We start from the raw sequence: 230,686 nt of genomic DNA, 5'->3' as shown, positions 1-230,686 counted from the left end.
CCTTGAAGGCGGGCGCACCCTGCGTAAAACCGTCGAGTCGATGGGTCGATCCTCGCATTTGCTGCTATTGGTGTCTGGCGGTGCCTCATCTCTGGCAGAGGATCTGGTGGCAGGCAAAACACTGGCCGATCTGGAACAACTGAACCGGAAACTGCTGTCGGAAGGTTTGGACATAACCGCCATGAACGCCGAACGCCGCAAGATGTCTCGCATCAAAGGGGGCGGGCTGTTGTCCCATTTCAAAGGAGACCGCGTGACCGTTCTGGCGATTTCTGACGTTCCCGGAGACGACCTGAACGTAGTCGGTTCAGGGATTGGGGCATTGCCAGAGGCGCGCGATTATCTGGCCTCGGCGCAGATCGTGGCGTCCAACGCCCATGCCCGAGACGCCGCGGCTGACAGGGCAAAGTCCGACGGAGCGACTGTGCTGGCGAACGAAGAATGCCTGCACGATGACTTTATGCGCGTCGCGTCACGGCTGGGACAACGCCTGCGCGACATGCAAAGCGGCGTGATGGTTTTTGGCGGCGAACCGACAGTCGTCTTGCCGGAAAATCCTGGGCGCGGCGGTCGCAATCAGGCTTTGGCCTTGGCCTTGGCCAAAGAGATCGCCGGCATCCCGGGATTGACGGTTGTGGTCGGCGGCACAGACGGCACCGATGGCCCAACGCAAGCCGCCGGAGCCGTCATCGACGGGACAACTTGGGGCGAAGGGGCAGATCAAGCGCTTCAGAATGCGGACAGCGGCAGCTATCTGGACCGCGCGGGCGCATTGCTTGTTACCGGGCCGACCGGCACAAATGTGATGGACCTGCTTGTCGCAATCCGCGATTGATTTGACGATTTTGAACCGACCCCAAGAACAAAAGCGCCGGAGACTGATGGTATGACGCGCGACTCCAATTCTCTACGCGAGATTCAGGACCTTCCTGACGTCGGTATCCGCATGCCGGACGGCTGTCGCCTCTCGGCGCGTGTCTGGAGACCTCTGGATTCCGAAGCTGATCCGGTTCCCGCCATTCTTGAGTTCTTGCCCTATCGCAAGCGCGACAGCACTGCGACAAGAGACGCGCTGACGCATCCGTGGTTTGCAAAGCGAGGCTATGCCTGCATCCGTGTGGACATGCGCGGCAACGGCGACAGCGAAGGGTTGATGGCCGATGAATACACGCAACAGGAACTAGACGACGCCGTCGCGACGATTGCATGGCTGGCGAACCAGCCTTGGTGCACCGGAACCGTGGGTATGATGGGCATCAGTTGGGGCGGATTCAACGCGCTGCAGGTTGCAGCGATGCAACCCGAGGCTCTCAAGGCGATTATCACCCTGTGTTCGACTGCCGATCGTTACGCTGACGACATCCACTACAAAGGTGGTTGCCTGCTGAACGAAAACTTGGGCTGGGGGGCCACGATGTGGTCCTATTCTTCGCGTCCACCCGACCCGGCCTTGCGCCCGGACTGGCGTGCGCTGTGGCTGGAGCGGCTTGAGAATGAACCGTTCTTGCCCTCGGTCTGGCTACGTCATCAAACACGGGATGCTTACTGGCAGCACGGGTCCGTCTGCGAGGATTTCAGCGCAATCCAAGCGGCGACCTTGGCCGTTGGCGGCTGGGGAGATGCGTATAAGAACACCGTTCCGCTGCTCGTTGAAGAATTGGACGCGCCAGCAAAGGGGATTGTTGGCCCCTGGGTGCACAAATACCCGCATTTCGCCGTCCCCGAACCGAGAATCGGCTTTCTCCAAGAAGCACTGAGGTGGTGGGACCGCTGGTTGAAAGGCGTGGATACCGGTGTTGAAACCGACCCTGACTACCGCGCCTATCTGATGGATGGCGTTCGCCCGCAACGCTGGTACAACGAACGTCCCGGCAGGTGGATTGTCGAAAGCGAAGGCGCAACATCGCACCTGCCAAAACTCACGTGGCATCTGTCAGACGATGGGCTGGGGGAACACGGCAAGTTGGACGCCAAGATACGCTCACCTCAGACCTGCGGTATGGAAAGTGGTGAATACTGCGCGATTTGGCTCGGCCCTGACATGCCCGGCGATCAGCGTACAGACGATGCAATGTCGGCCTGTTTCGATAGCGCACCACTGACCGAGGCATTGGACATTGTCGGCGCTCCTAGCCTACGAATCCGTATCGCCGCCGACAGACCGCAGGCGCAGATCGCTGTTCGTCTGAATCACGTTCACCCGGATGGCGCATCAACGCGCATTACTTACGGCGTGCTGAATCTTTCTCATCGTGACAGCCATGCGCAGCCAGAACCGCTTTTCCCCGACACGCCGTATGAGGTCGCTCTGGACTTGGATCATATTGCCTATCGGGTTCCGGAAGGGCATCGCATTCGCGTTGCAGTCTCAAGCGCATACTGGCCGTTGATCTGGCCGTCACCGGAACAGGCTGAGTTGCACCTGACCCAAGGCTGCATCTCGATCCCCGTCCGCACGAGCGCATCCGATGAGTATGTATTCCCACCAGCCGTATCCGACATCGAACGAGACGTCACAACCCTGCGCGACAGTTCCAATTCAAGGCGGGTCGAGACTGATATGAATACCGGTCAAACCAAATTGGTCATCGAAGATGACTTTGGCTTGATCACCGACAACCATCACGGGCTAACCCACGGGGGCACCGCCTACGAATGCTGGTCGATCCACCCTGATGATCCTCTGTCGGCACATGGCGTTTGCCACTGGACGCAAGAGATAAAACGGGACACCATCGACCTGCGGACCGAAACCTCCTGCCAGATGTGGTCGGATCGAGATAACTTTTTCCTTAAAGCAAAATTAAGTGCATTCGAGGGCGAAGTACTGGTATTTTCAAAAGAAACGGAGGATACCATACCGCGTAAGCATATGTAATTTTCGGGCGGGTATGCGAAGGACATTTACCCTTGCTCGTTAGGCCGAAATGCGCCTACTTTGACTCATGCGTCAATAAAAAGCCCGCAAAGGGCGGAAAATCCAACCAATTGGGAGATCATTGGATGAACGAACAACTCACTCACATGTCCAAACAGGTTACTGCGGGCAAGCTGACCCGCCGCGAGTTCATGGGGAAAGCGGCGGCTCTGGGTGTATCGGCAGCTATGGCCAGCACCATGTTCGCGGATGCCGCACGCGCGGCTGGCCCAAAAAAGGGCGGCGATCTGAAATTCGGCCTTCAGGGTGGTGAATCCACCAACTCGCTGGACCCGGCGACCTATGCAAGCTCGGTTCCCTTTCAGAATGGCAAGCAATTCGGTGACCAGCTTGTCGAGGTTGCACCGGACGGTACGATTGAACCGCGTCTTGCCGAGAGCGTAGAAGGCAGCGCCGACGCCAAGGTCTGGACCTTCAAACTGCGTCAGGGTGTCGAATTCCACAACGGCAAAACCATGACCAGCGAAGACGTGCTGAAGACCATGGAACGTCACTCGAACGAGGACTCCAAGTCCGGTGCTCTGGGCATCATGAAGGGCATCGAGTCCATGAAGGCCGATGGTGACAATTTCCAGGTCACACTGACCGAGCCGAACGCCGACCTGCCTTATCTGATGGCCGACTATCACCTGATCATTCAGCCGGATGGTGGCATGGATAACCCCGGCGCGGGCATCGGAACCGGCCCATACAAAGTCGAAGTTGACGAACCCGGCGTGCGCCATCTGTTCACCAAGTTTGAAAATCACTGGAACAGCGATTTTGGCAACTTCGACAGCGTTGAAGTGGTTGTGATCAACGATGCGACGGCACGTACTGCTGCTTTACAGTCAGGTCAGGTTCACGCGATCAACCGTGTCGAACCTAAGGTCGCAGATCTGCTGGGTCGCGCACCCAATCTGACCGTTCATTCAACCGCGGGACGCGGGCACTATGTCTTCATCATGCATGTAGACACAGCTCCGTTCGACAACAACGATCTGCGCATGGCGCTGAAGCATGCGATCAATCGTGAAGATCTGGTTGAAAAAGTTCTGCGTGGCTACGGTTCGATCGGGAACGACATGCCGATCAACGCGGCTTACCCGCTGTTTGACGACTCCATCCCTCAGCGTGAGTTCAGCGTTGAAAAAGCGGCTGAGTACTATCAGAAATCCGGTCACGACGGATCGCCGATCATTCTGCGCGTTGCAGACGGCGCCTTCCCCGGAGCTGTGGATGCTGCTGCCCTGTTCCAGCAGTCGGCCGCCGAAGCGGGCATCCCGCTGGAAATCAAGCGTGAACCCAACGACGGCTACTGGTCGGAAGTTTGGAACGTTCAGCCCTTCTGTGCGTCCTATTGGGGTGGTCGTCCGGTTCAGGACCAGATGTACGCAACCGCGTATCTCTCGACAGCGGACTGGAACGACACGCGCTTCAAAGTGCCGGAATTCGACGAAATGCTGTTTGCGGCACGCGCCGAACTGGACGCTGAAAAGCGTAAAGGTATCTACAGCAAAATGGGCATGATGGTGCGCGACCAGGGCGGTCTGATCTGCCCGATGTTCAACGACTTTGTCGAGGGCATCAGCAATCAACTTGCCGGTTGGGAGACAGACCCGACCCAGGAAATGATGAACGGCAACGTTTCCCGCAAGATGTGGTTCGCGTAAATCGGGTCACGGATCATGCATCCTATCATCAAACTGGTTTCCCAGCGCCTTGCGCTGGGACTCCTGCTTCTCTTCGGTGCATCGGCTCTGATTTTCGGCCTCACCGAAGCCCTGCCGGGAGACGCTGCGCAAGCGGTCCTTGGTCAATCCGCAACCCCCGAGGCGTTGGCAAACCTGCGCGAGGAAATGGGCCTCAACCGTCCAGCCCTGACCCGCTATTTTGAATGGCTGGGTGGCATCCTGCAGGGCGATCTGGGTCAATCCCTTACAAACAAACTGGATATTGCCGACTCGGTCGGAAATCGTCTGGGCAACACACTGTTTCTGGCGTTCTGGGCTGCTATCGTTTCGGTCCCGCTTGCCATTTTTCTGGGCCTGCTGGCCGTCCGTTACCGCAATCGCTGGCCGGACAAGTTGATTTCAGCAGTCACCCTGACCACGATCTCGATCCCCGAGTTTCTGATCGGTTACGTTCTGGTCTATTTCGTCGCCGTGAAGCTGGGCATGTTCTCACCGCTTGCGATGATCAATGACAGCATGACGCTGGGCCAAAAGCTGAATTCGATCGCCCTGCCCGTCATCGTACTGACTATGGTGGTTCTGGCGCATATGATGCGCATGACACGCGCTGCGATCCTGAATGTGATGCAGTCTGCCTATGTCGAGACGGCTGAACTGAAAGGTCTGACCAACTTCAAGATTATCTACCGCCACGCGCTGCCGAACGCGGTCGCGCCTATCGTCAACGTGGTGATGCTGAACCTGGCCTATCTGGTCGTCGGCGTCGTCGTGGTCGAGGTGGTGTTCGTCTATCCCGGCATGGGACAGTACCTTGTGGATCACGTGACCAAGCGTGATGTCCCTGTGGTTCTGGCCTGCGGCGTAATCTTTGCCGCAATCTATATCGGGCTGAATATGGTCGCCGACATCGTTGCCATTCTGGCCAACCCAAGGCTGAGGCATCCGAAATGAAGAACATCCCTATCTCTGCAATGATCGGGCTGGCCTTCACAGCCCTGTACTTCATCATCGCGATATTCGCCCCCCTACTCGCGCCGTATGGCATGGCCGAGGTGGTCGGCGACGTTTGGGAACCCTCCAGTTCGCAGTTCTGGCTGGGCACCGACAATATCGGCCGTGACCTTCTCAGCCGCATGATCTACGGCGGGCGCACGACGATCTTTATTGCGACGGCGGCAACGATCCTCAGCTTTGTGACCGGTTCGATCCTTGGTTTTCTGGCCGCTGTTCTGGGTGGCTGGGCCGATCAGGTCATGTCACGGACAGTCGATCTGATCATGTCGATCCCGTCGCTTATCACCGCGCTGGTCGTTCTGGCGATGGTGCCGGTAACTATCCCGGTACTGATCGTCGTTATGGGCTTGCTGGACGCCACCCGTGTCTATCGTCTGGCCCGTGCAGTCGCTGTGGACATCGCCGTCATGGACTATGTCGAAGCCGCCAAACTGCGCGGTGAAGGACAGTCGTGGATCATCTTCCGCGAAATTCTGCCCAATGCCTTGTCGCCGCTGGTGGCAGAGCTGGGGCTGCGGTTCATCTTCATGGTTCTGTTCGTCTCGACCCTGTCGTTCCTTGGCCTGGGTGTCCAACCACCGCTGGCCGATTGGGGCGGCATCGTGAAGGAAAACAAGGACGGTATCGTCTATGGCATCGGCGCGGCGCTGTATCCTGCTGTGGCCATCGCAACGCTGGCTATCTCGGTCAACCTTGTGGCTGACTGGATCCTGAACCGCACCACATCGCTGAAAGGAGGCCGGGGATGAGTGATACCCTTCTCAAGGTCCGCGACCTCAAAATCGGCGCGACCGTCTATCCGCCGGGTGAGAAACCCCATGACATCGAGATCGTGCACGGGGTCAGCTTTGACCTCGAACGCGGCAAGGTGCTGGGGCTGATCGGCGAATCCGGGGCTGGTAAATCCACCATCGGCCTTGCTTCGATGGCATATGGCCGAGGTGGAGTTCAGATCACCGGGGGCGAGGTTTGGGTCAACGGGCGCGACATCCTGAAGACCTCATACGGCGACATCCGCAAGCTGCGCGGGGGTGAGGTCACCTATGTGTCTCAATCCGCCGCGGCGTCCTTCAACCCCGCCAAGAAGATCATGGATCAGGTGGTTGAGGCTGCGGTGGAACAGAAGAAGTTCAGCCGTAAACAAGCCGAAAAACGCGCGCGGGAGCTGTTTGCCAAGCTGGGCCTGCCCGACCCGGACAATATCGGTGAGCGGTATCCGCACCAAGTATCCGGCGGCCAGCTACAGCGCTGTATGACTGCGTTGGCGCTGTGCCCTGAACCCGATCTGGTGGTATTCGACGAACCGACGACGGCGTTGGACGTGACGACTCAGATCGACGTTCTGATGGCCATCAAAGAGGCCATTGCAGATACCGGCGTTGCCGCGCTCTATATCACGCACGACCTTGCTGTTGTGGCGCAGGTGAGCGACGACATCATGGTTCTGCGCATGGGCAATACGGTCGAGTACGGAAATACCGACCAGATCATCAACAACCCGCAGGAAGAGTACACCAAGGCTCTGGTCTCGGTGCGCTCGATCGAGCACGAGGAAAAGCAGCCCACACCCGAACCGGTGCTGAGCGTTGACGGCATCACCGCACGCTATAAAGGGTTGAACTTCGACGTGCTGCACAACGTCAATGTCGAGCTTCATCCGGGGCAGACCTTGGCGGTTGTTGGCGAATCCGGATCGGGCAAGTCCACACTGGCGCGGGTGATCACTGGCCTGCTGCCGCCGCGCGATGGTGAGATCACCTTTGCCGGGCGCAAGCTGTCGCCTGACCTCAAAGGCCGCACCCGCGAGGACCTGCGCGAGTTGCAGATGATCTACCAGATGGCCGACGTCGCTATGAACCCGCGTCAGACCGTCGGAACCATCATCGGCCGCCCGTTGGAGTTCTACTTCAACATGCGTGGCGCGGAAAAGCGCAAGCGGATCATCGAACTGCTGGATGAGATCGAACTGGGCGAGAAGTTCATCGACCGGTATCCGGCAGAGCTGTCGGGTGGGCAGAAACAGCGTGTCTGTATCGCCCGGTCGCTGGCTGCCAAGCCCAAGATGATCATCTGTGATGAGGTCACCTCGGCGCTGGACCCGCTGGTGGCGGATGGCATCCTGAAACTGCTGCTGGACCTGCAAAAGATCGAGGATGTGGCCTATCTGTTCATCACCCACGATCTGGCGACGGTCCGTGCGATCAGCGACAGTATCGCGGTGATGTATCAGGGCCGCGTCGTGCGGTACGGCCCCAAGTCACAGGTGCTGAGCCCGCCGTTCGACGACTATACGGACCTTCTGCTCAGCTCGGTCCCCGAGATGCATCTGGGCTGGCTGGAAGAGGTCGTCGCCCACCGCAAGATGGAGAGTGCGGGGAACTAAACTCGCGCAAAACACTTATGAAATCCCGGCACTTGTCACAAACAGGTGTCGGGATTTTGCTATTTGGGGCGGGAATGGGCGGCTTATCCAAGGCGAATCCCCTAGGCTCTCCCAAAGAACTAACGAAAAGGCCGGACCATGGACCGCAAACTCCTTCTGATTATCCTCGACGGTGTTCCGTGGCGCAATTTCCGCCGCTTGTTCGGCAATCTTGAGGGCTGGGTCGACAGCGGCGAGGCGCGGGTGTGGAAGCTGAGCTCGGTGCTGCCATCGACCTCGGCCAGTTGTTATGCCTCGATCCACACGGGTGTCACGCCGCAGGAACATGGGTGCACCGGCAATGGAAACGTCTTCCGCCTGAGCCACAAGGACGTGTTCAGTCAGGTGCGCGAGGCTGGCGGTGTCACCGGCGCAGTCACCCACAGCTATTGGTCGCAATTCTTCAACCGCCACCCGTTCGACTACGTGCGCGACGTGGAATATGACGAACCGGATAGCAAGACGATCAATCACGGCCGGTTCCACACCATGACCGGCTATGGCAAGGCCAACCAGATGACGCCCTGCGACGTGGACCTGTTCGCGCAGCTCACCAACATGTGCCTGCGCTTTGGGCTGGACTACGGCATCCTGCACACCTGCACGCTGGACAGTATGGGACATCGCTTTTTCCATGAAAGAGAGGAAATGGACCACGCCTGTTTCGTCATGGACGAGATGCTGGCCCCCTTCATCCCCCGCTGGCGGCAACTGGGGTACGAAGTGATTGTCACCGCCGACCACGGTCAGGACGAACGCGGCCACCACGGAGGCCGCAGCCCGTTGCAGCAGGAAACCGCGCTGTACTATTTCGGCGATGCGGAAGGCCCCGAGGCGGATACGGTCATCGACCAGCTTCAGCTTGCGCCGACGATCCTGACCCGGATGGGCGCACCCGTGGCCGAGACCATGAAGGCACAGCCGTTCCTCAAGTAATCAGTCGTAAGGCCAGATCTGCTGGCCCAGCGCCTCGATCGCGACCGAGATCCGCTCGAAACTATCTGCGGCGCGTTTGACCGAGGTACGCGCCCTCAGATAGCCATGCACCAGCCCCGCTTCGTTGATGCAATGCGCTTTCCCACCGGCCTCGGTGATCCGGGCGCAATAGTCCGGCCCGTCGTCGCGCAAAGGATCGCAGTCGGCTGTTATGACCACAGTCGGCAGCAGGTTTGAGAAATCGCTGTCGTGCAATGGCGCGTAAGTCGGGTCAGCCTGCGGAGCTGGCCCGCCGCACCGCACCTTTTCGTAGAAAACGATATCCTCCAGCGTCAAAAGCGGCGCATGAGCGTGTTCAAGATACGACCCCTTCGACCGATCCCCACCCAGCCCGGGATAGATCAACACCTGCCCCAGCACCGTATCCAGTCGCCCGCGCGCGTGATGGGCGACCGCCGCTGCCAGATTTCCTCCGGCGCTGTCTCCGGCCAACACCAGCGCATCCCCGTATTCCGTTGCAGCCCAAGATACCGCAGTCCAGGCGTCCTGAAACTGGGCGGGATGAACATGTTCCGGGCACAGCCGATAATCCACCGATACAACGCGATACCCGGTTTGGGCGCAAATCTCGGCGCAGACATCGTCGTGGCTGTCCAGACCTCCGACAACGAAACCGCCGCCGTGGAAATAGACGACAGTTCGCGTCGGTTCACCAACAGTATAGACACGAACAGGCACGCCATTGGCGCGCCTGTCTTCTGTTTCAACACCCGGAGGTCGCGGCTGGCGAAAATCCCTGCACATCGCGTCATAGACACGGCGCTGTTCGTCGATCGTCAGATCGACGGCGTCATCGGGATAACTTTCAGCGGTTCGTCTTATGAACGCCCAAGTTTCTTCATCAATCAGGCGTTCATAATCCATGTTCCCTCCTGGTCAGGCAGCCCATTCCCACGGCCGGGTAAACGATCCCAGCACCTTGCCTACATCGTCGTCCGAGGAACCGTTCGCGTCAAGCTGCGCGACAAGACCACGTTGCTTGTCATCGATCACCGACACGACGCGCGCATCGACCCCAGCCTTTTCCAAGGCACCGTTATAGATACGGGTAATCGCCTGTTTGCGCAGTTCGGGCTTGAAGACCTTGCCAACCGCAGTTTTGGGAAGCTCGTCCAGAATGGTCATGTGCTTGGGCTGCGCCGCACGTTCGTGGACGTGAACGTCGCAATATTCCATAAGCTCCTGCTCGGTAACCGAAGCCCCTTCGACCAGTTCGACAAAGGCACAGGGCACCTCGCCCGCATAGGCGTCAGGCTGACCGATCGCACCTGCAAACGCGACGGCGTCGTGACCCAGCAAGGCTTCTTCAATCTCTGCAGGGTCGATATTGTGACCGCCACGGATGATCAGGTCTTTGGCGCGACCGGTGATCCAAAGATAGCCATCCTCGTCAAAGCGGCCCAAATCCCCCGTACGGAGGTATTTGTCGTAGTGATACAAGTCTTTGTTCTTGTCGACCTCGGTATAGGTATTGCCGGCATAAACCCCGGGGTTCGAGATGCAAATCTCACCGATCTCGCTTGTGCCGACTTCAATCGGCCCATCCGGTCCGTCCTGAAGGATTTTTACATCGGTATACGGGAACGGGAACCCGATCGAGCCGATTTTCTTCTCGCCTTCTACCGGGTTACAGGAAACCAGACATGTCGCCTCGGTCAGACCATACCCTTCGATGATGGTCACCCCGGTCGCTTCTTCAAATCGGCGGAACAGTTCCACCGGCAGCGGGGCCGAACCAGAGAAAGCCGTTTTCACACTTGAGATATCTGCGTCCACGGGACGCTGCATCTTGGCGGCAATCGCAGTCGGCACAGTGATGATGAACGTGACTTTCCAACGCTCGATCAGCTTCCAGAAATTGTCGAACACACCGTCACCACGATACCCGGCCGGGGTCGGGAACACGACATGCGTACCCGAGGACACCGCAGACATCATAATCACGTGAACCGCGAATACGTGGAACATCGGCAGCGGACACATCACGACGTCGTCCGGCGTGAAAAGCAGCGTTTCGCCCAGCCAGCCGTTGTAGATCATGCCCGAGTATTTGTGCTGCGCCACTTTCGGCATCCCAGTGGTGCCGCCAGTGTGGAAGTAACAGGCGACCCGGTCTTCCTTGCTGTCTTCAAACGTCAAGGTCGTCGGCTGTTTGGCCAGTTCCTTGTTGAAGTTCTTGTAATTCGCATGGGCCAGATGTTCCTTGTCCCCCATCTTTGGGCGCAGGAACGGGACCAGCCAGGACTTGGGTGGCGTCAGATAGCGGTTCAGGTCGATTTCGAGGATGGTGTTGACCTTGGGTGCGTGACGCACGGCCTCTTCTACCTTCTGCGCCACATCCGTTTTGGGGAACGACTTCAGGGTGACCACGACCTTGGCACCTGTCTCGCGCAGAATTGCGGCGATCTGTTCAGGTTCAAGCAGCGGGTTGATCGGGTTGACGATACCGGCAACAGCACCGCCCATCATTGTGATCAATGTCTCATTACAGTTGGGCAACACATAGGCCACAACGTCTTTTTCACCCACGCCCAGCGATCGAAAGAGGTTGGCTGCCTGATTGACCTTGCCCAGCAATTCCGACCACGTCAGTGTCTCGGCCTTGTCCGTGGGACCCGAAGTAAGTTGAAAGCTAACTGCGTTTCCATTCGGGAATTTACCCGCAGTCCGCGACAAAAGTTGGTGGAATGTGACCGGTACATCCCGATCCTCCCACGACATTTCCTGCTCAAGCCGCGCCTTGTCTTCCAGTCCCGCAAAGGCCATGTGGTTCCTCCCTGATCTCTTCCCGTGTGGTGCCCGGGTTTGAATTCAGCCACAGGATGGAAGCAAAACCGCGCACGTGCAAGCACGCGAATATCGCCAAATTGCGCAATTTTGCAGCGTGACGCTACGGCGGTTCAGCCTTACCGCCACGTAAGGTTACTCAGCAGCTACACCGTCGGTAAACTGTAGACGTGCCAATCGAGCATACAGACCGTCCTGCGCCACCAGGTCGTCATGGGTTCCTTGGGCCACGATCTGCCCGGCCTCCATCACGACAATCCGGTCTGCCTTTTTGACGGTTGCCAAGCGGTGCGCCACGATCAGCGTCGTACGGCCCGCGCGCATCTGGTCTACTGCGCCCTGCACTGCACGCTCGCTTTCGGCATCCAGCGCCGAGGTCGCCTCGTCCAGCAGCAAAACCGGTGCGTCACGCAGAATCGCCCGCGCAATCGCTATGCGCTGTTTCTGGCCACCCGACAGCATCACCCCGCGCTCGCCGACAAAGCTGTCATAGCCTTCGGGCAACGCCGAGATAAACCCATGCGCAGCAGCGGCACGGGCAGCAGCCTCGACCTCGGCATCGGTGGCGTCGAGACGGCCAAACCGGATATTTTCACGCGCGGAGGCCGCAAATATGATCGGATCCTGCGGAACCAATGCCATGTGACGGCGAAAATCGGCCCGATCCAGATCGCACAGATCAACCCCATCCAAACTGACACGCCCAGAGTCCGGATCGTAGAACCGCTGGATCATCTGAATCACGGTTGTCTTGCCAGCACCTGACGGGCCTACGAAGGCAACGGTCTCGCCGGGGTTAACCTTAAGCGAAAGGTGATCCAGCGCCACAACATCGGGCCGTGCCGGATAGCGAAAAGTGACCCCTTCAAAGTTGATCTCGCCGCGCACGGGCGTTGGCAATGTCGACGCCGCAGAAGGATCCTTTACAGTATCTTGCGCATTCAGCAGCTCAACCAAACGCTCGGTCGCACCAGCGGCACGCTGCAGCTCGCTCCAAATCTCGGACAGGGCTGCCACGGACCCGGCCATGATAATCGAATAGATAACGAACTGGATCAGAACGCCCTCGGTCATCACGCTGTTGCGAACGTCGTTTGCCCCCATCCAAAGCACTCCGACAATGCCGGAGAAAACGAGGAAAATCACGATGACCGTCAACAGGGCGCGTGTGTGGATACGGCGCAGCGAAACGACATACGAAGTTTCGGTCATGTCCCCAAACTGCTTGCGACTTGCCTGTTCATGAGTAAACGCCTGTACGGTCTGCACGGCCGTAAGCGCCTCGCCCGCATTGCCTGAAGACGCTGCGATCCAGTCCTGGTTTTCACGACTGATCGCGCGCAATCGACGGCCCAATACCAAAATCGGAACCACGACCAACGGAATCAGCAGCAGCACCATCCCTGTCAACTTGGCCGAAGTCAGCAGCATCAGCACAAGCCCGCCGACAAACATGAGCATGTTGCGCAGGGCGATCGAGACCGACGACCCGAGGACCGACTGAATCAGCGTGGTGTCCGTGGTGATCCGGCTCAGAACCTCGCCCGTCATGATGCGTTCATAAAATTCGGGGCTCATCCCGATAACACGGTCGAAAACAGCCTTGCGAATATCCGCCACAACGCGCTCGCCCAAACGTGTCACAAGCGCATAACGGATGCCCGTACCAATCGCTAGAATGGCGGCAATCCCCAAAGCCGCCATGAAATACCAATCCAGCAACTCACCATCTTCGATCCGAAAGTTGTCAACCACGCGGCGGACAGCCAGAGGCAAAGTCAATGTCATCCCTGCGGTCAGGATCAAGGCCAACGTCGCACCGATCATGAGCAGCCGATATGGTTTCATAAAAGGCCAAAGCGACGCAAGAACACCGATTTTCTTAGAGGTGGCGCGATCTTCAGTCGCGCCGGGGGCGGGGTTTCCTGCAGGGCTGGCTGAGGCGGATTTTGCCATGACTGGGCCTTTTGTCGTGTTCGCGCGTAAGTGACAGCTTCTTGGCGGCAGCAGCACTTGGGGTCAAGCAGGCCAACATGATTTGGACCCTCAAAGAGCCTTTTTGACGCAGAAAAAACAGGCTGATTTGGAGCGGGCGGCGGGAATCGAACCCGCTTCATCAGCTTGGAAGGCTGAGGTAATAGCCAGTATACGACGCCCGCTCAGCGGAGGTCGGTTTAAGCGATGCGCAAGGTGGCGTCAAGCGCAGTTCGACAGCAGATTTCGATTTCAACAAGCGAAACTCAGAACGCATCCCGTGCGCTTTACTTTTGCCTCGGCAGGAGAGGTTGCGAGAGACTTTCAAGCCCGTTGAGGCAGCCATTCGCACGATTCAAGCCGGGCAGAAATTCGGATCATCGACGCGTACCGAAGCGGCTGCACACCTGAATGAGCGATCAGTTGCGCTGGATATGAGGTCGCGGCTGCCAGCGCTTGGGGCAAGGGAACGCCGACCTGCGTAACCAGTACGCGAATCGCGGTCGTCAAATCCAGATCGGCCCCGGCCAATGTGCCGTCCTCAAGGGTCAGCCTGCCATTTTCCCGCGTGATCCGACGGCCTTCTAGTTTGAACTCGGCCTGATCCGTCCCCGCGACGGCCATCGCGTCGCTTACCAGGAATATCTGACCCGGAGCGGATTTCGCCGCCCAAGCAGCTCGCATCACCTCGGGGTGTACGTGAACGCCGTCAGCGATGATCCCAGCGGACAGCCCACCGTTTGCCAACGCAGCGCCGACAAGTCCTGGCTCCCTATTTCCTAGCTGGCTCATGGCGTTGAACAAATGCGTCACGCACCTTGCGCCTGCGGCCGCATATTGCTGGCACGTCGCGAAATCGGCATCGCTGTGCCCCAACGAAACCAGAACTCCGGCTTCATGGAGCGCGGCGACCTGCTGCTCAGTTACGGCCTCGGGCGCAACGGTGACCATCAGGCAGGGCAATTCGGCAGCCGCCGCAATCAGCGCGGCCAAATCAGGTTCGTCCATTGGCCGGATCAACGCAGCATCATGCGCGCCCTTGCGAGCGACGGATAGGTGCGGCCCCTCCAAGTGCAGCCCGACTACGCCGGGCACGCCCGCACGGATGGCCTTCACGGTCGCCTCAATCGCAGTTTGCGTCTTTTCCCTGGTATCGGTGATCAAGGTAGGAAGCAGCGACAAAACGCCAAGCCTCCGGTGCGCCTCGGCGATTCGACGGATCGTTTCAACCGACGGGTCATCATTGAACATGACACCATCGCCGCCGTTGACCTGAAGGTCACAGTAGCCGGGGCTTAGAATATCGCCTTTCAGATCAACAATTTCCCCGTCCCCAGCGGCGTTCGCGTCAGGCAGGATTTCCCCCTCGCCCTCGCCTCGAAAGGTAATGGCGTGGTCGTACAAAAGCCGGTTGCCGTCAAAGATGGGACCGTTTCGGAAGGTTACCGTTCGATTTGTCATACCGTCTCAGTCACTTTCTTAAGGTGCCGAGGCGCGTCGGGGTCGATCCCTCGGGCACCAGCCACGGCCTCTACCATACCATAGAAGGCCGTGATGGCAGTGATCGGGTCCGTGATCCAGTGGCCTGTTTCAACCACCGGCAGGGCCGTCGCCCGCGAGACCTTTCGGGTTGTCGCGAATACGGCTGCCCCCTTTTCCGCCAGGGCGTCAGCGGCTTGCGCCGTAGCGTCCTCTGCCGCGTCCCGAGCCGCGAACACGATTGCGGGGAACCCATCCTCGACGATCGAAACCGGCCCATGCAGAACCTCGGCCACCGAATAGCTTTCCGCATGAATTTGACAGGTTTCCTTGATCTTCAACGCCGCTTCTCCGGATATGGCGAAGGACGGACCCCGGCCAAGGGTAAACAGGGATCTTCCGGTAATGGTGTCGGCGGCCTCGGACCAATCACAGTGGGCCGCTTTTTCCAACAATGGCGGCAGCGCCTGGATCGCACGGACAAGATCGGAGTCTTGCTTTACTTCGGCCAGCAACCAAAGCCCGGCTATCAACGATGTCACAAAGGTTTTCGTCGCCGCCACGCTCAACTCTGGGCCTGCGTGTAAGGGCAAAACTGCGTCGGCGACCTCGGCCAAGCGCGAGGCTGTGTTGTTGGTGATTGCAACCGTAGCCGCCCCCGAGCTGCGCAGCGAACGCGCAAGCCCTACGATATCAGGGCTTTGACCCGACTGGGACACGGACAGGCAGACCGAACCTTCCGCCTTCAACTGGGCACCATAGATTGAGCTTACAGAAGGGCCGACCGACGCAACCGGCAAGCCCAACAACAGCTCGCTTGCATATTTCAAGTAGCTGCAAGCATGGTCGGATGATCCACGCGCCACTGTAATCAGAAAACGTGGGTCAGCGTCGCGCACGATCCGGGCGGCTTCCTGGATTTTTGGCGCACCCTGGGCAAGCAACCTGTCGACCGCGTCCGGGATTTCCAGGATTTCCTGACGCATTTTCGATGTAGATTCAGACATGAATTTCCGGTCCTTCCGGTTACAACCGCAGCTCGGCCACAAAGTCGTAGGCGTCGCCGCGATACAACGACCGGGTCAGTTCCGCGACCCGCCCGTTCTTGAGAAATGAGATACGCTCGATATTCAAACCAGCAGCGCCTTCGGGGACTTCCAGCAATTCAGCCTCGCGCGCAGCAAGGTTGAGAGCCGAGATTTTCTGAACAGCCCGCACCGGACGACGCCCCAAACCGTCAAGAACTTCGTACAGAGATGTTGTCACCTCGATCGGATTCGGCAGGATATCCAAAGGCAACGCCGCGCGCTCAAGCGCAAGGGGGCGGCCATCGGCCTCTCGCAACCGATAGATGCGGGCTATCTGCTCACCTTCCGCAAGATTCAGCGCAGCAACTTCTTCGGTCGTTGGCGCGAAAACTCCGCGTTCAAGCCACTTCGAGGCGGTCTTCATGCCCCGGCTCGACATGTCCTCGGTAAAACTGGTCAGATGCGTCAAGGATTGCTCGACCCGCGGCACGCGTTCGCGGATGAACGAACCCGACCCCTGCCGCTGTTCGATCACGCCTTCCTGAACCAGTTCTTGAATGGCCTTTCGCACGGTGACGCGCGACAAGTCGGTAATTTCCACCAACTCACGTTCGGACGGAAGTGACGAATTGGGGGCAAGAACGCCCGTATCTATACCTTCCTGCAATCTGCGCCGCAGTTGAACGTATCGAGGGCCATTCTCGGGAGAAAGCCACGAGTCAGCCCGAAGAAATTCAGTGATGCTCATGCCGGACCTCCTTGGCCAGTTCCAATGCGCCCGTAAGGGGTTCAGCCAACGGCGCAAGCAAGGCGAAGCGCATTTCAGGCGGAAGGTAGTCCGCAAACTGCGCCGCTATTCCTCCGGTCAGGCAAAATGCCTGATCGGAACGCCAGCCCAAAAGCCCTGCCATCTCCGCGATATAATCTGCACCCGCCTGCATAATCTGTCTGGCGACCGCATCGCCACGGCTGGCCGCCAATGTCACATCCGGCGCAAGCGTACCGAACTGATCAGGCGTCGCAGACCCCGCAAAGCGCACGATACCGGCGGCACTGTCGAAACGGACCAACAGCTCGCGCGTCAAACCGGTTTCCGCTTTGACCCCGTCGACCACATTCAGCGTCTCTGTCAAAGCGCGGCGACCGACCCACTGGGCCGAGGCTTCGTCGCCTAACACAGACCCCCAGCCCCCGGCGAACCTCATTTCGCCGCCCACCTGAACAGCCAGAAATGATCCGGTTCCGCAATGTGCAATCAAACCGTCCCGCGCACCCAACGCACCGCGCAGGGCTGCGGGCCGGTCATCCTCAATCCGCGCCTGCGTCAAGCCCAGAGACACCCGCAATCGGGAGGAAATCTTGGCATCGGTCACCCCGGCCAGCCCAACAAATGAAGGCCATTGCAGCAAGTCATCCTTGCTGCGACCCAGACTGCTGGCCAACCGCTCCAGACCGACATTGATCTGCTCAACCGCGCCGTCAAAATCACTCGAAACATTGGCCGGGCCAGTTTCCACCGAGTGGACCGCACCGCCCATGTCACAAGCAACACGGCACCGCGTTCCACCCCCATCAACCGCCAGAACGGCACTATTTCGAGACCCAGTCATGACAATACCATTATAATACCTTTCATCATCAGGAAAGACAAAAATGGACCGCAACGAGCCAAATTCACCGACAAACTGAATATTTTCTCGAAATTTGAGCTGCAAAATAAAAATATAGACAAGTGGTATTCAATAGGTATTGTAAAAGAAACCAATGGGGGAGGGGATTCTCTTGACGCTGCCGTCGACTGAACAACTGCACCAAGACGCCGCGCGGCTTGACCGGGGTGACCTGACGCTGTCCGCCCGCCTCCTGGCTTCGGGACAGGTTGCTGCCGCGAAAACCGCGCTTGAGGCGCTGGACGCAATAGCAGGCGGAGCGGCAGCAATGGCAAAAACCATCCGTTCCGGCGGCGTGATTCACTATGTTGCTGCGGGGTCCTCTGGCCTTATGGCGGCCGCCGACGCGCAAGAGCTTGGGGGCACGTTCTCAATCCCGGCAAGCCAGTTGCGGATTCACATGGCGGGCGGACTGCCAACCGGCGTTGAAATGCCCGGTGCCGCCGAAGACGAGGACGCGGGCCTCAGAAGCGACCTGCAAGACCTTCAGGCCAATGACACGGTTATCGCTGTGTCAGCCAGCGGGTCCACGCCATACACATTAGCGGCCTGTGAAATCGCAAAAGAAAAGGGTGCCACCGTGATCGGCATCGCCAACAACGCGCAAAGTCCGCTGCTGGAAAACGCCGGCATCTCGATCCTTCTGGCCACGCCGCCCGAGTTGATTTCCGGATCAACCCGTATGGGCGCGGGAACGGCGCAGAAGATCGCTTTGAATATGCTGTCTTCGCTGATGGCGCTCGAGCTTGGGCACGTACATCAGGGCATGATGGTCAATCTGCGCGCTGACAATGACAAGCTGCGCGCGCGGGCCGCCGGTATCGTCTCGCGGATCGCCAAAGTGGATGCGGCCACAGCACAATCGGCTTTGGACAGTGCGGGCGGCGACGTTAAGCCTGCCATCCTGATCGCAGCGCGCGACCTGTCTCTGACCCAAGCAACGGAACACCTAAAGGCGACAAACGGTATCCTGAGCGCCGCATTGGAAACCAAAAACAACTGCTAACCAACTGGGAGAATACAATGAAACGCAAAAGCCTGAAACTTGCCCTATTGGGCACAACGCTTATGGCAACCTCTGCCTTGGCCGAGGACGTGACGCTGACCATCGAAAGCTGGCGCAACGACGACCTGACGCTGTGGCAGGAAAAGATCATCCCGGCATTTGAAGCCGCCAATCCGGGCATCAAGGTGAACTTCACGCCCTCTGCTCCTGCGGAATACAACGCGGTTCTGAACGCCAAACTGGAAGCTGGCTCTGCGGGCGATCTCATCACCTGCCGCCCCTTCGACACGTCACTTTTGCTGTTTGAAAACGGGAACCTGGCTGACCTGAGCGATCTGGGCGCGATGGACAATTTTTCGGACGTGGCGAAATCCGCGTGGCAGAATGACGACGGTTCGGCCACTTTCTGCGTGCCGATGGCATCGGTGATCCACGGGTTCATCTACAACAAAGACGCTTTTGCAGAATTGGGCATCGACGTTCCCACGACGGAAGACGAGTTCTTTGCCGCACTGGACAAGTTCAAGGAAGACGGTACCTATATCCCGATGGCGATGGGGACCAACGACCAGTGGGAAGCCGCCACGATGGGCTACCAGAATATCGGCCCCAACTACTGGAAGGGTGAGGAAGGCCGTCTGGCGCTGATCTCAGGCGAGCAGTCCTTGACCGATCCGCAGTGGGTCGAGCCATATGAAACCATTGCACGCTGGAAGGACTATCTAGGCGACGGTTTCGAGGCACAGACCTACCCCGACAGCCAGAACATCTTTACCCTTGGACGCGCTGCGATTTATCCGGCCGGTTCGTGGGAGATTTCGGGCTTCAATGCGCAGGCCGATTTCGAGATGGGCGCGTTCAAGCCCCCGGTCCGCAACGCGGGTGACGATTGCTATATCTCTGACCACACGGACATTGCGATGGGCCTGAACGCGGCGTCGGAAAATGCCGAAGCAGCGCGCACCTTCCTTGACTGGATGGGCACGTCCGAGTTCGCCACGATCTATGCCAACGCTCTGCCCGGCTTCTTCTCGCTGTCGAGCCACGACATCGCGATGGAAGATCCGCTGGCGCAGGAATTCGTAAGCTGGCGGAATGACTGCGGCTCAACAATCCGGTCCACCTACCAGATTCTGTCACGCGGCACGCCAAACCTTGAGAACGAAACCTGGAACGCTTCGGCTCAGGTCGTCAAAGGCGCGGAAAGCCCCGCCGATGCAGGCGCGCGGCTGCAAGAGGGTCTGGCCTCGTGGTACGCACCGCATCAGTAAGTTGACGCATACCCGGGCGGAACTGTTCGCCCGGGTACCCCCCTTCACTCCCTTGAAAGCTGATCCATGAACCGCCCCCGCTTCCGCTGGCATATCGTTGTATTTCTGGCACCCGCCGTGCTGGTTTATACGGCGGTGATGATCTTCCCGCTGTTCAACACGCTGCGACTGGCGCTGTATACCGAGGTCGATCAGAGCCGCGTGTTCGTTGGATTGCAGAATTTTCAAACCCTGTTTTTCGACCCCATCTGGTCCGAGCAGTTCTGGAACGCTCTGGGCAACAACTTCTGGTTCTTCCTGATCCATATGCTGGTGCAGAACCCCATCGGGATCGCGCTGGCCGCACTTCTCAGCCACCCGCGTCTGCGGTTCTCGGCGCTCTATCGGTCGGCGATTTTCATCCCGACGATCCTGAGTTTTGTGATCGTGGGCTTTGCGTGGAAACTGATCCTGTCGCCCATCTGGGGCATCGCCCCTTCGATGCTGGACGCCATTGGCCTGAAATCCCTGTTCGCGCCATGGCTTGGGAAAGAGGAATACGCCTTGACCACGCTGGCGCTGATCTCGGTCTGGCAATTCGTGGGCATCCCGATGATGCTGATATATGCCGCCCTGCTGACCATCCCCGAAGAAATCCTTGAGGCCGGAGAGATTGACGGCATCACCGGGGCTTCGGCCTTCTGGAAGATCAAGCTGCCGCTGATCCTGCCCTCGATCGGGATCATCTCAATCTTGACATTCGTAGGGAACTTCAACGCGTTCGACCTGATCTATGCCGCGCAGGGCGCGTTGGCGGGGCCGGATTTCTCGACCGATATCTTGGGCACCTTCATGTATCGCACCTTCTTTGGCTTCCAGTTGCAACTGGGCGACCCGCATATGGGATCGGCCATCGCCGGCGCCATGTTCGCGATCATCCTTGTGGGCGTCTGTATTTACCTGTTCGGCATCCAGACCCGGATGCGCCGGTATCAACTGTGAGGGTCCAGCGATGAACAAAGCACGCCATAACCCGATCAACACGGCCGCAATGCACGGGGCGCTGATCCTCTACACCCTGATCGCTCTGTTCCCGGTCTTTGTGATCCTGATCAACAGCTTCAAATCCCGCCGCGCAATCTTTCGGGAACCGCTGGCGCTGCCGAATGCCGACAGTTTTTCCATGATCGGCTATGAGACGGTGATGAAGCAGGGGGATTTTTTCCTCTACTTCCAGAACTCGATGATCGTCACCGTCGCGTCGCTGTTCTTTATCCTGCTGTTCGGGGCGATGGCCGCCTATGCGCTGTCGGAATATCAGTTCAAGGGCAACCTTGTGATGGGTCTGTATCTGGCGCTGGGGATCATGATCCCGATCCGTATCGGCACCGTGGCCATCCTTGAGATGATGGTGGCCACCGGGTTGGTGAATACACTCTGGGCGCTGATTCTGGTCTACACAGCCCAAGGATTACCGCTGGCGGTGTTCATCCTGTCCGAGTTTATGCGGCAGGTCAGCGATGATCTGAAGAACGCAGGCCGCATCGACGGACTTTCGGAATACACGATCTTTTTCCGGCTGGTTCTGCCTCTGGTCCGGCCCGCGATGGCGACCGTGGCCGTGTTCAACATGATCCCGATCTGGAATGACCTGTGGTTCCCGCTGATCCTTGCCCCGGCAGAAGAGACCAAGACCCTGACGCTGGGCAGCCAGGTCTTCATCGGGCAATTCGTCACCGACTGGAACGCGGTTCTGTCGGCGCTGTCCATGGCGATCCTGCCGGTATTGATCCTCTATGTCATCTTCTCGCGCCAGCTTATCCGCGGCATCACTTCAGGAGCTGTCAAATGACCAAAGTTCTGATTGCTGGCCTTGGCAATATGGGGCTCAGCCATGCTCTGGCCCATCACAACCACCCCGACGCGCAGATCGTGGGGTTGGTGAACCGGTCCGGGCGCGTGGATCATCCCGAGCTGGGCCAATATCCTGCCCATTCGGATTTCCAGACCGCGCTGGCTGAGACTAAGCCCGATCTGGTGGTCGTCGCCACCTATTCCGACAGCCACGCCGATTTCGCCTGCGCCGCGATGGAGGCAGGTGCGCATGTGTTTGTGGAAAAACCGCTCGCCACCAACGTGGCAGATGCGCGGCGCGTGGTGGACACCGCCACCCGACTGAACCGCAAGCTGGTCGTGGGATATATCCTGCGCCACCACCCCTCATGGGTGCGACTGATCTCTGAGGCTCGCGATCTGGGCGGGCCTTACGTGTTCCGCTTGAACCTGAACCAGCAATCCTCGGGCGCGGAGTGGGAGACGCATAAGGCGCTGATGCAGACGACCTCGCCCATCGTGGATTGCGGTGTGCACTATGTGGATGTGATGTGCCAGATCACCGATGCGCAGCCGGTTCGCGTGCATGGTATGGGCCTGCGCCTGTCGGACGAGATTGCGGAAGACATGTATAATTACGGCCAGTTTCAGGTGATCTTCGACGACGGCTCGGTCGGCTGGTATGAGGCCGGATGGGGTCCGATGATGTCCGAGACCGCGTTTTTCGTGAAAGACATCGTGTCGCCCAATGGGTCGGTCTCAATCACCGACGGCAACAAGGGCGCGTCGGCTGATATCGACGGCCATACCAAGGTTGGCGGTCTGCTGATCCACACGCCGGGCGGTGACCGCACCGTCGAGATGCCTGACGAACCCGGCCATCAGGAACTATGCGACGCCGAGCAAGCCTATATGCTGCGCGCCATCGCAGACGATATCGACCTGACGCGCCATATGAATGACGCCGTCCAATCCCTTGCCATTTGCCTGGCCGCAGATGAAAGCATCCGCACCGGCCAGCCCGTTTCGCTCAAGGAGCCCACGACATGACCGCTCTGACCCTGACCAATGTGAACAAGTCCTTTGGCAATGTGCATGTTCTGAAAGACATCACGCTTGAAGTCGAAGAAGGTGAGTTCGTCGTTTTCGTCGGTCCCTCGGGCTGTGGCAAGTCCACCTTGTTGCGCGTGATTGCGGGGTTGGAGGATGCGTCCTCGGGTGAGATCAATATCGACGGCCAGCAGGTTAATCTGGTGCCGCCGTCGAAACGCGGAATCGCGATGGTATTCCAAAGCTATGCGCTTTATCCGCACCTGAACGTGCGCGGGAACATGACGCTGGCTTTGAAACAGGAAAAGCAGTCCAAGGCCGTGATCGAGGAACGCGTCGCTACGGCCAGCCGGATGCTGAATCTTGAGGAATATCTGGATCGCTACCCCTCGGAACTGTCCGGCGGTCAGCGCCAACGCGTCGCCATCGGACGCGCCATCGTGCGCGAGCCGAAACTGTTCCTGTTTGACGAACCGCTGTCGAACCTCGACGCCGCGCTGCGGATGAATACGCGGATTGAGATCGCGAACCTGCACCGTGCGCTGGATGCCTCGATGATCTATGTCACTCACGACCAGACCGAGGCGATGACGCTGGCCGACAAGATCGTCGTGCTGCGCGATGGGCGGGTCGAACAGATCGGAAGTCCGATGGAGCTGTACAACAACCCCGCCAACCAATTCGTCGCCGGGTTCCTTGGATCACCATCAATGAACTTCCTGCCCGAGGGGTTGCTGGGTGAAGGCCAGAACACCATCGGCATTCGCCCAGAGGATCTGTTCCTGTCCGATGACGGCCCACTGACCGCGCGGGTTAGCCATGTTGAAAAGCTGGGCGGCGATACGAATGTCATCGCCAAGGTAAACGACCATTCCGTCACCGCCCGATTGTTCGGCCAGCACGCGATCCGCGAAGGTGAGGAGCTGCGATTCGCCTATACCCCGGACAAAGCCTATCGCTTTGATGCCAACGGGCAGCGTTTGCGCTAGGCGCGCTTACAAACACCAAAACTCCATAGCACTCCAACAAGCACCGAAGTTAAAATCTAGCCATTTGGTTGGAACTTCGGTTCTTTGGAGCATATATTTCGGGCAATGCCAGCCTAGCAGAAGACCAGCCAGACGCTTGTGCGAAGGTTGCTATTCAATTGTCACAATAGGGCTGTAAGTCCTTTTCATAGCTATTCGTTCCAAGTCAGGAGCTGCCCCATGAAAGACGCTGATCGCATGCCCCTGTCTGCAGACGATTGGGACGAACTGCACTTTCCGCGCCCCGAGGAAAACGGTTTTGACCGCGTTGTTGAAAGCGCCATCTCTCGCCGAGGGTTTCTGGGCGGTGTTCTAGCCTTTGGCTCGGGCGCGGCGGCGATGGGTACCGGTCTGTTCGGGTCAACATCTGCGCAGGCGGTCGAAGCCTCGCGCTTTGCCTTCACCCCTATTCCAGCGCAGACAGACGGCACCGTTCACGTGCCGGACGGGTATGAATGGAAGGTCCTGGCACGTTGGGGCGATCCGCTGTTCTCGGACGCTGACGGGTACGAGATCACCGATGGTGGGCCGGTCGAAAACTCGGACAGAATATTTGGTGAAAACACCGACGGGATGGAAACATTCTCATTCCAGGGATTGGAACTGATCGCGATCAACCACGAATTTCCAAACAACGACATCAATCTTCCCGCCGCGCAGGAAGGTGCTCCGGCCAGCGCAGGAGACGTTCTGAAACTGCAGAATATTCAAGGCGTTACGGTGATGGAGATCAAGGAAGGCCCGGATGGATGGTCCGTCGTAAAGGACAGCCCGTTCAACCGCCGCATCCACCACAACACCCCTATGAAAATCGTCGGTCCCGCCGCCGGTCACGACCTGCTGAAAACCACAGCCGACCCAACCGGCACCACGTCGCTGGGCACCATGAACAATTGCGGCGCAGGCAAGACTCCGTGGGGTACGTACCTAACCTGCGAAGAGAATTTTAACAGCTATTTCGGATCGTCCGACGAAACCCTGACCTATGATCAAATAGTAGCCGATGGATTTGCGCGCTACGGCGTCAAAGCCCAAAGCTGGAACGGCTACGAACTGTTTGATCCGCGTTTTGACACGTCGAAGAACCCCAACGAACCGCACCGCGTAGGATGGGTCGTCGAAATCGACCCGACCAAGCCTGACAGTACTCCGGTCAAGCATACCGGTCTGGGCCGTTTCAAGCACGAGAACGCCGAGGTGACTCTGGCCGCGAATGGCCGCGTGGTCGTTTACATGGGCGACGATGAGCGGGGCGAATACCTGTATAAGTTCGTCTCGAACGGCACCTATCAGCCGGGCGACGAGACCGAGAGCCTGCTGAACGTCGGCACCTTGTACGCGGCCAAGTTCGATGACGACCTGTCGGGTGAGTGGCTGCCTTTGACGCCGGAAACAACAGGCATGGACGCCGCAGAGATTTCGATCTTCACGCGCATGGCGGCCTCGAAAGTGGGCGCCACGACCATGGACCGCCCCGAATGGGTTGCCACCAGCCCGGTTGCGGTTGAGGCGTATTGCTGCCTGACCAACAACAAAAACCGGGGTATCAAGCCAAACGCAGGTGGTGACGATACCTCAGTCAATGGACCTAACCCGCGGGAGGCCAACAAATACGGTCAGATCGTGCGTTGGCGGCCAAGCAACGAAGACCACGCCGCAGACACATTCGACTGGGATCTTTTCGTCATGGCAGGTAACCCAGCCGTGCATACGGATGCCTATGCGGGGTCGCCCAATGTCAATAAAGGCAACCTGTTCAATTCCCCGGATGGGATGGTCATCGACACAACCGGACTGATCTGGATTCAGACGGACGGCAATGACAATAACGCGGAAGACTTTGCCGGAAACGGGAACAACCAGATGCTGGTTGGAGACCCGATCACCGGTGAGATCGCGCGCTTTATGACAGGTCCGAAAGGGTGTGAAGTCACAGGCCTCTCGTGGTCAACCGACCTGCGGACAATGTTCGTCGGAATTCAACACCCCGGCGGAAATTGGCCCGATGGTGGCACGCCACGATCCTCGATCATCGCGATCAAGCGGACTGACAATGGCTTGGTCGGCTAATACACTATTTGGGGGCGCTGTCAGATTTCCTCTCCCGGAGGAGCCAGCGGCCCGCCGGGGGCCATCAGGTGACGCTCTGACAGCCACGGGTTCAATTCCAAAGCCTGCTGCAGAGCTTCCCGCGCTTCGTCCATTCGCTGAAGTCCCAGCAATGTCAGCGCACGCCCGCTGATCGCGGCAACGTGGTTCGGAGACAGCTCAATCGCTCGGTCCAGATCGGGCAATGCAGCCTGAAAATCCTGCCTCAGATAATGGGCAAAGGCGCGCTGGTTGTACCCCTCGGCATAGGATGGGCAGTATTCAATCAGCTTGTCGAAATCCTCGATCGCACCCAACAAGTCCCATGCGTTCCGACGTGTCATACCCCGGTCCAGAACGGCCTGAGCCGTTTCGTCCGGCGCATCCGTCCAGAACTCCCACAGTTGACTGGACAGCGCACGGGCGGCCTGTTCGTTTTCGGCCTGTTGTATCTGCGAGATTATTCTAATCACTCCGGCAGAATGATCCGGTGCCGTGGGGCAATCACCAGCAAAGGCAGCACCCGAGGTTACGGCAACAAAGGCAGAGGCAAGGAAAAGCTGTTTCATACAGCAATGGTGGCGCTTGCATGGCTTTCGTCAACCCAGCCTTCAGAACGCGCCCGATACGCCGGTTTCCTTCACCGCCTCCATCGCGACAAAGGTCGAAGTGCTGGCCACATGGGGCAACGAGGAAATTTTCTCGGCCAGAACAGCCCGATATTCGGACATCGAACCGGTGCGAATTTTCAGAAGGTAGTCGAAATTCGATGCAATCATATGGGCTTGCTCAATCTCGGCCACCTTACGCACGGCTGCATTGAACTCGGCCAATGCCTTTTCGCGGGTATCGGTCAGACGCACCTCGACAAAAGCCACATGGTCCAGACCAAGGCGGATCGGGTCCAGCAGGGCGCGGTATCCGGTGATGATGCCATCGGCCTCAAGTCTTTTCACACGTGCTTGAGTCGGCGATTTCGACAACCCGATGCGCCGCGCAAGGTCAGCGATGGGGATGCGCCCATCCTCTGACAGAATCGTCAGAATGGACTGATCGAACCGATCCAGACCCGGAAAGTCCTTTTGCACTGCTTTTCCCCCAAACTTCAGGTCATTCGCCTTACCAAAGCAGAAAATAAGGCAATCCTCCTGCCAAATCGACCCTATATTTATCAAAAGCCCCGGAGGATACATGTCACACAGCCTACGCGCCCATATCGACGGCCAGACCTATGCCGATCAGTCAGTCATTCTGGACCACCTGATTGCGCAGGCTGATCTCACGGAAGCTGATCGCCAGTCCATATGCGCGTCTGCCGCTCAGTTGGTGCGTGATATCCGTTCCAGCACGTCACCCGGCATGATGGAGGTGTTTCTGGCCGAATACGGCCTGTCCACCGACGAAGGCGTGGCGTTGATGTGTCTGGCCGAAGCCTTGTTGCGAGTCCCCGATGCCGACACGATCGACGCGCTGATCGAGGATAAGATCGCGCCCTCGGACTGGGGGAAACATCTGGGGCAATCCTCGTCTTCGCTGGTCAATGCCTCAACCTGGGCCTTGATGCTGACGGGCAAGGTTCTGGATGAAGGCAAAGCGTCCCCAGTCGGTGCCCTGCGCGGCGCGATCAAGCGGTTGGGAGAGCCGGTGATCCGCACCGCTGTAGGCCGCGCGATGAAAGAAATGGGCCGACAGTTCGTGCTGGGCGAAACCATCCAATCCGCAATGGATCGCGCCAAGGGGATGGAGGCCAATGGCTATACCTATTCCTACGACATGCTGGGCGAAGCCGCCCGGACCGAGGCCGACGCCGCCCGCTATCACCTGTCTTATTCCCGCGCGATTGCGGCCATTGCCGATGCCTGCACCCACGACGACATCCGTGCCAATCCCGGAATTTCAGTGAAATTATCGGCGCTGCACCCGCGTTATGAACTGGCACAGGAACAGCGCGTCATGGATGAGCTTGTGCCCCGCCTGCGCGCGCTCTGCCTGCTGGCCAAAGCCGCCGGGATGGGCCTGAACGTGGATGCCGAAGAAGCCGACCGCCTGTCCCTGTCGCTGCAAGTGATCGAAGAGGTCATGGCCGAGCCCGCCCTAACCGGATGGGACGGGTTCGGGATCGTGGTTCAGGCCTATGGCCCGCGCGCCGGGGTCGTTCTGGACACATTGTATGACATGGCCCAACGCCATGATCGCAAGTTGATGGTCCGGCTGGTCAAAGGCGCCTATTGGGATACCGAGATCAAGCGTGCTCAGGTCGAAGGCGTCGATGGTTTCCCCGTCTTCACCCGCAAGGCGGCGACCGATATTTCCTACATCGCCAACGCGCGCAAATTGCTGGGTATGACCGACCGGATTTATCCTCAATTCGCCACCCACAACGCTCACACCGTCAGCGCGATCCTGCATATGGCCAAGGATCAGCCCTACGAATTCCAACGCCTGCACGGGATGGGTGAAACGCTGCACGGGTTGGTCAAAGATCAGAACTCTACCCGCTGCCGCATCTACGCTCCGGTCGGTGCGCATCGTGACCTGTTGGCGTATCTGGTGCGGCGACTGTTAGAGAACGGCGCGAATTCATCTTTCGTGAACCAGATCGTGGATGAGACTGTGCCACCCGAAGACGTCGCTGCAGACCCGTTTAACGCGGTTCGCGAACCTGCGCGGCCCCTGCCCACCGGACTTGATCTGTTTCAACCCGAACGCCCGAACTCGCGCGGGTTTGACCTGCATCACACGCCCACACTGGATCGGATCGACGCCGCGCGCGATAGCTTTCGGGCGCACCATTGGTACGCACAGCCGCTTCTGTCCGGGGATGCAACGCCCGAGGACGATCAACCGGTCATCAACCCGGCCCAACCGCAGGACCGACCCGGCGCCGTCGCCCCCGCAAGCGCCGAGGATGTCGAACTGGCTCTGGCCTCTGCCGCACCGTGGCACTCACCAGCGACCGAACGATCCCGCATCCTAAATGCTGCGGCCGATCTGTACGAAGACCATTACGGCGAGCTTTTTGCCCTGTTGTCCCGCGAGGCTGGGAAGTCGCTTCCGGACGCTGTGGCTGAACTGCGTGAAGCTGTTGATTTCCTGCGGTATTATGCTGCGAATATTCCTGATCTTGCGCCTGCGGGAACCTTCACCTGCATCAGCCCATGGAACTTTCCGCTGGCCATTTTCACCGGCCAGATTGCTGCGGCCCTCGCGACCGGCAACGCTGTATTGGCCAAGCCTGCCCCGCAAACGCCGTTGATCGCACATCGCGCCGTTCAGTTGATGCACGAGGCAGGCGTGCCACGGGATGTTCTGCAATTGCTGCCGGGTGGCCCTTTTGTGGGCGCGGCACTGACCTCGGATGCGCGGGTATCGGGCGTGGCTTTCACCGGCTCGACCGCAACGGCCCTGAAAATCCGTGAAGCAATGGCAGAAAACTTGCGGCCCGGCACACCGCTGATTGCGGAAACCGGCGGGCTGAATGCCATGATAGTGGACAGCACCGCCCTGCCCGAACAAGCTGTGCAATCCATCATCGAAAGCGCGTTTCAATCGGCGGGTCAGCGATGCTCGGCCCTTCGGTGCCTCTATGTTCAAGATGACATTGCAGACGATCTGCTGACGATGCTGAAAGGCGCGATGGAGGTCTTGCAGGTTGGCGATCCTTGGCTGATTTCAACCGATTGCGGCCCCGTTATCGACAATGATGCACGGCAAGTCATCGTAGATCACGTCGCAACCGCCCGTCGCGAAGGGCGTATCCTGAAAGAGATGCCAACGCCGCCGGACGGTACGTTCGTCGCGCCGACGCTTATCGAAATCTCCGGCATTGCCGCACTGGAACGCGAGATTTTCGGCCCGGTTCTACATGTCGCGCGGTTCAAGGCGTCCGAGATTGATCAGGTGATCGCCGACATCAACGCCACGGGATACGGCCTGACCTTTGGTCTGCATACGCGCATCGACGACCGTGTTCAGCATATTACCGAAGCTGTTCACGCAGGGAACATCTACGTGAACCGCAATCAGATCGGTGCGATTGTCGGCTCACAACCCTTTGGCGGCGAGGGGCTTTCAGGGACTGGTCCCAAGGCCGGTGGCCCGAACTACATGACCCGTTTCTGCGCACCCGACCGCCAGAGCAGTGCAGGGACGTGGGGCACAACGATGGGCGACCTGCCTGCCCCCGACGGCGAAGCGGCATCGGTTCAAACTCGGTCCCTGCCCGGCCCGACCGGAGAATCCAACCGACTTAGCGAATTCCCCCGTCCACCTCTTTTGTGTCTGGGTCCGGGAGAGGCCGCAGTTCAGGCACAGGCGGCTGCCGTTAAGGAATTGGGCGGTTCAGCCATCCGCGCCACAGGAGCAATCGACTTGCACCGACTTGAGAATGCGACAGGTATCTCTGGCGTTTTGTGGTGGGGGGACGAGACCACAGCCCGAGAGATTGAACGGCATCTGGCCCGCCGCACCGGTCCGATCCTGCCCTTGATCCCGGGCCTGCCGGACAAGGCCCGTGTCCTGGCCGAGCGTCATGTCTGCGTCGACACAACCGCCGCAGGGGGTAACGCGGCGTTGCTGGGAGGTGCGGCTTAGACAGACCTTGACGCTGGCCCGCGGAAAGCCCAGCGTCGCTCCATGTTTCCGATCCGTGATCATAACCCCTCCGGGCGCACTCCATACGTCGTTTATCTGCTGATGGCGGCGAATATTCTGATCTTTATCAGCTATGCAGGCGCCATGGATGACGCCCGGCTGATCAACCAGATCTATTATGACTACGCCGTGATACCGGCGCGGATCACGGACGGTTTTGCGTTTGATACTTTGGTGACGTCAATGTTCCTGCATGGGGGCTGGATGCACCTGATCGGGAACATGCTGTTCCTGTGGATCTTCGGCGACAACCTCGAAGATGAGATGGGCCACCTGCCCTTTTTGCTGTTCTATCTGGCCGCCGGAATCGGAGCTGGCCTGATCCACGTCCTGACAGCCCCGGAGTCATTGGTGCCCACCATTGGCGCATCGGGTGCGATTGCTGGTGTGATGGGCGGCTATTTGCTGCTGTTCCCAAAGGCGCAGGTCGATATCCTGTTGATCCTGATCGTTTATATTCGCGTCTTCACCATTCCGGCCTTTGTCATGCTGGGCGCTTGGCTAGCCATGCAATTTCTGGGCAGCCTCGCCAGCAACCCGGACGAAGGAGGGATTGCGTATTGGGCGCACACCGGAGGGTTTGTCGTAGGATTGATCCTGTGCGCCCCTTTGTGGTTGCGGCGTGGTGGCGTCAAATACTGGAACCGGACACACGGCCATCCACCCCACCCCGAGCAGACCTACAAGTTTTCGCAATCACGCATCCCCCGCATCCCGCGCAGGTAGACGGCCTCCGCTTAGCTCGGTGATTTCCCGGGCGGCGGCCATGACCAAGCCACCCAAGTCCGGCGCACGATCCGCTTTGAACCGTACAGTCGGGCCAGATACGGAAATTCCGGCGCAAGGTTCGGCGCGGTCGTTGAATATCGCTGCGCCAATGCAAGACATGCCCTCATAGCGCTCTTCCCGGTCATGCGACCAGCCCCGCTTTCGGGTCTGCGCCAAATCCGACTGCAACTTGGGCCCGGGCAGCAAAGTATTCTCGGTAAAGGCAACCGGATCGCCCAAACCCAACGCTTTGGTCAACCCGACTTCCCCCAGCTCGGCCAGGATCGCCTTGCCGGTTCCTGACGCATACATCGGCGTCCTGGCCCCCGGTGGAAAAAACGCCCGGATGGGGTTGCCGGTTTCGACCTGTCCGACAAAAACAACCTCGAACCCGTCCGGAACCGCGAGATTGGCCGTCTCGCCGCTGTCCTGCATCAAGCGTCGCAGGATTGGCCGACCGATCTCAATCACGCTGTTCCGACGCAGGAAAGACGCACCGGTTCTGTAAGCCTCGATCCCAATCATCCACTCCTGACGCTCATCGTCGAAACTGACAAAGCCGTGTTTCTGCAACGTGACCAGAATGCGATGCGTTGTGGCTGTGGGAACCCCGATCTCTCTGGCCAGATCGCTCAGCGCGGCGCGTTCCATGCGCGCAACCGTGGTCATAACGCCCAGCGCCCGGTCCAAAGATTGCATGGTACCGGCCGAACTTTCCTTGAACATGGATTTCGGCCGACCCCGTGGTCTTTTTTGCGGTTCTTGTCCCAATTTCAATCCTCCTGTGCCGAAAGTTTTTTTCGCGAGGTGGTTTCGCTCCGTCAAAATGAAAAACGGAAATTCCCGCGAATTTCGCCAGTTATGGATTTTTTGGCGAAAATGAAAATATTTTTCAAGAAAATTGCATGACGCCACGTTATCTCGGAAAATGACCTCCAAAGCGGAGGAATAAGAGATGTCCAACCAAAACCCGGTTTTCATACCAGGCCCGACAAATATCCCGGACCGGCTGCGGCTGGCCATGCAGGTTCAAACGCAAGACCATCGCGCCCCGGACTTTGTCGATACGTTCGCCCCGGTTCTGGAAGATACAATGCGGGTCTTTGGCACCCAGACCGGCCAGATCGTAACATTCCCTGCCTCGGGCACCGGCGGGTGGGAAGCGGCGATCACCAACACCCTAAGCCCCGGAGACAAGGTTCTGGTGGCCCGCTATGGCGTTTTCAGCCATCGCTGGATCGACCTGTGTCAGCGGCACGGGCTAGACGTGCAAGTCATTGACTGCCCTTGGGGAACGGGCGCACCTGCCGACCTGTTTCAGGCAGCCCTTGCCAAAGACACGTCACACGACATCCGCGCCGTGCTGGTGACTCATAACGAAACTGCAACCGGAGTGCTTTCGGATATCGGCGCAGTGCGTCACGCCATGGACGCCGCAAACCATCCCGCGATGCTGTTCGTGGATTGCGTAAGCTCGCTGGCCTCTGTGCCGTTTCAGTTTGACACATGGGGCGTCGACATCGCCGTGTCCGGGTCGCAAAAAGGGTTCATGCTGGCGACCGGGATGGCGATCTTGTGTGTCAGTGACAAAGCGCAAGAGGCGATGGCGTCCGCCAAGCTGCACCGCACTTTCTTTGATTTCCGCGACATGATGGCGGCGAATGCGTCGGGCGGGTTCCCCTACACGCCGCCGCTGCAACTGATCTATGGAATGCGCGAAAGCCTCAAGATGCTGTTCGAGGAAGGCTTGGACAACGTCTATGCGCGCCACCACCGACTGGCCGAAGGTGTTCGCCGCGCCACTGACGCCTGGGGCTTGAAGTTGGTTGCGCAGTCGCCCGACCTCTATTCCGACACGGTCAGCGCAATCTACGTGCCCGATGGTTTCGACAGCAACGCCCTGACGGACCATGCGTTCAACGCATATGGCGTGTCCTTCGGGATCGGCCTTGGGCAACTGAACGGAAAGGCGTTTCGCATTGGTCATCTGGGCAGCCTGACGGATGTGATGGTTCTGTCTGGCCTCAGCGCGATCGAGATGGCGATGGCGGACCTGAATTACCCGGTCTCACTGGGCAGCGGGGTCGCGGCCGCGCAGGAATTCTATCGCTCCGGCTCGTCCGACAACGCAAAGGCGGCAGCCTGAGGAGAATGACCATGCTGGATCAAATCCCCGCCGCAGAGCTCACGATCAACGACATGCGAGCGGCGCATGAACGGATCAAACCATATATCCGTCGAACCCCGGTCATGGTGTCCGACTACCTGAATGACCTGACCGGCGCAGACCTGTTCTTCAAGTGCGAGAACTTTCAGGAGGCCGGCGCCTTCAAGGTTCGCGGCGCAAGCAACGCCGTGTTTGGCCTAAGCGATGAGATGGCGGCAAAGGGTGTCTGCACCCATTCCAGCGGCAACCACGCGCTTTCGCTGTCCTATGCGGCCGGACGGAGGGGCATCCCCTGCCATGTGGTCATGCCGCGCACAGCACCGCAGGCCAAGAAGGATGCGGTCCGGCGCTTTGGCGGAACGATCACCGAGTGCGAGCCGTCAACCACCTCGCGCGAGGCGACCTTTGCCGACGTACAGGCCCGAACGGATGGCGAATTCGTCCACCCCTATAACGACCCGCGCGTGATCGCTGGGCAGGCGACATGTTCGGCAGAACTGCTCGAACAAACTGGCGGGGTGGACGCAGTCATCGCACCGATTGGCGGCGGGGGCATGGTGTCGGGAACCTGCCTGACGGTGTCAAACCTAGCACCTAGCACCGCGATCTATGGTGCGGAACCGGAACAGGCGGACGACGCTTATCGTTCGTTCAAGGCGGGCCATATTATCGCGGATGACGCCCCAAAAACGGTTGCCGATGGCCTGTTGGTGCCGCTCAAGGAAAACACGTGGCACTTCGTGTCCAACCACGTGACCGACATCTTCACCGCCTCAGAAGATGAGATCGTCGAGGCGATGAAACTGACGTGGAAATACCTGCGCGTGGTGATGGAGCCGTCCTCGGCAGTGCCACTGGCGACCATTCTCAAAAATCCGGACGTGTTTCGAGGAAAATGCATCGGCGTGATCATCACCGGCGGCAACGTGGATTTGGACAAGCTGCCCTGGCTGAAAGGGTAAGGAGGAACAACATGAACAAACCTGTGAAATTTGACGATCTCGAAGTCGGCTTCGACATCCCTGCCGCGATCGGTATGGACGAAAGCGACATTCAGACGCCGTGCCTGATACTCGATCTGGACGCGCTGGAGCGGAACATCAGGAAGATGGGCGACTATGCCAAGGCACATGGCATGCGCCATCGCGTGCACGGCAAGATGCACAAGTCCGTTGATGTCGCCAAACTTCAGGAAAAGCTGGGCGGCGCGGTGGGCGTCTGCTGTCAGAAAGTCTCGGAAGCCGAAGTTTTCGCACGCGGCGGCATCAAGGATATCCTCGTGTCAAACCAGGTACGTGACCCGGCCAAAATCCAACGGCTGGCGCGGCTGCCCAAGACCGGAGCCCGCACCATCGTCTGTGTGGACGACGTCAACAACGTCGCGGACCTTTCTGCCGCTGCGGTCAGCGCTGGCACCGAGTTGGAGGTTCTGGTCGAAATCGACTGCGGCGCGGGGCGGTGCGGCGTGACCACAACTCCGGCAGTGGTCGAGATCGCCGAGGCGGTCGTGGCAGCCCCGAACCTGAAATTCACAGGCATTCAGGCGTATCAGGGCGCGATGCAGCATCTCGACACGTATGAGGCCCGAAAAGAGAAACTGGATGCCGCAATCGCGATGGTCGAAGGTGCAGTCGACGGTTTGAAAGCCGCAGGCATCGACTGCGAGCTGGTCTCGGGCGGCGGCACCGGATCGTATTATTTTGAAAGCAATTCAGGCGTTTACAACGAGCTACAATGCGGGTCCTACGCCTTCATGGACGCCGACTATGGCCGTATCTTGGACAAGGACGGCAAGCGGATCGACCAGGGTGAGTGGGAAAACGCGCTGTTCATCCTGACCAGCGTCATGAGTCACGCCAAAGCGGACAAGGCGATCTGTGATGCGGGTCTAAAGGCGCAGTCCGTCGATAGCGGCTTGCCGTTCATCTTTGGGCGCGACGATGTCGAATACCTCAAATGTTCGGACGAACACGGCGTGATCGGTGATCCGGGTAATGTCCTGAAGGTCAACGACAAGCTGCGTCTGGTGCCCGGTCACTGTGACCCAACCTGCAACGTCCATGATTGGTATGTAGGTGTCCGGGACGGCAAGGTTGAAACGCTCTGGCCTGTTTCGGCCCGTGGAAAGGCGTTCTGAGCAATGAGGGATATCATGACTTCACAAGACGGCCTGCTGATCGTGGGCGAAGATCTTTGCAAGCAACTGGTCGGTCGCCAGCAAGCCTTTGACGCGGTTCAATCGGTCTTTGGCGCAATGGCCAGCGGCGGGGCGTGGAACTTTCCTGTTGTGCGCGAGGCGCTGGGTTACGCAGACGCTTTGTATGGCTTCAAGTCAGGGTTCGACAGGGATGGTCAGGTGCTGGGCGTAAAATCGGGCGGATATTGGCCCGGCAATGCTGAAAAAAACCTGACAAACCACCAATCTACGGTGTTTCTGTTCGATCCTGATACCGGGCAACTCTCTGCGCTCGTCGGGGGCAATTACCTGACGGCGGTGCGCACGGCGGCCTCGTCAGCGGTTTCGATTGCGCATCTGGCCCGGAAAGACTCGAAGGTTCTGGGGATGGTTGGCGCAGGTCATCAATCCGCCTTCCAACTGCGCGCGGCGGTCGAACAGCGCGCGTTTGAGAAGGTAGTCGCCTGGAACCCCCACCCGGACATGCTGCCGCGCCTAGCTGCCGTGGCAGAGGAAATCGGGCTGGAGTTTGAAGCGGTCAGCCAACAGGAACTGGGTGCGCAGGCGGATGTGATCATCACAATCACTTCGGCGTTCGAGCCGCTGTTGATGAAGGACTGGATCAAACCCGGCACGCACCTGGCCTGCATGGGCACCGACACGAAAGGCAAGCAAGAGGTCGCCGCCGCGCTTGTGGCCGCAGCAACCGTCTTCACGGACGAGGTTGCCCAATCTGTCACCATCGGCGAAGGCCAGCACGCCATAAACTCGGGCGCACTGACGCAGGATCAGATCACCCCGATTGGTGCCGTGATCAATGGGGATCACCCCGGTCGGACCAGCGAAGACGAAATCACCCTGTTCGACGGAACCGGGGTTGGCTTGCAGGACTTGGCCGTTGCGTCGGTCGCCGCGCGATTGGCGGATGAGGCAGGCTTGGCACAACGCGCAGCCCTTTGAAACGAAAAAGCGCGCCTCGTTCGGGGCGCGCAACTTCGATTGTTTCGATCAGGTCTTAGCCCCGGATCACCTTTGCGAACTGGTCGAAGATCGGTTCGTTTGAACAAATTACTTCGCCATCTTCCAGTACGCTGCCTTCGGGGTTCAAAGCCTGCACAAACCCACCGGCTTCTTTGACGATGATGATCCCGGCAGCCAGGTCCCACGCATTCAGGCGGCGTTCCCAGAACCCTTCGTAGCGACCAGCGGCCACGTAAGCCATGTCCAGCGCGGCGGCACCCCAACGGCGCACGCCTGCGCATACCGGCATCAACCGGGCCAGATCCTGCAGCGTCGCTGGCAAGTCCGATCGGCCGCCGAAAGGCAAGCCCGTCGAAAAGATCGACTCGATCATGCGATGACGGCCCGAGACGCGAATACGAGTGTCATTCATCCACGCGCCCTCGCCTTTTTCGGCAAAGAACATCTCGTCCTTGGCGGGGTCATAGATCACACCGGCGACGATCTTGCCCTTGTGTTCCAATGCGATCGAAATCGCCCAGTGCGGCAGGCCGTGCAGGAAATTCGTAGTCCCGTCCAGCGGGTCCACGATCCAGCGGCGGGTCGGGTCTTCGCCCGCGATTTCACCGCCCTCTTCGGCCAGCCAGCCATAGGTTGGGCGCGCGCCCAGCAGTTCCTCTTTCAGGATCGCTTCGGCGGCGATATCTGCCTTGGACACAAAATCGCCCGCGCCTTTCATCGACACCTGCAGGTTCTCGACTTCACGAAAATCCTTGACCAAAGACCGCCCCGCCTTGCGCGCGGCTTTAATCATGATGTTGAGGTTTGCACTGCCAACCATTGTCCAAAGGCTCCTGTCCGGTCAAACCGCGCGTATACTGATGCAAAGCGCCCTTGCCAAGGGGAATGATACGCATAGCAGACCCGCGTTTTGCGCCTATTGCAGTTGCAGCTTGCGCGCCTCGGTTCCGGCCAGTTGAATCAACTCCTGCACATAAGGCTTTTCAAGGTCTTCTGAGCGAACCGCCGCGTACAGCCTGCGGGTAATCCCATCCTTGGTCAGTGGGCGCGTCACATAGTCCGAATTGTACTTTACCTCGCGCACGACCCAGTCCGGCAGCACCGCAACCCCTCGGTTCGAGGCGACCAGCAGCAAGATCACCGCGGTCAGTTCGACCTGCCGGATCGCGGCAGGTTCCACCCGCGCAGGGATCAACAACTGGCTGAACACGTCCAGGCGAGTGCGCTCGACCGGATAAGTTATCAGGGTCTGCCCCCGGAAATCCTCGGCCTCGACAAAGTCCTTTTGCGCCAGAGGGTGAACAGAAGCGGCGACAAACACGGCGTCATAGTCGAAAAGCTCGATGAACTCGACGCCCGGCAGGTCTTCGGGGTCGGACGAAACAACAAGATCGACCTCCTCTTTTTGCAAGGCAGGCAAAGCGTCGAACGCAAGGCCCGGCCTTATATCGACATCCACATCACCCCAGGACTTGCGGAAGGTCTCCAGCACCGGGAACAACCACTCGAAACAGGCATGGCACTCGATAGCGATGTGCATCCGACCGGTACGACCGTCACGCAAGGACGAGAACTCCTGCTGGGTCGCCTCGACCTGCGGCAGGATTTGTTCGGCCAAACGCAACAGGCGCAGACCGGCGGCCGATAATTTCATCGGTTTGGACCTGCGCAGGAACAGCTCAACACCCGCCTGATCTTCCAGCCCCTTGATCTGATGACTCAGCGCCGATTGCGTGATGTTCAACTGGTCGGCAGCGCGGGCAAGCCCACCACATTCGTGGATCGCCTTGATCGTGCGCAGGTGCCGGAATTCGATGTGCATTTCAGGATGGCTCATGTTGTTCTTGAAGAATATGAGTTTGTCTCACATTGCGGAAACTGGCACAAGGGCCGGGAACGGAACAAATGAGGCCAAGATGAGCAATCCAGAAATTTCATTCGAGTTCTTCCCGCCGCAATCGCTGGAAGCCTCATTCCGTTTGTGGGACACAGTCCAAACTTTGGCCCCGCTTGACCCTCGGTTCGTGTCCGTCACCTACGGTGCGGGCGGAACCACGCGAGAGCTGACCCGCGATGCGGTGGCAACACTGCACAAGTCTTCCGGGCTGCCTGTGGCTGCGCATCTGACCTGCGTTGACGCCACTCGTGAGGAAACGCTCGCAATCGCGGACAGTTTTGCCAAATCGGGCGTGAGTGACATTGTTGCCCTGCGCGGTGACCCGCCCAAAGGTCAGGACAAGTTCGTTCCATATCCTGATGGCTTTGAAAACTCTGTCGAACTGATTGCGGCGCTGGCGGATACTGGAAAGTTCAATATTCGCGTGGGTGCCTATCCCGACATCCACCCCGAGGCGCAAAACGCGCGTACCGACGTGGACTGGCTCAAGGCCAAGCTGGACGCAGGCGCGGACGAAGCCTTGACGCAGTTCTTCTTTGAGGCCGAGACATTCTTTCGCTTTCGCGACGCCTGCGCCAAGGCGGGAATCGACAAGCCAATCGTTCCGGGCATCCTGCCGATCGAGAATTGGAAGGGCGCGCGTAACTTCGCCCGTCGCTGCGGCACTCGAATTCCAACATGGGTCGAACAGGCGTTTGAAAAAGCTGTACGCGATGACCGAGAGGACCTGCTGGCTACGGCACTATGCACTGAGCTGTGCTCGGATCTGATTGAGGGCGGTGTAGACAAACTGCATTTCTACACCCTGAACCGCCCCGAACTGACACGGGATGTCTGTTTTGCCCTGGGCATTACACCCAAGACCGACCTGCAAAACGTCGCCTGATCCAAAGCGTTCAGATTACTGGAAATTACGCCGCAATCGCTGGACAAGCAGGGAACAATCACACGGGCATCGCCCTGATTGTTCCCCTGAGATCACAAATTTTTTGCCTTATTTGACAAAAACCCACTCGTCCTGACACTGGATCGCATAGTTGTTTAACGAGTGTTTTTGGTATGGAACCTGTTGATAAAATCAGGGCGCGCGCAGAGGCGTTTCACGTTCTTGGACTGGATCAAAATGCCGGGTCTGAAGACATCAGAAAAGCGTGGCGCAGCATTGCATTTCATGCCCATCCCGATTGTTCTGACGCGGATTCCTCGAACTTTGCACGTGCGAAAGACGCGTATGACCTGCTGCGCAAAGAAGGGCTGGCTGGCAAAAGCGCCTGCGCCGGGAAACCCAAACGGCCCAAACTGCGCAAGCGCGTGATTACCCTGAAAGACGCCGATATCGACGCTTGCCGCGCGCTGCTGAACAAGGTGCTGGAATGCGTTTCCGACGCGTCGGACGAAGGTCAGCCGACACCAGCAAACGAACACATGGCAGCTTCTGATCACGTTCCCGAAGCGATAGGATGCTTTGGCCGCAATCTGACATATTTTGTGTCGTCACCGGTTTGCCAGGGCGCGAACCGGGTCGCTCTGCCCACATCGGTACTGGCCGGATCGCGCCGCACGGAAACAGAGCTGCTGAGCTTCCAGTCCAAGGACGCCGGAGCAGGCGAGGTCATCGTCCCCGAGGCGATCATGAACCGCAAGTTTCCGGGCGCAAAAAGTGTTCGCATCCGTTTTGAGGCGGATCAATCGGCGCAGGATGAATTCTGGCTGGCGAGTTGACGCAAAAAACCCGGCCAATCCCAGCCGGGTTTCCATTTCCCAATACAGGCTTAATTTGCCACCGGGCCTTCTGAAGTGAACTTTGGAATGACGCTGGTGGATGCGGCATCTGCCTCGATTCCCGGCCAGTTGCCTTCGGCGAGATTGATGTTTCCGGGAATATCTTCCTCAAAAAAGCCTACGACGACATCCGTGATGTTAAGATAGAGCTTGTCGTCAACGATCCGCCACAAGTTCGGATTTGCCGGAACCTTTCCACCCCGCGAAACACCATACGCGCAATGCCCGTCATACTGTGGCGCGTAGAAAGCCGGGTTCTCAAGGAACTTGTCCCGGTTCTCCTCAGTTGAGAACGCCCAGGTCGCGCCGTTGTAATCCGCGGTGATGTCGGCGCTGCCGCGCACGCCTTCGGGCTGTGCCTGACCGACCGGAGCCTGATCCAGACCGCGATAGGCCACAACGTCATAACCTGAAACCGCGTAACCAGTGCCGTCCACATACTGATCTCCGGCAAATGCGGGTAACGTCATCGCCAGAGTGGCGGCTACGGTTAAGGCAAAGCGTTTCATGTAATTGGTCCTTTTGTCCGAGGAGCGGTTCATCGCTCCGGTTTCCGGGTTCGGTCAGAGAATAGGTGATTTGAGTGCTCTGCGCAGTCTCGCTCGCGCTGCTGTGACGTAGCACGAAAAAACGTGAAGGTTTCGCGCCCTTTGTTACAAAAACGACCCAACTTCCGGGGTTGGACTCTGTTGTCTGCAATATTAGCTGTTGTGACGGACGGACAATTCACCTGAACTTTTCTGAGAAAGACGGACAATGAGCGAGCAATTGACCTATACACCCCCAAAGGTCTGGACATGGGACAGTAAGAACGGCGGCCAGTTCGCCAATATCAACCGACCCATTGCCGGGGCCACGCACGACAAAGACTTGCCGGTCGGACGCCACCCGCTGCAGTTGTACTCGCTGGCGACCCCGAACGGTGTAAAAGTAACCGTCATGCTGGAAGAACTGTTGGCGCTGGGGCATGAAGGCGCCGAGTATAACGCATGGCTTGTCAATATTGGTGACGGCGACCAGTTCGGATCCGGCTTTATCGAGGCCAACCCGAACTCGAAGATCCCTGCCCTTTGGGACCGTTCTGGCGAAAAACCCGTGCGTGTTTTTGAAAGCGCTTCGATCCTGTTTCACCTGGCGGAAAAGTTTGATGCCTTCCTGCCCAAGTCCGGCCCGGAACGCGCAGAGGTCATGAACTGGGTATTCTGGCAAATGGGCAGCGCCCCCTATCTTGGCGGCGGGTTCGGACATTTCTACGCCTACGCGCCCGAAAAGTTCGAGTACCCGATCAACCGTTTCGCTATGGAGACCAAGCGTCAACTCGACGTGCTGGATCGTGAGCTGGCTGACAAGGCCTATATCGCGGGCGACGACTATACGATCGCGGATATTGCGATCTGGCCATGGTACGGCCAGTTGGTTCTAGGGCGTCTTTACAGCGCGGCCGAATTCCTGGACGTCGAATCCTACAAGAACGTCATGCGTTGGGCCAAGGCGATTGACGCGCGCCCAGCCGTCAAACGCGGCCGGATGGTGAACCGCCCCTTCGGAGAGAAACACACGCAGCTTCACGAACGTCACGAGGCCAGCGATTTTGAAACCCGCACGCAGGATAAGCTTGAGGCCGCGGCGGAATAATGCGCTTGGACCTCGCGGGGGTGCGCTCCGCGAGGTTTTTCTATTTCAGAATAGGCGGTTTTTCCGGATCGCTGCCCGGAACAACCTGGGTTGTAACGCGCGCTTCGGGCTGCGGCAGGTCAAAACGCAATCCGACACGGGCCAGCGCTGCCGCCGTCGCATCATGTGCGCTAAAGAACCCGACATCCATCGCCCCGGCCTCAATCCCCGAAAACGTCAGCGCCTCGGACGCGGCTTTGGCCAATGCTGGCTCGGCACCATCCACCGCGCCGACAAAGCCCAGCATGTGCCCTGCCCCACCTTCTTTCGATCGGGTGCCCACGAGATAGGCAGCCTGAGCCAGCCCAACCGCTGTGGCCAGCTTGGTGTCCAGTGCAGTCAGCAGATCATCCGGCAATCCCGCAGGTGGCACAAACTCTGAAAAGTGCTGCTGAACTTCTTCGGGTCCATGTTGTAGAGTTGTCGCCAGCCAACCCAGCGCCTCGGACGGGATCAGCATCGAAGACGGAGCCGTTTCCAGATTCAGGCCCAGCCCGATACCCTGCCCCGCCAACATCGACGACAGGACGCGCCCCGATACAGCGACGTAGGGAACCGGGCGACCGGCGAACTGCGCCAGCCGATCCTCGCGATCAAAGGCCAGCACGAAACGTCCATCCGCAACGTCAAAGAGTTCGGGCGAGATGTTTTCGTCCCGCGCTTCTTCGGTCAGCATCAGGAACAGTTCACTGTCCGCCAGCCGTTCAAAGAACCTCAGGCGCGCAGAGTCGTTTTCCGGGTCAGCCTGCATCGCGGCGTGTGCGGTATCCAGAGCAGTTGTTTCAGTCATTCAGAACCTCTTGCACCCGCGCCTGCAAAACCGGCAACAGATCAGTCACGAACCACGGGTTTTTCTTGATCCATGCCGTATTGCGCCAGGACGGATGAGGCAAGACAAAGACCCGCGGCGCATAGTCTCGCCAGTTGCGCACCGTATCCGTAACCGAACCGCGCGCTTTGAGATGGTACTTGAAGGCGTGGCCACCAACGAGAATTGTCAAGGGAACCTCACCCAGCGCCTGCATCACCTTGTCATGCCAGGTTTGGCCGCAAACAGGTGGAGGCGGCAAATCGGCCTTGCGTGCATCATATCCGGGAAAGCAAAACGCCATCGGAACAATCGACACGCGGGAGCGGTCATAGAAAGTGGCTTCATCCACGCCCAGCCATTCGCGCAGACGGTCACCTGAGGGATCGGTAAAAGGCCGCCCCGACGCATGTACCCGCGCACCAGGAGCCTGCCCAGCAATAAGAATAGATGTACCTTGGCGAAACCAGACCACCGGTCTTGGTCTGTGGGCTGTCTCGGTCGCGGCGAACCTATCCGCGCAAATCCGACAGGCTGCGATTTCTTCTTCAAGTGAGTTCATAAGATCGCAAGGTTTCCTGAAACAAACTAGTTGAGAGTCGGACTTCAAGATAGTCGCCGCGATGCTCAGAACAAACAGGTGGAAAAGTCACAAAACCAACAGTCTGAACCGGAACGCATTGATCATTTGTTTCATAGTTCGACATAATGTAGCCAACATGAAACGAGAAAAACCGGCCCTTTCTGTGCTTTTGCAGGGGCCCTAAGTACAGGCAACGCAGCAGGCTCTGGATGCTTGAGTTTGAAAATGTCAGCAAGTCCTTCTGGACCGGAACCCGCCGCAAGGTGATCCTGGACAGGGTTTCGTTCCGGGTCGAACTTGGCAAGTCCATTGGTATTCTCGCGCCAAACGGCACCGGGAAAACGACGCTTATCAACATGATGGCGGGGCTGGAAAAACCGGACGAGGGGGTTATCCGAAAATCCTGCAGGGTGTCGTTTCCGATGGGATTTACAGGCGGCGTCTCGAACAAGCTGTCAGCTCTGGAAAACGCGCGATACATCGCAAAGATTTACGGCATGGATCCCGATTATGTCGAAGCGTATTGCAGTTGGCTTTGTGGCTTGGGGGAATATTTCGACCAACCGCTGGCCACCTATTCCTCTGGCATGAAGGCACGGTTTACTTTTGCCCTCATGCTGGCTTTGGATTTTGACATGTATCTTATTGACGAAGGGATGCCCGCGACGACCGATGTCGACTTTAACCGGAAAGCAGGCGATATCCTGCAGGAAAGGCTGCGCACAACCACCTTGGTGATAGTGTCCCACAGCCCCGAAGTGCTTGAGAAATTCGCGCGGCAGGCCGCCGTGCTAGTGGACGGGCAGCTCCATATGTTCGACACCTTGGAAGAGGCAAAACAGCTATATGACTACCAAACCCAAGGCTAGAATTTACGGCTGGAAGCGCAATCGCAAGGGCGCCGGAACCGCCGAAGCCCGAGCGGACGCCATATCGCGGATCCGAAAGGCGACCAATGCGCCGGACGCCGCCAACGAACCGCAACCCGGCACGACTATCGAGGACATCAAACGTGAGGGGCTGACAGGACGCCAATTACGGGTCGCACGGCGATTGGCGCAGAAACACGGCCTGTCAGCGACGTCCGACTATGACGCCGTTCGCTTGCTTAGAAAGAAGGGTATCGACCCCTTTGAACGCGCCAGCCTTCTGGACTTGGCCGCCGAAAAGGAACGCGCCGGGGATGAGGCCAAAGACACAATCAAGATTCAGCTACCTCAGACGCTTGCGGAAAGCCCACAGACACTGCCCGGCCCCGAGTTAAGCCCAGCGCAGCGCCGAGAGTTTGAGATCAGCGAAATACAAAAGGATATCGCGCGGCGACGCAGACTAAAACTGCTGGCACTGTTCGCTCGGTTGACGGCATTTATCCTGATCCCAACCCTGATCGTGGGCATGTACTTCTATCGCTTTGCAACGCCGATGTATGCCAGCGACTCGGCCTTTTCGATATTGCAGGCAGACGGGGGCGGCGCGGCGTTCGGCGGTCTTCTTGCGGGCACACAGTTCGCTACAGCGCAGGACTCGGTCGCCACGCAGGAGTTTCTGGAATCCAAGGACGCCCTGCTCAGGTTGGAGCGCGATATGGGGTTCTCGGACATCTTCAAGCAGGAATGGATTGATCCGATCCAACGCCTTTCGCCGGATGCAAGTCTTGAAGAAACCTATAAGCTGTACAAGCGGATGGTCACGATTGGCTATGACCCAAGCGACGGAATAATCCGCATGGAAGTCGCAGCGCCAGATCCAGAGATAGCGGTGGGGCTGTCCAATCGACTTCTTTCCTACGCCGAGGAAACGATCAACGGACTGACCGAATTGAAACGCGAGGACCAGATGCGTGACGCACTGGCCAGCTTTGAACTTGCCCAGGAAGAACGAAGACAGGCCCAGGAAAATCTGATCGAGCTGCAATTGCAGGGCGCGGTTCTGGACCCTGAGAACGTCATTGCCGGGCTACGCGCCCGTATAAACACGCTCGAGACCCAGCTTCAGGAAAAAGAGCTTCAACTGGCCGCTTTGCTAGACAATCTGCGCCCGAACAAGGCCAAAGTGGACGGCGCGCGTGCGGATATTGCACGCCTCGAAGGGGTTCTTGAAGAACTCAACGCCGAAATGCTGGATGTCTCTGCCGGCGAAAACTCTCTTGCGCGGTTAAGCGTTCGTATTCAGATGGCGCAAGCTGACCTCGCCGCGCGGGACATGATGCTGCAAACGGCAATGCAACAGATGGAAACCACCCGCACCGAAGCGAACCGAAAGGTCCGTTACCTGACCGTGTCCGTGAACCCTGTCCCAAGCCAGGATCCAACTTATCCGCGCAAATTTGAAAATACGATTTTGGCTTTCCTGTTGTTTGCTGGTATTTACCTGATGATCTCGCTAACAGCGTCGGTCCTTCGTGAACAGGTATCCTCGTAAGACACATGAAACATGTAAAAATCTCCGATCTCACGGTCGGCAATGATCTGCCTCTGACAGTCATTGCCGGTCCTTGTCAGCTTGAAACCGCTGACCATGCTCAAATGATAGCCGGCAAAATGAAAGAGGCGTGCGATGCCGCCGGTGCGCAGTACGTTTTCAAAGCCTCCTATGACAAGGCAAACCGCACATCCCTGTCCGGAAAGCGAGGTATGGGGATTGATGCCGGGCTGAAGGTTCTGGATGATATCCGCAAAACGATGGGTATTCCGGTTCTGACCGATGTCCATACCGAAGCCCAATGCGCCATCGCTGCCGAGGCCGTGGACGTCCTGCAAATCCCGGCGTTTCTGTGCCGCCAGACGGATATGTTGCTGGCCGCCGGGAACACTGGGAAAGCTGTGAACGTCAAAAAGGGACAGTTTCTTGCCCCGTGGGAAATGACCAATATCGTCGATAAGGTCGAAAGCACAGGAAACCAGAACATCCTTCTGACCGAGCGTGGAACCTCGTTTGGGTACAACACGCTGGTGGCCGACATGCGGGCGCTGCCTCAGATGGCGCAAACCGGGTACCCTGTCGTCATGGATGCGACCCACTCGGTTCAGCAACCCGGCGGCAAAGGTGGATCATCCGGCGGACAGCGTGAATTTGCGCCAGTCATGGCCCGAGCTGCTGTCTCTTTAGGCGTTGGAGCGGTTTTCATTGAAACCCATCAGGATCCGGACTCGGCACCTTCTGATGGTCCGAATATGATCCCATTGGATCAAATGCCTCAATTGATTGACACATTGATGCGCTTTGATGCACTGGCCAAAGCCAACCCAATTCAAATTTGAGCAAGAGCAATAATATGACCAAACCCATCCCCGAGGTGACCCCAAACACCTGGAGCTTTCTGCGCGACGCGATGATCAAACCCACCGGGTTCCGCGAATATGACGCCCGCTGGAAATACCCCGAAGAGATCAATCTGCCCGGCATGACCGCCCTTGGTCTGGGTCTGGGGACGCAGATGCGCAAACGCGGGATCGAACCAGTGATCGCGGTCGGCAACGATTATCGCGACTATTCGCTGGCCATTAAGAACGCGCTGATCCTGGGGTTGATGCAGGCGGGGATTCAGGTCAAGGACATCGGCCCCGCACTTAGCCCAATGGCCTATTTCGCGCAGTTCCATCTGGATGTGCCTGCGGTGGCGATGGTCACGGCCAGCCACAACCCGAACGGCTGGACCGGAGTGAAGATGGGCTTTGAACGCCCCCTGACCCACGGCCCCGATGAGATGTCCGAGTTGCGCGATATCGTCCTGAATGGCGAAGGCCAGACACATGAAGGCGGGTCATACGAATTCGTCGATGGCGTGAAGGAAGCCTATATCGACGATCTTGTTGGTGATTTCAAAATGTCGCGCCCGCTGAAGGTGGTCTGCGCGACCGGGAACGGCACCGCCTCGGCCTTTGCGCCCGAGATTTTTAAGCGGATGGGCGTCGAAGTGGTCCCCAGCCACAACCGGCTGGATTACACCTTCCCCAATTACAACCCCAACCCCGAAGCCATGGAGATGTTGCATGACATGGCCGACACCGTGAATTCCAGCGGCGCGGATATGGCGTTGGGATTTGACGGCGATGGCGACCGGTGTGGTGTTGTTGATGATGAAGGTGAGGAGATCTTCGCTGATAAGGTCGGTGTCATCATGGCGCGCGATCTGGCGAAACTTTACCCCAACTCCACCTTTGTGGCCGATGTAAAGTCAACCGGTCTGTTCGCCAGTGACCCTGAGTTGCAGGCACATGGGGTCAAGGCGGACTATTGGAAGACTGGCCATAGCCACATGAAGCGCCGGGTCAAAGAGATCAACGCGCTGGCCGGGTTCGAGAAATCGGGCCACTACTTTCTGGCAGAACCCATTGGGCGTGGATATGACTGTGGGATGCGCGTCGCGGTCGAGATTTGCAAGCTGATGGACCGCAATCCGGACCAAAGCATGTCGGATCTGCGCAAGGCTCTGCCAAAGACGTGGTCAACGCCGACCATGTCTCCCTATGCGGCGGATACCGAGAAATATGACATCCTCCAGAGGCTGGTCGACAAGTTGGTCGCCAAATCCGAAGCGGGTGAAACCTTTGCGGGCCGCGCAATCAAAGAGGTCGTAACCGTCAACGGCGCGCGGGTCATTCTGGACAACGGCAGCTGGGGTCTGGTGCGCGCGTCATCAAACACACCCAATCTTGTTGTGGTCTGCGAAAGCAGCGACAGCGAAGACGAAATGCGTGCAATCTTCGCAGACATAGACGCCGTCATTCGCACCGAACCCGGTGTTGGTGACTACGATCAGACCATCTGATTTGATCGCAGGGTTGGGGCGCGGATAACGCCCCAACCTATCAATCTGCGCCGAGCAGTTTCAAAAGCCCTTTCTTGGCCTCGTCTTCCAGCTTCTTCTTAACCGCTTTTTCAAGGCTTTCGCTGTCCGTGACGGCGGTGCCCAATTCGTCGCCGACCTTTTCAAGAACCTTCTGCTTGGCGTCTCCCTCCAGCGCCTTGATTTTTCCTTCGGCGGCAGCCTCGATCACCTTGCTCAGGTCGGGTTGAATCAACGGATTGCTCCACGGCCCCACAATTCTGACCGGAACCGAGAGCCCCTGCCCCGAGTTCGCCCGCAACGCGGTCGGCGTGAACAGATAATCAATGTTGCGTTCGCCGATACCTATCCGTCCCTTTCCATCAGCGCGGAAATTGTCCAGAGACATCAGCAAGTCGTCGTTTCTGAGCACGCCCTGATCAATGGTGAAACTTGCCGACAGGCTGTTGAAGACTGTGGCTCCACCGCTCCCCTCTCCGCGCCCCATCAAACGGTCCAGATCGATACCGGAAATGATGCCCTTCCCCGTTTCCAATCGCCCCTTGCCGCTGAGCGAACGCATGATTTGCGCTTCGGTTTGGCCGACCCCCAAGAACTCGAATGATCCCGATCCGGTGCCTGACAAGCGGTCGATATCCGCAACCGTGGTCAACGCTTGTTCAATGTCAATGCCCTCGGCCTGTAGATTGCCACCGACCGATAAGCCGTTCCGGTTATTTGCGACGACCTGACCCGTTAACTGACCCGCGAAAAGGGTCGCTGGAGTCATGTTCAAGACGGCACGTGATCGATCCAGATTCAGCGTCAGATCACTTGACCCAAAGGTTAATCCGGGAACAGCAATCGAATTGGCCGTAAGCCGGATTTTCCCATTGGCCAATGCAAGGGCCGACGCGTCAATGGGCGCGGTCGACCACCCTTGTGCGGGCGTAATCGTCGCCGATCCGCCGCCGTCACCAGCCTTGCTTGAAGGCGCGTTGAAGCGCGACAGATCAAGGTCACCGCCGTCCAGTCGCGCGGTAATCTGCGGAGGGTCCGAGATCACGATATCCGCCTCTCCCGCCAGCCGGTTATCATCCAGTTGCGCCACCATTTCACGCAGCGAGATACGGCCCTCGCTGGTGTAGGTCATATGGCCCGCGACTTCGGCAGTTCGCCCAAGGCCAAGCGGCACGCCAACGCCAGCCTGTCCGAATGCGGCCAGCATCCTTTCGGTGTCTTGCGCTTGGACATGCAGCTTGCCGTCCATCTCTCCGGCGAGGTTCACCAAGCCATCGAAATCCACTTCTCCGCCCGGTGCGCGTAAGAGCAATTCCAGAGGCGTCGCGACGCCGGTGGCATAGGCAGGCAAGTCCGGGATTTTCAGATCAACTTCTACCTTGCCGCCGGGGACACTCATTTTTGCCTCGACGAATAGCGGTGCAGTCACATCAGGCCAGTTTGCCGACAAGTCCACGTTGGCAAAATCGAATTTCACCGCTTTGTTTTCCACATAGACCAGACGGGCGTTGGTCAGTTCCAGAAAGTCCAGCGTTACCGCGCCCGTCTCATTTTGCGAGGGGGTACTTGCAGTATTGCCAGAGGATACAGGCGCCGCCCGGTCGAATTGCCAGTTGCCACGCCCGTCGGACAGCTCAAGCCGCAGCGTAGGGTTTTCGGCGATGATGCGGCGTATCCTCAGATCCCCCGAGATCAAAGCCGCGGCATCCACACCAACCGCCATGCTGTCTGCGCTCAGCATGGGCTCAGGTCCGGCCCATGACGCATTGCTGAACGTCACGGGGCCGGTTTCCATGCCCAAGACGGGCCAGAACGACAGCTTTACATCGCCGGATAGCTTTAAATCTCGTCCCGTCTGGGCGCGCACCTGCTCGGCCAGGATCACTGCCAGCTTGCCCCCGGGCATCATCAACAATGCTCCGATCACCAGCCCGATAACGGCCACAAGAAGGAAGGCGATGCGCAACAGCCATTTCATTTTTCTGCTCTCCGCTTGTCTGGCATGCGTTGAAAAGATCATTCAAAGCCTGCACAGCATTTGCAAGGGGAAGCTTTCCCCACTATATGCCGCGCCATGACCACGAACCCGCCGAACCTCCGCCCCGACCTGGCGCCTGCCGTCCGGATCACCGAGACACCCCGTTCAAACCAGCCGACCATCGGCATGGTGTCGCTGGGCTGCCCCAAGGCTTTGGTGGATAGCGAGCGTATTCTGACCCGCCTGCGGGCCGAAGGGTACGGGATATCGCCCGATTATTCAGGAGCGGATGCCGTGATCGTGAACACCTGCGGGTTTCTCGACAGCGCCAAGGCAGAGTCGCTGGATGCCATCGGTGAGGCTCTGGTCGAGAACGGCAAGGTGATCGTCACGGGATGTCTGGGGGCTGAGCCGGATTACATCCGTGAACATCACCCGCGCATCATGGCTGTCACCGGCCCGCATCAGTATGAACAGGTATTGGATGCAGTGCATCAGGCGGTGCCGCCCGATCCCGACCCGTTCGTGGATCTGCTGCCTGCTGCCAGCGTGCAACTGACCCCGCGCCATTACAGCTATCTGAAAATTTCCGAGGGCTGTAACCACAAGTGCAAGTTTTGCATCATCCCGGACATGCGCGGCAAACTGGCCAGCCGTCCCGCTCATGCGGTACTGCGCGAGGCCGAGAAGCTGGTCGAAAATGGCGTGCGCGAGTTGCTGGTGATCTCGCAAGACACCTCGGCCTACGGGCTGGATCGCAAATACGACGTGAACCCGTGGAAAGACCGTGAGGTCCGCAGCCATATCACCGATCTGGCGCGCGAGCTTGGGCAGTTGGACGCATGGGTGCGCCTTCACTATGTTTACCCCTACCCGCATGTGCGCGAGTTGATCCCGCTGATGGCGGATGCGGGCTGCAACGTGCTGCCCTATCTGGACATTCCGTTCCAACATGCGCACCCCGACGTTCTAAAACGCATGGCTCGCCCTGCGGCCGCCGCCAAGACGCTGGATGAAATCGCCGCGTGGCGCGCAACCTGCCCGGACATCACGCTGCGCTCGACCTTCATCGTCGGCTATCCCGGCGAAACCGAAAGCGAATTCCAAACCCTGCTGGATTGGATGGACGAGGCCCAGTTGGATCGCGTCGGGTGCTTTCAATACGAAAACGTGGATGGCGCACGGTCGAACGATTTGCCCGACCATGTCCCGGCCGACGTCAAACAGGACCGTTGGGAGCGTTTCATGGAAAAGGCGCAAGCGATTTCCGAGGCAAAGCTGGCCGCCAAAGTGGGCCAGAAACTCGACGTGATCGTGGACGAGGTCGATGATGAGGCCGCCACCTGTCGAACGAAAGCCGATGCGCCAGAGATTGATGGCAACCTATTCATCGACGAAGCCTTTGAAAGCCTGAAGCCCGGCGACATTGTTTCTGTCGATGTGGACGAGGCTGGCGAATACGACCTTTGGGGCAAACTGGTCTGACCTGCTCGGCCAAGATCGTAGGAGCGTGAAACAAGTTTATTGGCGTTTTGCGCCCATTTCGTGGATCATGACGGGACAGCCTGCCTTGAAATCAGGAGGGTTCCTTGCCCAGCTTGCACCGTTTTGGCCTGAATTTGTTGGCTCTGGTCGTCGTCGCCCAGCTTTGCGCCCTTCCCGTTTTCGCCAATAGCAAAGGAACAGGCGGGTTCATTTTCATCGGATCGGACTCGGTCAGCCTGCACCTTCGCAGCAAACACCGGGTCCACAGGTATTATGCTGCTCCGAAAGTGTATCACCGCAAGACTACACCCACGGTAGACGGGCACAAATCCAACGCGACCGTGCTTGAATACACGGGTAAACCCAAGGTCCACCACCACAAAGACCACCGCTATAAAGCCAAGTCAAAACGGTATTACGGCAAACCAGCGAAGCGGTATCACTACTCGGTGCACAGCCCTTTCAACCGATTGTCTTCGCCCTATTACATTCCGCAAAACTACGGCATTCGACGCCGGTAGGCGCGGCCGAAATCTGACATCAGAACAGGCTGATAAGCCCGATAACCCATGCCACACCAGCGGCAACGGCGGTCAGCGCAACAGCAGCACTGGCCGCGTCTTTTGCCTGCCCCGCCAACACGTTGTGATCCGTGGACGTATGGTCAACCGCGCGTTCAACTGCCGTATTGAACAGCTCTGCCACCATCACCAACACGCCCAGCACAATAATCAGCGCGCGCAGGCCGTCGGACAGCGGTAATAAAAGAGCCAAGGCGATCGAAACAAGGTTGGACCACGCCCAAGCGCGAAACGAATACTCATCCTTCCACGTCGCGGCGAAACCCTGCCAGCTCCAGCGTGTGCGATCTATCAGGCGTGCAAAGAAATTTTTCATGAACCCTCGGCTTTCAGGCAAGAAAAAACCGCCCGAATGGGGCGGCAGAACGTCCGGGTGCAGGCGGCCCGAACTTGGGCCACCTGCTGAATGTTTATTGTGCGACTGGATTACAGACAGTCTGGCCAGCCTCGGTCGTGGCCAACTCGGTTCCTGCCGGGCAGCTCGGAGTGCCGTATTTGTCGTACTCAGGCGTGATGTAGACCGGAGCCGGCTCCTCTTGCTGCGAGCATGCAGCCAGAATCAGGGCGATTGCGCTAACGGCAGCGAATTTAATTTTCATGTCCGTCATTCCTCTATCAATTTTCTAGTATTGCCCTGAAATTCGGGGCCGCGCTAAAAATACGACTTCATTGACTTTTTTGCAACAAAATCAATCACGAATATGTGAGAGCGGCAAAACCATGCTGCCAAGCCCGCCTAAAGGGACACCACTACAGTTTTCCCAAAACCGCTCTACACTTGGAAAAAGAACGCAGCAGAGCAAGGAGAAGCCCCATGTCAGACGCCCCGATCATAACTCAGAAATCCCCATATCCTGTCGAAGTGACCGAGGGCAAAAACTATTTCTGGTGTGCTTGCGGCCGCTCGAAACGGCAGCCCTTTTGTGACGGTTCTCATAAGGGCACAGGGATTGAGCCGATAAAATACACAGCGGATTCCAGCAAAAAGGTATTTTTCTGCGGCTGTAAAAACAGCGCAAAAAGGCCGCTTTGCGACGGGTCGCACTCGAAACTCTGACTACGTTTTCAGTGCATTCAGCGAGTCTGCGTTTGCGCAGAAGTGTGGCGCAGAGTCGGATTGCGCCTGCTGTACTGACAGCCACGCCGTGCACCGCTGGCTGCATTGAGAGGCGCGGCAGCGCGTGACCATCTCGGTGTATTTGTCAGGGCTGAGGCGTCCGTCGGCCATGGCCTCGGTCAGGGACACATTCATGCATCGTGCCACCGATCGGGTAAGCCAAAAGTGTTTTTCGACATCCCCAAGAATATCCGGCATCGTCAGCCATCCCGTGCTTGCTGCGCCTTGAGCGCTGTAAACCTCTTGCGGTTGGGGCAGGTTCGCGGAGCCCGTTCGACAGTTTCGTTTTCGTCCAGCCATTCAGGGCACTTGGCCGCCCACGTGCATCCCTGACACGACCTCACCATTTCGGCCCAGTCCTGCTGGCTCAGCCGCCCCTGCCGGTGAGCGGCAACGACATCTGTACCCGTCGTCTTTCCCATACGCAGCACAAGCCGCATGTGAGTCATGAGCTCTCCCAACCTCTGCATCAGCGGTCCGATGCTGGGATCAGTTGGTTGAAAAGAGGCTTGTTCCTACAGTATTCCGGAGTATTCCCAGTCATCTCGGCCCGGTTCAGTAGGCTTTGGCAATGATCTGGATTTGCGCACCCGGTACAGCGAAGAACGGCGTCCGAGATTTGGTCGATCGAAACATCCCCGCGGATTGCGGCATCTTCCAAATCGACGCCAACCCTATTCGCCATTCGGTCGACCAGTTCGGCGTGTTTTTTGAGCGTTTCCCGGCTATGCATACGGCATCCTTTCCCTAACGCATTTGCTCTAGGATAGACGATGCCCCGGCACAGGCATTTGACTCAGGTCAAGACCCGGCTGCTATGTGATCAAGGTAGGCGCGCGTGGCGTCCTGAACGCGGCGAAAGCGATCTCCGCCAAGTTTCTTGCCGCCATACCACCGCGTGACGATGATGACGTGACCGTCCAGTTCCGCACGCTCCATCATGCGCAGGATCACCATGCCTGCGCCGCTTTCGCCATCATCGGCTTTCAACGCTCCGGTTGATAGCATAGCCGCCCAGGTATTGTGCGTCGCCTTGGCATAGCTTTTGTCTGACTTCAGTTCCTGCAAGACGGCATCTACATCCTCACGCGTGGTCACAGGCGCGCCGGTGACCGCATATTTCGATCCGCGATCCGTCAGAACAACTCCCAACCGCGTCAGTGCAGTCATTGGGTCAGCCCAAGTTGGCGCGCGGTTTCAACGACGATCTGCACGCGCTGCTGGTTGGGTGGGTGCGTTCCCAGAAAACTGTCGTCAGGATCAGGGAGGCGATCAAAATACTTGGCCCCGATCAAAGGGTTGTACCCAGCCTTGAAGGTGATGACAGTACCGAGCTGATCCGCCTCTAGTTCAAAATCCTTGATGTAAACCTGCGCACCCACCTGTGCGCCCAGTTTCTGTGCCTTTTCCACATCGGCCCCGTCTGCACCGCCCAGCCGAGCCAGTTCACCGAAAATCTCGGCGCTTTCGCGCGCGTTCACGGTCTGGCGCGGTATGTGCCGCAGGATGTGATGAGCCGCCTCGTGCCCCATGACAAAAGCCAGTTCATCGGGGTTCTGGGCAGACTGGATCATCGAACGGGTGAAAATGATGACAGGCTGGTTATTGTCGTCCAGCGTCTGAAATGCATTGGCCGGAGCCTTGGGGTCCAGGTCAACCAAGATCGTAAAGTCGCAATTGGTGACATCGGAACGCGTCAGACACTCTGTTCTTGCCTGCTGTCCGACCTTCTGACTGATCTCCTGAAACTTGATGGCTTCGACCCGGAAATCGTCCGTATCCTGCTGCCATTCGGCCGCAGGTTGAACGCGCAAGATTTCGGCTTCGCAGGCCGCCAGCATCAGGGGAAGCAACAGATAGGTCAGACGGCGCATGGATCATCCTTTGAAACGGTCTTGCCGTTTTATTTGACCATAGCGCGGTCGCAAAGGGACCGCCACAGCATGATTGCGACTGAACGGGTTGCATTGCAATCAATCGCCCTGCACTGTTGCCTTATGTTTTCGATAGAGCATGAATTCGACTCGACGGTGATCACCCTGGTGGATGAAGGCGCCAAGCCTTTGCAAGAGGATGTGGTTATCAACAATTTCGCTGAATGTGTAACGCTGGAACAACTGGACCCGCGCACGGACACGGTGCAGAAAATCACCCTGTCGCCCGAACAGGTACGAGACCTCGCAGCCGCGCTGGACTTGCCCGAAGGCGTCTATCAGATTCACGAAAAGCCCCATCCGGGTTGATAGACCAACCCCGCGCCTCGTGCCCGAACAGTCGCAAACTTAGACGACGCCCCATGTGATGCGCTTGGGGCGCGGCTTCAACCGCGATACCATCCCGAGTCGCCAAAATCCTTCAGCGTTCGTGGGTTATGCGGCTACAGTCTGGTCATTCTTCCCGCCTAACCGCAAACGCCCTTGCAAGGCTGACCACTGGATGAAATTGATCTGGGCAACCCAGCCGTTTGCCCTTGAAACCCGCCAGGCGTTCGACCAGATACACATTGCCAATGTAAAGGAAGTTAACATATGTCCTTGAAGAATCCGGCCGCCTTGGAGTTTCTGCAATCGCGCCGGTCCCGTCCTGCAAAAACACTTGTGGCTCCGGCCCCGTCGCGCGAAGAACTGATGCCGTTGCTGACCGCGGCAGCGCGTAGCCCGGATCATGGCAAGCTGGAACCCTGGCGTTTTATCGTCCTCGAAAAAGGCGCGATGCCACGACTGTCGGCATTGACGCAGGAGTGCGGAGAACGACTGGGTAAATCCCCCGAAGACATCGCAAAAGCCCGCAGCCAGTTCGACATGGGTCATCTTGCTGTTGCGGTGGTAGAAGTGCAAAAGCCCTCCGAAAAAGTTCCGGCCATCGAACAGACATATTCGGCGGGGGCAGTATGCCTTGGCTTGCTAAACGCCGCGCTCGCCATGGGCTGGGGTGCGAACTGGTTGTCGGGCTGGCAGACCCATGATGCCGAATTTTGCCGCTCTGCCTTCGGGCTACAGGACAACGAGCGCGTGGCCGGATTGATTCATATCGCAACAGAAGGCGCCACGCCTCCTGAACGTCCGCGTCCTGACGTTGCCTCTCTGACCGAATGGGTGTCCGAATGATGATCCTGAACGCATTCTTTGCGGCCCTGGGTCAGATCGGCGATGCCAAGTTCCGTGCCGTATTGCTGCGCGGCGTCGGCCTGACTATCGCCCTGTTGATTGCCGCTTGTGCGGCGGCAATCTGGCTGATCAACTGGCTATCCAGTGGTGAAATGTCCTTGCCCTTTGTCGGCGCGGTGCCGTGGCTCAACGACGTGCTGAACTATTCTGGCATCTTCGTGGTCCTGATTCTTCCGGTTTTTCTGATGATGCCCATCGCCTCGGCCATTATCTCGATGTTTCTGGAAGAGGTCGCGGAAGCCGTCGAGGATAAACACTATCCCAACTTGCCCAAAGTGCCCGGAATTCCGTTCAGCGAAGGCGTACGCGACGCCATCAGCTTTATGGGCGTTCTCATCGCAGCAAACCTTTTGGCCCTGATCCTTTATGCGATCTTCACACCGCTATTCCCGTTTATCTTTGTGGCAATGAACGGATTCCTGCTGGGGCGAGAATACTTTACGTTGGCCGCGATGCGTCGGATCGGGCGCGAGGGCGCGCGCAAGCTGCGCTCCAAACACTCCACTACCATTTGGCTCGCTGGCACTCTGATGGCGATTCCGCTGTCGGTGCCATTGGTGAACCTGGTTATTCCCATCATAGGCGCCGCCACGTTCACTCATATCTACCACAAGCTGTCAGGGCCGACGCCCTGACGCTTAGTTGCGCGATTCCAACTGGTTCAGCCAATCGAAATCGCGCACCGAGATCACCCCAGAAATGATGATCCCCGCGATGATCGCCCACAGCACCACCGATATACCGGTGGTGATCCACATCTTCTTTTTCATGTGATGAACTTCGGGCGCTCCGGCATGTGTGCCCGGCACGATATCACCCAGGTCGCCCTGCGTCTTGATGCGGATAGGCAGAACGATAAGCAGCGTCATGAACCAGATGACGGCAAACAGAACAAGTGCAGCTGTGATGGTCATGACGCCACTCCGAAACTTGACTTAAACCTGTTCTAGCTCGACCAGACAGCCATTAAAGTCCTTGGGATGCAGGAAAAGGACCGGCTTGCCGTGCGCCCCTATCTTGGGTTCGCCCGACCCCAGAACCCGGGCACCGGTTTCCTTCAGGTGATCGCGCGCGGCGATGATATCTTCCACCTCGTAGCAGACATGATGGATGCCGCCCGAAGGATTCTTTTCGAGAAACCCGTTGATTGGGCTGTCATCGCCAAGCGGGTAAAGAAGTTCGATCTTGGTGTTGGGCAGTTCGATAAAAACCACCGTCACGCCGTGATCGGGTTCATCCTGTGGCGCGCCGACCTTGGCGCCCAACGCGTTGCGGTACTGGGCGGAAGCAGCCTCTAGATCGGGGACTGCAATGGCGACGTGGTTCAGGCGACCAATCATAGAACTCTCCTCTGTTCTCAGTGTTGCAGCGGTTATGGGGACTGTTCCAGCAAAGAACAAGTGCGCCAAATTGCCGTTAACGTGGTGTTAGCCAGAAGTTCCTAGCGTCAAGCATCTGCTGAATAGGAGTTCTGCCATGGACGATTCGTGCCCCATTTCTTCGCCCGCGCAGCCGACCGCCACACGGCCACTGCTGGGTCAAACGATTTTGGTTGTTGAGGACAGTCGCTATACCTGCGACGCGATCCGCCTCATGTGTCTTCATTCAGGCGCGCGCATCCGGCGCGCAGATTGCTTGAAGTCAGCCAGGCGTCATCTGCAAATCTATCGCCCATCCGTCATTTTGATCGACATGGGCCTGCCCGACGGATCTGGCGCTGAGCTTATCGCGGAACTGGTCGACGCCACGCCGCGGATTGGTGCTATTTTGGGCATGTCAGGCGACGACAACACCGAACCGACCGCACTCGCGGCCGGAGCCGACGGCTTTCTTGAGAAACCTCTCAATTCTCTGGCGTATTTCCAGACCTCAATTCTGGAACGCCTGCCCGAAGACCGCCGCCCGCACAGCCTTCATGCCGTTCGGGATGAGGTCATCACCCCCGACCATATGGCGTATCAGGACGACATGGCGCACATCGCCGATGTACTGGCCGGGCCAAATGATCACCGCTCATTGGACTATGCGGCACAGTTCCTGCGCGGCGTGGCCCGTGACGCAGGTGACACGGTCCTGGCTGACGCGGCACGACAGCTTGCAAAGTCGCGGTGTGACGGAACGCCCTTCACTGCCGTGGTCGCGCAGCTAGCTGGAATTGTTCAATCCCGTCTGGCGCGGCGCGAGGCGATTTGAATGGCAACAGCCTATTTCGTGACCGCGACAATCCTGAGTATTTGAGTATATGCACAGACTCGCACGGCGGCCCGCAACATTCGGCAGGCGCGGACAAAACTGCGCGATCCGATTGAAAGAACCGGTCAGCTTTGAATGTGTCACGAAAGGCTGAACCGACGGCTAGGCACCGTCGATTCAGCGGTAAGTTTTGGCTTACTCCTGGGGGATAATCCGCAGCCCCAGTTCCATCAACTGATCCGAGGTCGGGTCAGACGGCGCATCCATCATCAGGTCTTCGGCGCGCTGGTTCATGGGGAACATCATGACCTCGCGGATATTGGCCTCATCCGCCAACAGCATCACGATCCGGTCGATACCCGCAGCGCACCCGCCGTGCGGCGGCGCGCCATAGTGGAATGCATTGAACAAGGCACCAAAGCGGGATTTCACTTCATCCTCACCATAGCCCGCCAGTTCAAACGCTTTCAACATAATCTCAGGCTTGTGGTTCCGGATCGCACCCGAGACCAGCTCATACCCGTTACAGGCCAGATCGTACTGATATCCCCGCACGTCCAGAGGATCACCCTGCAGCGCCTCCATCCCGCCCTGCGGCATCGAGAACGGGTTGTGTTCAAAATCGATCGCGCCGGTTTCTTCATCCTGCTCGTAGATCGGGAAATCGACGATCCAGGCAAAAGCAAAGCGGTCTTTTTCGGTGAGGCCAAGTTCTTCGCCGATCACGTCGCGCGCCTTACCGGCGACCTTTTCAAAGGCTTTCGGCTTGCCCCCCAGGAAGAACGCCGCATCGCCGACACCCAGACCCAGCTGCTGACGGATCGCCTCGGTGCGCTCGGGGCCGATGTTCTTGGCCAGCGGTCCTGCGGCCTCCATCCCTTCGCCCTGATCGCGCCAGAAGATGTAGCCCATCCCCGGCAGACCCTCTTTCTGAGCGAACGCGTTCATACGGTCACAGAACTTGCGGCTGCCACCACTCGGCGCTGGAATCGCGCGAATTTCGGTGCCCTCTTGCTCCAGCAGCTTTGCGAAAATCGCAAAGCCAGACCCGCGGAAGTGGTCGGAGACCACTTGCATTTTAATAGGGTTACGCAGGTCGGGCTTGTCGGTGCCGTACCACAGGGCCGCGTCCTTGTAGGAGATTTGCGGCCACTCCTGATCCACCTTGCGGCCACCGCCGAATTCCTCGAACACACCGGTTAGAACGGGCTGGATCGTGTCGAACACGTCCTGCTGCTCGACAAAGGACATCTCAAGGTCAAGCTGGTAGAAATCGGTGGGCGAGCGGTCGGCGCGCGGGTCTTCGTCGCGAAAACACGGCGCGATCTGGAAATACTTGTCAAAGCCCGACACCATGATCAGCTGCTTGAACTGCTGAGGTGCCTGCGGCAGCGCATAGAACTTGCCCGGATGCAGGCGTGAGGGCACCAGAAAGTCGCGCGCACCTTCGGGGGACGAGGCCGTGATGATCGGCGTCTGGTATTCGCGGAAGCCCTGATCCCACATGCGTTTGCGCATCGAGGACACGACGTCCGAGCGCAGGGTCATGTTCTGCTGCATCGCCTCACGGCGTAGGTCCAGATAGCGATAGCGCAGGCGAGTTTCCTCGGGGTATTCCTGATCTCCGAACACCATCAGCGGCAGTTCGTCGGCCGCGCCCAGCACTTCCAACTCGCGCACGTAAACCTCAACCTCGCCAGTGGGCAGTTTCGGGTTCACCAGCTCAGGATCGCGCGCTTTGACGGTGCCGTCGATGCGGACACACCATTCCGAGCGGACCTTCTCCAGCTCTGCAAATGCAGCGCTGTCACCGTCGCACAGAACCTGAGTTACGCCGTAATGGTCGCGCAGGTCGATGAACAGCACGCCGCCGTGATCTCGGACACGATGCACCCAACCGGACAGGCGGACGGTTTCACCAACATTGGCGGCGGTCAGAGCGGCGCAGGTGTGGCTGCGATAGGCGTGCATGGATCATATCCCTTCGGGCGCAGAATTCGTCGCGCCGATACACCCTGTCAGGCTTGGAAAGTCAAGGCGGGTCAGCCCGTCAAAACGGCCTTTGCACGTTGCCCGAGTAGAAATAGATGCCCAGACCCGCCGCAAAGATGATGTTCCCTGCAATCGCGTGCAGCAGCACCGCGTAGAAAAACGAGCCGCGTCTGCGATAGGCCCAAGTGAACAACAGCCCGCCACCAAAGGTCATGATGGCAACGATACAGCTCCAATACATTAGGTGAGCCAGTGAAAACAGGGACGCATTCAGCAGGTAAAAGGCCCGGCCATCCGGCAGGATGGCGTGGTATCGGCGATAAAACAGGACGCGGAACAGCAATTCCTGCGGCAATGCCGAGATCAAAGGATAGAAAGTCCAGATGACGATCAGAAACTCGGGCCGGTTGCGCAGCAGAAAGAATGCGGCCTCGGGCTTCGTGGACATCACAAGCGCGCTGCAAAATACCGTCATTGCGATGGCAAAAATTGCCACTTCGCCCCAAGACCAGTTACGCCAGTTGTATCGCAGCTCAGCCCAGGCAAAGCCCGGCGTATAGTGCAAAAGCAATATGCCCAGCGCCGTAAAGGTGAACAGGGATGGGAACATCCAATTCGGCGGGAAGAACACCGCGATCAGAACCGGGACCGCCACGAAGAACAGCCCAAACTCTAGTCGCAACCGCAAAAGCGGTGCCGCGCGGTCGGCCCAATCGGTTTGTTTACTCACTCTGCCGCCAACTCCGCTCGGATCAGACCACGCAAGGAATTTCCTACGAAGACCTTTTCCGCATTTCGCAGATCGGTCAAGGTCAGAGCGGCCTCGGTAACTTGTTTATTATCAAGCAATTCTTCGCGCAGGATGCCGGGCAGCAAACCGCTGGATAGCGCGGGCGTCAGGCAACGACCATCCGGCATGAGCAAAAACAGGTTGGTAATCGTACCCTCACACAATTCCTCACGCTCGTTGACGAAAAGCAACTCGTCGATCCCCTTGGGCAGCGCAGCGCGGGCCGTATCATAAAGCGCCCGCTGCGTTGTCTTATGTTGCAGCCAGATATCCGAGGCCGTCAGGCGCTGATCCGCCACAGCCACCCGCCAGACCGGAGGGTTCTCGGCCAAAGCCCCTGTCGTAACCTCAAACTCGCCGTTCGCAGCCAAGGTCAAACGACAGCGCAAAGGCGAAGTCCCGGCGGCACGATCCAGCGCCTCCTCTGCCTGCTGCGCTCCGAACGGTATCCCCAGCGCCTTGGCGGTGCGGCCCATCCGCGCCAGATGACGATCGCGGCGCACAAAGCCCTGCTCCGGCCGGAAGGCCAGCGTTTCGATTATGCGGAAGTCAGGGTCATCTGGCGGGCGAAGCGGGCCTTCCATAGCGCCTCCTCATATTCTGACGGGGCGGTGCTGTCCCAGACGACGCCGCCACCCACGTTTAAGGTCGCCTTGCCATCCTCGACCATCAAAGTGCGGATTGCCACGTTGAATTCCGACCGCCCATCCGGGGCCGCCCAACCGATCGCACCACAATAGATATCGCGCGGCCAAGGCTCGAGGTCGGACAGAATCTCCATCGCACGGATCTTGGGCGCGCCAGTGATCGAGCCGCAGGGGAACAATGCCATCAGGATATCCGACAGCTCGGCCCCCAGATGCAACTGCGCCTGCACCAATGAGATCATCTGGTGCACGGTCGCATAGGTCTCGACCTTGAACAGCTCGGGCACTTTGACCGAGCCGGGCAGCGCGACGCGGCTGATATCGTTGCGCAGCAAGTCTACGATCATCAGGTTTTCGGCCCGGTTCTTTTGGTCCACTGACAAAAACTCGCGACGTCGCGCGTCCTCGGCCATATCCTCGCTGCGGGGCTGAGTACCCTTCATCGGGCGCGTTTCGATCCCACGGTCCGTATCGGTGCGAAAGAATAGCTCGGGCGAGCGGCTAAGCAGATCGGGCAGGCCGTCCTGCTGTACAAGCGCGCCGTGCCCCACCGGCTGACCTGACGCAAGTGCGGCGTATAAGGCGGCGCTGTCGCCCTCGACCGTCAGATCGATCGGAAATGTCAGATTGGCCTGATAGATGTCGCCTGCGCCGATGGCGTCGTGGACCTGCTGAAACGCGCGGGCGTATCGTGCCTCGTCCCAGCGCGGCACAAACCCGGTGATTCCACCACTGGAGGCTGGCAGATCGTTGCGAACAGGCGCGTCGTAAACGCCGAAACACAGCAAAGGCAGGCGGCGGTCGTCCGGCATCCGGGCTGCAAGGCGAGGCTCCAGCACATATCCCAGTTCGTAACTGGCATAACCTGCCAACCACCTGCCTTCGGCGCGCGCCTCATCCAGCGCCGCCAACGCTTGGGGCACATCCTCCGCCGTGTCAGCGCGGATCACATTGGCGGGCCTGTCAAAACTGGTTCCCGGCCCCGCCGGGCCATGATCAAAACGAATACGCAAGTGCATCCTCATTTGCCGTGCTGCGCGGTATAGAGGATAAGGCGGCAAGGGAAAGAGGGGAAAGCGGCAATTTCGCCGCCGTTTCCGATACCCCTTGAACCTTTTCGCGCGGTCCCTATAACGCAGGACAATTTGGGCGCTTGGGGGTGCCCTGACTCGCGAACAATCGAAGGAACGTGGCCATGCCCAGAAGAACCGACATCCAGTCGATCATGATCATTGGGGCGGGCCCCATTGTTATTGGTCAAGCCTGCGAGTTCGACTATTCCGGCGCGCAAGCGTGTAAAGCGCTGCGGGAAGAAGGGTATCGGGTTATCCTGGTGAACTCAAACCCGGCCACCATCATGACTGACCCCGGTCTGGCCGATGCCACCTATATCGAGCCGATCACCCCAGAGGTTGTCGCCAAGATCATCGAGAAAGAGCGCCCAGACGCCCTCCTGCCCACCATGGGCGGTCAGACCGGTCTGAACACCTCGCTCGCGCTCGAGGAAATGGGCGTTCTGGATAAATTCGGCGTTGAGATGATCGGCGCCAAGCGCGACGCCATCGAAATGGCCGAAGACCGCGCCCTGTTCCGCGAAGCGATGGACCGGCTGGGCATCGAAAACCCCAAGGCCGAGATCGTAACAGCCCCCAAGGACGCGGACGGCAAGAAAGACCTGGACGCAGGTGTGGCGCTGGCTTTGGAGACACTTGAAACGGTCGGCCTGCCTGCCATCATCCGCCCCGCCTTTACACTGGGCGGGACCGGTGGCGGCGTGGCCTATAACCGCGAGGATTATATCCATATTTGCCGCACTGGCATGGATGCCTCCCCTGTTGGCCAAATCCTGATCGACGAAAGCCTGCTGGGTTGGAAAGAATATGAGATGGAGGTGGTCCGCGACACCGCCGACAACGCTATCATCGTCTGTTCCATCGAAAACGTGGACCCGATGGGCGTGCATACCGGGGACTCGATCACCGTGGCCCCTGCCCTGACGCTAACCGACAAAGAATATCAGATCATGCGCAATCACTCGATTGCCGTGCTGCGCGAGATCGGGGTCGAAACCGGCGGATCGAACGTACAATGGGCCATCAACCCGGACGATGGCCGGATGGTTGTGATCGAGATGAACCCGCGCGTGTCGCGCTCGTCGGCGCTGGCGTCCAAGGCAACCGGTTTCCCGATTGCCAAGATCGCAGCAAAACTGGCCGTGGGTTACACGCTGGACGAGTTGGACAACGATATCACCAAGGTCACGCCCGCCTCGTTCGAGCCGACCATTGACTATGTCGTCACCAAAATCCCGAAATTCGCCTTCGAGAAATTCCCGGGGTCCGAGCCCTACCTGACCACCGCGATGAAGTCAGTGGGCGAGGCCATGTCCATCGGTCGCACAATCCACGAATCGATGCAAAAGGCCTTGGCCTCGATGGAATCTGGGCTGACCGGATTTGATGAGATCGAAATTCCCGGCCTGAACGTGGGTCTGTGGGACGAAGCTGATGACAAGGCCGCCGTCATCAAGGCAATCAGTCAGCAGACGCCGGATCGTCTGCGCACCATTGCGCAGGCCATGCGCCACGGCCTGACCGACGACGAGATCTTTGGTGTAACCAAGTTCGACCCGTGGTTCCTGGCCCGCATCCGCGAGATCATCGAAGCCGAGCGTCAGATTCGCAAGGACGGCCTGCCCGTCACCGAGGAAGGCATCCGCAAACTCAAGATGCTTGGTTTCACCGACGCGCGTTTGGGCAACCTGACCGGCCGGGATGAGGACAACGTCCGCCGCGCCCGCCGCAATCTGGGCGTCAAGGCCGTATTCAAACGTATCGACACCTGCGCTGCCGAGTTCGAGGCGCAGACGCCCTATATGTACTCGACCTACGAAGCCCCGATGATGGGTGAGGTCGAATGTGAGGCGCGCCCGAGCGACCGGAAAAAGGTTGTCATTCTGGGTGGTGGCCCGAACCGGATCGGTCAGGGGATCGAGTTTGACTATTGCTGCTGTCACGCCTGTTTCGCACTGACCGAAGCGGGCTATGAGACTATCATGGTCAACTGCAACCCCGAGACGGTCAGCACCGACTATGACACCTCGGACCGTCTGTATTTCGAGCCGCTGACCTTTGAACACGTCATGGAAATCCTGACCAAGGAACAGGAAAACGGCACGCTGCACGGCGTGATCGTTCAGTTCGGCGGTCAAACGCCACTGAAACTGGCCAACGCGCTCGAGGCTGAGGGCATTCCGATCCTCGGCACCACGCCCGACGCGATTGACCTGGCCGAAGACCGTGAACGCTTCCAGGCTCTGGTCAACGATCTGGGTTTGAAACAGCCCAAGAACGGCATCGCCTCAACCGATGAACAGGCGCTTGAGATCGCGGACGAGATCGGCTTCCCGCTGGTCATCCGCCCCTCATACGTTCTGGGCGGGCGCGCGATGGAAATCGTGCGCGATATGGAGCAGTTGAAGCGCTATATCAACGAGGCCGTCGTGGTCTCGGGCGACAGCCCCGTTCTGCTGGACAGCTATCTGGCCGGAGCGGTTGAACTGGACGTCGACGCGCTGTGCGACGGCACCGATGTACACGTCGCTGGCATCATGCAGCACATCGAAGAAGCCGGCGTACATTCGGGCGACTCGGCCTGTTCGTTGCCGCCCTATTCGCTGTCCAAGGATATCCTCGACCAGATCAAGGATCAGGCGTTCAAACTGGCCAAGGCGCTGAACGTTGTGGGCCTGATGAACGTGCAGTTCGCGATTAAGGATGGCGAGATTTACCTGATCGAAGTGAACCCGCGCGCCTCGCGCACGGTGCCGTTTGTCGCAAAAGCCACCGACAGCGCAATCGCGTCCATTGCGGCGCGCATCATGGCGGGTGAGAAACTCTCGGCCTTCCCGATGCGCCCTGCATACAAAGAGGGTCAGGACACCAAGATCGCCGACCAGATGACTCTGGCCGACCCGGACATGCCGTGGTTCTCGGTGAAAGAGGCCGTACTGCCCTTTGCCCGCTTCCCCGGTGTCGACACCATTCTGGGGCCGGAAATGCGTTCCACCGGCGAGGTCATGGGCTGGGACCGCGACTTCCCGCGCGCCTTCCTCAAGGCGCAGATGGGGGCCGGAATGGTTCTGCCCTCCGAGGGCCGCGCATTTATATCGATCAAGGATGCCGACAAGACCTCTGCAATGCTGGAGGCCGCACAGGTGCTGACCGCACAGGGCTTCTCGCTGGTCGCCACACGCGGCACGCAATCGTGGCTGGCGGAAAAAGGTGTGGCCTGCGATGTGGTCAACAAGGTCTATGAGGGCCGCCCGGACGTGGCGGACATGCTGAAAGATGGTCAGGTGCAGTTGGTGATGAACACCACCGAGGGCGCACAGGCGGTCGAGGACAGCAAGGCCATCCGCTCGATCGCGCTTTATGACAAGATCCCCTACTTCACCACCGCCGCAGCCAGCCATGCGGCAGCGTTGGCGATCAAGGCGCAGGCCGAGGGCGATGTCGAGGTCAAATCCCTGCAGGGCTGACCTCACCGCCCGAACCAGAATAAAGCAAAACCCCCGGTCATCGACCGGGGGTTTTTCATTTAAACAACAGGTTGCGGAGCCTTCTTTCGCCTATCCTCTGGCAGAAAGAACACCAAGTAGAACACTGGCGCGGCGACCATCGTCAGAATGGTGGCAAAGGCCAGCCCCCCCATGATCGTCACCGCCATCGACTTGAAGAAAGCATCTGTCAACAGCGGCGCCATGCCAAGAATTGTGGTGATCGCCGCCAGCATCACCGGACGCAGACGCGAGACCGACGCTTCGATGATTGACTCGCGCAGCCCCTTGCCGGTTTCGCGGACAAGGTCGATTTCTTCGACCAGAACGATCCCGTTCTTGATCAGCATACCGGACAGGCTGAGCAGGCCCAGCAGGGCTGTAAAGGTGAACGGCAGACCGGTTCCCAACAGGCCGATCACCACGCCATTGACCGACATCGGCACAAGCAACCAGATAATGATCGGCTGGCGAACGGCGTTGAAGATCAAAACAGAGATCAAGACCATGATCAGCAGGCTCAGAGGCAACTGCCGGCCAAGGCTTTCATTCGCGTCCCCCGCATTTTCAAACTCACCACCCCACTCCATGCGATAGCCGGTCGGAAGATCCATGGTTTCAATGGCGCTGCGCACTTCGGAATGCACCTGCGCTGCCGTCAGGTCAGACGGGATATCCGCCCCGACTGTGACGGTCAGCACCCTGTCGCGGCGATGTACCAACGTGTTCACAGCCTTGTATTCAAACCCATCAACCATTTGCTCGATGGGGACGAACTTTCCGGATTGATCCGAGAAAACCACCTGATCAACGATCGAGTAATCTCCGTCTGCGGGTCGCCGCAGAATAATCGGGATCAGGCGATCGCGTTCGCGCAACATGCCGCCAGATATCCCGTCTGTCGAGAATTGCAGCGTGGCGGCAATATCCTCGCGCGTGACTCCGGCGGTCTGCGCCCGTTCGGTTGCATAGATTGGCTGCACCACCAGCTCTTTCTCGCGCCAATCGTGGTGCACGTTCAGCACGTTGTCCGACGCCTCTCGCATCCGCAAAACGGCCTCATCCGCAAGCTGCCGCAATACGGCCGGGTCACTGCCCGAGAAACGCGCCTGTATCGGATCGCCGCCACCGGGACCAAACACCAGACGCCGGGTCCGGAATTCGCCCTCTGGGAACTGGGCCGCACCAAAGGCCTCGAGTTCCGCCTGCAGATGCGGAATATCATCCAGCGTTCTAGTGCGGATGATCAGATGGCCGTAGCTCGGGTTAGGCTTTTCGGCTGTGTATGTCAGCAGAAAACGGGTCGCCCCTTGTCCCACGAATGTCGTGACAGAAACCACTTCTTCACGCTCGGCAAGCCAATCTTCAAACACAGCCATATCCTCTGAGGTCCGAGAGATCGGAGTGCCCTGCGGCAGCTTGTAGTGGACGAAAAACAAAGGCGTGTTCGAGTCAGGGAAAAACTGCTGTTTCACAAGACCAAAACCGGCGAAACAGGCGACTGTCACCCCAACCAGACCGGTAATCACCAGCCAGCGGAACCGCAGCGCCGATCGCAGGATAGCGCCGTAGATGCGGAACATGATCCCACCATAAGCGTCCACCGCGCCCTCTTTGCCCTGTTTGAAAAAGTAGTGGCCCAGCAGCGGGGTTACGGTCAACGCCAGCACCCAGCTCAAAAGCAGAGAGATACCGATCACGGCAAATAGCGAGAACAGGAATTCGCCCGTCGCATCAGGGCTGAGGCCGATACCCGCAAAGGCCATGATCCCAATGATCGTAGCACCCAACAGCGGTATTTGCGTCTTGGATGCAGCCTCGTCCGCAGCTTCGCGTGAGGTCTTGCCCCGCAACATCGCGATCTGCATGCCCTCGGCAACCACAATGGCGTTGTCCACCAGCATCCCCATTGCGATGATCAGCGCGCCCAGCGAAATCCTCTCCATCTCGATCGAGAAAATCGACATGAACAGCAACGTGCCGACAACGGTCAGCAACAGGGTCGTGCCGACAACGATCGCCGCGCGCCACCCCATGAACAGCGCCAGCACCGTGACCACAATGGTCACGGACAGCGCGAGGTTCACGAGGAAATCGTTCGAGGCTTGTTCAACCACGACATGTTGCTGATAGATCGGCTGGATTTCCACGCCGAACGGAACCTGAGAATCCAGCTCGGCAAACTTGGCGTCGGCCCGCTTGCCGACCTCGACGATATTTTCCGACGACAGGCCAGCAATGCCCAGCGTGAAAGCCTCGGACCCGTCAAAGCGGATGACGACGTCTGGATCGGTTTGACGCCCGCGATACACGTCGGACATGTCAAACAGGTTGATCACCTGCCCCTGAGACCCAACGGACAGGCCAGCAATGGCTGAAACACTGTCGGACCCTTCCGCTGTCAGAATGGTTGTACGTTCATTCTCGGTCCTGACCGAACCCGACGCATTCACCGAATCTGCATTGGCAATGGCTTGGTTGATCGCCTGAATAGGCACGTTCTGGTTCACCGTGATCGCCAGATCAGGTTCGACGAAGATTGCCTCCTCAGGCAGTCCCATCACCTCGACATCGGCCACGCCTTCGACAGTCAACAATTCGCGGCGCAAAAAGGTTGAAAGCTCGTGCTTTTCGGCGTCAGAGAACCCGTCCGCAGTCACGGCGTAGAACAATCCAAACACATCGCCAAAGCCGTCATTGACCCGCGGCTCACTTACGCCCGAAGGCAGTTGTCCTGCGGCGTCACGCATCTTGGCGCGCAGTTTGGTCCACACATCAGGCAGTTCCGTGCCGTCATAGGTGGATTTGATTTCAACCTCGATCAGCGAGAAACCGGGCTGGTTGATCGAGGTAATTGTATCGACCTCGCCCATCTGCTGAATGGCCGATTCCAAAGGTTCGGACACTTCCAGCGCGACTTGCTCTGCCGTAGCACCGGGATATTGAGTGGAAATGACCGCGTTCTTGATGGTGAAGGCCGGATCCTCAAGCCGACCCAGCGACAAGAACCCCCAGATACCGCCAAGCAAGGCAATCAGGATGATCAACCATGTGTAGATCGGGCGGTCGATGGATGCGCGTGCAATGTTCATCCGTCAGCCCTCAGTTCGCCAAGCCGACAAAGCGGCGGACGGCCTGTCCGTCGGTCAGCGCGCCACCCCCGGCAACCACGATCTCATCCCCGTTGTTCAGACCTGTCAGAACACGGACATCACCGGATTGCGTTGGCTCGATCGTGACCGGAGCGCGGCGAATGGTGCCTTCATCTGCGCCAACAGGCGAAAACACCATGACGCCCACCGCGCCCTCAGCATCGGCGACAATAGCGGTAGAGGGCACGATGATGCCTGTGCGGTGATCCTGCACCTGCACGTTTACCGTCACCGACGATCCGGGCAGAATTTGCAACCCTTCAGGAGGAGTTAGCCCGAACTGGATGCGAAATGTCTGCCCCACGCTCGACGATTCTGCGTCGAATTCGCGGATCTGCAACGGAAAGACCTCGTCGCTGACAGGGAACTTGGCAGTGATTTCGATGTCATCCTGCTGGCCCGAGCGCTGGAACAGAATCTCGGGCACGTCGACTTCGATCCGCAGTTCGGACATGTCGTGAATACGCACGATCGGGGTTCCGGCCGACACAGTGGTAAAGGATTCGACCGCACGGCTTGAAACCAGAGCGTCAAACGGTGCTGTCAGAGTAGCCTGTTCCAGATCGTATTGCGCATCGCGCACAGCAATTTCAGCAAGCTGCGCGGCGGTTTCAGCATCATCCACGGCCACTTGGCTGGCTGCAGTCCCCCGCAAACGCGACAGACGCGCCAAGGTGCGGTCCGCCTGATCCTTTTGCAGCACGGCCCGGTCATACCGGCGTTGGAACGGTTCCTGATCCAACTGTGCGATCAATTCATCTTTGGGGATCACGAAACCCTCGGTGACGGGAAGTTGGACGATCTGCCCGGCCACTTGAAAAGCCAGATCGACAGTCTGCCGGGCTGCAACCCGGCCAAAAAACTGACGCGAAAATCCAGGAGACGTTTCCTGAACCACCATGAGCTTGACCGGTTTCGCAGTGTCCTGCGCGGCCAAAGGTGTCGCAAGTGTCATCAGAGCAACGCTCAGAGCGGAGAAGATCTTCATTTCGTCAATCCCTCAGGAATTCCTGTTTTCAGAATGTTTTCGCGGATTTTCCGGGCAAGCCGCGCGAATTCAGCGGTTTCGGCGTCATTCAGACCTGACGCCCGGTGAAACAGCTCGCCTGCCTCGGACAGAATCTTTTGTCGCATTTCCAGCCCCTTGCCTGACAGAACCAACAGCCACGCGCGCCGGTCTTCCGGGTCACGCTGACGTTTCAGGTAACCTGCCGCCTCAAGCGCGTCGGCGGTTGAGGTAATGGTCGATGGCACAGTCAACATGTCCGCCGCCAAAACGCCCATACGTTTTGGCTGATCAAGCTTGATCATCATGTGGCATTCCTGTTGGCTCAGCTCGACATCGATAAGGTCCAGGCTTTCCTGCAGCTTCCAGTAGAGCGCATACACCCCTAGCATCGCCTGCATTTCAGGGCTAAGCCGATTTACAATTTCACTGTCATCAAGGGTCATAGGCCGAATCCGTTTCAGAGTTCGTTGTCGCGATATACTTCGGAAAATGAAATATTCAACAAGTGAAGTGGATTTGCCTTTATTCTTTGATATTCCCATGGGTCAATCTACCTTGAACTAACCCCAATTTGACTGCATTTTGGGCAAATTCGAGATTTCCAGGGACTGTCATGTACACGCCAGCAATCACCGGCACCGGTGTCTTCACACCAGAGAACGTTATCACGAACGCTGAACTCGTTACGGCGTTCAATGCTTATGCCGACAAGATGAACGCCAAGAATGCAGACGCTATTGCAGCAGGTGAGATGGAGCCTATGCAACATTCGTCCGAGGAGTTCATCCTGAAAGCCTCTGGTATCGAAAACCGTTACGTGATGGACAAAAGTGGTGTCCTAGACCCCGACGTCATGCACCCCCTTCTGCGTCAACGCAGCGATGACGAGCCGGGCATCATGACCGAAATGGCCGTGGACGCCTGCCAGAAAGCACTGGCGCAAGCCGGGCGCACGGCGGATGACGTCGATCTTGTGATCTGTGCGGCCTCTAACCACGAGCGCGCGTACCCCGCGATTGCGATCGAGATTCAGCAGGCACTGGGCATAAACGGCTTTGGCTTTGATATGAATGTGGCGTGTTCTTCGGCCACCTTCGGTATTCAGGCCGCCGCCGATATGGTCCGGTCAGGCTCGGTCAAAAGTGCGCTGGTCGTGAACCCCGAAATTTGCACCGGACACCTGGAATGGCGTGACCGGGATTGCCACTTCATCTTTGGCGATGTCGCAACGGCGACCTTGATCGAGCGGATCGAAGACGCGGACGGCCCACATTTCGAGATCCTCTCGACACGTTGTGCGACCGAGTTCTCCAATAACATCCGCAACAACAACGGATTTCTGCGCCGCACCCGCCCCGCCGGGCTGGAGGATCGCCGCGACATGCAGTTCATGCAGAATGGTCGGAAGGTGTTCAAGGAAGTCTTGCCGATGGTCAGCAAGCACATCGCCGACCATATGGAATCCGAGGGCGTCAGCAGCGAAAACCTGAAACGGCTGTGGCTGCATCAAGCCAACAAAACGATGAACGATTTCATCGGGAAGAAAGTTCTGGGTCGCGAGCCTGCGCCAGAAGAACAGCCCAACATCCTACAGGACTATGCCAACACGTCCTCGGCTGGTTCGATCATTGCGTTCTCAAAATATTCCGAAGATTTCGCCGAGGGCGAAGTCGGTCTGATCTGCTCTTTCGGGGCGGGGTATTCCGTAGGATCGGTGATCGTAAAACGCCACGGGTGACGCAAATTTCCTGACAAACCAGAATCCCAAGATGAAAGCGTCGGCCGCCCCCCTATTCAACGCATAAGAGCAGAGGGTTCAGCTAACGCTTTCTTCTTCAAGGTGCAGCTTCATCTCAATCAACACCTGTTGCAGAAGGCTGGTTTCTTTCAACAGGCGCTTCGCTTCGTTCACGGTGATAATACCGTCTTCGATCGCGGCCTGATATTCGGTCATGAGCATAGCGAACCGCTGACTCAGAGCGATTACGTCCGAGTTCACCCCCCCTGTGCGCGGGGTGTCGGCGTTCCGCCCGTCATATGACAGCGTTATGTTCTTGAGATCGGCCAGCGCCGACGTCACATGCGGGAAGTTTGCCACAGCCTCTAGCCGCGCCACCGAGTCCACAGGCATGAACCGATCGGCATGTTCGGCATTGTCAGAGTAATATCGGCCCAAAGTCGCCTTGGACTTGCCGGTAATCTCACAAGCGGATTCGATTCCAACGTCCTTAACCAACGCTTCGGTATGCTTTTTCAGATAGGCCCCGATATCTGCCATGTTTTAACCTCTGTTGCCTGCCGCCCTACCGCATCTGCCATTGCGGGGGAAAGGGAAACGAAATTTCCCATAACCAAGTCATAATTGAAATGGCATATATTGGCTATCCCTCAGATATGCGGGGGTTTTGTGAGTGAGTGGCGGCAGTTCATGCCGGTTACGAGTGACCGCGGGGCGTTTTCTGGCCTTGCACCGTTTAGGCCGCATGTTGGCCGACGACGTCGCTGTTGTTGACGTTCGGGTATCCATCCCCATTGAGCTTATGCTCGACCCTGGCAACGACAACGGCGGCGTCGCTTCATCTTGGCGTTTGATGACTTGCCCGCATCGGTCAGGCGTTTTAGACCCGGGCCATGGCAAAGCTGTACTTCAATTACTCCACTATGAACGCAGGCAAATCGACCGTTCTGCTGCAAGCCTCGCACAACTACCGCGAGCGGGGCATGGACACCTATCTGATGACGGCCGCACTGGATGGGCGCGCAGGTGTGGGCAAGATTGCCTCGCGTATCGGCATTTCGGCCGAGGCCGATACGTTCGGCGCAGGCGACGATGTGTTTGCCATGATCAAGGCGCGGTTGGACAAGGGTGATGTCGCTTGCGTGTTCGTGGACGAAGCGCAGTTTCTGACCGACGATCAAGTCTGGCAGCTAGCGCGCGCCGTGGACGACCTGCACGTCCCGGTTCTGGCCTACGGGCTGCGGGTGGATTTTCAGGGACGGCTGTTTCCCGGCTCGGCTGCGTTATTGGCGTTGGCCGACGAAATGCGCGAGGTTCGCACCATCTGTGAATGTGGGCGCAAGGCGACCATGGTGATTCGTCAGGATGAGAACGGCAACACCATCACCGAAGGCGCGCAGGTACAGATTGGCGGGAACGAAACCTACGTCTCGCTTTGCCGCAAACACTGGCGTGAGGCTGTGGGCAGCTAAACCGGGTTCGGCAGCGGACGCCCATCGATAAAGGCGGCAACGTTGTCCAGAGCCATGTGCCCCATATCGCTGCGCACTTCTTCGGTCGCGGTGCCCAGATGGGGCAACAGTGTCACGTTCTCCATTTCGCGCAGGACCAGCGGGACTGTGGGCTCGAACTCGTAGACATCCAAACCCGCCCCGGCAATCTGACCAGAGCGCAGGGCAGCGATCAACGCAGCTTCGTCCACGACTTCTCCGCGCGCGATATTGATCAGAAGGGCCGAAGGGTTCATCGCCTCTAGTATCTGCGCGTCGATCAGGTGACGGGTTTCCGCGCCTCCAGGGACCGCCAGAATCAGGAAATCGACCTTGGCGCACAGCTCTTGCAGGTCAGGAACATATTCCGCCGGAAAGTCGATCTCTTTCTTGCTGCGGGATTGATAGAGGACCTGCATGCCAAACCCAAAGTGGCACCGACGCGCGATCGCCTGACCGATGCGGCCCATGCCGACAATCCCAACACGCTTGCCGGTCACGTGATGGCCCAGCATCTGTGTGGGATGCCATCCTTGCCAAGTGCCAGCCCGGACTTGCCGTTCCCCTTCCCCCGCACGCCGAGCGGTAGAAAGCAGCAAGGTCATCGCTATGTCGGCGGTTGCATCCGTGACCGCACCCGGAGTGTTCGTCACGGCAACGCCTGCGGCCCGTGCCGCGTCCACGTCGATGTGATTATACCCGACCCCAAAATTTGCCAGCAATTTGCAGCGCGGGTTGGACACCTGCGCGAAGATCTGTTCCGAGAAAAGATCGCCCAAAGTCGGAACCACCACGTCGAATTCGGCCAGGGCGCGCAGCATCTCATCCTGCGTCATCGGCAACGTCTCTTCGCGAAGCTCGACATCAAACTCTGCCTGCGCGCGTGCTGTGACGGCCGCTGTCATTGGGCGGGCAACAAGCAGTCTCATCAGTGCATCCGCCCGCCAACAGGAACGTCACCATCAGGGCCGATCAGAACAATCTCGCCACTTTCATCGGGAAGGCCCAACACCAGCACTTCTGACATGAAGCGACCGATCTGTCGCGGGGGGAAGTTCACCACAGCCATCACCTGTTTGCCCACCAGTGTCGACGGATCGTAATGCGCGGTGATCTGGGCCGACGTCTTGCGCTCGCCAATCTCATCGCCAAAGTCGATCCACATCTTGATCGCGGGCTTTCGCGCCTCGGGGTACGGTTCAGCACGGATGACCTTGCCGACACGAATGTCGACCTTGAGAAAATCATCGAATGAAATCTCACTCACGAGACAGCTCCTTGGATCGGTCAGTAGCGGCTTTCACGGCACGGTGCAGCAGATCGGGGAAGCCTTCCTCTTCGTGCATCAACACCTCAAGCGCGGCCTGAGTCGTGCCGTTGGGAGAGGTCACGTTGATCCGCAGTTGCGAGGGATCTTCGTCGGCAGCCATCGCCAGCGCCCCCGCCCCAGCCACAGTGGACTTGGCCAGTTTCATCGCCAGATCGTGCGGCAATCCCTGCGCCTGACCCGCGGCCGCCAAGGTTTCGATCAGGTGGAAGACATAGGCCGGGCCTGAACCGCTAAGACCCGTGACCGCGTCCATCTGAGATTCGTCATCCAACCGGACGGTCTCGCCAATGGCTGACAACAGGTTTTCGGCCAGCGCGAGATCGTCATCCGATGCAACAGAATTCCCGATCAAAGCCGTGATCCCCTGTCGGATCGCCGCCGGTGTGTTTGGCATCGCGCGCACGATTGGCGTGCCCGCGCCCAATACGGACTCGAATGTGGCGGTCGAGGTCCCGGCCGCGACCGAAACGAATAGGCTGCCGCCGCCGCCCAGCGCCTTGATCGCAGGCAGTGCCTCGCCCATCATCTGCGGCTTGACAGCCACCAGCACCACGGCAGGCGCTTCGGGTAGCGGTGTATTGATGTTGACGCCCTGCGCCTTCAACCAGTCCGATGGGTACGGATCAACGACCCAGACCGAGGACGCAGGAAGGCCATGCTCCAACCATCCAGCGAGCATGGCCGATCCCATCTTGCCGCATCCCAGAAGCACCAGCCCCTGTTCGGCGACGCGTGACATATCCATGATTGCCCCTCCCCTTACTTGTCGGTTTGGGGCAAAGCTTTACGCGCGCCCGTAAGCCTCTGCAATGGCGACCTGCATTGCGTCTTCGGGTTCGCGGTTGCCCCATGTGACCAACTGGATCGCGGGGTAATACCGCTCGGCGCTCAGGACCGCTGCGGTTATCATCGTGTCAATTTGTTCGGGGCTGGCCGTCTGTCCGCCAGCTAGAACCAGACCGTAGCGATAGACCATCAGCTTCTGGTTTGCCCAATACGTGAACGCACCCGCCCAGCACTGATCATTCATCTTGTTCAGCAGCTCATAAAGCTCGGATTCACGCTCGGACGGTGGGTCCATTTCAAACGAACACACCATGCGCAGGGTTTCGTCATAGTTCGACCAAGCCAGCGTAATCGAGTAAGTGCGCCACTGTCCTTCGACGGCCATTGCGATCTGGTCATCCCCGATCCGGTCAAAGTCCCAGTCGTGGTGTTCAGCCAAGTGTTCAACAATGTCGATCGGATGAAGGTCTTCTTCAAGAAACTGCTCGGAAAGGGCCATAATGCCACCTCACTAATTTCTAGCATTTTGGGGCTGGCAGCGCCCCAGCGCTAGTTGCCTGCTCTACAAGCCGGGCTTCCCCCGTGGGCCTGTACTAAATATGGTGCGCTGCCAGTACCCGTCTGGCAACCCTATTTATTGGGGATAACAGCAATAAGTTGTGGACGAACGGTCACGGCGATCAAAATATTGGCGTCGCATGCAGCTTTGTCTTGATTAAATTCCGCAAGGCGGCAAAATGCACAACACCGCACAATCCCTACCCGGATCGCGCGGCTTCTTTCTTGTATCGAAAATCTGATTCCAGACGTTACTTGTCCAGTTTCGCCTCAAGCGCGGCGATGCGTTCTTCCAGAGCCGCATTCTCTTCTCGCGCTTTCTGAGCCATCGCGCGAACGGCGTCGAATTCTTCGCGCGTAACAAAATCGCGGTCGGCCAGCCAGCGGTCGATCATCGACTTCATCGCATTCTCTGCTTCTTCTCGTGCGCCCTGAGCCACGCCCATTGCGTTGGTCATAAGCTGGGATACATCGTCGAGAATCTTGTTGCGGGTTTGCATGGCTTTGCTCCGATATCGAGGTCACCCCCTATATGGGTAAAGAATGGCGCGGGCTCAAGGTTGACTTGCACTGCTAACCCCGGGCAATGAGACGCACATGCAGGCTGTTCTGAATTTCCCCGATCTGTCGCCCGAACTGTTCTCGATCTCTCTGTTTGGGACAGAGTTCGCGCTGCGCTGGTACGCGCTGGCTTATATTGCAGGTATTCTGATCGCGTGGCGCTTGGGAGTGATGGCGCTTCGGCGGCCTGCCCTTTGGCGGGAATCAACGCCGCCTATGAAGCCCGAGCAACTGGAAGACCTGCTGACCTGGATCATTCTCGGCGTCATTCTGGGCGGTCGGCTGGGTTTCGTGCTGTTCTATCAACCCGCCTACTATCTGGCGAATCCGCAGGACATTCTGAAAGTCTGGCAAGGTGGAATGGCCTTTCACGGCGGATTGCTCGGCGTGGTCGTTGCCTCTTACCTGTATGCCCGTCGCCACAAGATTTCGGTATTGTCCTTGGCCGACCTCATCGCGCACGCGGTTCCGCCGGGGTTGTTGCTGGGACGGCTGGCCAACTTCGTAAACGCGGAATTGTGGGGACGCCCCAGCGAGGTGCCGTGGGCCGTCATCTTCCCCGGAGGAGCCGCGCAGGATTGCCCCGGTGTATTGGTCGGAATGTGCGCGCGGCACCCGTCACAACTCTACGAAGCAGTGCTAGAAGGGCTGCTGCTGGGGGCAGTGCTGCTTTGGCTGGCCTATCGACGCGGCGCGTTCCAAAAACCCGGTTTGATCATGGGCGTCTTCATGGCCGGTTATGGTGCCTCGCGATTTATTGTCGAATTCTTCCGACAACCGGATGCACAATTCATCTCGCCCGGTAATCCGCTGGGGCTGGCATGGCATATCGGCGGCTATGGGCTGACGATGGGTCAGTTGCTGTCAATTCCCATGATCGCACTTGGGCTGTGGTTCGCGCTACGTGCGCGGGCGGCTCGATGACTCTGGCCGATCACTTGCTTGCGCGCATCGCGCAGGACGGCCCGATGAGTGTGGCCGACTACATGACCGAGTGTTTGCTGCATCCGACGCTTGGATACTACTCAACGCGCGACCCTTTGGGCCCACGGGGTGATTTTGTCACTGCCCCTGAAATAAGCCAGATGTTCGGAGAATTAATCGGCTTGTCGCTGGCGCAAAGCTGGCTGGATCAGGCACATCCGGAACATTTCACGCTTGCCGAACTGGGACCGGGGCGCGGCACGCTGATGGCTGATATCCTGCGCGCGACAAAAGGCGTTAAGGGATTTCACGATGCTGCTCAGGTCGTTCTGTTTGAAGCCTCGCCTACCCTGCGGGATATCCAGTCGGAAACACTGTGCGATTACGCTCCTCTCTGGATCGACACGGTTGCAGATCTGCCTGATGCACCGTTGTTCCTAGTTGCAAACGAATTCTTCGATGCGCTGCCCGTCCGCCAGTTTCTGCGCGACGAGGATGGTTGGCGGGAACGCCTGATCGGAAGGGATGGCGACTCGCTGACCTTCGGAATGGGTCCGAAAGCGGATCAGGTGGCTTTGACAGATCGGCTGAAAGACACGCGAGACGGCGATCTAGTCGAACTCTGCCCATCCGCGATTCCGATTATCACCGTCGTGGCTGGCCGTATCGCAACGCATGGTGGTGCCGGACTAATCATCGACTACGGAGACTGGCACTCGCTGGGCGACACGCTACAGGCCGTTCGCGCGCACGAACGGGCGGAGCCGCTTACAGACCCCGGAAAAGCCGACCTTACAGCCCATGTGGACTTTGAACCCCTGGCCACAGCAACACGCGCCGCCGGATGCGCCCACACGCGTCTGACACCACAGGGTGTGTTTCTGGAGCGGTTGGGAATCACGGCACGTGCGCAGGCGCTTGCCGCGCCTCTCGGCGGGGACGAGCTTGATTTGCTGGTTTCTGCACATCGCCGGTTGACGCACCCGGATGAAATGGGAAACCTGTTTAAAGTACTGGGCCTCTACCCTTCCTACGCCGCCCCCCCTCCGGGACTGGAATCATGACACTGGAAATTCTGACATCGGACATGCTGTCCTCTGTTCGCCACGGGTTCTTCAGCCGTCGCGGAGGTGCATCTTCCGGCATTTTCGCCGGGCTCAACTGTGGGTACGGATCGTCCGATCAGACCGAGGCCGTTACGATCAACCGCAATCGTGTTGCAAGCGCGATGGAGGTCGCCCCCGACGCCTTGATCGGGGTTCATCAAGTCCACTCCCCGACGGTGCTGACGGTCGACGCCCCTATCAATGGTAGCAAACCAAAGGCAGACGCCGTCGTAACATCGACGCCCGGTCTGGCGTTAACTATTTTGACAGCAGATTGTCAGCCGGTTTTGTTCGCTGATTCCGACGCGCAAGTCGTCGGGGCAGCTCATGCCGGATGGCGGGGCGCATTGGATGGCGTGCTGGAAGCGACGCTGGACGCTATGGAATCATTGGGGGCAAAGCGCGAAAATACCGTCGCAGTGATCGGGCCGACAATTTCACAAAGCGCCTATGAGGTCGGCCCGGAATTTCTGGATGATTTTGTTGCGGACTCGCCCGATAATCTACGGTTCTTTGCAAATGGAACCGGCGACAGGGTTCAATTCGACCTGCCTGCATTTGGCCTACACAGGCTGCGGCAGGCGGGAATCGGTCAGGCCGAGTGGACGCGCCATTGTACGTATTCCGACCCTGACAGGTTTTATTCTTACCGCCGGTCGACCCATGCGAAGGAAGCCGACTATGGCAGGCTGATTTCTGCAATCAAATTGTAAACCAAGTCTGAATTGTGGCAATTTCGCCGCTTTTTCGCCACATTCTTTGTGTCTATCTGAGTCGGAACAATTTGATTTTTATTGTCCGCTCTCAGGTGCTTATCTGCCAATGCTCCAGCAGAGTCGGACAGTATTAAGAAAGAGGAGCTGCCAACCTTCATTTTGTCCTGAATTGATCCCGGATCAGCCTTATCGGTGCCTCAATATGGCGTCACATTGGGTAATCAGAGGGAACGGGGTGTCAAACCCCTGAGGAGCAGGAACATAAAATGAAGGTAAAATCTCGCTTTCTCATCGCCGTTATCGCGGCGAGCAAAGAGAAGGGGCTGGAGATGCCATGGAAACATGTCTCCAGCCACTCGATCAGAGTTGCCCGCCGCCTGGCGGCGCAGGGCTGAACGAGATGCCCAGGGTGCCAAGCTGCCGGCCCCCAGGGTCAAGAAACACATCGGAGGGGTGCTCCGGTCCGGTGTGTGACCTGCCGCACGTATTGGGCGCGGCCAGGTTCAGGGGCATGTGTGCGCCGGTAATTTCAGCCTGCGTTGTTGTGAGTTTGTTTGGGGGGTCAAAATGTTGGCCAAGGGTCTGCGGAACTTCATTTCGTCGCGTCGTCGATACAGTCGTCGCCCTGGTGTCGCCCTTTCAATCAAAACAAAAAATAAAACTGGTCAGACGGGCTTGGACCGAAGAGTCCTCCTGTCTGAGCGGGCTCTAGAAGGGACGGAATAACAATGCCTATTCCACATTCGCTCTCGCGTGCTGCCAGGAATGCCGTTGATACATCGGCAATGCTGCGCGATGCATCAAGGACGCCTAACAAGCCAAAAGCGCAGCTGCGGCGCTATGAGGTCAGCGCGCTAATGCCAAACGGTGACATTTCACAGACCCGGCACATCGCGCCTGCCCTGCCAATGTTCGAGGACGCATTTTGTGCCTTTACGCGCGGCTCGCTGGTCGAGACCAAAACAGGCCCGCTTGCGATTGAGGACCTTCTGCCGGGCGACACTGTTTTGACTCAGGACGGATCCTCGCAGACCGTGTTGTGGAAAGGTTCTGTCACCCTGATCCCGGGCCGAGAGGATTCGCGGGGCCGCACCCGACCATTGACGCGCATCATGGCGGACACGTTTGGTATGCAAAAGCCACTGTCGGGCGTAATTGCGGGGCCAGCAGCGCGTATCGTCGGCACTCCTGCCCACCTTCGCCACCTGCACAGCAACGAAACGATCCTGACACCTGTTCACGAATTTCAGGACGGGATGAGTGTAATCGAAACTCTGCCGCCCACACCGGTCGAGCTGTTTCACATCTGCCTGAAACGCCACGCGGTGATCAAAGTCGACGGGCTTCAGTTCGAGACATATCACCCCGGTGTGAACGCCGTGCGAATGATCAGCCATTCACTGCGGACTATTTACCTGAACCTGTTTGCGCATGTTGATTCGCTGAACGACTTTGGTCCGCTGCTGATGCCGCGTGCCGGCGACGGAGAGGTCGACGCGATCACAGCGTAAAAATACAACGATAACTGCAAAGTGGGGGCTTTATGCAGATTTTATTGGGTTGGGCACTGTTTCTGATCGTCACGGCGATTCTGCCACCGTGTTGTGCCGCACATAAACGGATGCGCTTTAAGCCATCCGGCTCATTCGTTCTTCCAGCACGTCAAAAGGCACACCGGGCTCGTCCTTAGCACCCCGGATCACCAGCGACGTTTTCACACTGGCTACGTTCGGCGTAGTCAGTAGCTCGCCTGTGAGAAACTGCTGAAAACTGCTCAGGTCCGGGGCTACGCATTTCAGGATGAAATCGACCTCACCGTTGAGCATGTGACACTCACGGACCAGCGGCCAGTCGCGGCAGCGTTCTTCAAAGGCGCTAAGTTCGGATTCCGCCTGGCTTTCCAATCCGACCATGGCAAAGACCTGAACCTCGAAACCCAACTCGCGCGAGTTTACCTCGGCATGATATCCGCGGATCAGCCCGGATTCTTCCAACGTGCGAACACGTCTCAGGCAGGGCGGGGCAGAAATTCCCACCCGCTTCGCCAGTTCGACATTGGTCATGCGACCGTCTGCCTGCAATTCCGCCAGAATCTTGCGGTCAATCTCATCCAGCCGTGTCGCGACCATCAATTGCTCCTGATTTTTTCGGTTGTTATATCAGCACCCCAAAGATGCGCAATAATCTTTCGTGAAAGCGCAATATTCTTTATTTTCAATGTTCTTTTTTTAGGCGCTATTCGATAGCTGCATACCGGATGGTGAACAGGAAGGGGCTTTAAGCGCCGCACAGTGGTCGCTATATCCATTCGCCAAGGGGCCACGCGCCCAAAACAGGCAGATCGAGTTGGGGGTACCATGGCCGAAACACGTCACACGAAGGTTCTGATCATCGGATCGGGGCCGGCTGGTTATACTGCGGGCGTCTATGCCAGCCGCGCCATGCTTGAACCGATCCTGGTTCAAGGCATCGAACCCGGAGGTCAGTTGACCACCACCACCGAGGTCGAGAATTGGCCCGGTGACACCGAAATTCAGGGGCCGGACCTGATGGTGCGCATGCAGGACCACGCCAAGGCGATGGGTTGCGAAATCATCGGCGATATCATCAACGACCTGGACGTCTCGAAACGCCCGTTCACCGCCAAGGGTGACAGCGGCACGGTTTATACGGCCGACGCCGTCATTCTTGCCACCGGTGCACGCGCCAAATGGCTGGGCATGCCGTCGGAAGAAAAGTTCAAGGGTTTCGGCGTATCCGCCTGTGCAACCTGTGACGGCTTCTTCTATCGCGGGCAAGAGATCGTGGTGATCGGTGGCGGCAACACTGCGGTTGAAGAAGCGCTGTTCCTGACCAATTTCGCCAGCAAGGTGACGCTGATCCACCGCCGTGACGAGTTGCGGGCCGAGAAAATTCTGCAGGACCGTCTGCTGAAGAATGAAAAGATCGAGCCGCTGTGGTTCCACGAGCTGGAAGAAGTCGTCGGCACGGATGCCCCGCTGGGCGTCGAAGGCGTGCGCGTCAAGAACGTAAAGACCGGCGAGGTCTCCGAGATTCCGTGTAAGGGCGTATTCGTCGCGATCGGCCACGCACCTGCAAACGAATTGGTAAAGGAATCGTTGGAAACCCATATGGGCGGATATGTCGTCACCAAGCCGGGCTCGACCGAGACGTCGGTTCCGGGTGTTTTCGCCGCAGGTGACCTGACCGACCACATCTATCGTCAGGCCGTCACCAGCGCTGGCATGGGCTGCATGGCCGCGCTGGACGCGGAACGTTTCCTCGCGGAACAAGACTAAGATACAAAAGAATCCCCCCGGATCGGCCGGGGGGTTTCGCCCTGCCCTGCGCAACCTTGCCTTGACCGCCAGCCGACCTCATATCAGACTCGACGCGCGAGCAAGACAACCCAGGTGGCTCAGGTGAACAGCGTTTTATGGCAAGGCGGGTGGGCAACCCGGCTACGGATTATCAGTGGGCTGATCCTGTTTGCCTTCGCGTTCTTTCATTTCATCAATATCGGTCTGGGCCTTTTTCACACAGACTATCTTCACGGGATGCAGGACGGGCGCCACGCTGTCACCCGACACGATATTGGCAGCGCAATCTTGTACGTGGCTTTGTTGACCCATTTCGGCTTGGCCTTGTATTCGATCAGCCAGCGCCGGACGTTGCGGATGCCCTTTAGCACCGGTCTGCAAGTTGTGCTTGGGTTGCTGATTCCCCTGCAACTGATCGCCCACATAGTTCACACACGCTATGCGCACGAAATCTACAGCGTGAATGACGAGATGGGGTATATCATCGCTTTGATGTGGCCCAGTTCCGCGATCTACATGCAATGCCTGCTTTTGCTGGTTGTCTGGGTCCATAGCTGCATCGGGCTGCACATGTGGCTTCGACTTACCCGTTGGTGGCCCAAAGTGGCCCCCTATCTGATCGGGCTGGCTGTTTTTGTTCCGTCCTTTGCCCTTGCGGGCCTGCTCACCGAAGGGCGCAGGATTTGGGCCGATTTTGCCGATCCTTTCCTACGCGAACAATATATCGAGCACTACAACTGGCCCTCGCCCGAGGAATTTCAGGCTCTTTTCAGTGTCAAAGACAACGCAATGCTGGCGTTTTGGATCGCGCTGGCCACGTCCCTTGCGGTGTTTCTTGGGCGCAAGCTATGGCGGCGCAGACACTCTGTTCGGATCAAATACGTAGAAGGCCCCGAAGTGGTGGCTGAGAAAGGCATGACGCTGCTTGAGATATCACAGGCCAATGGCATCCCACACACCGCACTGTGCGGCGGAAAGGGGCGCTGTACTACATGCCGGGTAATTGTCGAGGACGGTGCAGACCAGCTTCCTGCACCCAGTGACGTTGAGGCGCGCAGCCTGGCAGCTGTCAGCGCGCCAGACGGTGCTCGGCTGGCGTGCCAGATTCGCCCGACCGAACCGATCACCGCTTTTCGGATGTTCCGCCCAGATGGTGGGCGTCAGAGGGCTCATGCCAGTCAGGGGCAAGAGCGCAAGCTGGCCGTGCTATTTCTGGATATGCGCGGCTTTACTTCGCGCACCACCGGGCAACTGCCCTATGACATCGTTTTCCTTCTGAACCGGTTTTTTGATGCCATCGTACCGGCCATCACTGCGGACGGGGGTGTGGTCGACAAATACATGGGTGATGGGCTGCTGGCGGTGTTTGAAACGCCTGACGCAGTAAGCTCAGCCAAGGCCGGTCTGAACGCCGCCGCTGATGTGAGCCGCGCGCTGAGGCGGTTCAACCAGCAGTTAGAGGCAGAGGGAAGCCCGCGCATAAGAATCGGCATGGGCCTTCACCTGGGCGATTTGGTGCTGGGGGAAATCGGCGCGGCAGGCAACGCGGCACGCACGATCATCGGGGACGCCGTCAACGTGGCCAGCCGGTTGGAAGGAGAAACCAAAGCCCTGGAGGTAGAGCTTTTGGTTTCGGCCGATCTGCTCAAGGCGGCGGGGTACGAACAAGACCTGATCGACCTGCGGCCCTTTCAGTTGCGCGGCGTGACGCGGCCGATTCCCGCCCTTCCGGTAAAAAGCGCGGCGGACTTGATGCAGGGCAGCCCTGCATAGGAACACATTCACTGGTTCCTGCCAATTTGTCGGCCATTGCCGGGATCGTGGTCGCTTTTTAAAGCAGATGTCAGAAAATCCTTCCATTCCGCGAAAAAACCGCGCATTTCGTCCTTTGTTTCATAAATGTATATGGACTTCGGCCAACGGTCGGGGCAAATGCCCCGCAAACGCCCCTGAATCACTGGCAAAACCGCACTTCGACAAGAGTATTCCTATGACGATGTTAAGTAATCTCGCTCCGATCCCTGAACTATATGTTTCCTACGAGTCAGCTCAGAAGCTGAAAGTAGAAGCCGCTGACCTGACAAGCTGGGATCTCAGCCCGCGTCAAATCTGTGACCTGGAGCTTCTGATGAATGGCGGGTTCAACCCGTTGAAAGGGTTTCTGTCCGAAGCCGATTACGACAACGTCGTAGAAAATATGCGTCTGGCTGACGGCACCCTGTGGCCGATGCCCATCACGCTGGACGTGAGCGAAGACTTTGCCGAAACCATCGAGCTGGGTCAGGACATCGCCCTGCGCGACCAAGAGGGCGTGATCCTCGGCACCATGACCGTGACCGACCGCTGGACCCCGAACAAGGCACGCGAGGCCGAAAAGGTGTTCGGTGCGGATGATGATGCCCACCCCGCCGTGAACTATCTGCACAACGTCGCGGGCAAAGTTTACTTGGGCGGCCCCGTCACCGGCATCCAGCAGCCCGTCCACTATGATTTCCGCGCCCGCCGCGACACGCCGAACGAGCTGCGCGCCTATTTCCGCAAGCTGGGCTGGCGTCGTATCGTCGCGTTCCAAACCCGCAACCCCCTGCACCGCGCCCACCAGGAGCTGACCTTCCGCGCCGCGAAAGAAGCACAGGCCAACCTACTGATCCACCCGGTTGTCGGCATGACCAAACCCGGCGACGTCGATCACTTTACCCGCGTGCGCTGCTATGAGGCGGTTCTGGACAAATACCCAGCCTCGACCACCTCGATGTCGCTGCTGAACCTGGCGATGCGTATGGCTGGCCCGCGTGAGGCGGTCTGGCACGGTCTGATCCGCGCCAACCACGGCTGCACCCACTTCATCGTTGGTCGTGACCACGCTGGCCCGGGCAAAAACAGCCAAGGCGAAGATTTCTACGGCCCCTACGATGCGCAGGACCTGTTCCGCAAATACCAGGACGAGATCGGCCTCGAAATGGTTGACTTCAAGCACATGGTCTATGTGCAGGAGCGCGCCCAGTACGAACCGAATGACGAGATCGAAGACAAGGACAACGTCACGATCCTGAATATCTCGGGCACCGAACTGCGCCGCCGTCTGGCCGAAGGTCTGGAAATCCCCGAATGGTTCAGCTTCCCCGAGGTGGTGGCCGAGCTGCGCAAGACCAAACCGCCGCGTAGCCAACAGGGTTTCACCGTGTTCTTCACCGGGTTCTCGGGTTCGGGCAAATCCACCATCGCCAACGCGTTGATGGTCAAGCTGATGGAGATGGGTGGTCGTCCGGTTACACTGCTGGATGGTGACATCGTGCGTAAGAACCTGTCGTCGGAACTGGGCTTCTCTAAGGAACACCGCGACCTGAACATCCGTCGTATCGGCTATGTGGCCAGCGAGATCACCAAAAACGGTGGCATCGCCATCTGTGCGCCGATCGCGCCTTACGCGACCACGCGCCGCGCAGTTCGGGAAGATATCGAACAGTTCGGTGCCTTCTGCGAAGTGCATGTTTCAACCAGCATCGAGGAATGTGAGCGTCGCGACCGCAAGGGTCTGTACAAGCTGGCGCGCGAAGGCAAGATCAAAGAGTTCACCGGTATCTCGGACCCTTATGACGTGCCTCAGAACCCTGAGCTGAGCGTCGAAACCGAGAACGTGGATGTCGACAACTGCGCCCATCAGGTACTGCTCAAGCTGGAAAGCATGGGCCTGATCGCAGCGTCCTAAGACACTGCTGACACTCTATGAAAGGCTCTCGCATCGCGGGAGCCTTTTCTTTTTCAGGCTATAGTTCCGCGCGTAGGGCCGCGACGGCTCGGCCTTCAAAATCACCGAACTCGGCCGCCTTGGGCTGAATGGCCCGCAGGTGCGGCAAGCGCGTTGCGTAATCCTCATCCGACGCCGTCTGAATGGCGCGATGGATATCATCCTCGGATTCGCAGAGGATCATGCCGGACGTATCCATGAAATCACCGATGTTTGGACAGCCCCAATATATTGGAACGGCAGAACACAGAATCGTATCTGTCAGCTTTTCCGAGAAATAGTTCCGCTCGCGCACATTTTCGATCACCACGGAATAACGGTAAGGGGCCAGCCCGTCAGACTTGAGGTCGAACGGATTGTAACCGCGCCCCATGATGTCGACATCTGCGTTGGTCCGACGCACCCAATCGATAACGGAATGGCGCAATTGGTGCCCTTCAAGATCACGTTTGGCCGAAGCGATCAGCGAGCATGATTTGACTTTTGTGACGTCCAAATCTTGCCAGTCGGGGATCATTGTCACGCCGTAGGGCAGGAACACAGCGTTTGGGATGCTGCCCAGCAACGCATCGTGGAACGTCATGACCCGGAAAAACCGCCGCCACGTATAGCGCAGTATCCGGTCGTGTTTACCGTGGATGGCAGAAGGCTCTCCCATCATCAGCGATATCTGCGCCCGAGTGCCGCGTCGAAGGCGCATGTGGACCGTGGAATTGGGGTACATGATCAGGTGATCCGTGACCTCAAGGTCTCCGACAGTCTTGCCGGTCAATCGGTCCGGGCAGCCTTCGGGCCAGATCATTTCGGACAAGGGAACTGACGCCAGCTTTGGCCCCAAACGGTGTCCATAAGGCAAAATGGCAATCGCGGGTTCGTTCATAGCTATACCTCGGTAAGATCGACCTGACCGCGCATCAAAACGCGCCCACGTCCCGCGACCCGGATACCCGTCATCGCGTCGCAGGACCCGACTCGAGTAACGGTGGCTTGACCGGGGCGCCCCATGTCGTGCCCTTGTTCGGCGGTAAATGAATCCTTTGACATCAACCCATGTTTCCACAGGTAGGCAGCCATTGCACCGGTCGCAGACCCGGTGAACGGATCCTCTGGCGGGCTGGGCGGGGCAAGCAACAAGCGCGAAAACGTGTCACCTGCCTCGGTCGCACCTTTTAAGGTCACGAGGAAAGGCTCGGCCATATCAGAGCCAGAGAACCCTGCCATTTCCGTTATTTCGCGCAGCGAGTCCACATCCAGACTAGCGGCCCGCAACGCATCGTGATCGCGAAGAACGGTGATGCAAAAGGGCAGCCCCGTGGATACGAATTGCGGAGGCGAAATGATCGCTTCTTCCGGTAGACCTACGGCAGCGGCAACCAGATTCGCGGGGACATAATCACCAAACTGCGGTGCGACCTGAGTGATTTCGATCTCGTCCCCGTTCAGACGAACCGGGACGACCCCTACCCCAGTTTCAAGCGACAGCGAATCGCCCTTGAAAAGACCGCGCGACCGCATGGCTTCAACAGTCGCGATGGTTGGGTGCCCGGCAAAGGGAATCTCTCGGCTGGCCAGAAAATAGCGAACCCGGATGTCGGCCACATCTGACGGACCCGTAAACGTACATTCGACAAGCGAAGTCTCGCGCACATAGGCCATGCAGATATCGTCCGGCAGGGTCGCGCCGCCATGAACCACAGCACATCCATTGCCGCCGAAGGCTTGGTCGCTGAAGGCGTCCACCCAGTCAAAATCGAACCAGCCCATTCCTCGCGCCTTTCCCTACGCAAACCGCTTTGAGTTCGCATATCTCACCCGGCACGAGGAAGATGTCACGGGTAAATCGTATGCAGGCTGATTCAGTGGACCGCAACCGGCGAGAAATCATGTTCCCGCGCAAGATTAAAGGCCAGCTTTCGGTCGGCCACCAATGCAAGCCGCTGCCCTTCGGAATCATGAACGGCGTACAGCAGTTCAAGATCACCGGCCTGCTCGCGGACTTCCCGAGGCAGATCAGCGACTTCGACCGTTTTGACATAAACGATCCGGTCGCCTTCGGTGTTCAGTTCGATCGGTGTATTCATTGCTCTTACCCCTTTCTTATGTTGATCGTTTGCACCACGGTTTCGGGCACCGCGCGGGTCAGGTCCACATGCAGCAGACCGTTTTCCATGATCGCCTCGCCCACTTCGACCCCGTCGGCCAGCACGAACATGCGCTGGAACTGGCGCGCCGCGATGCCGCGATGCAGGAAGATGCGTCCTTCGCTATCGTCGCGTTGACGGCCCCGGATCACCAGTTGGCGATCCTCGATGGTGATCGACAAATCCTCTTCCGCGAACCCGGCCACCGCCAGAGTTATGCGATACGAAAAGTCCGAGGTCTGTTCGATGTTATAGGGCGGGTATCCTTCGTTTCCGGCCTTTGCAGACCGTTCCAGAAGGCGTTCCAATTGCTCGAACCCCAGAAGATGCGGGTATGAGCCAAGAGTAAGTTTTGACACGTATTTTCGTCCTTTATTGTCAAAGCGACGTGTTTTGCGGCCCCTCTCTGGCAACCGCATGCTATAGAATATGGGAAGAAACCAGGATGTCCACAAGGTCTGGCGGGATAACGCCTGACACACTATCTTGTGTGATAAGCACCACAATAACCACCGAGTCGCCCATGAACGCGCCCACCGATCTTTCAATGAAAACAGATGAGGTTTTACGGGTAGAGCTGGAGGTTTTTCGCCGCCAGCACCGTGATCTGGACGAGGCGATCGAAGCGTTGCAGGCCAAGGGCACGTCCGATCAACTGACGATCAAACGGCTGAAAAAACAAAAACTGCGCCTGAAAGATATCATCCGCCTGATCGAAGACCGATTGACCCCAGATATCATCGCCTGAACGCGCTGTACAGCATTGCCACAAAAGCGGATTTGGCTATAGTGCGCGCTCTTTCCAAAGGCAGAGGCAAAAGCGGATGAGCGACGTGAAAGTGGGGATCATCATGGGCAGTCAATCGGACTGGTCCACGATGAAAGAAGCCGCAGACATTCTTGATGAATTGGGCGTTGCGTATGAAAAGCGTATTGTCTCAGCGCACCGTACCCCTGACCGCCTCTGGGATTATGGAAAAACCGCCGTGTCGCGTGGCCTGCAAGTGATTATTGCCGGTGCGGGCGGAGCAGCGCACCTGCCGGGAATGATGGCCTCGAAAACGCGGGTGCCGGTGATTGGGGTGCCTGTTCAGACGCGGGCTTTGTCCGGGGTCGATTCGCTTTATTCCATCGTGCAGATGCCCAAAGGGTTTCCCGTGGCGACCATGGCCATCGGATCGGCGGGTGGTGCCAATGCCGGGCTTATGGCCGCTGGCATACTGGCCTTGCAGGACGATGCGCTGGCAGAACGGCTGGATGCGTGGCGCGATGCGCTGTCGGCCTCGATCCCGCAGGAGCCTGTCGATGACTGAGATGCTGCAGCCCGGCGCAACGATCGGTATTCTTGGCGGTGGTCAGTTGGGACGGATGCTGTCCGTTGCAGCGGCCCGTCTGGGATTCGTCACTCATATCTATGAGCCCGGCGCAAACCCTCCTGCCGGTCAGGTGGCCGACCGGGTGACAACGGCAGCCTATGACGACGCCGACGCTTTGAAAGCCTTTGCCGAGTCGGTTGATGTCATCACTTATGAGTTTGAAAACATCCCGACCGAGGCGTTGGACATTCTGGAATCTCACCGCCCCATTCGCCCCGGACGCGAGGCGTTGCGCGTCAGTCAGGATCGCCTGACCGAAAAGACTTTTCTGCAAGGGTTGGGCCTGCAAACCGCGCCGTTTGCCGACATCACAGATTTGGACAGCCTGAAGGCCGCAATCGAACAAATCGGAACGCCTGCGATCCTGAAAACCCGTCGTTTCGGCTATGACGGCAAGGGGCAGGCCCGACTACGCACCCCCGAGGACGCCGAGACCGCTCTGGCGGACATGGCCGGTGCGCCCGCAATCCTCGAAGGTTTTGTCGATTTCAGTCACGAGGTCTCGATCATTGCGGCCCGCGGGTTGGATGGTCAGGTGGCCTGTTTCGACCCCGGCGAAAACGTGCATCGCGACGGCATCCTGCATACGACAACCGTCCCGGCACGTCTGCGCCCGGCGCAGCGAACGGATGCGATTTTGCTGGCCGCCAATATCCTGAACGCCTTGGACTATGTGGGCGTGATGGGGGTTGAGCTGTTTGTCACGCCCGGCGGCCTGATCGTGAACGAGATCGCTCCGCGCGTACATAACTCGGGCCATTGGACACAGAACGGCTGTGCTGTGGATCAGTTCGAGCAGCATATTCGCGCCGTAGCCGGATGGCCCCTGGGCGACGGGCAGCGTCACGCGGACGTGGTGATGGAGAACCTGATCGGCGACGACATGAGCCGCGTGCCGGAATTGGCACAGGAACGGGACGTGGCGCTGCATCTATACGGCAAGGCTGAGGTTAAAGCCGGTCGAAAGATGGGCCATTTCAACCGTATCGTCCGCTGAGAAATCGCGCTGACGCGCGATGCCTCCGGCGGGGATATTTGTAGCCAGATGAAGCCTGCGGATCAGGCTAGGAACCGGGCCGCGATATCTCCGGCCATGTAGCTGATCCGGCCCGCTGCCATTGTGGTGGCAACCCGGTGTGTCTTAGCGTCCAAAATGACCAGATCGGCACGTTGGCCGGGTGCCAGCGTGCCACGGTCCTGCAGTCCCAGAACCTGCGCCGGGCCGGAGGATACAAGGCTCCAGGCACCGGCAAAATCCAGCAGGCCGCTTTTGGCCAACATCAATGCGGCGCGACGTGGGCTGGGGTAATGGTAGTCCGAAGCCAGAGCGTCGCACAGCCCCATAGCAATCAAGTCCAGCGCACTGGCATTGCCTTTATGCGATCCGCCACGCACCACATTCGGGGACCCTAGAATAACGTGATCTCCAGCAGAACGGGCGGCCTCGGCTGCCTCAAGCGTTTCGGGAAACTCGGAAATGCGCGCGCCCCGGTTTCGCCAGTCGGCCCGGGTTGTCGAGGTCGCGTCATCGTGGCTGCCCATGCGCACCCCCTGCCCCGTCAGCGCAGCGCAGAGATCATCAAGTGCGTGAGGCACCTCAGCCCTGCGCGCGTGCATGGACAGCAACATTTCAAAGTGTTTGTCCGGGTTACGCCCTGCCTTCAGCGCTTGCCCAGTCAGGCGCGGCGGTTTGCGCCCTTCCGACAGGCGGTCATGTGGCAGGTGATCGTTGAAAACGACATAGGGCACTTGCCATTGCTTGATCCGTTCCGGCAGGCCGGCGTAGTCGTCCAGCATGTGCGTCTCAAACCGCAGTTGAGGCATCAGATCGGTAACGACGCGACCTTTTACCGAAGCAATCGCATCAAACACCTGCCCCGCAAATTCAGGACCGCGCACGCCGCCTTCCCAACTGTAGAACTGCGCCAAAACAGCGGTTGTGATTCCGTTGGCGGCCAGCTCGGACTCGACCGACAGAATACCCTCATCCATCTGTTTCATCGCCCCTCGGCGCGGCGCGATATGGCGCTCGAACCCGTCGCCGTGCAGGTCAATGATGCCAGGTAGTACAAGGTACCCTGACAAGTCGATGGCCTGTCCGGTACGGTCAGACCGAATGATCCCCTCGGCCAATGACAGGTCGGCAGAGGCCAGGCCACAGTCGGGCAACAGAACCTCCGCCCCGGTCAGTGTCAGGTTGAGCGGGGTCATTGCGAGGGCTCCGAAGCAGGTTCCGAGCAATCCTGCCCGATACAGATTTCATCAATGATATCCTGCACCCCGTCCAGCCACGTGATTTCCGGATCGAACTGGCCAAACTCGATAAAATGCAGCGCCTGAGCCATGACGCGCGGGTTGTTCATCATGAACGTATGGGTCACAGGCAAGACGATATGGTCCTTCATGCCGTCGACTTTGGTGGTTTCGACAGAGACCTTGCCGTCATCTTTGCCGTCGATCATTGAAGAAAACAAAGGGTTCAGAGAATTCTCACCCGCGATTACCCCCAACTCAAAATCAACCGGCGGCAACCGGGCCGGAATCCCTTCCGGGCCAGTTCCTAGCGCCAGACCTGCAGGTCCGTGGAGCATTCCGAACACCTCATAAGCGCCCAATTCATCGACCAGTTGGCTGCCCTGATTAGGCGGTCCAAGCATGACCACGCGACCCAGGTTCTCGGGCTGATTGTCCTGCAACCAGTACCGCAGGAGGATGCCCCCCATCGAATGGGCCACGACATTGACCGCATCGTCACCGCAGGCCGCAAATGCTTTGGGCAGAGTTTGGTTGGCCAGTTCAGGAATCGGCAGATCCGTCGACGGGTAGCCGGGCCGCACGACCATATAGTCATGCGCCTTGAACAACTGCTCCATCACGGTAAAGGACGCTTCGGTACGGGCAAGCCCATGCAACAGCACAACGCATTTTGCCTGTACCACCGCAGGAATTAGAAACAGAACAAGGGCAAGCAGGTATCTCATAGCGGCCAGATAAGCCCAAACAGAGGGTAATAAAACCCCTAGCGCGGCTGCAACCTAAGGACCGCCAGCGCAATGCCACCCAACACAAGTGTCGCGCCAAGGACAAGGCGCAGAGAAGCGATCTCACCCAACAAGACAATACCGCCAGCAATCGCGATGATCGGAACGCTCAACTGGACCACCGCCGCCGTGGTCGGAGCCAGCTGCGGCAGAACACGGTACCAAAGCGCATAGCCCATTCCAGACGTGACACCTCCAGAAAGGGCAGCCAGCAGGTACCCGTTCGCAGTCATGTGCCAGTCGGTGCCGCCGAACAACAGCACCAACCCCGTGACCGGCAGCGCAACAACAAAGTTGGCTGCCGTGCCGGCCAATGCGTCCGGCTCGGACCGGCCAACCAATGAATAGATAGCCCAGCCCACGCCAGCAGCAGTCATCAGGGCTGCGCCAACCGGGTCCACGCGCACTTCGCCAGAGGGCCATAAAACCCAAGCAAGCCCGGCAAGTGCAATCGCGGCCCCGGCGATCTGGCGGGCCCCCGGAGTAGTTCCGGTCACCGACGTCACCGCAATCATGGTGATCTGGACGACACCGAACAGGATCAACGCGCCCAATCCCGCGTCCAGCGTCAGGTAAGCAATCGAAAAGCCGATCATGTACAATGAAAGTGACCCGGCCCCGACGATCCGGCGTGTGTTTCCCAACGGCAGGCGCCCACCTCTGAGAAAAACCAGCGCCGCCAGAACCGCAGCCCCGGCCAGAACGCGCACAACGGCAAACCCAGCGGGATCAGCAGCGCCGCTGTCGATGGCCAGCCGGTTCAGAATCGAATTCGCCGCAAAAGCGCACATGGTCAGGGCAGTGAGCAAAAACAGTCGCATACCCACCGCATAGCGGGTTCCACGCCGTTTGCACACTCACTTTCCCGCAAACGAAACCCCGACCTTCTTCTGTTCAAAAATACTTCCGCCGGAGGCATGACCGCGCAGCGGGCATTCCAAACGAAACGGGGCCGCCCGAAGGCGACCCCATCCATAAGCACTAAGGCTTAGGCAGCTTACATCATGCCGCCCATGCCGCCCATGTCGGGCATGCCGCCTGCAGGTGCCGCGCCTTCTTTGGCCGGACGATCAGCAACCATCGCTTCGGTGGTGACCAGCAGACCAGCAACCGATGCCGCGTCTTCCAGAGCGGTACGGACAACTTTGGCCGGGTCGATCACGCCGAACGAGAACATGTCGCCATATTCTTCGGTTTGGGCGTTAAAGCCGAAGGCTGCCTCCGAAGATTCACGGATCTTGCCAGCGACAACCGCACCGTCAACACCTGCGTTTTCGGCGATCTGGCGCAGCGGCGCTTCGATTGCCTTCCGAACGATGTTGATGCCTGCGTTCTGGTCAGCGTTTGCGCCTTCCAGAGTTTCCAGTGCTTTACCGGCCTGAACCAGAGCAACACCGCCGCCCACAACAACGCCTTCCTGCACAGCAGCGCGGGTCGCGTTCAGAGCATCGTCCACACGGTCCTTACGCTCTTTCACTTCAACTTCGGTCATGCCACCGACGCGGATCACAGCAACACCGCCTGCCAGTTTGGCAACGCGCTCTTGCAGCTTTTCACGGTCGTAGTCCGACGAAGTTTCTTCGATCTGAGTGCGGATCTGCGCAACACGTGCTTCGATCTCGGCTTTCTCGCCAGCACCGTCGACGATGGTGGTTTCGTCTTTGGTGATCTCGATCTTCTTGGCGGTGCCCAGCATGTCCATGGTGACGGACTCGAGCTTCATGCCCAGGTCTTCGCTGATGACCTGACCGCCGGTCAGGATCGCGATGTCCTGCAGCATGGCTTTACGGCGATCGCCGAAGCCCGGTGCTTTGACAGCAGCAATTTTCAGGCCGCCGCGCAGTTTGTTGACAACCAGAGTCGCCAGCGCTTCGCCTTCAACGTCTTCGGCAATGATCAGCAGCGGCTTCTGCGACTGGATCACCTGCTCGAGCAGCGGAACCATCGGCTGCAGCGAGGACAGTTTCTTTTCGTGCAGCAGGATCATGCAGTCGTCGAGTTCTGCGATCATCTTGTCTGCGTTGGTGACGAAGTAAGGCGACAGGTAGCCACGGTCGAACTGCATACCTTCGACAACATCGGTCTCGGTTTCCAGACCTTTGTTTTCTTCGACGGTGATGACGCCTTCGTTGCCAACCTTCTGCATCGCGTCTGCGATCTGCTGGCCGATTTCGGCTTCGCCGTTGGCCGAGATGGTGCCAACCTGAGCAACTTCTGCCGAGTCTTTGACTTCGCGCGAAGCGGTCTTGATGCCTTCAACAACCTTGGCGGTCGCCAGGTCGATGCCGCGCTTCAGGTCCATCGGGTTCAGGCCAGCAGCAACCTGCTTGAGACCTTCGCGAACGATGGCTTGTGCCAGAACGGTTGCGGTGGTGGTGCCGTCGCCGGCTTCGTCATTGGTGCGGCTGGCGACTTCTTTCACCATCTGCGCGCCCATGTTTTCGAACTTGTCTTCCAGTTCGATTTCCTTGGCAACCGAAACACCGTCTTTGGTGATGCGCGGTGCGCCGAAGGATTTGTCCAGAACCACGTTGCGGCCTTTGGGGCCCAGGGTCACTTTAACAGCATCGGCCAGGATGTTCACACCTGCCAGCATACGGTTACGGGCATCGGTGTCGAACTTGACGTCCTTTGCAGCCATGTCGTTTCTCCTTGAGAAATAAGTTGGGAACGAAGATCAGAGTAAAGCGCGTGGGCTTACTCGATGATCCCCATGATGTCGCTTTCTTTCATCATCAGCAGCTCTTCGCCGTCGACCTGAACCTCGGTGCCCGACCATTTGCCGAACAGGATCTTGTCGCCAGCTTTTACAGCCATTGCGATCAGCTCGCCGCTGTCCTTGCGCGCGCCTTCGCCGGTTGCAACGACTTCGCCTTCGCTGGGCTTTTCTTTTGCGCTGTCAGGAATGATCAGGCCGCCTGCGGTTTTTTCTTCGCTTTCGGTACGGCGAACCAGCACACGGTCATGAAGCGGTTTCAATGCCATCTTTGCAGCTCCTTGGGCTCAAAGTTGTTAATCCTCCCCTCGCCGGATGGCGGGGCGTTAGCACTCAGGGTGTGAGAGTGATAACGACGCATAGCTAGGGAGTTCAAAACCCCGAGTCAACAAGCTGTGATAGTTTTTTTGACGTGGGGTCTTATTCCGGCTGGCCCCAACTGTAGGCCCAGTGCTTCAGCCCCTCTTGGCCAGCTTCGGTCAGGCAATAGACGCCCTTCTCTATTTTATCGAACCAGCCATAGTGATTGTCCCGCATCAGGCGGGTGGCTTCGGAAACACCGGTGGCCTTGGCAACTTCGGCCCCCTTGGTGGCACCCTGCTCGGCAAGGTAGGCGGCACATCTCAGGGCATCCTGACGGTAGGCCGTTACGATCCCATGCCGCGTGGCACCTCCGGCGTTGGGGTCACCCTCCAACCGGTCAAACTCGCGCAACAACCGAGCAGCCTTGGCCTTTTTTTTGCGCGGCGCATAGGGGCCGGGATCGCACTGCACCTCAACCGCGCCATCCGCGCGGACCGTGATCAGGCCCAACCCCAAGCGTCGGCACAGCGCAACATTGTCCTTCAAAGCGCGTCGCGCCGTGCGTCCGGTCGGTTTGCTCACCCCGATATAGACCTGATCGGTCACTTTCAGTCGGGTGATGGCCTGATGGAACAACGCCAATGAAAACCGCAGCTTCAACTCGACAATCACCGGTTCTTCATCAGCGCGAACAGCAACGATATCGGCCGCGCCAACCTCACCCTTGACGGTGTAACCCTGACGCTCCAGCAGCGTTTTGATGGGGGGATAGAGGTCCTGCTCGCGGTTCATCCTTCTATGCTAGGCGTTTTGCTGTGGAATGCCAGACACAGATCGGCCTTACCCGCCTCCAAGTCGCTTGAACCAACACCTTGAGCAAGGCAAGGTCGCGACACATATCTGTACGTGGTTAAACGGGATGGTCCTGATGCGTTTTCTCTTTGTCTTTCTCTTTTTACTTTTGCCGCTGTCCGCTTATGCGGCTTGTGAAGGGCGGGATTTGCGGTCCGACATGTCGGCCGAGATGCAGCAGGAATTGCAACAGTCCCTGACCGACTTCCCCTTTCCCGAAGGCAACCATTGGACCGCCAAGAAAGGCGACACGGTACTGCACCTGATCGGCACAGTGCATACCAACGACCCACGTATGGACGCTGTGGTCGAAAGGCTGGCCCCGACCCTCAGCCAAGCCGATGCGTTCTACTTCGAGGTGACCAAAGCCGAGATGGACGCGTTTCAGAAGGATCTGGCGCAAGACCTCAGCCCGGTTCTAATCACGTCCGGACCAACTTTGATCGACATGATGTCTGAAGAGGATTGGGCCGCACTGTCCAAGGGCTTGGAGGATCGCGGGATTCCCGGTTGGATGGGTGCGAAAATGCGCCCGTGGTTCCTGAGCATGACCCTGGGCGTCCCTCCCTGCATGATTCAAGATCCTGACGCCAACTACGGCATGGATGCGCGCCTGACAGACCTGGCCAAGGAAAACGGCATCCCGCAGCACTCGCTCGAGCAGATCGACGAACTGATGGCCATGTTCGACGAATTCCCAATGGAAAAGCAGGTACAATCCCTGGTTCGGATGGCGGATGCCTTTGAAAGCAGCGAAGATCAGCTCACCACCATGCTCAACACGTATTTGGAAGAAAAGCATGGAGAGATCATCCAGTTCGCCCGCCTGCAGGGTCTTGAGAGTTCGGGCCTGACGCAAGAAATCTTTGACGAGGAATGGGGCGGCTTTGAGAAGCAGCTTTTGGTCGAGCGCAATAACAACTGGATGCAGCACATTCTGGACATTCAAGATCAGATGGCGGTGATCGCAGTCGGTGCAGGCCACCTTGGGGGCGAACACGGCCTGCTGAAACAGCTGGAGCAAAGCGGATACACTTTGGAAAGGGCCGTTTTCTAAGCAATCTTATACCCATCGTCGCAGTTCACCGGTGGGCAGGTGACAAGCCTGCAGGACCGCCCTATAAGGCGCGCAAAATTACCATCCTCAGGACGCTGACATGACAACCCTCGTATTTGGACATAAATCCCCCGACACCGATTCCACCGGTTCTCCGATCCTGTGGTCGTGGTACCTGAACGAAGTCAAAGGCGAACAGGCCGAGCCCGTACTGCTGGGCGAACCCAACACAGAAGCGGCGTTCATGCTGCAACGCTGGGACCTGCCCAAGCCGCGCATCATTGACGACGTTGAAGCAGACGCGCCGGTTGTCATCGTAGACACCAACAACCCCGCCGAGCTGCCCGCCAGCGTCAACAGCGCCGACATCCGCGCCATCATCGACCACCACAAACTGGTCGGCGGTCTGGAAACCAAAGGCCCGATCGACATCACCGTTCGCCCGTTGGCCTGCACCGCGACGATCATGGTTGACCTGATGGGCGACGACGCAGCCAAAATGCCCGAGGCCATCAAAGGCGCGGCGCTGACCTGCATCCTGTCGGACACGCTGGAGTTCCGCTCGCCCACCACCACCGCCCATGACCGCGCCGTGGCCGAGAAACTGGCGGCTGAGCTGGGTCTGGACGTCTCGGCCTATGCTGCTGATATGTTCGCGGCAAAATCGGACGTTTCCTCGTTCTCGGATGCGGAACTGATCCGCATGGACAGCAAGGAATACGAGGTCGACGGCACCAAGTTCCGCGTCTCGGTTCTGGAAACCACCGCTCCGGGCGTTGTGCTGGACCGCAAGGGCAGCCTTGCAACTTCAATGGCGGATGTTGCCAAGGAAGACGGCGTGGATCAGGTTCTGCTGTTCGTGGTCGACATCCTGAACGAAGAGGCCACCCTGCTGGTTCCCAATGATCTGGTCAAAACCGTCGCCGAGAAAAGCTTTGGCGCAAGCGTTGATGGCGACGCGGTTGTTCTGCCCGGCATCATGAGCCGCAAGAAGCAGATCATCCCGAACCTCAAAGTCTGATCTGACTTTACTGGTGTTGAAAAGGCGTCCAGCTTGGGCGCCTTTTTTGTTTGCATCTAAAGATTTGCGAGAACCATTTCCGTTGCTACTCTGATCAAAGCAACGGCGGAAACGCGGATCTAACGAAATGCATGAGCATGCTCAACTATAGCACGACCCGGGATATCCTGCGGTTCGAGGGCAAGGACAAGGCCGCATATTGGCGGCGCTTTGCCATGCTGCTGACCCTGTCGGTGGTCATTGCCACGATGGGTATGCTGCGCGATTCCGGTGCCGTGGTTATCGCCGCCATGCTGGTCGCTCCGCTCATGTCTCCGATACTCGGAGTCGCAGCGGCGATGGTCATGGGGTGGCTGAAACGGGCGCTTTCCCTTGCCCTGACGGTTTGTGCAGCAGCATTTCTGTGTGTCTTTCTGGCATGGTTTCTCGTCTATATCGCCGATGTTCCACGCGGCATCCTGATCCCCGATCAGGTTCTTGCCCGAACAGATCCCGGAACCGAAGACCTTATTGTGGCTCTCGCCGCTGGCGTGGCAGCCGCTTATGTGCAGATCAACCGGTCCGAGGCCAGCCTTCTACCCGGAGCGGCTATCGGCGTATCGCTGGTTCCGCCTTTGTCTGCGTCAGGCGTACTATTGTATTTCGGTGAACCCGCCGACGCCTATGAAGCCGGACTGCTCTTTGCGACAAACCTTGGTGCGATCATCCTGTCTGCCTGTTCGGTATATATCGTTTATGCCGCGCGTTCCGTTGTCTTCAGCAAAGGCAAGCGCAAGCTGAACTTTACGGCCAGCGTATTCGTGACGCTGGCATTTCTGGCGGCCGTTGTCCTGCAACTGGGGAAGTCCACCTATAATCGCTATCTCGAAACCCGGACCGAGTCGCGGGTCGCGCAGACTATTCGAGATTGGGCCGACCCCGTTTCGGTCGAGATCATCCGCGTAGATGTAAACCCCAAGCGCAAACACGCGGACATATGGCTGATCGTCGATCTTCCCATCGAAGCCGCTTTCAAGGTTTCCTCGATTGCCGGATTGCTTCCTGAAAGCCTGCGCGAACAACCTTTGGTCGACGTTTTGCAAGACGAATTGGGGCCCGGCTATTTGGTCGTGGTTCGGTTTCAAAATAGGATTGGTGCGCAGGTCATACTGGGCACTGAAAACGTCCAGCAGGCACCGGGCGTGGAAGATATTTCCGAAGAAAACTGACGCGCAAAGGCCGCAGCCCCTGTTATTTGCATTGTGGGATGGTCAAAACGAACCAGCTTTGCCATAGCTGACGCAACTTCGACCTTTGACCCCGAGGGCACGCACATGACCCAGATCGTTCATTCGCTTTCTGAAATCTCTGACCGCTACAAAGCTCTGTTCGTGGACCTTTGGGGATGCGTTCACAACGGCATCACGGCCTTTCCCGAAGCCGTCGCCGCCCTTCAGGAATATCGTGCCAAAGGCGGAATTGTCGTTTTGGTCACCAACTCTCCCAAACCGCGCGCCGGTGTCGCGGAGCAGCTTGAACAGTTCAATGTTCCCGACAACGCCTACGACACGATCGCGACAAGCGGAGATTCAGCCCGGTCAGCCATGTTCCGCGGCGTCGTCGGCCAAAAGGTCTATTTCATGGGCGAATGGGAGCGCGACGCGGGATTCTTTGAACCGCTAAAGCTGCTGGATCACCCCATTCACATCGAACGCGTACCACTGGCCGAGGCCGAGGGCATCGTATGCTGCGGCCCGTTCGATCCCATGGCAGATCCAGCGGTGAACCGGGCGGATTTCCTATTCGCCAAGCAAAAGGGCATGAAACTGCTCTGCGCCAACCCGGACATCGTCGTTGATCGGGGCGAGGTTCGCGAGTGGTGCGCGGGCGCATTGGCGAAACTATACACCGAGATGGGTGGAGAAAGCCTCTATTTCGGCAAACCGCACCCTCCGATCTACGATCTGGCGCGTCGTCGGCTGCAAGAATTGGATCAGGATATCCCCGATGGCGATATTTTGGTGATCGGCGACGGGCCTCATACCGACATTCTGGGCGGCATGGGTGAGGGAATTGATTCTCTGTTCATCTCAGGCGGACTGGCAGCGGCCGAAACAAAAACGTCGCATCATCCGCACCACGAATCCCTAACCGCTTATATTGTAAGGGAAAATATAAATCCCACCTATACGATCGGACGTTTGCGCTGAACAGAAAAGGCTTGATTTTCTGCGCTTGCGAAGTAATAAAGTTGCCAAACACGGGCATCTAAAGTTTTTTTGTTGCCCGCAGGCTTTGAGTGAGGGCGACATGTTGGACAATCTTCCGCGCGGCACGATCTGCATTGAAGACATCGAAATGGGCATGACCCGCCACCTGCGCAAAGTGGTAACGGACGAAGATATCGAAATGTTCGCGCAGGTTTCAACCGACCGGAATCCGGTTCATCTGGACGATGACTACGCCCGCGACACGATCTTTCAGGGTCGCATTGCGCATGGGATGCTGACGGCTGGGTTGATCTCAGCCGTGATCGGCGAGCAACTGCCCGGCCACGGTACGGTTTACATGGGCCAGTCCTTGAAATTCCTGGCTCCGGTGCGCCCCGGCGACATGGTTTATGCCGAGGTCAAGGTGATCGACATCGACTTTGCCAAACGCCGGGTCAAGCTGGATTGCCACTGCGCGGTTGATGGTAAAAAGGTGTTGGTGGGCGAAGCCATGGTGCTGGCCCCATCGCGCAAGTTCGACTGATGCTTCAAGCCCTTGAACAAGGGCCGCAGTCCCGTTAGGCAAGCGCTATGCGCACCATTCGGGATTTCCAATATATCGAGCCTCGGGATCGAGGCGCCAGCGTCGCGATCGGGAACTTTGACGGGGTTCACATCGGCCATCGGTCGGTCATTGAACTGGCACGCAAGGCCGCCCCCGACGCCCCGCTGGGCGTAATGACGTTCGAGCCGCATCCGCGTGAGTATTTTGCTCCGGCGGCCCCGCCTTTTCGCCTGATGCGCGGCAATGCACGCGCACACCGGCTCGAGAAACTGGGCGTCCAGAAGTTGTACGAACTGCCATTCAATGCAGCTCTTGCTGGTTTGACCCCCGAAGAATTCGCCCGCAATGTGATTTGCGATGGGCTCGGCCTGTCCCATGTTGTTGTCGGAGCGGATTTCTGTTTCGGCAAAGGGCGAAGTGGCTCCGCCGAGGACATGATCCGCTTTGGGCGCGAGATGGGGTTTGGCGTCACCATCGCCCCATTGATGGAGCGGTCTGAAAACATCGTGTCCTCCACCGCGATCCGCACTGCACTGACCGAAGGTCGCCCGCGCGATGCGGCCGCCATGCTGGGCCATTGGCACCGGATCGAAGGCGAAGTCATTGGCGGGGAACAGCGGGGGCGCGAGCTGGGCTTTCCCACCGCAAACATGTCGATCGAGGGGCTACACCCGCCAAAGTTTGGTGTCTACGCGGTGTTGGTCGATGTGCTCGACGGTCCGCATACAGGCAGCTATCACGGCGCGGCTTCGGTTGGGACGCGACCAATGTTTCAGGGCGAAGTTCCCAATATCGAGACTTTCCTGCTCGATTTCTCTGGCGATCTGTACGGCGCGACCCTGTCGGTCGGTCTGGTCGAGTATCTCCGCCCAGAGATGACCTTTGACGGGCTGGATGGGTTAATTTCCCAGATGAACTCTGATTGCGAAAAGGCCCGCACCCTGCTGGCGGCACTATGACGACCGATCCGATTGACCGCGATGGCCTGGCCCCCCGATTTTGGGAACGTAAACCGCTGACCAAAATGAACCAGCGCGAATGGGAAGCGCTGTGCGACGGGTGCGGCAAGTGCTGTCTGAACAAGCTGGAGGACGAAGACTCGGGCGAGGTCGCCCTGACTTGTGTCGCCTGCCGTCTTTTAGACGACGAAACCTGCCGCTGCACTCAATACGATATCCGCCATCAGTTCGTGCCGGAATGTATCGTGATGACGCCGGACAATATCGACAGCCACGCCTATTGGTTGCCCCAAACCTGCGCTTATCGGTTGCTGTGGGAAAGGAAACCACTTTACGACTGGCACCCTTTGATATCTGGTACGCCCGATAGCGTGCATGCTGCCGGAATATCCGTGCAGGGCCGCACGGTGTCCGAGTTTGAAACCCCCATGGAAGAGTGGGAAGACTATATCATCGAGGAGCCTAGCTGATGTATTTCGCCTCTGACAATTCCGGGCCGGTTCACCCGCAGGTCATGGCAGCCTTGAACGCGGCCAACGAAGGCTATCAGATGGCCTACGGCGCCGACTCGTTGATGAACGAGGTACGGGATCGGATTCGCGGGGTCTTTGAAGCTCCGGGGGCGGCGGTGTATCTGGTGGCCACAGGGACGGCGGCGAATTCGCTGGCTTTGGCGACCCTCGCGCAGCCGTGGGAAACAGTGTTTTGCTCACCCGTCGCCCATATCCACGAAGATGAATGCAACGCGCCCGAGTTCTACAGCGGAGCCAAGCTGACGCTGGTGCCGGGCAGCGACAAGATGAACCCCGAGTCACTTCGCGGTGCGATTCTGGCCGAAGAAACGCGCGGCGTGCATGGCCCTCAGCGCGGTCCGGTCTCGATCACTCAGGTGACCGAACGTGGGTCGGTGTATTCGTTGAGCGAGTTGCAGGCGCTGTGTGGCGTGGCCAAGGAATACGGCCTGCCCGTTCACCTTGACGGTGCGCGCTTCACCAACGCTCTGGTTGCGCTGAACTGTTCCCCTGCCGAGATGACGTGGAAATCGGGCGTGGATGTGGTCAGCTTTGGTGGCACCAAAAACGGCCTGATGGGTGTTGAGGCCGTTGTTTTCTTTGACGAGACGAAGGCTTGGGAATTTGAGCTGCGGCGCAAACGCGGGGCGCACCTGTTCTCCAAGCACCGCTATCTGTCGGCGCAAATGGCGGCATACCTGCAAAACGACCTGTGGCTGACTATGGCGCGTCAGGCCAACGCCAACTGCGCTCGGCTTGCGGACGGGCTGCGCGCGAAAGGAGCCTCGTTCCTGCATGAGCCACAAGCCAACATGATCTTTGCCGAGTTCTCGCGGGCGCGCCACAAGCAGTTGCACCAAGCTGGCGCGGTCTATCACCTGTGGGGCGCGGAACTTGAAGGCGCAGACGAGGAAGAACCCCTCGCCTGTCGACTTGTTTGCGACTGGTCGATCAGTACAGATGACATCGACCGTTTTCTGGCCTTGCTATAGGCCGCCGGCAAGGCGGCCAATCTTATGCAGGTGTCTTAGCAGTGTCCCAGAACCGCTGCACAAGCTGCGCTGTGGCCTTTGGATGAGAAATCGGCAGCATGTGCCCCGCCCCTTCGACGACATCGAAGGACGCGTTGGGCAGGCGGCGCTGCAACCCCTGACCAATCACAGGCATGACGGGGTTCGTTTTTGAACCGCTCAGAACCAAGATGGGCATGGTTGCTCGGTCCAGAACACCGGGTTTCAAAAAGCCCTTTTGGTCGTTAAACACCGCTTCTTTCACGGCCGGCACGACAGGCACACCGCGTATCATCGCAGTGCGGGTTTTCTCCTGCATTTCTGTCCACCGCGGACTGATATCCGTGCTCCACATTCTGTTGAACAACCGAGCCGCCAGTTGCATATCCCCAGCGGCCAAGGCATCGGCATAGGGCTGTGCCTCTTGATCATGACGGGCAAGGATGTCGGGCGCATCCTGCGCGGCCACGGCAAAGAAAACCGGTTCTATCAACACGGCGCTGCGGACGCGGTCCGGGTATTCCAGCGCAAGGTGCAACGCGACCATTGCGCCGAAAGAATGGCCAATCACGTCCATCGGCTCGGTCAACAAATTGGACGAAAACCCGGTCGTAAGATCAAAGAAATCCCCCTGCCCGTCCCAATCCGGGCTGCGCCCATGTGAAAGCATATCCGGCGCTATCAAAGTAGCCTGATCATCCAGCGCAGAGGTCAGACCGGCCCAAACACCGGAATGCGCGATAGTGCAATGCAGGGCGAGCACCTTGCGCGCACCCTGCCCAAGCGTCCTGACAAAAACCGGTGATGAGGTCATTCCGTCCTTCATCCTTTCATCTCCGCCAGGTGCCGATCCAGATCATCCAGCCTATCCTGCCCCCAGAATCGCTGATCATCTTCGGTAATATAAAAAGGGGCGCCAAAAACGCCGCGATCAACGGCTTCTTCCAGGTTGGAGGAATAGGTTTCGGCACCAACCAGCAACCCGCTATCGGCCAAGCTTGGGTCATAGCCCGCCTTGGACAGACAATCCCGGATGACATCATCCTGCGCGATGTCTTTTTCTTCAGCCCAGCACGCGCGAACGAAGGAATGAACCAGCTTTCCAATATCCCCCGATCCGTCCTTTAGCGCAGCAATTACGGCATAGGACGACGGTGCGGCATTTGTCGGCCAGTGTGCCGGTTGTAGATTGAACTCCATACCCAGCTTTTTCGCTTGTCTTTGCAGCTCCTGCGCCCGGTACTCAATGCGCGAGATATGCCGATCCTTGGGCGGCGTTCCCCCCGTGCGACCGAACAGGGCGATGATATCCAGCGGTTTATAGTTGATCGTGGCCCCGTGTTTGGCCGCTATCTCCTCCAGTCGAGTACCCGCCAGGTAAGTGTAGGGCGAGAGTGTCGCAAAATAGTAGTCAATGGTGGCCATGTGCACTTTCTCCGCTGCGTAATCTTTGCGAGACGGTAAGGCCATGATAAGCGGTGTCAACATCACGAATCTGTCACATTGCCATTGCTGCCCGGGGAAAAACAGCCGATGCCGACACTCAACGAACCCAAGCTCATCGCTGGGAACGCCAACCTTCCTCTTGCCGAAACCATCGCGCGTCGAATGAGCCTGTATCGCGGAGTCGATCAGGGATTGGTCGATGCTCGCGTCGAGCGGTTCAATGACGGCGAGATTTTCGTCGAAGTTTTCGAGAATGTGCGGGGCGAGGACATGTTTATCGTTCAGCCGACCTCGAACCCTGCAAACGACAACCTGATGGAGCTGCTGATTATCGCCGACGCGCTGCGCCGCTCGTCCGCCCAGCGGATCACCGCCGTGATCCCCTATTTCGGTTATGCCCGTCAGGACCGCCGCACTAAGGCACGCACGCCGATTTCCGCCAAGCTGGTCGCCAATATGTTGACCGGCGCAGGGATCGAGCGGGTCTTGACCATGGACCTGCACGCAGCCCAGATTCAGGGGTTCTTTGATATTCCGGTGGACAACCTCTATGCTTCGCCGATCTTTGCGCTGGATGTAAAAAACCAGTTCAAGGACAATATGGACGAGATCATGGTGGTTTCACCCGACGTGGGCGGCGTAGCCCGCGCACGAGAGCTGGCCAAGCGTATCAATGCCCCTCTGTCGATCGTGGACAAGCGCCGCGAGAAAGCAGGTGAAGTGGCTGAGATGACCGTGATCGGCGACGTAAAAGACAAGATTTGCCTGATCGTGGATGACATGTGCGACACGGCCGGCACATTGTGCAAGGCGGCGCAGGTGCTGCTGGATAACGGCGCGAAAGAGGTTCATTCCTACATCACCCACGGCGTCATGAGCGGCCCGGCGGTCGAGCGCGTGACCAACTCGGTGATGAAATCACTGGTGCTGACGGACACGATCCAACCCACCAAAGAAGTCGCCAAGGCCAAGAACATCCGCATCGTGCCGACCGCGCCGATCTTTACGCAGGCGATCCTGAATATCTGGAACGGAACCAGCGTGTCGTCCTTGTTCGAGGACAAGACCCTGACCCCGATTTACGAATCCATGTACCAGACGGATTGAGGCAGTGGGGCGAACACTTCCAGTCGCCCTACCCTGACCGCGCTATCTTCCACGGCTTTCTATGGGAACCCCAATGACCACCACCAAACGGATCGTACTTTCCAGCGACCACGCAGCCATTGACCTACGCAATACAGTCGCAAAGCATATCGCAGCCAAAGGCTGGGAAGTTGTCGATATCGGACCGACAACACCCGAGAGCACGCATTACCCGATTCACGGAAAAGCAGCAGCGCAAGCCGTTGCATCGGGTGACTGCCAATTGGGGATCATCCTGTGCGGCACGGGACAAGGCATCATGATGGCAGCCAACAAGGTTCCCGGAATACGCTGTGGGGTCTGCGCCGACGCATTCTCGGCGCGTATGATCCGCCAGCACAATAATGCCAACATGCTTTCAATCGGCGCCCGCGTCGTCGGGGAAGGTCAGGCGTTGGATATTGTCGACGCTTTCCTGACAGCCGAGTTTGAAGGCGGTCGCCATGCCACGCGTGTCGATATGATCGAAGCGCAAGACGGCTAAAAAACCTACCTAAACATTGTGATGTGGCTCAGGAGATGTCCCAATCATCCTCGTGAGCCACTTCACCTATCGCGGTCCACTTCACTCGAATCCGTGCAATGCGCGTGTCTGACCAGGTGCGGAAGACAGCCCAAAAGCCTGTCTCCGTCACGTCTTCTGCCACCACCTCTGCGCGCAGTGCCGAAGACGTATCCACATCCCATAGCGAAATACTGATCTGGATCACCGGTGCGGACCGAAACGGCTGACTGAACGTAACAGCCGAGCGCCTTTCCCGTGCGCCCTCACCTGTCCACATTTCTCCGCCGTTCGAGAAATCAGAAAACAAGACGGTTTCGCCTTGATCGATACCAATGGGATGAGTTTGAAAAACCTTCATTTATGTCTTCGGTTATTTCTACTTTGCCAACTATTCCGGCAGCTTATTCCGCGGCCTTGGCAAAATCACGACAAAAAAACGGCCCCGCACTGGCGGAGCCGTTTTGATTTCTGGGTATGATGTGAACCTTACAGGCTCATATGCGTCCCAAGCGCTTCCATGTCGGCCAGCAGCTTGGCTGCATCGTCAACGATGGTCTGATCGTCACCCGCTTTCGCGGCTTCATGCGAGGCGCGCGCCTCGGCGATCAGGTCGTCCAGATGCGACCGGGTCACTTCGGCAACCGGAATGGCCTTTTCAGCCAGAACCGACATGCTGTCGCCGTTGATCTGGGCAAACCCGCCGGTGACCAGGTATTCGCTGGCTCCTTGGGGTGCCTCAACCTTCAGCAGACCGGGGCGCAGCGTGGTGATGGTGGGGGCATGATCGGGCATCGCCGTCATGTCCCCGTCCGCGCCGGGAATCTGGACCGCGGTGGCCTCAAGCGAAGCAAGGCTCCGCTCGGGGCTGACGAGGTCGAATTGCATCGTGTTTGCCATCAGGGATACTCCTTAGGCGGCTTCTGCGGCCATCTTTTCCGCTTTGGCGATCACTTCTTCGATGCCGCCAACCATCAGGAAGGCTGCTTCGGGCAGGTGATCGTATTCGCCAGCGACAACCGCTTTGAACGACGCGATGGTCACGTCCAGAGGAACCTGAACGCCCGGCGAACCGGTGAAGACTTCGGCAACGTCGAACGGCTGCGACAGGAAGCGTTCGATCTTACGGGCACGGGCCACGGTCAGTTTGTCTTCTTCCGACAGTTCGTCCATGCCGAGGATGGCGATGATGTCCTGCAGCGACTTGTAGCGCTGGAGGATCTGCTGAACGTCGGTCGCAACGCCGTAGTGCTCTTCACCCACAATTGCGGGGTCCAGCAGACGCGAGGACGAGTCGAGCGGGTCAACAGCCGGGTAGATACCCTTTTCCGAGATCGCACGGTTCAGAACGGTGGTCGCATCCAAGTGAGCGAACGAGGTTGCCGGCGCGGGGTCGGTCAGGTCGTCCGCAGGCACGTAGATCGCCTGCACCGAGGTGATCGAGCCCGACTTGGTCGAGGTGATCCGCTCCTGCAGCGCGCCCATGTCGGTGGCCAGTGTCGGCTGGTAACCCACAGCCGAAGGAATACGACCCAGCAGAGCCGAAACCTCGGAACCCGCCTGCGTAAAGCGGAAGATGTTGTCGACGAAGAACAGAACGTCGGTACCGGACTGGTCGCGGAACTGCTCGGCCAGGGTCAGACCGGTCAGAGCAACACGCGCACGCGCTCCGGGAGGTTCGTTCATCTGACCGTAAACCAGCGCAACCTGCGATTCCGACAGGTTGTCGGGCTTGATCACGTTCGATTCGATCATCTCGTGGTACAGGTCGTTCCCCTCACGGGTCCGTTCACCAACACCCGCGAACACGGAAAAGCCCGAGTGCACTTTTGCGATGTTGTTGATCAGTTCCATGATCAGAACGGTTTTACCAACGCCGGCACCACCGAACAGGCCGATCTTACCGCCTTTGGCGTAAGGGGCCAGCAGGTCCACAACCTTAATGCCGGTCACCAGAATTTCCGACTCGGTCGACTGTTCCGCGAATTCAGGTGCGGGCTGGTGGATTGCGCGGGTTTCCGACGCGACAACCTCGCCCTTTTCGTCGATCGGCTCGCCGACCACGTTCAGGATGCGGCCCAGGGTGGCGTTACCGACCGGAACCGAGATCGGTGCGCCGGTGTCGGTTACGACCTCGCCACGGACCAGACCTTCGGTCGCGTCCATCGCGATGGTACGGACGGTGTTTTCACCCAGGTGCTGAGCAACTTCCAACACCAGGCGCTTGCCGTTGTTGGTGGTTTCCAGCGCGTTCAGAATTTCAGGCAGTGCGTCATCGAACTGCACGTCAACGACGGCCCCGATGATCTGTGTGACTTTGCCTTTTGCATTCGCCATGTTTCGTCTCCGGTTTTCTTACAGCGCTTCGGCGCCGGAAATAATTTCAATCAGCTCGTTGGTGATCACGGCCTGACGCGAGCGGTTGAACTGGATCGTCAGCTTGTCGATCATCTCACCCGCGTTGCGTGTCGCGTTGTCCATCGCGGACATCCGTGCACCCTGTTCAGACGCTCCGTTCTCGAGCAGGGCCGAGAAGATCGCAGTTGCAACCCCCTTGGGCAGCAAGTCGGCCAAGATGGCCTCTTCGCTGGGCTCGTAGTCGAAAATGGCACCGCTGTCGTCACTCGCCGCTTCGTCCTCGAACGAGGCGGGAATAACTTGCTGGGCCGTCGGGATCTGGGTCACGACGTTGACGAACTTCGAGTAGAAGATCGTGGCAACATCGAACTCACCCCCGTCAAAGCGAGACAGGATGTCCTTCGCGATGTCCTGCGCGTTGGTGTAGCCAATGCGTTTGACTTCGCTCAGGTCGATATGTCCAACGAACAGATCGCCAAAATCACGCTTGAGCGCGTCGCGGCCTTTCTTGCCGACGGTCAGAACCTTGACCGTCTTGCCTTTGGCACGCAGCTCTTCCGCCTTTTGGCGGGCGAGCTTGGCAATGTTCGAGTTGAAGCCACCGCAAAGGCCGCGTTCAGCTGTCATCACAACCAGCAGATGCACATCATCACTGCCCGTACCTCGGAGCAGCTTGGGGGCGCTGTCGCTGCCCCCGACCGACGCCGCCAGCCCCGCCATCACGGCATTGAACCGCTCGGCATAAGGGCGGGAGGCTTCGGCAGATTCCTGGGCGCGGCGCAGTTTTGCGGCCGCGACCATCTGCATGGCCTTGGTGATCTTGCGGGTCGATTTGACCGACTCGATCCTGTTTTTAAGGTCCTTCAGACTAGGCATCGGAACCCCCTATCAAGCGAAGGTCGCGGCGTATTCGTCGATCGCTGCCTTGATCTTGTCGGACGCGTCACCCTTGATCTTCGGATCTTCGTCGGTGAGCCACTTAAGCAGGTCGGCGTGCTTGCCGCGCAGGTGCGCCAGCAGACCAGCTTCATAGCGGCCAACATCCGAGACGTCGATCTTGTCGAGGTAACCGTTGGTACCTGCGAAGATGACACAGACGATTTCCGCGTTGGTCAGCGGCGAATACTGCGGCTGTTTCATCAGCTCGGTCAGACGCGCACCACGGTTCAGCAGCTGCTGGGTCGCGGCGTCAAGGTCGGAACCAAACTGCGCAAAGGCGGCCATTTCACGGTACTGAGCCAGTTCCAATTTAACCGGACCAGCGACCGATTTCATCGCGTTGGTCTGGGCGGACGAGCCCACACGCGAAACCGACAGACCGGTGTTCACAGCAGGACGGATGCCCTGATAGAACAGTTCGGTTTCCAGGAAGATCTGGCCGTCGGTGATCGAGATCACGTTGGTCGGAATAAAGGCCGAAACGTCACCACCCTGAGTTTCGATAACCGGCAGAGCGGTCAGCGAGCCAGCGCCAAAGTCTTCGTTCAGCTTCGCCGAACGTTCCAGCAGACGCGAGTGGAGATAGAAAACGTCACCAGGATAGGCTTCACGTCCGGGCGGGCGGCGCAGCAGCAGCGACATCTGACGATAGGACACAGCCTGTTTCGACAGGTCATCATAGATGATCAGCGCGTGGCGGCCATTGTCACGAAAGTATTCTGCCATCGCGGTCGCGGCGTAAGGTGCCAGGAACTGCATCGGTGCCGGGTCGGACGCGGTCGCGGCCACAACGATCGAGTATTCAATCGCGCCGGACTCTTCCAGCTTCTTCACCAGCTGCGCAACGGTCGAACGTTTCTGACCAACCGCAACGTAAACGCAGTACAGTTTCTTCGACTCGTCGTCGCCTGCCGCGTCGTTATAGACTTTCTGGTTCAGGATGGTGTCCAGAGCCACGGCGGTTTTACCCGTCTGACGGTCACCAATGATCAGCTCTCGCTGGCCACGACCGATCGGGATCATCGCGTCAACCGACTTCAGGCCGGTTGCCATCGGCTCGTGCACCGATTTACGCGGGATAATGCCGGGGGCTTTAACGTCTGCAACGCCACGCTTGGAGGCATTGATCGGGCCTTTGCCGTCCAGCGGGTTGCCCAGACCGTCAACAACGCGGCCCAGCAGCTCATCACCGATCGGAACGTCCACGATCGAGTTGGTGCGCTTAACGGTGTCACCTTCTTTGATGTCACGGTCAGAACCGAAGATAACGACACCTACGTTGTCGCTTTCCAGGTTCAGCGCCATACCCATGATGCCGCCGGGGAATTCGACCATCTCACCGGCTTGCACATTGTCCAGGCCGTATACGCGGGCGATACCGTCACCGACGCTCAGCACGCGGCCGATTTCGGCTACTTCGGCTTCCTGACCAAAATTCTTGATCTGGTCCTTCAGGATTGCAGAAATCTCTGCAGCTTGGATTCCCATTTATCCGACCTCTTTCATTGCATTCTGTAGGGAGTTGAGCTTGGAGCGGATCGAGCTATCGATCATCTTCGAGCCCACTTTAACGACAAGACCGCCGATGAGGCTTTCATCAACGGTCGCATTGATTGTTACGGTCTTGCCCACACGCTCGGACAGCGTCTTGGACAGTTTTTCCAGTTGCGTCTTGGTCAGCGCCTTGGCCGAGGCGACATCGGCGGTCACTTCGCCACGCTCATCTGCCAGCATGGTACGCAGAACCTGAACCAGCTGCGGCACGACGAACAGGCGGCGTTTCTGCGCCATCAGTCCCAGCGTGTTACGCAGGATGGGGTTCAGACCCATCTTGTCAGCGATTGCGGTAATCGCGCCTTCCTGTTCGGCGCGCGAAACCAGAGGCGATGCGATCAGGTCGCGCAGTTCGGCGCTGTCGCCCAAAGCTGCTGCCAGATCGTTGATTCCGGTTTCCAGACCTGCAAGGTCATTATTCTCTTTGGCAATCTCAAAGATTGCGGTGGCATAGCGCTCGGCAATGCCAGTGGAAATCGAAGCTGGTTCGGACACGTCCACCCTTCCGATATTTGAGGCCCCGAATTCGCGTTGCGGCAGCTACCCCGGGGGCGTGAAGAAACCCCGCCCATGCGGTCGGGGATCAAAATCACCGGGGATGTAGCAGAGCCGAACCAACCTAGCAATACGTTATAATCCCCGCCGCGTTATCCACAAAATGTTCTATTTCAATCACTTACGTAAGGTGCGACCCTTTTATCCGGCTGAGGAGCGCGAAAAATGTTACCAAAGTGTAGGTTTTTGCGATTCCTGCGGCCTTTTTGCCGCAATTTCTGCGTCTGACGTCGCGTTAAATGCTTGGCGCGGCTTAGGCCGGTTTTAGCAGACCATCAAGCGCCTTGATTGGACGTCGTTCAGTGTCTTTTGTGACACTGCCGCTGGGTGGCCGGATATGCTTGGTCACCTCAACCATTAGCACTCCACCCGCCATGATCGTCGGCAGGCGTTGCCCGGTTTTCTCGATCAAGCTCCCGGATTTCAGCCAGAACCGGCGGAATGACGGCGGCAAATACAAAGCCGAGCAGTGGTTTTCCGGGATGAAGTGATGGGACTTAAGCTGGCTCTCAAGCTGCGACGCAGAATAAGGGCGGCCGAATCCAAAGGGGGTGCGGTCGGTCCGTGACCACAACCCGGCCCGGTTGGGCACGATAAAGAAGGCCCGTCCTCCGGGCCCCAATACGCGCCAGCATTCATCCAGCAATTCGCTGGGCCGCTGTGATGTCTCAAGCCCGTGCATGACAACCAGCTTGTCGACATGGCCCGTTTCGATCGGCCACAGCGTCTCTTCCGTCAAGACTGACACGTTGGGCATACCCGCAGGCCAGGGCATCACTCCCTGCGGCCCCGGCATCAATCCGATCACGCGGCGCGCCTCGGCCAAATAGGGCCGCAGCAACGGAACGGCAAAGCCGAATCCGACCACGGTTTGCCCTTTTGCTTCGGGCCATAAATCCGTCAAACGCCCACGTATCGCAGCCTGCGCCGCACGACCCAAAGTGCTGCGGTAGTAAAAATTCCTCAGATCCTGCACATCAAGATGCATTGCGGACACCCGGTCAATCGGCTTAGCTGTGCGCAGTCTAGCAACGAAAGGGCAAAAGGCCATGCCTCTTGAGATCGCCACCATCCCATGTCTCAGCGATAACTACGCTTTTTTGGCCCATGACGCAGAGGGCGGCAATACCGCATTGATCGACGCGCCAGAAGCCGGGCCCATTCTGGCCGAGCTTGAAAAACGCGGATGGGCGCTTAGCCACGTATTGTTGACCCACCATCATTTCGACCATGTGGACGGCCTGCCCGCCATTCTCGAAAAACACCCGGCCAAGGTGATCGGAGCTGCCGCAGACGCGCATCGCCTGCCTCCGCTGGATCAGCAGGTGAGCGAGGGCGACGTGTTTGAAATTGGTGGAGAGCCCGTGCAGGTCATGGATGTCTCGGGCCATACGGTCGGTCATATCGCCTTTTACATGCCGCAGAGTTCCGTCGTTTTCACCGCAGATAGTCTGATGGCCCTTGGATGCGGCCGTCTGTTTGAGGGCACCGCGCCGCAAATGTGGGCCTCGCTGTCGAAACTGGCCGCCCTGCCCGACGACACGCTGGTTTGTTCAGGGCACGAATACACACAGTCCAACGGGAAATTTGCGGTAACTGTCGATCCTGACAACGCGGCATTGCAGGACCGTGTCTCAGATATCGCACGCGCACGCGCTGCTGGAAAGCCGACTGTGCCGTCCTCTTTGGCGCTGGAAAAGGCCACAAATCCGTTCCTTCGCGCCACAGATCCGGCGATTCAGGCGCATCTTGGGATGGAAAATGCCGATCCTGTCGCAGTTTTTGCGGAAATCCGGGCTAGAAAAGACCGCTTCTAGTGCTTATTTCGCGCTCTTCACGGCCACGGTCACAATAAATGTGACTGTCAAGTGAAAGAAAACCCTTGAAGCCGGGCCGCGATCAACCAAACTCTAATAGTATGAGGACATGGTTGGGATGGGGATCCGGCCTAAAGCCCGCGCCCCTTCCGACCCAAGACAGAGGAGCACCCGCGTGCCTTCATTCTCGAGCACATTAGAACAAGCCATTCACGCGGCCTTGGCTGCTGCGAACGAACGGCGACATGAATTTGCAACGCTGGAGCATTTGTTGCTGGCGCTGCTGGAAGAACCTGATGCTATCCGCGTCATGAAAGCCTGCAGCGTCGATCTGGATGAGCTGCGAAGCACTCTGGTCGAATTCATTGACGAAGACCTGTCGAACCTTGTCACGGATATCGACGGGTCCGAAGCCGTTCCGACGGCCGCCTTCCAGCGCGTGATACAACGCGCAGCGATCCACGTCCAAAGCTCGGGCCGGACCGAAGTAACCGGTGCCAACGTGTTGGTTGCAATTTTCGCTGAACGCGAAAGCAATGCAGCTTACTTCCTGCAAGAACAGGACATGACCCGCTATGACGCGGTGAATTTCATCGCGCACGGCGTCGCCAAAGACCCCGCCTATGGCGAGAATCGGTCGGTTTCCGGCGCAGATCAGGTCGAAGAAGAAGTTCAGTCAAACGCCGGAGAGGGCGAACAGAAAGAAAGCGCGCTTGGGAAATACTGCATTGATCTGAACGCAAAATCGCGCGCAGGCGATGTTGACCCGCTGATCGGCCGCGCCGATGAGGTTGAGCGTTGCATTCAGGTTCTGTGCCGCCGGCGCAAGAACAACCCACTGCTGGTGGGGGATCCAGGCGTAGGCAAAACCGCCATTGCCGAAGGGCTGGCCCACAAAATCGTCGCGGGCGAAGCGCCGGACGTGCTGTCCGAAACCACGATCTATTCTCTGGACATGGGCGCGCTGCTGGCGGGCACTCGCTATCGCGGCGATTTCGAGGAACGTCTGAAAGCTGTCGTGACCGAGCTGGAAGATCACCCTGACGCGGTGCTGTTCATTGACGAAATCCATACTGTGATCGGTGCCGGTGCCACTTCGGGTGGCGCGATGGATGCGTCCAACCTGCTGAAACCTGCGTTGCAGGGCGGTAAGCTGCGCACGATGGGCTCGACCACGTATAAGGAATTCCGCCAGCACTTTGAAAAGGACCGCGCGCTGAGCCGCCGGTTCCAGAAGATCGACGTGAATGAGCCTTCGGTCGAAGACAGCGTGAAAATCCTGCGCGGCCTGAAACCCTATTTCGAGAAGCATCACGAGATCAAATACACCGCCGACGCGATCAAGACCGCTGTCGAGCTTTCGGCGCGGTATATCAACGACCGCAAACTGCCCGACAAGGCCATCGACGTGATTGATGAGGCCGGAGCGGCACAGCATCTGGTCGCGGAAAGCAAGCGCCGCAAGACCATCGGCGTCAAGGAAATCGAGGCTGTCGTGGCCAAGATCGCCCGTATTCCGCCCAAGAACGTCACCAAGGACGATGCCGAGGTTCTGAAGGACCTTGAGGCCTCGCTGAAGCGCGTGGTGTTCGGACAGGATGACGCCATCGTCGCACTATCCAGCGCGATCAAACTGGCCCGCGCCGGTCTGCGTGAGCCTGAGAAACCCATCGGCAACTACCTGTTCGCCGGTCCGACCGGTGTGGGTAAAACCGAAGTGGCGAAACAGCTCGCGGATACGCTGGGTGTGGAACTGCTGCGCTTTGACATGTCGGAATACATGGAAAAACACGCGGTGTCCCGTCTGATCGGAGCGCCTCCGGGCTATGTCGGGTTTGACCAAGGTGGCTTGCTGACGGACGGCGTCGACCAGCACCCGCACTGCGTGCTGCTGCTGGATGAGATCGAGAAAGCCCACCCCGACGTGTTCAACATCCTGTTGCAGGTGATGGACCACGGTGAGCTGACAGATCACAACGGCCGCACGGTGAATTTCCGCAACGTGGTTCTGATCATGACCTCAAACGCCGGTGCGCAGGAACAGGCCAAGGCCGCCATCGGCTTTGGACGGGACCGCCGCGAAGGTGAAGATACGGCAGCGATCGAACGGACCTTTACGCCGGAGTTCCGCAACCGTCTGGACGCTGTGATCTCGTTCGCGCCCCTGCCGAAAGAGGTCATTCTACAGGTTGTCGAAAAGTTCGTCCTGCAGCTTGAGGCCCAATTGCTGGATCGCAACGTGACCATCGACCTGACGCCCAAAGCCGCCGAATGGCTGGCTGACAAGGGTTATGACGACAAGATGGGCGCCCGCCCGCTGGGTCGTGTCATTCAAGAGCACATCAAGAAACCTCTGGCCGAGGAACTGCTGTTCGGCAAGCTGGCCAAGGGCGGTGTGGTCCGTGTCTCGGTCAAGAAGGGTGATCTGAACCTGGAAATTCTTGGCCCCGATCAGCCGCGTATTCCGGGCGACAAGCCGCCGTTGCTGACAGCGGACTGAGAAAACCGCATACCCTGATACAAAGCCCGCCATCATCTGATTGGCGGGCTTTTTTACTCTTCATCATCTCTACTTGAGCTCTGCCAAGGTCTTTCTTACCCGTCACCGAAGCGATGGATACGTTTGATCAATACTGAACTAAAACCAGTTCCCTTCCACCGGCATAACCCCAGTATCGTCGTGTGTTCGCCCCACGCATCACGTCGACCTTGGGATCAATCAAAACCTGTGAATGTGTCTGGGATCGGGCGACGCGTCCCTCAGTCGGCCCCACTACCGCTCGGTCAGCTTCAACTCGATCCGGCGGTTCTGAGCACGGGCCTCAGGCGTATCGGCAGGATTGACGGGTTGGAACTCACCAAACCCGTTCGCGGCCAGTCGGTTTGGTGGAATACCCAGCGCCTCGACCATGTAGCGCACGACCGACAACGCCCGTCCCTGGCTCAACTCCCAGTTATCGCGGTAACGCCCCGTCCCGGCCAGAGGTACGTTATCCGTGTGGCCGTCGACCCGAATAACCCAGTTCAAGCCCTCTGGGATCTCAGCCGCCACAGTTCGCAGAATATTCGCGACTTTAGCGACTTCCAACTGCCCTTCCCCGGACAGCACGGCCGAGCCTGTGTCGAACAGAACTTCGGACGAAAACACGAACCGATCACCTTCGATCCGCACACCTTCCTGATCGCCCAACACATCCCGCAGCCGGCCAAAGAACTCCGAGCGATAGCGCTGTAGGTCTTCGGCCTGGGCTACAAGTTCTTCATTCTGACCTGACAACACCTCTGCTTCGGCTTCCAGACGGGCGCGTTCGGCTTCCTCCAACAGTCGGCGGCGGCGTTCCTCGGACGCGGCACGGGCAAGAGCCGCGTTGAGGTCCTGCCCAAGCGTCTGGATTTGAATGTCCGCTGCCGCATTGCGTTCCTCGTAGTCGTCCAGCAAAGCCTGCAACCCACCCAGCTGCTCTCGCAGAGCGGCCATCTGCTGATTCAACAAGGCCGCTTCACGCTGGGCTTTTTCGGAAATAGTCTGCTCAACCGATAGGGTTTCACGCGCGACCGCAAGCAGGGCTGCGCGTTCTTCAGCCAGAGTCCTCTGCGCCTGCGCCTCGGCCTGCGCTTCGGTCTGTGCGGCCAACGCCGCCTCAAGCCGGACTTGCAGGTCCTGCGAACTCAACTCTCCGAACTGCCGTTCCAATTCAGCCTTTGCCGCCTGCGCCGCGGCCAGAAGGGTCAGAGTGTCTTCAGCCTCTTTGCGCTGCGCCTCAAGCGCTAGTGTCATGGCGGTCAGTTCCGCGTCAGCGTCTTGCAACCTGTTGCGCAGGTTTTCGGCGGCGGCGGCTTCGGCCAGTCTTGCGGCTTCTTCGGCGCTCAGTTGATCTTCAAGTTCCGTGATCAGTGCCGATTGCGCTGCTTCGCTTTGCTCAAGATCGGCGATCAACGCTTCAAGCGCCTCGCGCCGGGCCGCGGCCAGCCGCGCGGCCTCGGTCTGTTCGTCAATCTCGGCGCGGCTTTGGGCAAGCGCGAGATTCAGCGCATCCTGTTCATTCAGCAGTTCGTCCCGCTCGGCTTCCAGACCTGCGATGGCTCCTTTTGCCCGTTCCTGCTCTGCCAACAGCGCAGTGACCTGATCTTCAAAACTCGTGATCCGAATTTGGGCCTGCACAAGTTCTGATTCGACCTGCGACAGTGTCGAGTTCAACGCCCCGAGCCTTGCCTGAAGGCGGCTGTTTTCCCGCTCCTCCAGGCCGAGAGCACCGGCCAGGGCCGCAATTTCGTCAGACAGGGCGGTCAGTTCGTCCTCTTGCCCGGAAATGGTTTCCCGCAAGACGTATTGCACGACCATGAAGATGGTCAGCACAAAAGTCAGCACCATCAACAGCCCCGTGATCGCGTCCACGAAACCGGGCCAGACCGACCCCTGGAACCGCTGACCTGTGCGACGGGACAGCGCCATGGCTTACTCTCCTTCCGGAGCAGAACGCACGGCGCCTCGGGGGAGAGTAAGCGCTTTGACCAGCAATTCGATGTCCTTGCGCAGCTCGCTCATGCTTTCTTGACGGCCCGCCGAGATTTCTTCGAGAATGCGCAGCAGTTGCACATCCATCGAGCGCAGGCGCATACGGCTTTCGGCATCGATTCCGTCGCCAGCGCCTTGTTCCCGCATGTGATCAAGCAGGGCGTCCTGTCCCAGCGCAACACGTTCCAGCGCGGCGGTTACTCCTTCGTTGTCGGACTGCCGTTGGTTCATGTCACCGATCGCATCAACAAGTTGACCGAGTTTCGTCGACAACTCGACCCGATCGCGTTCCTGTGCCGAGAACAGATCCTGCAGGGCATCCATTTGTTCGGACATCGAATCCAAAACGGGCGTCAGAACGGCCAGCTCTGCACTACTGCCTTCGTCACCAGCAGCGAAACCGACGCGGGTGATCGAGGACAGCCATTCCTCAAGCTCTCGATAAAAGCGGTTCTGACCGTGGCCTGCGAACAGCTCGAGCAGCCCGACGATCAGAGAACCGGCCAGCCCCAAAAGCGAGGATCCGAACGCCACGCCCATGCCCTGCAACTGAGATTCAAGGCCAACCATCAAACGGTTGAAAACCGCCAAACCTTCTTCGCCTTCCTGCGGATTGAGGCTGCGAATTGTATCGACAATGGCGGGAACCGTCGTGGCCAATCCGAAAAACGTCCCCAAAAGACCAAGATAGATCAGAACGTTGGTGATATATCGCGTGATCTCTCTTTCTTCTTCGACGCGCTCGGCCACCGAATCCAGAATGGACCGCGTCGAAGATGAACTGATCTGTGACCGAGCGCCTCTTTCGCGCAACAAAGAGGCCAGCGGCGCAAGCAGTTGCGGCGTGCGCGCATCTTCGCGAACAACGCCGCCGACGAATGCTTCGATCCAACGAACCGAACCGATCAACTGGGCGACCTGATAGAAACAGGCAAAAACGCCAACCACGAAGACCAGTATGATAAATCCGTTCAGATACGGGTTGGCGTAAAAGACCGGCAAAACGTAAGGCAGCGCCATAAACACGCCCAGCCCCGCCAAACCAATTGCGACCAGCATCGTAACGATCTGACGAATGGGTTGCGAGAAATGAGGTCCCGCGTCCTGATGTGCCTGCGCCATGCGCGTGGCTCCCGGTATTTTGCTGCTCTAAAGTGAATCTAGCGAAAATACACCGGTGACGCCAAGGGTTTATGCGGTAATGCTGCGCACCCGTTGCGCCAACCACTCAAGATCAGGATCGTGCAGACCAATCTCGGTCAGGTGTTCGGCGGTATTATAAAGGTATTCCGTATTCGGACCGCGCCCCCCGACCGCATGTGCGATGATCTGGGCCTGCTCCTCCAGCGGCATCCCACCGCAATATTGCACATGATCTTCGTCGATCACATAAGTCACGGCCGTAACGACCTGTCCGTCATGCAGATGCACATCCAGCATCTTTTCAACATAGGCCGACGAAATCAGCTCTCGGTCGCGCAATTCTTGCAGTGTGCGGTCCTCGTGCCCCGCTTCAACCGCAAGAGCCAGGCCCGTGCATTTCGCTTCGGTCTGTTCGTCCAATGCAAGCACAAGACCGGGGTTTTCCTCGGTCCCGCGATGGTGAATCGAACTCATGCAGAATGAGCGCGCATACCCGTGCAAAGTCGCGTGCTCGCTACGGGCCACCGGAAAGCCGGGATTCCACAACAGCGACCCATATCCGAAAACCCACATCGTCATAGCTCTGGTCCTTGCCCGTTTGCGCCTATAAACATCAATTCAAAGGTGGGAAAAAGGGTCAACTGCAATGCGCGGTTTGATAAGAGCAGTCATTTTCGTCGGCGTGATCTGGAGCGCCTACTGGCTCATAGCCGGAATTGGCCTGCGCAATGCGATCACCACGTGGTTTAACCAGCAGCAAGAGCTGGGCTGGCAGGCGGACTTCTCGGATGTGGCGACCGCGGGTTACGCTACTCACCACGTCACACGGCTGGCAAACCCGGCGCTGGCGGATCCCGTCAATGGGACAGCCTGGAGCGCCGATTGGATCGAATTTCAAAGTCCCGCAATCTGGCCGGGACGACAGTTGCTGCGGTTCGCCGACACACCTCAACGCTTGTCTTACTACGATCAAACCGCCACGATTCAGGCCAAGAACCTTCAGGCTGAGTTGCATTTGCAACCCGGCGTGGCGCTGGTGCTTGAGAAGATGTCTCTGACAGCGGACCCCTGGTCAATCACCGAGGACGCCGATGCGCTGGCGGGCGGCGAAACGCTTGGGCTGATCATGGAGCAAACCGAGATTCCCGAAGCCTACAACATCAGCGCGCGAATTGACGGCTTTGCCCCCGGCGACGACTTGCGTGATCTTATGCGGTCTGCCACCACGTTGCCCCAGTCATTCGAGACGCTGGAACTGGATATGACGACCACGTTCGACAGGGCTTGGGATCGCTCGGCCCTCGAGCAGAGCAGACCTCAGCCGGTGCAGATCGACCTGCATCTGGCCGAAATGGAATGGGGTGCGCTGCGCCTGTTCGCCGCCGGAGAGCTTGTGGTGGATGCCCAGGGCATTCCAACTGGCGAAATCGCAATCAAAGCCGAGAACTGGCGCGACATGATCGCAATGGCAAATGCAGCGGGCGCCCTGCCCGATCAGGCCGTCAATCCGGTGACACGCGCATTGAATTTCATGGCCGGACTTGGGGGCAATCCCAACGCGCTGGACATGCAGTTGAATTTCCGAGACGGGTTTGTCGCCTTGGGCCCATTGCCGCTTGGCCCGGCGCCGCGCCTAATCCTGCGTTAACGGCAGAACGCCCCACGGCGATGGCGCGCCGTGTCCAAGTGGAAATGATCGCGGTGATACCGGTCAGAATTTGGCCCCAGCACCGTGCCAAACGGTCCACATGCGCCGCGCCAGACCTTGATCAACTGTTTTTGCGATGGGTTCTTGCGCCAACCGTTCAGCACGGTCACGACTTCTCCGTCCGCCATCTTGAAGCCCGAGATATCTATTGCGCGCCCCTTTCCGTGTTCGGAGATACGCGCACCCTTTTGGTTGTTTCGGGTTCGGCAGGCATAGTGGGCCGCGACCTGCAGTTCGACCACCGGACCGCGTCGCTTGAAGGTCGGAATGACCGTCTTGTCCACCCACTCATTCAAAGCGATCGCCGTGCCACAATCCATTGTCGATGGGCGGCTTAGCGCAACGCCCGAGATCGAAGTGACCTGAACCGCATCCTTGATCCCGCAAGCTTTGATCTTGCCGGGAACCTTGCCAACGGCCTTGCCCTGAATCTGAATATCACCGCAAACTGATCCTTTGCGAAGCTTGCGCTTTTTGAACAAAGCCTCCTGTTCCAACGCTTTTGGGCGCAGATAGGGCATCAGGGACGTATCTGGCCCAAAGGTCGGCACATCCACAGTGCGCGCCGCGACCGCCAGAACCTGCGCTGACACAGGGCGCAACTCGGGGCGCATCTTGGACGGGGTTGGGCTTGCAAAGGCCAAGACCGGGGCCGCAGAGGGTCGCTCTGGGGGGATCAGCGAATACTCCAAAGGGGCCGCGTTTGAAAACGTGGCACTAAGCGCCACAACTCCAATCGCAAGAACCCTTTGGAAACGTATCATGGACCTGCTTTCCCCCGTCCGAAGTCAGGGGCATCCGTATCCTGCCCCGCATCAATGATCCCACGGCGGATCGCGCGGGTGCGAGTAAAATAATCAAACAACTGATCACCATCACCGGTGCGAATAGCCCGCTGCAAGGCGAAAAGCTCCTCGGTAAAGCGGCCAAGAATTTCCAGCGTCGCATCCTTGTTGGTCAGGAACACGTCGCGCCACATGGTCGGGTCCGAGGCTGCAATCCGCGTGAAATCCCGAAAACCGGCTGCCGAATACTTGATGACTTCGCTGTCGGTCACCCGGCGCAAGTCATCTGCCACACCGACCATCGTGTAGGCGATCAGGTGCGGCGCGTGCGAAGTCACTGCCAGAACCAGATCGTGGTGATCTGCATCCATCTCATCGACGTTGGAGCCCATACCCTCCCACAACGCACGCAATTGCGCGACAGCGTCAGGGTCGGTGCCTTCGACCGGCACCAAAAGGCACCAGCGGTTGTCAAACAACTCAGCAAAACCAGCTTCGGGGCCGGAATGTTCGGTTCCCGCCAGCGGATGAGCCGGGATGAAATGCACACCCTCGGGGATGTGCGGCGACACCGCCTGAATGACATGGCGCTTGACCGAGCCTACATCCGAAACGGTCGCGCCCGGTTTCAGCACCGGAGCGATATCCTTTGCGACGGCACCCATAGCGCCCACAGGAACGCACAGCACAACCAGATCGGCCCCTTCAACGGCCTCCTGAGCTGTTTCGCAAACCCGGTCACACAAGCCAATCTTGCGCGCAGTGTTGCGGGTTGCCTCTGAACGGGCATATCCCGTCACCTCACCCGCCAGACCAGCGCGTTTGATCGCCCAGAACATCGAGGATGCAATCAGGCCCAGCCCGATCAGCGCAACACGGTCGTAAACTTGGGTCATGCGGCGCCCTCTTTGAATTCAGTGATCGCCGCAACAACACGGCGGCAGGCTTCTTCGTCGCCCACGGTGATCCGCAAGGCGTTCGGCAGGTTGTAACCCGCGACACGGCGCACGATCAAACCCTGCGTTTTCAGATAATCGTCGCACGCCTCGGCTTCGGCCTGATCTGTGAACCGCGCGAGTATGAAGTTGGTGCTGGACGCGTCCGACGCGACACCGATCTTGGACAGTTCATCACCCAGCCAAACGCGCAAACGCGCATTCTCGGTGTGGCAGAACGTCAGATAGTCCTCATCCTTGATCGCGGCTTCCGCCGCAGCCAGCGCAGTCAGTGACAGGTTGAAGGGCTGGCGTACTCGGTTCAGCACGTCGATGATCGACTGCGCGGCATAGCCCCAGCCGACGCGCATCCCACCCAGCCCGTAAATCTTGGAGAACGTCCGGGTCATGATCACATTCTCGAACCGGTCCACCACTCCGGCGCCACCGTCGAAACCAGCAACGAATTCGGCGTAGGCTCCGTCGATGACCATCAGGCAGGACGTTGGCAAGGCGTCGGCCAGCCTCTCCAACTCGGCCTCTGGGATCATGGTCGAGGTCGGGTTGCCCGGATTGGTCACGAACACGATCCGCGTTTGCCCAGTAACGGCCGCCAGAATTTTATCGACATCCACGCGACGGTCCGTCTCGGGCACCATGACCGGCGTCGCCCCGGCCATCCGCGCGATGATCGGGTACATGGAAAAGCCGTGCTCGGTATAGATGACCTCATCCCCCGGACCTGCATAGGCTTGCGCCACGAATTGCAGCACCTCGTCACTGCCCACACCGCAGATGATCCGTGACGGGTCCAGCCTGTGACGCGCACCGATTGCGTCACGCAAAGACGCATGGTCGGTGCTGGGATAACGATGCAGAGTGGCGGCACTGTCGCGCACGGCCTCAATCGCCTTGGGGCTGGGACCAAACGGGTTTTCGTTGGAACTCAGCTTGATCACATGCTTGACCCCGGCCACATGCGACTGACCGCCCTGATAGAGCGCGATGTCCATAATGCCGGGTTGCGGGGTGATCTTTATCATAAGAGGCTCCGTTTATTGGAGCCTCTCTTACCTGTCTCAACGCGTTGAGAAAAGCGGCAATTCCGTCACGCCGCTTTGAAGCGGGCCGTTGCCGGATCAGCATTGTAATAGGGCGCGAATTCCTCGGTCCGGCGGGACAGGTCGTTGACGCTGTCGATAATGAACTGAACCGTCTCATCACTCATCAGGTATGAAAAGTTCAGACGCACCCAGCCCGGTTTCTTCATCTCTTCCCCAGCCGACAACGCGGCGTGCAACCCCTCGGACGCCGCTTGGTCGATATCCAGCAACCGATGCGCATAGGGTCCGGCGCAGGCGCAACCCCCGCGCGCCTGAATACCGTAGATGTCGCTGAGCATCCGGGTGAATAGCTGCTGATGAACCGGATGGCCCGCGTTGTCGCGCACAAGGAACGAATAGATGGGCAACCGATGCGGATGATCCGCACCCAGCAGGGTCAGGTTCGGGTTGTCGCCCCACCCGTTCAGGGCCATTCGGTTATAGCGTTCCTCCCGTCTGGCAATCTCATCCGTACCGACCACATCCTTTACGATAAAGGCTAGCGCAGCCCGGATGTCCCCGATCACGTTCGGGGTTCCAGCTTCCTCGCGCGTGGCAAGGTCTTCGCTATAGTCGTGCCGCCACGGAGAGACAAAGCTGACCGTACCACCGCCCGGCCAGCTCGGGCAGGTGCGATTGACCGCAGCTTTATTGACGATCAAAACGCCCGATGCACCCGGCCCGCCCGGAAACTTGTGAGGTGACACTACGATGGCGTCCTTGCGCGCATCCTCTGGCCCCATGTCCATTGGCAGATAGGGACCGCCCCCCGCATAATCCCAAACGGACAACGCCCCATGAGATTTGAGAAGCCACGTCACCGGATCCGGGTCGGTAACGATACCAGTCACGTTTGAGGCCGCCGAAAACGAACCGATGATCAAATCCGACGCGGCATGATCTATCAGCATCCGCTCCAATACCTCAAGGTCAACGCCACCCTCCGGCGCTTCTGGAATCTCGATCACACGTGCCTTGCTTTCGCGCCAGGGCAGAATGTTAGAGTGGTGTTCGTATGGCCCAATAAATACAACCGGCCGGTCAGCCGCCTCCACACCAAGCAGGCTGACCAACCGATTGAGGCCCGCAGTGGCGCCGGCCCCGGTGAAGATCACCGCGTCCTCTTCCTTGGCACCAACAATGCGGGCGATTTCTGCGCGTGCCTCACGACGCAGACGGGTCATGTAGGACCCGCAATAGGAAGCCTCGGTATGGCTGTTTGCATAGAAGGGCAGCACCTGTTCAGCGACAAAGTCTTCGACCTGTCGCAGCGCCCGACCCGAGGCGACGTAATCCGCGTAAACCAGCGGAACATCCCCATGCAGACCCGGAATCAGAACATTCTCTCCGATCAATCCATCGCGCAGGCTTGAGATAGGAGTGGTGGCTTCTAATGCTGTGCGAAATTTGGACAAGGTCATTTGATGGCTCCGTATTGCACCGTCAAATATGATTGAAATCACCTAAACAAACTTCACCATTCTTTCGATAGTTTTATCAGATTTTGTGTCATATGATTAGATATGGCGAAAAAAATAGATCAAATCGACAATCGGATGCTGCGCGAGCTTCAGAAGGACGCGACTCTGTCTCAGCGGGAATTGGCGGATCGTGTCGGGCTGTCGCAAAACGCGTGTTGGCGTCGGTTGAAGGCGTTGAACGAGGATGGGGTAATCACCGGCTCGTCAGCCCAAATCTCGCGCGAGAAGCTGGGGCTGAACCTGGTTGTCTTCGTCATGCTGCGAACACGGCACCATTCTGCGGAATGGCTGCAGTCTTTCCGAAGCCATGTTCTGACCATCCCCGAAGTGGTGGATTTTCACAGGATCGGTGGGGATTATGACTATCAGTTGAAAGTCGTGACCGAGGACATGGCGGCCTATGACAAGGTCTATCAGCGTTTAATCGAAAAGGTCGAACTGGACAGTGTGACCTCGTATTTCGCGATGGAAGCTATTGCCGAAGGGCGGCCGCTGCCGATCTGATCCGCCTCTTCATCTGGCCAGAAATATCCCGGGGGAGTCGCGCAGCGACGGGGGCAGAGCCCCCACAAACAAAAAAGACCGCGCTGAAAGCGCGGCCCTTTGAATCATGTGTATCGGCGAAGATTAGTTCTTCGCGTAGAATTCGACGACCAGGTTCGGTTCCATCATGACCGGGTAAGGCACATCGCTCAGGCCCGGTGCGCGAACGAAGGTCGCGGTCATTTTCGAGTGATCGGCGTCGATGTAGTCAGGCACATCACGCTCGGCCAGTGCGACGGCCTCCAGAACAACAGCCAGTTGCTTGGACTTGTCACGCACTTCGATCACGTCGCCTTCTTTAACGCGGTAGCTGGGGATGTTCACCCGCTTGCCGTTCACTTTGACGTGGCCGTGGTTCACGAACTGACGTGCAGCAAACACGGTCGGCACGAACTTGGCGCGGTAGACAACAGCGTCCAGGCGGCGCTCCAGCAGACCGATCAGGTTTTCACCGGTGTCGCCTTTAACACGCTCGGCTTCGGCGTAGATGCGGCGGAACTGCTTCTCGGTCAGGTCGCCATAGTAGCCTTTCAGCTTCTGCTTGGCGCGCAGCTGCAGACCGAAGTCCGACAGTTTACCCTTACGGCGCTGACCGTGCTGGCCGGGGCCGTATTCACGACGGTTGATCGGGGATTTCGGACGACCCCAGATGTTTTCGCCCATCCGGCGGTCGATTTTGTACTTGGCAGACGTGCGTTTGGTCACGGCTGATCTCCTTCTTAAGTGACATTGCAGCTTGATCCGAAAACCGGCTCCCACTTTTCGGGCTGCAATCGCGTCTCCGCTCAACCCGATGCGAGATGTCTTTCGGCCGCACCGCAACAATGAAGGGCGTTGTCCTCTTGAGGTTTCCCCCATGACAGGCATCCCCTTGCGGGGTCCACCAACACCAATGAAGCCGCGCTTATATCCGCAGAACAGACAGAGTCAACACATCGCAAGATGGCGTATTGTATTTTTTGTCAGGGGCGGCCCTAGTCCCGCATCGGACCGGCGTTCACCGCCGGACGGCGCACGGGAGCCTGACCGTCTGTAGAAGAGTTCAGTCTATTCGGGAAAACGACCACAGTGTCGTCTACAGGTGCGGCTTCGCCGCTGGACTGTCTCATCTGGATAAACTCGGTGACCCAGAATTCCTGCTCGCGCGCAGGGTAGCCATTCTCGAAAACAAGGATTGGTGCTGACTCGCCGGATATCAAGCACAGGTCCGCCGAAAACTCCTGCGCACCATTGGTCAGGACAACGATGCCCTGCACGCTGCTTTCCAGACCGTGAAAGGATCGAAAATGGTTCGGTGAAACGATGGTTTGAGTAGAATCCTGATCAGTCGGATCAACAAGAAACATGACCTGTCCGCGCCACGACCACGCAGCACCAACATCCAAAAAGGACAAAGGCGCCGCCTCTAACCCATCTAGTTCTGTCTGTTTCCATTGAATGGCTATTCGACCGTTTAGTCCGGTTCTCATTTTACCGCCCGCACCTTCAACTCACTCACTGTTTAATGCGATATCCCTATCAGCGAAACCCTCGGCAGGAAAGTCTTGTTAATGTACAGTTAACAAAAATGTTGCCAAAGAGATTCAGCCGCTGTGATCTGACAAGAAACCCTCCCGCCAGATCACAATCTTTGCCTCAAATCCAGGCGTCGGACGTCACCCGCACTTGGAGTGGCCGCAACTGCGGCATGTCATGCAGCCCTCGATCATCACCATATCGAACTGCCCGCAGGACGGACACGCCTTACCGCGTGGGCCATCCATGTTGACGACCTGCGCCTGAGGGTCGGACTTCAGCCCCATTCCCTCACCTTCAAGGAACCCGATGTTGATAAGGTGCTGCTCAATGACGCCACCAATCGCCGCGAGGATCGACGGGATGTACTTGCCCTTGACCCAAGCCCCGCCACGCGGGTCGAATACGGCCTTAAGCTCCTCGACCACAAAGGACACATCCCCGCCCCGGCGGAACACGGCCGAGATCATACGGGTCAGCGCCAACGTCCAGGCGTAGTGCTCCATGTTCTTCGAGTTGATGAACACCTCGAACGGACGACGGCGTCCACCGATGACGATGTCGTTGATGGTCAGATAGATCGCGTGCTCGCTGTCAGGCCACTTCAGCTTGTAGGTCGAACCTTCCAGCGATTGCGGACGGTCCAGCGGTTCGGACATGTAAATCACGTCGCCGCCATCAACCTCGTGCGGCGCATCTGCACTTTCGCCCGGCGCTTTGTCTTCGCTTTCCGAGACGGTCAGGACCGATCCGGTCACATCATTCGGACGATAGGTGGTGCAACCTTTGCAGCCCTGATCCCAAGCTTGCATGTAGACGTCCTTGAAGGCGTCAAAGCTGATATCCTCGGGGCAGTTGATCGTCTTCGAGATCGAACTATCGATCCATTTCTGCGCCGCCGCCTGCATCTTGACGTGATCGGACGGGGACAGCGTCTGCGCGTTCACGAAATAGTCGGGCAAGGCGGTATCCCTGAACTTGTCGCGCCACATCTGCACGGCATAGTCCACGACCTCTTCTTCGGTACGCGAGCCATCCTTCTGCAGCACCTTGCGTGTATAGGCATAGGCAAACACAGGCTCGATCCCCGAGGACACGTTACCCGCATAAAGCGAGATCGTCCCCGTCGGCGCGATCGAGGTCAGCAAGGCGTTGCGGATACCGTGTTCGCGGATCGCGTCGCGCACGTCTTCGTCCATCTGCTGCATGGTGCCGCTGGCCAGATATTTCTCGGCATCGAACAGAGGGAACGCCCCTTTCTCCTTCGCCAAGTCCACCGACGCCAGATACGCGGCGCGGGCGATCGCGTGCAGCCAGCGCTCGGTCTGACGCGCCGCTTCGTCCGAGCCATAGCGCAGGCCCAGCATCAGCAGCGCATCCGCAAGCCCGGTCACGCCCAGCCCGATGCGGCGCTTGTCCTGCGCCTCGGCCTCTTGCTCGATCAGCGGGAATTTCGACGCATCCACCACGTTGTCCATCATGCGGACCGCTGTGGCGACCAGTTCCTGCAATGCAGCCTCATCCAAATGAGCGGCGTCCTCGAAGGGTTCCGCCACCAGCCGCGCAAGGTTGATCGAGCCCAGCAGACACGCGCCATATGGCGGCAGGGGCTGCTCACCACAGGGGTTCGTCGCCGCGATGGTTTCCACATAGCTGAGGTTGTTGGCCTGATTGATGCGGTCGATGAAGATTACGCCCGGCTCGGCGTAGTCATAGGTGGCCTGCATAATCTTGTTCCACAGGTCACGCGCCTGAACCGTGTGATAGACCTTGTCGCCAAAGACCAGCTCCCACGGGCCATCGGCTTTGACGGCCTCCATGAACGGGTCCGTCACCAGCACCGACATGTTGAACATGCGCAGGCGGGCGGGGTCGGATTTGGCGGTGATGAATTGCTCGATGTCCGGGTGATCGCAGCGCATCGTCGCCATCATCGCACCACGGCGCGAACCGGCAGACATGATGGTACGGCACATGGCGTCCCACACATCCATGAACGAAAGCGGCCCCGATGCATCGGCCGCAACCCCATGCACATCCGCGCCGCGCGGCCGGATGGTCGAGAAATCGTAACCGATGCCCCCACCCTGCTGCATGGTCAACGCGGCCTCTTTCAGCATATCGAAAATGCCGCCCATGCTGTCGGGAATGGTGCCCATGACAAAGCAGTTGAACAGCGTTACCTGACGCGCGGTCCCCGCGCCTGCAGTAATGCGTCCGGCTGGCAGGTATCTGAAATCCTCCAGCGCCTCAAAGAACTTTTCTTCCCAATGGGCCGGGTCTTTTTCCACACGCGCCAAATCGCGGGCGATGCGCCGCCAGCTATCCTCGACGGTCTGGTCGATAGGTGTGCCATCCGCCTGCTTAAAGCGGTATTTCATGTCCCATATCTGCTCGGCGATGGGGGCGGCAAAGCGGCTCATTTGTGATTCCCTGTCTTGAAAGAGGTATCCAGACTACCCTATTTCACCGGCTCACCACAACACCTTGATGAATGCTCGATCAGAGCTACAATATAGAGATCAAGCTTGGGACGACTCTGTGGGAAAGCTGTGGATAACTACGTAAACCTCATCAAACTTTCGGTCGGATCGGACAGCGTCGATACGCTGATCGCATGGCAGGACGGCCGTAAACCGCAGTATGAGGACGGCTGCCCGCGCCATGTCACCCGTATGTGGCCCAAGCGCGAGGCCGAGATTCTGAACGGCGGGTCAATCTATTGGGTGATCAAGGGCGTGATCCAATGCCGTCAGCGCATCCTGCGATTGGATGAGGTGCGGGGCGAGGACGGCATCCGCCGCTGCACCATCGTGCTGGACCCCGAAGTGCACCGCACCCAGAACGCCCTGAAGCGCCCCTTTCAGGGGTGGCGCTATCTCAAACCCGAGGATACCCCAGCCGACCTGCCCAAGGGTCGCGCGCAGGACGATGCCCTGCCTGACGATCTGAACCGCGCGCTGGCGGATATCGGGGTGCTTTAACTCAGACGGTCCAAAAGTTCGGACAGAACGGTTTTGTCCTCGGCCTCATACTTGGCCACTCGACTACGCCACAGCGTCGCCTGTGATTGCAGGATCAACCCGTCGGTCAGGATCTTCAGGTGGTTCGCCCTCAGCGTTTCCCCGGTCGAGGTGATGTCGGCAATCGCTTCGGCGGTTTCGTTCATCACGGTGCCTTCGGTCGCGCCCTGACTATCGACCAGAGTGTAATCGGCCACGCCTGCATCCGTCAGGAATTCCCGCACAAGCCGATGATATTTGGTCGCAATCCGCAGCCGGTGACCGTGCGTTTTGCGGAAGGCTGCCGCCGCCGCGTCCAGATCGTCCAGCGTGTCCACGTCCACCCAACAGGCGGGGGTCGCGATAATCAGGTCCGCCTTGCCAAAACCAAGCTGCGAGACCTCCTCGACCTGCTGTTCCCAGCGCGGCAGCTTCTCATGCACCAGATCAATGCCGGTCACGCCCAGATGAATGCGCCCGGCGGCCAGTTCACGGGGGATTTCTCCTGCGGACAGCAGGATCAGCGAAACACCGTCGATCCCATCCACTTTACCCGCATATTCCCGATCCGATCCGCTGCGTGACAAGGTGATGCCGCGCTTTTCAAACCACGAGAAGGTCTTTTCCATCAACCGGCCCTTCGAGGGCACGCCCAGTTTCAGGCTCATTGCGCGGCCTCCTCGATCTCCAACATCAGGTCGGGACGAATGACACCCCCAACGGCCGGAATTTCAGCACCGTTCCCCAACTGCCGGGTCAGCGCGTCATAGCGCCCCCCAGTCGCGATCGGAGGCAGGTCAGGGCGGCCCTCGGCGTAGAAACCAAAGACAAAGCCGTCATAATATTCCATCGACGTCCGACCATATGAGGCTTCAAAGTCCAGCCGTTCCACCTCTACGCCTCGCGCTTGCAACGCGGCGATCCGCGATTCAAGCCTGTCCAACGCAGGGGTGATTTGCGGCAGGTCCACCGCCACATCTCGCAACCGTTCAAGCGCGAAGGGCATAGTTTCTCGAACGTTCAGCAAAGTCTCCAGACCCGCCAGTTCATTGTCCGAAATCGGCGGCGTATCGCGATCTTCGCGCAGCGCGGCGATCCGCGCCTCGATCTCGGCCGCACGGCGCTTGCCGATCATAGGCGCGTCAGTGGCAAGAGGGTCTTTGGCATCCAAAAGCGTATCGCGTCCTTCCGGGCCGGGCTTGCGCCCAGCGAAGCGATCCAAAAGAACGCGGAACCGGCGAGGCCGCCACAAGTGCCGCATCAGCGCAGCTTTGCGCCGGTCGGTGGTTTTCAGACCAGCCACAGCCGCAGTCAGAATCCCGATATCCCCAGTCGCAGCGCGCAGCGGCAAGCCACGCAGTTGCAGCGCAAACAGCGAGAACACTTCGGCATCCGCGCCTGCGGGGTCGTTGCGGTCGAACACCTCATAGCCGACCTGAATATATTCATTCGCGCGGTCCGGGTCATGCTCCTGACGCCGGAAAACCTCGCCAGAATAGGTATAGCGCGCGGGCTCGGCCCCTTCGCGCATATGCATCTGCACCACGGGCAGCGTGAAATCGGGCCGCAGCATCTGCTCACCCCGCAGCGCGTCCGAGGTCACATAGGCGCGTGCGCGGATATCCTCGCCATAAAGGTCCAACAACGTGTCCGCCGGTTGCAAAAGCGGAGGGTCAACGACCTGCGCGCCTGCGGCCTCGAACCTGACGCGCATCGTCTCGGCGCGAGCCTTTATCTGGGAACGCTTGGCCATGGTTCAGTCCTGAATGTCCAGAATTTCGCGCACCTTGGCGACCAGATCACCGCGCGGCACTTCAAACTGACTAGGGCGTTCTTTCCATTCCTCAAGCGTGGCGCTTTCGGCGATCTTGGCGCCAAGGATCAGGTCCTTGATCTGCACGATGCCGTTTTCCTTTTCATCCCCGCCCTCGATCACCGCAATGGGCGAGTTCCGCTTGTCCGCATATTTCAACTGGTTGCCAAAGTTCTTGGGGTTACCCAGATACACCTCGGCCCGGATACCAGCGTTGCGCAGCTCGGCCACCATCGCCTGATAATCGGCCATACGGTCGCGGTCCATCACGGTCACAACCACAGGGCCAGTGGCCTGCGCCGCGATCCGGCCCTTTTCACGCAGGGCGGCCAATAGGCGGTCAACACCGATGGACACACCGGTCGCAGGAACCGCCTGCCCGGTGAAGCGTTTGACCAGATCGTCATAACGACCGCCCCCAGCAACCGAGCCGAACTGCCGCTTGCGACCTTTTTCGTCGAAAATCTCGAAGGTCAGCTCGGCCTCGTAGACCGGCCCAGTGTAATAGCCGAGGCCGCGCACGACCGAGGGGTCAATCTCAATCCGGTCCGCACCGTAACCGCCCGCATCCAGCAGCGCGCCGATCTGTTCCAGCTCGGCAATCCCGTCCGCGCCGATTTTGCTGTCGCCCACGGCGGCGCGCAGGTTGGCCAGTGTCCCGGCGGTATCGGCGGCCTTCGAGGTCAGGAAAGCAATCACCGGCTCGGCCTGATCGTCGCTGAGACCCACACCGTCGATAAACGCACCCGAGGCGTCCAGACGACCTTTGGTCAGCAGCTCGCGCACACCAGCTTCACCCACCTTGTCGAACTTGTCGATGGTGCGCAGCACGTTGTCACGGGCAGCGGCGTCCTCGCCCAGCCCCATCGCCTCAAGCACACCATTCAGAACCTTGCGGTTATTCACCCGCACCAAATAGTCGCCGCGAGGGATACCCACGGTCTCCAACGTGTCCGACAGCATCGCGCAAATCTCGGCATCCGCGGCCATCGAGGCCGTGCCCACCGTATCCGCATCGCATTGATAAAACTGACGATACCGTCCCGGTCCCGGCTTTTCGTTCCGCCAGACCGGACCCATCGCATAGCGGCGATAGGGCGTCGGCAGGTCGTTGCGGTGCTGCGCATAGACACGGGCCAAAGGCGCGGTCAGGTCATAGCGCAAGGCCATCCAGTCGCCGTTTCCGCCCTCGTCAAATTCCTGCCACGCAAACACGCCTTCGTTCGGGCGATCCACGTCGGGCAGGAACTTGCCCAGCGCCTCGACCGTTTCAACCGCGCTGCTCTCCAGCGCGTCAAACCCATAGCGATGATAGACGTCCGCAATCGTCTGCAGCATCTGCGTGCGCTGCGAGACTTCCTGGCCGAAATAGTCGCGGAACCCTTTCGGCGTTACGGCCTTGGGGCGGGGCTGTTTCTTGGGCTTGGCCATGTGGGGCGTCCTTGGGCGTTTAGTGTTCCGCGCGCGGTCTATCCCATGCCCCGCATCGGGGCAAGGCGCGCTTTCGCTGGCCTTGACGCCACTGGGTCGCTATGACCGCACCCAAGGAGACCCAAATGCAACATCTGGAAGAACAGATTGCCCATCTGACCCGCACGGTCGAAGAGCTGAACACCGTCGTCACACGCCAGCAAAGCGAGATCGACCGCCTGACCCGCCGGGTCGAGATGCTTTTGCAGCGCGAGGCTGAACGGGCGCAGGAAGGCTCGGGCGGTGTTGTCTTTGGCGACGAACGCCCGCCGCATTACTGACGGCTTATAATCCCAAGGTCTTTTTCACCGCAGCATCGACGACTCCGCCCAGCAGCGCGTCCTCGTCACCGTCACATCCTTCGGTCAGCGCAGCCAGAAAGGTTTCGCGCAGTTTGGCCTTGTCTTCGTCTGACGCCGCGTATGCCTCGATGTCGATCTGTCGATTATAGAGCGACAAGGCCGTCATCTTGCCGACGACATCCAAGACGTATTCGTCATTCCCATCTGCCTCTTCAATGACCGAGGCACAGGTGTGATACATCAACGGCAAAGCGTCCTGCTTCATCTGATCCGCTTCATCGTCGGCCATAGCTGTCACAGGCACAGCCAAAAACGCTGCGGCTGAAACCAGCTTGAATACGTGAAAACGCATATCAAATCCTTTCAAAATTAGCTTTTGCACTCAGCGCAACGGACTTGATCAGTTCTTGTTGGCACCGATAATGGCACCGACAACCGCGCCGGCTGCCGCGCCTTTGCCGTCACCGACCAAAGCTCCGACCCCTGCGCCGATCAAAGCGCCCTTGATCGCGTCTTCTTCCTTTTTCTTGTCTGCCAATGCCTGTGTCGCCGGCACCAGAACCAGCGAGGCCGCAACAACGATCGCCCATGTCTTTAAATGCAGTCTGGAATTTCCCATTTGGCGTCCTCCCGCGACTTAACCCAAATGAATTTCAACAGAATTCCAGCCTAACCTGACAGACGCCTTCTGGCAATGAACCGTGGGGGATCAGATTTCTTCGACCGACATGACGCCGTCCAGAGATTTGATCGCCCCTTTGATCTGCGGGTTGATCGGAAAATCCTGCCCAAGCTCCATTTCGACATCTCCGGGCAGGCCGGGATCAAGAAGGCACATGTGGATCGGTCCTTTGGACGCGCTCTTGGCCGCACCTGCTGCATCTTGCAGAACCTTGGCCACCGTCGGCAGAACCTGCGGCTGGTCCACGAAGATGCGCAACCCTGTCGCGCCTGCTTCGGCCACAACGGAATCCACCGGCCCAACCGAGCGGCCGAGCAGCTTGAGCTGATCGGATTCCATCGTCGCCTCGGCCGTCAGTACAACCTGCGCACCGGTCTCCAGAAACTCGCGCGATTTCTCCAGCGTTTCAGAGAACAACGTCACCTCATACGCGCCCGTCGGGTCCGAGAGCTGAGCAAAAGCGAACCGGTTGCCCTTGGCGGATTTTCTCTCCTGTCGCCCTGCGACCACGCCTGCCATCTTTGCAATAAACGGGCCGGAGCGCGCCTTTTCCGTCACCTCGTCCAGCGTCATCACCCGCTTGCGCTTTAGCGCGGGCATGTAGTCGTCCAGCGGGTGCCCCGAAAGATAAAACCCGATGGCCTTGAATTCTTCGCTCAGCCGCTCGGCTGGCAACCAGTCCGGCGTCGTGGATAGGCGCGGTTCAGGCAGATCATCCCCGGCCTCGCCGAACAGAGACACCTGGTTTGAATTCTTCTGTTCATGGATCGCGGCCGAGTACTGCACCAATTGTTCAAGGCTTTCAAATACACGGCGGCGGTTCTTGTCGAGCTGATCGAACGCCCCTGCCCGCGCCATCATCTCAAGCGGGCGTTTACCGACCTTTTTCAGGTCAACCCGGCGGGCAAAGTCGAACAGGTTCACGAAAGGCTTGTCAGCCCGCCCCTCAACCACAAGGTTCATTGCCTCAACGCCCACGTTTTTCAACGCGCCCAGCGCATAGACCAACTCTCCATTCACCACGTCGAACGTCGCCAAGGATCGGTTCACGCAGGGCGGCACATAGGGCAGCTCCAGCCCCTTACGGACCTCCTCGAAATAGACGGCCAGCTTGTCGGTCAGGTGGATATCGCAGTTCATGACACCGGCCATGAACTCGACCGGGTGGTTCGCCTTCAGCCAGCCAGTCTGATAGCTGACCACCGCATAGGCCGCGGCGTGGGATTTGTTGAAGCCATAGTTGGCGAATTTTTCCAGCAGGTCGAAAACCTCAGAGGCTTTCTTAGCATCCACACCGTTTTCACCCGCGCCTTTTTCAAACTTGGGGCGCTCGGCGTCCATCGCCTCTTTGATCTTTTTACCCATCGCACGACGCAGCAGGTCGGCACCGCCGAGGGAATACCCGGCCATGACCTGCGCGATCTGCATCACCTGTTCCTGATAAACGATGATGCCCTGCGTTTCCTCAAGGATGTGGTCAATCAAGGGATGAACGGATTCGATTTTCCGCTGCCCATTCTTGACCTCGCAATAGGTCGGGATGTTTTCCATCGGACCGGGACGATACAGCGCCACAAGCGCCACGATATCCTCGATACAGGTGGGCTTCATCCGCTTGAGCGCGTCCATCATGCCCGAGGATTCCACCTGGAACACCGCGACCGTCTTGGCAGCGGAATAGAGCTTATACGTCGCCTCATCATCCAGCGGGATGGCGTTGATCTGGTTCTCGGCCCCCTCAGCCGGCTCATAGAGTTCCGTGCCATCGGCCGCGATGTGCAGGGGTCGCCCGGACTTGAAGATGATGTCCATCGCGTTCTGGATTACGGTCAACGTCTTCAGACCCAGAAAGTCGAATTTCACCAATCCGGCCTGCTCAACCCATTTCATGTTGAACTGGGTTGCGGGCATGTCCGATCGCGGATCCTGATAAAGAGGCACCAGCGCGTCCAGAGGACGATCCCCGATCACCACCCCCGCCGCATGGGTGGACGCATTGCGCAGCAGTCCTTCGACCTGCTGGCCATAGGTCAACAGCCGGTCCACGACCTCCTCATTCCGCGCTTCTTCACGCAGGCGCGGCTCGTCTTTCAACGCCTTTTCGATGGAAACGGGTTTGACACCTTCGACCGGGATCATCTTGGACAGGCGGTCCACCTGACCGTAAGGCATCTGCAACACGCGCCCAATATCCCGCACCGCAGCTTTGGACAGCAAAGCACCAAAGGTGATGATCTGCCCCACCTTATCGCGCCCGTATTTCTGCTGCACATAGCGGATCACTTCTTCGCGGCGATCCATGCAGAAGTCGATATCGAAGTCGGGCATCGAGACCCGCTCGGGGTTCAAAAACCGCTCGAAAAGCAAGCTATATCGCAGCGGATCAAGGTCGGTGATCGTCAGCGCATAAGCCACCAGCGACCCCGCGCCCGAACCCCGCCCTGGTCCCACCGGGATGTCATGATCTTTTGCCCATTGGATAAAGTCCGCAACGATCAGAAAATACCCGGGAAAGCCCATGCCTTCGATAATGCCCAGCTCAAAATCCAGCCGCTCCTGATATTCCTCGAGCGTCACCGCATGCGGGATCACGGCCAGCCGTTTTTGCAACCCTTCATTGGCGATACGACGCAGTTCGGCCACCTCGTCATCTGCAAATTTCGGCAGGATGGGATCGCGGCGATAGGCCATGAACGCGCAGCGCTGCGCAATTTCAACCGTGTTTTCGATCGCCTCTGGCAGGTCCGCGAACAAAGTCGCCATTTCCTGCTGCGACTTGAAATAATGCTGGGCTGTCAGACGACGGCGGCCCTCCTGCTGGTCAACATACGCACCCTCAGAGATACAGATAAGCGCATCATGCGCCTCATACATATCCGATGTGGGGAAATAGACATCGTTGGTCGCCACCAGGGGCAAGTTCTTGGCATAGGCCATCTCGACATGGCCGCGCTCGGTCAGGCGTTCAGCCTCGGGCTGCCCACCTTCCCCCGGATGGCGCTGCAATTCGATGTACAGACGATCCGGGAACATACGGGCCAGCCGATCCACCAAAGCATCGGCCGCCGGGCGTTGCCCCTGTTGCAGCAGCATACCAACTGGCCCGTCCGGTCCACCGGACAAACAGATCAGGCCATCCGACCGTTCTGCCAATTCGTCTAAAGTGACCTGCGGCAACTGCCCACCCTTGTCCACGTATAGACACGAGCTGAGCTTCATCAGGTTTTCATAACCGACCTCGGACTGCGCAAGCAGCACCAGCGGCGCGGGCGCCTTAGGCTTTTCTCCGGGCTGCGCCTGAACGTAAGTCAGATCAACCTGGCATCCCATGATCGGCTGCACACCCGCACCGCTGGCCGTCACAGAAAACTCCAAAGCCGAGAACATACTGTTGGTATCGGTGACAGCAACAGCCGGCATCTCCATCTTCTCACACAGACCCGGCAGCTTTTTCAGCCGCACGGCGCCTTCCAACAGGGAATATTCGGTGTGAACGCGGAGGTGAATGAATCGAGGGGTACTGCTCATGACCGCTACGCTATCCCAGCCTGCAGCCCGGCAAAAGCGGGAACCGCACCCATTCGATGCCTAAAAAATCAGCGCTCATTATTCGGTTTTTCCAGAAGGTGCTTCGGGAACCGAAACGCCGGAACTTTAGAAAATAGTTTAATAACAAATGACTAATTGCTATGCAAAACAAACAAATTCGCGTTGGGTGCGCGTAATGGTGCATAATATAGGCAGTTTTTCTTGCCAGATAAGGCGCGCTGTTTCTAACATCTGACGGCAAGCTATCCGCCCGCCACTCTTTCTACGTCGCATCGAAGGAGGGCACCCAAGGGCGCAACCGGGTAAGGCGACGGGTTTCTCGAATGGATATCACGTTTCTTCTGAACGGAGAGACAGTGGAGCTGTCGGATGTTGATCCGACGGCCACCCTGCTGGACTGGCTGCGCGACAATCGCGGTCTGACTGGCACCAAAGAAGGCTGCAACGAAGGCGACTGCGGAGCCTGCACCGTCATGGTAACAGACGAGGGCAGCGCCAAGGCGCTGAACTCCTGCATTTTGTTTCTCCCGCAATTGCATGGCAAAGCGGTGCGCACCGTCGAAGGTGCCAGCAGCCCGAACGGTGAGGCTCATCCGGTGCAACAGGCCATGGTTGACCTGCACGGCTCGCAATGCGGCTTCTGCACACCCGGCTTCGTGATGTCGATGGTCGCAAGCCACGCAAATGGCGCAACCGACCACGATACGCAGCTCGCAGGCAATCTCTGCCGCTGCACCGGCTATGCCCCGATTATTCGTGCCGCCAAAGCCGCCGAACCGCACCCCGTCCCGAAATGGATCACCGACGACCAGTCCTTCTCTTGTTCAGAAATACTTCGGGGGGAGGCCGCAGGCCGGGGGGCAGAGCCCCCCTACCTCCCCGGCTCCGCCGACGAACTGGCAGCTCTCTACACGCAACACCCGGATGCGACACTGGTTGCCGGGGCCACGGATGTGGGCCTTTGGGTCACCAAACAATTGCGCAATCTGGACCCGGTGATTTTCCTCAGCCGCTGCGAAGACTTGAAAGAGATCACGATCACCGACGAAGAAATCCGTTTTGGTGCCATGGTCGATATGAACCGTATGGGTGCGGCTCTGACCGACCTCCACCCCTCCTACGCCGAGATGATCCGCCGCTATGCCAGCGTTCAGGTCCGCCATGCGGCCACGGTGGGGGGCAACATCGCCAACGGATCGCCCATCGGGGACAACCCGCCCGCTTTAATTGCCCTTGGTGCTACCTTGCATCTGCGCAAGGGTGATGAGCGGCGGTCGATGCCGCTGGAAGATTTCTTCATCGACTACGGCAAACAAGACCGCGCACCCGGAGAATTCGTCGAAGCTGTCAGCTTCCCGCGTCAGGCGGACCGCCTGAAGGCGTACAAACTCAGCAAACGGTTCGATCAGGATATCTCGGCTGTCTGCGGGTGTTTCAACGTCACCGTCACTGACGGCACCGTGACTCAGGCCCGGATCGCGTTTGGCGGCATGGCAGGCACTCCGAAACGGGCAACTCATGTCGAGGACGCACTGACTGGCAAACCGTGGACCGCTGCGACCATTCAGGCCGCTCTGCCCGCTTTTGCCGAAGACTATGCGCCACTCACGGACATGCGCGCCTCGGCCACCTATCGTCTGGAAACCGCCAAAGCGATGCTCGAGCGCTATTTCCTCGAAGATCAGGGTGAAATCACCAACGTGCTGGAGGTGTCGGCATGAGCGTGACCAAACCCCTCCCCCATGATGCAGCACCGCTGCATGTCTCAGGCTCGGCACGGTACGTGGATGATATCCCCACGCCCAAGGGCAGCCTGCATCTGGCCTTTGGCCTCAGCCCGATTGCCAAAGGCAAAATCTCGGGCATGGACCTGTCGGCAGTGAAAGCCGCTGACGGGGTTGTCATGGTTATGACGGCCGATGACCTGCCCTTTGCCAACGATGTCTCGCCTTCGATCCATGATGAACCGCTGCTGTCGGACGGCACTGTTCACTATATCGGCCAACCGGTGTTTCTGGTCGTCGCCACCAGCCATCTGGCCGCGCGAAAGGCGGCGCGTTTGGGCAAGATCGACTATGCTGAGGAAACTCCGATCCTGACGGTCGAGGACGCGCTGGCCGCCGACAGCCGGTTCGAGGACGGCCCGCGCATCTATGCCAAGGGTGACGCTGATGCGGCCATTGCGGGTGCGGCTCATGTGATCGAAGGGTCTTTTGAACTCGGCGGGCAGGAGCATTTCTATCTGGAGGGTCAGGCCGCACTTGCCGTGCCGAACGAGGGTGCGGACATGCTGGTGCACAGCTCGACCCAGCACCCGACCGAGATTCAGCACAAGGTGGCAGACGCTCTGGGCGTTCCCATGCATGCCGTTCGTGTGGAAACCCGCCGAATGGGTGGCGGTTTTGGCGGCAAGGAAAGTCAGGGCAACGCTCTGGCGGTTGCCTGCGCCATAGCTGCGCGGGCAACGGGCAAAGCCTGCAAGATGCGTTATGATCGCGACGATGACATGATCATCACCGGCAAACGCCATGCCTTCCGTATTTCCTACACAGCCGGGTTCGATGAGAACGGTCATATTCAGGGCGTATCGTTCCTGCACCACGCCATCTGCGGCTGGGCACAGGACCTGTCCCTGCCCGTGGCGGACCGCGCGATGCTGCATTCGGATAACGCCTATCTGCTACCCAACGCACGGATTGAAAGCCACCGGCTGAAAACCAACACCCAGTCCGCCACCGCCTATCGCGGGTTCGGCGGCCCTCAGGGGATGGTCGGGATCGAGCGGGTGATGGACCACGCGGCGCATGAGTTGGCAATGGACCCGGTCGAACTGCGCCGCCGGAACTACTATGAACCCGCGCACAAGGTGGCCGAAGCTGAACCAGCCGACAAACCACTCGGCCACCCGGACCCGCACGAAGACCTGACCAGCCGTGGCGCGGTTGAAACCGGCGATGCGCCCGTGCGCCCGCTACCCGCTGGCGGCAACACCACGCCTTACGGCATGGAGGTCAGCGACTTTGAGCTGCACGGCATGACCGAGGCATTGCTGAAATCCAGTGACTATGCCGCGCGTAAGGCCGCCATCCAGAAATGGAACGCCGAAAACAACGTGATTAAGAAGGGCATCGCCTTTTCTCCGGTCAAGTTCGGGATTTCCTTCACGCTGACCCACCTGAATCAGGCGGGCGCGCTGGTGCATGTGTACCAAGACGGCTCGGTCCACCTGAACCATGGCGGGACCGAGATGGGACAAGGCCTGTTCCAGAAGGTCGCGCAAGTGGCTGCGTCTCGGTTCGGAATTCCGCTGGACATGGTCAAGATCACCGCGACCGATACCGCCAAGGTGCCGAACACATCGGCCACTGCGGCGTCTTCGGGCAGTGACCTGAACGGCATGGCCGTCAAAGCCGCCTGTGACACGATCCGTGATCGGATGGCTGACTATCTGGCCGAAAGGCATCAGGCCGATCCGTCGACAGTCACCTTCACGGATGGCCACGTTTCGGTGGGTGAAGAACGCTATACCTTTGCCGAGGCCGCAGCGCTGGCCTATCAGGGCCGGATCAGCCTGTCCGCCACGGGATTCTACAAGACCCCCAAGATCGAATGGGACAGGATCGGGGGACGGGGACGTCCGTTCTTCTATTTCGCTTACGGAGCCTCGATCACCGAGGTCGCGGTGGACACTTTGACCGGCGAAAACCGTATCCTGCGCACCGATATCCTGCATGACGCAGGCGCGTCCCTGAACCCGGCGCTGGACATCGGGCAGGTCGAAGGCGGCTATGTGCAAGGCGCGGGCTGGTTGACGACCGAGGAACTGGTCTGGGACGGCAAGGGCAATCTGCGCACCCACGCGCCCTCGACCTACAAGATCCCGGCATGCTCGGACCGGCCCGATATTTTCAACGTCGCGCTTTGGGATGGCGAGAACCGCGAGGACACCATCTATCGCTCGAAAGCGGTGGGTGAGCCGCCCTTCATGCTGGGTATCTCGGCTTGGCTGGCGCTGTCGAACGCGGTCGCTGCGTGCGGAGACAGCTATCCCGCGCTGGATGCCCCTGCCACGGCGGAACAGGTCTGGCATGGCATTCAACGGATGAAGGGAGACATCTGATGGGATTTGACTTGGAGGCTTTGAGGGAGGCGGTCAAAACCCACGGGAAAGTCACCCGGGTCGTCATCGCTGCGATCAAGGGGTCATCCCCGCGCGAAGTCGGCGCCGCCATGCTGGTCTGGCAGGGCGGGCAATCCGGCACGATCGGCGGCGGCACGCTGGAATATCAGGCGGCAGAAGCAGCGCGCTCGCAGACTGTGCCGTCTCGGCTGACGCAACACGCGCTTGGTCCCGATCTGGGGCAATGCTGCGGTGGCGCTGTCTCTTTGCTGACCGAGGTCTATGACCTTGATGCACTGAACGCGCTGGACGACACGATCATCGCACGTTCAGCGTCCAGCACCGAAATGCCCTTGTCGGTCAAACGGCTGATGGCGCAGGCGCGCGGGCAAGGAACAGTCCCACAGCCCCAGCTTCTGGACGGATGGATGGTCGAGCCCGTTCACAAACCGACCCGCAAGCTATGGATTTGGGGCGCTGGCCATGTAGGTCGCGCATTGGTCGACGTTCTTTCACCACTGCCCGAGCTGGCAATCACATGGGTCGATACCGGCCCGGAACGGTTTCCCAACCACGTCCCGGCCTCCGTCACGGCTGTGCCCGTTGCAAAACCCGCCGAACTTGTCCGTCATGCCCCGCGTGATGCCGAGCATCTGGTTCTGACCTATTCCCACAATCTGGATTTGGAACTTTGCAACCGTTTGTTGACGCACGGTTTTGGCTTTGCCGGGCTGATCGGCTCGGCTACGAAATGGGCGCGATTCCGGTCGCGGTTGGCGGCCCTCGGGCACGCGCCCGAGCGGATTGGCCGGATCACCTGCCCCATCGGTGACCCCGGTCTGGGCAAACACCCGCAGATGATCGCCGTTGGCGTTGCAGCCCAATTGCTGCGCCCCGCCCGGCAGAACGAGTTGAAGAAGGACCTGAGCGCGTGACCACTCCACTCCTAAGCTTACAAGGGCTGACCAAAGCCTATCCCGGCGTCGTGGCCAATGATCAGGTGTCCTTTGACATCGGCGAAGGCGAAGTTCACGCCCTGTTGGGCGAGAATGGCGCGGGCAAGTCCACGCTGGTGAAAATGATCTATGGGCTGGTGAAGCCAGACAGTGGCACGATGCTGCTGCGCGGCCAGCCCTTTGCCCCTCCCGAACCCCGCGCGGCGAGGGCTGACGGGATCGCGATGGTGTTCCAGCATTTTTCGTTGTTTGACGCGCTGAACGTGGCCGAAAACATCGCGCTGGGGATGGAGAACCCGCCGCCAATGGGCGATCTGGCCTCGCGTATCCGCGAAGTGTCCGAGACCTATGGCCTGCCCCTGGACCCATATCGCACCGTCGGCGATCTGTCGGCAGGTGAACGGCAGCGGGTTGAGATCATCCGCTGTCTGTTGCAGGACCCCAAGCTGCTGATCATGGACGAGCCGACCTCGGTTCTGACCCCGCAAGAGGTTGATATCCTGTTTGAAACGCTGAACAAACTGCGGTCCGAGGGCACCTCGATCCTGTATATTTCGCACAAGTTGGAAGAGATCCGCACGCTCTGCGACCACGCCACAATCCTGCGGCTGGGCAAGAACGTGGGCGAATGTGTTCCGGCGGAAACCTCGGCCCGTGACATGGCTGAGATGATGGTGGGCTCGACCCTGCAGACCCCAGAACGCGGTGGCCGAGAATTTGGCGACGTCGCGCTGGATGTCAGCGGATTGTCGGTGCCCTCGCCTTCGGAATTCGGCACGGCGCTGCGCAATGTGCACATGACTGTCCGCAAGGGTGAGGTTCTGGGCATTGGTGGCGTCGCCGGGAACGGTCAGGACGAACTGCTGGGCGTTTTGTCGGGTGAAATTCTCACGACAGCCGATGCAATCAAGTTCAACGGTCAGAAGATCGGAAAGCTCGGCCCCACCGCTCGGCGCAAGCTGGGCGTGTTGACCGCGCCCGAGGAACGTCTGGGCCATGCGGCCGCACCGGATATGAGCCTGACGGAAAACGCCCTGCTGACGGGTTCGGTCCGCGAAGGTTTGGAAAACAACGGGTTCCTAAAATGGACCGATACCAAGAACTTTGCTGAGAAGATCATTAAGGCGTTCGACGTGCGCACGCCGGGGCCAGAGAACGCCGCACGCTCACTGTCGGGCGGGAACCTGCAGAAATTCGTGATCGGTCGCGAGGTTCTGCAAAACCCGGATGTGCTGGTCGTGAACCAACCCACTTGGGGTGTGGACGCGGCGGCTGCGGCCTCGATCCGGCAGGCCATTCTGGACTTGGCGGCCAAGGGCACAGCGGTCATCTGCATCAGCCAGGATCTGGATGAGCTGATGGAAATCTCGGACAGTTTCGCGGCCTTGAACGAAGGACGACTAAGCGCACCTCGCCCGACCACCGGGCTGACGGTTGACGAAATCGGCCTGATGATGGGCGGCGCACACGGCATGGAGGTAGCCCATGTCTAAAGCATTACAGAAAAAGATGAAAACGGGGGTGTGAGTAGATGATTGTGTTGGAGAAACGGCCTCAGCCGTCCAAGGCGTGGTCTTATGCCACCCCTCTGGTCGCGGTGCTGGCGACCATGCTTTTCGGCGGCATTCTGTTCGCCATTCTGGGCAAGAACCCGGTCGAAGCTATTGGCACCATTTTCTGGGAACCCCTGTTTGGTGAGTTCGCCTTTTACTACCGCCCGCAACTTCTGGTGAAAGGTGCGCCTCTGGTGCTGATCGCCATTGGCCTGTCGCTGGGCTTTCGCGCCGGTATCTGGAATATCGGGGCCGAGGGTCAGTACATCATGGGTGCCATCTTTGGCGCAGGTGCAGGTCTGGCCTTCTATCCGCTGGACGCGTTCTACATCTTTCCGATCATGGTGATTGCCGGTGCGTTCGGTGGCTGGCTCTGGGCGATGATCCCTGCCTTTCTGAAGGTCCGCTTTGGCACCAACGAAATCCTCGTGTCGCTGATGCTGGTCTATGTGGCCGAACAGATGCTGGCCTCGGTCTCGCTGGGCCTGTTGAAAAACCCCGAAGGGTTCGGCTTTCCCGGCTCACGCAACCTGCAAGCCTATGACAGTGCGCATAACGCGGAACTGATTGCCGGGTCCGGGATGCACTGGGGCGTGGTGACAGCGCTGATCGCCGTGATCTTTGCCTATGTCCTGCTCAATCGTCACATGCTGGGTTTCCACATCCGCCTGACCGGAGAGGCACCGCGTGCCGCCAAGTTCGCAGGTGTCAATCCGGCCCGTCTGATCCTGTTCTGCCTCGGCATGTCAGGAGCACTGGCAGGACTGGCCGGAATGTTCGAGGTTTCGGGACCTTCGGGTGTGGTCAGCATCGACTTCAACGTCGGCTATGGCTTTACCGCGATCATCGTGGCCTTTCTCGGTCGTCTGCACCCGGTGGGCATCCTGCTGGCCGGTGGCCTGATGGCGCTGACCTATATCGGTGGCGAAATCGCGCAGTCTCAGCTTGGCCTGCCTGCCGCCGCCATTCAAGTGTTCCAGGGGATGCTTCTATTCTTCCTGCTGGCTTTCGATCTTCTGACAAACTACCGCATCCGTGCGGCCCGTAGCGAGGTAGCGTAATGGACCTTGGTGAAATCAACCCCGTCCTCTTGGTCGCCTCTCTGATGGTGGCCGCAACCCCCCTGCTTTTGGCCGCGATCGGAGAGCTGGTCGTCGAAAAAGCAGGTGTTCTGAACCTCGGCGTCGAGGGCATGATGATCGTCGGCGCAATCAGCGGCTTTGCGATCTCGGTCGAGACCGGATCGCCCTGGTTGGGCTTTATCGCTGCGGCCATCGGCGGCGCGGTGCTGTCCCTGCTGTTCGTGTTGCTGACGCAGGTTGCGCTTGCCAACCAGGTCGCCAGTGGACTTGCACTAACCTTGTTTGGTTTGGGTTTCAGCGCCCTTTTGGGTCAAAGCTATGTGGGGATCAAACCGCCCAGCATGGGGGATATTCATATCCCACTGATCAGCGACATCCCGGTTATCGGCCCGATCCTGTTTCAGCATGACCCGATCCTTTATGTCGGGATCGCCCTGACCGCGGCAGTCTGGGCCACGCTGAAATACACCCGCGTCGGTCTGATCCTGCGCGCGGTCGGGGAAAACCACGACGCGGCCCACGCGCTTGGCTACAAGGTCATCAAGATCCGCATCATGGCGATCCTGTTCGGCGGAGCCTGCGCAGGTCTGGGCGGCGCTTACATCAGCCTTATCCGCGTCCCGCAATGGACCGAGGGCATGACCGCCGGTGTCGGCTGGATCGCCCTTGCACTGGTGGTCTTCGCCAGTTGGAAACCGTGGCGTGCATTGTTGGGTGCCTATTTGTTTGGCGGCATCACCGTGTTGCAGCTTAATTTGCAGGCAGCAGGCGTTGCCATTCCTGTCGAGTATCTGGCAATGTCGCCCTACATCATCACGATCCTTGTGCTTGTGATCCTTTCGGCCGACAAGAGCAGCGCACCTGCCTCACTGGGCCGGACCTTCCATGCCTCGCACTAGAGGCCAACTGAACCAACTTGGGAGTAACTTCATGAAATTCACTTCACTTCTGACAAGCGCGGCAATGGCGCTGGGTCTGGCGACGGGCGCCATGGCCGAAGACAAAACCAAAGTCGGCTTTGTCTATGTCGGCCCCGTAGGTGACGGCGGCTGGACCTATGAACACAACAAGGGCCGTCTGGCCGTTGAAGAAGAATTCGGCGACAAGGTTGAAACCGTTTTCGTTGAATCCGTCCCCGAAGGCCCGGATGCAGAACGCGTGATGACCCAGATGGCGCTGGAAGGCGCGGATCTGATCTTTACCACTTCGTTCGGCTACATGGACCCGACGATCAACGTCGCCAAGAAATTCCCGGACGTGAAGTTCGAGCACGCGACCGGTTACAAAACCGCGCCGAACGTCTCGGTCTATTCGGCCCGCTTCTACGAAGGCCGCGCCGTTCAGGGCCACATCGCTGGCAAGATGACCAAGTCGAACATCATCGGCTATATCGGCTCGTACCCGATCCCCGAAGTGATCCGTGGCATCAACTCGGCCTATCTCCACGCCAAAAAGGTGAACCCGGATGTCGAGTTCAAGATCGTCTGGGCCTACACCTGGTTTGATCCGGCGAAAGAGGCTGACGCGGCCACCGTTCTGATCGAACAAGGCGCGGACGTGATCCTGCAGCACACCGACTCGACCGCGCCGCAGGCCGCTGCGCAAGAGGCGGGCGATGTTGTCACCTTCGGTCAGGCCTCGGACATGAGCGAATACGCCCCCTTCCCGCGCGTCTCGTCGATCATTGATGACTGGGCCCCCTACTACATCGCACGGACACAGGCCGTAATGGACGGAACCTGGGAAAGCGCCAACACATGGGACGGCATCCGTGAAGGCATGGTCGCAATCGGCGAGATTTCCGACGCGGTGCCTGCTGATGTCAAAGAAGAAGCGCTGGCTTTGAAAGCAGCCATGGCCGCAGGTGAATACCACCCCTTCACCGGCCCGATCAAAAAGCAGGACGGCAGCGACTGGCTGGCCGAGGGCGAAGTGGCCGATGACGGCACGCTGGCCGGCATGAACTTCTACATCGAAGGGCTGGAAGGCGAAATTCCGCAGTAAGCTGCGAAGTGCAGAAAACAACAAAGGCCCGCCTAGTTGGCGGGCCTTTTTCTTGGGCGCCTATACAGGCAAGCGCTGTGCTGGACGTCCCTGTACGGGCAGCGAGGCCAAGCCGTCATCTAGGTGCCAAACCCATCAATGCCCGGTCAGCACCAGCGTATTCACCGGCATCAGGATCAGGCGCAGACGCAAGCCCGCTGCGTGAACCACGCCGATGGTGTCGACCACGTGAAGGAACGCCGCGTGCCAGAAGCCCAGGTCCTCATGCTCCAGCCGTTCGTGGTTGTCAGTATAGACGTTTGCCAAACAGTTGCTGCCCGGCGGAATGTCGTCCGCAGCCCCTTTGTACAGAGGTTCCATGTAGACCAGAACGGACCCGGGATTGGTATTTGTCTGAACGTCACGTAGCTCGTCCGAGGGGCGAATCTGGCCCGAGGGGATGACGTCCTGCACTTGGACCACGACCATGGGGATCACGGTAAAGGGCTTGGTCATGCAGCCCAACTCTCCGATCATGCCGGGCTTGATGACCTGCGCTGACATCTGGTTGAACGCCGCCTGAAAACGGTCGTGGCCCGAGTGCGAGGGAACAAGGATACCCGCAGGCCGCAGCAGTGGACTGACATAGTCACCGACCTGCAGGCCGAACTGCTCGATCCGGCCCGTCACCCCAGCGCTGATTACGGTCTTGTCCAACTCGGTCAGGGCCGCGTCCAGTTTGGCATTGGCCGCAACCAGTTGAGCGGGGATCAACTCCTCGATCTGCTGAACAACGGCCGCGCGCCGGGCTTGGGCTGCAACCAGTTGCGCCTCGCGTTCTGCGACCAGATTTTCCAGCCGGTCAATCTCGGCCAGACGCACGGCGCTTGAGCCTTCATCCCGAAGGGTCGTGTTGCGTTCCAGATCCTCAAGCGACTGATCCAGCGCAGCTTTGGCACCGGCTATCCCGGCGGTGGCCTCGGCCAGATCGGTTTCCGCCACTTTCAAAGACGCCTGAACCTGCGCGATCTGGGCATGAGCCGCCTGAACCTGAGCGGTCTGGGTAAAATCCTCGATCCGGAAGATCGGCTGGCCTGCAACCACCTGCTGGTTATTTGTTACATACACTTCGGACACCCGACCGCCAAGTTGAGGCAGAATGGTGACTGTCCGAAAATAGGACGCCGCCGTCTTACTGGCCGGGTGGAAATATAACAGCGTGGTGATCACGGTCAGCGCCAGAATTGCACAGGTCGTCAGCCCCCAGCGCAGTTCGTACCACATGGTAAACAACGTAATCTCATGCCCGATCCGTTTGCCCTGTACAAAGCGTCGATACAAATAGTCGGGCAGCACCGTAACCAGCGCGCACATCAGTGTTTCAAGCATGGCTTACTGCTCCTGCGGCGCCGGTTGGGGGTCAGGTTCTTCGGCTGCGGCCTGTTGGTGTTGTGACCCCAGTGACCGGATCGCGTCAGCTATGGCGCGCAAAGGCGCTGCGACGTCTGGAAACTGAAACCCGGCCACCAAAATCGCAGCCACCCAAAACAACCCATTGTGTGTAAACAGCGCCAGCAAAGCCAGAATACCAACAAGCTGAAACTGCGGGTGATTGGATTCATGGGCTATCTTTTCAGGGATGGAATGCAGCGTGAAATAGCCGACACCGATCAAGACAATGACCAAAACCGTGAAAATGAACATGAACGTCAAAAGAAAATCACTGCCGTCCGCCTGGGCCACATAGGACGGAATATGTCCCGTGGCCATGGGGTGTAAGTCTGCGGTACTCACCCTGCCCTCCTGTTATTGCTTGATCCTTGTTTGGATGGGTTGATGCGTAAATTCAACCCTGCTTAAAGTTCGCAGACGCTTTCACCGACGAAATGCAAAATCGCAGCAAATAGGGACTAAATGATTGATTTCCTGATCATCGGCGGCGGGGTTGCGGGCCTCAGCGCAGGGGCACGTCTATCCCGACATGGGAAAGTGACTGTGCTCGAGGCTGAAGACGTTCTCGGGTATCACGCTTCGGGCCGCTCGGCCGCGTTGTTTGAAGAAAGTTATGGTCCAGCCTCGGTTGTCGCGTTGAACAAGGCAAGCGCCGCGTTCCTGACGACAGAAAATGGTGGATACCTCACACCGCGGGGCCTGATGCTGATCGGTGGCAGAGACCAGCGAGACATTTTCGCGCGCGATGTGGTTGATCTGAACATGCAGGAGTCGCCAGTCGCAGAGGCTCGCGACCGCGTACCGATCCTGAACCCGGATGCCGTGGGCTTTGCCGCGATCAGCGATGCCGCATTTGATATCGATACCGACAGGCTTTTGCAGGATTTTGCCCGAACAATCCGAAGCAATGGCGGAAATGTCCTGACCAAAAACAAGGTCACTGCCATACGCAAGGACAAGCACTGGATTATCAGTGCAGAAAAGACCTACGAAGCCCGGAATATCGTGAATGCAGCCGGACCGTGGGTGGACGAGATTGCAGCCATGGCAGGCATTGCACCAATCGGAATCTCACCCCGCCGCCGGTCGATGGCGCGGTTGCCGGCACCGGGCGGGCACGACCTGCGCGCTTGGCCGATGCTTCTGGGTGCAGGAGAGGCATGGTACGCAAAACCAGATGCAGGGAAACTGATCGTCTCACCTTCCGAGGCTGACCCGGTTCCTCCACACGATGCCTTTGCTGACGACATGGTTCTGGCCGAAGGTCTGGCCAGATACGAAGAGATGGTCACGGAACCCGTCACTCGGGTCGAGACGAACTGGGCCGGTTTGCGCAGTTTTGCCCCTGATGGCACACTGGTGCTTGGCCCTGATCCCGTTGATACGACATTTGTCTGGTCCGCTGGTCAGGGCGGGTATGGTTTCCAGACTGCCCCCGCCGCATCGAAACTGGTGGCCGATCTTGCAACCGGCCACACGCCCGAGATAGATGACGCCAGCGTTGCGGCGCTGAAACCGGAAAGGCTGCGCCGATGATCAAGCGAACCCTGCCCTCTAGCGCAAGCGTCGCGACCGAAGAAGAAGGAGGGCGGCTGGTTGCCCCCGCCGCGTCTCGCAATTCGGACGTACTGTGCGATCTGTTGGCGCAGTGGGCCCCGACCGGCGGGAGGGCGTTGGAAATCGCCAGCGGCACCGGACAACACGTCAGCGCCTTTGCGAAACGACTTCCTCAGCTTCACTGGCAACCAACCGAAGTCGACCCGGACCGGCGTGCCAGCATTGACGCCTATTCCCACGACCAGCCCAATATCTCGGCCGCCGTTGCACTGGACGCAACTTCCGATGCTTGGCACCAGCGTTTTTCCGGGCAGGACCTGATCGTGTTGATCAACCTCACTCACCTGATCAGCTGGCAAGAAACCCAAACGCTGATCTCTGAGGCCGCGCTTGCCCTGGCTTCGGGTGGGCGCTTTGTCCTTTACGGGCCGTTCATGCGATCAGGGAAGCTCACCAGCGACGGGGATCAACGGTTCCATGACGCTCTGGTGCAGCAAGACAGTGAAATCGGCTACAAGAATGACGAGGACATCATGGCGGAAATGCGTGCGCACGGCCTGGATGTCATCGGGATGATCGACATGCCAGCGAACAATCTCGCCTTCATCGCCGAAAAACCTCGAACCTGATCAAGATCAAAGTTCGCAAGAGTTTTCTCGATCACATTCCGCATATCGCATGTGAATGAGGATCGACATGACTTGGCAGAAAAAGCTGACCGATACCCGCAACGGGCTACGCAATCTCAACGGTGCAATCCCCGAAACCGCACGCGCCTTTGGCGCCTTGGGTAAATCAGTCAAAGAAGGCGGAATGCTGGATTACAAAACCAAGGAGTTCATCGCACTTGGCATATCAATCGCCATCCGGTGCGAGCCTTGCATCACATTGCACACCGAAGCATTGGCCAAATCAGGCACATCCCGAGACGAGTTTTCGGATGTTCTCGCAATGGCCATCCAAATGGGCGGAGGACCGTCGATGATGTATGCGGCCAAAGCTTTGGAATGTTTCGACGAACTGACGGCCTGAACACCTTTAAGCGCAAAAAGCCTGCATCCGCAGGCTTGCCTCCGGCGGAAGTGTTTTTGAACAGAAGAAGAAACGGTTTCTTAACCTATTGAGGTCAAAAATGGCCTTGCGGTGCAGGCGGAAGCGCCGATGGCCGTAACAGGAGAAGGCCCCCCTCGCCAAAAGCAGGGGGGCTGGATCGTTTTCCAACCCCCGGCTTCTTCTGTTTAAAAATACTTCCGCCGGAGGCATGTGCCGCTGCAGGCGGCACATTTCTTGCACGCCGCCAACAGCAAGGACCCGGATCAGCCGTCCTTACGGATGGTTTCGTTTTTCGGGTCGTAAGGGCTGTCGCAGGTGACGACGGCATCCCACAGCTTATCCTGAATTTTGACCTTCAGCTTGGTGCCCTCGACGGCCAGTTCGGGCTTTACATAGCCCATGCCGATGGATTTCTCGAATGCCACCGAGTATCCGCCCGAGGTCAGACGACCGACGCGCTCACCCTCTGCAGTGTAAAGCGCCTCGCGGCCCCATGGGTCAGCGTCGTCCGGTCCGTCGATCAACAGAGTGCAGCATTTCACGCGCACGCCGGTCTCTTCCAGCTTGGCCTTGCCGTAGAAGTCTTTCGACAGGTCGACAAAGCGCGGCAGGTCAGCCTCGAGCGGGGTCGCATCGCGACCAAGTTCAGTGCCAAATGCGCGATAGGATTTCTCCTGACGCAGCCAGTTCTGGGCGCGGGCACCGACCAGTTTCATACTGTGCTTCTCACCGGCATTTTCCAACAGGTCGAACAAGTAGTTCTGCATCTCGATCGGATGGTGCAGTTCCCAGCCCAGCTCTCCGGTATAGGCCACGCGGATCGCGTTAACCGGGCACATGCCCAGTTCGATCTGGCGGGCCGACAGCCACGGGAAGCGCTTGTTGGTCAGCGCGGTTTCCGGATCGGCGTCCTTGATGATCTCTTTCAGAACGTCACGCGACTTGGGTCCGGCGATCGCAAAGACGCCCCATTGGGTGGTTACGTCCTGGATCTCGATATAGCCGAACTCCTCCACCTTGTCCTCGGCCGCTTTGCGCAGATAGTCCGCGTCATACTCGGTCCAGGCACCGGCGGAGACGATGTAGTAGCTGTTCTCGCCATTGCGGACGATGGTGTATTCGGTGCGGGTGGTGCCGTGCGAGGTCAACGCATAGGTCAGGTTGATACGACCGACCTTGGGCAGCTTGTTGCAGGTGAACCAATCCAGGAACTGAGTCGCACCGGGGCCTTTGACGACGTGCTTTGTGAAGGCTGACGCGTCGATCAGACCAACGCCTTCGCGGATCGCTTTGGCTTCTTCGACGGCGTATTGCCACCAACCGCCACGACGGAAGCTGCGGCTTTCCTTGTCGAAGTTGTCAGGTGGATCAACAGGGCCAAAGTAGTTGGGACGTTCCCAGCCATTGACCCAGCCGAACTGCGCGCCACGCGCTTTTTGGCGGTCATAGGCAGGAACGGTGCGCAGAGGACGGCAGGCTTCCCGCTCTTCATCCGGGTGGTGCAGGATGTAGACGTGCTCATAGCACTCTTCGTTCTTGCGGGCCGCGAACTCGGTAGTCATCCAGTTGCTGCTATAGCGTTTGGGGTCCAGCGAAGCCATGTCGATCTCGGCTTCGCCATCGACCATCATTTGCGCCAGATAATAACCGGTGCCACCCGCAGCGGTGATCCCAAAGCTGAACCCCTCGGCCAGCCACATGTTGCGCAGGCCCGGAGCGGGGCCGACCAGCGGGTTGCCATCAGGCGTATAGCAGATCGGGCCGTTGAAATCGTCCTTCAGGCCGGATTCGGCGCATGAGGGCACACGTTCGGCCATCGCCATATACTGTTCGGCGATCCGGTCCAGATCCAGCGGGAACAGGTCGGCGCGGAAGCTGTCCGGTACACCGTATTCAAACTGCGCAGGCGCACCATGTTCGTAGATACCCAGAATCCAACCGCCGCGTTCTTCGCGCGCATAGGATTCATTGTCAGCGTCGCGGACAACGGGGTGCTCGGGGTTGCCGGCTTCGCGCCATTTGACCAGCTCGGGATCTTTGTCCATGACGATGAAGGTGTGTTCAACCGGGATGGCAGGCATCTTGATGCCCAGCATCTTGGCGGTGCGCTGCGCGTGGTTGCCCGACGCGGTCACAACGTGTTCTGCGGTGATCACGACCTGCTCGTCCGACGGCACAAGGTTGCCGCCCTTTTCGACCATCTTGGTGCAAGTAACTTCCCAGTGCGAGCCGTTCCAATGGAAGGCGTCGGCCTGCATCTTGCGCACGATATCCACGCCGCGCTGACGGGCACCCTTGGCCATGGCCTGCGTCACGTCGGCAGGGTTAATATAGCCGTCTTCGGTATGATAGATCGCACCTTTCAGATCGCCGGTTTCGATCAGCGGCCAGCGTTCCTTGATCTGCTCGGGCGTCAGCCATTCATAGGCCACGTCGCAGGTTTCGGCGGTTGAGGCATAGAGCATGTATTCGTCCATACGCTCTTGCGTCTGCGCCATGCGCAGGTTGCCGACCACGGCGAAGCCTGCGTTCAGGCCGGTTTCTTCTTCAAGCTGTTTGTAAAAGTCGACCGAGTATTTGTGGATGTGGGTCGTTGCATAGGACATGTTGAACAGCGGCAGCAGGCCAGCGGCGTGCCAGGTCGAGCCCGATGTCAGCTCGTCCCGTTCAATCAACATCACATCATCCCAGCCTGCTTTGGCCAGGTGATAGGCAATCGAGGTCCCAACGGCGCCACCGCCTACGACCAGTGCTTTGACTTGGGTTTTCATAACCGGGCGTCTCCCCTTGGATTCAGTTGACACCATATGGCGCAATTGCCGGGCCCAGCGCGACATTCATCCGACCAGTGATATAAAAAAAACGACCCCCGGATTGCCGGGGGTCGCTTTTCAGCATCTCGAGTCGGCCTGTTAGCCGTCTGTCAGAGTGCATGTCTTGTAGGCGTCCTTGGTCGCGCACTTGCTTACCAGACCGGCGCCCCCCTTGTTCACGCGGACTTCGGGTGCCTGCGCCGTTTCGCTTTTTTGGAACATGGACATTAGCCCATCCATAAAACCACCGCCTTTGTTGCTTGCCTCCTTCTGCTCGTCGTTCGCCTTGAACGAGGCGAATAGACGACCGAACATGTTTCCGCTTTGCGCATCGGCTTTTTGAACCTCACCTTCCAGAAGAATGTTGAGGCCAGTGCGATAACCTACCTGATTCAACTCATCCGCAGATTCGATTTTGTTTGCCGTCAAATCGAATGTGTCGCTGGGCAATCCGTACTGCGAGGCCAGCGAGTTGGCCACAAGCGAAAGCCCGTTGATGTTGTCCAGTCGAAGCCGCGCCAGCTCGGCCCGCAGCTTCATGAACTCACCCCGAAGGCCGGCCATTTCGATGGCCAGTTCAATCTCGGTTTCGGGGTTCGTGGTCCTATCGTTGCTGACGCCGGGCACCGGCTTGCGAAGCAGTGCATTCATCCCGTCATAGTCCAGCTTCGCCAGAAACTTTCGGACCTCATGCGGGGGCGCGTCGGAATACATTTGCATCCGAACTTCCTGACCAAGACCAAGGGCACCTTTGTAGATGTCAAACTCGACCGGAGCATCCAAATCCGTAATACCCGCCGTCACCATCGACCAGAAGGATCGGTCATTCACGGTGATGACGCTGTATTTGTTTTGCTTGAATTGAAAATAGGCCACACCGCCGACAATCGCGAAAGGGGCATAGTCGGCACCGCTTTTGCCCAGCGTATCAACAGATCGCACGATATTGCCGGTCAGAGTATTGGACCGCGCGTCCTCTTTCAAAGAAACCTGAAGCCAGATTGTGTGCGTGCCGTTTTCATAAACCCAACTGGTGCGATCCAGCTTTTCAGCCAGCACCTGCACTTTCTGGACCGCGACCTGCTTGGCCAGCGGGCGGGCCGCCTCGCTGATACCATCCTGCAGGACACCTTCGCGGGCGTCGCGGGTATAGTCACGATCCACAATGGCGCGACGCACCCAGTCTTCGCCCGATTTCGGGGCATAAGGCTCGCCTCCGGCGCGCCATCTCTGCTGGCGTTCGCGTTCCTGCTGCTCGGCATCAAGCTCCTTGTCATACTGCGCCAAACGCTCTTTGATCGTGTCGACATAACCGCTGGCAGACAGCGTGCCCGTACTTTTCTTGTCCTGTTGGTAGTAGTCGAGCCCGGCAAGGACCAACACAACAACCAACGCAAATCCGATAATTCGCACTACGCCCATTTGAATACCTGAAATCAATTACTGCTCGTTTTGGCGATTGATACAGACGAATTTGGGCAACCTTGTGACTTAGGCGCGAAGTTTCCGTAGCGTTATCAATAATTTGAGGATGGCAAAATCTTTCCCGGATTCATGATATTGTCGGGATCCAACGCCTTTTTGATCGCCCCCATATAGGCAACGGCTGGCCCCAGCTCTTTAAGCAGATACGGCCGCTTGCCCTGCCCGATCCCGTGTTCGCCAGTACAAGTCCCCTCCATCGAGATCGCAAGGTCGTTCAGCCAGCCGACAAACCCTTCGGCATTGGCAACCTCGTCCGGGTTGTCCATGTCAATCAGTAGCAGTGTGTGGAAATTCCCATCGCCCACATGCCCAACCATAGGGGCCATCAGGCCCAGCTTGTTCGCGCGATTCTGCGTTGCCGTCACACACTCTGCCAGGCGCGAGATCGGGACGCAGACATCGGTCGAAATTCCGCGCGCGCCGGGGCGCAATTGCAGACACGCCCAGTACATGTCGTGCCGAGCCTGCCACAGCTTGTTCCGCTGTTCCGTCATCGACGTCGCCGCGAAATCTGTACCCCCGAATTCCTCGGCGATCTGCCCGAAGGTCTCGGCCTGCTCAACCGCTCCGCTTTCTGATCCGTGAAATTCAAGCAGCAGCAAGGGCGTTTCCGGCAAGGTCAGGTTGGAATAGGCATTCGCGGCCTTCACCGACATTTCGTCCAGCAACTCGATCCGGGCAACCGGTACTCCGTACTGAATCGTCATCATCACAGCTTGGCAGGCCGCATCGACCGTAGGAAAGGAACACCGTGCCGAGGTGATCGCCTCGGGGATGCCCTGAAGACGCAACGTGATCTCGGTAATGATTCCCAGCGTTCCCTCGGCACCGATCAGCAACCGCGTCAGGTCGTACCCGGCAGAGGACTTCTTGGCCCTGTGTCCGGTACGAATAATCTGGCCGTCGGGCATCACGGCTTCGAGGCTGAGGATGTTGTCCTTCATGGTGCCATAGCGCACCGCGTTGGTTCCCGACGCCCGCGTTGCGGCCATGCCCCCCAATGAGGCATTCGCACCGGGGTCGATGGGAAAGAACAAACCCTGATCGCGAAGGTGTGTGTTCAGGTCTTCGCGCGTCACGCCGGGCTGAACGACACAATCCAGATCACTGGCATTAACCTGCAACACCTTGTTCATCTGGGTCAGATCAACCGATATCCCACCAGCGGGCGCGTTCACGTGCCCCTCCAGCGACGTCCCCGTGCCAAAGGCGATAACGGGAACCTTGTGTTCGGCGCACACTTTGACGATCTCAGATACTTCTTCGGTCGAGTGCGGGAACACCACCGCGTCCGGAGACTGATTTTCGATCCAAGTCGTGGTGTGCCCGTGTTGTTCGCGGATCGCCTGCCCTGTCTGCAGGCGATCCCCGAAGGACTGCTTCAGAAGACCAACGACTGTCTGAATGCCCGCGTCGTTTCGCGGCAACGCAACTGCTTGCGCCATGCTGTTCCTCCCTAAAACGCCGGGCTATTCGCCCAGCGCAATCCCTTCGCGGCGTGGATCAGCCCCGCCTGTCAAGACATCCCCGATCTCGATCGCATGAAGCCCCGAGGTCAGGTCGCGCGGATTGACCTCATAGCCAAGTTCCGTCAGGGCATCCACAAAGCCTTCTGCTGACGTGCCTTGTTCGACATCGAAAGTACCGAAACGGTTCACCAGATGGGGCATCGACAACGCCTGCTGCACATCCATGTCCCAATCCGCCCAAGCAATGATCGACTTGGCGACATAGCCGATAATCCGGCTTCCACCGGGCGAACCGATGGCCAAAACCGGTTTGTCGTCCTGCATTACAATTGTCGGGCTCATCGACGAACGGGGGCGTTTGCCCGGCTCCAGTCGGTTTGCGATCGGGACACCGTTGCTGTGGGTCTTGAACGAGAAATCCGTCAGTTCATTGTTCAGCAAAAACCCGTTGGTCATCAATCGCGATCCGAACCCGTTTTCAATCGTCGTGGTCATCGACAAGACGTTTCCATACTGATCAACAATCGAGATATGAGAGGTCGACGGCAATTCCAGAGACACGTCATCCGCCCAATTCGACGAATGCTCGAATTCGGGGTTTCCGGGTGCTGCGTCGATCAGTGCCGCATCTCCGCTCATCAACGCGCCACGTTCCGATAGGTAGGCCGGATCAACCAGCCCCTTTGTCGGCATCGGGACAAAATCGTGATCGGCCATGTACCGCCCGCGATCCGCGAAAGCCAGACGCGAGGCATCACCGATTAGCCGCCATGTATTGATGTCCTCGGGCCCCATCGCGGCCAGGTCGTAGCCATCCAGCATGCCCAGAATCTGACCCACAGTCAGCGCGCCGGACGACGGCGGCCCCATTCCGCACACCTCATAAACACGGTACGCCGCACAAACAGGCTCACGTTCGATCACCTGATACAGCGCCAAATCAATTCCCGACAGAATCCCCGGATTCCCCGGAGCATTGCGCACGGTGCTGACGATACCCGCAGCGATCTCACCGCCGTAGAAACCGGCAGATCCCTCACTGGCAAGAACGCGCAGAGTTTCTGCATAGTCGGGGTTCATCAGGCGCTGGCCCTGCGCCAAGGGTGTCCCATCAGGCAGGAAATACGCAGCGGTCGCAGGGAAGCGCGACAGGCGTTCGGCATCCTTTTCGACAAGGCTGGCCAGACGCGGAGATACAAGAAACCCTTCGTCAGCCAGCGTTATCCCATCGGCAAACAGGCTGGGCCACGGGCTGCGCCCCCAGCGCCGGTGCGCTTCTTCCAGCAAGGCGGGCGTACCCGGGGTCCCCACCGACAAACCACCCACGACGGCGTCGAAGAACTTCAGCGGTTCGCCATTTTCATCTTGGAACAGCCGGTGATTTGCCTCCAACGGTGCGGTTTCACGCCCGTCCAGTGTCGTCAATTCGCCAGTGGCGGCATCGTACCAGACAAGAAACGCCCCACCGCCCAAACCGGATGACTGCGGCTCGACCAGGCCAAGCACAACCTGAACGGCCACCATCGCATCCGCCGCTGATCCACCGGCCCGCAAGACCTTGGCTCCGGCTTCAACGGCCAGAGGGTTCGCAGCCGCAACCATCCAATTCTGCGAGGAAACCGGCGCACCTGCCAGTTTCGCCTCGAGCGAGGCTATTACTTCTTCGGTCAATCCCTGCACTTGCCCATCCGAGGCACCTTCGGGGGCAACAGCATCGGCTGTCTCTTGTGCGACCGAGGGGCCAGAAATTGCCATTGCGGTTGCAAACAACCCGGAAATCAAACTTCTTTTCATAGTATCCTCCTGAAAATCATGTAATTTTACGGGCTGCCGCAATATCCTAAAGCATGGCAGGAACCACCTGATCCGGCGGACGGTGGCCGTCTTCAAATGTCTTGATGTTGATGATGACTTTCTCACCCATCTCGATCCGACCTTCCAGAGTGGCCGACCCCATGTGCGGCAGCAGAACAACATTGGGCAACTGCCGCAGGCGCGGGTTCACATCCGTCCCGTGTTCGTAAACGTCCAGCCCTGCCCCCGCGATATCGCCGGATCGGATCAGGCGGGTCAGCGCGTTTTCGTCCAGCACTTCACCGCGCGAGGTGTTCACGATCACTGCCGAGGGTTTCATCAGCTTCAGCCGCCGCGCGTTCATCAGGTGGAACGTGGACGGCGTGGATGGACAGTTGATCGAGATGACGTCCATCCGCGCAACCATCTGGTCAAGACTTTCCCAATAGGTCGCTTCCAGCTCTTGTTCCGTTTCCGGGCGAAGCCTGCGGCGATTGTGATAATGAACCTGCATGCCAAAGGCGCTGGCCCGGCGCGCCACAGCCTGACCAATGCGTCCCATGCCCAGAATACCAAGACGACGGCCACCAATGCGGCCACCCAACAGCGCGTTCGGGGCCCAGCCCTCCCACTCGCCTTTTTGCATCACTGACAACCCCTCGGGGATACGTCGCGTGACAGCCAGTATCAGCGCCATGGTCATGTCGGCGGTATCGTCAGTCAGAACCCCCGGAGTGTTGGAGACAAGAATTCCCCGCTGCCGGGCGGTCGCAACGTCAATATTGTCGACCCCTGCCCCGTAGTTGGCGATCAGGCGCAGCTTTTCGCCCGCCTGCCCCAGCAATCCGCCGTCAATTGTATCCGTGACCGTCGGCACAAGGACATCCGCGCTCTGGACTGCGGCGACCAGTTCTTCGCGTGACATAGGAGCGTCCTCGGTCCGCAACTGCACGTCGAATAACTCGCTCAACCGGGTTTCTACCGCCTCGGGCAACCGTCGCGTTACGACAACACTCAGACGTTCTCTTGGCACCTGTGCACTCCCACTGCTTTGCAAACCTTCGCGCGCCATGGCATCGTGGCGCAGGATAAGGCGGGGCACAAGAACCCCCGAGGCATTGAGTCGACCTTTTTTGAAACAATATCAACAGGCACAAGAGCAGACAGTCCGTGAGTGGTTTTCTACCCGTAAAGCACCGTTTGGCGGCGGTTTTATCCGTGTTTTTAATCGTCACTGGCACATTGGCAGCCAGCGCGCAGGGCGAACGTGGCCCGGTGACCAATCTGCCCTTGCCCCGATATGTTTCGATGAAAGCCGCTGAAGGCAATGTGCGTCGCGGCCCATCCCTGACTCATCGAATCGACTGGGTCTTCAAACGCCGCGGGATGCCCCTGCAAATCACGGCCGAGTATGGAAACTGGCGCAAGGTTCAGGACCGCGACGGTGCTGGTGGCTGGGTTCACTACGCATTGCTGTCCGGCGTTCGCACAGTCCTGATCGAATCTGACATGCTGCCTGTTTATGCAAACCCGGACCCGAACTCGCAGGTCAGCGCACAGTTTGAATCCGGCGTGGTCGCACGGCTTGGAACCTGCACCGTTGATTGGTGCCGAGTTTCAGCTGGCGGCTATCGGGGCTGGACCCTCAAGTCGAACCTTTGGGGGGTCGATCCCTCGGAAATCCGGGAATAATCCAGCAATTCTCAGGACGTGCGCGCGATAAAGTCGCAAGTTAGGTCAACCAGTTCGGGGCCGACGTCCTCTTGCAAAAAGTGACCCGCGTTGGGCAAGATCGTATGAGGTTGCCCTGCGGCACCCGGACAAAGACGCTGAAACACCGCATCTATCCCGGCCATCACTTTGTCATCGGCCCCAAACGCCGTCAGGACAGGCGTTTGCAGGCCGCGCAGCACACCCCAGGCTTGCCGGTTCGCATCCGACTCGGGATCATCGGACGAAGACGGCACCAGCATCGGGAATTGCCGCGCCCCCGCCTTGTAGCTTTCGTCGGGAAACGGCGCGTCATAGGCCGCAATGGTCGCGTCCGATAGCGGCTTGGCGGTTCCCCCCTTTAAAATCCCACCGGCTGGAAAAACGGGTACTTCCTGACTGAACTTGCGCCAGTTCTCAAAAGCCTCGCCCATCGGCTGATCGCCGGTCGGCAACGCGGTGTTGGCGACTACAACCCGCGCAAACCTGTCAGGCATTTCAGCCCAAAGACGCAACCCAATCAAACCGCCCCAATCCTGACAGAACAGAGTGATATTGCGCAGGTCCACCTGTCGCAGCCAATCCCCCATCCACGCGACATGGCGTGCATAAGTGTAGTCGCTGCGTTCCGTTGGCTTGTCTGATCGACCAAACCCAACCAGATCCGGCGCCACAGCGCGATGCGCCTGCTTCACAAACCCGGGAATCATATGGCGATACAAATACGACCAGCTCGGCTCTCCGTGCATCATCAACACCGGATCGGCATCGGCAGGACCCTCATCGACATGATGGATTCGCAACTCTCCCCCTTCAGTGTCGTCCACCAAAGAGTATTGCGGTTCAAAACCATAGTCGGCCAGTGCTTCAAACCGAGAGTCCGGCGTGCGTAGGAATTTCATGTTTCACCTATTCTTTCGATACCGAGCTTGTCCCGTGACAGTCAGGATACGACACAGAATGTCACCCGCGCCCCCGTGAGCATTTGAATTATATAGAGAATAGCAGAGTGGGTGTTTTCAGAAAACACTCTGAAGCTGATCAAACAACCCGAATTTCATACGTAGAGCACCCCAGCCGAAAGAGCCAGAAAAACCCAACCCCGAGCTCCGATCCCGGCTTTGAAAATTTTTTCCGAACCTTGCTCATTTTTTGCGGGAAAGGTCTTGAACCCTCCAAACAACAATCGTAGATAGCGCCTCACCGTTGGGGTGTAGCCAAGTGGTAAGGCAGCGGTTTTTGGTACCGTGTATCGTAGGTTCGAATCCTACCACCCCAGCCAGTTCATCAGAACTGCGAATTACCCATAAGCGTGCAAATTTCACTCGGTTCGTGCAAATCGAAGTCAATAAGTTTGTCTACTCACACTGTGTCGAATATCTACCACCATCTGTGCATTTCTATTGAAAGCGCAGAACGCTAGTTTTCCTCAGATAATTGCTGCTGGCTTTTTGTATCGAGCCTCGGGTGATTGAGGCAAAGGCCGCTTCCAGGGTTCGCTCCAGATTTGTTGGTTCCGGTCCCAGATCTTCTCGCCAATCAGGCAGTCATAGTCTGAGAGCGAGGTGTATTGCGCCTTCATAACCTCTCCTGTTGCTGGCGCTGACCCAATTTCCAGTACCAATTTTCGACGTACGGCTTCGGCAAAGCCTTGCCAGTCAAGCACCGGGATTACGAACGAACCAAGTCCGCCCGTCACACAGTTCTCGTAGTAGACATCAAGATCGTCGAGGTGCCACTGACTCCCCATACCTTCACGGGTCATCAGCGGTAACCCATTTATGGTGATCGACTTCGACAATACTGCCTCACGGGCTTGCAAAACCGGGCGACCCTGATTGTTGGGCCCGTCGCCAGAAACGTCGATAACTTTACGCAGACCTTCGAATTCGTTCCCTTCGATCATTGTTGCCCGAAGATCAGGGCCTCAGAGATTGAAGTGCGGCGCAACGCGGGATCGAAACGCGTGGTCAGAACACCCGCAAACTCATTCAGATCAGCGCGCGTTTCTAGCAGCATCCAGTCAACAATGACGTCTTGTGTTGGAGTACGATCATGCGTCATATCGAGCTATTTCGGATATTACCAAAAGCGACCATAGCCTTTGTGGCTTCAGTATCGATGGCCTGGGGATGCACTGGCATCATGTTGACAGGGCAGGATGGAAGCATCGTTCGCGCAAGGACCGCCGAATGGGGGCCGTTCGATCTTGAGACAAAGATCAACATTATTCCGCGAGGTTTCACTTATACCGCAGGCGAAATGCCAGATGAGCGAGACGGAGCAAACTGGACCGGCCGATTTGGAATGGTCGGTATCAGCATGTTGGATCATGGGGCTCCCGCAGATGGCATCAACGAAGCTGGGTTGACCGCCGGGTTGTTTTATCTGCCCGGCTTCACCGAGTATCAGGAGTACGACCCTGACCTTTCCGGCAACACGATTCCCGGCGATTTGCTAGCCAGCTATGTCCTTTCCCAATTTGAGACAGTTGAAGAGGCTGCCACCGGGTTGGCGAATGTCCGTGTTGTCGGGGTCGTAGATGAGACTCTCGGATTTCCCTTCCCATTTCATATGTTGGTTGCTGACCGGTTCGGCGGAAGGATCGTTGTCGAGTACATTGACGGTGAACTGACGATTTTCGATGCTCCGCTTGGCGTGATCACCAATTCGCCAAACTACGATTGGCACATGACGAACCTTAACAACTACGTAAACCTGTCGGCCCTTGGGCTTCCGGAAGTTGAGGCAAGTGGCGTTACTTTCGCGCCCCTTGGCGCTGGGAGTGGAATGATAGGGCTGCCAGGCGACTTCACACCCCCATCCCGGTTCGTCCGCGCAGTCGCCTTTTCTCAGACGGCGCGGGAGACGCAAGGTGGCTATGACACCGTGCGCGAGGCGTTTCGCATTCTGGATAATTTCAACATTCCGGCCGATGCAGCGGAGGGCGCTCAAGACGATGTGCAGTCGGACGACCTGCTTTACAGCGCAACTCAGATCACGACCGCTGCGGACTCCCTCAACCTCGTCTACTACTATCACACGATGTACGACAGAACGGTGCATATGGTCGATATGAAGCAGATTGACTTCGGAGCTATGGGAGACGAGATGATCGTCTTTGAAACCAGCGGTGATCGCGAACCAACGTTAGTCGATGTGACCCCAACGAACTGACGTTTTACCACGTGGGCCGTGGCGGCATCACCGCTGGCTGCGGCCCAATAAAACTTCGGAATGGAGGGTTTACCGCTCCAGCGAATTACCGGCGCTAGGCTCGAAGCCGCGTTCACCACTGTTCGCACTAGTGACTGGAGGCAGCCCGAAGCGGACCTTCGCAACCAAGCTTTGCTAACTCCGAAATACACAACGAAACGGCCAGTTGCAGAGGTTGTATCGGCGGTGGCAACCAACCATTCATGTCGTCGACTAACCTGTTCAACGTCGCACTACAACTTCTCCGAACTGATCCCACGAGGACCTAATCTTCGAAGCGTTCATTTGGCTCGACCACATTTACTTGCTTCGGAACTTGGTCGGTGTCATTCCGGTCTGACCTCGGAAAAAGCGAGTGAAATGGGACTTGTCAGAATAGCCGAGCATCAGTCCGATCTCTGCAATTGTCATCTGGTTTTGTTTGAGGTGCTCCTTGGCGACATCGATACGCAGCCGTTTGATTTCGCGCGGTAGCGTTGTGCCTTGTTTTTGAAGCGCTTTCAGAAACCGTTCCGGTTGTATTCCCAGCATTCCAGCCACCATCTCTGGTCCCAAATCGGTTTCATCCAGTTTGTCGCGTAAGACAGATCGCAAAGCTGCCACCACGGTTACTTCTTCATCTTGTCGAAGTGATGCTATGGGCTTGGCAGAACCCTCAGAGACGTGGTGCAAAAACAACCATTCCACAGGAAAACTAATTTGCATTCCGGGATCAGTCCCAAGGCCAACCTCGATCCCTTTGTAGTCGATAGGCAGCCCATTGATGTATCTGCTTTCCCATCGCACACGGGAAGAGTCCCAGGAATCTCCGACGACGGTCTGCAATAGGCGTACATAGATTGCGGCACCAAAACCGGTCACCTGAATGGGTGGGACGGTTGGTTCCTGTTGCCTCTCGATACGATAAGTCGCTTTGTCTGCTTCAATGACAAGGCTGTGCCGCACAGAATTGGACTCCTGCGGCACGAGCTCAACAAAGCGGGTAAAAAACTCGAACAGCGTTTTTGTAGATTGCAAGGCTTGAGCGAAGGGCGGCCATCCTTGTAGGTCAAACGCTCCCCCTACATTCAGTCCTAGGTATCGATCCCCTGATACTTCTGAGAAAGCATTTACCAAGCCGTAAACCAACTCGGAGTGAACGTACACGGATGGGTTAGTCATCAGTTCAGCTTTCAAGCCGACCTGATCCAATGCTGGTTGCGGATTGATCTTACGTTCGGTGAGATATTGCAGAAAGGGAGCGGCTAAAGAGAGGCGAACAAAGCCCTCGCTATGCTCTCGGGAGGTGGAGTTGAAAGGCAAGCTCATAACCCTTGTTGGATTAGCTTTAAGAAGTGGCCATTTTTGCAGTCACATTCGTACATCCTAATTCAAAAGGGGCAACCGAGCCAATGAATTCCAGACTATAGTTGGCAAAACATGAATATGAAGGGAGTACTTATGTCCGGCTTACGAATGTCTCTTTGCTCGACGGCAATTGTCGCGGCAGTTCTTTCTTTTTCGGCGACCGCGCAGGCTCAGGATCAAGAAGAACCCCAAACGCTGTTTACCAACGTGCATGTCTTCGACGGTGTGAATGAGCAACGCATTGAAAATGCCAGTGTTCTGGTCGAGGGCAATCTGATCAAGTCCGTCTCAACCGATGCCATTGATGCGCCGAGCGCGACGGTTATCGACGGCGGTGGGCGCACTCTGACACCGGGCTTTATAGAGAATCACGCGCACCTGATGCTCATGGGGCCATCGATTGCCGAGATGGAAACCAACTCGACCTGGGAGGATTTCGCCATCCACGGGACCCGGATGGCCGAAATGTACCTGATGCAGGGCTTCACGACCGTTCGCGATGCCGGGGGCGCTGGCGGCGGGCTGCGGCGCGCAATTGACGCCGGCCAGATCGTCGGCCCCCGCTTTTATCCTTCCGGGGCATTTCTCGGAACACGTGGTGGTCACGCCGATTTCGCATCCTTCACATCTCCGCCGGGTGGGGTGACCAACTTTGGGACTCTGAATATGGCCCAACAGGTCAACGGTGTTGACGAAATTTACATGTATGGCCGCAACAACCTGCGCATGGGTGCCACGCAATTGAAGTTCATGCAATCAGGTGGGGTGATTTCGGCATTCGATCCATGGCAGTTGCTCGCCGGTTCGAAAGAAGAGATCGAGGCCGCTGTTCAGGTTGCCAACGAGTACGGCACCTATGTCATGGCACATTCCTACCGCAAAGAAGCGATCATCAATGCCCTGAATGCAGGGGTCAGAACCATTGAACACGGATTTCACTTTGACTGCGAGATTTCTGCTTTGATGAAAGAAAAAGGAGCGTACATCACGACGAACATCACAGCATTTGATCCAGGCCTACTTGATGTTCCTTCCGTGAAAAACAACCCCAACAGTTTGAGGAAGGCCAAATCGGCCTCGGCGACCTTCGAAGCCTACATTCCAAGTATGAAGGAATGCCCGGCGCCGCGCGGTTTCCAAACCGATTGCGTCGGCTCGGTCGAAGCGTGCAACATCCAGATCGCCTACGAGAAACATCTGAATAACCATTTCTTCGGCCCCTATGCGTCGATGGTAACCCTAACTTCGGTAGGTGGCGAGATCGCGGCACTTAGCGGTGATTTCATGAACCCCTATCCGGAAGGCAAACTGGGTGTGATCGAAGAAGGCGCCTATGCCGACATCCTGCTGATAGACGGCAACCCCCTCGAAGACTTCTCTGTCGTTGGAACAGGCGATCAGTGGTTCGGTGCGGACCCGAGGCCGGACAGCCCGGAAACAATCCGCCTGATCATGAAGGACGGTGTGATCTACAAAAACACACTGGATTGACCAGATAAAGCAGCCGGAGAGCATTCATGCGAAATTGGTTTTGCTCCGCAGTATTCGCAGGGTTGGTTTTGTGCGGTTATGATGCTGCGGCGACGCCTGGAACCGCGTTGGACTGGGCAGATCTGCCAGATCCGTCTGCGCAGGTCTTTGATGACCCCTATCGTGAACTCAGCCCCGAACAGTTCGACGATGTTCTTTTCGTTGTGCGTATACGCGGCAGGTTGCAGCAGGAGGTTGGCAGCGCCGAAGAACGGCAGAAATGGCAATTGCTTTTAGCAGAGACCGAAGACGCCTTGGTGTCAGACGGAATTGACGTCGACTGGTTACTCGATCAGCGCGAGGTTGTGACTGAACGTCGAAGAAAGGCTGGAACGAGCGGAAACCCGCAATTCGACGGCAGAACAATCACACTCGCGGGCTTTGCCATTCCTGCTCCAAGCGATCCGGACGGCCGGCCTGTGGCGTATTTGGTGCCAGAAAGAGGGATGTGCAGCCACATGCCTCCACCTCCGCCTAACCAGATGATCCGTGTGCGGTTGAACGGGGACTGGGCGCCTAGCTATTTCCACGAACCCGTTCGGCTGACAGGCACGCTGACTATCGATCCTTCCGTTCATAATATGATGGTTGTGGATGGCCTCATGCCTATGAATGCGACTTTCCAGCTAGAGGCGGAACGTGTCGAAACTCTGGAAACCGAGGCAGACAGGTTGGAATGGAAGCAGCGTGCTGCTGATCTCATCCGCGCGGCAGGAAATCGCAAGACCGGTGGGGCACAGGCGTCAAAATGATAAGACTTCTGGTTGCCGCATTGAGCATTGCATTTGCTGGCGCAGCGTCGGCTCAGGGACTATCCGGGCCATCTTCAGTCGAAGCCGATCTTGCGCCCGGAGACGGGCTCACCGATCCGCAATATCGTTCCGATTTTCCACGCAACATCGCACCGGGTTGGTTTCAGTGGAAAGACCGACTGGCTGAGGGTGGTTTTCGGTTCAACATTGACTACCTGGCATTGGGCCAAACCACGGATGCTGATCTGGGAACCGGCGAAGCAGCCAGCGGAATTGCGCGGTTCTACGGCAGTTGGCAGGCAACTGAACGGGGGTCTCTGACATTCAAGATCGAAGACAGGCACAGTTATACTGACGTTGCTCCGCAATTTCTCGGGCTGGATGGCGGAGCCCTTTCAATCACGGGAACAGCCTTCAATGACAACGGTTTGCTTCTGACCAATTTGTTCTGGACCCAAAGGGCTGAGAATGGGTCGTGGGCGCTGCAAGTCGGCCAGATTGATGTAACGGACTTTGTGGATATCTACGGGTTGGTAAGCCCCTACAGTGGTTTTCAAAACCTGTCTTTCAATACCAACCCGACAATCAACACGCCCAACCAAGGCCTTGGTATTGCCGGTGGGGTAAAGCTGAGCGAGAACCTCTACGCCGTTGCCAGCGTATCAGACGCAAACGCCGACCCGTCCGATCCAAACTTTGATGTGTTTAGCGACGGCAATCTCTTCAAGTCGCTCGAACTTGGGTACACGTCCGGCTTTGATCGCATCTACTTCGACAATATCCATCTGACCCTCTGGCATGCGGATGCGGCTGACGATGGCAGTCGAGCAGAAGATTACGGCGCAGCGTTTTCCGCCGCATGGTTTGTTGACAATAAATGGATGCCGTTCTTCCGTGCAGGGGCCTCGAAGGGAACCGCAGCGCTTTATGAACGGTCGATTTCTGCCGGTCTCGGTTACTATGGTCGCAACACCGATTTGGCCGGTCTGGGCCTAAACTGGGCCGAAGCAAGAGGCATAGATGGCGATCAGTTCACGCTTGAAGCTTTCTACCGCTTTTCAATCTCACCCGGACTGCAGATCACGCCATCGGTACAATTCATTTCCGACCCGCTTCTAAATCCCGATCAGGACCGGATTACCCTGTTCGGTCTAAGAACCCGGATCGTTTTCTAATGCGGGGTGAAGGCAGTCACTAAGGGGTGTGCCAAAGGGCAACTAAGAGAGATCAAGCGCGTGCCGGAATTTTCAACGCCGGTCGAATGAAGTTGGGAAGCAAAGGAACAATCTATGAAGATTGCATACGGAATTCTTGCAGCCTTAGCAGTTGTGTTTTTCATCCTTGGAGGCAGCGATGCCCATGCCAAAGACAACAAGGGTAAAAAGCCGAACAAGGGGGGCAAGAACGGTGATGTCAGCATTCAGATAGAAGACAAACCCGGCAAAGGCCCAAAAGCTGTACCACCTGGACAGATCAAGCGCTACACGCGCGGTGCCAAGCTCCCATCTGACCTGGAGTTCGAGGATATTGGGGACCTTTCCAAATGGAAGCTGGGGGAGCCCGGCAAAGGAAACCGCTACATTCAGGTCGATGGCGAAGTCCTCGAAGTTACGAATGATCTGTCTACTGTTGTCGATGCCGTCGGCATCGTCGGTGATCTTCTCAACTAGACGAAAGTACGATGTTTCAGGGCAAGAACTACCTCGTTTGCCCTGACGCTGGCCGGGGCGATCATTTGTGAACCCCGGCCCAAGTTCAAAACCCGGATCCGAGGCGCTACGATGATAAAGGCCCTTCTTGTTCTTTTTGCGCTTGCTACCTTTTCGTCAGCACGCGCCCTACTCGCTCAGGAAAACGGTGCAACTGAAGTCCCGCAAACAATACGCTTTGAGGGCTATGTATAGCCCAGTCGCGAAGCAGAACTGTCGCCTTTGGTGGACAATGTGGTCAACCGGACTTTGCAAAGTCTGCTTTCTGCGCATCGCTGACATTGGTGCTCTAAGCAGCATCGGTAAATTTTGGCTCGTAGTCGACCTTCGCTACCTCACGTGTCTACGACTGGAGGCAGCCCAAAGCTGACCTTCACAACAGCCAATGCGGAATTGGGCAAACCTTAAAAGCGAGGATCAAATCTCTAATGCGTTTCTGAATCTCCGCTCGAAGAAGTTACCACAGTCAATATGTTCGCGTGTTTAAGTTTCTGTCGCAGACTCTGCTCCAGTTCATCCGAAAGAGTGTCTATTTCAATTGCGGACACTGGTCGCTGAGGATCAAACAAGACAACGATAGAGTGACTTCTCCCTGCTTTTACAATCAGTAGTTCAACCAATTTGCCTCCAAATGACGCTATCGGCTCTTTGACGACACCCAACACCATTTCATAACTGGCCTTTGGCGCTGCGACCCCTGCCAACTCGGCCAATCCCGCTCGAAAGTCTGCAAAATAACGAATTGCAGCCATCGAGCATAAGACTAGAACAATCAGAGAGTCTCCGATGGGGGCGACAACCGCCAACGGTCCATCGTCTATCGAAGCGACCAAAAACAAACCAACACCCGCGGCCGCGGTCACAGCGCCGTCAAAGGCAGCCGCATTGGCCTCCAGCTTTAAGATATCACTGCGCTTTCCGCCCTTCCTCCAGGCTCTCTGGTGAAACAACCAAAGAACCAGGCAAGTCATCAAGATGGCAGCGAGATAAACTGCGATAGGCTCGAACAGCAAAGGTGGCGGCAGCTGACCGTTCGCGTATGAGCCGATGCTACGAAGCGCATTGATGATTGCGAAGAGCACCACACCAAGCAACGAGAGAGCCCTGAATGTTGTGAAAATTGACTCTTCCGACCCGTAGCCAAAAGGGCGAATCTGGTCTGGCGCCTTTTGGACCCTTCCAATTACCCTTCGTGCAAAAAGTGCTGCTGCAAAGCCGACAAATGAAAACAACCCATCTAGGAGAATAGCTTGGGAGTTTGATAGAATGGCTGCGCCGATACCCGCGAGTCCCATCAAGAGCGTGCCAATCATACTAATGGTTAGAGCACGTTGTTCAGATGCATGTTCATTCTGCATGAGTGCCTCACAAAACCCTTGAGTGGACCGCAAAAGATACAGTGCTTGAAAGGATCTAGCTGTCAAACGCCACGGCGTGGAATGCGATCTGGGATGAACTGACGCAAATATGAGATTGAGGCGGAAAGCCCATCGTCAGTCATCTCGGGGGTCAGAGACCCATGCCTCTGAAATGATAGACTGAGGAACAGATCAAATATCTCGATTGCATGGAAGAAACGTAATTCGCGTTGGTCAATGCCGGGCAACACAAAGTAGCCGTCCATGAGTTCCGCGAATTGAACGCCAAGCTCAAAGTCGTTTTGCCTATCGGTAGCCTTGATCGCAGGTGCCGTTGTACTCCCCAAGATAAGTCGGCAATAGCCTGGCTTCCTTTGATTCAAAGCGACGCCTCGGCGTGCTGCGTGTTCGAACAAGCTACGCCAATCCTCCAAGGCAGCGCCTGAGTAGGGCGCGATTATCTCTTCGATCAACTGCTCACCAAAACGACCGGCCGCAGCTGCAAAAACCTCGTTGACCCCCTTGAAAAAGTGGTAAGCAGAACCTGACGGGATACCGGCTTCTGCCGCGATCCTATACATGGTGATATCTGGAAGGTCTTCATTTTCCAGAAGTGTTTCGGCAGCGAGGATCAACTTCAGTCGTCGTTCCTCACCTTTAGCGTAGCGTTTCATTCACAGTCTTGACCAATGGTATATGACAAGTCCGTACCAACAACAGGACCCACGCGTCAAATTTCAGCAGCCCTACATCTTTGCTGTTTCATCTAGAATCGCTGGAACAACCTGTAGGAAAATCATGGAATTCATGCGTTCTGTTTCCGTCTGCGGGTAGCCACCGTTCATTGCAATGACGGTTTCACTTTCTGGCTCAACCACCAAAACCTGACCGTGTATTCCGACAAACGCCGCGAATTTGTGGTCACCAATTTCCAAGATCCGGATTTGATCTTTATACCACCCATTTGGCGCGAGCACGGCCTCTTTTCCGTTGCTCCAAGCACCGCGGACCCTGTCGTTTCCCATCCACAGGGCGTCCAGGAAAGCGGCAGGGATGACTTGATCTCCAGCGTAGTTCTTACCTCCGGCGAGCATCATACGTCCGACGCGCGCGAGGTCACGCGTTCTCATGTTCAATCCCCCGGAGGCAACTGTTGCACCCGACGGGTCAGCCATCCAATATGCCTCGCCCTCAGCTCCTAGCTTTGACCACAACTTGTCTTGCAAGTACTCGGCCAATCCAACACCGGTCGCCGCTTCGACAGCAAGACCCAGAACTTCTGTGTTGGGGTCCTGGTACTGATAGTGTGTGCCTGGTTCATATTTTCTTTGCGCGATTGTAACCAGGTAATCTTCGATGCCGTTCAAACCGCTATCATTGGGTCCGTTCCATTCCTGAGACTCGGTGAATTTTGGGTCCCAAGAAAGAAAGGGCGGTGTGGGAATGTCGAGGCCTGAATTCATGTCGGCCACGTCTTGCAGCGAAACGCCTTCAAACGCTGTCCCTTTGAACCTTGGCAGATAAGATTCCACCGGTGCCGTCATGTCCAATTTACCCTCGGCCGCAGCAATTCCAGCAAGAATGGCAGTGAAGGACTTTGTTACTGACATGTCCAAGTGGGTAGATGTTTCATCCATCCCGTTCCAAAAATGCTGGTGCAGCAGGTCGTCGCCCTTCAGAATTACCATTGAATGGTTCTTGAGCCTGTCCCGCAACAAAGTCTCGATATCCAGTGGACCATCAGCGTCTTCAGCAGTCAGTTCGGACAAGTCGAGACTAATGGACTCCGTCCAGCTCTCGGGCTCAATGTCACCGCTCGGTTCAACAACGTAGTGACGCGTGAACTTGTAGGCATTGGGAAAGGTTACGGCTGCGTTTTCGCCGCTATCCCAGTTTTCTTGGGTGACACCAAAGCCTTCGACTTGATCGAGGAACGCCTGATCTGGAGGCAGTATTGACTGAGCATATGCTGCTGATGACAGGAGAAAGCTAACTGCTACTATACAATTGATTTTGTTCATCTGTTTTCCTTGATGTCGTTGAGCTTATTTCTAATGACTGCGCTGCATGTCTTATGAAATCGAAGCGCAGTCAGATCTGAGAAGTGTGCTTTGCGCCATGGGCTGAGCGCGGAATTTGTTATTCGAGTCCAGCTTCACCGATAGGCGCAAACAGGATTGCCCGTCGCTTGGTTTGTGCTCATCACGAAACCCCAAAATTTAGCCAATGAAAAACAATCTTTCGCCGTATTCACCCCTGATAGATTGCACTTCAGAAAATCAGTGGTAGTGTTGCCCATGCCGCGAAACATTCAAGCCAAGGAATGGATAAGAATGAAAAACGCTGCAATAATTGGAATAACTGGCATGATCCTCTTTGCATCGACAGCAATGCCAGCATTTGCCTATATCGACCCGGTTACCGGCAGTATCGTTATTCAGACTATAGTTGGTGGCTTGGCAGCAGCCGCGGTGGCCATGCGCAGAGTGCGCAAAAAAATCATTGGGCTATTCAGTGCCAAGCCAAAAGACGACGCTTCAGATGCGTGAAAAAGCTTCGGCGCCAACGCGGGATGCTGGCTCTTTTCGTGATCCGACTGGTTATGTTTTCAAGCAAGGCGAGCGCATCATTAGAGCTATTATGCCAGCGAAGCATGCACAATTCGCAGAAATTTATAACAGCGGCATACTCCAGCGATTAGCAGACAAGGGACTATTGATCGCCTGCCAACAAATTGAGGAAGATGATCTAAAACCTTCAAATTTCAAGGGAGCGCGCGGTGAAACAGCAGCTGCGCTATATGAACACCCTGAAGTGCCTATGCTGAGCTATCCTTACGAGTGGACATTCACGCAACTTAAAGACGCAGCCATCGCCCATCTGGAGCTTCAAGTGGAGGCGTTGAACCAAGGGTACGTTCTCTCGGACGCCTCTGCTTACAATATGCAGTTTGTGGACGGAAAGCCGATTCACATCGATGTGTTGTCAATACAGCTCTACGAAGAGGGGCAACCTTGGAACGGCTATAATCAATTTTGCCGTCAGTTCTTGCTGCCGCTTCTTGTTGAAGCCTGGGGCGGTGTATCCTATCAAGCGATGTATCGTGGCTCTATTGACGGCATCTCATTTGAAGACGCGCTCGCGATCCTACCAAAGCGTAAACTATTCACCAGCTTGACGGGTTTTTCCCATGTGTACCTTCACGGGAAATCTGTAATTGCAACATCTTCCGCGAATTTTCAAAGCTCCCCCCGAAAGACGGTACACCTCGGTAAAGGTAGCTACCTTGCAATCCTGAAACAAATTCAGGAGTTTATTAAGGGCCTTGAAAGCCCACATCGCAACGCCTCTTACTGGAATAGCTACGCGACTAAAAACAGCTATTCAGACGAAATGCGCGACACAAAGTTGGGTTTCATTAGGGCTTGGGCTGAACGGGAACAACCGGAGCTCGTTTTGGATATCGGCGGCAATACGGGCGATTTTTCGCAAGCAGCGCTTGAAGGAGGTGCACACCGTGCTGTTGTGATCGATAATGATAGGGATTCGCTGGAATTTTTGTACAATACCCGCACCAAATCCGGCGCTGCTATCCTGCCTCTAAAAATGAACCTGTCAGACCCCTCCGCCGATATTGGCTGGAATCAGGCCGAGCGTAAAGGCTTAGTGACGCGAGCAAATGCCGACGGAGTGCTGGCTTTGGCGTTGATCCACCACCTTGTTATTGGCTGCAACCTGCCCCTAAAAGAAGTCGTAGAATGGCTCTTAAATATGGCACCCACAGGGGTAATAGAGTTTGTCCCTAGGCAAGACCCGATGGTTCAACAGCTCTTAGATCTGCGTAGCGATATCTTCTCTGACTATACAGAGGAGCATTTTCGTGAACTTGTCTCGCGTCGCAAATCAATTTCGAGTGAGCACAAGTTCGACAGCAATGGTCGTCTCTTAGTTAGCTACCGGGAATGTTGAAACGATGCGTAGCTCGATTATCAGCGTCGGCCTAATTCTAGGCGCCTTGCCTATCACACACCTGCTGGATCTGGGTTATTCCTTCCTGTCTTTTGAAGTTTGGGCAACATCTTTTCTGTTCTTGTGTATAGGGACGCTTCTCGCCGCCCTATGCGCGCGTTTGGGTTTGCTTTTCGTGCTTGCAACTTTGACCCTCTACGCTTTTGTCAGTGTGTATCTTGTGAACACTTCTGATTTTTCTCCGCTCATTCTGACTTCAATTCTTGTGCTGTCAGCCATGGTTATGCGCAGAACGGAATCTTCCACGCTGCCCGTAATTGCCACTTTCGCAGTAATTTTCAGCCTGTCCAATGTCGTTGTTCCCAAAAATACCGGGGTATCGCACTCCACCGATCTGAATAAACAAGCTGTTCAGAATGGCGGGCCAAAAAACGCCATTTTGCACATTATTTTGGATGAGCAAGCGCATTTGGCTAAAGAAGCGAAGTCGACCTATTCACAAAAAGTAGCCGCAGGAATTTTGCACGCAATTCAAAACCGTGGGTTTCAAGTTCACCCGAAAGTGCGTGCTGTGCACCATGATACATATAGCTCCCTGTCCAACTTGATGTCACTGAGCGGCGATGAAAACAACTATTTGGTCAACGATCCCGGGGAAACTCACATTATATCTGTCAGAAATAATATGCTTTTCGCCAGATTACGCGATGAAGGCTATCGCCTGCGGGTTTATCAAAGCGACTACATGGATTTTTGTGCCAACAACCAAAGCATCGCATGCAGCACATATCCGACCCGAGATATGAGCGTGTTCGAGGCATCTGGGCTCTCATATACGGACCGGGTTCATATCGCGTTGCTGGCTATTTCGCGCGACTACATGAACCGCGAAAGTGGCCGTTTTATAGGTGCATATCGCGCTGTAGCATATTGGATTGCGCCACCAAAAAAATCCTACCGCTACTTGTCGTGGCCGGGAAAATCCCTGGAAATCATGGAGCTTTTGCGCGCTGATTTGGAAACGCTTGCCCCCGGAGACGCCTATTTTGCACACCTATTGGTGCCTCATTTTCCATTTATTTACGAGCCAGACTGCCGACTAAAAAGACCGGAGGATTGGGCTTACCCCATTCGCCAAGGAAATCAGCAATCCTACGCTTCCGTCAAGCGAGCCTATTGGGATCAAACGGACTGCACACACAGTAAAATAATGCAGATTTTGGATCTAGTAATTGACAAACCCTACGTCACAATCATTATCCACGGCGACCACGGCGCACGTCTTTTATTTGATACGGATCGCGAGAACGAATCCGATAACCTCGACACATATTTTGCGGTACGAAATTCAGAATATAACCCTGCGGCGGCACCCTCAAATTCAGTACTTCAGAAAGTCTTCAACAACGCTATCCATTCTTTCATCGCGCGCGATCAAGGCGTCTCTATCACGGTAAAGCATAGATAGAGGCCATAACCTTACAGCAACTATTCAGCCAGGAAAAATGAGTCTTCAGCCCCCGAAACGACTCGCCAGCGGACTTGTCATCGCCAGTGGGCGGTTGTTTGGCGGTCTAGTCAGCACCCGTTAACGAGCTCTCTAGCGGTTATACTGCCCCGTGAAGTACCTGTCTGCCCTCGGCGTTCTCGTCGGGGGTTTTCTTTTGCACCCACCGCCCAAGGCTGTCCTGACGACAATGCTCTGGGTGGTTTCGCGGTCTCACCCCGCTGTCTCGGCGCTGGTGCTGCTGGCGGTTCTCTGGACGTGGAGGTCCGACGATCGCTGAGCTGAAACCGAACCCCGGCGACGTTGTGGTCGTCCGCGCCTTCGATGACGTCCCTGAACATCACTTCCGCGTGGAAAAGGTGTTCGAAGACTGCGTGACCGGCTGTGCCCTCACCGGTCCTCTGGTTGGGTCCTACGGCGAACCGGCTCTCGAGATGATCCTGCGGGTCGTCCCTCACGACTAACACCCCAAAAGATCAAAACAGAAAAGGAGGAGACCCATGTCTGCTCACATTCTCTATGCCTACCTGAAGGGCCATACGTGGCTGTTCAGACGTAATTATCCCGTTGACGTGGCTCTCGCGCTGGGCGCTCAGGCGCTGAAGCAGAGCCTCAAGACCAGTGACCCCGGTACTGCCCGCGTCCGAGCCGCTGAGGTCAATGCACAGTTCGAGACGCTGGTGGACCAGGTTCGGTCGCAAGCTGAAGAAGCCCTGTCTGCCCCCGAGAGCACCGCTGAAGCTCCTGTTTGGTTGACCAGCCAGAGTCGTCTCTCGTCCGTCTCCGGGCCACTCTGGAGGACTCTGGGTGCAATCTGGAGCGGGCACCGGCGCGCCGCGCGCGCTGATCGTTATCGGGGCGGGTCAGCTGGATTGCCAGAAACTGGTGTTCGAATTCGACTGACAACACTAGGCTCACTTCGGTGGACGACCTAAGGGAAAAATAGGAAATTCCTGCTCGTTCTCGGTACCAAACGACACAGGCCATGTCTCTGGGCCAACTATTTTCTGTCTGGACATCCATGCAGCGGCGATGAACACCAAAACTCCGGCGATAACATCTGCAACATAGTGCGCGCCTTGCCCAAGAATTGCGGGCAACATCGGAATGTTGACCACTACGACGGGCCAGCGTACAGGGGTGTCCCATGCATAAACCAAGACCAAAAGAAACATCACTGTATGGTAGGATGGGAACGCAATAAGACCGAGTTTTGGTGTCGGCGGCACGGTGCCAGCACCATCGGTGACTAGATGCCACACTTCTGATTTAAAACGTGAATTGTTGACCAATTGAAATTTCGCTTCGGCTTCGGGGGGGAGTGTGTAAAAGATAGCGGGTCCAAAACTGGGTGCGATAATCCATATGGCGACAGTTGCAAAAAGTGCCACAAACGCAGTTAGCAGCATCCGATACAAGGTGCGATCCCGTCCGGTCAGCGAAAGCACCGCAGCCATAAAAACAATCTGAAACAATGATGAAATATAGATGAAGCCCAATATGTTGGCGATCTTGGGGTTTTCCGAAAGCCAAACCACAAAAGTCAGCCAGTCGTACCCAATCGCACTATCCGCAGCATCCAAAATCGGATCAAGCCATAGCGTGTCCACCGGAAACCGCAGGTAAATTAGGTTCATAGCTCCTGAAAGCAGGGCGATCAGAAAACCCATCGCAATGAAAAGTTTTGCCGATGCCTCAAGCTTCAGGCGAACCCTGAGATAAACGCCAAAGCAAACAGTTCCAAACATAAGTAGAAATTCAAATGTGGCCAGGTAACAATCAATTTCGATACCGCGCACCATCGCGATCAGCAGCCAAAGCACGTTCAGTGCAACAACCATTAGGCCGAGCGCGCATTCCACCGAGTTAATAAATTTGGAGATACTTATCTTGGCTTCAAACATAGCTCCGCTTTGAATTGCTTCATAACAGTTGAAGATTGGACGAAGTTTACCTGTCGTGAATTCTAGGAATCTTAGGATCGGGCAAGCGGTTTTATCCGACATTCCGTTTTACTCCACGTTGCCACTAACATGTTCACAGAGCAAGCTTCTCGGTGGCGCGTGGCCCTTTGCGTCTTGTTCCTATCAGCTGATAAAGCCTCCGTTCAAACAACTTGGAATTGTCGAATCCGCTCAGGGCCGCTTAACTACCGCCAACTTCCGACTAGGTATGGGCAGTTACTCCGGTCCTCTGGCTCGGGGGAACAGAACGACAAGGATAAACGGGGGCATTTCTCGGAGAGTTTAGCCCCAAGTGCCTGCTGTCTATCCATGTTCTGATGAACTGGCTGGGGTGGTAGGAATCCTTGCCAACCGATGATTGTTATGGGCTTTTTGGCGAAGCAGAAGAAACTGGGGCGATTTAGGGGGCATTCCTACCACCCCAGCCAGTTCATCAGGATGCCTAACTGGCACAACAGTCCATGTAGTGATCCATTGCATGTGCGCTGGGTCAGCAAAAATACGATGTTTTTCCGCAGAATTTGGATAGACATGTTCAATGAAGAGGTTCGCCTCTGGTTTTCTTTCAGCCAACGCCACTTGATGTCAGACCGTGACTAACCTTCGGGATGCCATGGCTATCTTTGCAACACTAAGACGGGTATTTGCTCGAGCACGGATGTGCATTGGCACAAGAAACTGGGCGCGTCTGAACGCGCCCAGTTTCGTCAGGTCGCGACGTGAGATATCTCTTTGTCCGGCGAGTATATGTCCAAGATGTTCCAATGTCCGGTCGTTGGTGTTGGGTTGTTGATCATTGGCACATCGAGCACGGTTGGCTTGCCACTGGCGATTGCCGCTTCCAATGCGGGCAACAATTCGTCGGCAGCGCTGAGTTTGTGCCCTTCCGCACCGTAGGCTCGCGCTATGTCGGCATAGCCCGGTCCGTTTGCAGGTGCAGCGGCTGATCCGGGGAATGTGGTTCCGTAGGTCAAACCGTAATGCGCTTTTTGAAGGCCGGCGATCGTTCCGAAGGCGTTGTTGTTCATAACCAACCAGATGATACCCAGATCAAGCTCGACGGCCGTTGCGAGCATCGACGGGTTTTGACCGAATCCACCATCGCCAACCAAACTTAGTACGACTCGATCAGGTGCTGCCAGTTTTGCACCGATCGCTCCTGGCGGGCCAAAACCCATCGTCGCGAACCCGCCCGGAGTCAGGATCGAACCGGGGGTCAGAATATCGAATTGCTGTCCGACACCGTTCTTGTTCCACCCAACGTCCGTGGTGATGATGGCATCCTCAGGCAGCGCCTTGCGGGTATCCGCCAGAATACGCTCGGGCATCATCGGAAAGGCTGCTGAGGTCGCCATTTCCAAGTTGTGCGCTTTGAAATCCGTTCGGAAGTCGGCGATCTTCTGTTCCAGAGCGGGGCGTTTGAAACCCTCCGGATACATCTCGCGGGCAACGCGGGTCAGAACGCGCAAGGCGGCCTTGGCGTCAGCAACGACTCCGATCTCGGTGGGATAGTTCCGACCAATCTCCTGCGGTTCGATGTCGATGTGAATGACCTTCGATCCGGGAATGTTGAACGTGTAGCCAGGGTACCAACTTGAACAATCAGCCTCTTTGAACCGAGTGCCTACGGCAAAGATGTAGTCCGCATTCAAGCAGGACTGGTTGACCAATTCGGTGCCCCAAAACCCAGTCATCCCCAGCACAAGCGGATGGTCGTCCCGCAACGCGCCTTTCCCCATCAGGGAATGCGCGACTGGAAGGCCCATATGTTCAACAAATTCTCGCAACTCCTCGCTGGCTTGCGCCAGGAGAATACCACCTCCGACATAAGCGACTGGGTTTTCGGCTTTTGCCAGCGCTTCGACAATCTCTCGCGCAGTCTCGTCGTCAATCGACGGTTTCTTGAGCGCGCGCGTGTTGTCGCGGATACGGTCGAAACTGTCCGAGGGGATCACCTCGGAAAAGATGTCCATGGGGACATTGACCAGTACCGGCCCGGGCTGGCCGCTTTCAGCGAGATGAAACGCCTTTTCCAGAATCTCGGCCATCAGGTCTGCCCGATCTACGCGCCATGCACGTTTGACAAAGGGGCGATAAATCTCCCATTGGGCAGCGTCCGCGTGCAGGTTCACCTCCTGATGCGGGTGTTTACCGTAGTAATGGGTCGGAATATCGCCCGCGATCACCACCATAGGGATACAGTCCAGTGCGGCGTTAGCGACCCCGGTGGCGCAATTGGTCAGTCCCGGGGAGAGGTGGGACAGCACCACCGAGGCCCTGCCCGTCACGCGCGCATAAGCGTCCGCCGCGTGGCTGGCGATTTGTTCGTGTCGTACTGTGACGAAATCAATTGGACTTTCGGCCAAAGCAGCCAGAACCGCGATGTTCGTGTGGCCGCACAGGCCGAACACATGTTTGACCTCACGGCGTTCGAGGAAGTCGACGATGTGTTCGGCGACGGTTTTACCGTCCAGTTTGCTTGCGTCCATCACGCGACCTCCTGTCCGTAAAACTCACCAAACAGGTCCGGCTCCGAGGGGCGATCCTCGGGTATCGGACGGCTGACCCAAGTGTAGTTCATCATGTGCTTCATGGTGACGTTTTCGTTGGTGATGTTGCCGCCCCAGATGCCGCAGCCCAGGCTGCTGGTCATAGGCATGCCATTGGTCCAGGCACCCGCATTGGCCTTGGACTGAGGCTGTCGCACCATCATACGGCTGACCGGAGCCAGACGCGCCAACCGGTCGATGTGATCGTCATTGTGGCTGTAGATGCCGCAGGAATGGCCTTTGCCCCCGGTGTTGTAGATCTGGCTGACCGTTTCCAGCGCATCATCGAACGTGTCGAAGTGATAAAGCGCCATCAGAGTGGTCAGTTTTTCCTTGGAGAACTTATGCTGCGGCCCGATTTGCCCCTGATTTTCAACCATCAGAAACCTGCGATCTTCGGGGATGCCAAAACCGGCGACTTTGGCCGTTTGCTGCGGCGGACAGGCGATGGTCGGGAACGTGCGGTTTCCCTTTTCGTCCCACATAGCCGCTTCGAGCATGGCCTTCTCTTCATCCGAACACAGGTAGCCGCCCTCGGCTTGAAGCGCCTTCACCATATCGTCGTAAACCGAGCGCTGGATGATGATGTTGCCGTCGGCCGAGCAGCCGGACCCAAAGTCAGACGTCTTTGAAATACGTGTGTTCTGCGCGGCGATTTCCAGATCGGCGGTTTCATCGATGACGATGGAAGAATTGCCCGCGCCGACGCCATAGGCCGGGCGCCCAGAACTGTAGGCCGCTTTGACCATCGGCTTGCCACCTGTTGCCAGAGTCAGGTCACAAATCTCCATGAGGTGCTGCGTCAATGGGATCGACGGTTTGCGAATGGACTGAAACAAGTCCTCGGGGGCACCGGCAGCCCGACAAGCTGCGCGCATGACCTCAACCATCTCAAAGGTGGTATGGGCGGTTCGCGGGTGCGGACTGAAGATGACCGCATTCCGGGCGTTTGCGGCGGAAACACCGGTCACCGGTGGCGTCATTGCCGGGTTGGTCATCGGGATCAGGGAGGCGATCACACCGGCAGGTTTGGCATATTTCACCAGACCTTTTTCCTCATCAACCTCGACGATACCGGTCGACGGAGTGCGCAAAACATCTCGCAGCACCATGTGAATCTTAAATCGCTTCGCAGGACGCCCTTCGCGATCTCCGATACCGCTCTCGTCCACGCCTTGCTGGGCCAGACGGGTGAAGGTTTTCTCATTCCCTGCGTACCATGCAATGGCCTGAGACAGGCGGTCCAGCCTGTCCTGATCCCAATCCTCGATCTCGGCCATGGCAGCGCGGGCGCGTGCCAGCATATCGGCCGCGAGTTGTCGGTCGTTTTCAGTGAGCTCTTTGCCCATGATGATCCTCTTGGTGTTTTGGAATTGCTGCATCGGGCATGCGACGCTGAGATCGCGCCGCGCCGAATGTTCGCTTGGCGTGGCTGAGACAGCGACGCGCGTGTTCTTCATATCCCAACTCGGCAACGCGGCTTTGGTTGGGCAGTTCGATGGAATAATCGACGGGCGGCATCCGTTCGATAATGCCGGTGAAATCGATCCATCCCTCACCGGGATATAGCCGCGCATCACGCGCCAGTTGGATCATGCCCTCACGCGTATCGGCGATACCGGGCAGGCAATCAGAGATATGCAGGAAGTGAAACAACTCCGAGGGGACGTGTAGCAACTCTCCCAAATCCACGCGGCTGAGGTGCAAATAAAGCGTATCGACCAGAATTCCGCCATTCGGCTGATCAGAGGCGCGGACAATGTCCAGTGCCTCATCCAGAGTACGAAGGCGGGAAAAACTTGGGAACTCCAGGTCCACTGTTAGCCCGTAGGGCGCCGCCAGTTCGCAAGTCTCGGAATAGACGTCGATCAGGAAGTCACGATCATCGCGGGTATTGGTCCACGCGCTCATGATCATACGCTTGGCGCCAAGTTCCCCGCCGATCTCCAGCGACGGCTCAAAACTGCGCGGATCGACATCTTCTGTGATGCGCGCAAGTTCGACATCGAGGACTTTCAGACCGGTTGTTGAAAGCGCAGTTTTGGTAGCCTGCACCTGAGCCTTGTCGATCGGGGACTGGGTGAACTCTCCAGGCACATGCATCGGAATGAATCGAGGGCTGACGGCATCGTAACCGGCCCGCGCGGCGATATAGACCAGCTCGGGCGGCGTACAGCCAATCAGCGTCAGATGCGCCAAGGAATAGAGAGAGGGGCTTGCGCCAGCCTCTTCGGGTTTCACCATGAACGACAGCTCCACATGTCCGCGAATCTCAATTTCATCACACGTAGTAAAAAATATCTGATATTTTTAAAAATATCAACTTTTAATGCTGGACAGGAAATGAAAGCGCCCGGGCAACTGCCCGGGCATGTTTTACATTCGTGTTGGCAGAGACTTAGAGAGTGACCCAGTCGCCTCCGGACTGGTGAGAGCGCACGGAGGCGTCAATGAATCGGACACCGCCTGCGCCTTGATTGACACTGGGATAGGCAAGCCAATCGGCCGGAACGGTAACGCCATCCCGACGCGCGGCTACGGCCATGGCAAATTCCGTATAGAGGTTGGCCCAGGCTTCAATAATCCCTTCGGGGAAGCCGCGCGCGGTACGGATCAGACGTTCTGCGCCGGGGCCGATGCCATGCCCGTGACCTCGGCTAATGATACGATCCGGCTCACCAAACCGATTGAATTTCAGCTGCTCAGAGTTCTCCAGGTCCCACTCGAGACCTCCTTCGCTCCCGAAAATGCGCAACCGCAACCCACCCCGATTTCCCGGGGCAAGGCGTGTCGCCATTAGGGTTCCCGGAACCTCGTTTTGATATCGGGTGAACATGAAAGCTGTGTCTTCCAAAGGCTTTGGCGCGCCGCAGACATGAAACTCGGCCCGTAGATCGGTCAAGGGCAGGCCCGAGACAAAACTGGCGAGATGCGCGGCATGGGTGCCAATATCGCCGACACAGCTGGCCGGACCAGAAATCTTTGGGTCCAGCCGCCATTTGACGTGGGGCGCATCAGCCACATCTTCGGGCGTCATCCAGTCTTGCATGAACTCGACGTGGATTTGGTTGATTTTACCGACACCGCCTTCCGCCACGATTTGTTTGGCCTGACGGATGACCGGAAAACACGACATCGCATAGCCGACAGCAAAGACCTGTCCCGTGCGCGCGACGATCTCCTCAAGCCCCTCGGCTTCGGAAACTTCGTTGGTCAGGGGCTTGTCGCACAGCACGTCAATGCCTGCGTCCAGAAAAGCTTTGGCCGCGTCGAAATGAACGTGGTTCGGGGTGGTGATCATCACCGCATCTACGCCATCCGGGCGCGCCGCCTCTGCCTGCGCCATCTCGTCGAATGACGCATAGCACCTGTCTGCTGGCAGATACCACTCGCCCCCACGCGCCTTGCTGCGCGCAGCATCAGAACTGAGCGCGCCTGCGGTGACCTCCCACCGGTCGGTCATCCGCGCAGCCGTTGCCTGCGTGACAGAGATCCGTCCACCGCCAACAACGCCCAGCCGCAAACGGCGAGACAACCGGGGGAAAGGTCCGTCAAAGTTCAGGTCTTCGGGTAAAAGTCTCTCAGCCATTCTGAACCTCCATTTCCGAGACCCGTAAGCCCTCGGGCAGCATTTCAACCGCCATGAAAATGCTGGGGGTAATCGTCTCGTATTGATGCCAGGGATAGTTGCCTTCGGCGTCATACATTGGTTTGTGCGTCGCGCCAGGGGCCATGAATTCTTCGAGGTAAAGGGTTTCAACGTCCCGTTCGCGGCATTGCTGCATTTTGCCAAAGCCTACGATTTGCGTATGCACTTCGCGAAATCCCGGCACCGGGCAGAAGGGATGATCTTTGTGCAATCCGACATTCAGCGGAACTGAACCGGAATGGTACATGGTCAGTCCAACATTACCCACAAAGACCTTTGGGGACATGTAGTGGCTGACACCGCGCAGACGCTCCTCTTGGCGGACATCAAAAGCAGATGGCCATGTATCTTTCACCCATGCGAACAGCTCGTTCTCATCGGCATGGGCGTCGAAACCGTGGACAATGACTGCGCGTTCCACGCCGCTAAGCGTGCTGTCTTGCACGATCACGGAAGAAAGCGGTGCAATGGTCTGATCCTCGACAGAGAGTCCCCTTCCCCCAAGGTTAAGGACGATGGCGCGACCCTCGACAGATATTCTGTCTTCATCACTGATGTGCTGGACGCGAAAGAATGGCTGAGCAAAGTCGAGCGTCTCAATCGGCATGGTCCAGCTCCTTCCTCTCATCGTTAAGGAAATCGACCGGCAAAAGCTCCGGGGCCGCGCAACGGCTTTCTATCGTCTGATAGGCGCCAAATTTCGGTGCCCGCTCGATTGCGTCCATGACCTCGAAAACGTGGTAGGCAAGCGCTCCACTCGCTCGGGGTTGGCGCCCATCTTGTGCCGCCAGCGCGAGGTCCAACAGGCCGAGCCCGCGGCTGTCTTCATTAAACCCATGTTTGTTTTCGACCACCTGCCAGTCTTCGCGACCGGTTGGACGAGGCTGATGAGACCAGCGCGAGGTCTCCCGCGTTTTCAGCCAGACATCCCCTTGAAAGATATTGGCACCATGAACCGGGTCAGGATCAGGAATGCTGATAGTGCCGTTTTCACCGTAGATCTCGAACCGCGGAGTTTCGCTGTCCCAGACGTCGAAGCTCATGGTCATCGACCCTATAGCTCCGGATGAGAACTGCAGCAGGCTTAAGGAGTGCGTGTCGACCTCGACATTCATCCATTCACCGTTGCGCGGACCGTTTTCAATCATTCGTTTGTCGAATGTGCGCCGAGCCATTCCCGCGACCCGGTCAACCGGACCAAGGCAGCAAACCATGGCGGTCAGGTAGTACGGCCCAAGGTCCAGCAATGGCCCACCACCCGCCTTATAGTAGAAATCCGGGTTGGGATGGTGGCGTTCCGTCCCGTGGGTGCCGACATGGGCAAAAACCCCTGTCGGTTTGCCAATGGCACCCTCGTCGATCAAGCGCCGAACGGTCTGCCAGCGACCGCCCAGAAATGTGTCGGGCGCGCAACCGACCAGTAACCCCTTTTCAGGCGCCATGTGCAGGATCGCCTTACCATCCGTTCGATTCATAACCAGCGGCTTCTCGGAATAGACGTGCTTGCCCGCCTCCAACGCGCGCAGGCTGATTTCGGCATGCGCCGCCGGAATTGTCAGGTTCAGAACGCAGTCAATCGTCGGATCGTCAAACACTTCATCTGGCGTGCAGGCCTTGGCGATTCCGTATTGATCCGCCTTGGCGCGGCTTTCAGAAGGATCAAGGCTTGCACAGGCCGCGACCTCGACGTTTGAGAATTTGGATAGCGTTTTTAGATAGATATCGCTGATACGACCACAGCCGATAAGGCCGACCCGGAAGGATTTCGATGTCTCACGTGTCATCATTCCTGTCTTCGTAGAGAGGTAAGTAATTCGGGGGCATCGGCCCTTTGTTCCGACCGCCCTGCCCCATCTGCTCCCAAGCGTGGGCGAGTATTCCGACCGAGCGGGACAGGCAGAACAGCCCTCGCGACAAGGGCGCAGGAAAGCCAAGTTCGCAGAAGATCACAGCTGTCGCGCCATCGATATTCATGGCAATTGGCCGACCGCCGCGTTGACGACCGAGTTCGGCTTGAACCTCTTCTCCGATATCGGCAAACCGGCCAGAAACTGTGCCTTCTGCCGCCGCATCACGAACAAGTTGCATCAATCGTGGTGCGCGTGGATCGACGGGTTTGTGGAACCTGTGACCAAAGCCCGAGACAATCTTGCCATAGGTCTCGCGCCAACTGTCCAAGCCATCCCGAACAGCGTCATTCAGCGAAGCTCCCGCATCCATGCGAGCCGCGATATCATAGTACAGCTCTGCGCACTGCTCCCCTGCGCCACCATGCACATCGCCCAGCATGTTCACCGCAGTCGCCATCGCATTATTGAGACCTACCCCGCAGGTCGCGGCCATTCGCGCAGCCGCAATCGAGGGGGCCTGCGGGCCGTGATCCACGCCTGCGACCAAAGCAGACTCGAACAGGCGCGCTTGCGCATCGCTGGGCAGATCACCCCGCACCATCAGCCAGATCATCTGCGGGAATGATACGTTCCCGATCAGGTCCTCAATAGGATGGCCGCGAAAAGCGATCTTTCCGGGTTTCATGTCGATGATAGAGGTACGCCACCATTGGCGAACGGCCCGCTCATCGCTTGTCATCTGTGCGGTCATTGAGTCTCCACCTCTTTCACCGCTTGTGTTTTGCTTTGTGCGGCGAGGCGAATGGGCGCGTTGCGCGCGCCATACCCGGCATAGCCCATGCGGCGTTCAACAATTTCAAAGAAGAAGCCATTAAAGATGGGGCGGCTGTATATCTGAAAATACTCGGCACCCGCTGCCCGGTCGTAAAGGATGTTGCCCCGGCGCATCCGGGCGACCAATTCGTCATCCAACCCGAAAGTCGCTTGCAAATCAGCATAGTAGTTTTCCGGAATCGTCAGGCTGGGAAACCCGGACTTCCGCAGCTGATCCGACGTTTCAAAAATATCATCCGACTGGAAGGCGATGTGCTGAACACCGGCCCCAAAGCCATCTTCAAGGAATGACGCCGCCAGTGTTCGGCGCCCAACGGCCCCGTTCAGGTTCAGGCGCACTTCGCCCTCGGGGCTTTCAATGGCCTGGCTTTGCACGACGCCGGACGGGTCGGCGACGTTCACGATAGGAGACTTTGCCATCTCAAAAGTCGAAATGTAGTAGAGCAGCCAGCTTTGCATCTCATCATGGCGCATCGTCTGCGCCAGATGGTCGATACGGCGCAGACCGGCGGGCTGGATCGCTTTGGTCTTGGCGACTGGCTCGAACTCGATATCCCATACCCGATGCAGATCGGATTTCTCATCTATGAAATGAACGACGTTGCCACCAACACCTCGGATGGCCGGGATATCCAGTTCCCCGGTCCCTACCGGCTGCGAGAAATTCGGCGCGCCCAACGCGGTCGCTCGCTGAACCGTCTGATCCGCATCTTTGACACGCAACCCCATGTCACAAACGGAGGGGCCGTGGCCCAGGAAAGCCGAATGGGCAAAACCTTCCTTTTCGGTGTTCACGACGATGTTTATCGCGCCCTGCCGCCACAGCTCGACGGACTTGGTGACGTGTTTTCGCTCCATTCGAAAACACATTGCTGACAGCATGTCTGCCAGTTGCGCGCCGCTTGTTTCGTCGGCTGAAAATTCGACGAACTCAAAGCCTGACGCATAGACGCGTTCCGGTAAGTCCGGGATGCCGAAATCGATTCCCGGCTCGGTCCGTGATACCTCATCTAACAGGTTCACCAGCGACCTGTAGCTATCTCGGGCCAGTGTTCGGCCACCGGGTTGAGGAGCTGCTTCGTTGACGCGCGCAATGGACCAAGGCCCCTTGTACCCGGCGCGGGCAAGCACGCGCACAAAGCCCGCAAGGTTCAGCGATCCAAGCCCCGGCAGAAGCCCAAAGTGCCGTTTGAGCCGACGTATATCCATCTCAAGCCGGGGTGCATCGGACAGTTGCACATGGAACAGCCGCTCGCCGGGAATGTCCCGAAGGCGGGCTGGTTTGGACCCGTCGGCAAGCGAGAAGAAGGAATTCAAGGCCAGCCCCAGATGAGGGCTGTCGATTGCTTCAACGACGCGTAGCGCCTGCTCATCCGAGGGGATGAGGTTGGACCACGGCAAGCCCATATAGGCCAGACGCAAACCCATCTCCTTCGCGATCTGGGCCGCCTCGCCAAGATCTGCGATGACCTGTTCTTCGGTCGCGGCGACATCTACCTCGAAAGCGGACCCGATGAGCAGCAGGTCCGTGCCCAGATCATTCATCAGGTCGAGTTTGCGTCTCAGTCGATCAAAGGTGCTCTCCCGTCCGCTGCCAGACTGGCCTTCAAGGTTATGGAAAGGTTGCAGCAAGCAAATCTTCAGGCCGAGTTCTGAAGCAATGTTCCGAACTTGTGACGGCGGCCCGTCAAAAGCGGTCAAATCCGGTTCGTGTAATTCGACACCCCCGAATCCCGCGTCAGCGATAGCTCTCAGCTTTTCGGCCAGATCACCGGGGATCGACGTTGTCGAAACCGAGAGGCACATTATCCCTGATATCCAAACATACGCGGCAACCACAGGACCAGATCAGGCATCAGCATCATGATCACCAAGGCGAAGATGAGAACTGCGAGGAAGGCCCAGATTTCCGAGATGATTTCACGCAGCGGAATGTCCGTCACGGCGTTGATCACAAAGAGTAGAATGCCATAGGGCGGCGTGATCAGGCCAATCATCGAGTTCACGACGACCAGCACTCCGAAATGCACCAGATCAATCCCAAGCGCTTCGCAGGTTGGAATGAACAGCGGCACGATCACCAGAATGATCGTCGTCGCATCCAACACGCAACCCAGCGCGAGGATCAGCAGGTTTACGAGGATCAGGAACACAATCGGGCTGACATCAGAACCCTCCAGCAGCGCCGAGATAGACTGCGGGATCTGCTCCTGAATAACGATGAAGTTCAGAATGAACGCGCCCCCAATGACCACCCCGACCGCTGCGGAAGAGCGCGCGCTGTCGACGAACACTTGATAAAGGCCACGGAAGGTCAGCGCGCGGTAGAATAACGCTGCCAATAGCAGAGCGTAGAATGCAGCCACGGCTGCAGCCTCGGTCGGAGTGGTGACGCCGCCATATATGCCGTAGAGCAGGATTGCGGGCATCAGCAGTGCCGGGAACGCGTTGGCGGTTTTAGCCGGCAATTCACGCAACGGAACTGGTTCTTCCAATGCAAAGTTCCGCTTTCCGGCCAGATAGTAGTTCATCGCCATGAGGACGACGCCCATGATCAGGCCCGGAAGAATCCCCGCCAAGAACAGAGAGCCGATAGAGGCCTTGGAAACGAGCGCGTACAAAACCATCGGGATCGAGGGCGGAATGATTGGGCCAATCGTCGCCGACGCCGCTGTGATTGCGGCTGCGTAACCTCGGCTGTAGCGGCCATCCTTGGTCATCATCTCAATGATGATCTTGCCGATCCCTGCGGCATCCGCGACAGCCGAGCCGGACATACCGGAAAAGATCAGGGACGCTACCACGTTGACGTGCCCGAGGCCGCCCTTGAACCGACCAACAGCGGCTACGCAGAAGTTCAGCAGACGGTCCGTGATCGAACCAGCATTCATGATATTCGCGGCGACGATGAACAACGGCACGGCAAGCAGGATCGTGCTTTTGTAGAAGCCTTGCAGGATCTTCTCACCTGCGAGGGCGACGTCCAATCCGGCCGTGCCCAGATACACTAACGAGGCCAAAAGGATGGAATAGCCGATAGGTGTCCCGATGCCTGCCAGAAGAAAGAGAGCGAGCAGGCAGGAAAGAAGTTCAAAACTCATTTCTTAACTTCCTCGTCCTCTTCGACGTCGACACGGGGATGGTCGTCAACAACGTTGTACCCAACGACCAGTTCCAGCTCTGTTTTTGGTGGGCCATTGCGCATGACGTCGAAGAATAGCCACCCATACCGCGCTGCGACGACCAGCATGAATGCCGCATAGATCGAAAACACGGTGCGCAGTGGAATCTTCTCGCCCGAGAACGGGTTGCGGACAGTCGATGTCTTGCGGATTTTCATCCAATCGATGTAGTCCCACGTCGGCAGGAAGCTGTAGAGCATCCCAACCACGATTGCTGCGGCCGCCAGCATCGCAAAGACCTGCCGCACGCGCATCGGCACCGAAAGGTAGATGATGTCGAACTTCACGTGATCCCGTTCGCGCACGATGAAGGCACAACTAAAGAAGATCACCCAGACCCAGAGGATGCCAATCAGTTCAAGCGTCCATCCGGCGGGGGTAAAGAAGTACCGCAGAAGAATTTGTAGAAGGAAGATCAGGAAGATTGCCGCCAGCATCCCGCCGGCAATCGCTTCGGTCAGTCGGGAGAACCCCTTGATAAAGGCTTTCATTATGGTTCTCCCTCCCTTGTCTTGCTGGGCTCAGTTGCCCAGAGCGTTGATCTGATCCAGAACGCCTTCGGGCCATGAGCCTGCGAACTCGCTGTCCAGATACATAGACTGTACCTGATCGCGGAACGCAGCGAGATCGGGTTCGTAGATCTCCATGCCTTGCTCTTTCAGGAAGCTGACAAGATCTTCTTCTTTCTGAAGCTGCTTCTGGCGACCGGATTCAGCCGCTGCATCCGCAGCTTCCTGAACCTTGGCTTGCTGTTCTGGTGTCAGCCCGTCCCAAACTTCTTTGCCGATGGCGATATAGTTCAAGTCGACCAAGTGGGATGTCAGGATGATCTGATTGGTCACTTCGTAAAACTTGGCATCAACCACGGTCGGCAATGGGTTGTCCTGACCGTCAACGGCACCTGTCGACAGAGCTGTGTAAACCTCTGAGAACGCCATTGGTGTCGGGGCGGCACCCAGCGCTTTGCCAAGGAACTGCCACGCATCTGTGCCCGGCATCCGCAGATTCACACCCTCCAAATCAGCCGGAGTGCTGACGGTCAGTTCATCCTTGGGTTGGCGCAGGTTCACCTGACGACGGCCCAGATACATGACCGACAGCAGCTTGACGCCCAGCTCTTCTTCGGCCTTTTGCTTGAAGGCATCCATCAAGGGATCGTTGAAGACAGCCACCTGATGCGCGGCGTCCTGGTGGACATAGCCTGCGGTAAAGATCGAAAACTCGGGGAAGAACTGTGCCAGTTCCTGCGCCGAGGTGATCGACATTTCCAGGTTACCCCGGCTGATGGCGTCCAATTCGGTGCCTTGGGCGAAGATGGTTCCGTTATAGCTGGGCTCGTAGCTTGCGAAATCAGCGACCATGGGTGCGAAAACCTCGGCCATGGCGACCGAGCGCTGATCGGTCTCCGATCCTGATGTTGCGAGGCGAAGTTGCACTTTGCCTTCCGCCAGCACACCACTTGTTGCGCTAAACAGAACACCGGTTGCGACCAGGGCTGATACAGCAGCCCGGCGGGTAAGTTTGGTAATCACTTTGCTCCTCCCTGAGACATCATGATGCATTTTTCCGATTCTGAGTTTTGACCTATTTTGGACATTTTGCAAGATTTTTTACAAAATATCTGATATTTTATACTGCGGTAATGTTTACCTTTGGTGCCTTTTGCAAGTTTTTGATCCTGACCGTCTCACCTGTTCTGCAGGAATTCTGAATAGCTTCAATAACTTGAAGCGTTCTGAAACCTTCCCATCCAGACACAATCGGCTCTGCTTTGTGCCGAGCTACTTCAACAAAGTGCCTAAGCTGATTGACCAGGGGGTCAGACGCACCCTTCTTCAGCGCGGTCGATGAGATTGGCGCCCACCAGTCTCTTTGCTCGCTCTGGTAACTCCACAATCGAAGATCGGGAACGGACAGCGAACCATGAGAGCCACCTATCATATAGCTGCTCTCGGTTGTTGAAGGATAGATTGGGTATTCCTGAGACGTCATCTCCCAGCTCCACGGAGCGACGATGCTGTCGGACACACTTATGGTCCCTATCGCCCCGCTTTCAAACGTCAACAGAGCACCGGCAACATCCTCGTTGTCGTAACCCCGCTGCGATGCAGCCGACTGAGCCTGCACGGTCACAACTTCTCCGGCCAAATACCGCAAAAGATCGACGTCGTGGACCAGATTGACCGAGATGGGCCCTGCACCGGGTTTCTTTCTCCAGGGCGCAGCGTCAAAGTACTCGTCTGGCTTATAGAACCAGCAATTCGCATGGACAGCGCGCACATCTCCAATCTTTCCATCGACAATGGCTTCCTTAGCCGACCGGATTAGAGGATTGTGCCGACGATGATGCCCGACCATCAGTGGCACATTGGCCTTCTCCGCTGCTTGAACAAGCTCAAGTGCAGCGGTGGCTTCTACGGCGATCGGTTTTTCGACAAGAACGGGACAACCCTGTCGAACACACGTGAGGCCTTGTTCGACATGAAGCGTAGTTGGGGTCGCAAGAACAGCTCCGTCCGGCGTCTGATTTGCAAACATTTCGTCGAGGGTCTCGTAACATGCGACCCCGTGCTCAACGGCGTAAGCACGACCTTCATCGCTGGGGTCGACTACCGCAACCAGATCAACATGGCGCAACGCTCGGATAGCGTCTGCGTGGCGGCGTCCAACAAGACCAACGCCGACAATGGCAATGCGAAAGTTCTTAGACACTTTGCTTCCTTCCGGAGGGTCCGGAAAATCCCGAAACCGATGATTGCGATCGGGCTGCTTTGCCCAACTTGGCCACGACCGTATTGGGGTTTTCGCGATTCCGCAATAATGTATGATATTTTTATTTTTACCATACATCAGTTTGGATTGCTGATGTCTCTGAAAAATGCTAATCAAACGAGGAAACTAATAATATCGGGTGAAACGCATGGCGAAACAGCCGTCTACGATAGGTGCAAGCACCTATCAGCGCATCAAGCGGGACATCATCTTCGGGGAGCTGCAGCCCGGCTCCAAACTGAAGCTGGACGCCTTGAAGGAACGCTACTCGGCAAGCCTTTCGACACTTCGTGAAACGCTAAACAGGCTCGCCAGCGACGGATTTGTCGAAGCTCCCGAGCAACGGGGTTTCCTGGTCACGCCCGTTTCACGAGAAGACCTGACCGAGATTTCAGAGCTGCGCGTTCTGTTGGAATGCCACGCGTTGGAGTTGTCCATTGCGAATGGCGACACGGACTGGGAAGGCAACCTTGTTGCCGCACACCACAAGCTGCACCTGATGGAACAGCAGCTTCTCAAGGGCGACGAGTCCGAGAAAGAAACCTGGAAACGATATGATTGGGAGTTTCACCAGGCGATGATCGCGGCCTGCAACTCCAAGAACCTTCTGTCTCTGCACTCGATCATCTACGACAAATACCTGCGGTATCAGATGCTCGTGCTGACCTATCGCGGCGAAGAGGCCGTCAAGGAGCACAAGGGCATGTTCGATGCCGCACTGGCCAGAGACGCCGACACGGCCAAGAAACTGTTGGAAGATCACATCCGAAACGGCCTCACCCACACGTTGGAGGCTATGTAGGGTGGCATGCTGATTGCGTGCTTCGACGTCTTCAGGTCGATTTGGCAGGGAATATCTCAAAATTCTACATTTAATCCGAGACGTTTGGGAGCGGCCCAAAGCGGCCATTTGCGCCAGCCGCATCGAAGGTCTGGTTCGAACCCAAAGCAGTCACTTCAAAAGGGCACAAATTACTCCCGCGCCGCCGCAACGTACTGCCGACGATATTCCTTCGGAGAAGCGCCAAAGCACCAATCGAAAGACCCTCGAAACGCGACGCTTGCTTCACCGCAAATCCGCCACGTCATCACAACAACAAGATGAGCCAGATCCTCTGTTAGCTCAGACGGCCATCTGTCCCAAAATCCCTGACGACGAACACGAGAGCGAAATCTACTTCAAGGCGAATTCACTGACTGCCGACAAATAGTGAATTCGCTGCGATTAATTCAGCGAGTATGCAGTCTGGTCATCGCTAGATCGTTTTCGTCATCGGCAAACTCCTTCCAATGTCGCGAGAGATGTGCCCCAAATTCCTCGCTCAATTTGGCCCAGTTTCAAAAGCCAAAACCAATAAACACCAAATCTCTGCCACAGAAACTGAAGGCTAGACAGTGTCAGGGGCATTTCGATTTGTTAAGCAGATTTAAAGACTTGCCTGAGACGGCACCCCGTGGGACGTACAACTTCCTGTTGTGGGACACCCAGCAGGCCAAACATAGACGCGAATATCCAGATCGATCAACTGATTTTTGACCTTCTGCATTTCAAGCGCGAGGGTTGCATTGCCGATGGAGTGCTGCGCGCGGACTTGCGAGGCTTCCGCCCACGCATTGCGGGCATCGCGAAGCCGGTTTGCTTCCTCTTTGTTGCCGTCAGCTTCCGCAGTCACAATGCGCTGATCAAGGTTCTTGATCTTCTGCAGCATTTCGGTTTCCGCTCGGACATCCTCTGGCACATGCGCGCGAATTCCCACGCGCACCAGATCAAACTGTTGCACGAGCTGGCTGCCGCCGAACCGCGGGTCCAGAACCTCTTTAAGCTGCGCTTGATAGCCACGATCGTTTTCAATCTCAAACGCTTCTGAGATGTCCTGTGCCTCCTGCACAATGACGTCCTCAATCGCAGACTTAACGGTGATCTCTGAGGTCAAAAACTCCGGAATGCGATCATTCTTCAACCGGAAAGTCACATCAAATTTGACGGTGAAATACATCTCCCCCGTGGATGAGCGCGCCTTGCAGGAAAACGATGTACTTTGCTCGCGCAAATCAATTTGGTGAAAGCTCTTATACTTTCTCAGAAGGCGTTCACCGGGACTCAAACGAGGATAGGGGAGCAATCGGATGGAAAGAATAGGCTCGGCACCTGCAGAACCTTACTCTCTGCGTTTAGTCTTCATGATTTTAACGCTGGGAGCCTTGGCTTTTGTGTTGTGGGCGGATGACGCACAAGCCCAAAGCTCACAGGCCTGCGTAGAACTAGGTTCTCCCCGGATAGAGTACGCTTCTGGATCTGAAAGCACTCGCGTTAATCAAACAATCTCAACGACGGAACGCACGTGCCTCCCGATCCCAAACGGGCCAATTACAGGACTTACAATTGGCAACTCCTCAATCACGTCCTCAGGTGAAATTGAGTTGTATGTTCCCGGCCAAAACACTGTTCCAAGTAATGCTTCAGTTTTGACGCTTCTGAATGTTGATGTCGCAGCAGGTAGCGGAGACTTTGTTTCGCGAGAAGCCTTGGCAAAAAACATCAACGGGAAGCTTCGAGTGAACCTCATCGGAACGTCGATTGGTTCCGGCCGATCCATGACGTTTGCGCCATTCAACGGCGCGAATATCGACCCCACTGAAGTTTACTTCCAGTCAGACCGCCCGCTAACCTATGACAACCTGACCGTTATGGGAGCCACCGAAGTAGTCTTCGGGGCATATAATATTCAGACCCGGGTTGCTGAGGCCTCTGATTTCAAGCTGACGAATAGTTCGATTTCTTCGACCAGCGATATGGCGATAGCCGCCGGTACAACCGTTCGGCTTGATGCGGCAAGCAGTTTGAACACCGTAAACTTTGAGAATTTTGGCACGCTGGCCGGAACGGGTACTGTGAACGCATTCAACTTTACAGTTAAGAACGGAGGGGTGCTTTCGCCGGGCTTTTCAATTGGTACACTCAACAATAGCGGCGGCATTGCCTTTGAAACGGGATCAAGGCTCTTAGCTGAAGTCGATCCGACGGCTGGGCAGAAAGCTGACTTGGTGTCATCCAGCGGGCCGGTGACGGGAATTGACCGCGCGACTATACAAGTCGAAGCTGCTCGCCCCGGCCTGACAGCGCAGGACTATGCAACCGGCAACAACTACACGGTATTTCAAGCCGCGAGTTTTGATGGGGACTCACCGACGCTCGTTGCAGGAGGATCTCTTCCAGCGTTGTCCAATCTGACGATAGCCAACACGCCGACCACAGATGGTCAGATTGATATTGCATTCACCGCTCAACCGGTCACAAGCTTGCCCCAGAACCCAGTAGTCACCAAGTCGCCAAATGCCAGCAATCTCGCTGGCGCGGTGGCCAACACCACAAACATGTCACCTGGAACCGGTCTGACCAATGGCTCAACCTTGGGCAATGCCGTTAACACGCTTACCAATTCAGGCTTGGCTGGGTTTAACCGTGTGCACGCCGAACCCTATTCCTCGAACCTGACCGTTGGGCTGGAGCAATTAGACCTGATAACCAACACAGTGCTAAGTCACGCTGACTGCCGCAAGTATCAAGCGGTCGGCTTCGGTAATGACGATCAACCCGTTGCATCAGGCGACATCGACTCGGCCCAGAGACCGAGTGGCGCAATAGATTGCTCTGATCGGCGCTGGTGGATCGACACGGCCTATGTGAGCGGGGACGTTGATGGAAGTAACGGCCTTGGGACATTCGACTATTCGCTCGGGACCATTTTGGTCGGAGCGGATGTCGCAAGTACGGATCGAGGTGTGGTCGGCGTATATGCAGGCTTCGGGACATCCTCCATGGATGAGCACGATCAAGTCGATCAGGACTTTTCGACCGACAGCTATCACGTGGGCGTCTATGGGCGTACGACAACCGGAACATGGGAGTTTTCCGGGCTGATCGGTTACATGTTCGGTGAAACCGACGCCAAGCGGCGAAACCCTTCTGTTGATGGCTTTACGGGCGGCGAAGCAAAGTCAGATTTGGACCAAGAGGGAATCCACGCCGGCATCCAGGCACGGAAGCTGTTTAGCCTGGACAGTGGTGCTAGGGTTTCTACGGTTTTTGGATTGAACTACGGGCGTATCCAACAAAGCTCAGGCACGGAAACCGGCGGTGGCGATTTCAACTATTCCATTGATAAAGCGAACGCAGAGTCTCTGGTCGCGTCCATTGGAGTTGACTATCAACAGGACGTCTTGACAGAGAATGGTTTGCTAACCCCAATTGCCTTTGCCCGGTATGAATATGACTTCTTTGCCAACAAGGACAGTGAGCACGAAATCACTGTAACGAGCCCGATATTTGGGACATTCACGCAAGTCGGACAAAACCGAGGGGCAAATGGCTTCGTTCTTGGTCTGGGACTGGGCTATCAAATATCTGAGCTGGCCAGACTAACCGCAGGATATGGCTATTCAGTTCGTTCCAACGGCCAAGAACATGGCCTCGGTGCAAACTTAAGCGTTCGGTTCTGATTAGGCAGTACAGTTGTTTTTCCTTTAGGCATGAAGCTGGTCGACCACCATTGTCAGGACATTTTTCAATTGGCCTCGTGGACGCCGGTTTTGCCTGCAACCCGGTCATTCCCGCAGCTAATCTGAAAGTCCGCCCCAGAAACCGAGAGAACCCCTGCATCTAAATAATGAAGCAACTGCAGGCGTTTGATCCATGAAGTACCTGTCTGCCCTCGGCGTTCTCGTCAGGGGTTTGGTCATAGACTTGGGTTCGGTGTCGGCGTGTCGCTCGGATATGCAACCGTAGGAATGGTCGGGTACGAAGATCGATCAGATCTACACCGCCTCGGGCACTGCGATCAACTTGGCGGCACGTCTCTGCGATAAGGCCGAGGACGGCGAGATACTGCTCAGCGCCCGCGCGGCGATCGCCGTGGAAGACGAATTCCCGTTGGTTTCCGCAGGAGAGGTCACGCTCAAGGGTATCCGCGAACCGTTCGAAGTTTTTCGAATGACCTAGGACAGTGGCGGGTAGGTCAACAAGCATTGGCAAGAGCTGCTTTGGACTCGGTGCGGTTATGCGATGATATTTCGTAAGCGTCTTCTATGCGCTCGAAACTATCACCCGACAGATTTGACTGAACAGCTGCCAGCCTATTTTAGAGAAAAAGGGGAATTTCGTATGAACAGATGGATTTATTTTGGGTTCGCGTTGCTGGTTTCAGCGTGCAGCCCTCCTACCCAGGCCCCATTGGTCACTGACGCGAACGGTCAGACCGCCATCCAAATCAACTCAAGCGGGCTGACATGCTACGAGTCGACCTGTCTGGAGATCACAAGGGGCAGCGTTCGCGCGATCGGACATAAAAGAGCGCGGATTCCAAAAGGTATCGAAGTCAGCAGCGGAACCGTCACCCCAGACGAGTTCAAGCGGATGCGCCAATCAGCAATGCTGGCGGGCGGACCCGGTTCTGGCAATCGATAAACGAAGGAGAGGTCGCGATATGTTCAACGATGACGTCCAGGCACGATGCCCGGAATGCGGCTCGCCGGATACGTTGATTTCGGGCGAGAAAGCTGCCTGCAATGCATGTGGGTACGAGGAGCCTTACCTGCTAGATGAGGAGATGCGCGACGGAGCACATGAGGTTGTGGCCAACGCGCAGAAAATGGCACGGGCGAGAGACGTTCTGCAGCGCTGGGATTTTGCTGGGTAAATGGGCGGCTAAGGGGGCTGAAATCCAGAAGAGTGAAAACGCGCTGTGCGGGCCTATCAGGGACGAAACGATGGCCGCACCTGCGCGATAGGAAAATCCGCCCCCCTTTGAATGGGCTTAGAAGGGGTTAATCTGCTGCAACTTGCCCGGCAGGGCTCATGCGCTTCATTCTGCGCGGGCTGCGCTGTAATCCTCGTCTGAGACATGCTCCATCCAATCCGCAGTCTTGCCCTCGACAGAGGTCTGCACAGCCAGATGGGTCATCGCACAGTCCGGCGACGCGCCGTGCCAATGCCGCTCTCCTGGCGCGAACCACACTGTATCGCCAGGGCGCAACACCTGTACTGGCTGCCCCTCAGAACCAGCCAAGCCTAAGCCTGACAAAACATGCAGCGTTTGACCGGCAGGGTGCGTGTGCCACGCTGTCCGTGCGCCGGGCTCAAAGGTCACCGTAAGGATCTTGACCGGCGAGGGATCACTCCCCGTCACAACGGGATCAAAGCGGACCGTGCCGGTGAAATACTCATTGCCGGGAAATTGAGAGGGCCGGTCCCCGGCGCGGTGAATCTCCATGATGTGCTCCTTCATTGCGCTGCTTATTGGGACTTAACAGAATTCCAATTTCAAACCCAGAAGCGCGCCGGGTCGACGTGGCCGTCTGAGCACCATTGTCGAATGCCCAGAAAGCGACTGGAACCGGACATCGGTTTAGACAGGATTTACCTCCGAGTTGCGGACTTTGCTGCCTTTTGCATTGATTTTCCAGATGTCCGCTTGCCAAATGGTATTTATCGCACTAATTCCCGGCTACGCGCTGCACCGACGCAGAGCGATGGAGATTTTATGTCTACGATTGCGGCCCGCCGCTAAGGTCCACCTGATTGGACCAACCTGAACCAAAAGACTTCCGCGCGAGATGCCGGATGCCTTTTCGGCTGACATAAGACCAAGAGACAATCTATTGAATATCTCAAAACACGAACAGCGTGTTTTGCACGTTCTGGCACAAGGTGGAGCCATCCACTTTGAGCGCATGACGAACGGCAAAGTGCGCGCAGTTTCCTGCTTTACACGCGACGGCCATGTTTTGGCTGATTGCTCGTTGAAGCTTTTCAACCGTCTGAAGAAACGGCGGTTCATCAAATCTGAAAACGGACGACCCTATCGCGCCACTAGGCTCGGCATTCGTTCCGTGAACCCTCAGTACGACAACCGATAGGGACATACAAAAAATGACAAACCCAATCATCAAAGCAACTTCGACCGATGACATTGCGGGGCTTCGGGCCGTGCTGGATGGGACAGAGCTTTTTCCAAGCGAGATGCTTGCGGATATGCTGACCTCTTACTTGGCGGGAGAATCCGAAGCCTTTTGGCTGACTTGCCACATCAACGGAGAAGCTGCCGGCCTGTGCTACACGGCTCCAGAAGACCTTGCCGATGGCACTTGGAACATGCTCGCCCTCGCGGTGCGCCCAGACTTGCAAGGCAAAGGGTTGGGGGCGGCGTTGGTTCGCGCAGCCGAGCAGCGCCTAATAGACAAGGGCCAACGCATCTTGATCGTAGAAACGTCTGGTACAGATGACTTCGCATTGACGCGCAAGTTCCACGCTCAGAATGGCTATGAAGAAGAAGCACGTATCCGCGACTTCTGGGCTGAAGGTGATGACAAAGTGATCTTCCGAAAAGCCCTCTAGACAGCACAGACCTCCGCCATCCTTGTGGCGGGGGGCGCCCCACTGCCTACGTTCGCTACGATGCAACAACTTGGTAGGTTTGGGCTCAGAACGGTCGTTCGCGGCAGTTTGCCAGAACGTCCGCGCCACCCCAGCCAGTCCTTCAGAACATGGAATGACAACAGGTATTTGGGTCAGTGAAACCAAAATAATGAACCGGCGATTTCAAGGTTATTGCGGGTGAATGGTGTTGAGGCTCCAAACGGGCCAAAGGCGGGTATCGCGCGCCTCTCGTCCAAGCCCAACTTTAAAAAACTCTGTAAACTGTATATAATCTGCCGAATTACACTGATCTATGGTCTCGTTCACGGGGCGTGTCATGGGGGGCGAAAAACCAAAAACTGCCCAACGGAATGGCGGCAAGTGGCATGCCTCCATGTCGGTCGCCTTGGCGCTTGGGCTGGGTTTTTTTGTTCTGACCTCGGTCGCAGGTGTCTTGGGCGTAGGGCTGGTCGTCGGCTACCGAAATACCTCGGAACTACTGACGCAGAAAGCGCAACTCATAATTGGCGCACAACGCCAACAGGTTGAGCGTTATCTGACTGCAGCTTCAGACCAGATCGACTTCATCGCCAGCAGGATTTCATCTGGAGAAGTGGAGCCGGACGGGTCTGAAGAATTTGTTAGCCTGCTGCTTGGTGCCGTTTCAGCGACCCCCCAGATTCTTCGGATACAGTTTATCGACACAGAGCAAATCCTGACAGGCGTTGAGCGTGACGAAGACGAGACACTTCCCATTTTCATGAAGCTCGGCGACGACGTCGACCTGCGCCAGCTTATCGACGAGACAATTGAAACTGGAAAAGCCCATTGGGGCAATATTCTCTGGCGCGAAGAATACGGCCAGTCCGTGCTGACATACCAAAGGCCGGTCATTCAGAAAGGTCGGATAACCGGCGTTCTTTCAGCTTGGATTTCGGTGGTAAAACTGTCTGAATTCCTAGCCGATCAGGAAATGGAGTTCGGCGCAAACGTCTTCATGTTGCACGGAAGAAATGCGGTGCTGGCCCACCCCCTCATGGCGTTTGGTTACGCTGGCCTGAACCGCGCGGCACCGCTTCCGCAGCAAGACCGTTTCTCTGACCCTATTGTTTCGGCAATGTGGCTGCCCAATGACCAGTTCAGCGTCGCAAAGTACTTTCTAACCGGTGAAAACACCCGCTTTGTTGCATATGCCGACTGGGAGTATGTTGTATTCTTTGAGGAGTTATCCGCCTATGGCGTTCAACCGCTCACGGTTGCTACTTACTTTGAAGCCCACGACATTATTGCAGAAGCGGCTCGACTGAGGTGGGCGATAATATTCTGCCTAATCATGGCGGTCGTTTCGGCTGGTGTGGCGGCCTTGATCGGTCAGAAGATCGCCAAACCGGTGCGACGCCTGTCTGAAAGTGCGAAACGCGTTCACGATCTGGATATCTCGAACATTGCTGAAATCGAAGGCTCCTTTTTCCGGGAACTGGACGAAGCGGCGCGTTCATACAATTTCATGCTGGAAGGTCTGAGGTGGTTTGAACTCTACGTCCCCAAACGATTGGTCCGCCAATTGATGCGCCGCAATGCAGGAAAACGGATCGACTCGTCCCACAGAGATGTCGTCATAATGTTTACGGATATCGTCGAGTTCACGACGCTGTCGGAACACCTTACCGCCCCGCAAACGGCGTTGTTTCTCAACGACCACTTTGCGGGGCTGGCTGATTGCATCCAGAAAAGCGGCGGCACAATCGACAAATTCATCGGCGACTCGGTTATGGCCATATGGGGGGCTCTGGAGCATCAGGATGATGCGGCTGACCTCGCGTGTAACGCCGCAATCGAGATCGGAAAGTGGATTTCGGAGTATAACCAACATGAGCGGGTAGAAGCAGGCCTGGCCTATTCAGTCAGGCTGCGTATCGGCATCCACATAGGCCGAGTGGTCGTTGGAAATATCGGCAGCGAAGGGCGGCTCAGCTATACCGTGGTCGGAGACGCAGTGAATGTCGCGCAACGGCTGGAGGAAGCTGGTAGAGTTTTGGGCAACACTCAGGGTGAGGTGAATATCCTTGTCTCCAGCTCTGTTCGCAGCGCGTTGGTCCAGCCAATAGAATTTGAGCGTATCGGCGCACACAAACTTCGCGGCAGAGAGGAGCTGGTCGAAATCTATTCGCTAACAACAAACTAGCCACGAAGCCTGTTTCAACAGCTCACCAATCTGATGACGAGACCATAGACAATAAATGGACAAATACTGAGGCAGATACCGGCTGGTTCAAAATCTATGTCGGTACCGTTTCATTGACAGATGTGAATAAGTATCCTCCACTATTCCCACCCACGACCTGAACTTTTCAAAGTTGCGAAGGGAAATTTTCAATGACCAGATTCAGCGTATTTTCATTGGTTGGCGTAGCTACTCTTGCACTTACCGCTTGCGATGATGCCAGCAGCACAAGTGGCTCTGCCGAAACAACGCCTGCGCAACAAGCCTGCTTGCGCGATGTGGCCGCTGCCACGAACAATACACAGGTTGTCGTCCTTGCCTCTGCCTTCAGCGAGGCCGGAACACAAGTGCAAGTCGGCGTGGGCCCGGATCAGGCGCCTTGGAACTGCATAGCTTACAGCGATGGCACAACGGCGGGCATAGAATCTCTCAGCAATGAGGGGACGCTTTAGGCGCTGAATAGCTGCCGCCATTTCTCAAGTCCCGTCGTCGGGTCCCAAGTTCATGCCCATAGAGCGACCCGATCAATCGAAAGGACAACGTGATGCTTAAGAGATACTTTTGGGCACTTGCCATTCTACCCATGCCCGCTCTTTCAGACATATCCGACGAGGCAAACGCTTGTATTGATGAATTGGTCTCGCGCTTCGGGAACATTGGCGGCGAAGTCCTGGAGCAAGAATTCAGCGAAGCCGCGACTATGGTCCGACTTCGCGACGGAAATGGGGTCGAGTACGAATGTATCGTTTGGTCCGGTCCCGAAGTCGCTGAATTGCAGGCCGTCGGGGAAAACGCGGACGCGGCTGATGACGGAGGCGGCGCAATGGACGGCGCTTCTGCGCCGATAGTTTCAGGGGATCAAGTCGTAAAGTTCGATGCCGGAACAAGCGGCACAGCCATGAGCGCAACCCTCAAGCCCGGCACGTCGGTGCGATACATCCTAGGTGCAAGTGACGGCCAGTTTCTGAACGTCGATGTCGGATCACGGGGCGGAGCTTTGGACTACAAAATAGTCAATCCAGACGGCTCTTTTCTGTTGGACTTGATCGCTTCTGACACTCCGTACCGAGGTCAGCTTTGGCAGTCTGGCGACCACGTTGTCGAGGTTGTCAACGCGGGTGCCCAACCGGTGACGTTTGACATCGGCATTGGCATTGACTGATCCGTGGAAAGTCGCAGTAACCCGGTTTGAAGATAGAGGACCTACCTCTTTCGCTTTACGGAAATGATGCACCCCGAATGTTTCGGATGTCGCGCAGGAACATCCCGTGCCATCGCATCAACGTTGCCGAGGTGTCGTAGCGCCCCACTGCTCAGCAACACTCCCCGTCCGGCGTCATACCGTCGCTGGCCAAAGCCGCTTGCGACGCAATCCCAGTGCTCTCCGGTCTCGACCTTCCGAAAGCGCGGTAGATCATGCGAGTCGTGACGCCCCGTTGTCGTAGCAATATGATCGAACTTCTTTGAGGCCGTCTGGTGGGTCTGGTGATGGGTCACCTGGGTTTTTCCGGGTTGTGCCACCGCTCCCTTAGTCGGTCGGGGCTTTGGGCGCGTGATTGTCACGACAACATGAGGTTTGGGGTGACCGGGAACAGCGACATGTGTGGCAATTGGACGAGCAGCCAAAGGCGGCACCTGGCCGGGCACTGCAATCGGAACCTGGTTTGGTGTCGCAGTCGGCACCTGTGGAGGTATCGCAATGGGTTGCGGGACTTGCCCCGGGACAGCCACAGGAATCTGGTTCGGCGTTGCAGTCGGCACTTGTGGTGGTATCGCAATGGGTTGAGGGACTTGACCCGGGACAGCCACGGGAACCTGGTTCGGCGTCGCAGTCGGCACCTGAGACGGAACGGCGACTTGCGGTGGAACTTGAGGGGGCACCGCAGTGGGAACCTGGTTCGGTGTAGGTGTGGGAACCAAAGGCGGAATTGCGTTTGGAGCAACGATCGGGGATGGAACCTGTCCGGGAACGGCGATCGGTGTTGCTACGGGAACTTGTCCCGGTATGGGGTTGGGAATGGCGTTAGGGGCCAGAACAGGAACTACAACCGAAGACGGCGTTTGCTGTGTCCCTTTGGGTGGTAACTGGTTTGCAGTTGGTTGGGTCGGACCCGAAACTTGGTTGCTGGGCCTTTGACCTCCGGCTTGTCCGCATCCTTGACTGGATTGATGCGGGTTTCCGACCCCTCGACACCAACCGTAGTGGTTTCCTCTTGCAAGTGTTGGCACTGCCGCTGTTTCAACGACCAGGAAAGCCGCAAAAAAGATCAATGTGGTGTTCAGTTTCATAACGTCCTCACCAACTTGTTGTTAAGGCCAGATACCCGCCCGGATCGCCAGAGTCTGTCAAAGGTCCGTCCCGCAAAGGAACGCCAACATATCCGGAAAGGAAGAAATTCCGTTTGAAGTCTACATCCAAACCGATGCCGGCAGAAGCCAGTGTCGCGTCCTTGACCTCAAAACTGGCAGGGTCGTTGTTCGAGACATACCCCACATCGAAAAATGCAAAAGGCGTCAGACGATCAACGCTTTGCGAGTTGGGGAAATAGGAATGCGACACCTCAAAAAGGGCGGATATCCCGGAATCCCCGTCGACCTCATCGAACCGATACCCGCGAAGGGCATATCGATCCCCAAGAAAAAACTCCTCAACCGATGGCAAGCGATTCGGCGTGTATTGACCCCAGATTTCCGTGCGCCATGCAGTATTGGGCGACAATCCCGTCAGTGGACTTTCGTACCCGACCCCTCCACGAAGATGCCAGAACGAAGGGTCACCGTCGTCAAAATTTGCGTCGGCTGTTTCGTTTTCGTTGTTCCCAAATGACAGGGTTACCCCTGCTTCAAGCGCACGACCGTCGGTGTAATTCTTGCCGAAAAGGTAGGTCAGTCCAAGTACGCTTGCGTCGCTAGATAGCGGCTCGCCGCCACTGACTGAATCCGCCTTGGACAATCGATAATCCAGCAGAACATAGCCGTATCTTGCGACATCACGGATCACAGGGTAACCCAACGCGACAGTCAGGTTTTCGCCGTCGATATCGGTGCGCGCAAAGTCACCGGAAAGGTCTCGGCGAGCATTTATGTTCCCGTAGTATATCTCGCCATATAAACCTTCACTATTCAGCGGCGTTCGGTACGTCAAAGCCCCCCAGAGCGAACGCTCGTCTTCTACATCCCAGTTATAAGCGCCCGATCCTTCAAACCTCAGCAGGTCGCCGACGGCCAGCGTGGAATAGAACTCCTGCACGACATAAAAGCTCAACGCTTCGCCAAGTTCACGAGGAGGGTTATCAAGTGTTGCGCTGCCTGCCTGCTTGCGAAGTGGGTCTCCTAAAACACGAAGCCTTCCACCGGGACCATTCGGAAAATCAATCTCGGTCGATACTTCAAGGTCGGGGATATCTTCGGCGAGCATTACTGCACGTTCAAAGCGCTTCAGCGTCAAAGGTGCTTCGGTTGTCAGCGGGGCAAAAATCCCTTCAAGTGTTTTGAAAGTCCTGCCGTCTACGCCCTCGATGTTGATGGTCTCAATATTTCCTTCATCAACTATGATGTTTCGCCCGTCGGGTGCGGGCCATGCCTCGGCAAGGAAATAACCATCTTCGCGATATATCTGGGTTATGATTTCGGCAACGTCACCCGCCGTGATACGCCCAGAACGATCATACGCCAGTTGCCCTGCAAAAGTTAAAAGCTCGTCACCGTCATATACCGTGACACCTTGAACCGAATGTCGGGCCTCAATATCCCAAATTTGGGCGCGCAGAGAGTTTGGTTTAATTGCACCGGCACACAGAACAAGGGTTACAAATAACAATTTAACTATGCGCATCTCCGTAAACCTCTTTTGGGTTCTGAAAACTGGAGTTTTGAATAGCATGGCGTGGTCAATGCGGACGCGTGAAATAATAAAAATATGGAAATCTGTGGCAAATTCGGTCCACACTTGAAGGGGAAATCCGCTGGTCTGGAACGGCGCCACCATCCAAGCCCTGCACCTGAGGAAACCGCGTCTCGGAACAAGATCACACCTAGATTTTTAGGATCTTGTTAAATCAAAGCTGGGCCGCCCGACGAACCAAAGCGCCACCCGGAAGGGGCAACGACCGCATCGGTATAGTCAAGGAACCTGAAACAAACGCGCGTTCATGTCCCAGCGCCAAAGACACTTGGAGGACAATTTTCTAAAGATAGGGTAGCCTGCGAACTCAACGACGATTGAAGATCACCCGTCGCCAAGTCTCACAAAATTCGATGTGACGTACTCAATGATCAAGGCGCTCGGCTTGGGTATGCCTCAATGGTAGCGGTTCACCTGCCGCTGCATCTGGGAACAGCGACGCAATAACCGGACCAAAGGTTGCACGATTGCAGAAGGATACGAGGGGTCAACGTGTGTTGCGATTGAAGTCGAACGGGACATGGTGGCCTCCTAACATTGACGCTACGTTAACCTAGGCCAATGGAAAGGTCTGTGAACCAGAGCACACAAGGCGGCAATCTTTAAGCAATCTTAGACTTGGCAGTGCCAAGATTACTCATCTGGATCACATCAGGAAGGACACATAACTGTCTACAGACGCTTTCTGGAGGCAATACAACAACAAAATCGCGAAGACCGAAATCGGAGCCGCGACCTCCATTACCACTTTGAAAGGTACTAGGGAGCCGTTTCCGAGGCGGATCGAAACAGCGATCTTCCGGGCGAGCGGGAACAGCTCCCTTGTGCTTGATTTAAACATATTGAACTCGTTACTGAACATGTCGAAAAAATTACCATCGGCCATTTGAACTGAATATTAACGGCGCTGTTTTGCGGCTTTTTTCTAAAAACTGCGGGAAAAATGGGGGACAGTAACGGGAAAAACCGCCTCACTGTTCACTCATCCAGAACGTTTAGCGAGAAAATCAGCACTCAATCGGCGCAAATTTTGCCTAGCGGCACACAAAAGCTGACCAAGACCCAAGGCTCTGTGGCCTTCGGGCCATTCAACATGCCTGCAAAGCCCGGCCGAGATAAGCCAAGCGCGATTTGGCCCTGAACGTGGACGACCGTCGATCGAGCGTTAACAGACGGCCCAACCGAGGTAAGTCTCTCTAGTGAAACACCGTTGCGCCGGCATCAATGGACACCGTAGTTCCTTTTTCGCCGCGAACGGCTGCCGGGACATCAGCAAGGGCACAAATGATCGCGCGACCACCTGTTGTTCTGGCAAAGTCTTGCGCCGCTTGCACTTTCGGGCCCATCGACCCGGCGGGAAACTCATATTCGTCCAAAGCGTCAGGGGTGATAGACCGTATTCCCCTTTGATCGGCTGTTCCCCAATCGAGGAAAACCGCATCGGCATCGGTCGCGATCACAAAGAAATCCGCGCCCAGGTTCTGGGCCAACAGGCACGAGGCAAAATCCTTGTCGATAACGGCTTCAACGCCCACCAGTTTCCGGTCGGCCCCTTTTTCATACATCGTGGGAATCCCACCGCCGCCAGCCGCAATGACAGTTGCGCCCCTTTCAAGGATCCAACGTATGGGCTCGACCTGGAAAATGCGTTTGGGTCGGGGTGACGGAACGACACGGCGCCAATAATCCCCGTCGGGCTTTACGGTCCAGCCTTTCTCGGCCGCTTCCTTTTTCGCCTCTGCTTCTGAATAGACCTGGCCGATGAATTTGGTTGGGTCACGAAAGGCGGGATCGTCCGGGTCGACCTCGATCATCGTCAGCAAGGTGGCGATGTGGTGTTCAAAGGGCAGGATGTTTCCAAGCTCTTGCTCGATCATATAGCCGATCATGCCCATCGTCTCGCCGACCAAAACGTCCAATGGGTATTCCTCGACATCGGTGTACATGATTTCCTGCAAGGCCAGCATCCCGACCTGAGGACCATTGCCGTGGGTGATCACGGTCTCATGCGCTTCGCACAGAGGGGCAAGGGCATTTGCGGCAATCTTTGCGTTCCTGCGCTGATTGTCGGCCGTCATCGCCTCACCCCGTTTGAGAAGCGCGTTGCCGCCCAGTGCTACAACAACGCGTCCCATTGCTCAGGCTCCCAGTGTGGCGACGAGGATCGCCTTGATGGTGTGCATCCGGTTTTCGGCTTGTTCAAACGCGATGTTCATATCGCTCTCGAACACGTCTTCGGTGACCTCCATTTCGGAAATGCCGAACTGTTCGTGGATGTCTTTGCCAACCTTGGTTTCCAAATTGTGGAATGCGGGCAGGCAATGCATGAACTTTACGTTTGGATTGCCGGACTTTTTCATCAGGTCCATGTTCACCTGATACGGCGATAACAACTTGATCCGCTCGGCCCAAACTTCTTTGGGCTCTCCCATCGACACCCAAACATCGGTGTGAATGAAATCGACCCCTTCCACAGCCGAGGTATCATCGGTGATGGTGACACGCGCGCCCGACTTTTCGGCCCGTGCCATGGCCAACTCGCGCACATCGTCATGGGGCTGCGTTTCCTTGGGTGAAATCATACGCACATCGCACCCCATCAATGCGCCCAGCATCAGCAGCGAATTCCCCATGTTCGATCGACAGTCACCGGAATAGGCATAGACGATGTCCTTGCGCGGTTTGTCTGCGTGCTCGATCATCGTCAGCATGTCCGCCAGCATTTGCGTGGGGTGCCAATCGTCCGTCAGGCCGTTATAGACCGGGACGCCGGAATACTCTGACAGTTCCTCAACCATGTCCTGACCGGCACCGCGGAACTCGATCCCATCAAACATACGCCCCAGAACTCGGGCAGTATCCTTCATGGATTCCTTGTGGCCAATCTGCGACCCCGACGGATCGAGATAGGTGATGTTGGCCCCTTGATCATAGGCGGCGACCTCAAAGGCGCACCGTGTGCGGGTCGAGGTTTTCTCGAAAATCAAACAAATGTTCTTGCCGGTCAGCGACGGCTGTTCGGCCCGAGCGTATTTTGCTCGCTTCAGGTCACGGGCCAGGTCCAGCAGGTAAAGCATTTCGCGCTGGCTGAAATCTGCGATCTTGAGGTAGCTGCGACCCTTTAGATTAAATGCCATTGTGTCTCTCCCTTAAAAATGAGTTTGCGCAATCCGGTGCGCCCTTTGCGAGTTTAATAAGCTGGGTCGCGGTCGATCGGACATGTCATGCAGTGACCACCGCCCCGCCCCCGGCCAAGCTCTTGTCCGGATATCTCGATGACTTCGACGCCTGCTGCGCGCATCTTTCCATTTGTGAATGTGTTACGCGCATAGCCGACGACAACACCGGGCGAGAGGGCAACGACGTTGTTCCCATCGTCCCATTGCTCACGCTCGGCCTGGAATTCGTTTCCTCCGGTCGAAATGACCTCAAGCGAGTTCAACCCCAATGCCTCTTTGTAGACATCAAACAGGTGGCCTTTTTCGACGTGGATGTCCAAGTCCCCTCGGTCGCCGGGGCGGATCGAAATGCAGGTGATCTGGTCCGCAACTTCCGAGAACGCCGTCACCTTGTCGTAGTCGAGGCAGGTAAAGACCGTATCCAGATGCATGGCCGCACGACTTTTCGGCATTGCGCAGGCGACAACACGTTCAGCGCCGCCTTTTCTGAACAACGCCTCGGAAACCTGCGCGACCGCCTGCCGCGTCGTGCGTTCCCCCATTCCGATGAAAACAGTACCCTTGCCAACCGGTTGCACATCGCCGCCTTCGACCGACGCTAGACCAAAGTCATCGTCGCTGTCGCCCCACCAGAACTCGAACTCGGCATCCTTGAACATCTGGTGATATCGATAGACGGTTCGCATGATCAGAGTTTCGGGCTTGCGGGCGGGCCAGAACATCGGGTTCGTGGTGACGCCGTTGAAAATCCAGCAGGATGGGTCCCGTTGAAACTGCGCATTCGGAATGGCAGGCAGGATGAAATCACCCAGCGAAACAAGATCACCGAACTGCTCATCAATCATGCCTTTGGGCAGGTCGGCAAAGATTATTCCACCCAGCATGTGACGAGCCAGCGTTTTGGCGTCCATTTCGTCCAACCAGGCTCGCATCTCGACCGAGAACCCAAGACCAACCATGTTGGGCGTTATCAGGCGGTCCAGCATGAAGGCGCGCGCTGCCGGGTCCGCGTCAATCGCTTGGGCCAATAGATCCTGAATGTCATACACCTCGACCCCGCGTTCGCGCATGAGCGAGCAGAACTCGGCGTGGTCTTTTCGCGCCTGTTCAACCCAGATCACATCATCGAACAGAAGCTCTTCGCAGTTTCGGGGTGTCAGGCGGTCATGCGCAAGGGATGGGCGCGACACGATCACCTTATTGAGCTTTCCGATCTCGGAATGGACACCAAGCTTCATGGCAACTCTCCTTTCGAGGCAGCGGTTTTCTGATTAACTTCAATGTCTTTGGCCTGACTCCAACGCACCCAGACGTGAATTGGCACTCCGGCCAGCAGCAAGACCGAACCGATAAGAACGGTCTCGGCACCGGACCCGATGAAAGCCCAAACAGAATAGACAAAGCCCAAAGCCCCCAGGACGACAACTTTGGCAAGTTCGGGGCCGTGCAGGACCTCGCCGCCCTTGAGCCGGATCATGATCTCGGCGACCGAACAGATCGCATATGGAAGCAGACTGGCGACGACGGCCAGCAAAATGACGAAATTGAATGCCGCAACCAAACCTTGGGCAAAATTCAGAATGATCAGAACAGAGGCCAGCACATTGGACAGGATCAGCGCATTTGCTGGCGTGCCGAATTTGGATTTCTGTCCCAGCGCAGCGGGAAAAACACGATCCAGAGCCGCCCCATAAGGAACCTGCCCGCTGAGCAGCGTAAAGCCGTTGAGGGTGCCAAAGGTAGAAATGACAGCTCCGCACGCCACGAGAATACCGCCGTAGGTGCCGAACATGACCTCTCCGACTGCGGCCAGCGGAGCGGCGGACACCGCCAGAGTTTCCGGCGGAATAACCCCCATCGAAACGGCCGTTACCGAGATATAGACGCAGGCCGCGATAATAACCCCGATCACCGTGGCCCGCGGGATTGTCTTTTCAGGCTCGACCACATCACCGGAGGGCACCGTCGCGGATTCCAGCCCGAGATAGGCCCAAAGCGTCAACGCAGCCGCCGCCGAAATCGCCGAAATCGCAGTCGTGCCACTGTGATTTACGGGGATGTAGTTCTCATGTTCGATCCAGAATATGCCGAGTGTACCGATCAGGATAAGCGGGGCCAGCTTGAGGACGGTGGTGACAATCTGGACCACTCCAGCCCCTTCAACGCCGCGTATATTGATCAGCGTCAACGACCAGATCGCGACCAAAGCCGTTGCCAGCCCATACATGGGAACATCGACAATCACCGGGAACAGAAAGCCCAGATACCCCACAAGCGCGACCGCTACCGCGGCGTTCCCGGTCCACAGGGCGATCCAATATCCCCACGCAATGATGAAACCCGCGAAATCTCCGAACGCTTCTTGGGAATAAGCGTAGGGGCCACCCGGCTTGGATACGACCCGAGACAGCCTTCCGAAGATGATCGCCAGCACTAGCGCGCCCGCAGATGTGAGTATCCATCCGCCGATTGCAATCGGTCCAAACGGGGCGAGGGAAGCAGGAAGCAGGAAAACGCCGGAGCCGATCATGTTCCCCACGACCAGCGCGATACAGGCCGTCAACCCAAGAGCCCCCGTAGTCGTTTTTGTCGAGGAAATATCGGTCATCCTGGCGGCTCAGTCAGACGTGGGTTCTGTTGTCTCGGCCGCTGGTGTGTCTATACCCGGGTCCACCATCGCCCCGACCGTAAGCGCCGCACAAATGATGACCGCCAACACGACAAGCAACGGAAAGACAAAGCGCAACCATCGATCATAGGACACCCGTCCGATCGCCAGACCGCCCATAACGACGGCAAAGGTTGGGTTGAACAGGTTCACCCACCCGTTTGCCGATTGATACGCTGTTACGACAAGGTCCCGCCCCACTCCGGCAAAGTCGGCCAAGGGTGCCATGATCGGCATTGAAAGCGTCGCCAATCCTGACGAGGACGGAACAAGGAAGGACATCAGGATTTGAATGCCGAACATGGCATTGATAAATGCAAACTCGCTCAGACCGGACACGAAACCTTCGGCGCTGGCGAGGATCGTATCTGTGATCTTGCCGGCATCCATGATGACGACGACGCCGCGTGCAACGCCGATAATCAGTGCGACACCAAGCAGATCCCGCGCACCATCAACGAAGGTTTCGACAAAGGTCGCTTCGTCCATCCGCGACCCCTCGTCGAGCTTTCCAACCCACCAGACGATGATCGACATGACAAGAAACAGGCCCGACATCTCGGCCATCCACCAGCCCAGCGCAACCACGCCGTAAATCATGACCGCAAATGTCAGCCCGAACAGGCTGAGGATGATCGAACGGGTCCGGGTCATTTCGGGGAATGCGTCATCGCTTTCAGAACCCTTCAGGAAATGCGCCCTGTTTTCTTCGGTCTGATCCGCGACCACGGACGCGGAAGGGTCTGCCTTGACCCGCTTGGCATACCTCATGACAAAGACAATCCCCGCGGCAAGGCACAGCCCGAGGATTACAAACCTGAGCACGATCCCATTGGTGAATGGAATTCCCGCCCCCTGTGAGGCAACCACTGTCGCAAACGCGTTGAACGTCGAACCGAGCGTTCCGATGCCCGCCCCCAGCATGATCACGGCAACGCCGGTTAGCGAGTCGTATCCGGCGCGAATGAACACCGGTATGATCAGCGCATAGAACGCCAGCGACTCTTCCGCCATTCCATAGCTGGTTCCTCCAAACGCAAAGGCCGTCATCAGGATCGGGATCATCAGGATTTCCCGCCCCTCCAACCGGTGCAGCAGCCACCCAATACCCGCGTCGATCGCCCCGGTTCTGGTCACAACCATCAGGAAACCACCGATGATCAGAACAAAGAACGCGACATCAATTGCGGCGCTGGAGGAACTTCCCAGCAGGCCCGGATCATACATGCCTGCGATCGGAGCCAATATCACTGCGGTCAAACCCTGTGGGTTCGCTTCGACCTCGTGATAGGTGCCGGGAACCGGGGCTTCGCTGCCCAGAGCTTCATTCATCTGTCGCTCGTATTCTCCTGCCGGGATAACCCAGGTCAGGGCCGCGACAACGGCGATCAAAATGAAAAGGATCGTAAAAGCGGTCGGAAACTTGAACTTGGACATGAATAACTCGCGCTAGATTGGACTGGGCGGGTAGTTCTTCAATTAATTGAACGTCGTAGTCTCAAAGCAATAGTTAGAAGCCTCACTTGCCGCGAGTCAAGAAAAGTCGAGAAGTGAAAGCCCGATCGATGTGGCCAACTGATCGGGCGTCCAATGATACATTGCGCGTCACACAAACCGGTTTACGTAGTTTTCCAATCGCTCCTGACGCCCGGAACGCGGTTGCGGGTTAATTCCTTGCGACAGGACGCGCGCCGAAATTTCATCAAGCCCAGCGCCCAGCATGGCCTGTGCTTCTGGCGTATCCCAGCCGGAATACCGTTCAGACAACGCCTTGTCCAAGCCACCATCTTCGATCATCGCTGCGGCTGCTTTCAATCCTCTTGCGCAGATGTCCATGCCGCCGATATGGGCCGCAATCAGGTCTTCGGCGTCTATCGACTGGCGGCGGATTTTGGCGTCAAAGTTTGTACCGCCGGTCACGAACCCCCCAGACATTAGAATGTAGTAATAGGCCAACGCGACTTCGGGGGTGTTGTTCGGGAACTGGTCCGTATCCCAGCCCGACTGATAATCGTTCCGGTTCATGTCAATCGAACCCAGCATCCCCTCGGCCGTGGCAACGGCTATTTCATGTTCAAAACTATGGCCCGCAAGAATAGCGTGGCCTTGTTCCAGGTTCAGCTTCACCTCATTCTCCAGCCCGTATTTCCGCAGGAAACCAATGCAGGTTGCCGCGTCGTAGTCGTACTGGTGCTTGGAAGGTTCCTGCGGCTTGGGTTCGACCAGAATGGTGCCCTTGAACCCAATCTTGTGCTTGTACTCGACAACCATATTCAGGAACCGCCCCATATGATCGAGTTCCCGTTTCATGTCGGTATTCAAAAGGGTTTCATACCCTTCCCTTCCTCCCCAGAGCACATAGTTCTCACCCCCGAGCTTGTGCGTCGCATCCATACAGGACTTCAAAGTCGCCGCCGCAAACGCGAAGACATCCGGGTCCGGGTTCGTACTGGCCCCCGCCATCCAGCGGCGGTGGCTGAACATGTTTGCCGTCCCCCACAAAAGCTTGGTTCCGACGGAAGTCATCTTGTTACCGATGTAATCCGTGATTTCCTCAAGCGTTCGGAGGTTATCAGCGAAGTTACCCTGTTCGGGACGGATATCCGCGTCGTGCCAGCAGAAATAGGGTTGTCCGAGGATTTCAAACATCTCGAACGCGATATCCGCTTTCATGCGCGCCCGGCCTATCTCGTCCTGAGGGTGCCAGGGCCGTTCCAGCGTCGGACCTCCGAAAGGGTCTCCTCCCTCCCATGCAAATGAGTGCCACCAGGCCACGGCAAAACGCAGGTGGTCCTCCATACGTTTACCCATGACGATCTCATCAGGGTTATAGTGACGAAAGCAGAGCGGATTGCTGCTGTTCGCACCTTCATACCGGATCTTTTCGATCCCCTTGAAAAAGCCGCTTGTCATGCCTGCCCCCTACTCTGTTGTTTGTCCCGGCTGCTTGCCGAGAATGATCATCGACAGCAGGTCGTCATCGCTCACATCGGCGATCTCAACAGTGCCGACGAGTTTGCCGTTTTTCATCACGGATGCCCGATCGCACAGCTCCATCACGGCGTGAACGTCATGATCGATCAGGAAGATGCCAATCCCCTGAGCCTTGAGTTGATGGATCAGGTCCGCGACCATCTGGGTTTCGTGCGGGCCAAGCGCGGCCGTTGGCTCATCCATGATGAGGATCCGAGCGTTGAAATAGACCGCCCTTGCGATCGCCACGGATTGCCTCTGACCACCCGAGAGCGCCGAAACTGGGTCACTGAATTTCTGAAAATTCGGGTTCAGTTGCCCCATGATCTTGCGGCATTCGGCCTCCATCGCGGCGTCATTGACCAAACCGAAAGGCGTTGTCATCTCGCGCCCAAGAAAAAGGTTCGACGTTGCATCCAGATTGTCGGCCAGCGCCAGCGTCTGATAGATCGTCTCGATATTATTCGCGCGCGCGTCCCGAGGGTTGTTGATCTCAACCGGGTTGCCGTCGATCAGAATCTCGCCGTGATCCATCTGATAAGCACCGGACAGGACCTTGATCAGCGTGGACTTTCCGGCGCCGTTGTGGCCCAGCAAGCCGACAACTTCGCCGGGGTAGAGATCGACCGAGACGTGGTCCACCGCCTTGATCCCCCCAAACGAAATCGAGATATCTCGCATTTCGACAAGGGGCGGCGCACCGGAACCGCGACCAGAGCCTAAGGGCGATTTCTGCGTGTCCTGAACCTGCATCATTTTGCCCCCAATCGCTTGCGATAGACGATGTCGATATAGACGGCCAAAACCAGCACGCTGCCGACGACGATATTCTGGAACGGCGCATCGACACCCACCATTGCCATCCCAGACTGAAGGGCTTGCATAATCAAAGCTCCAAGTATCGCGCCGTAAATCGTGCCGATGCCGCCGGACAAAGCCGTTCCGCCGATCACCGCAGCCGCGATCACGCGCAGCTCATCCAACGTACCGATGTCATTCGAGTGGTTCGCCAAACGGGCCGAGGCGACAACGGCTGAAACAGCACACAAGAACCCCATCAAGGCAAATATCTTGACGGTCAGAAGTCGCGTGTTGATCCCGGAAAGTTCGGCTGCATCCGGGTTTCCGCCGGTGGCAAAGATATACCTGCCAAACCTCGTTTTCCGCGCCACGACCGTCAGGGTCACGGCGACGATGATCAGGATGAGGACGGAAATCGGGATGCCGTAGCCAACGACCAAGCCTTCTGGCATTGTTTCGCCACGCGCCTCGAACATCCGCTGCAGTCTTCGCGTGGGGATGGCATAGCTATTCACGACATAGACATATCCCAAAATCGCAAATGCGATTATCCCAGCCAGCGTTGCTTCGGCCCAGACAGGTTTCACCGGAAAGCCGTGAGACGCCTTGGCGCGCCTGCCACTCCACAAAGCCCATATCGCAACAGCCGCGGCAAACAGACCGAACATCCAGCTTGCCGTTGTACCCAGCGTTCCATTCGTGCCGCCGAATTTCAGGAAATTGCTGTCCAAGGGGCCGATGGTCTGACCGCTGGTCAGATACCAGGCCACATTCCGCCAGACCAGAAAACCACCCAAGGTGACAATGAACGCAGGGATCGTCAGATAACCGACCATCCACCCGTGAAATGCTCCGATCAAGGTACCGACTACAAGACCGACCACTAGTGTGATCGCCCATGTCACCGGATTATCCAGCCCCAACCCCAGCACATTCGGCAACAGCTCGGTCTGGGTCATTGCCATGACTGCGGAACTGGTCGCCAAAAGAGCACCCACGGACAGGTCAATGTGGCGTGTCACGATGATAAAGACCATGCCGCACGCCATGATCGCCACAGAGACCGTCTGAATTGACAGGTTGAACAGGTTCCGAGGGGTCAGAAAGCGCCCGTCGGTGACGATGTTGAACCCTATACACAGGATGACAAACGCGCCGATCATTCCCAAAAGCCGCATATCCAGTTCCAATTGCTGAAACAGGCTGGGCTTAGTTTTTTGAGGTATCGGCTGAGACGAAGTTTCGGTCATTTCCGATCTTTCATATTCAGCAATGGCCCCCGGACCAGATCAAATGGTCCGGGGATTGTGCGATTTAGTTACACGGTGCGGGGCCGTTCTCGACGCCCTGACACAGGTCTTCCAGCGGAATCCACCCGGCGTCCACAACCACAGACAGGTTGTCCTTTGTGATTGGAACAGGTGCCAGGAAGACCGAGTTCATTTCGGTCCCGCCCGGCGAGGTCCAGCTAATAGCGCCGTCAATGTCTGCAGGGCTTGCTCCTCCGCTCAAGGCAACGGCGATTTCACCAGCCGCCTTTCCGAGCTCGCGCGCGTCCTTCCAAACCGAAACAGTTTGCGTCCCCAAAGCGACACGGTTCAACGCCGCATGATCGCCATCCTGACCGGAAACCGGTATCCCCTCCATGCCCTGCGCCGTCAGCGCAGCAACGACACCACCGGCGGTGCCATCGTTCGATGCAACAACAGCATCCACGTTGTTTTCATTCGCAGTCAGAATCTGCTCCATGTTCCGCTGGGCGTTGGCTGGCAGCCACCCATCGGTGTAGGCTTCGCCCACAATGACAATGTCGCCGCTGTCTACTGCGGATTGGATGATCTCTTGCTGACCACCACGCAGGAAATCCGCGTTGGGGTCCGTGGGCGACCCTTTAATCATGACATAGTTACCCTTGGGCATCGCCGCGAACACTGCGCGGGCCTGCATCCGCCCGACTTCAACATTGTCGAAGGTCAGGTAAAAGGCGCGGTCGTCTTCAATCAGACGGTCATATGCAATGACGGGAATACCCTCATCCGCAGCAGCCTGAACCGCTGGGCCGATAGCCTGGGAATCTTGCGCAAGAATGATCAGGGCATCCACACCCTGAGCGATCAGACTTTCGATGTCCGACAACTGTTTCGCAGAAGATGACTGTGCATCTGACGAGATATACTCGGCCCCGCCTGCCTCAAGCGCGGACTTGATCGCGGCTTCGTCTGTTTTCCAGCGTTCTTCCTGAAAATTGGACCAGCTTACGCCAACCACCGGTTCGGCAAATGCAGCCGACCCCAACAAGGCAACCGCAGCCGAAAAGCTGAGAATACGTTTCATGATTTCCTCCCGTTTATTGAGCCGCGTTCTTTCGATTCGTGGCCCTCACGATCTTGAGTATCATATTTAATTCAGTCAGTAAAATATTTACTCTGTTAGATTAGTGGATTTCCAACTAGATTGGGGCAGCAACAAGATTCGCGAGATCAAGATGCTGAAAAGCAAGGTTTCTCCAAGCTCTGTGGACCAAAGAAATGCGACCCGCCTCAGGGTGCTGGAACATATCAGAACGCGAGGCTCGGTCTCGCGGATCGACATCGCGTCTGCGCTGCAAACAAGCCCGGCGACGGTCACCGCTGCGACCGCCGACCTCATTTCGGCTGGGCTGATAAAAGAGATTGAGAGCGCCCCACCGTCCAAATCCGCCAAAAGAGGACGACCACGCGTTCTGCTACAGCTGGACGGGGGATCTTATCTGGTCGCCGGTCTGAAAGTTGCGCGGCAATTCATTTCAGTCATCCTCGTCGACTTTGAAGGTAACGAGGTCGCCTCGCACAAATACGCTTTGGACAACGCGCGAATGTCACCCGGTGACTTCGTTCAGGAGGTATGTCGCGCACTGGAAGAAACCTGCGCGGGGATTGATGGCGCAATCCAGAACCTGTCCGGCGTTTCAATCGGAATTGCGGGGCTGGTCGACGCCGAAAGGAATTTTGTCCACTGGTCCTCTTCGATTACAGATCGCAATGTTGATTTCAATCGGCGGCTGGCGGATGCGTTGCACTGTCCTGCCTTCATAGAAAACGACGCCAACCTTGTCGCCAAGGCCGAACAACTATTTGGCCTCGGAAAGGGTCTAAAAAACTTCCTGGTCGTTACAACAGAGCATGGCGTTGGGCTTGGCATCGTGCTTGGCGGTAAACTCTACCGCGGAGAACGGGGCTGCGGCGCTGAATTTGGTCACGTCAAAGTTCAGCTTGATGGTGCGTTATGCCAATGCGGTCAGCGTGGCTGCCTTGAGGCATATGTCGGGGACTATGCGCTTATTCGCGAAATGACCGTTGCCGGACATGACAGGCAGATGAACACTATTTCAGACATCCACGACCTTGCCAACGCGGGGAACGAAAGGGCAAGCTCGGTGCTCGCGCGGGCGGGGCAGATGTTCGGTCTTGGCGTCTCTAATCTGATCAACCTGTTTGACCCTGAATGCATTATTGTGTCCGGCCCTCATACGAGTTTCGGGCATCTGTGTTCCGAGGACGTCATGGCACGTATCCAAAGTGGCGTCGTCAAGGTGGATGCCCCCCTGCCCGAGATTAAGGTACATCATTGGGGCGACCTGATGTGGGCAAAGGGTGCCGCAGCCTACGGGATCGAACAGGTTTCGATCCTCAAGGTAAAGGAGCTTGCGGCGCATGCGTCCTGAGCTGATTGCCTTGGTCACATTGGCCACCGCAGCAACGGCCGAGGTCCAAGCACCGCTTTTCAGCCGGGTGGAGTTGCCTTCTCATGTCTATGACGGTGGATGGGAACACTTCGTCGGTGGCGGTGTCGCGGTTTTTGACTGCAACGAAGACTCATTGCCGGAACTCTTTGTGGCGGGTGGAGCCAACCCTTCGCAACTGTTTCTGAACACCTCGGGACCAGAAGTCTCTTTCCAAACCGGCACACCTGATCACTTGGCACTTACCGGCGTGACGGGCGCCTATCCCATTGATATCGACAGCGACGGCATGACGGACCTTGCCATTCTGCGTGTCGGTCAGGACGTGCTTTTGCGGGGGCAGCCCGATTGCGCGTTCACCCCCTTCACCACCCTGGGCTTCCAATCGGAAGATCATTGGACGACAGGGTTTTCCGCCACTTGGGAACGGGACCAGGCCTTGCCGACGCTGGCCTTTGGCACCTACGTGGATCGGTTCGACCCCAACGGTCCCTTTGAAACCTGCGGTCCGACCGTTCTGTATCGGCCTGACGGGAACACATATCGAAAGCCTCAGCATCTGGAGCCGGGATATTGCTCACTGTCCATCCTGTTTTCAGACTGGGCGAGACAGGGGCGCGCGGACCTGCGTGTCAGCAACGACCGCCACTACTATGTACGCAACGGGCACGAGCAGCTTTGGGCGATGGAGACAGAGCCGCGTCTTTTCACGCAGAACGACGGCTGGATACCCTATTCGATCTGGGGCATGGGCATCGCATCGCGCGACTTGACCGGAGACGGATTCCCAGAGGTTTACCTGACATCCATGGGCGACCAGAAGTTTCAGGTGTTTGACCCAGATGCCAATGGTCCTGCGTGGCGCGATGCAACCTTTGAGAAAGGAACCACGGCGCACAGGCCCCACACCGGCGGCGATGGCAGACCCTCGACCGGATGGCACGCGCAGTTTGCCGATGTGAACAACGATGGGCTCGACGACATTTTCGTGGCCAAGGGTAACGTTGAGCAAATGCCAGACGCCGCGTTGAACGATCCGAACAATTTGCTGATCCAGAAACCGGACGGTCAGTTTGTCGAGGCGGCCACCCAAGCGGGTATCGCGTCGATGTCCAAGTCCCGAGGCGCAGCCGTCGCCGATCTGAACAATGACGGCTGGCTTGATCTGGTGGTCGTCAATCGCGGTACTGATTTGGAGGTCAGTCAAAACCAGCGCACAGAGGGGAATTGGCTGTTGGCTGACATCTCTCAAAACCGGCCAAATCGTCAAGCAGTCGGAGGATTTATCGAACTCAAGACGTCGGGCGACATCCAAACCCGAGAGATTACGATCGGCGGGGGTCACGCCGGAGGCATTGCAGGGTTTCATCATTTTGGGTTGGGAGGCGACGACACCGTGCGCCTGCGCGTCATCTGGCCAGATGGGACTGCAACAAAGTGGCAGGAACACCCATCAAACCAGATCGTTCAAATTCACCGGTGATCAACGATCAATCGCAAGCCCACTCGGAACCTGGCTTGGAACACCCAACCGTTCCGCAGGGTCTTCAAGACTGGTCAGAAAGCTAAGAATTGCGCGGACTTCCTGATCAGACAGGCTGACCGGCGACAGATCGCTGGACATTGCTATCTTATCAATGTGATCCGCATCCTCTAAAGCCAAATGATCTTGCGCCTGCGGCCAGTCTGGAAGCGTCGCGTCATCCACAGCGTAGCGATGCAAGGATGTGACCGGGTCAAGGTGGTGGCGGACCATATCTTCGAGACGGCTAAACGCTCCGTTATGGCCGTATGGTGCGGTCAAGGTCACGTTGCGCAGAGATGGAGTTCTGAACGCAAATGCGTCCTCAGGGTCACCGGTAACGCGCAGACGTCCGTCATCCCTGACATGGCTTTCAAACCTCGCCGCCTTTCCCGGCCCGATTTGAGGCAGCGCGATCGAATGAAACTTGTGATCCGTCTGCAACCAACCCGAGTGACACGCGCTGCACCCGGCCTTGCCGTAAAACAACGTCATCCCCTGCCGCGCCTCATCAGGCAGGTCTTCCTCGCCCCTCATGGCCCGGTCAAACGGGCTGTTATCGGCGCGCCATTCAAACGCAATGAAGTCGGCGATCACGTTGGCAATAGCGGTGAACGAGATAGCCTCGCCCGGTACGACTTCTTCAAACCGGCGCTGGTACTCTGGAATTTCCGCGACCCGCGCCGCAATCAGGTCCCAAGCGCCGCCTTCCTGCGTCAAAAGCCCAAGACGCACTGATTTGCTCACCTCATTCTCGGAATAATGCCCCGCCATTTCGTCGGGTGACAAAACAGGGAACATGGCCTGAGCCGCCAATGCGGATTTAAACCCCGGCCTCATATGCGTCCCCAGCGGGGTTCTGATCCCGTTGGGCTGGCTTGGGTCCGTCTCCAGCCGCCCATCGTGAAAGAACGTCGTGAATTGAGTTGCTCCGAGGTTCCAAAGGCCAGGAGAATTCCGCGGTATCCGCTGTTCGGGCAAATTTGCAGGGTCAAGCCGGCGATCGGTTCCTAACCCGACACCGCCCTCGCCTATTCCAAGTGACACGCCATCCGACGTGCCAAGCTTGGGGTGGTGGCAGGTTGCACAACTGATGTTTCGGTTTCCTGACAGGATCGGATCGTAGAATAGCAGTCGCCCCAACTGGGCGCTTGCCAGATCCGGCTCTACGAACGTGGGCGCGGGTCCAAGCGGCTGTGCACCAGCACTGGCGGCGTGAACACTGAACACGAGAGCCGCTATGACAATGGCCTGTAAGCTCATGCCAACCCCTCGGACACTTCTAGGGCAAGCACCTGTCGATACGGTTTTTCAGGGCTGCACAAGATAGAGGGAAACGTCGCAATATTGACTGCGTTCGGATAGCCGGACGGCTCAATGCAAAGCCCTGCCCGACTGAAAAACGGATGTGCCATCTTCGCCCCGGAATATATCTGCGCCCCAGGCTGGTCGGACATGACAGACAGTCGCAAACCGGACGGGGACGTAAAATCTGCGATCGGCGCATCAAGGGCTCGGTCGGGATCAAAACAATAGTAGTGATCCAAGTCATCAGGCGCGCTTTGGACAGTTTTGGCTTGCGTGAAATCCAAATGCCCAGCGCACGCCTCGATCGTTGCGCCCGTCGCGCATCCAGAAGCGTCTGTTTCCAGAATCCTCTGAGACGCAAGTCTCAACCTATGCGCCGAGATACCCTCAGCGCTCCCAAGCGAATAATAGTTGTGCTGCGCAATGCTGACCGGGGTGGGCCGGTCCGGGAAGGCTTGGATTGTGTAAACCAGACGCGGGCAGTCCAACTTGATGTTGACTTCAAACCTGACAGTTCCCGGGAAACCATCCTCTCCGTCTTTGGAAATCAGGCTCAGGGCTGCCTCTGTCTGCGAAACATGCTCTAACGCCCAGTTGCGATGAGACAAACCAACCGCTCCACCGTGCAAGGTGTTCCCGTGTTCGTTCGCCGTCAGCTCGAAAGTTTTGTTGCCAAGATCGAATTGAGCCCCTGAAATCCGATTGGCAACCCGGCCAACGATTGCCCCCATATAGTTTGTATCGGACACATACGCCTGCGGATCATCGTACCCAAGGATCAGGGGCGTGCCCTTGTGCCACCAGCCCTGAGTTATGGCGCCATAGCTCAGCAGGCAAACCCGCATATCGCCATCCGTCAGCACGGCCTGTTCAATGTGGGGTTGGTTTTGGGTATCCCCGTTCATCATTTAGCCAAGGGTGCCAGCGCCTTATAATACTGCCTATAGCGCTGATATTCACTTTCATAGACATCCACGAACTCATCGCGCGGATCTATGGTTTCGTCGATGGCAGGCGGAGTCATTACGTCTGCCGGGCTTGAGTTCGTGACGGCACAAATAGCCAGACGAGCGGCGCCTATTGCCGCGCCAAATTCGCTGCCCGCTGGCAGAGAAAGAGGTGTCTTCAAAACCGTGGCCAGTGTTTCCAACCAGAACCGTGACTTTGCGCCGCCGCCAACCGCCAGCAATCGACCCGGTTCGGTCCCCGTGCTTTTCAAAGCCTCAAGACAATCACGCATCGCGAAAGCAACTCCCTCCATCACGGATCGTGTCAGGTCCAACGGGTTCGACGCGATGTCCACACCCAGAAAAGCAGCCCGTATGTTGCTGTCATTATGCGGCGTTCTTTCACCCGATAGATAGGGCAAGAAGGTAGTTGGCGATGGACCGTCCACAGAGTCGGGCAGTTCGCCCGCCAAGTCCTCGACCGGACGGCCCAGATTTTGCGACAGCCAGTTCATGCTGTTTGTTGCCGAAAGAATGACACCCATCTGAATCCAACGCTCAGGCACGGCGTGGCAAAAGCAGTGGACTGCGGTATCCGGCGCAGGCGCGTACTGCTCGGTCGCGACAAGCAATACGCCCGAGGTGCCAAGCGACAGAAATCCCGTTCCATCCTTTACGCTGCCGATACCGCAGGCTGCGGCGGCGTTGTCACCGGCACCCCCGGCAACGATCACCTTCCCGGATAGCCCCCATTCCTGCACCAGCTCGGTGCGCAGCTCGCCCCCCGGTTCACTTCCCTCGACCAAACGGGGCATCTGATCCAGCCGCATGTGGCTGAGGCTCAGCGCCCTTTCCGACCAGCGCCGAGCACCGACATCCACCCACGAAGTACCGGCGCTGTCGGACAGGTCGCTGACATACTCGCCGGTCAACCAGAACCGAAGGTAGTCTTTCGGCAATAAAACCTTTGCAGTTTCCGAAAACACCTCGGGTTCATGTGACCTCACCCATTCCAGCTTGGGCGCTGTGAACCCCGGGAAAACAATGTTCCCCGAAATGGCACGCATCTCGGGGTTCTGATCCAATACCCTTGCCTGTTCAGACGACCGGGTGTCGTTCCAAAGAATACATGGCCTTAGAACCCTCCCGTCCGAGTTCAGCAAGGTCGCCCCGTGCATGTGCCCGCTCAGCCCGATTCCGCGCAAGGCGGCAAAAGCCTGTTCGTTTTCAGACCGAAGCGTTGCAACAACCTTCTTGCAAGCATCAACCCAGTCTTGCGGAGATTGCTCGGACCAACCCGGGTGCGGTGCCGAGGTTGAAATGCTGGCTTCCGCGTCGCACACAACACTGCCAGCTTCGTCTACGAGAATTCCCCGCAGACCTGACGTCCCCAAGTCTAATCCAAGATACAATTTGACAGTCCACCATATTTTTTACCAAGTAAAATAAATAATGTCAGGATCAAGTCAATGCTGCAATGCCTATCACTCGTTTCACCTGTGTCGGCACTTCCCATGACCAAATGCGGGACGGCTCAACAGTCTCGAGACTTGTCAGACTTACATTGTAATGTTTCTATGTGATCAGCACGTTATTCAGAAAACAGGACTTTCAATCTCACCTTTGGGAGGAACAGAATGAAATTGCATTGCTTGGCCGCTTTTTTCGGCGGGCCTGATTTGTGTGCAGGCCCATGCACAGAAAGGGCCAACCCAGCATGATGCAGAGTTCTATGTTCTTCAGACCCGACACGCCCAGCAATGGGACCGGGATGATACAGCGGTCGAGGCATTCCTCACCAAGCAAAGTTCGTCACAACAATAGCCTGAAACCTTTCGCCTAGCATCGGCGGCGGTCGCACTTTTAGAACATCAGGGATCACTTATGGCAGCAAACATAATATTCGCACTCAGCTTGATCGTATCGCTTGGCATCGGGTTCATCTACTTCCGTGATCTGGGCGACGTTTCGCAGATGCTATTAAAAGTAAAGCGCAAAAACATGGTGCGCTTCATTCGCCACGAATACCGGCTGATTGCTGTCGGGTTGGGCGGTTTTGCAGTGGCGACGCTTGTTCACTTTATCTTTGGCAGTGGACCTTTGTGGCTTTGGGTCATCTCGGCGCTACTCGTGATTTTCCTTTATGGTTTTCCCTATGTCTGGGTGCATCTGGGGCTGCGAAACCAACTCAACGACGCCGCGTTCTTTCCCATTTCCGAAGCTCGAAAATACGTCGGCCCGTCAGCGCCTGTTATCGTGATTGAAAACAACGGGCATGCGCGTGCGCACCCGGACGCACAGATCATGCGGCCTCATCTAGCTGGCGACGTGAATGGATTGGGTGGTGAGGACATCGTGATGACCTACTGCGCGATGGCAAATCTCGGGCAGGGCTACGCTCCTCGGATCGAGGGCAAACGACTGGATCTGGAGGTTCTGGCACAACATGGGAACAACCTGATCCTGCGCGACAATGAAACCGGCGAGCCGATACAGCATATCTATGGATTTCGCGAGGCAGACCTTGACCCAAATGCGGACGGGCTGGCATGCCCCCTTCGGCCTGAAGCGCAGATGACCCCCTGGCCGACCTACCGCATGACCTTCCGTGGCTTTCAGAAAGCCTTTCCCGAAGGCGAAGTCTTTCTGAACAAGCCCTCACCAAATCCCGTTCTGCGCCTACTGGACATGGTGACCGAGATCACCTTTGGCTGGGGGATCAGTCGCCAGCATCAAGAAGACGCCCCGGTCATGGATAATATGGAACGGTCTGACAACCGTCTGCCCAACAAGACCTACGTTTGGGGGATCACGATTGGCAACGACGCCGCCTGCTGGACGGACGACTTCGTCGTCGAGAATAACTGGGTCGTCAACGCAAGTGTCGGTGGACGCGATGTTGTCGTCAGCCTGGACCCCAAATACGAAAGCCTTGGCGTGTGGTACAATGACAGCGGCAAGCCTGTGACTCGCTGCGACTTTTGGGGCATGTCGGATCAGGGCAAGCTGAAACGGGTCGAAACGCTGCGCGCTGGTGTTTTCTGGCACGTCTGGTCCGAGTTCTTTCCAGACACCGACATCAACCGCTCGGCACTTGGATCGAATAACAGTGAGGCGGCCGCCTAACCTTACAGTACAACGCTTTGCGATCTTGGGAGGGACCAATGAGAACAACCGAAAGGCTAAGAAAAACAGCATTGAAACTGGCGTTAGCCGTGGCGCTGCCAACCTCTGTTTCCGCGCAGCAGTCTGACTGGTCTTATCAGGCAACGATTTACCTGTTTACTCCTGAAACCAAAGTCTCGCAGGAAACACCCAATGGCAAGGTAGAGGGAACGCTGTCCTTCGCAGACGCGCTTGAAAACCTTGACCTTGCCTTTATGGGGACGTTTGCCGCGACAAACGGGCGGTGGTCGTTACTGGCGGATTACAACTATACCGACCTCTCGTTGAGCAACACCACCCCCGGCCCGGCCAGCTCTGGCGTGGAAACATCTCTTACCACTCAATTTCTAAGCGGATTTGTGGGCTACCGGGTCCTGACCACGGACACGTCAACGGTTGATGTCGCCGGAGGGTTCAGATGGTTCCGCACTCAGACAGATTTTACGGTTCTGCCGGGAACTGCACCGGGCCGCATGGTCAACATCGACGAGAGCTGGACCGACCCCGTGATCGGGGTTAGAGCCCGCGTTGATTTCAACGACAGATGGTCCGGGACGGGCTTTTTCGACTATGGCGGTTTCACGAATGACAGCGAAACATGGCAAGTTCTTCTGACCGCGGACTACGCCATCAACGACAGGTGGCTGCTAAGGGGCGGATACCGTTACATCTCGTTTGACCACGAGATTAACGGAGGCGACTTCAAGTTTGAACAATCCGGCCCACTGTTTGGTGCAACCTACCGATTTTAAGTTTGGCGAGTGCGATGAGAAGCGGTCTCATGTGGTGTTCCGCCAGCGTCCGGCTGCGTTTCTCGCAAGGGATACGGCTCAGGTTAGAGGTACCTTGATGCGCTGCGGGGTGGCACCTGCGAACCATTGCTGCGGCCTTGAGACAGACATGTTCTGATGTGCCTGCTCCACCCATGTGCGCACTTGCAAAAGGACCACCGCCCCACCCACAACAACGGTGGCCCCAATCACCGGAGAGGCCGCAATCTCGTAGCTTTGCGTGCTGGAAATCCACAAGGCAAAACCCAAACGGGTCACGGCCACGGCATCCGTTACTCGGGTCAGCTTGGGAAGAAAATAGGAAGTGATCGCCGATGCACACACGACCAATCCCATGTAGACAAATCCCACAAGTACAGGAAGCGGCAGCCCCATGCGCGTGACGTCAACATGCGAATACAGCACAAAACCTGCGGAAAACGCCAAAAATGCGATTGAATAGAGCCTGCGCTTTTCCCGGTCGATATGTTTGACGATGCGGTTCACTGGGGCTCCTATGCCAACTGACTTGACCTTTCTGGAGCCCGAATTTGCATTTGATCTGACAAAATCAGGGCGGAATTTTGACTTTGTTTCCCCAACCGTTCTCGTTCAGCGCGCCTGTCATTCCGCGTTCGAGGATTCCGGTGCAATCATATCCGCATAGTTTTCGGCCAGCAGGCTGGCATCGGTGCGATTGAATTTGACCGAAGGCAGCACTTGCATGTCGATCTGCGACGCGCCGTCGAACAATTTCGATAGGTCCACGTTCAGGTGTATCGTGGTCTCAGACGAAAGCTCGGGCGGCA

The 230,686-nt window shown here is 57.5% G+C and carries 215 protein-coding genes, 2 tRNA genes and 1 pseudogene (2 of these 218 cut by a window edge); 100 read left to right on the top strand and 118 right to left on the bottom strand.

The annotated features are described in order from the left end of the window. From ACR0KS_RS01795 to ACR0KS_RS01765, 7 genes are all read left to right on the top strand, one after another. On the top strand, positions 1-835 hold the 3' portion of the coding sequence (locus tag ACR0KS_RS01795; protein ID WP_170562025.1) for a DUF4147 domain-containing protein. 269 nt of this gene lie to the left of the window's left edge; 835 of the gene's 1,104 nt are visible here — the last part of the coding sequence; its start codon lies off the left edge, out of view; the stop codon is at positions 833-835. A 51-nt stretch (positions 836-886) separates the two neighbouring features. After that, positions 887-2,878: a CocE/NonD family hydrolase gene (locus ACR0KS_RS01790; protein WP_170562022.1), complete on the top strand. Its 1,992-nt coding sequence runs from the start codon at positions 887-889 to the stop codon at positions 2,876-2,878. 125 nt (positions 2,879-3,003) lie between these two features. Next, entirely contained in the window at positions 3,004-4,590 is a 1,587-nt protein-coding gene (locus tag ACR0KS_RS01785; protein ID WP_170484053.1) for an ABC transporter substrate-binding protein, read from the top strand. Positions 4,591-4,605: 15 nt separating this feature from the next. Next, the gene (locus ACR0KS_RS01780; RefSeq protein WP_170484055.1) at positions 4,606-5,562 is read left to right on the top strand and encodes an ABC transporter permease; all 957 of its coding nucleotides are present in this window, start codon (positions 4,606-4,608) and stop codon (positions 5,560-5,562) included. Continuing rightward, positions 5,559-6,374 carry an ABC transporter permease gene (locus tag ACR0KS_RS01775; protein ID WP_170384613.1) on the top strand — a complete coding sequence of 272 codons (816 nt, stop codon included), beginning with the start codon at positions 5,559-5,561 and terminating at the stop codon, positions 6,372-6,374. The genes ACR0KS_RS01780 and ACR0KS_RS01775 overlap by 4 nt, the downstream gene beginning before the upstream one ends. Continuing rightward, positions 6,371-8,008: an ABC transporter ATP-binding protein gene (locus ACR0KS_RS01770; protein ID WP_170484057.1), complete on the top strand. Its 1,638-nt coding sequence runs from the start codon at positions 6,371-6,373 to the stop codon at positions 8,006-8,008. The genes ACR0KS_RS01775 and ACR0KS_RS01770 overlap by 4 nt, the downstream gene beginning before the upstream one ends. A gap of 138 nt (positions 8,009-8,146) precedes the next feature. Continuing rightward, complete coding sequence (locus ACR0KS_RS01765; RefSeq protein ID WP_170562019.1) at positions 8,147-8,983, top strand: alkaline phosphatase family protein; 837 nt, start codon at positions 8,147-8,149, stop codon at positions 8,981-8,983. On the opposite strand, the gene ACR0KS_RS01760 is transcribed toward ACR0KS_RS01765, so the two are convergent. From ACR0KS_RS01760 to ACR0KS_RS01725, 8 genes are all read right to left on the bottom strand, one after another. Next, positions 8,984-9,907 (bottom strand): alpha/beta hydrolase, encoded by a 924-nt coding sequence (locus tag ACR0KS_RS01760; RefSeq protein ID WP_170562016.1) that lies wholly within the window; start codon positions 9,905-9,907, stop codon positions 8,984-8,986. It abuts the gene before it with no gap. Positions 9,908-9,919: 12 nt separating this feature from the next. Next, positions 9,920-11,809 (bottom strand): acyl-CoA synthetase, encoded by a 1,890-nt coding sequence (locus tag ACR0KS_RS01755; protein ID WP_170562013.1) that lies wholly within the window; start codon positions 11,807-11,809, stop codon positions 9,920-9,922. A gap of 156 nt (positions 11,810-11,965) precedes the next feature. After that, on the bottom strand, positions 11,966-13,786 hold the full coding sequence (locus ACR0KS_RS01750; RefSeq protein ID WP_170562009.1) for an ABC transporter transmembrane domain-containing protein: 1,821 nt from the start codon (positions 13,784-13,786) through the stop codon (positions 11,966-11,968). A 128-nt stretch (positions 13,787-13,914) separates the two neighbouring features. Next, positions 13,915-13,989 (bottom strand) — tRNA-Gly (locus ACR0KS_RS01745). A 139-nt stretch (positions 13,990-14,128) separates the two neighbouring features. Then, positions 14,129-15,265, bottom strand: a complete 1,137-nt coding sequence (nagA, locus tag ACR0KS_RS01740; RefSeq protein ID WP_170562006.1) for an N-acetylglucosamine-6-phosphate deacetylase — start codon at positions 15,263-15,265, stop codon at positions 14,129-14,131. After that, positions 15,262-16,290 (bottom strand): SIS domain-containing protein, encoded by a 1,029-nt coding sequence (locus ACR0KS_RS01735; protein ID WP_170562003.1) that lies wholly within the window; start codon positions 16,288-16,290, stop codon positions 15,262-15,264. The genes nagA and ACR0KS_RS01735 overlap by 4 nt, the downstream gene beginning before the upstream one ends. A gap of 19 nt (positions 16,291-16,309) precedes the next feature. Then, a complete protein-coding gene (locus ACR0KS_RS01730; RefSeq protein WP_170562001.1) occupies positions 16,310-17,059 on the bottom strand; it encodes a GntR family transcriptional regulator in 750 nt (249 codons plus the stop codon). Next, entirely contained in the window at positions 17,046-17,921 is an 876-nt protein-coding gene (locus ACR0KS_RS01725; protein ID WP_170561998.1) for a BadF/BadG/BcrA/BcrD ATPase family protein, read from the bottom strand. Before ACR0KS_RS01725 ends, ACR0KS_RS01730 begins: the two co-directional genes overlap by 14 nt. 172 nt (positions 17,922-18,093) lie before the next feature. Here ACR0KS_RS01725 and ACR0KS_RS01720 point away from each other — a divergent pair, with 172 nt between their 5' ends. From ACR0KS_RS01720 to ACR0KS_RS01690, 7 genes are all read left to right on the top strand, one after another. Then, the gene (locus tag ACR0KS_RS01720; protein WP_480693092.1) at positions 18,094-18,987 is read left to right on the top strand and encodes an N-acetylmuramic acid 6-phosphate etherase; all 894 of its coding nucleotides are present in this window, start codon (positions 18,094-18,096) and stop codon (positions 18,985-18,987) included. Positions 18,988-19,004: 17 nt separating this feature from the next. Next, the gene (locus ACR0KS_RS01715; RefSeq protein WP_170411285.1) at positions 19,005-20,258 is read left to right on the top strand and encodes an ABC transporter substrate-binding protein; all 1,254 of its coding nucleotides are present in this window, start codon (positions 19,005-19,007) and stop codon (positions 20,256-20,258) included. A 66-nt stretch (positions 20,259-20,324) separates the two neighbouring features. After that, positions 20,325-21,239 carry a carbohydrate ABC transporter permease gene (locus ACR0KS_RS01710; protein ID WP_170484080.1) on the top strand — a complete coding sequence of 305 codons (915 nt, stop codon included), beginning with the start codon at positions 20,325-20,327 and terminating at the stop codon, positions 21,237-21,239. Positions 21,240-21,249: 10 nt separating this feature from the next. After that, entirely contained in the window at positions 21,250-22,089 is an 840-nt protein-coding gene (locus ACR0KS_RS01705) for a carbohydrate ABC transporter permease (protein WP_170384640.1), read from the top strand. Continuing rightward, the gene (locus tag ACR0KS_RS01700; protein WP_170561995.1) at positions 22,086-23,120 is read left to right on the top strand and encodes a Gfo/Idh/MocA family protein; all 1,035 of its coding nucleotides are present in this window, start codon (positions 22,086-22,088) and stop codon (positions 23,118-23,120) included. Before ACR0KS_RS01705 ends, ACR0KS_RS01700 begins: the two co-directional genes overlap by 4 nt. Continuing rightward, positions 23,117-24,109: an ABC transporter ATP-binding protein gene (locus tag ACR0KS_RS01695; RefSeq protein ID WP_170548402.1), complete on the top strand. Its 993-nt coding sequence runs from the start codon at positions 23,117-23,119 to the stop codon at positions 24,107-24,109. Before ACR0KS_RS01700 ends, ACR0KS_RS01695 begins: the two co-directional genes overlap by 4 nt. A gap of 219 nt (positions 24,110-24,328) precedes the next feature. Next, entirely contained in the window at positions 24,329-26,218 is a 1,890-nt protein-coding gene (locus ACR0KS_RS01690; RefSeq protein ID WP_170561993.1) for a PhoX family protein, read from the top strand. Between the two features lie 20 nt (positions 26,219-26,238). On the opposite strand, the gene ACR0KS_RS01685 is transcribed toward ACR0KS_RS01690, so the two are convergent. Next, entirely contained in the window at positions 26,239-26,805 is a 567-nt protein-coding gene (locus ACR0KS_RS01685) for a tetratricopeptide repeat protein (protein WP_170561991.1), read from the bottom strand. Between the two features lie 42 nt (positions 26,806-26,847). After that, complete coding sequence (locus ACR0KS_RS01680) at positions 26,848-27,324, bottom strand: Lrp/AsnC family transcriptional regulator (RefSeq protein ID WP_170411303.1); 477 nt, start codon at positions 27,322-27,324, stop codon at positions 26,848-26,850. A gap of 103 nt (positions 27,325-27,427) precedes the next feature. On the opposite strand from ACR0KS_RS01680, the gene putA reads away from it, so the two are divergent. Both putA and ACR0KS_RS01670 read left to right on the top strand, forming a co-directional pair. Beyond that, a complete protein-coding gene (gene putA, locus ACR0KS_RS01675) occupies positions 27,428-30,829 on the top strand; it encodes a bifunctional proline dehydrogenase/L-glutamate gamma-semialdehyde dehydrogenase PutA (protein ID WP_170561989.1) in 3,402 nt (1,133 codons plus the stop codon). Positions 30,830-30,871: 42 nt separating this feature from the next. Next, positions 30,872-31,615, top strand: coding sequence for a rhomboid family intramembrane serine protease (locus tag ACR0KS_RS01670; protein WP_170561986.1), 744 nt, complete (start codon positions 30,872-30,874; stop codon positions 31,613-31,615). Here the strand turns inward: ACR0KS_RS01670 and ACR0KS_RS01665 are convergent. Next, positions 31,586-32,383, bottom strand: a complete 798-nt coding sequence (locus ACR0KS_RS01665) for an IclR family transcriptional regulator (protein WP_170561983.1) — start codon at positions 32,381-32,383, stop codon at positions 31,586-31,588. The genes ACR0KS_RS01670 and ACR0KS_RS01665 overlap by 30 nt on opposite strands. Before the next feature lie 229 nt (positions 32,384-32,612). Here ACR0KS_RS01665 and bhcA point away from each other — a divergent pair, with 229 nt between their 5' ends. The 4 genes from bhcA to bhcD are packed head-to-tail and all read left to right on the top strand — an operon-like array spanning position 32,613 to position 36,960. Then, positions 32,613-33,803: an L-aspartate--glyoxylate aminotransferase BhcA gene (bhcA, locus tag ACR0KS_RS01660; RefSeq protein WP_170561980.1), complete on the top strand. Its 1,191-nt coding sequence runs from the start codon at positions 32,613-32,615 to the stop codon at positions 33,801-33,803. A gap of 11 nt (positions 33,804-33,814) precedes the next feature. Next, complete coding sequence (bhcB, locus tag ACR0KS_RS01655; protein ID WP_170561977.1) at positions 33,815-34,786, top strand: beta-hydroxyaspartate dehydratase BhcB; 972 nt, start codon at positions 33,815-33,817, stop codon at positions 34,784-34,786. A gap of 11 nt (positions 34,787-34,797) precedes the next feature. Beyond that, positions 34,798-35,961, top strand: a complete 1,164-nt coding sequence (gene bhcC / locus ACR0KS_RS01650; RefSeq protein ID WP_170561973.1) for a 3-hydroxy-D-aspartate aldolase BhcC — start codon at positions 34,798-34,800, stop codon at positions 35,959-35,961. 15 nt (positions 35,962-35,976) lie between these two features. Beyond that, positions 35,977-36,960: an iminosuccinate reductase BhcD gene (gene bhcD, locus ACR0KS_RS01645; protein WP_480693091.1), complete on the top strand. Its 984-nt coding sequence runs from the start codon at positions 35,977-35,979 to the stop codon at positions 36,958-36,960. A 55-nt stretch (positions 36,961-37,015) separates the two neighbouring features. On the opposite strand, the gene ACR0KS_RS01640 is transcribed toward bhcD, so the two are convergent. Beyond that, entirely contained in the window at positions 37,016-37,801 is a 786-nt protein-coding gene (locus ACR0KS_RS01640; protein WP_170484103.1) for an inositol monophosphatase family protein, read from the bottom strand. A gap of 96 nt (positions 37,802-37,897) precedes the next feature. After that, the gene (locus ACR0KS_RS01635) at positions 37,898-38,803 is read right to left on the bottom strand and encodes a LysR family transcriptional regulator (RefSeq protein ID WP_170484309.1); all 906 of its coding nucleotides are present in this window, start codon (positions 38,801-38,803) and stop codon (positions 37,898-37,900) included. A gap of 94 nt (positions 38,804-38,897) precedes the next feature. On the opposite strand from ACR0KS_RS01635, the gene metF reads away from it, so the two are divergent. Both metF and ACR0KS_RS01625 read left to right on the top strand, forming a co-directional pair. Further along, a complete protein-coding gene (gene metF, locus ACR0KS_RS01630; RefSeq protein ID WP_170561966.1) occupies positions 38,898-39,764 on the top strand; it encodes a methylenetetrahydrofolate reductase [NAD(P)H] in 867 nt (288 codons plus the stop codon). A 173-nt stretch (positions 39,765-39,937) separates the two neighbouring features. Then, a complete protein-coding gene (locus ACR0KS_RS01625) occupies positions 39,938-40,600 on the top strand; it encodes a J domain-containing protein (protein WP_170561963.1) in 663 nt (220 codons plus the stop codon). Between the two features lie 50 nt (positions 40,601-40,650). Here the strand turns inward: ACR0KS_RS01625 and ACR0KS_RS01620 are convergent, their stop codons facing one another. Then, on the bottom strand, positions 40,651-41,169 hold the full coding sequence (locus ACR0KS_RS01620; protein ID WP_170384674.1) for a YHS domain-containing (seleno)protein: 519 nt from the start codon (positions 41,167-41,169) through the stop codon (positions 40,651-40,653). A 247-nt stretch (positions 41,170-41,416) separates the two neighbouring features. Between ACR0KS_RS01620 and yghU the strand changes: the two genes are divergently transcribed. Continuing rightward, entirely contained in the window at positions 41,417-42,295 is an 879-nt protein-coding gene (yghU, locus tag ACR0KS_RS01615) for a glutathione-dependent disulfide-bond oxidoreductase (protein ID WP_170561961.1), read from the top strand. 40 nt (positions 42,296-42,335) lie between these two features. Here yghU and ACR0KS_RS01610 read toward each other — a convergent pair whose 3' ends face one another. Both ACR0KS_RS01610 and ACR0KS_RS01605 read right to left on the bottom strand, forming a co-directional pair. Continuing rightward, positions 42,336-43,124 (bottom strand): SseB family protein, encoded by a 789-nt coding sequence (locus tag ACR0KS_RS01610; RefSeq protein ID WP_170561958.1) that lies wholly within the window; start codon positions 43,122-43,124, stop codon positions 42,336-42,338. Beyond that, complete coding sequence (locus ACR0KS_RS01605; protein WP_170561956.1) at positions 43,117-43,704, bottom strand: uracil-DNA glycosylase family protein; 588 nt, start codon at positions 43,702-43,704, stop codon at positions 43,117-43,119. Before ACR0KS_RS01605 ends, ACR0KS_RS01610 begins: the two co-directional genes overlap by 8 nt. 230 nt (positions 43,705-43,934) lie before the next feature. Here ACR0KS_RS01605 and ACR0KS_RS01600 point away from each other — a divergent pair, with 230 nt between their 5' ends. The 4 genes from ACR0KS_RS01600 to ACR0KS_RS01585 are packed head-to-tail and all read left to right on the top strand — an operon-like array spanning position 43,935 to position 48,496. Continuing rightward, entirely contained in the window at positions 43,935-44,594 is a 660-nt protein-coding gene (locus ACR0KS_RS01600) for an ATP-binding cassette domain-containing protein (protein ID WP_170384682.1), read from the top strand. Then, positions 44,572-46,146, top strand: coding sequence for a capsule biosynthesis protein (locus tag ACR0KS_RS01595; RefSeq protein WP_170561953.1), 1,575 nt, complete (start codon positions 44,572-44,574; stop codon positions 46,144-46,146). Before ACR0KS_RS01600 ends, ACR0KS_RS01595 begins: the two co-directional genes overlap by 23 nt. A 5-nt stretch (positions 46,147-46,151) precedes the next feature. Further along, on the top strand, positions 46,152-46,985 hold the full coding sequence (kdsA, locus tag ACR0KS_RS01590; protein WP_170384686.1) for a 3-deoxy-8-phosphooctulonate synthase: 834 nt from the start codon (positions 46,152-46,154) through the stop codon (positions 46,983-46,985). 14 nt (positions 46,986-46,999) lie between these two features. Then, a complete protein-coding gene (locus tag ACR0KS_RS01585; protein ID WP_170561950.1) occupies positions 47,000-48,496 on the top strand; it encodes a phosphomannomutase/phosphoglucomutase in 1,497 nt (498 codons plus the stop codon). A gap of 40 nt (positions 48,497-48,536) precedes the next feature. Here the strand turns inward: ACR0KS_RS01585 and ACR0KS_RS01580 are convergent, their stop codons facing one another. Then, entirely contained in the window at positions 48,537-50,492 is a 1,956-nt protein-coding gene (locus ACR0KS_RS01580; RefSeq protein WP_170561947.1) for an AsmA family protein, read from the bottom strand. Positions 50,493-50,588: 96 nt separating this feature from the next. On the opposite strand from ACR0KS_RS01580, the gene rimO reads away from it, so the two are divergent. Next, on the top strand, positions 50,589-51,977 hold the full coding sequence (rimO, locus tag ACR0KS_RS01575) for a 30S ribosomal protein S12 methylthiotransferase RimO (protein ID WP_170561944.1): 1,389 nt from the start codon (positions 50,589-50,591) through the stop codon (positions 51,975-51,977). A 104-nt stretch (positions 51,978-52,081) separates the two neighbouring features. After that, positions 52,082-52,498: a hypothetical protein gene (locus ACR0KS_RS01570; protein WP_170561941.1), complete on the top strand. Its 417-nt coding sequence runs from the start codon at positions 52,082-52,084 to the stop codon at positions 52,496-52,498. A 19-nt stretch (positions 52,499-52,517) separates the two neighbouring features. Here the strand turns inward: ACR0KS_RS01570 and ACR0KS_RS01565 are convergent, their stop codons facing one another. Together ACR0KS_RS01565 and ACR0KS_RS01560 are read right to left on the bottom strand one after the other, a co-directional pair. Then, a complete protein-coding gene (locus ACR0KS_RS01565) occupies positions 52,518-52,874 on the bottom strand; it encodes a diacylglycerol kinase (protein WP_170484126.1) in 357 nt (118 codons plus the stop codon). Between the two features lie 94 nt (positions 52,875-52,968). Continuing rightward, positions 52,969-53,157, bottom strand: a complete 189-nt coding sequence (locus tag ACR0KS_RS01560) for a hypothetical protein (protein WP_170384698.1) — start codon at positions 53,155-53,157, stop codon at positions 52,969-52,971. Positions 53,158-53,372: 215 nt separating this feature from the next. Here ACR0KS_RS01560 and ACR0KS_RS01555 point away from each other — a divergent pair, with 215 nt between their 5' ends. After that, positions 53,373-53,615, top strand: a complete 243-nt coding sequence (locus tag ACR0KS_RS01555) for a CDGSH iron-sulfur domain-containing protein (protein WP_170561938.1) — start codon at positions 53,373-53,375, stop codon at positions 53,613-53,615. Here ACR0KS_RS01555 and ACR0KS_RS01550 read toward each other — a convergent pair whose 3' ends face one another. The 5 genes from ACR0KS_RS01550 to ACR0KS_RS01530 all read right to left on the bottom strand — a co-directional run bounded on the left by ACR0KS_RS01550 (position 53,616) and on the right by ACR0KS_RS01530 (position 55,549). Then, positions 53,616-53,873, bottom strand: a complete 258-nt coding sequence (locus tag ACR0KS_RS01550) for a DUF6455 family protein (protein ID WP_170548325.1) — start codon at positions 53,871-53,873, stop codon at positions 53,616-53,618. A 2-nt stretch (positions 53,874-53,875) separates the two neighbouring features. Next, entirely contained in the window at positions 53,876-54,145 is a 270-nt protein-coding gene (locus ACR0KS_RS01545) for a DUF6455 family protein (RefSeq protein ID WP_480681232.1), read from the bottom strand. Beyond that, a complete protein-coding gene (locus ACR0KS_RS01540) occupies positions 54,145-54,360 on the bottom strand; it encodes a DUF6455 family protein (protein WP_480693136.1) in 216 nt (71 codons plus the stop codon). The genes ACR0KS_RS01545 and ACR0KS_RS01540 overlap by 1 nt, the downstream gene beginning before the upstream one ends. A 116-nt stretch (positions 54,361-54,476) precedes the next feature. Next, positions 54,477-54,845, bottom strand: coding sequence for a YigZ family protein (locus ACR0KS_RS01535; RefSeq protein WP_170484132.1), 369 nt, complete (start codon positions 54,843-54,845; stop codon positions 54,477-54,479). Further along, on the bottom strand, positions 54,842-55,549 hold the full coding sequence (locus tag ACR0KS_RS01530; RefSeq protein ID WP_170411375.1) for a M48 family metallopeptidase: 708 nt from the start codon (positions 55,547-55,549) through the stop codon (positions 54,842-54,844). The genes ACR0KS_RS01535 and ACR0KS_RS01530 overlap by 4 nt, the downstream gene beginning before the upstream one ends. A 123-nt stretch (positions 55,550-55,672) precedes the next feature. On the opposite strand from ACR0KS_RS01530, the gene ACR0KS_RS01525 reads away from it, so the two are divergent. The 3 genes from ACR0KS_RS01525 to ACR0KS_RS01515 all read left to right on the top strand — a co-directional run bounded on the left by ACR0KS_RS01525 (position 55,673) and on the right by ACR0KS_RS01515 (position 57,477). Further along, positions 55,673-55,918, top strand: coding sequence for a hypothetical protein (locus ACR0KS_RS01525; protein WP_170384710.1), 246 nt, complete (start codon positions 55,673-55,675; stop codon positions 55,916-55,918). A gap of 285 nt (positions 55,919-56,203) precedes the next feature. Continuing rightward, on the top strand, positions 56,204-56,782 hold the full coding sequence (locus ACR0KS_RS01520) for a nitroreductase family protein (RefSeq protein WP_170561932.1): 579 nt from the start codon (positions 56,204-56,206) through the stop codon (positions 56,780-56,782). Further along, entirely contained in the window at positions 56,782-57,477 is a 696-nt protein-coding gene (locus ACR0KS_RS01515; protein WP_170563345.1) for an EI24 domain-containing protein, read from the top strand. Before ACR0KS_RS01520 ends, ACR0KS_RS01515 begins: the two co-directional genes overlap by 1 nt. Positions 57,478-57,480: 3 nt before the next feature. On the opposite strand, the gene ACR0KS_RS01510 is transcribed toward ACR0KS_RS01515, so the two are convergent. Beyond that, positions 57,481-57,756 carry a DUF1467 family protein gene (locus ACR0KS_RS01510; protein WP_170561929.1) on the bottom strand — a complete coding sequence of 92 codons (276 nt, stop codon included), beginning with the start codon at positions 57,754-57,756 and terminating at the stop codon, positions 57,481-57,483. Between the two features lie 21 nt (positions 57,757-57,777). Then, entirely contained in the window at positions 57,778-58,182 is a 405-nt protein-coding gene (gene mce, locus ACR0KS_RS01505) for a methylmalonyl-CoA epimerase (protein WP_170384716.1), read from the bottom strand. Between the two features lie 136 nt (positions 58,183-58,318). Here mce and ACR0KS_RS01500 point away from each other — a divergent pair, with 136 nt between their 5' ends. After that, a complete protein-coding gene (locus tag ACR0KS_RS01500; RefSeq protein ID WP_170561926.1) occupies positions 58,319-59,035 on the top strand; it encodes a response regulator in 717 nt (238 codons plus the stop codon). Positions 59,036-59,230: 195 nt separating this feature from the next. Here ACR0KS_RS01500 and aspS read toward each other — a convergent pair whose 3' ends face one another. The 4 genes from aspS to ACR0KS_RS01480 all read right to left on the bottom strand — a co-directional run bounded on the left by aspS (position 59,231) and on the right by ACR0KS_RS01480 (position 63,483). Next, the gene (aspS, locus tag ACR0KS_RS01495) at positions 59,231-61,006 is read right to left on the bottom strand and encodes an aspartate--tRNA ligase (RefSeq protein WP_170561923.1); all 1,776 of its coding nucleotides are present in this window, start codon (positions 61,004-61,006) and stop codon (positions 59,231-59,233) included. A 79-nt stretch (positions 61,007-61,085) separates the two neighbouring features. Then, positions 61,086-61,757 (bottom strand): CPBP family intramembrane glutamic endopeptidase, encoded by a 672-nt coding sequence (locus ACR0KS_RS01490; protein WP_170561920.1) that lies wholly within the window; start codon positions 61,755-61,757, stop codon positions 61,086-61,088. Further along, positions 61,754-62,401: an aminotransferase class IV family protein gene (locus ACR0KS_RS01485; protein ID WP_170561917.1), complete on the bottom strand. Its 648-nt coding sequence runs from the start codon at positions 62,399-62,401 to the stop codon at positions 61,754-61,756. Before ACR0KS_RS01485 ends, ACR0KS_RS01490 begins: the two co-directional genes overlap by 4 nt. Continuing rightward, positions 62,356-63,483: an aminodeoxychorismate synthase component I gene (locus tag ACR0KS_RS01480; protein ID WP_170561914.1), complete on the bottom strand. Its 1,128-nt coding sequence runs from the start codon at positions 63,481-63,483 to the stop codon at positions 62,356-62,358. Before ACR0KS_RS01480 ends, ACR0KS_RS01485 begins: the two co-directional genes overlap by 46 nt. Positions 63,484-63,659: 176 nt before the next feature. Here ACR0KS_RS01480 and carB point away from each other — a divergent pair, with 176 nt between their 5' ends. Then, complete coding sequence (carB, locus tag ACR0KS_RS01475) at positions 63,660-67,004, top strand: carbamoyl-phosphate synthase large subunit (RefSeq protein WP_170411412.1); 3,345 nt, start codon at positions 63,660-63,662, stop codon at positions 67,002-67,004. A 59-nt stretch (positions 67,005-67,063) separates the two neighbouring features. Here carB and ACR0KS_RS01470 read toward each other — a convergent pair whose 3' ends face one another. From ACR0KS_RS01470 to ACR0KS_RS01460, 3 genes are read right to left on the bottom strand one after another with little or no spacing between them, the layout of a single operon-like run. Beyond that, entirely contained in the window at positions 67,064-70,114 is a 3,051-nt protein-coding gene (locus ACR0KS_RS01470) for an efflux RND transporter permease subunit (protein ID WP_170561911.1), read from the bottom strand. A gap of 10 nt (positions 70,115-70,124) precedes the next feature. Next, entirely contained in the window at positions 70,125-71,162 is a 1,038-nt protein-coding gene (locus tag ACR0KS_RS01465; RefSeq protein ID WP_170561908.1) for an efflux RND transporter periplasmic adaptor subunit, read from the bottom strand. After that, complete coding sequence (locus tag ACR0KS_RS01460) at positions 71,159-71,626, bottom strand: MarR family transcriptional regulator (protein ID WP_170384747.1); 468 nt, start codon at positions 71,624-71,626, stop codon at positions 71,159-71,161. The genes ACR0KS_RS01465 and ACR0KS_RS01460 overlap by 4 nt, the downstream gene beginning before the upstream one ends. Before the next feature lie 170 nt (positions 71,627-71,796). Here ACR0KS_RS01460 and ACR0KS_RS01455 point away from each other — a divergent pair, with 170 nt between their 5' ends. Beyond that, complete coding sequence (locus ACR0KS_RS01455; protein WP_170561905.1) at positions 71,797-72,921, top strand: beta-ketoacyl-ACP synthase III; 1,125 nt, start codon at positions 71,797-71,799, stop codon at positions 72,919-72,921. Between the two features lie 78 nt (positions 72,922-72,999). Here the strand turns inward: ACR0KS_RS01455 and ACR0KS_RS01450 are convergent, their stop codons facing one another. Continuing rightward, a complete protein-coding gene (locus ACR0KS_RS01450) occupies positions 73,000-73,461 on the bottom strand; it encodes a hypothetical protein (protein ID WP_170484157.1) in 462 nt (153 codons plus the stop codon). 353 nt (positions 73,462-73,814) lie between these two features. Between ACR0KS_RS01450 and ACR0KS_RS01445 the strand changes: the two genes are divergently transcribed. Further along, positions 73,815-74,393: a thymidine kinase gene (locus ACR0KS_RS01445; RefSeq protein ID WP_170561903.1), complete on the top strand. Its 579-nt coding sequence runs from the start codon at positions 73,815-73,817 to the stop codon at positions 74,391-74,393. Here the strand turns inward: ACR0KS_RS01445 and ACR0KS_RS01440 are convergent. The 5 genes from ACR0KS_RS01440 to ACR0KS_RS01420 form a co-directional block, all read right to left on the bottom strand. Then, entirely contained in the window at positions 74,390-75,340 is a 951-nt protein-coding gene (locus ACR0KS_RS01440) for a 2-hydroxyacid dehydrogenase (RefSeq protein ID WP_170561900.1), read from the bottom strand. The two genes, ACR0KS_RS01445 and ACR0KS_RS01440, sit on opposite strands and share 4 nt — an antisense overlap. Continuing rightward, the gene (locus ACR0KS_RS01435) at positions 75,340-75,678 is read right to left on the bottom strand and encodes a tRNA-binding protein (RefSeq protein ID WP_170561897.1); all 339 of its coding nucleotides are present in this window, start codon (positions 75,676-75,678) and stop codon (positions 75,340-75,342) included. The genes ACR0KS_RS01440 and ACR0KS_RS01435 overlap by 1 nt, the downstream gene beginning before the upstream one ends. Then, positions 75,671-76,486 (bottom strand): pyrroline-5-carboxylate reductase, encoded by an 816-nt coding sequence (gene proC, locus ACR0KS_RS01430; RefSeq protein WP_170561894.1) that lies wholly within the window; start codon positions 76,484-76,486, stop codon positions 75,671-75,673. The genes ACR0KS_RS01435 and proC overlap by 8 nt, the downstream gene beginning before the upstream one ends. 39 nt (positions 76,487-76,525) lie before the next feature. Further along, positions 76,526-77,026 (bottom strand): YbjN domain-containing protein, encoded by a 501-nt coding sequence (locus ACR0KS_RS01425; RefSeq protein WP_170484163.1) that lies wholly within the window; start codon positions 77,024-77,026, stop codon positions 76,526-76,528. 310 nt (positions 77,027-77,336) lie between these two features. After that, entirely contained in the window at positions 77,337-77,585 is a 249-nt protein-coding gene (locus ACR0KS_RS01420) for an accessory factor UbiK family protein (protein WP_170384762.1), read from the bottom strand. Between the two features lie 97 nt (positions 77,586-77,682). Between ACR0KS_RS01420 and lgt the strand changes: the two genes are divergently transcribed. The 5 genes from lgt (at position 77,683) to ACR0KS_RS01395 (ending at position 81,903) form a co-directional block, all read left to right on the top strand. Continuing rightward, entirely contained in the window at positions 77,683-78,570 is an 888-nt protein-coding gene (lgt, locus tag ACR0KS_RS01415; protein WP_170384763.1) for a prolipoprotein diacylglyceryl transferase, read from the top strand. Then, positions 78,567-79,634 (top strand): SAM-dependent methyltransferase, encoded by a 1,068-nt coding sequence (locus ACR0KS_RS01410; RefSeq protein ID WP_170561891.1) that lies wholly within the window; start codon positions 78,567-78,569, stop codon positions 79,632-79,634. Before lgt ends, ACR0KS_RS01410 begins: the two co-directional genes overlap by 4 nt. Continuing rightward, positions 79,631-80,389: a peptidoglycan editing factor PgeF gene (pgeF, locus tag ACR0KS_RS01405; RefSeq protein ID WP_170561888.1), complete on the top strand. Its 759-nt coding sequence runs from the start codon at positions 79,631-79,633 to the stop codon at positions 80,387-80,389. Before ACR0KS_RS01410 ends, pgeF begins: the two co-directional genes overlap by 4 nt. Before the next feature lie 269 nt (positions 80,390-80,658). Further along, on the top strand, positions 80,659-80,787 hold the full coding sequence (locus ACR0KS_RS01400) for a hypothetical protein (RefSeq protein ID WP_480693090.1): 129 nt from the start codon (positions 80,659-80,661) through the stop codon (positions 80,785-80,787). Between the two features lie 333 nt (positions 80,788-81,120). Beyond that, positions 81,121-81,903 carry a Hint domain-containing protein gene (locus tag ACR0KS_RS01395; RefSeq protein WP_170384768.1) on the top strand — a complete coding sequence of 261 codons (783 nt, stop codon included), beginning with the start codon at positions 81,121-81,123 and terminating at the stop codon, positions 81,901-81,903. A 117-nt stretch (positions 81,904-82,020) separates the two neighbouring features. On the opposite strand, the gene ACR0KS_RS01390 is transcribed toward ACR0KS_RS01395, so the two are convergent. Continuing rightward, on the bottom strand, positions 82,021-82,521 hold the full coding sequence (locus ACR0KS_RS01390; protein ID WP_170384769.1) for an Lrp/AsnC family transcriptional regulator: 501 nt from the start codon (positions 82,519-82,521) through the stop codon (positions 82,021-82,023). A 228-nt stretch (positions 82,522-82,749) separates the two neighbouring features. On the opposite strand from ACR0KS_RS01390, the gene trxB reads away from it, so the two are divergent. The 3 genes from trxB (at position 82,750) to ACR0KS_RS01375 (ending at position 87,421) form a co-directional block, all read left to right on the top strand. After that, positions 82,750-83,691, top strand: coding sequence for a thioredoxin-disulfide reductase (gene trxB / locus ACR0KS_RS01385; RefSeq protein WP_170561886.1), 942 nt, complete (start codon positions 82,750-82,752; stop codon positions 83,689-83,691). Between the two features lie 123 nt (positions 83,692-83,814). Continuing rightward, the gene (locus ACR0KS_RS01380) at positions 83,815-85,485 is read left to right on the top strand and encodes an adenylate/guanylate cyclase domain-containing protein (RefSeq protein ID WP_170561883.1); all 1,671 of its coding nucleotides are present in this window, start codon (positions 83,815-83,817) and stop codon (positions 85,483-85,485) included. Between the two features lie 217 nt (positions 85,486-85,702). Continuing rightward, positions 85,703-87,421 (top strand): bifunctional sulfate adenylyltransferase/adenylylsulfate kinase, encoded by a 1,719-nt coding sequence (locus ACR0KS_RS01375; RefSeq protein ID WP_170384775.1) that lies wholly within the window; start codon positions 85,703-85,705, stop codon positions 87,419-87,421. A 58-nt stretch (positions 87,422-87,479) separates the two neighbouring features. Here ACR0KS_RS01375 and ACR0KS_RS01370 read toward each other — a convergent pair whose 3' ends face one another. The 4 genes from ACR0KS_RS01370 to ACR0KS_RS01355 all read right to left on the bottom strand — a co-directional run bounded on the left by ACR0KS_RS01370 (position 87,480) and on the right by ACR0KS_RS01355 (position 89,960). Continuing rightward, the gene (locus ACR0KS_RS01370; protein ID WP_170561881.1) at positions 87,480-88,340 is read right to left on the bottom strand and encodes a hypothetical protein; all 861 of its coding nucleotides are present in this window, start codon (positions 88,338-88,340) and stop codon (positions 87,480-87,482) included. A gap of 2 nt (positions 88,341-88,342) precedes the next feature. Continuing rightward, entirely contained in the window at positions 88,343-89,224 is an 882-nt protein-coding gene (locus tag ACR0KS_RS01365; RefSeq protein WP_170561878.1) for a PhzF family phenazine biosynthesis protein, read from the bottom strand. A gap of 92 nt (positions 89,225-89,316) precedes the next feature. After that, positions 89,317-89,541, bottom strand: a complete 225-nt coding sequence (locus ACR0KS_RS01360) for a DUF1150 family protein (RefSeq protein WP_170384781.1) — start codon at positions 89,539-89,541, stop codon at positions 89,317-89,319. Positions 89,542-89,546: 5 nt separating this feature from the next. Beyond that, positions 89,547-89,960: an Hsp20 family protein gene (locus ACR0KS_RS01355; RefSeq protein ID WP_058275530.1), complete on the bottom strand. Its 414-nt coding sequence runs from the start codon at positions 89,958-89,960 to the stop codon at positions 89,547-89,549. A gap of 164 nt (positions 89,961-90,124) precedes the next feature. Here ACR0KS_RS01355 and ACR0KS_RS01350 point away from each other — a divergent pair, with 164 nt between their 5' ends. From ACR0KS_RS01350 to ACR0KS_RS01340, 3 genes are all read left to right on the top strand, one after another. Beyond that, positions 90,125-90,349 (top strand): YdcH family protein, encoded by a 225-nt coding sequence (locus ACR0KS_RS01350; protein WP_010441787.1) that lies wholly within the window; start codon positions 90,125-90,127, stop codon positions 90,347-90,349. A 76-nt stretch (positions 90,350-90,425) separates the two neighbouring features. Further along, positions 90,426-90,914, top strand: a complete 489-nt coding sequence (gene purE, locus ACR0KS_RS01345; protein WP_170384784.1) for a 5-(carboxyamino)imidazole ribonucleotide mutase — start codon at positions 90,426-90,428, stop codon at positions 90,912-90,914. Continuing rightward, positions 90,907-91,974: a 5-(carboxyamino)imidazole ribonucleotide synthase gene (locus ACR0KS_RS01340; RefSeq protein ID WP_170561875.1), complete on the top strand. Its 1,068-nt coding sequence runs from the start codon at positions 90,907-90,909 to the stop codon at positions 91,972-91,974. Before purE ends, ACR0KS_RS01340 begins: the two co-directional genes overlap by 8 nt. 62 nt (positions 91,975-92,036) lie before the next feature. Here the strand turns inward: ACR0KS_RS01340 and ACR0KS_RS01335 are convergent, their stop codons facing one another. From ACR0KS_RS01335 to ACR0KS_RS01310, 6 genes are all read right to left on the bottom strand, one after another. Further along, positions 92,037-93,188: an alpha-D-ribose 1-methylphosphonate 5-triphosphate diphosphatase gene (locus tag ACR0KS_RS01335; protein WP_170561871.1), complete on the bottom strand. Its 1,152-nt coding sequence runs from the start codon at positions 93,186-93,188 to the stop codon at positions 92,037-92,039. After that, entirely contained in the window at positions 93,185-93,958 is a 774-nt protein-coding gene (locus tag ACR0KS_RS01330; RefSeq protein WP_170561868.1) for an alpha/beta fold hydrolase, read from the bottom strand. The genes ACR0KS_RS01335 and ACR0KS_RS01330 overlap by 4 nt, the downstream gene beginning before the upstream one ends. Before the next feature lie 38 nt (positions 93,959-93,996). Beyond that, complete coding sequence (locus ACR0KS_RS01325; RefSeq protein ID WP_170561865.1) at positions 93,997-94,839, bottom strand: DMT family transporter; 843 nt, start codon at positions 94,837-94,839, stop codon at positions 93,997-93,999. 176 nt (positions 94,840-95,015) lie between these two features. Next, a complete protein-coding gene (gene groL, locus ACR0KS_RS01320; protein ID WP_170384799.1) occupies positions 95,016-96,659 on the bottom strand; it encodes a chaperonin GroEL in 1,644 nt (547 codons plus the stop codon). A 56-nt stretch (positions 96,660-96,715) separates the two neighbouring features. After that, entirely contained in the window at positions 96,716-97,003 is a 288-nt protein-coding gene (gene groES, locus ACR0KS_RS01315; RefSeq protein WP_170352338.1) for a co-chaperone GroES, read from the bottom strand. 151 nt (positions 97,004-97,154) lie between these two features. Further along, the gene (locus ACR0KS_RS01310; protein WP_170803173.1) at positions 97,155-97,829 is read right to left on the bottom strand and encodes a DUF2161 family putative PD-(D/E)XK-type phosphodiesterase; all 675 of its coding nucleotides are present in this window, start codon (positions 97,827-97,829) and stop codon (positions 97,155-97,157) included. Positions 97,830-97,965: 136 nt separating this feature from the next. On the opposite strand from ACR0KS_RS01310, the gene ACR0KS_RS01305 reads away from it, so the two are divergent. From ACR0KS_RS01305 to ACR0KS_RS01270, 8 genes are all read left to right on the top strand, one after another. Continuing rightward, positions 97,966-98,946: a TraB/GumN family protein gene (locus tag ACR0KS_RS01305; RefSeq protein ID WP_170561859.1), complete on the top strand. Its 981-nt coding sequence runs from the start codon at positions 97,966-97,968 to the stop codon at positions 98,944-98,946. Positions 98,947-99,046: 100 nt separating this feature from the next. After that, complete coding sequence (locus ACR0KS_RS01300; RefSeq protein WP_170561856.1) at positions 99,047-99,967, top strand: manganese-dependent inorganic pyrophosphatase; 921 nt, start codon at positions 99,047-99,049, stop codon at positions 99,965-99,967. Between the two features lie 131 nt (positions 99,968-100,098). Continuing rightward, positions 100,099-101,175 (top strand): DUF389 domain-containing protein, encoded by a 1,077-nt coding sequence (locus ACR0KS_RS01295; RefSeq protein ID WP_170484196.1) that lies wholly within the window; start codon positions 100,099-100,101, stop codon positions 101,173-101,175. Positions 101,176-101,280: 105 nt separating this feature from the next. Further along, positions 101,281-102,156 (top strand): TIGR01459 family HAD-type hydrolase, encoded by an 876-nt coding sequence (locus ACR0KS_RS01290; RefSeq protein WP_170561853.1) that lies wholly within the window; start codon positions 101,281-101,283, stop codon positions 102,154-102,156. Between the two features lie 100 nt (positions 102,157-102,256). Next, positions 102,257-102,700 carry a MaoC family dehydratase gene (locus ACR0KS_RS01285; RefSeq protein WP_170384816.1) on the top strand — a complete coding sequence of 148 codons (444 nt, stop codon included), beginning with the start codon at positions 102,257-102,259 and terminating at the stop codon, positions 102,698-102,700. Positions 102,701-102,747: 47 nt separating this feature from the next. Beyond that, positions 102,748-103,680: a bifunctional riboflavin kinase/FAD synthetase gene (locus ACR0KS_RS01280; protein WP_170561850.1), complete on the top strand. Its 933-nt coding sequence runs from the start codon at positions 102,748-102,750 to the stop codon at positions 103,678-103,680. Continuing rightward, positions 103,677-104,150, top strand: a complete 474-nt coding sequence (locus ACR0KS_RS01275; RefSeq protein WP_170561847.1) for a YcgN family cysteine cluster protein — start codon at positions 103,677-103,679, stop codon at positions 104,148-104,150. Before ACR0KS_RS01280 ends, ACR0KS_RS01275 begins: the two co-directional genes overlap by 4 nt. Then, on the top strand, positions 104,150-105,184 hold the full coding sequence (locus ACR0KS_RS01270) for a threonine aldolase family protein (protein ID WP_170561844.1): 1,035 nt from the start codon (positions 104,150-104,152) through the stop codon (positions 105,182-105,184). The genes ACR0KS_RS01275 and ACR0KS_RS01270 overlap by 1 nt, the downstream gene beginning before the upstream one ends. A 22-nt stretch (positions 105,185-105,206) precedes the next feature. On the opposite strand, the gene ACR0KS_RS01265 is transcribed toward ACR0KS_RS01270, so the two are convergent. Continuing rightward, positions 105,207-106,028 carry an alpha/beta fold hydrolase gene (locus ACR0KS_RS01265; protein WP_170561840.1) on the bottom strand — a complete coding sequence of 274 codons (822 nt, stop codon included), beginning with the start codon at positions 106,026-106,028 and terminating at the stop codon, positions 105,207-105,209. Further along, positions 106,025-106,627, bottom strand: coding sequence for a 2-hydroxychromene-2-carboxylate isomerase (locus tag ACR0KS_RS01260; RefSeq protein WP_170561837.1), 603 nt, complete (start codon positions 106,625-106,627; stop codon positions 106,025-106,027). Before ACR0KS_RS01260 ends, ACR0KS_RS01265 begins: the two co-directional genes overlap by 4 nt. A 108-nt stretch (positions 106,628-106,735) precedes the next feature. Here ACR0KS_RS01260 and ACR0KS_RS01255 point away from each other — a divergent pair, with 108 nt between their 5' ends. Both ACR0KS_RS01255 and rpiB read left to right on the top strand, forming a co-directional pair. Further along, positions 106,736-107,755, top strand: coding sequence for a ribose-phosphate pyrophosphokinase (locus ACR0KS_RS01255; protein WP_170548175.1), 1,020 nt, complete (start codon positions 106,736-106,738; stop codon positions 107,753-107,755). 73 nt (positions 107,756-107,828) lie between these two features. Further along, positions 107,829-108,278 (top strand): ribose 5-phosphate isomerase B, encoded by a 450-nt coding sequence (gene rpiB, locus ACR0KS_RS01250; RefSeq protein WP_170561834.1) that lies wholly within the window; start codon positions 107,829-107,831, stop codon positions 108,276-108,278. Between the two features lie 28 nt (positions 108,279-108,306). Here the strand turns inward: rpiB and ACR0KS_RS01245 are convergent, their stop codons facing one another. The 7 genes from ACR0KS_RS01245 to ACR0KS_RS01215 form a co-directional block, all read right to left on the bottom strand. Then, positions 108,307-108,657: an H-type lectin domain-containing protein gene (locus ACR0KS_RS01245; RefSeq protein ID WP_170484210.1), complete on the bottom strand. Its 351-nt coding sequence runs from the start codon at positions 108,655-108,657 to the stop codon at positions 108,307-108,309. A gap of 128 nt (positions 108,658-108,785) precedes the next feature. Then, the gene (locus tag ACR0KS_RS01240) at positions 108,786-109,196 is read right to left on the bottom strand and encodes a F0F1 ATP synthase subunit epsilon (RefSeq protein WP_170384845.1); all 411 of its coding nucleotides are present in this window, start codon (positions 109,194-109,196) and stop codon (positions 108,786-108,788) included. A gap of 12 nt (positions 109,197-109,208) precedes the next feature. After that, the gene (gene atpD / locus ACR0KS_RS01235; RefSeq protein ID WP_170411511.1) at positions 109,209-110,633 is read right to left on the bottom strand and encodes a F0F1 ATP synthase subunit beta; all 1,425 of its coding nucleotides are present in this window, start codon (positions 110,631-110,633) and stop codon (positions 109,209-109,211) included. An 18-nt stretch (positions 110,634-110,651) separates the two neighbouring features. Then, a complete protein-coding gene (locus tag ACR0KS_RS01230) occupies positions 110,652-111,530 on the bottom strand; it encodes a F0F1 ATP synthase subunit gamma (protein WP_170561811.1) in 879 nt (292 codons plus the stop codon). Positions 111,531-111,542: 12 nt separating this feature from the next. Further along, a complete protein-coding gene (gene atpA / locus ACR0KS_RS01225; protein WP_170384854.1) occupies positions 111,543-113,081 on the bottom strand; it encodes a F0F1 ATP synthase subunit alpha in 1,539 nt (512 codons plus the stop codon). After that, positions 113,082-113,642 (bottom strand): F0F1 ATP synthase subunit delta, encoded by a 561-nt coding sequence (locus tag ACR0KS_RS01220; RefSeq protein WP_170484213.1) that lies wholly within the window; start codon positions 113,640-113,642, stop codon positions 113,082-113,084. It lies immediately after the preceding gene. A 313-nt stretch (positions 113,643-113,955) separates the two neighbouring features. Further along, a complete protein-coding gene (locus tag ACR0KS_RS01215; RefSeq protein WP_170411520.1) occupies positions 113,956-114,690 on the bottom strand; it encodes a methyltransferase domain-containing protein in 735 nt (244 codons plus the stop codon). A gap of 61 nt (positions 114,691-114,751) precedes the next feature. On the opposite strand from ACR0KS_RS01215, the gene gloB reads away from it, so the two are divergent. Both gloB and clpA read left to right on the top strand, forming a co-directional pair. Further along, positions 114,752-115,519, top strand: coding sequence for a hydroxyacylglutathione hydrolase (gloB, locus tag ACR0KS_RS01210; protein ID WP_170561808.1), 768 nt, complete (start codon positions 114,752-114,754; stop codon positions 115,517-115,519). A 175-nt stretch (positions 115,520-115,694) separates the two neighbouring features. Continuing rightward, positions 115,695-118,019, top strand: coding sequence for an ATP-dependent Clp protease ATP-binding subunit ClpA (clpA, locus tag ACR0KS_RS01205; protein WP_170484217.1), 2,325 nt, complete (start codon positions 115,695-115,697; stop codon positions 118,017-118,019). 273 nt (positions 118,020-118,292) lie between these two features. Here clpA and ACR0KS_RS01200 read toward each other — a convergent pair whose 3' ends face one another. The 3 genes from ACR0KS_RS01200 to ACR0KS_RS01190 all read right to left on the bottom strand — a co-directional run bounded on the left by ACR0KS_RS01200 (position 118,293) and on the right by ACR0KS_RS01190 (position 121,757). Next, positions 118,293-119,972: a peptidoglycan -binding protein gene (locus ACR0KS_RS01200; protein ID WP_170561805.1), complete on the bottom strand. Its 1,680-nt coding sequence runs from the start codon at positions 119,970-119,972 to the stop codon at positions 118,293-118,295. 3 nt (positions 119,973-119,975) lie between these two features. Then, positions 119,976-121,157, bottom strand: coding sequence for a biopolymer transporter ExbB (locus tag ACR0KS_RS01195; RefSeq protein WP_170561802.1), 1,182 nt, complete (start codon positions 121,155-121,157; stop codon positions 119,976-119,978). Between the two features lie 69 nt (positions 121,158-121,226). Then, positions 121,227-121,757 (bottom strand): gamma-glutamylcyclotransferase, encoded by a 531-nt coding sequence (locus ACR0KS_RS01190; protein WP_170384872.1) that lies wholly within the window; start codon positions 121,755-121,757, stop codon positions 121,227-121,229. A gap of 67 nt (positions 121,758-121,824) precedes the next feature. Between ACR0KS_RS01190 and ACR0KS_RS01185 the strand changes: the two genes are divergently transcribed. Further along, entirely contained in the window at positions 121,825-122,826 is a 1,002-nt protein-coding gene (locus tag ACR0KS_RS01185; protein ID WP_170561799.1) for a DUF2125 domain-containing protein, read from the top strand. Here the strand turns inward: ACR0KS_RS01185 and ACR0KS_RS01180 are convergent. From ACR0KS_RS01180 to ACR0KS_RS01165, 4 genes are all read right to left on the bottom strand, one after another. Then, positions 122,823-123,650 carry an extensin family protein gene (locus ACR0KS_RS01180; RefSeq protein WP_170384877.1) on the bottom strand — a complete coding sequence of 276 codons (828 nt, stop codon included), beginning with the start codon at positions 123,648-123,650 and terminating at the stop codon, positions 122,823-122,825. The genes ACR0KS_RS01185 and ACR0KS_RS01180 overlap by 4 nt on opposite strands. Next, positions 123,647-124,567 (bottom strand): prephenate/arogenate dehydrogenase family protein, encoded by a 921-nt coding sequence (locus tag ACR0KS_RS01175; RefSeq protein ID WP_170561796.1) that lies wholly within the window; start codon positions 124,565-124,567, stop codon positions 123,647-123,649. The genes ACR0KS_RS01180 and ACR0KS_RS01175 overlap by 4 nt, the downstream gene beginning before the upstream one ends. Continuing rightward, positions 124,564-125,649 (bottom strand): histidinol-phosphate transaminase, encoded by a 1,086-nt coding sequence (gene hisC / locus ACR0KS_RS01170; protein WP_170561793.1) that lies wholly within the window; start codon positions 125,647-125,649, stop codon positions 124,564-124,566. The genes ACR0KS_RS01175 and hisC overlap by 4 nt, the downstream gene beginning before the upstream one ends. Positions 125,650-125,714: 65 nt before the next feature. Next, positions 125,715-127,130, bottom strand: a complete 1,416-nt coding sequence (locus ACR0KS_RS01165; protein ID WP_170561790.1) for an aminotransferase class V-fold PLP-dependent enzyme — start codon at positions 127,128-127,130, stop codon at positions 125,715-125,717. A 102-nt stretch (positions 127,131-127,232) separates the two neighbouring features. Between ACR0KS_RS01165 and ACR0KS_RS01160 the strand changes: the two genes are divergently transcribed. Further along, complete coding sequence (locus ACR0KS_RS01160; RefSeq protein ID WP_170561787.1) at positions 127,233-127,694, top strand: Lrp/AsnC family transcriptional regulator; 462 nt, start codon at positions 127,233-127,235, stop codon at positions 127,692-127,694. 123 nt (positions 127,695-127,817) lie between these two features. Here the strand turns inward: ACR0KS_RS01160 and rpsD are convergent, their stop codons facing one another. The 3 genes from rpsD to ACR0KS_RS01145 form a co-directional block, all read right to left on the bottom strand. Next, positions 127,818-128,438: a 30S ribosomal protein S4 gene (rpsD, locus tag ACR0KS_RS01155; protein WP_170325974.1), complete on the bottom strand. Its 621-nt coding sequence runs from the start codon at positions 128,436-128,438 to the stop codon at positions 127,818-127,820. 269 nt (positions 128,439-128,707) lie between these two features. Next, positions 128,708-129,202 carry a hypothetical protein gene (locus tag ACR0KS_RS01150; RefSeq protein WP_170561784.1) on the bottom strand — a complete coding sequence of 165 codons (495 nt, stop codon included), beginning with the start codon at positions 129,200-129,202 and terminating at the stop codon, positions 128,708-128,710. 186 nt (positions 129,203-129,388) lie between these two features. After that, complete coding sequence (locus ACR0KS_RS01145; RefSeq protein WP_170561781.1) at positions 129,389-131,671, bottom strand: adenosylcobalamin-dependent ribonucleoside-diphosphate reductase; 2,283 nt, start codon at positions 131,669-131,671, stop codon at positions 129,389-129,391. Between the two features lie 129 nt (positions 131,672-131,800). On the opposite strand from ACR0KS_RS01145, the gene ACR0KS_RS01140 reads away from it, so the two are divergent. Beyond that, complete coding sequence (locus ACR0KS_RS01140) at positions 131,801-132,232, top strand: DUF1489 domain-containing protein (protein ID WP_170561778.1); 432 nt, start codon at positions 131,801-131,803, stop codon at positions 132,230-132,232. Here the strand turns inward: ACR0KS_RS01140 and hisG are convergent. From hisG to hisS, 3 genes are read right to left on the bottom strand one after another with little or no spacing between them, the layout of a single operon-like run. Further along, positions 132,229-132,918 (bottom strand): ATP phosphoribosyltransferase, encoded by a 690-nt coding sequence (gene hisG / locus ACR0KS_RS01135; protein ID WP_170561774.1) that lies wholly within the window; start codon positions 132,916-132,918, stop codon positions 132,229-132,231. The genes ACR0KS_RS01140 and hisG overlap by 4 nt on opposite strands. Next, entirely contained in the window at positions 132,915-134,003 is a 1,089-nt protein-coding gene (locus ACR0KS_RS01130; protein WP_170561772.1) for an ATP phosphoribosyltransferase regulatory subunit, read from the bottom strand. Before ACR0KS_RS01130 ends, hisG begins: the two co-directional genes overlap by 4 nt. A gap of 3 nt (positions 134,004-134,006) precedes the next feature. Continuing rightward, positions 134,007-135,494, bottom strand: a complete 1,488-nt coding sequence (gene hisS, locus ACR0KS_RS01125; RefSeq protein WP_170561769.1) for a histidine--tRNA ligase — start codon at positions 135,492-135,494, stop codon at positions 134,007-134,009. A 125-nt stretch (positions 135,495-135,619) separates the two neighbouring features. On the opposite strand from hisS, the gene ACR0KS_RS01120 reads away from it, so the two are divergent. Further along, positions 135,620-135,814, top strand: coding sequence for a SlyX family protein (locus ACR0KS_RS01120; RefSeq protein WP_170440680.1), 195 nt, complete (start codon positions 135,620-135,622; stop codon positions 135,812-135,814). Positions 135,815-135,818: 4 nt separating this feature from the next. Here ACR0KS_RS01120 and ACR0KS_RS01115 read toward each other — a convergent pair whose 3' ends face one another. From ACR0KS_RS01115 to dnaE, 3 genes are all read right to left on the bottom strand, one after another. Continuing rightward, the gene (locus tag ACR0KS_RS01115) at positions 135,819-136,187 is read right to left on the bottom strand and encodes a hypothetical protein (RefSeq protein WP_170384918.1); all 369 of its coding nucleotides are present in this window, start codon (positions 136,185-136,187) and stop codon (positions 135,819-135,821) included. Between the two features lie 48 nt (positions 136,188-136,235). Next, entirely contained in the window at positions 136,236-136,454 is a 219-nt protein-coding gene (locus ACR0KS_RS01110; RefSeq protein ID WP_170411560.1) for a hypothetical protein, read from the bottom strand. 90 nt (positions 136,455-136,544) lie between these two features. Next, a complete protein-coding gene (gene dnaE, locus ACR0KS_RS01105; RefSeq protein WP_170561766.1) occupies positions 136,545-140,045 on the bottom strand; it encodes a DNA polymerase III subunit alpha in 3,501 nt (1,166 codons plus the stop codon). A gap of 344 nt (positions 140,046-140,389) precedes the next feature. On the opposite strand from dnaE, the gene xdhA reads away from it, so the two are divergent. From xdhA to ACR0KS_RS01070, 7 genes are read left to right on the top strand one after another with little or no spacing between them, the layout of a single operon-like run. Beyond that, positions 140,390-141,787 carry a xanthine dehydrogenase small subunit gene (gene xdhA / locus ACR0KS_RS01100; protein ID WP_170561763.1) on the top strand — a complete coding sequence of 466 codons (1,398 nt, stop codon included), beginning with the start codon at positions 140,390-140,392 and terminating at the stop codon, positions 141,785-141,787. Continuing rightward, positions 141,784-144,186: a xanthine dehydrogenase molybdopterin binding subunit gene (gene xdhB / locus ACR0KS_RS01095; protein WP_170561760.1), complete on the top strand. Its 2,403-nt coding sequence runs from the start codon at positions 141,784-141,786 to the stop codon at positions 144,184-144,186. Before xdhA ends, xdhB begins: the two co-directional genes overlap by 4 nt. Next, entirely contained in the window at positions 144,186-145,121 is a 936-nt protein-coding gene (gene xdhC, locus ACR0KS_RS01090) for a xanthine dehydrogenase accessory protein XdhC (RefSeq protein ID WP_170561756.1), read from the top strand. The genes xdhB and xdhC overlap by 1 nt, the downstream gene beginning before the upstream one ends. Next, a complete protein-coding gene (locus ACR0KS_RS01085) occupies positions 145,118-146,635 on the top strand; it encodes an ABC transporter ATP-binding protein (RefSeq protein ID WP_170561753.1) in 1,518 nt (505 codons plus the stop codon). The genes xdhC and ACR0KS_RS01085 overlap by 4 nt, the downstream gene beginning before the upstream one ends. A gap of 38 nt (positions 146,636-146,673) precedes the next feature. Next, entirely contained in the window at positions 146,674-147,756 is a 1,083-nt protein-coding gene (locus ACR0KS_RS01080; RefSeq protein ID WP_170411579.1) for an ABC transporter permease, read from the top strand. Next, complete coding sequence (locus ACR0KS_RS01075; protein WP_170384942.1) at positions 147,756-148,676, top strand: ABC transporter permease; 921 nt, start codon at positions 147,756-147,758, stop codon at positions 148,674-148,676. Before ACR0KS_RS01080 ends, ACR0KS_RS01075 begins: the two co-directional genes overlap by 1 nt. Positions 148,677-148,707: 31 nt before the next feature. Next, positions 148,708-149,781: a BMP family ABC transporter substrate-binding protein gene (locus ACR0KS_RS01070; RefSeq protein ID WP_170484258.1), complete on the top strand. Its 1,074-nt coding sequence runs from the start codon at positions 148,708-148,710 to the stop codon at positions 149,779-149,781. 135 nt (positions 149,782-149,916) lie between these two features. On the opposite strand, the gene ACR0KS_RS01065 is transcribed toward ACR0KS_RS01070, so the two are convergent. Together ACR0KS_RS01065 and ACR0KS_RS01060 are read right to left on the bottom strand one after the other, a co-directional pair. Continuing rightward, entirely contained in the window at positions 149,917-151,149 is a 1,233-nt protein-coding gene (locus ACR0KS_RS01065; protein ID WP_170561750.1) for an HlyD family secretion protein, read from the bottom strand. A 3-nt stretch (positions 151,150-151,152) separates the two neighbouring features. Next, positions 151,153-151,554 (bottom strand): hypothetical protein, encoded by a 402-nt coding sequence (locus ACR0KS_RS01060; protein WP_480693089.1) that lies wholly within the window; start codon positions 151,552-151,554, stop codon positions 151,153-151,155. Between the two features lie 120 nt (positions 151,555-151,674). Between ACR0KS_RS01060 and ACR0KS_RS01055 the strand changes: the two genes are divergently transcribed. The 3 genes from ACR0KS_RS01055 to ACR0KS_RS01045 all read left to right on the top strand — a co-directional run bounded on the left by ACR0KS_RS01055 (position 151,675) and on the right by ACR0KS_RS01045 (position 153,801). Beyond that, positions 151,675-152,748 carry an FAD-dependent oxidoreductase gene (locus ACR0KS_RS01055; protein ID WP_170561748.1) on the top strand — a complete coding sequence of 358 codons (1,074 nt, stop codon included), beginning with the start codon at positions 151,675-151,677 and terminating at the stop codon, positions 152,746-152,748. Continuing rightward, positions 152,745-153,398 (top strand): DUF938 domain-containing protein, encoded by a 654-nt coding sequence (locus ACR0KS_RS01050; RefSeq protein ID WP_170561745.1) that lies wholly within the window; start codon positions 152,745-152,747, stop codon positions 153,396-153,398. The genes ACR0KS_RS01055 and ACR0KS_RS01050 overlap by 4 nt, the downstream gene beginning before the upstream one ends. 67 nt (positions 153,399-153,465) lie before the next feature. Beyond that, a complete protein-coding gene (locus tag ACR0KS_RS01045) occupies positions 153,466-153,801 on the top strand; it encodes a carboxymuconolactone decarboxylase family protein (protein ID WP_170561742.1) in 336 nt (111 codons plus the stop codon). A 284-nt stretch (positions 153,802-154,085) separates the two neighbouring features. Here ACR0KS_RS01045 and ACR0KS_RS01040 read toward each other — a convergent pair whose 3' ends face one another. The 5 genes from ACR0KS_RS01040 to ACR0KS_RS01020 form a co-directional block, all read right to left on the bottom strand. Further along, on the bottom strand, positions 154,086-156,593 hold the full coding sequence (locus ACR0KS_RS01040; protein ID WP_170695584.1) for a GcvT family protein: 2,508 nt from the start codon (positions 156,591-156,593) through the stop codon (positions 154,086-154,088). A 141-nt stretch (positions 156,594-156,734) separates the two neighbouring features. Then, complete coding sequence (locus ACR0KS_RS01035) at positions 156,735-158,057, bottom strand: hypothetical protein (protein WP_170561736.1); 1,323 nt, start codon at positions 158,055-158,057, stop codon at positions 156,735-156,737. Positions 158,058-158,152: 95 nt separating this feature from the next. Next, positions 158,153-159,565, bottom strand: coding sequence for an FAD-linked oxidase C-terminal domain-containing protein (locus ACR0KS_RS01030; protein WP_170561733.1), 1,413 nt, complete (start codon positions 159,563-159,565; stop codon positions 158,153-158,155). 24 nt (positions 159,566-159,589) lie between these two features. Beyond that, positions 159,590-161,383, bottom strand: coding sequence for a gamma-glutamyltransferase (ggt, locus tag ACR0KS_RS01025; protein WP_170561730.1), 1,794 nt, complete (start codon positions 161,381-161,383; stop codon positions 159,590-159,592). A gap of 46 nt (positions 161,384-161,429) precedes the next feature. Beyond that, the gene (locus ACR0KS_RS01020) at positions 161,430-162,416 is read right to left on the bottom strand and encodes a 2-hydroxyacid dehydrogenase (RefSeq protein WP_170411998.1); all 987 of its coding nucleotides are present in this window, start codon (positions 162,414-162,416) and stop codon (positions 161,430-161,432) included. 167 nt (positions 162,417-162,583) lie between these two features. On the opposite strand from ACR0KS_RS01020, the gene ACR0KS_RS01015 reads away from it, so the two are divergent. Continuing rightward, positions 162,584-163,075, top strand: a complete 492-nt coding sequence (locus ACR0KS_RS01015) for an SH3 domain-containing protein (RefSeq protein ID WP_170385029.1) — start codon at positions 162,584-162,586, stop codon at positions 163,073-163,075. Positions 163,076-163,086: 11 nt separating this feature from the next. Here the strand turns inward: ACR0KS_RS01015 and ACR0KS_RS01010 are convergent, their stop codons facing one another. Further along, positions 163,087-163,995, bottom strand: a complete 909-nt coding sequence (locus ACR0KS_RS01010; protein WP_170561727.1) for a haloalkane dehalogenase — start codon at positions 163,993-163,995, stop codon at positions 163,087-163,089. A 305-nt stretch (positions 163,996-164,300) separates the two neighbouring features. Between ACR0KS_RS01010 and ACR0KS_RS01005 the strand changes: the two genes are divergently transcribed. Further along, positions 164,301-164,375 (top strand) — tRNA-Gln (locus tag ACR0KS_RS01005). 147 nt (positions 164,376-164,522) lie between these two features. Here ACR0KS_RS01005 and ACR0KS_RS01000 read toward each other — a convergent pair. After that, positions 164,523-165,112 (bottom strand): annotated as a pseudogene (locus tag ACR0KS_RS01000) (DUF1194 domain-containing protein). A 36-nt stretch (positions 165,113-165,148) separates the two neighbouring features. On the opposite strand from ACR0KS_RS01000, the gene ACR0KS_RS00995 reads away from it, so the two are divergent. Continuing rightward, the gene (locus ACR0KS_RS00995; RefSeq protein ID WP_170382460.1) at positions 165,149-166,270 is read left to right on the top strand and encodes a linear amide C-N hydrolase; all 1,122 of its coding nucleotides are present in this window, start codon (positions 165,149-165,151) and stop codon (positions 166,268-166,270) included. A 339-nt stretch (positions 166,271-166,609) separates the two neighbouring features. On the opposite strand, the gene ACR0KS_RS00990 is transcribed toward ACR0KS_RS00995, so the two are convergent. Next, the gene (locus tag ACR0KS_RS00990; protein WP_170561724.1) at positions 166,610-167,617 is read right to left on the bottom strand and encodes an AraC family transcriptional regulator; all 1,008 of its coding nucleotides are present in this window, start codon (positions 167,615-167,617) and stop codon (positions 166,610-166,612) included. Positions 167,618-167,749: 132 nt separating this feature from the next. Between ACR0KS_RS00990 and ACR0KS_RS00985 the strand changes: the two genes are divergently transcribed. The 4 genes from ACR0KS_RS00985 to ACR0KS_RS00970 all read left to right on the top strand — a co-directional run bounded on the left by ACR0KS_RS00985 (position 167,750) and on the right by ACR0KS_RS00970 (position 171,608). Next, the gene (locus tag ACR0KS_RS00985; RefSeq protein WP_170337131.1) at positions 167,750-169,147 is read left to right on the top strand and encodes an amidohydrolase family protein; all 1,398 of its coding nucleotides are present in this window, start codon (positions 167,750-167,752) and stop codon (positions 169,145-169,147) included. A gap of 26 nt (positions 169,148-169,173) precedes the next feature. Beyond that, positions 169,174-169,938 (top strand): DUF3299 domain-containing protein, encoded by a 765-nt coding sequence (locus tag ACR0KS_RS00980; protein WP_170412886.1) that lies wholly within the window; start codon positions 169,174-169,176, stop codon positions 169,936-169,938. Next, complete coding sequence (locus ACR0KS_RS00975) at positions 169,935-171,113, top strand: carbohydrate porin (RefSeq protein WP_170337128.1); 1,179 nt, start codon at positions 169,935-169,937, stop codon at positions 171,111-171,113. Before ACR0KS_RS00980 ends, ACR0KS_RS00975 begins: the two co-directional genes overlap by 4 nt. Positions 171,114-171,227: 114 nt before the next feature. Continuing rightward, the gene (locus tag ACR0KS_RS00970; RefSeq protein ID WP_170412890.1) at positions 171,228-171,608 is read left to right on the top strand and encodes a hypothetical protein; all 381 of its coding nucleotides are present in this window, start codon (positions 171,228-171,230) and stop codon (positions 171,606-171,608) included. Between the two features lie 464 nt (positions 171,609-172,072). Here the strand turns inward: ACR0KS_RS00970 and ACR0KS_RS00965 are convergent, their stop codons facing one another. From ACR0KS_RS00965 to ACR0KS_RS00955, 3 genes are all read right to left on the bottom strand, one after another. Next, positions 172,073-173,005, bottom strand: a complete 933-nt coding sequence (locus ACR0KS_RS00965) for a cation efflux transmembrane domain-containing protein (RefSeq protein WP_170561721.1) — start codon at positions 173,003-173,005, stop codon at positions 172,073-172,075. A 62-nt stretch (positions 173,006-173,067) separates the two neighbouring features. Continuing rightward, positions 173,068-173,679 carry a TetR/AcrR family transcriptional regulator gene (locus tag ACR0KS_RS00960; protein WP_170698068.1) on the bottom strand — a complete coding sequence of 204 codons (612 nt, stop codon included), beginning with the start codon at positions 173,677-173,679 and terminating at the stop codon, positions 173,068-173,070. 72 nt (positions 173,680-173,751) lie between these two features. Next, positions 173,752-175,026, bottom strand: a complete 1,275-nt coding sequence (locus ACR0KS_RS00955) for a serine hydrolase domain-containing protein (RefSeq protein ID WP_170561714.1) — start codon at positions 175,024-175,026, stop codon at positions 173,752-173,754. Between the two features lie 156 nt (positions 175,027-175,182). Here ACR0KS_RS00955 and ACR0KS_RS00950 point away from each other — a divergent pair, with 156 nt between their 5' ends. From ACR0KS_RS00950 to ACR0KS_RS00935, 4 genes are all read left to right on the top strand, one after another. Beyond that, the gene (locus tag ACR0KS_RS00950; RefSeq protein ID WP_170561711.1) at positions 175,183-175,554 is read left to right on the top strand and encodes a hypothetical protein; all 372 of its coding nucleotides are present in this window, start codon (positions 175,183-175,185) and stop codon (positions 175,552-175,554) included. Continuing rightward, complete coding sequence (locus tag ACR0KS_RS00945) at positions 175,547-176,974, top strand: class I SAM-dependent methyltransferase (protein ID WP_170561708.1); 1,428 nt, start codon at positions 175,547-175,549, stop codon at positions 176,972-176,974. Before ACR0KS_RS00950 ends, ACR0KS_RS00945 begins: the two co-directional genes overlap by 8 nt. Positions 176,975-176,978: 4 nt before the next feature. Then, positions 176,979-178,442, top strand: coding sequence for a hypothetical protein (locus tag ACR0KS_RS00940; RefSeq protein WP_170561705.1), 1,464 nt, complete (start codon positions 176,979-176,981; stop codon positions 178,440-178,442). Positions 178,443-178,981: 539 nt separating this feature from the next. Continuing rightward, the gene (locus ACR0KS_RS00935) at positions 178,982-179,416 is read left to right on the top strand and encodes a DUF6538 domain-containing protein (RefSeq protein WP_170561702.1); all 435 of its coding nucleotides are present in this window, start codon (positions 178,982-178,984) and stop codon (positions 179,414-179,416) included. Here ACR0KS_RS00935 and ACR0KS_RS00930 read toward each other — a convergent pair. From ACR0KS_RS00930 to ACR0KS_RS00870, 13 genes are all read right to left on the bottom strand, one after another. Beyond that, positions 179,396-180,487, bottom strand: a complete 1,092-nt coding sequence (locus ACR0KS_RS00930; protein ID WP_170561699.1) for a phosphatase PAP2 family protein — start codon at positions 180,485-180,487, stop codon at positions 179,396-179,398. The two genes, ACR0KS_RS00935 and ACR0KS_RS00930, sit on opposite strands and share 21 nt — an antisense overlap. Before the next feature lie 665 nt (positions 180,488-181,152). Beyond that, positions 181,153-182,934, bottom strand: coding sequence for a thiamine pyrophosphate-binding protein (locus ACR0KS_RS00925; RefSeq protein WP_170561696.1), 1,782 nt, complete (start codon positions 182,932-182,934; stop codon positions 181,153-181,155). Next, on the bottom strand, positions 182,934-184,343 hold the full coding sequence (locus ACR0KS_RS00920; RefSeq protein ID WP_170561693.1) for an aldehyde dehydrogenase family protein: 1,410 nt from the start codon (positions 184,341-184,343) through the stop codon (positions 182,934-182,936). The genes ACR0KS_RS00925 and ACR0KS_RS00920 overlap by 1 nt, the downstream gene beginning before the upstream one ends. Continuing rightward, the gene (locus ACR0KS_RS00915; RefSeq protein ID WP_170561690.1) at positions 184,324-185,238 is read right to left on the bottom strand and encodes a sugar phosphate isomerase/epimerase family protein; all 915 of its coding nucleotides are present in this window, start codon (positions 185,236-185,238) and stop codon (positions 184,324-184,326) included. Before ACR0KS_RS00915 ends, ACR0KS_RS00920 begins: the two co-directional genes overlap by 20 nt. A 154-nt stretch (positions 185,239-185,392) precedes the next feature. After that, the gene (locus ACR0KS_RS00910; protein ID WP_170561687.1) at positions 185,393-186,583 is read right to left on the bottom strand and encodes a Gfo/Idh/MocA family protein; all 1,191 of its coding nucleotides are present in this window, start codon (positions 186,581-186,583) and stop codon (positions 185,393-185,395) included. Beyond that, positions 186,576-187,250 carry a hypothetical protein gene (locus ACR0KS_RS00905; RefSeq protein WP_170561683.1) on the bottom strand — a complete coding sequence of 225 codons (675 nt, stop codon included), beginning with the start codon at positions 187,248-187,250 and terminating at the stop codon, positions 186,576-186,578. Before ACR0KS_RS00905 ends, ACR0KS_RS00910 begins: the two co-directional genes overlap by 8 nt. Next, the gene (locus ACR0KS_RS00900) at positions 187,240-188,430 is read right to left on the bottom strand and encodes a Gfo/Idh/MocA family protein (RefSeq protein WP_170561680.1); all 1,191 of its coding nucleotides are present in this window, start codon (positions 188,428-188,430) and stop codon (positions 187,240-187,242) included. The genes ACR0KS_RS00905 and ACR0KS_RS00900 overlap by 11 nt, the downstream gene beginning before the upstream one ends. Further along, a complete protein-coding gene (locus tag ACR0KS_RS00895) occupies positions 188,417-189,244 on the bottom strand; it encodes a citryl-CoA lyase (RefSeq protein WP_480693088.1) in 828 nt (275 codons plus the stop codon). The genes ACR0KS_RS00900 and ACR0KS_RS00895 overlap by 14 nt, the downstream gene beginning before the upstream one ends. Further along, positions 189,241-191,133 (bottom strand): TIM barrel protein, encoded by a 1,893-nt coding sequence (locus ACR0KS_RS00890; protein WP_170561677.1) that lies wholly within the window; start codon positions 191,131-191,133, stop codon positions 189,241-189,243. The genes ACR0KS_RS00895 and ACR0KS_RS00890 overlap by 4 nt, the downstream gene beginning before the upstream one ends. Further along, entirely contained in the window at positions 191,133-192,428 is a 1,296-nt protein-coding gene (locus ACR0KS_RS00885; RefSeq protein WP_170328647.1) for a TRAP transporter large permease, read from the bottom strand. Before ACR0KS_RS00885 ends, ACR0KS_RS00890 begins: the two co-directional genes overlap by 1 nt. Further along, entirely contained in the window at positions 192,425-193,000 is a 576-nt protein-coding gene (locus ACR0KS_RS00880) for a TRAP transporter small permease subunit (RefSeq protein WP_170561675.1), read from the bottom strand. The genes ACR0KS_RS00885 and ACR0KS_RS00880 overlap by 4 nt, the downstream gene beginning before the upstream one ends. A gap of 30 nt (positions 193,001-193,030) precedes the next feature. Then, a complete protein-coding gene (gene dctP / locus ACR0KS_RS00875) occupies positions 193,031-194,041 on the bottom strand; it encodes a TRAP transporter substrate-binding protein DctP (protein ID WP_170561672.1) in 1,011 nt (336 codons plus the stop codon). 97 nt (positions 194,042-194,138) lie between these two features. Continuing rightward, entirely contained in the window at positions 194,139-195,221 is a 1,083-nt protein-coding gene (locus ACR0KS_RS00870; RefSeq protein WP_170561669.1) for a Gfo/Idh/MocA family protein, read from the bottom strand. 208 nt (positions 195,222-195,429) lie between these two features. Here ACR0KS_RS00870 and ACR0KS_RS00865 point away from each other — a divergent pair, with 208 nt between their 5' ends. Beyond that, on the top strand, positions 195,430-196,083 hold the full coding sequence (locus ACR0KS_RS00865) for a GntR family transcriptional regulator (protein WP_170328650.1): 654 nt from the start codon (positions 195,430-195,432) through the stop codon (positions 196,081-196,083). 625 nt (positions 196,084-196,708) lie between these two features. Here ACR0KS_RS00865 and ACR0KS_RS00860 read toward each other — a convergent pair. Beyond that, the gene (locus ACR0KS_RS00860; protein ID WP_170561665.1) at positions 196,709-197,278 is read right to left on the bottom strand and encodes a hypothetical protein; all 570 of its coding nucleotides are present in this window, start codon (positions 197,276-197,278) and stop codon (positions 196,709-196,711) included. Between the two features lie 130 nt (positions 197,279-197,408). Here ACR0KS_RS00860 and ACR0KS_RS00855 point away from each other — a divergent pair, with 130 nt between their 5' ends. The 4 genes from ACR0KS_RS00855 (at position 197,409) to ACR0KS_RS00840 (ending at position 200,977) form a co-directional block, all read left to right on the top strand. Then, positions 197,409-199,781 (top strand): autotransporter family protein, encoded by a 2,373-nt coding sequence (locus ACR0KS_RS00855; RefSeq protein WP_480693087.1) that lies wholly within the window; start codon positions 197,409-197,411, stop codon positions 199,779-199,781. A 343-nt stretch (positions 199,782-200,124) separates the two neighbouring features. Then, the gene (locus ACR0KS_RS00850) at positions 200,125-200,280 is read left to right on the top strand and encodes a nucleotidyl cyclase domain-containing protein (RefSeq protein ID WP_170567992.1); all 156 of its coding nucleotides are present in this window, start codon (positions 200,125-200,127) and stop codon (positions 200,278-200,280) included. A 162-nt stretch (positions 200,281-200,442) separates the two neighbouring features. Further along, positions 200,443-200,745, top strand: a complete 303-nt coding sequence (locus ACR0KS_RS00845) for a hypothetical protein (protein WP_170567991.1) — start codon at positions 200,443-200,445, stop codon at positions 200,743-200,745. 19 nt (positions 200,746-200,764) lie between these two features. Next, positions 200,765-200,977 carry a eukaryotic translation initiation factor eIF-2-beta/eIF-5 family protein gene (locus ACR0KS_RS00840; RefSeq protein ID WP_170567990.1) on the top strand — a complete coding sequence of 71 codons (213 nt, stop codon included), beginning with the start codon at positions 200,765-200,767 and terminating at the stop codon, positions 200,975-200,977. A 165-nt stretch (positions 200,978-201,142) separates the two neighbouring features. On the opposite strand, the gene ACR0KS_RS00835 is transcribed toward ACR0KS_RS00840, so the two are convergent. Beyond that, a complete protein-coding gene (locus ACR0KS_RS00835; protein WP_170567989.1) occupies positions 201,143-201,550 on the bottom strand; it encodes a (R)-mandelonitrile lyase in 408 nt (135 codons plus the stop codon). 343 nt (positions 201,551-201,893) lie between these two features. Between ACR0KS_RS00835 and ACR0KS_RS00830 the strand changes: the two genes are divergently transcribed. The 6 genes from ACR0KS_RS00830 to ACR0KS_RS00805 all read left to right on the top strand — a co-directional run bounded on the left by ACR0KS_RS00830 (position 201,894) and on the right by ACR0KS_RS00805 (position 207,056). Further along, positions 201,894-202,196 carry a YjhX family toxin gene (locus ACR0KS_RS00830; RefSeq protein ID WP_480693086.1) on the top strand — a complete coding sequence of 101 codons (303 nt, stop codon included), beginning with the start codon at positions 201,894-201,896 and terminating at the stop codon, positions 202,194-202,196. A gap of 13 nt (positions 202,197-202,209) precedes the next feature. Continuing rightward, positions 202,210-202,674 (top strand): GNAT family N-acetyltransferase, encoded by a 465-nt coding sequence (locus ACR0KS_RS00825; protein WP_480693085.1) that lies wholly within the window; start codon positions 202,210-202,212, stop codon positions 202,672-202,674. A gap of 358 nt (positions 202,675-203,032) precedes the next feature. Continuing rightward, a complete protein-coding gene (locus ACR0KS_RS00820) occupies positions 203,033-204,880 on the top strand; it encodes an adenylate/guanylate cyclase domain-containing protein (protein ID WP_170567988.1) in 1,848 nt (615 codons plus the stop codon). 191 nt (positions 204,881-205,071) lie between these two features. After that, a complete protein-coding gene (locus ACR0KS_RS00815) occupies positions 205,072-205,371 on the top strand; it encodes a hypothetical protein (protein ID WP_170567987.1) in 300 nt (99 codons plus the stop codon). Positions 205,372-205,463: 92 nt separating this feature from the next. Beyond that, positions 205,464-206,081 (top strand): hypothetical protein, encoded by a 618-nt coding sequence (locus ACR0KS_RS00810; protein ID WP_170567986.1) that lies wholly within the window; start codon positions 205,464-205,466, stop codon positions 206,079-206,081. A 723-nt stretch (positions 206,082-206,804) separates the two neighbouring features. Then, on the top strand, positions 206,805-207,056 hold the full coding sequence (locus ACR0KS_RS00805) for a hypothetical protein (protein ID WP_170554994.1): 252 nt from the start codon (positions 206,805-206,807) through the stop codon (positions 207,054-207,056). 159 nt (positions 207,057-207,215) lie between these two features. On the opposite strand, the gene ACR0KS_RS00800 is transcribed toward ACR0KS_RS00805, so the two are convergent. The 10 genes from ACR0KS_RS00800 to xylF form a co-directional block, all read right to left on the bottom strand. Continuing rightward, complete coding sequence (locus ACR0KS_RS00800) at positions 207,216-208,754, bottom strand: ShlB/FhaC/HecB family hemolysin secretion/activation protein (RefSeq protein ID WP_170567985.1); 1,539 nt, start codon at positions 208,752-208,754, stop codon at positions 207,216-207,218. 1,265 nt (positions 208,755-210,019) lie between these two features. Beyond that, complete coding sequence (gene arcC, locus ACR0KS_RS00795; RefSeq protein ID WP_170411650.1) at positions 210,020-210,958, bottom strand: carbamate kinase; 939 nt, start codon at positions 210,956-210,958, stop codon at positions 210,020-210,022. Positions 210,959-210,961: 3 nt separating this feature from the next. Next, complete coding sequence (locus ACR0KS_RS00790) at positions 210,962-211,960, bottom strand: ornithine carbamoyltransferase (RefSeq protein WP_170385803.1); 999 nt, start codon at positions 211,958-211,960, stop codon at positions 210,962-210,964. Between the two features lie 53 nt (positions 211,961-212,013). Further along, on the bottom strand, positions 212,014-213,240 hold the full coding sequence (locus ACR0KS_RS00785) for an arginine deiminase (protein WP_170486281.1): 1,227 nt from the start codon (positions 213,238-213,240) through the stop codon (positions 212,014-212,016). Continuing rightward, entirely contained in the window at positions 213,237-214,610 is a 1,374-nt protein-coding gene (locus ACR0KS_RS00780) for an amino acid permease (protein ID WP_170486282.1), read from the bottom strand. Before ACR0KS_RS00780 ends, ACR0KS_RS00785 begins: the two co-directional genes overlap by 4 nt. Positions 214,611-214,619: 9 nt before the next feature. Then, the gene (locus ACR0KS_RS00775; protein ID WP_170567984.1) at positions 214,620-216,107 is read right to left on the bottom strand and encodes a YfcC family protein; all 1,488 of its coding nucleotides are present in this window, start codon (positions 216,105-216,107) and stop codon (positions 214,620-214,622) included. Between the two features lie 168 nt (positions 216,108-216,275). Then, positions 216,276-217,583, bottom strand: a complete 1,308-nt coding sequence (xylA, locus tag ACR0KS_RS00770; protein ID WP_170567983.1) for a xylose isomerase — start codon at positions 217,581-217,583, stop codon at positions 216,276-216,278. A 9-nt stretch (positions 217,584-217,592) separates the two neighbouring features. Beyond that, on the bottom strand, positions 217,593-218,396 hold the full coding sequence (locus ACR0KS_RS00765; RefSeq protein ID WP_170567995.1) for an ATP-binding cassette domain-containing protein: 804 nt from the start codon (positions 218,394-218,396) through the stop codon (positions 217,593-217,595). Beyond that, positions 218,396-219,694, bottom strand: coding sequence for a sugar ABC transporter permease (locus ACR0KS_RS00760; RefSeq protein WP_170385785.1), 1,299 nt, complete (start codon positions 219,692-219,694; stop codon positions 218,396-218,398). The genes ACR0KS_RS00765 and ACR0KS_RS00760 overlap by 1 nt, the downstream gene beginning before the upstream one ends. Positions 219,695-219,758: 64 nt before the next feature. After that, positions 219,759-220,778: a D-xylose ABC transporter substrate-binding protein gene (xylF, locus tag ACR0KS_RS00755; RefSeq protein WP_170486286.1), complete on the bottom strand. Its 1,020-nt coding sequence runs from the start codon at positions 220,776-220,778 to the stop codon at positions 219,759-219,761. Positions 220,779-220,929: 151 nt separating this feature from the next. Between xylF and ACR0KS_RS00750 the strand changes: the two genes are divergently transcribed. Next, complete coding sequence (locus ACR0KS_RS00750) at positions 220,930-222,147, top strand: ROK family transcriptional regulator (protein WP_170567982.1); 1,218 nt, start codon at positions 220,930-220,932, stop codon at positions 222,145-222,147. After that, positions 222,137-223,648 (top strand): CRTAC1 family protein, encoded by a 1,512-nt coding sequence (locus tag ACR0KS_RS00745; protein ID WP_170567981.1) that lies wholly within the window; start codon positions 222,137-222,139, stop codon positions 223,646-223,648. Before ACR0KS_RS00750 ends, ACR0KS_RS00745 begins: the two co-directional genes overlap by 11 nt. On the opposite strand, the gene ACR0KS_RS00740 is transcribed toward ACR0KS_RS00745, so the two are convergent. The 3 genes from ACR0KS_RS00740 to xylB are packed head-to-tail and all read right to left on the bottom strand — an operon-like array spanning position 223,649 to position 227,354. Further along, the gene (locus ACR0KS_RS00740) at positions 223,649-224,950 is read right to left on the bottom strand and encodes a cytochrome c peroxidase (protein WP_170567980.1); all 1,302 of its coding nucleotides are present in this window, start codon (positions 224,948-224,950) and stop codon (positions 223,649-223,651) included. It lies immediately after the preceding gene. Continuing rightward, entirely contained in the window at positions 224,947-225,900 is a 954-nt protein-coding gene (locus ACR0KS_RS00735; protein WP_170567979.1) for an aldose epimerase family protein, read from the bottom strand. The genes ACR0KS_RS00740 and ACR0KS_RS00735 overlap by 4 nt, the downstream gene beginning before the upstream one ends. After that, on the bottom strand, positions 225,900-227,354 hold the full coding sequence (gene xylB, locus ACR0KS_RS00730; protein ID WP_170567978.1) for a xylulokinase: 1,455 nt from the start codon (positions 227,352-227,354) through the stop codon (positions 225,900-225,902). The genes ACR0KS_RS00735 and xylB overlap by 1 nt, the downstream gene beginning before the upstream one ends. A gap of 472 nt (positions 227,355-227,826) precedes the next feature. Between xylB and ACR0KS_RS00725 the strand changes: the two genes are divergently transcribed. Both ACR0KS_RS00725 and ACR0KS_RS00720 read left to right on the top strand, forming a co-directional pair. Beyond that, positions 227,827-229,068, top strand: a complete 1,242-nt coding sequence (locus ACR0KS_RS00725) for a DUF3179 domain-containing (seleno)protein (RefSeq protein WP_170567977.1) — start codon at positions 227,827-227,829, stop codon at positions 229,066-229,068. A 38-nt stretch (positions 229,069-229,106) separates the two neighbouring features. Further along, the gene (locus ACR0KS_RS00720; protein WP_170567976.1) at positions 229,107-229,859 is read left to right on the top strand and encodes an outer membrane beta-barrel protein; all 753 of its coding nucleotides are present in this window, start codon (positions 229,107-229,109) and stop codon (positions 229,857-229,859) included. Positions 229,860-229,937: 78 nt separating this feature from the next. Here the strand turns inward: ACR0KS_RS00720 and ACR0KS_RS00715 are convergent, their stop codons facing one another. Together ACR0KS_RS00715 and ACR0KS_RS00710 are read right to left on the bottom strand one after the other, a co-directional pair. Continuing rightward, a complete protein-coding gene (locus ACR0KS_RS00715; RefSeq protein ID WP_170567975.1) occupies positions 229,938-230,384 on the bottom strand; it encodes a hypothetical protein in 447 nt (148 codons plus the stop codon). A gap of 117 nt (positions 230,385-230,501) precedes the next feature. Beyond that, positions 230,502-230,686, bottom strand: the end of a protein-coding gene (locus tag ACR0KS_RS00710; RefSeq protein ID WP_170567974.1) for an MbnP family protein. It continues 556 nt past the right edge of the window; the window shows 185 of its 741 coding nt (coding positions 557-741); its start codon lies beyond the right edge, outside the window — the gene reads right to left on this strand; its stop codon occupies positions 230,502-230,504.

This window comes from Ruegeria sp. BC7, from assembly GCF_056539165.1.
The sequence above is the reverse complement of the archived record's forward strand: the minus strand, read 5'-3'. Positions and strand labels throughout refer to the sequence as shown.

Coding starts and splice junctions, on each gene's coding strand:
- ACR0KS_RS01595 (WP_170561953.1), top strand. CDS start 44,572: ATGACTACCAAACCCAAGGCTAGAATTTACGGCTGGAAGCGCAATCGC.
- ACR0KS_RS00785 (WP_170486281.1), bottom strand. CDS start 213,240: ATGAAGCTTGGTGTCCATTCCGAGATCGGAAAGCTCAATAAGGTGATC.
- ACR0KS_RS01150 (WP_170561784.1), bottom strand. CDS start 129,202: ATGAGAACCGGACTAAACGGTCGAATAGCCATTCAATGGAAACAGACA.
- ACR0KS_RS01785 (WP_170484053.1), top strand. CDS start 3,004: ATGAACGAACAACTCACTCACATGTCCAAACAGGTTACTGCGGGCAAG.
- ACR0KS_RS01265 (WP_170561840.1), bottom strand. CDS start 106,028: ATGAAGGACGGAATGACCTCATCACCGGTTTTTGTCAGGACGCTTGGG.
- ACR0KS_RS01175 (WP_170561796.1), bottom strand. CDS start 124,567: ATGACCCAAGTTTACGACCGTGTTGCGCTGATCGGGCTGGGCCTGATT.
- ACR0KS_RS00800 (WP_170567985.1), bottom strand. CDS start 208,754: ATGCGCATAGTTAAATTGTTATTTGTAACCCTTGTTCTGTGTGCCGGT.
- ACR0KS_RS00845 (WP_170567991.1), top strand. CDS start 200,443: ATGAACAGATGGATTTATTTTGGGTTCGCGTTGCTGGTTTCAGCGTGC.
- rimO (WP_170561944.1), top strand. CDS start 50,589: ATGACCACGAACCCGCCGAACCTCCGCCCCGACCTGGCGCCTGCCGTC.
- ACR0KS_RS01400 (WP_480693090.1), top strand. CDS start 80,659: ATGAAGGTAAAATCTCGCTTTCTCATCGCCGTTATCGCGGCGAGCAAA.
- ACR0KS_RS01230 (WP_170561811.1), bottom strand. CDS start 111,530: ATGCCTAGTCTGAAGGACCTTAAAAACAGGATCGAGTCGGTCAAATCG.
- ACR0KS_RS01560 (WP_170384698.1), bottom strand. CDS start 53,157: ATGAAAATTAAATTCGCTGCCGTTAGCGCAATCGCCCTGATTCTGGCT.
- ACR0KS_RS01260 (WP_170561837.1), bottom strand. CDS start 106,627: ATGGCCACCATTGACTACTATTTTGCGACACTCTCGCCCTACACTTAC.
- ACR0KS_RS01200 (WP_170561805.1), bottom strand. CDS start 119,972: ATGGCGCTGTCCCGTCGCACAGGTCAGCGGTTCCAGGGGTCGGTCTGG.
- dnaE (WP_170561766.1), bottom strand. CDS start 140,045: ATGAGCAGTACCCCTCGATTCATTCACCTCCGCGTTCACACCGAATAT.
- ACR0KS_RS01715 (WP_170411285.1), top strand. CDS start 19,005: ATGAAACGCAAAAGCCTGAAACTTGCCCTATTGGGCACAACGCTTATG.
- ACR0KS_RS01190 (WP_170384872.1), bottom strand. CDS start 121,757: ATGACGATGTGGGTTTTCGGATATGGGTCGCTGTTGTGGAATCCCGGC.
- ACR0KS_RS01605 (WP_170561956.1), bottom strand. CDS start 43,704: ATGAACTCACTTGAAGAAGAAATCGCAGCCTGTCGGATTTGCGCGGAT.
- ACR0KS_RS01665 (WP_170561983.1), bottom strand. CDS start 32,383: ATGTTCAAGGAAAGTTCGGCCGGTACCATGCAATCTTTGGACCGGGCG.
- ACR0KS_RS01480 (WP_170561914.1), bottom strand. CDS start 63,483: ATGCACTTGCGTATTCGTTTTGATCATGGCCCGGCGGGGCCGGGAACC.
- nagA (WP_170562006.1), bottom strand. CDS start 15,265: ATGACAAATCGAACGGTAACCTTCCGAAACGGTCCCATCTTTGACGGC.
- xdhB (WP_170561760.1), top strand. CDS start 141,784: ATGAGCGTGACCAAACCCCTCCCCCATGATGCAGCACCGCTGCATGTC.
- ACR0KS_RS00985 (WP_170337131.1), top strand. CDS start 167,750: ATGTCCGGCTTACGAATGTCTCTTTGCTCGACGGCAATTGTCGCGGCA.
- ACR0KS_RS00865 (WP_170328650.1), top strand. CDS start 195,430: ATGGCGAAACAGCCGTCTACGATAGGTGCAAGCACCTATCAGCGCATC.
- ACR0KS_RS01245 (WP_170484210.1), bottom strand. CDS start 108,657: ATGAAGGTTTTTCAAACTCATCCCATTGGTATCGATCAAGGCGAAACC.
- ACR0KS_RS01580 (WP_170561947.1), bottom strand. CDS start 50,492: ATGAAATGGCTGTTGCGCATCGCCTTCCTTCTTGTGGCCGTTATCGGG.
- ACR0KS_RS00885 (WP_170328647.1), bottom strand. CDS start 192,428: ATGAGTTTTGAACTTCTTTCCTGCCTGCTCGCTCTCTTTCTTCTGGCA.
- ACR0KS_RS01055 (WP_170561748.1), top strand. CDS start 151,675: ATGATTGATTTCCTGATCATCGGCGGCGGGGTTGCGGGCCTCAGCGCA.
- hisC (WP_170561793.1), bottom strand. CDS start 125,649: ATGATAAAGATCACCCCGCAACCCGGCATTATGGACATCGCGCTCTAT.
- xdhA (WP_170561763.1), top strand. CDS start 140,390: ATGGATATCACGTTTCTTCTGAACGGAGAGACAGTGGAGCTGTCGGAT.
- ACR0KS_RS00980 (WP_170412886.1), top strand. CDS start 169,174: ATGCGAAATTGGTTTTGCTCCGCAGTATTCGCAGGGTTGGTTTTGTGC.
- ACR0KS_RS00995 (WP_170382460.1), top strand. CDS start 165,149: ATGCGTCATATCGAGCTATTTCGGATATTACCAAAAGCGACCATAGCC.
- ACR0KS_RS01240 (WP_170384845.1), bottom strand. CDS start 109,196: ATGGCAAACACGATGCAATTCGACCTCGTCAGCCCCGAGCGGAGCCTT.
- ACR0KS_RS00910 (WP_170561687.1), bottom strand. CDS start 186,583: ATGGCTGAGAGACTTTTACCCGAAGACCTGAACTTTGACGGACCTTTC.
- ACR0KS_RS01145 (WP_170561781.1), bottom strand. CDS start 131,671: ATGAGCCGCTTTGCCGCCCCCATCGCCGAGCAGATATGGGACATGAAA.
- ACR0KS_RS00975 (WP_170337128.1), top strand. CDS start 169,935: ATGATAAGACTTCTGGTTGCCGCATTGAGCATTGCATTTGCTGGCGCA.
- ACR0KS_RS00775 (WP_170567984.1), bottom strand. CDS start 216,107: ATGTCCAAGTTCAAGTTTCCGACCGCTTTTACGATCCTTTTCATTTTG.
- ACR0KS_RS01550 (WP_170548325.1), bottom strand. CDS start 53,873: ATGCCGGATATTCTTGGGGATGTCGAAAAACACTTTTGGCTTACCCGA.
- ACR0KS_RS01760 (WP_170562016.1), bottom strand. CDS start 9,907: ATGGATTATGAACGCCTGATTGATGAAGAAACTTGGGCGTTCATAAGA.
- ACR0KS_RS01290 (WP_170561853.1), top strand. CDS start 101,281: ATGACCCAGATCGTTCATTCGCTTTCTGAAATCTCTGACCGCTACAAA.
- ACR0KS_RS01330 (WP_170561868.1), bottom strand. CDS start 93,958: ATGAGATACCTGCTTGCCCTTGTTCTGTTTCTAATTCCTGCGGTGGTA.
- ACR0KS_RS01790 (WP_170562022.1), top strand. CDS start 887: ATGACGCGCGACTCCAATTCTCTACGCGAGATTCAGGACCTTCCTGAC.
- aspS (WP_170561923.1), bottom strand. CDS start 61,006: ATGCACGCCTATCGCAGCCACACCTGCGCCGCTCTGACCGCCGCCAAT.
- ACR0KS_RS01165 (WP_170561790.1), bottom strand. CDS start 127,130: ATGACCTTGTCCAAATTTCGCACAGCATTAGAAGCCACCACTCCTATC.
- ACR0KS_RS01300 (WP_170561856.1), top strand. CDS start 99,047: ATGACAACCCTCGTATTTGGACATAAATCCCCCGACACCGATTCCACC.
- ACR0KS_RS01080 (WP_170411579.1), top strand. CDS start 146,674: ATGATTGTGTTGGAGAAACGGCCTCAGCCGTCCAAGGCGTGGTCTTAT.
- ACR0KS_RS01350 (WP_010441787.1), top strand. CDS start 90,125: ATGAACGCGCCCACCGATCTTTCAATGAAAACAGATGAGGTTTTACGG.
- ACR0KS_RS01520 (WP_170561932.1), top strand. CDS start 56,204: ATGTCCTTGAAGAATCCGGCCGCCTTGGAGTTTCTGCAATCGCGCCGG.
- ACR0KS_RS00780 (WP_170486282.1), bottom strand. CDS start 214,610: ATGACCGATATTTCCTCGACAAAAACGACTACGGGGGCTCTTGGGTTG.
- ACR0KS_RS01360 (WP_170384781.1), bottom strand. CDS start 89,541: ATGAATACACCGATCGAACTGAACACCGAAGGCGACCGGATCGTTTAT.
- ACR0KS_RS00825 (WP_480693085.1), top strand. CDS start 202,210: ATGACAAACCCAATCATCAAAGCAACTTCGACCGATGACATTGCGGGG.
- ACR0KS_RS01030 (WP_170561733.1), bottom strand. CDS start 159,565: ATGGCGCAAGCAGTTGCGTTGCCGCGAAACGACGCGGGCATTCAGACA.
- ACR0KS_RS01755 (WP_170562013.1), bottom strand. CDS start 11,809: ATGGCCTTTGCGGGACTGGAAGACAAGGCGCGGCTTGAGCAGGAAATG.
- ACR0KS_RS01185 (WP_170561799.1), top strand. CDS start 121,825: ATGCGCGGTTTGATAAGAGCAGTCATTTTCGTCGGCGTGATCTGGAGC.
- ACR0KS_RS00900 (WP_170561680.1), bottom strand. CDS start 188,430: ATGATGACACGTGAGACATCGAAATCCTTCCGGGTCGGCCTTATCGGC.
- ACR0KS_RS00890 (WP_170561677.1), bottom strand. CDS start 191,133: ATGTGCCTCTCGGTTTCGACAACGTCGATCCCCGGTGATCTGGCCGAA.
- pgeF (WP_170561888.1), top strand. CDS start 79,631: ATGACACTGGAAATTCTGACATCGGACATGCTGTCCTCTGTTCGCCAC.
- hisS (WP_170561769.1), bottom strand. CDS start 135,494: ATGGCCAAGCCCAAGAAACAGCCCCGCCCCAAGGCCGTAACGCCGAAA.
- ACR0KS_RS01065 (WP_170561750.1), bottom strand. CDS start 151,149: ATGCTTGAAACACTGATGTGCGCGCTGGTTACGGTGCTGCCCGACTAT.
- ACR0KS_RS01295 (WP_170484196.1), top strand. CDS start 100,099: ATGAGCATGCTCAACTATAGCACGACCCGGGATATCCTGCGGTTCGAG.
- ACR0KS_RS01420 (WP_170384762.1), bottom strand. CDS start 77,585: ATGCAAACCCGCAACAAGATTCTCGACGATGTATCCCAGCTTATGACC.
- arcC (WP_170411650.1), bottom strand. CDS start 210,958: ATGGGACGCGTTGTTGTAGCACTGGGCGGCAACGCGCTTCTCAAACGG.
- xylF (WP_170486286.1), bottom strand. CDS start 220,778: ATGAAACGTATTCTCAGCTTTTCGGCTGCGGTTGCCTTGTTGGGGTCG.
- ACR0KS_RS00815 (WP_170567987.1), top strand. CDS start 205,072: ATGACCAGATTCAGCGTATTTTCATTGGTTGGCGTAGCTACTCTTGCA.
- ACR0KS_RS01485 (WP_170561917.1), bottom strand. CDS start 62,401: ATGGAAGGCCCGCTTCGCCCGCCAGATGACCCTGACTTCCGCATAATC.
- ACR0KS_RS01040 (WP_170695584.1), bottom strand. CDS start 156,593: ATGAAAACCCAAGTCAAAGCACTGGTCGTAGGCGGTGGCGCCGTTGGG.
- bhcC (WP_170561973.1), top strand. CDS start 34,798: ATGAACAAACCTGTGAAATTTGACGATCTCGAAGTCGGCTTCGACATC.
- ACR0KS_RS01375 (WP_170384775.1), top strand. CDS start 85,703: ATGACGATGTTAAGTAATCTCGCTCCGATCCCTGAACTATATGTTTCC.
- metF (WP_170561966.1), top strand. CDS start 38,898: ATGAGCAATCCAGAAATTTCATTCGAGTTCTTCCCGCCGCAATCGCTG.
- ACR0KS_RS00855 (WP_480693087.1), top strand. CDS start 197,409: ATGGAAAGAATAGGCTCGGCACCTGCAGAACCTTACTCTCTGCGTTTA.
- ACR0KS_RS00925 (WP_170561696.1), bottom strand. CDS start 182,934: ATGGACGCAAGCAAACTGGACGGTAAAACCGTCGCCGAACACATCGTC.
- ACR0KS_RS01730 (WP_170562001.1), bottom strand. CDS start 17,059: ATGAGCATCACTGAATTTCTTCGGGCTGACTCGTGGCTTTCTCCCGAG.
- proC (WP_170561894.1), bottom strand. CDS start 76,486: ATGGATATGTCACGCGTCGCCGAACAGGGGCTGGTGCTTCTGGGATGC.
- ACR0KS_RS01725 (WP_170561998.1), bottom strand. CDS start 17,921: ATGACTGGGTCTCGAAATAGTGCCGTTCTGGCGGTTGATGGGGGTGGA.
- carB (WP_170411412.1), top strand. CDS start 63,660: ATGCCCAGAAGAACCGACATCCAGTCGATCATGATCATTGGGGCGGGC.
- ACR0KS_RS01610 (WP_170561958.1), bottom strand. CDS start 43,124: ATGACTGAAACAACTGCTCTGGATACCGCACACGCCGCGATGCAGGCT.
- ACR0KS_RS01470 (WP_170561911.1), bottom strand. CDS start 70,114: ATGAACATTGCACGCGCATCCATCGACCGCCCGATCTACACATGGTTG.
- ACR0KS_RS01110 (WP_170411560.1), bottom strand. CDS start 136,454: ATGGGAAATTCCAGACTGCATTTAAAGACATGGGCGATCGTTGTTGCG.
- ACR0KS_RS00820 (WP_170567988.1), top strand. CDS start 203,033: ATGGGGGGCGAAAAACCAAAAACTGCCCAACGGAATGGCGGCAAGTGG.
- atpA (WP_170384854.1), bottom strand. CDS start 113,081: ATGGGAATCCAAGCTGCAGAGATTTCTGCAATCCTGAAGGACCAGATC.
- ACR0KS_RS01280 (WP_170561850.1), top strand. CDS start 102,748: ATGCGCACCATTCGGGATTTCCAATATATCGAGCCTCGGGATCGAGGC.
- ACR0KS_RS01115 (WP_170384918.1), bottom strand. CDS start 136,187: ATGCGTTTTCACGTATTCAAGCTGGTTTCAGCCGCAGCGTTTTTGGCT.
- ACR0KS_RS01335 (WP_170561871.1), bottom strand. CDS start 93,188: ATGACCCCGCTCAACCTGACACTGACCGGGGCGGAGGTTCTGTTGCCC.
- ACR0KS_RS01130 (WP_170561772.1), bottom strand. CDS start 134,003: ATGGCCAAGCGTTCCCAGATAAAGGCTCGCGCCGAGACGATGCGCGTC.
- ACR0KS_RS00735 (WP_170567979.1), bottom strand. CDS start 225,900: ATGAACGGGGATACCCAAAACCAACCCCACATTGAACAGGCCGTGCTG.
- ACR0KS_RS01035 (WP_170561736.1), bottom strand. CDS start 158,057: ATGGGCGTAGTGCGAATTATCGGATTTGCGTTGGTTGTTGTGTTGGTC.
- ACR0KS_RS00945 (WP_170561708.1), top strand. CDS start 175,547: ATGCGTGAAAAAGCTTCGGCGCCAACGCGGGATGCTGGCTCTTTTCGT.
- ACR0KS_RS01450 (WP_170484157.1), bottom strand. CDS start 73,461: ATGGCAGATATCGGGGCCTATCTGAAAAAGCATACCGAAGCGTTGGTT.
- ggt (WP_170561730.1), bottom strand. CDS start 161,383: ATGAAAAGAAGTTTGATTTCCGGGTTGTTTGCAACCGCAATGGCAATT.
- ACR0KS_RS01685 (WP_170561991.1), bottom strand. CDS start 26,805: ATGAAACAGCTTTTCCTTGCCTCTGCCTTTGTTGCCGTAACCTCGGGT.
- ACR0KS_RS01440 (WP_170561900.1), bottom strand. CDS start 75,340: ATGAGACTGCTTGTTGCCCGCCCAATGACAGCGGCCGTCACAGCACGC.
- ACR0KS_RS00725 (WP_170567977.1), top strand. CDS start 227,827: ATGGCAGCAAACATAATATTCGCACTCAGCTTGATCGTATCGCTTGGC.
- ACR0KS_RS01465 (WP_170561908.1), bottom strand. CDS start 71,162: ATGAAGATCTTCTCCGCTCTGAGCGTTGCTCTGATGACACTTGCGACA.
- ACR0KS_RS00970 (WP_170412890.1), top strand. CDS start 171,228: ATGAAGATTGCATACGGAATTCTTGCAGCCTTAGCAGTTGTGTTTTTC.
- ACR0KS_RS00955 (WP_170561714.1), bottom strand. CDS start 175,026: ATGAACAAAATCAATTGTATAGTAGCAGTTAGCTTTCTCCTGTCATCA.
- ACR0KS_RS00895 (WP_480693088.1), bottom strand. CDS start 189,244: ATGACCGCACAGATGACAAGCGATGAGCGGGCCGTTCGCCAATGGTGG.
- ACR0KS_RS01695 (WP_170548402.1), top strand. CDS start 23,117: ATGACCGCTCTGACCCTGACCAATGTGAACAAGTCCTTTGGCAATGTG.
- ACR0KS_RS01445 (WP_170561903.1), top strand. CDS start 73,815: ATGGCAAAGCTGTACTTCAATTACTCCACTATGAACGCAGGCAAATCG.
- ACR0KS_RS00920 (WP_170561693.1), bottom strand. CDS start 184,343: ATGGGCAAAGAGCTCACTGAAAACGACCGACAACTCGCGGCCGATATG.
- ACR0KS_RS01705 (WP_170384640.1), top strand. CDS start 21,250: ATGAACAAAGCACGCCATAACCCGATCAACACGGCCGCAATGCACGGG.
- ACR0KS_RS01395 (WP_170384768.1), top strand. CDS start 81,121: ATGCCTATTCCACATTCGCTCTCGCGTGCTGCCAGGAATGCCGTTGAT.
- ACR0KS_RS01770 (WP_170484057.1), top strand. CDS start 6,371: ATGAGTGATACCCTTCTCAAGGTCCGCGACCTCAAAATCGGCGCGACC.
- ACR0KS_RS00935 (WP_170561702.1), top strand. CDS start 178,982: ATGTCTGCTCACATTCTCTATGCCTACCTGAAGGGCCATACGTGGCTG.
- ACR0KS_RS00940 (WP_170561705.1), top strand. CDS start 176,979: ATGCGTAGCTCGATTATCAGCGTCGGCCTAATTCTAGGCGCCTTGCCT.
- ACR0KS_RS01535 (WP_170484132.1), bottom strand. CDS start 54,845: ATGACTGCACTGACGCGGTTGGGAGTTGTTCTGACGGATCGCGGATCG.
- yghU (WP_170561961.1), top strand. CDS start 41,417: ATGAGCGAGCAATTGACCTATACACCCCCAAAGGTCTGGACATGGGAC.
- ACR0KS_RS01700 (WP_170561995.1), top strand. CDS start 22,086: ATGACCAAAGTTCTGATTGCTGGCCTTGGCAATATGGGGCTCAGCCAT.
- ACR0KS_RS00740 (WP_170567980.1), bottom strand. CDS start 224,950: ATGAGCTTACAGGCCATTGTCATAGCGGCTCTCGTGTTCAGTGTTCAC.
- ACR0KS_RS01160 (WP_170561787.1), top strand. CDS start 127,233: ATGGCGAAAAAAATAGATCAAATCGACAATCGGATGCTGCGCGAGCTT.
- ACR0KS_RS00760 (WP_170385785.1), bottom strand. CDS start 219,694: ATGACCGAAACTTCGTCTCAGCCGATACCTCAAAAAACTAAGCCCAGC.
- ACR0KS_RS01500 (WP_170561926.1), top strand. CDS start 58,319: ATGGACGATTCGTGCCCCATTTCTTCGCCCGCGCAGCCGACCGCCACA.
- ACR0KS_RS01120 (WP_170440680.1), top strand. CDS start 135,620: ATGCAACATCTGGAAGAACAGATTGCCCATCTGACCCGCACGGTCGAA.
- ACR0KS_RS01365 (WP_170561878.1), bottom strand. CDS start 89,224: ATGGGCTGGTTCGATTTTGACTGGGTGGACGCCTTCAGCGACCAAGCC.
- hisG (WP_170561774.1), bottom strand. CDS start 132,918: ATGAGCCTGAAACTGGGCGTGCCCTCGAAGGGCCGGTTGATGGAAAAG.
- groES (WP_170352338.1), bottom strand. CDS start 97,003: ATGGCATTGAAACCGCTTCATGACCGTGTGCTGGTTCGCCGTACCGAA.
- ACR0KS_RS00860 (WP_170561665.1), bottom strand. CDS start 197,278: ATGTATTTCACCGTCAAATTTGATGTGACTTTCCGGTTGAAGAATGAT.
- ACR0KS_RS01670 (WP_170561986.1), top strand. CDS start 30,872: ATGTTTCCGATCCGTGATCATAACCCCTCCGGGCGCACTCCATACGTC.
- ACR0KS_RS00835 (WP_170567989.1), bottom strand. CDS start 201,550: ATGGAGATTCACCGCGCCGGGGACCGGCCCTCTCAATTTCCCGGCAAT.
- ACR0KS_RS01455 (WP_170561905.1), top strand. CDS start 71,797: ATGTACACGCCAGCAATCACCGGCACCGGTGTCTTCACACCAGAGAAC.
- ACR0KS_RS01545 (WP_480681232.1), bottom strand. CDS start 54,145: ATGCAGAGGTTGGGAGAGCTCATGACTCACATGCGGCTTGTGCTGCGT.
- trxB (WP_170561886.1), top strand. CDS start 82,750: ATGGCCGAAACACGTCACACGAAGGTTCTGATCATCGGATCGGGGCCG.
- ACR0KS_RS01765 (WP_170562019.1), top strand. CDS start 8,147: ATGGACCGCAAACTCCTTCTGATTATCCTCGACGGTGTTCCGTGGCGC.
- ACR0KS_RS01460 (WP_170384747.1), bottom strand. CDS start 71,626: ATGACCCTTGATGACAGTGAAATTGTAAATCGGCTTAGCCCTGAAATG.
- ACR0KS_RS00930 (WP_170561699.1), bottom strand. CDS start 180,487: ATGTCGGATAAAACCGCTTGCCCGATCCTAAGATTCCTAGAATTCACG.
- ACR0KS_RS00965 (WP_170561721.1), bottom strand. CDS start 173,005: ATGCAGAATGAACATGCATCTGAACAACGTGCTCTAACCATTAGTATG.
- ACR0KS_RS01625 (WP_170561963.1), top strand. CDS start 39,938: ATGGAACCTGTTGATAAAATCAGGGCGCGCGCAGAGGCGTTTCACGTT.
- ACR0KS_RS01775 (WP_170384613.1), top strand. CDS start 5,559: ATGAAGAACATCCCTATCTCTGCAATGATCGGGCTGGCCTTCACAGCC.
- ACR0KS_RS01070 (WP_170484258.1), top strand. CDS start 148,708: ATGAAATTCACTTCACTTCTGACAAGCGCGGCAATGGCGCTGGGTCTG.
- gloB (WP_170561808.1), top strand. CDS start 114,752: ATGCCTCTTGAGATCGCCACCATCCCATGTCTCAGCGATAACTACGCT.
- ACR0KS_RS01635 (WP_170484309.1), bottom strand. CDS start 38,803: ATGCACATCGAATTCCGGCACCTGCGCACGATCAAGGCGATCCACGAA.
- ACR0KS_RS01390 (WP_170384769.1), bottom strand. CDS start 82,521: ATGGTCGCGACACGGCTGGATGAGATTGACCGCAAGATTCTGGCGGAA.
- ACR0KS_RS01690 (WP_170561993.1), top strand. CDS start 24,329: ATGAAAGACGCTGATCGCATGCCCCTGTCTGCAGACGATTGGGACGAA.
- ACR0KS_RS01750 (WP_170562009.1), bottom strand. CDS start 13,786: ATGGCAAAATCCGCCTCAGCCAGCCCTGCAGGAAACCCCGCCCCCGGC.
- ACR0KS_RS01010 (WP_170561727.1), bottom strand. CDS start 163,995: ATGAAATTCCTACGCACGCCGGACTCTCGGTTTGAAGCACTGGCCGAC.
- ACR0KS_RS00720 (WP_170567976.1), top strand. CDS start 229,107: ATGAGAACAACCGAAAGGCTAAGAAAAACAGCATTGAAACTGGCGTTA.
- ACR0KS_RS00750 (WP_170567982.1), top strand. CDS start 220,930: ATGCTGAAAAGCAAGGTTTCTCCAAGCTCTGTGGACCAAAGAAATGCG.
- ACR0KS_RS01410 (WP_170561891.1), top strand. CDS start 78,567: ATGACTCTGGCCGATCACTTGCTTGCGCGCATCGCGCAGGACGGCCCG.
- putA (WP_170561989.1), top strand. CDS start 27,428: ATGTCACACAGCCTACGCGCCCATATCGACGGCCAGACCTATGCCGAT.
- ACR0KS_RS00840 (WP_170567990.1), top strand. CDS start 200,765: ATGTTCAACGATGACGTCCAGGCACGATGCCCGGAATGCGGCTCGCCG.
- ACR0KS_RS01735 (WP_170562003.1), bottom strand. CDS start 16,290: ATGTCTGAATCTACATCGAAAATGCGTCAGGAAATCCTGGAAATCCCG.
- ACR0KS_RS01340 (WP_170561875.1), top strand. CDS start 90,907: ATGACTGAGATGCTGCAGCCCGGCGCAACGATCGGTATTCTTGGCGGT.
- ACR0KS_RS01640 (WP_170484103.1), bottom strand. CDS start 37,801: ATGGTTGGCAGTGCAAACCTCAACATCATGATTAAAGCCGCGCGCAAG.
- ACR0KS_RS01050 (WP_170561745.1), top strand. CDS start 152,745: ATGATCAAGCGAACCCTGCCCTCTAGCGCAAGCGTCGCGACCGAAGAA.
- ACR0KS_RS01305 (WP_170561859.1), top strand. CDS start 97,966: ATGCGTTTTCTCTTTGTCTTTCTCTTTTTACTTTTGCCGCTGTCCGCT.
- bhcA (WP_170561980.1), top strand. CDS start 32,613: ATGTCCAACCAAAACCCGGTTTTCATACCAGGCCCGACAAATATCCCG.
- rpiB (WP_170561834.1), top strand. CDS start 107,829: ATGACCACCACCAAACGGATCGTACTTTCCAGCGACCACGCAGCCATT.
- ACR0KS_RS01540 (WP_480693136.1), bottom strand. CDS start 54,360: ATGGCGAATAGGGTTGGCGTCGATTTGGAAGATGCCGCAATCCGCGGG.
- ACR0KS_RS01195 (WP_170561802.1), bottom strand. CDS start 121,157: ATGGCGCAGGCACATCAGGACGCGGGACCTCATTTCTCGCAACCCATT.
- lgt (WP_170384763.1), top strand. CDS start 77,683: ATGCAGGCTGTTCTGAATTTCCCCGATCTGTCGCCCGAACTGTTCTCG.
- ACR0KS_RS01285 (WP_170384816.1), top strand. CDS start 102,257: ATGTTGGACAATCTTCCGCGCGGCACGATCTGCATTGAAGACATCGAA.
- atpD (WP_170411511.1), bottom strand. CDS start 110,633: ATGGCGAATGCAAAAGGCAAAGTCACACAGATCATCGGGGCCGTCGTT.
- ACR0KS_RS01510 (WP_170561929.1), bottom strand. CDS start 57,756: ATGACCATCACAGCTGCACTTGTTCTGTTTGCCGTCATCTGGTTCATG.
- ACR0KS_RS01270 (WP_170561844.1), top strand. CDS start 104,150: ATGTATTTCGCCTCTGACAATTCCGGGCCGGTTCACCCGCAGGTCATG.
- ACR0KS_RS01780 (WP_170484055.1), top strand. CDS start 4,606: ATGCATCCTATCATCAAACTGGTTTCCCAGCGCCTTGCGCTGGGACTC.
- ACR0KS_RS01045 (WP_170561742.1), top strand. CDS start 153,466: ATGACTTGGCAGAAAAAGCTGACCGATACCCGCAACGGGCTACGCAAT.
- ACR0KS_RS00960 (WP_170698068.1), bottom strand. CDS start 173,679: ATGAAACGCTACGCTAAAGGTGAGGAACGACGACTGAAGTTGATCCTC.
- ACR0KS_RS01255 (WP_170548175.1), top strand. CDS start 106,736: ATGCCGACACTCAACGAACCCAAGCTCATCGCTGGGAACGCCAACCTT.
- ACR0KS_RS01565 (WP_170484126.1), bottom strand. CDS start 52,874: ATGAAAAATTTCTTTGCACGCCTGATAGATCGCACACGCTGGAGCTGG.
- ACR0KS_RS01275 (WP_170561847.1), top strand. CDS start 103,677: ATGACGACCGATCCGATTGACCGCGATGGCCTGGCCCCCCGATTTTGG.
- ACR0KS_RS00880 (WP_170561675.1), bottom strand. CDS start 193,000: ATGAAAGCCTTTATCAAGGGGTTCTCCCGACTGACCGAAGCGATTGCC.
- ACR0KS_RS01585 (WP_170561950.1), top strand. CDS start 47,000: ATGACCAAACCCATCCCCGAGGTGACCCCAAACACCTGGAGCTTTCTG.
- ACR0KS_RS00810 (WP_170567986.1), top strand. CDS start 205,464: ATGCTTAAGAGATACTTTTGGGCACTTGCCATTCTACCCATGCCCGCT.
- groL (WP_170384799.1), bottom strand. CDS start 96,659: ATGGCTGCAAAGGACGTCAAGTTCGACACCGATGCCCGTAACCGTATG.
- ACR0KS_RS00830 (WP_480693086.1), top strand. CDS start 201,894: ATGCCGGATGCCTTTTCGGCTGACATAAGACCAAGAGACAATCTATTG.
- bhcD (WP_480693091.1), top strand. CDS start 35,977: ATGACTTCACAAGACGGCCTGCTGATCGTGGGCGAAGATCTTTGCAAG.
- ACR0KS_RS01620 (WP_170384674.1), bottom strand. CDS start 41,169: ATGAAACGCTTTGCCTTAACCGTAGCCGCCACTCTGGCGATGACGTTA.
- ACR0KS_RS01555 (WP_170561938.1), top strand. CDS start 53,373: ATGTCAGACGCCCCGATCATAACTCAGAAATCCCCATATCCTGTCGAA.
- ACR0KS_RS01180 (WP_170384877.1), bottom strand. CDS start 123,650: ATGATACGTTTCCAAAGGGTTCTTGCGATTGGAGTTGTGGCGCTTAGT.
- kdsA (WP_170384686.1), top strand. CDS start 46,152: ATGAAACATGTAAAAATCTCCGATCTCACGGTCGGCAATGATCTGCCT.
- xdhC (WP_170561756.1), top strand. CDS start 144,186: ATGGGATTTGACTTGGAGGCTTTGAGGGAGGCGGTCAAAACCCACGGG.
- ACR0KS_RS01310 (WP_170803173.1), bottom strand. CDS start 97,829: ATGAACCGCGAGCAGGACCTCTATCCCCCCATCAAAACGCTGCTGGAG.
- ACR0KS_RS00990 (WP_170561724.1), bottom strand. CDS start 167,617: ATGAGCTTGCCTTTCAACTCCACCTCCCGAGAGCATAGCGAGGGCTTT.
- ACR0KS_RS01710 (WP_170484080.1), top strand. CDS start 20,325: ATGAACCGCCCCCGCTTCCGCTGGCATATCGTTGTATTTCTGGCACCC.
- bhcB (WP_170561977.1), top strand. CDS start 33,815: ATGCTGGATCAAATCCCCGCCGCAGAGCTCACGATCAACGACATGCGA.
- ACR0KS_RS01515 (WP_170563345.1), top strand. CDS start 56,782: ATGATCCTGAACGCATTCTTTGCGGCCCTGGGTCAGATCGGCGATGCC.
- ACR0KS_RS00915 (WP_170561690.1), bottom strand. CDS start 185,238: ATGGTGAAACCCGAAGAGGCTGGCGCAAGCCCCTCTCTCTATTCCTTG.
- ACR0KS_RS00905 (WP_170561683.1), bottom strand. CDS start 187,250: ATGCCGATTGAGACGCTCGACTTTGCTCAGCCATTCTTTCGCGTCCAG.
- xylA (WP_170567983.1), bottom strand. CDS start 217,583: ATGACAAGCGGCTTTTTCAAGGGGATCGAAAAGATCCGGTATGAAGGT.
- ACR0KS_RS01525 (WP_170384710.1), top strand. CDS start 55,673: ATGTTTTCGATAGAGCATGAATTCGACTCGACGGTGATCACCCTGGTG.
- ACR0KS_RS01325 (WP_170561865.1), bottom strand. CDS start 94,839: ATGCGACTGTTTTTGCTCACTGCCCTGACCATGTGCGCTTTTGCGGCG.
- ACR0KS_RS00745 (WP_170567981.1), top strand. CDS start 222,137: ATGCGTCCTGAGCTGATTGCCTTGGTCACATTGGCCACCGCAGCAACG.
- ACR0KS_RS01075 (WP_170384942.1), top strand. CDS start 147,756: ATGGACCTTGGTGAAATCAACCCCGTCCTCTTGGTCGCCTCTCTGATG.
- ACR0KS_RS01425 (WP_170484163.1), bottom strand. CDS start 77,026: ATGGCCCTTTCCGAGCAGTTTCTTGAAGAAGACCTTCATCCGATCGAC.
- purE (WP_170384784.1), top strand. CDS start 90,426: ATGAGCGACGTGAAAGTGGGGATCATCATGGGCAGTCAATCGGACTGG.
- ACR0KS_RS01215 (WP_170411520.1), bottom strand. CDS start 114,690: ATGCATCTTGATGTGCAGGATCTGAGGAATTTTTACTACCGCAGCACT.
- ACR0KS_RS01530 (WP_170411375.1), bottom strand. CDS start 55,549: ATGCGCCGTCTGACCTATCTGTTGCTTCCCCTGATGCTGGCGGCCTGC.
- ACR0KS_RS01600 (WP_170384682.1), top strand. CDS start 43,935: ATGCTTGAGTTTGAAAATGTCAGCAAGTCCTTCTGGACCGGAACCCGC.
- ACR0KS_RS00765 (WP_170567995.1), bottom strand. CDS start 218,396: ATGCAGGTTCAGGACACGCAGAAATCGCCCTTAGGCTCTGGTCGCGGT.
- ACR0KS_RS00790 (WP_170385803.1), bottom strand. CDS start 211,960: ATGGCATTTAATCTAAAGGGTCGCAGCTACCTCAAGATCGCAGATTTC.
- mce (WP_170384716.1), bottom strand. CDS start 58,182: ATGATTGGTCGCCTGAACCACGTCGCCATTGCAGTCCCCGATCTAGAG.
- ACR0KS_RS01370 (WP_170561881.1), bottom strand. CDS start 88,340: ATGAACGAACCCGCGATTGCCATTTTGCCTTATGGACACCGTTTGGGG.